The following is a 224,105-nucleotide window of genomic DNA, read 5'->3' on the forward strand; positions in this document are numbered from 1 at the left end:
TCGGGACACTCCCCCGTATCGACGGCAGTTGACGGCCGGCCGCGAGAAACAGCGGTTGAACGACCATCAGCGCCATGGAGACGGTAAGGCCGCGGGGGTCCCGGATGAGGGGCGCGCGCGGCCGGGGCCCTTATGATCGAACCGGGCCCTCAAAGTCAACCAAGGGACGACGAATTTTCCCAAGCCGGCGGTGCCAAATTGCCAGAATCCGCTGACCGTGACAGAAGCTCGTGCCATGAGCGAACGCGACCGAAAGCCCCCTTTTCGCCGCCAAGGCGGCAAATCTCCCGGCAAATTCTCCGGCAAGCCGCGCGGATTCGAGCGACAGCCATGGCGCGAGCGCGAGTCAGGCTCGGACGGCCCGGTCATCCTCTATGGCTGGCATACGGTGACCCTGGCGCTGGCCAACCCGACTCGGACCATTCGCAAGCTCTATCTGACCGAGAACGCCGCGCGCCGGCTGGCTGACGAACGGATCGAAACCCGGGTCACCCCCGAAATCGTGCGTCCGGGCCAGATCGACCAGCGACTCGGTCCCGATGCCGTGCATCAGGGCCTGCTCGCCGAAGCGGATCCCCTGCCCTCGCCCGACATCGACACGCTGGCTACTGCGGGCATGATCCTGGTGCTCGACCAGATCACCGACCCGCATAATGTCGGCGCCATCCTGCGCTCGGCCGCGGCCTTCGACGTCAAGGCCATCGTGACCACGGCGCGCCACAGCCCGGAGGCGACCGGCGTGCTCGCCAAGGCCGCCTCCGGCGCGCTGGAGCTGGTGCCAGTGATCACGGTGCAGAACCTCGCGCGCGCGCTGACCCGGCTCGACGAGCGCGGCTTCCAGACCGTGGGGCTCGACAGCGCCGGTGCGACGGACATCGCCGCGGTCACCTTGCGCGAGCCGCTGGCGCTGGTGCTGGGGGCCGAGGGCAAGGGCCTGCGGCAGTTGACGCGGGAGACCTGCAGCGTGGTGGCGCGGCTCGACATGCCCGGCGCCATCAAGAGCCTCAACGTCTCCAACGCCGCGGTGCTCGCACTCTATATCGGCGCCAGCCGGCTCGGGCTGATGGCCAAATGACGAAACGCCCGCGCGCAGCACGCGCACGAGCGTTCGCTTCGGACTCGATCCTGCCGATCAGTAATAGCGGCGCAGCACGCGCCGGCCATGATAATAGGGCGAGGCGCCCCAGCGATAGGCTTGGGCATGGCCGTAGGCCATCGGAGGCGCAACCCGCGTCACCTCATAGGCGTGGCGGCGGTGGTGATAGCGATAGACCGGAATCGCGCGCTCCTCATAGACCGGATACGGCGCGAACGCGCCCGGACCGGTATAGGTCGGGCCCTGGTTGACATAGTAGTACTGCCGCGTCGGCTCGGGCAGCCGCTCGTATTGGGCGCCGCAGCTGCCGCAGCCGGCGTGACCATAGGTGTAGCCGGGCTGATAGGTATAGGCCGGCTGATAGGTCACGGTCGGCGCACACGGGCTCGCATAGCCGCACGGCGCACAAGGGGACGCGCCGCAGGCCATGGCGGGTGCGCTGCCCGCAATGGCGAGACCGGCGATGGCGACGAGCCCTGAAATCACTCCACGCATTACTCTCTCCTGATCATTCGTTCTTGTTTGATCTCTTCGTCGATCGATGACTGCTAGCGACGATAGGCTGGCGATGAATTGTCATAGCCTGCCGCGCCGCCGTCCCGCGGCGCGAGGATGACGGCAGGCGGCTCCATCGGAACCGCCGGCTCGGCCGGCTGCATCTGGGACTGGGCGCCCCACGAGCGGGAAAAGCTCTCGGCCGGCTTCGGCAGCTTGCGATTGGCCGGCGGCTCGATCTCCATCCGGCCGTAGCCGGGCCTCGCCCCGAGCGTCGGATAGTAATGGCCGACATTCGGCTCGGGATCGACCGGCCGGCCGCCATAGATCGTCGGCTGCATGTAATTGCCCCTGCCGAGACCGGACTGGCCTTCGACGACGGCGTAGGATGCATCGATGCCGTTGATGACCACGGGAACGCCGGGCCGCTGCGGGATGACGATCTCGAAGCCTTCACTGGCGGCCGCGGCAGATGCCGCGCCGATCAGAATCAAAAGAGCCGTTGCAAAACGCATGAAACTCACGCCCCGGTTGCCAACCTACCAATACCGCAACGCGCGCGACGATGGGTTAAACGCGCGCACCAATTTGCCGGTAAGACTAACGCAGGAGGCATTCTTCCGGGTTAAAGCGCCGGACGGGTTCATGCGTGAGGGTTAATGGCTGATCTGCCGGGGCGCGGCCCTCCCAAAACACGAGCGCCTCGTGTCGTTCCAAAACATTCTCGGCGCGTCGGGAACGACGCGGCCGGCTTGCGCTTAGCAGGAGGGGCGCAACGACGGAGTATTCCATGACACGATTCGCAATTCTCGGGGCTGCCGTACTCGCCACCGCGCTCGCCGGCCCGGCCATGGCGCGCGACATGCACCACCGGCACATGACCGATCGACACGACGGCACGATGCAGCACCGGTCCATGGCCCGCCAGGACGGCGCCATGATGCAGCAGCAGCGCACCGACGCCGGATGGAATACCGGCTGGAACAATGCCGGTTGGAACAACAACGGCTGGGATCGCCGCAACAGCGGCTTCTGGCCGGCCGACGTGGCCGCCGGAGCGGTTGGCACGGCTGCCGGCATCGCCGGTGCCGCGATTGGCACCGCTGGCGCCATCGCGACCGCGCCGTTCCGCACCGCCGACGCCTATGCCTACGATCCCGGCCCGTATCGCTACGGCCAGCCGAGCTATGACCGCGGTCAGAACGGCTATTATGGCGACTGGAACAGCTACGCCACGCGCAACGGCCTGGTTTGTCGCCCCGGCACCATGTTCAAGGGCAGCGACGGCCTGATGCACATCTGCCAGTAAGGCCGGCATCAATAACGTCGACAGGGGCGGCCTCACGGCCGCCCTTTTTGCGATTCGAAGTCGAGGCGAGCAGCGACGGCTGTAGCCTCGATCGGTCAACTCTGATAGGAACACCGCGCTTCGGAGCCACTCGCCGCAACCTCGAGGACGAGATCTCCACCGCACCCGGGAATGCGTTTCCGGGGTGCATTCGCCGGCTTAGCTCAGCGGTAGAGCAGCGGTTTTGTAAACCGAAGGTCGGGGGTTCAATCCCCTCAGCCGGCACCAGCGACTGGCGTTGCGATCCGGCCGCGCATCACCTCCGCTCAATTGGCTCCCTCCATTTGCCCTCGTCCGATGGCAGCCGCCGCCGCCTTCAGCGTTCCCGGGCGCTGGACGCGGGGCCATTCTGGATCGCTTGGGCCATTGACGAGCGTGTCCGCGTCTTGCGGCCAGCACAGGAACCAACTCGGCGGACCTACATTGACGGTATCGACTTCCGCGGGAGCGGACGAAACGGGTTCAGACTGTGGCAACAATGTTGCCACATCTCAACCAGGACTCTCACTTATCCCCAGAAGTCACTGGTCTTTCTACTTGATTTCGTAGCTTGCATTTGTTGCAATTGCGGCCCTTGGGGGACGACCGTCATGACGTGGAAGGAAGAGCGTGATGCGCTGATTGCGCAGACCATGGCCTTCGTACAGTCGGTCACCGGCAAGCCGGCCGACTTCTCCCAGTTTGAGCTTCCCGCCATTCCGGCTGGAACCGCCGCCGTGACAGCCCAGCAGGCGGCAACCACGCGCGGCGCACCGGCCGCGGCTGAGCCCGCTGCCCTGGACACGGCCGAAGTCGACAGCGTCGAACCGGTCGTGGAACGCGCTCGAGCCTCCTCGTCTCAATCAACCGCAGTGAGGACGCAAGAATCATCCGCTCCGGAGACGCCCGCTGGCCGCCCGGATTCGGTGCTGCCCGAGCGCTTCACCAGCATTGCCTCGCAGCTCGACCTGCAGCGCGACATGCAGGCGGAAATCCGCGCCCGCGTGGCCCGCTTCCGTGCCCATCAGGAGCGCTTCAGCCGAGAGCGCCAGGAATATTTCAGTGCGACATTGGCCCGCCTGAAAGCCTCTGCCGAGGGATCGGCCCTGCCTGAGGACTGAACGGTCCTGAGCTCCCTGATGGCAGACCGCAACCGCCATGCCGGCTCACAGCCAGGCACACAGCGTCGCCACATTGGCGACCAAAGCCAGCAACAATCCAAAGGCGAGCGTCAGCTGGATCCGCCCGCAGAAAATGTGGAGATCCGTTCCCATGGCTTAACCATCCGGCGATTCTGGCACCGGAGTCCCACGGATTCTTTTTCCAAAAATTTAGGACTCGTTTACGACTCGCGCGAACCGAAAAGGCCGCTTTCCGGCCGTGAACACGCCCGTGTCTTGCTGCAACCCCTGTTCATCGTCGGTTCATCCGTCGCTTGTCTGGAGCCGCTTGGAATGCCCTACGCCCTGTTTTGCAACGAAGCCAAGTTGAGCAAGGCCTATCCGACCGAAGCGGACGTCTGGCGGCTGGCGCGGCAGAGCGGGCTGGTCGTGGACGTGCTCATCGACGCACCGCGCGCGGCAGGTCATCCGCAACTCGACAACGACTACGAGATCAGGCCGTGCGCGGCCGAGCCGGAGGAAGATCCCTGGCAGAATCGTGTGGAAGCCGAGCAGGAGTTCAACATCCCGTTCGCGTCCTGACCCGACCGGGCCAATCCTCGCTCGGCCGCATCACGCCGTCAGTCCGAATTCAATCGACGCCGCGGGGCGAGCACGGCGACGCCGGCTGACGGCCCCGCGCATGCTGGCCATCTGGTTGCCAAAGACCTGGGAGAGACGGGACCGCGATCAGCAGGCAGCCGAAGCTGCCGGCTGGGAGCGTCGTCGTGAAATCCGACGTTACGGCGTTGCCGTCGCCAGCGAGGCGGTTTCGGACGGAAGCGCGACACAGGCACGCTTGCGGCTGACGCCGCGGATCGCACCGGTCACCTTCAGCACCTTCCCCGATGGGCAGGACGCAGTTTGCACCAGCGCCACCTCGTAGGGAGCGAGCATTAACGGTTCGGATTTCAGGACGGTTTGGGCGGAGCACGGCAAAACAGCCGCCGACAACAACAGCACGGATAACAAGATACGCATGTGGGATGATCCATCAAACCGGCGAACTCATAATAGCAACTGGCGACGAAAGTTTCACGAAGGTTTGAGAATTTTTTTTGCGCTGCGTGAGCGGTCCTGAAACCGCCGCCGGCCACATCCAGAACGCAGCAAAACGCCCGCACCAAGGCGCGGGCGTGTGACAAGCTTGTCGTAAGGGTGGCGACCACCGGCGGGCCGGCCAGCCCCTTCGGTGGCGATCAGTACTTGCCGGCGACCGGGCCGCCCCAGCCGAAGCGATAGTTCACGCCGACCTTGACGGTGTGGTCGTCATTGTTGAAGCGGCTGCCCACGACCGGAGCCGGTCCGCCCGTGAAAGTCGTATTGCCGAAATTATAGTATTGGTACTCGGCCTTGGCCGACCAGTTCGGCGCGAACATGTATTCCAGACCGGCGCCGACAGTGTAGCCGTCCTTGCTGTTGCCCGACGTGGTGAAGCCGGCCGGCACGCCGCCGACGCTCACCCCGAGTCCGTTGCCGTCACGCCAGGCATAGCCGCCCTTGGCATAGAGCAGAGCCGGTCCCCAGGTGTAGCCCAGCCGGCCGGTGACCGAGCCGAGCTGGTTGGCACCGGTCGACGCCAGGACGGTGGTGCCCGGGAAGCCGAAATTGGTCGTGTTGCGGTCCATCCAGCTGTACTGGGCCTCGATGCCCAGCACCCAGCTCGGCGCGAACTGGTAGTCGAAGCCGCCCTGCACACCGCCGAGGAAACGACCATTGTTGCCGTCGAGGCTGTTGTCGCCGGCGAAAGCGCCGCCGAGGTGGCCACCGATGTAGAAGCCGGTCCAGTCGTAGATCGCCTGCGGCGGCGTCATGGGCGGCGCCTTCGTATAGGTGCGCGCGGGCATGTCTGCGGCGAACGCCGGAGCGGCCGACGCCAAGGTCGCCAAAGCCAGTGCACTGAAGAAAACGCGTTTCATGGGACGTCCCCGTTATTCGTTTGCGACATCTATTGAACATCGTGGCCGCAATTGGGTTGCCCGATGGCGGTGACGCAGCTGTGATTGCCCGGCCCGTGTCACCAAGGAGCAACAAAGGCCTTTTGTTCCATAGACTTCCCGAACATTTCGTGAAGCCAGATGCCGCGCCCGACATTTGGTCGCGCCGAGGCGGCAAAGCGTTTTGACCCATCGTTAATTTGTGATCACCGTCGCGCTCCGCAACCCCGCTGCGACGCCGTGACAGCTCTGCATTGGCGGCGGGATGGCATCGCCCTTGAACCATCGCTGGCGAGACCGGAGAAGCTCCTCGACAGGCTGCCCGTCGGTGGCGTCAAGCGCTACCGCTGCAACTTGGCCAGTTCGGGAAACGCCGCGTAGCTTGCCCCCGCGCAGAGTTCGGCGGCGTCCTCGATCAGGCGATCGAAGCGGCCGTCGACGAAGACTGCGGCCCGCTCCTTGGGCGGCGGGTAGCTGCCGTCGGAGTCCCGCGCTGCATAGCGCAGGCAGCTGACATAGCGCAGGCGGCCGCCGACCGTCCGCTGCACCGGCTCGGCCATGACACCGTCATGTACATCCACCGGATTGTTCAGGTAGGTCCGCAGATAAGCCAGCAACTCGGCGCGATAATTCGACGGGAAAGGCTGATTGGCGACGCCTCGGTCTCCCGTGTAGGAGATGCCGCGATTGTCCTCGCTGACGAACGCCGAAGAACCTCCGCTCGCGCAGCCTGCCAGCAACAGCGCCAGCGCTGCCGCCGGCCACCAAGTCGTTCTCCCCATCCCCACCGCGCCCAACGTTGAAAGACCTTTCCGTCATCAGCTTCTAACCCAAAGCCGACATCCAGGAAATCCGTCCTGACTGGCGCTGCTGTCAAGAAGGAGCCGCCGGCCACGCGCGAGGCGTGCCGGCGGTGACACGAATCGTTGATCGGTTCGGGCCTGCTCGGCGATCAGCCGCGGCGCGTCGCCGGCGTGATCCGCTTGAAGCTCACCTTCTTGTGGCTGGTCACGGACGCATGTCGGACCTTCACCTTGTCGTGATGGCGAAGATGCGCGGTATGGCGACGCTTGTGGCGCAGGAGCGACGCATGCGGCTTGGTCTTCGACTTGCCGACCACGGGCTTCATCTCGTTGGTCTTCTCGCCGGCCTGCGTCCCGCCGGGCTTTGCAGCGTCGGTCTTGGTCGCGTCCGGCTTGGTCGCACTCGTCTTGGCCGTGCCCGTGGTCTGGGTCGACGTCGCGGAAGCATCGGTTTTTGCAGGACCAGCGGCGAACGCGGGCGCAGCCAGGATCGACGCGGCGAGCAGCGCAACGGACATTGTCTTCAGCATGGTCGTCTCCGTGATGTAAAGATCTGGAGGCACCATCCCTTCCGGATGGGCTCGAGATCATGCGGAGGACCATAGGGAACCGGCACTGAACCGCCCCTGAAGTAAAACGCGGTTTTCAGTTCATGGACATGAAGGGATAGTCATCGAAGTGACTGGCCTGTCACCATGTCGTCCGTATAATGCACCGATCGCGGCGCAAAATCCGCGCAAATGGCCGGGAATATTTCGCAGCTGCGGAAGTTCTTCTCCGCAGTCACCTGTTGGATCGACAACTCGGGAGATACGAATGAAAAAGTCTGCGATCAGGATCGCCACGCTGGCGCTGTTCTCGATGGCCGTGGCCTCCGGGCCGCTGCTTCTGTCGAAGGCCTATGCCGCGGGCAGCGATACCCCCTCGTCGCCGCCAGCGTCGGATTCAGGCAAGAAGAAGAAGGACAAGAGCTCGAGCATCGAAGATCCGAAGTTCCTCGCGGCCTATCGCACGGCCTACACCTCGATCTACGATCGTGGCGACTATGCCACGGCGATCCAGCAGTTGAAGGCGCTGAACCGTGAGGACGTCGCCGACGTCGCCAACCTGATCGGCTACTCCTACCGCAAGCTCGGCAACTACCAGGCCTCGAAGCAGTACTACGAGCAGGCCCTGGCAGACGATCCGAACCACGTGCGCACCTGGCAGTATTACGGCCTGTGGCAGCTCGAACAGGGCAACCGCGAGCAGGCTAAGTACCACCTCGACAAGGTCGCGCAGCTCGCCGGCACCAACAGCGCCGAATATCGCTCGCTGGCCGACGCGCTCGAAAAGCAGCCGGGCACCGGCCTCGTCTACTGAGACGCGATCGGACCTGATCCGATCTCGACAGTGGCGCAACCCGAGAGGGTTGCGCCATTTTCGTTTGTCGGCTGCGGTTTGTCGGCTAAGGATGAGCGTCGGCAGCGGTTCGTTTTTATCGTGCGATTTGAGGGGAGATTGCCTCGTGGAGCCCTGGCTTGGCGCTGCGCTCGGTTACATCAAGGATTGGCTGGCGTTTCAGGTCGAGGTTTCCGGACAGCCCGGCTGCATTCTGGCGATCGCCCATCGCGGCCAGATCGTGCTGGAGGCGGCCTATGGCCTCGCCAACCTCGACAGCGGCGAGAAGCTGACGCCGCGGCATCGCTTCCGCATCGCCTCGCATACCAAGGCGTTCACCGCCGCCGGCATCATGCGCCTGCGCGAGCAGAAGCGATTGAAGCTCGACGATCCCGTCGGTGACTACGTCGAGGGTCTGCATCCGGACGTCGCCACGGCCACCCTCGGCCAACTGCTGTCCCACACCGCCGGCCTGATCCGCGACGGCAAAGATTCCGGCCAGTTCACCGACAGCCGCACCTATCTCGGCAAGGACGAACTGCTCGCCGAACTCAAGCTCGCGCCTGTGATCGAGCCGAACAGCCGCTTCAAATATTCCAACCATGGCTACGGCCTGCTCGGCCTCGTCATCGAGGCGATCACCGGCGAGCCCTACGCGGTCTGGCTGCAACGCGAGATCATGACGCCGCTGGACTTGCGGGAGAGCGCACCGGACATGACGCTGCTCGGCAAAGCAGTCCCGTTCGCACGTGGCCATTCGCGCATTGTGCCGGTCGGCCGCCGCGTCGTGATTCCCGGCGACAATCCGACCCACGCCATCATGGCCGCCGCCGGAATCGTCGCGACCGCCGCGGACACCGCCCGCTTCTTCGCCCAGCTCGCGCCGAACGCGAAGAAGAGCCTGCTATCGGTCGCGAGCCGCCGCGAGATGATCCGGAGACAATGGCGGGTGCCACAGGACATCGAGGAGGCCTATTACGGGCTCGCGCTGATGAGCGGCACCACCGCGGGTTTCGACTGGTTCGGCCATGGCGGCGGCTTCCAGGGCTACATCTCGCGCACCTCGGTGATCCCTGCGCGCGAGCTCACGATCACCGTGCTCACCAACGCCGTCGACGGCTGGGCGCCCGGCTGGGCCAACGGTGTCAAATTCATCCTGCAGGCCTTCGCTCAGAACGGCGCACCGTCGCGCAAGACGCGCGACTGGACCGGCCGCTGGTGGACGCTGTGGGGTGCCGTCGACCTCGTCCCCTTCGGCGAACAGGTCATGGTCGCCAATCCGACCTTCATCAACCCGTTCATCGATGCCGCACGCATCGAGCCGACCGGCCGCGACAGCGGCCGTATCGTGCAGGCCGCGGGCTATGCGAGCCATGGCGAGGCCGTCAGGCGCGTGCGCACCAAAACCGGCGTCAGCGAGATCTGGCTCGGCGGCGCCCGCATTCGGCCCGAGCGCGTCCTCAGGGCGGAGATGGAGCGGAAATATCCGAAGGGCCGCCGCAAGAAGGAGGCGTAGCCGGCAACGGCTTCGCCCTCCTATTTCATCAGCGCCTCGACCTCGCCGCGGAACGCGTTCCGCGCGTCGTCGCGGGAATAGAACATGTGCCCGCCGGGATAGACCACGAGCTTGACCCGCGGGGCCCGCGCGAAGGCCGGCAACTGGTCGAGCAGGATCTTCGAGCCGTAGTAAGGTGTGGCGAGATCGAACAGGCCGTGCCCGACCAGGAGCTTGAGCTTGGGGTCGAGCGCGAGGATCTGCCTGAGGTCACTGGCCGACTCCGGCGGGCTGACGCCGCGACCAAAATCCCACGACCGGTTGACGCCGCCGCTCAGGAGCTCATAGGAGCCCTCGGGGCGCCAGTTCAGCTTGCGGGTCGTCAGTTCGACCGCCGCACTGGTCAGCGGCGCGGTGAGCACATCGCCCGAGGGATCGGAACTGCGCGAATAGCTCGAATCCGGATACGGATCGATGCCCAGCACCGAGCCGTCGTAGCGGCCGGTGATGCGGCCGTTCCTGCGGTCGAACTCGCGGCGAAACTCCGAGACGTCGAAGCGGCCGGCCAGCCGGCGGCTGACCGCCTGATCGATGCCCGTGAGGCTCGCGACCTTGTCGGCCAGCCGGTTCGTCGCTTCGGTATCGGCCACGCCTCTCACCAGGTCGAGGAGGAAATCGCCGCTGGCATAGCGCTCCACCTCGGCAAGATCAGCGCGTGTCACCGGCCCCTTCATCTGCTTCGCCACGGCGGCGAAGCTCGGCAGGCTGGCGACATATTGCATCAGGCTGGATCCCGAATACTCGCGGAAATCCATCAGCGGCGACACCAGGATCAGGCCGCTGACGCCGATGCCCTGGTCCTGCTGGAGGTTGTTGACGATCTTCGGACCGCGAATGCCACCGTAGCTTTCGGCCGCGACGAATTTGGGCGAAGCGAGCCGGTCGTGCTTCTCCAGCCAGCGCCGCACCACCAGCGACAGCGAGCGCACGTCGCCATCGACCGAGAAGAACCGCTTGCGGACCTCGTCGCCGGTCGCGACGAAGCGGCTGTAGCCGGTGCCCACGGGGTCGATGAAGACGAGATCGGTGAAGTCGAGCCAGGTGTCGGCATTGGGCAGCAGGTCCGGCTTCGACGACGGCGTCACGCTCCCCGCATCGATCGAGATGCGCCACGGACCGGCATTGCCGAGTTGCAGATAGGCCGAGGACGCGCCCGGCCCGCCGTTGAAGAAGAAGGTGACCGGACGGCTGCCGCGGTCCTTGCCGTCAAGTTGATAGGAAGTATAGGCGATGTCGGCCTGCGGCTCGCTCTTGTCGTCGAACAGCCGGATCGCCCCTGCGGTCGCCGTGAACGACAGCGTCCGGCCGGGCAGTTCGAGCGTCTGCGTGGTGGTGGAATCAGCCGGCAGCTTGTGCTGCTCGGCCGCCGCCGGCGAGCCGGGCGGAGTGGCCGACCGATTGCCGGCCGAACCGGTGCGGGCTCCGCTGGATGCCGCATGCTCCTGGCCGGCCGGAGGGGCATCCTGCGCGCGTGTGGCTTGACCGGCGACCAGGATCACCAGAGCCAGGGCCGTGAGACCCGGTCGCAACACGGACGACTTCCAACCTGCCATCAATTCCACTCCCTGGGTCTACGCCAGCATAGATCATCGCGGTCTGCAGCGCATGAACGGCGGCTGCGGGCCAACCTCAACCAACTCTTCCGTGATCCATGTCACATCAGGGCAAGTGCCTGTTCCCCGCAGTTGTGGTATGGGCTCGAACCTCTCGATCCCGTCCGACGTCCCAACCAAGGGACAAAAGGCGCACCGCCGGTTGCGATCACGGAGTTCATCATGAAATACCCGACGTTCATCGTCGCAGCCCTGACCGGGCTTGCCGCAGCTGCTCTTTTTGAGCCGCCGGCAGCTTGGGCGGGACCTCCCGCCGCGCTGGTCGAGGACGTCCAGGGCGAGGTGTCGGGCGCCGAACTGATGGACTATGTCGCGCCTGGGCAGGTGCTCAAGCTGGGGCCCGATGGCGCCGTGGTGATGAGCTATCTCAAATCGTGCCGGCGCGAGACGGTCAGCGGCTCGGGCAGCGTCACGGTGGGGCCCGGCGAGAGCACAGTCGAGGGCGCCACGCTCAAGAGCGACATCGTCAATTGCGACGCCAGCCACGCGCAGGCGACGACGCGCGAGACCAGCGAAGTGGCGGCAACGATCGTGCGCAGCGTCGGACCCGACACGACGCCCATCGCGCAGGCGGTCATCTATGGCGCCTCGCCGATCTTCGAGGCCAAGGGCCGCGGCACGCTGATCGTCGAGCGGCTCGACCAGCCCGGCGAACGACAGCAGGTCGAGCTCTCCGGCCGGCAGTACAAAGGCCGGTTCTACGATTTCGCCGGCACCAGCCACCCGCTGACGCCCGGCGGCATCTATGCCGCGAGCTTCAGCAACGCGCGGATCGTCTTCAAGGTCGACGCACAGGCCAAGGCGGGCCCCGGCCCTGCGGTCGGGCGATTGATCCGGCTCAACTGACACTGAAAGCGGATCTCGGTGGCGATCGGACGCTGGACGCGCGATGCGCTTGCCATCATCGCCATTGCGCTCTCGTGCGCCGGCCTGTTCGTGTCTCCGGCCTTCGAGCGCGGCCGCGGGCTGTCGCTGGACGCACTGACATGGCTGCGGTTCGAAATGTTCGGCAATCGCCACGATGCCGCGACCAGTCCGGCCGTGGTGATCGCGATCGACGAGGAGAGCTACCAGGCGCCGCCCTTCAAGGGCGCGCCGCTGCTCACCTGGACCGGCGAGATCGGGCGCGTGCTGACATCCGTGCTCGACGGCGGCGCCAAGGCCGTCGGCTTCGACATGGTGTTCCAGACCTCGATCGAGCAGTCCGAGATTCCGCTGGGTGACTCGACGCTCGGCGAGAAGACGCGCGGCTTCGATCGCGATTTCCTGCGCGCGCTCGCCGCGGCCGCGGCCGGCGGCAAGGTGGTGCTGGGTGAGATCTTCGGCGAACCGCCGATCCTGCCCGCCCCCGGACAGCGCATCGCCGTGCGCCAGCAGCAGAACCTGAGGCCGCTCAACACCTATACCGACAGCGACGACGTCGTGCGCCGCCACCCGCTGACCTTGAGCGCGGAAGGCAAGACAATCCCGAGCATGGCGCTCGAATTGGCGGCGCGGGCGATGGACAAATCTCCCGTCATCGCAGCCGATGGCGTGACGCTCGGCGACTACCGCGTCCCCGGCAGCGTACCCGGCACCATGACCCTGAACTTCGCCGGCGGCGCCCAGGACATCCCGACCTACTCCTTCGCCGATTTGCGCGCCTGCGCGCTGAAGGGCGACAGGGATTATTTCCGCCGCGAGTTCGCCGGCAAGGTCGTGCTGATCGGCACCGTCGGCATCGAGGATCGCCGGCTGACGTCGAAGCGCTTCGCGACCCGCGCCGAGGGCGCGCGGCGCCCGCGCTGCGCACTGGAGCAGCGCAGGGTGACCGAGTCCTTCGCACGCAGCACCATCGCCGGCGTCTACATCCATGCAACGGCGGTGAACAATCTGGTGAGGCAGGACGCCGCGACCGAAATGAGCCGGCCCGCGATCTTTGCCATTGCCGCCGGCATTGCGCTCGCTGCCGCCCTGCTCGCGCGGCTGCTGCGGCCGACCTTCGCCGCCGCGATCCTCGCGGCGCTGGCCGTTCTCTACACTGCGGTCGCGACCGCCCTCTTCGACCATGCCCACGCGCTGCCATTGGCGGAGCCTCTGGCGGCCGGCGTGCTCGCGCTCGCGGCCACCACCGGTTATCGCTTCATGGTGACCGACAAGGACCGCAGGCTGCTGCAGAAGAGTTTTGCCTACTATCTCGCACCACGCGAGATCGACCGCATGCTGGCGTCGCGCCGGCTGCCGCAGCTCGGCGGCGAGACCCGCGACGTCACCGTGTTCTTCTCGGACATCGAGGGCTTCTCGCGCATCGCCGAGCAGATGTCGCCGGAGCAACTGATGGCGCTGACCAACGAATATCTGTCGGCGATGACGGATGTGATCGAGAGCCATGACGGCTATGTCGACAAATATATCGGCGACTCCGTGGTTGCCGTGTTCGGCGCCCCGCTCGATGATCCCGACCATGCCAAGAGCGCCGCGCACGCGGCGCTCGACTGCAAGGCCAGGCTCGCCGAGCTCAACCTGTCCTCGACGGCGTTCCAGGGCATCAAGGTGGCGCAGCGCATCGGCATCAACAGCGGCGCCGCGCTGGTCGGCAATTTCGGCTCGCAGCGCCGCTTCAACTACTCGGTCATGAGCGATGCGGTGAACGTAGCCTCGCGGCTCGAAGGCGCCAACAAGTTCTACGGTACCACCATCATCGCCTCCGCCAGCACGGTCGCGCTCGCCGGCAGCGCGTTCGCCTGGCGCGAGCTCGACACCATCCGGGTCAAGGGCCGTGAGCAGTCGCTCGCGATCTTCGAACTGCACGGCCGCGCCGCCGAGCTGACGGCTGAGGAACAGGCCCTGCTCACGGATTATGCCTCGGGCCTCGCGCATTGGCGCGCCGGCGCGTTGCAGGCCGCAGCAGATCGGTTTGCGCAAGGCGCCCACGACGCCCCGAGCGCAATGTTCGCCGCGCGCGCCACCGCGGCGATGCACGACCCCGCCGCCTGGGACCCGGTCCGCAGCCTGCAGGAAAAATGACACGGCCATGACGCCACGGGAGACCCCGGATGTCGACGCGCTCATCCGGGCACGACTGCCCGCCCCTTTCCGGGCGACATCGGCCCTCATCCCGGCCCCATTGCACCGCCATACCGGCCGTGATGGACAAGCACGGCCAAGGTCGGCTAGACGACACGGCGCCTTCAATCCGGTCGATCGACCCAGCGAGCCCTGCGACGCATGACCACGCCCAAGCGATATGAGCGGATCGCCTTCGTCGCGAGTCCAAGTGCCGAGGCGCAAGCCGCGCTGACGCAGCTGAGCTCGCTCTATGGCAATTCCGATCCGGATCTGGCCGATGTCGTCGTGGCGCTCGGCGGCGATGGCCTGATGCTGCAGACGCTGCACGACCACATGCGCTCGGGCAAGCCGATCTACGGCATGCATCGCGGCACGGTCGGCTTCCTCATGAACGAGTTCAGCGCGATCGATCTGCACGGGCGGCTCGAAGCGGCGCAGGAATCGGTGATCCATCCGCTGCTGATGCGGGCGACCGACGCTGGCGGCGTCGTCCACATCCATCACGCCATCAACGAGGTCTACCTGTTCCGTCAGACGGCGCAGACCGCGCGGCTGCGCATTCTCATCGATGAGCGCGAGCGCATGCCCGAGCTGATCGCCGACGGCGTGCTGGTGGCAACGCCGGCCGGCTCCACCGCCTACAATCTGTCGGTGCAGGGTCCGATCCTGCCGATCAACGCTGCGCTGCTGGCGCTGACGCCGATCAGCGCGTTCCGGCCGCGGCGCTGGCGCGGCGCCCTGCTCCCGAACACCGCCTATGTCATCATCGAGGTGCTCGAAGGCGACAAGCGGCCGGTCGCAGCGGTCGCAGACCATGACGAAGTCCGCAACGTCCAGCGCGTCGAGGTACTCTCGGACAAGACGATCTCGATGCGCATGCTGTTCGACGCCGGCCACAGCCTGGAAGAGCGCATTCTGTCCGAGCAGTTCGGCTACTGAGAGCGGCCGGATTTCGCTGCCCTCGGCCCGGCCGCAACGCTTTGTTAACCCGGCGCTCCGTATGGTTAATGCGCGTTGACCACCGTCACCGATGATGCCCCCAGGCCGGCCCAATGTATCGGATAGACTTCAACAAGCTGCGTTTTCTCGTCTGCGACGACAACCCGCACATGCGCCGCATCCTGCGCACGCTGTTGCATTCGTTCGGCGCGCGCGAGGTCAACGAGGCCGAGGATGGCGCGACCGCGCTTGAGATGTACACCCATTTCTCGCCCGACATCGTCATCACCGATTGGGCGATGCCGATCTTCGACGGGCTCGAACTCGCACAGATGATCCGCCAGCCGGAGGCAAAGGGTAACCCCTACGCGCCGATCATCATGCTCACCGGACATTCGGAGAAGCGCCGCGTCACCGTGGCGCGCGACGCCGGCGTCACGGAGTTCCTGGCCAAGCCGATCTCGGCCAAGGCGCTCTATCAGCGCATCCTCAACGTGGTCGCCAATCCCAGGCCCTTCATCAAGACCAAGACCTATTTCGGGCCGGACCGGCGCCGCAACACCAGCACCGCCTATATCGGCCCAGAGCGCCGGGTCGGCGGCGAAGCGGAAATCTTCCAGCAGCCGTCACTTCTGGATAAAGCGCGCTCCGCAGTTTAGCTGCGCGGCAGTGAGCCCGCGTTAACGCCGTCGAACAATCTGCGCCCCGTTCGATCTGCTCCTCGGCTATGAATCGGGTCACCAGTAACCGTGCGTTGGTCGGCAGCAATCAGGACATCGAGATGGCGAAAGACAAAGCCCCGGCGATCCAGGTCAAGACCTACGCCTCGCACCACGTGATCACCCCGCCCAATCCGCTGAAGAAGGTGCTGCGCCGGGCCGAGGAAAAGGATCTCGACGATCCGATCGCGCGCGCGGAAGCCGCGCTCGCGGGGCTGTCCGGGGAGTTCAAGTCGTGGATGGACACCGAGGCCGAGCGGCTGGCGAAGGCCTATACGGCCGTGCTGAAGGACGGCTTCGACGACGAAGCCTGCGAGGAGTTGTTTCGCGCCTCCCACGACATCAAGGGCGATGCCGCGACGTTCGGCTATCCCGCCGCCGCGGAGGTTGCCGACAGCCTGTGCCGGATCATCGAACATGCGCCGGACCTCGAAAAGGTCCCAGCCGAACTGATCGAACATCACGTCAACGCCATCCAGGCGATCGTGCACGATCACACGAAGTACCACAGCCCCACCGTTGCTGCCGAATTGAGCCGTCGGCTGCGCCGGGTCGCCGACGACTACCTGATCCAGGTCAACCGCAACCGGCCGGAGCATCTGGAGGCGATCCTGGCGCCGAGCCTGGTGCCGAGCGACCAGCCTTGAGCTGACGCAGCCGCGGCCTGCCGGGCAAGCGCGCGCGGTTCGGCTGAAACGCGTCGTAGCCCGTCACGCCGCGATCAGCCCGAACTCCAGCCCGGCCACGAAGTCTTCCGCCATCACCTCGTCGCAGAACTCGCGGGCCTCGTCGCGCGCGGATTCGGTGGCAAAGCGGCGCAGCAGGATCAGGAGCGGCTCGGCCGCGTCGCGATCGGTCGCGCAATGGGTGAGCACGCGCTCCACCATCTTGCGGCGCAGGATCGCCGCACCACTGAGCGTATCGGCAAAGCCGTTCTCGCGGCAGACCTCGAGCGCGATCGCGAACGCATCGAAGGTGGTGTCGGGAATGCCCGCCTTGCGCAAAAGCCCCTGCAGACTGGCGCGGCCGCGGTCGTTGAGCAGCGCGGACACGCGCGCGCGCGGCATGTCGGCGAGTTCCGACAGCGCGATCTCGAACAGTTCGAGATTGCCTGAGAGCAGCGCGCGCAGGATCAGTCCGGCGGTGAGCTGCGACGTCACCCGCAGATGCTGGACGAGGCCACGCAGTTCCTGTCCGCGCGAACGCGCCGCGATGGTGATGGTCGAGCGGTCGCGCGCCTCGACGGTGATGCGCCCGGCCCGGTCGGCGCTGAGCCAGTTCCTGGCGACCACGAACTGCGCCAGAGTCTCGGAGAGCTTGTCGACCAGCGCAGCGCGCGTCGCCGCCGGCAGATCGTCGAGCACCAGCATGGCTTCGCGGATGGCCGCCAGATGGCCGTGCCGCTCGACGATGCGATCCCAGGAGAACGACGCAAGCTCCGCATAGGCGTTCTCGATCAGTTCGAGCGCGGCCGCCGCGCTGCCGACTTCCGCAATCGCAGCGCAGACCGGCGCCGGCAGACCATTCCGCCGGGCGATGGCGCATTGCGTGTCCGAATTGCCGGTCGCGACGATATCGACGAGGTCCGCATCGATCAGCAGCGGCGAATGTTCGAGGATGATGGTGGCGACCGACGGCTGGTCGGTGGCGAGCGCCTGGACGATGGCGGCGGGCGCCTCCTCCGAGCGGGCGAAGACTTCAGCCATGGCCTGCCGCACCAGCGGCGACGGATCGTCCAGGAGCATGAGGAGCGCGCCTTCGGCCGCGCTACGGTCCTCGTCACCGAGATCCGACAGCAACCACGCTCGCGCCAAGGCCCTGGTGGCCTCTGCCCGCTCACCGGCGGGTGCGGTTCTGACCCAACTGAGAAACTGCCGAACGATCATGGTCTTTCCGGCTTACGCAACTTGCAAACGAGACCACGAGGGTCTCAACAGCACCGAAAATAAACCATGACACTTAACAAAGCGTTCACCATAAGTAGCTGGTTTTGTTGATGTTTTATTAAGTCACCACGTCGGCTCATACCATCATACCAGGAAATGCCATATTTCGCCGTAATCCCACGGGCAAAACACGACGACCGCCCCGCCGCGCGAGCCGCGGCAGGGCGTGTCAAAAATAATCTTCGATCAATGGTTCCGGTGACGAAGCGGGCGGACGGAGCCGCGATCTCAGCCTGAGAAGGTCCCGTTGGGGTCGCTGAACAGGTCGAGCCGCCGCTGACCGCTGCCGCTGCCGTTATTATTGCCACCCGCGTCGGCAGACCCGGCACTGGCGACCGACGAGCGGCCCCATAGTTCTCGGACATCAGACGACACCGGCTGGTTCGACTGGCCATCGACCTGGAATAGCGAGCGGAACGTCGGATCGGCCGGCCGGATCGAGGCCGAGGCATCCGCCGTCGTTGCAGCGGCCTGAGTCGAGCGGCGCGCATCCGGGAACATCGACAGGAAGGTCGCGGTGTCGGTGGTCGGCAGCGCGCCGCCACCGGCCGCATTGGCCATATTGGTCGTTGCCCCGCCATAGAGGGCGAGCGCGCCGCGCGTGGCCGAGGAGTTGGCGGCGCCGGCGTAGCGCGTGTTCAGGACCGAATAGACCTGCGAGACGCTGCGGGCCTGGCCGTCGCGATCATAGAAGATCGAGCGATTGGCCGCCGCAGCGCTGGGAAACATGCTGGCGGCCGAGGCGTTCGGCGTCTCCTGGGTGCTGGAGATCAGCTTCGCCGCGCCGCCGACGCCCATGAAATGCGCCATGTAGAGCTCTGCATCGGTCGGCCGCCGGCCGATCGCGCCGGTGAGCTGAAAACTGTTGGTCTGGGTCAGCGCCGCTGCCATGGCCGACGACGCCTTGGGATCGTCGCGCAGCTTCATGATCGCCTGGCGCATGCCGGGATCGCTGACCGTGTAGTCGCCCGACGATGTCCGGGTGATCGCGTCGGCATACTGGCCGTAGCCGAGATCGGCACCGGCCTGCTTCACAGTGCCGAGCCAGGTCTGATCGATGAACTGGTAGAGCCCGCGTGCCGAGGACGTCGACGCGCCGGCGGTCGGATTGAAGTCCGACTCCATCTTGGCCGTCGACAACAGATATTCGAAGCTGGTGCCGACCGTATCGGCAGCCTGCTTGATCGCACCGGCGACTTTCGCCCGGACGCCCTCGAGGATCCCGGTGGGCGAGGAGTTGGATGCGTCGACCGACATGAAAAGACCCGCTGTTTGCAGATTCGCTGGCAGACAAACGCGCCGGAAACATCAGGCAAAATGCGGTCGGCATGGTTAATGGCCGGTTAATTCGCCGGTCGGACAAGGCCAATGGACGACCCGGACATTTCCGGATGCAGTCTTTGACCTACCAGCCTCTGACCTACTTGCGGTAGACCGCGTCGGGGTCGAACAGGCGCTCCGCATTGACGAAGACAAGCCGGGCGGCCCCGCCCTGATCAGCCTGCTCGACCTTGCGATAGAAGCAGGAATGACGGCCGGTGTGACAGGCCGCCCCCGTCTGCTCGACGCGGAGCCACACCGCGTCCTGGTCGCAATCGGTGCGCATCTCGATCACACGCTGGGTCTGACCCGAACTCTCCCCCTTGCGCCACAAGGCGTTGCGCGAGCGGCTGAAATACCAAGCCTCGCCGGTCGCGACGGTCTTGCGCAGCGCCTCGTCGTTCATGTGCGCGACCATCAGCACCTCGCCGCTCACGGCGTCAGTGGTCACGCAGGTCACGAGACCGGCGGAGTCGAATTTGGGCAGGAAGGCAGCGCCCTCCTCGCGTTCAACTGAGGATGAAGACACGAAACGCTCGGCTCGGAATCGGGGGCTCACCGCAGCGGCGAGCGCACCATGGACAGGAAGCGCGACTGCTCCGCCGGATTGTCCCGGAACATGCCGGTGAAGCGGCTGGTGAAGGTCATGGCGCCATGCTTGGCGACGCCACGCACGGACATGCAGGTGTGCTCGGCCTCGATCATCACGGCGACGCCGCGCGGCTTCAGCACCTCGTCGATCGCAGCCGCGATCTGGGCGGTGAGATGCTCCTGAGTCTGCAGCCGGCGGGCGAAGATGTCAGTGAGCCGCGCCAGCTTGGACAGGCCCACGACCCGCTCGACCGGCGTATAGGCGATGTGCGCCTTGCCGTAGAACGGCATCATGTGATGCTCGCATTGTGACGTGAACTCGATGTCGCGAATCAGCACGAAATCGTCATAGCCGGCGGTCTCGCCGAAGGTGCGGTCGAGCACCTCGGCCGGACACTGGTGATAGCCCTGATAGAGTTCGTCATAGGCCTCGACCACCCGCCGCGGCGTATCGATGAGCCCCTCGCGGGTCGGATCCTCGCCGATGTAATTCAACAGGGTGTAGATTGCGGCCTCGGCCTCGGCTCGCGACGGGCGCGGCCGGTCGGCCCGGACGGCGGCGGCGAGGAACTCGGCTGGATCGAGCTCCGCAGGGCGGTCGCCGGCCAGCTTGGTCTCGGACGGCTTGTTATCGGACGGCTTGCCGTCCGGCTTGTTCGCGCGCAGCGTCTTGATCAAAGCGTCCATCTCGTCTCCGTTCGACCGGTCGGCGATCCGACCGGAGTGTCACCGGCAGAGTGTGTCCCCGGCAGAGTGTCACCTGCAGAACTCTCACCTGCAGACTTGGCGATTGTGGCGCCGGACGCCTGTGGATGTGGCTGGAATTCCTGCCAATCGTTTCCATATAGTCGCAATATAGGGCGATGAAACCCGGCCGCCAAGGCCGACCCGCCGGTAATCCCGGGACGTCAGGCACATGCTGAACGACATCTACAATAAGCGAATCATCGAGCTCGCCGGCAACATTCCCCGCCTCGGACGACTTGACCACCCGGACGCGACCGCGACCGCCCATTCCAAGCTGTGCGGTTCGACGGTGAAGGTCGACCTCAAGATGGACGGCCCCAGGGTGACCGATTTCGCCCATGACGTGAAGGCCTGCGCCCTCGGCCAGGCCTCCTCCTCGATCATGGCCCGCCACGTCGTCGGCTCGACCGCCGCCGAACTGCGCGACCTGCGCGACACCGTCCGCCGGATGCTCAAGGAAAATGGCGCGCCGCCGGAGGGCAAATGGGCCGATATCGCCCTGCTCGAGCCGGTCCGGGACTACAAGGCCCGCCATGCCTCGACGATGCTGACCTTCGACGCGGTGGTCGATGCCATCGGCCAGATCGAGGCGAAGTCGGAGAAGGAGGCTGCCGCGGTGGCCCAGGGCTGAGATGGCCGGCCGGACCGACGCCGATCGACGTGGGCAGGTGCCATATCGCCCACGGCGGCCGCGCCCACAGTCCAACATCAGCCTCAGCCGAAGCCCGAGGGGCTTCGGCGAAAGATAGCTGCCCGAATTACGCTATTGCGGCGGAGTCGCAGCAACCGTGGCCGGCGGCGGCAGGGCTTCAGCCGTGCGCGAGAGCGGCTTTTCGAACGACACCGAGAAGCGGTCCTGCTGCTTGGGCTGGACCGGCTTCGGCGCGAGTTCGGCGACCGGTGCCGTCCCCTTCGGCGGCAGCACGTCGGCGAGCAGCTCGGTGGTGACGACGTTGGTGAGCCGCAACTCCGTGCGTGACAGCTCGTGCAGATCTTCCCACGGCGGCACGTTGAGGGCGAGCGAGAGCAGATCGCCGGCGCCGCCCATGTCGAAAGTGTATTTGGCCAGACGCCCGATGTCGCGCTCGACGATCATCAGGTCCTGCGCCGAATAGCTCGCGGCCTTAGCGTCGTCGGCGCGGTCGCCCATCCAGATCTGGTGGACACGGACATGCGCGGTGTCCGGCACGTAGCGCGTGGTGCCGGCCAGCAGCAGGAACACGCACATCGACTCGCAATAGGCCTCCGGCACGATCTTCGGCCGCTCGTTGGCCCGGCTCGGGCGCTGAGTCTGGCCAACCGTGGTGCGCATCTTCAAGGCGCGGAACCGGCGGCCCAGGCTGATGGCATCGTTGACCGAGCCGCCGCTGGAGTCGAGCACGAGGGTGGTAGCGGTGAGGTCGCGATCCCGGGCGAACTCCTCGAAATCCTTCGGGCTGTCGCCGGTGACGATGCCGACTGCGCTCACCCAGCCACAGTTCGGTTCGCACGCCACCCAACTGAACCGCATCGGGAGCTTGCGCTCTTCGAGCGCGGCGCCGGCGCGCGCCGAGTTTGACGTGATGGTGACCGTGCATCCGAGCACCGCACCCAGCGCTGCAACACCGAGAAGCATCCAGCGCAACCTACGCGACCGCAGCAATCTCACCCGCAATCCTTCCCCCTCGTAAGGCTCGGTTCGCAGTTCCTCGTCTTCCCCACCGGCTAGACCTGACAAGCTGGCCTCAAATCCGTTATTAGTCTGTCACATCCTTGCCTGGAAACGTATCCGGGCAATTCCTGAGCGTCCAGGTGCGGCGCACTGCGGCGCCGCTGAAAACCTGTCATTGTTGCATCACATCACCACACGAGCGCGAGAGCACGGGTTCCTTGCCGAGGAACCGGTCAAAGCTCGCACATCGGTTCGGCACGGCGCCCATGAAGCACTCATGTCCTGACCCAACCTGCCGTTCTGCGCACAGCCGGTCGGGGCTGCTGTCGCGAATCCCCCGCCGCGCGGCCCGGGCGCTGATCTGGCTGTATCGCCACACATTATCGCCACTGGTCGGCTACAATTGCCGGCACCTGCCGACCTGCTCGGTCTATGCCGATGAAGCGATCGCGCGCCACGGACTCTGGGCCGGCGGCTGGATGACGTTGGCGCGGCTGTTGCGCTGCCAACCGTGGGGCACCTCGGGCATCGACAATGTCCCGACTCAAATCCCACCGATAGCCCGCTGGTACCTGCCATGGCGCTATGCACGCTGGCGCGGCGTCAATGGTCCGGGCTGACGGCAGGCGGCATCTCGGACGACAACACCAAACCCGCATGTCGCGTGCGCCGAGGCTCAGCGACGCAGATCAAAGCGCCCGCGGGGACAGCGTCGATCGACGAACTCATGCACTGCAACATTTGATTTGAAGCAAATCGGACTAGCAAAGTCCCGCGCTAGGATTAGTCTCATCCATCGCGGCGGCGATGGGTCTGCAAGGAACATCTCCGCGCGGTCTTGCATTGATGTTGAAACATCCTTTCGGGAGGTCCAACAGATGCGCTGGACGATCCACCCGAGGTCGCGCCGATCGCGGACCGGCATAGATCATGATCGAGAGCGCGGCCATGATCATCATGATGTACGGCAGGTGGACCTGCTCTGCATCATCGCTCTGCTGATCATCATCGTCGGCGCGTGGCGCTACCTCGCCGACAGCACCACCCTGCCCCCGACGACGACGTCCTACATCGTTCCGAGCCAGTCCGTGCACTGGTGACGACCGACCATCTGTTACCAGCGCGGCCAGAAGAAAAAGTCATCCCGCCGGGGCGGCTCAGGATAGCCAGGAATCGAATCCGGTGGACGCGGCGCACGGCGCACACGCGGAGGCTGATAGTTCGTTTCTGCCGGTGCCGTTGCTTCGGCTGAAATCGTCGCATCGGCGGAGGGCGACCTCACCGAGAGCAGGACGTTCGATTCCCGCGTTCGCCAGCGGTAGCCAATGCCAAAATCGAGCGGCTGGGCGCGCTCGAACAGTCTGGCGTAGCTGTTCTGATACATGCCCGGAAACTTGTCGATCGGCCCGGCGTAGCGGCCGAACGGGAAGAACTGCCAGGCTCTGGAGTCGTAGCTGGCCAGTGGAATGCCCGAATCGTCCTGGATGATGGACGTACTGTTCTTCAACAGCCAGCTGCGAACCTGGGAGAAGCCGCTGAGATGCAGCAGATATGATGCGCTCTTCAGCAGGCTGTTGCCCGGTGCGAGAGGCTCGCAGAATTTGAGGAAGCCGCTGGCCTTCACGCCGGAATCGGACAGATCCGTGGAAAAGTAGTAGAGCGTCTTCTCGACGCCGTCGGAGCCGGCAAAAACGATGCGGGCGCCCTTGGTCGCGTTGCGGGTCGGCACCTCGTTCGCGGCACGCAGCGCACCACTCTCATCCAGCCAGACCAGGCTCGCGCTGCGGATGGTCTTGCCGGTGCGCGCCAGGAACACGTACAGGATCGGAAGCGTGCCTTCGATCTCGCCATCGCGCAGGTCGACCTTCATGTTCTTGGTGATGAAGAACGAGAAGCTCAAGACCGACTGCAGCGAACGTTCGACATAGGACAGCGCGGGACCGACGCTGCCCCGCGGCAAGCTGGTAAGGTCGGGAATGGGCCCGACAGGCTCCAGCGCGGCCAGCACGTAGGTCGTGGCTTTCGGAGCGAAGGCGTCCGCGTAGAGGAAGTCCGGCCCTGAAAAGAAATAGAACATCGCAGGCCGCGGCGCCGCGAGATTGGCATCCGTCCAAATCCGGATCTTCGACAATTGCCGCTGATCGAGCTGACTGAAGGCGTTGTCGAAGAAGGCCGCGTGCCGCCGCCAGGCCGGATCCTGCGTCAGCGCCGCGAGCGGCGAGCCGGCAGACGGCGCCATTCCCGCGAGCACGCGGGCCGTGTCATCGGGCGTGACGGTTTGAGCCCGAACGTCACAGCCGGTCGCCATCAACAGGACGGCAACGGCAAACCACAGTCTCGACACCAACAGCATTTCAATCCGGACCCGACAAGGCTGTTGCGGCGGTCCGGCGCGACCGCGCGTGAGCGAACCAATAGATCAGCAACCCCGACATCATCGCCACGGCGCCGAGCCCGGCCTGCCAGGGCCGCGCCGTGACCAGGTAGTACATCATGAACCCGGTCACGCTGAGGAAGATCAATGGCGTGACCGGATAGCCCCACGCCCGATACGGCCGCTCGAGCTCGGGGCGGGTGATGCGCAGTCTGACGAGGCCGAGCACGGCGAGGAACGAGCAGCACAACAGCGAGAACTGTACGACGTCGAGCACCGCCTCGAAACTCTCAGTGAACAGCATCAAGGTTGCCACCGTGAGCTGGAACAGGATCGCGTAGGCGGGCGCCCCGTTGCGCGCGCGACGTGCGAACACCGCCAGCGCCGGAATGTCCTCCCCCATCGTCATCAGCACGCGCGGACCGATCCACATCATCGCCGCGATCGACGGGATCAGTCCGATGCAGATCATGGCAGCGACGAAGCGTCCGCCGGTCTCGCCGAAGATGTGCGCGCCGGCGATGCTGGCGACCTGCAGCTGGCCGGCGAGTTCGCTCACCGGTGCCGACAGCAGGAACACCGCGTTCAGCGCCACATAGAGAACGAGCACGATCAGCGTGCCCGCGAGCAGCGCCCGCGGCAGGGTGCGCTCCGGCGCATGCAGTTCGCCGATGATGTAGGTCGCGGCATTCCAGCCTGAAAAGGCGTACATCACGAACACCAGACTGGTTGCGAACGCGGCGCTGGTGACGTAGCCGATGTCGGACGCGGCCGGCAGGAACCTCACGGGTTGCGGCGCCGAGATCGTCGCGCCGGCAATCAGGAAGGCTGCGATCAAGCCGAGCTTGAGCACGGTCGACAACAGCTGGAAACGGCTCGATTGCCGGATGCCGCCGAGCTGGATCAGCGAGACCAGCCAGACCGCACCCAACGCCAGCATGAGCGGCGGGACGCCCGGCAGGACGGCGCGGCCGTATTCGCCGAACGCCATTGCCGCCAGCGCCACCGGCGCCGCGAAGCCGACCGTGGCGGAGACCCAGCCGGCCATGAAGCCGATCGCCGGGTGGAACGCGCGGTTGAGGAAATTGTACTCGCCGCTCGAGCGTGGAAACATCGCGCCGAGCTCGGCATAGGACAGCGCACCGCACACCGAGACGAGACCGCCAACGACCCATAGTGCCAGAATGGCGAATCCGGACTGCAGATCCTTGACCTGAAAACCGAGGCTCGTGAACACGCCGACCCCGATCATGTCGGCGATCACGATCGCGGTCGCGACCGGCCATGACACGGACGCGATCGCGGCGCGGCCGGACCTTCCCGACCAGCTGTTAGCGTCCGCCTCGGATGCGGCCATGTCGTTGCGGGACGCGTGACGCCCCTTCCCTTCGCTTCAGGCTCATGTTCCAGCCGAACCATTCAATCATAGTTAACGCGCGCTAAATATGGCCATGGCAAGAGGTAACATGAAACCTATTTCGGACGATTTGCCGCCTGCGCCGTTGCGTGGGAGCGCCGCGGGTCTCACAATCACGACACGATCGCGTGGTGTGTCCCCTTCTGCGCCTGAACTGGCGGGGCACGATCCTTAACGCGACCTCAACGCCAGTGGCGCAGATTGAATGAAACCGAATGCTGGGGGTGGGCCTCTCGTTGCGGCCCTGGCTCGTCTTGGGACGCATGATCGGGACCGGTCCGAGATCGTCGAGATGTCACCGCCCGCGCCGTTTGGGGCGGCTGCGCGTGTGCGCGCGTCGGCCCGCCCTTAGCCTTCGCGCGGTTTATGGCGTGGCTGCAGCCGTGCTCTCGCTGTCGCTTGGACAATGCGGCCAGGCGCCCAATCCGGCCGCGCTGGCCGCCAATTCGGCACCCGCGCAAGATCTCACCTTCGACGAACGTTTTCCGGCGCCGGAGTTCGGCGACCGCTTCCCTTCGGCCCGCGAGAGCTTCCAGCTTCACACCCCCGCCGACTTCGCACCGAAGCCGCCCGCCTCTCGGGTCGCATCGCTCGCGCCGCAAGGACCGACGGCACGCGAGGACGTCACGACGCTCGTCAGCATGAATTCGTCGGCGTTTCCCTATTTCGGCAACAATCCGGCGTCCGATGCGCCGTTCCTCAATGTCAGCAGCGGCGAGCGCCGAGGCCATCGCAGCTTCTCGGGCCGGGTCTACTGGCAGGACCAGACCTACAACGACAGCCGCGTGCTGGTGCACGTTCCCGAACATTTCGACGCGCGCAAGCCGGGCGTGATCGTGGTGTTCTTCCACGGCAACGGCGCCACGCTCGAGCGCGACGTGCGCGACCGGCAGATGGTGCCGCAGCAGATCACCGCTTCCGGCGTCAACGCCGTGCTGCTCGCACCGCAGATGGCGGTCGATGCCGCCGATTCCTCCGCAGGGAAATTCTGGCAGCCGGGCGGCTTCAAGCGCTTCATGGACGAGGCCGCGACCAGTCTCGCCCGCCTGGCCGGCGATCCCGCCAGCGCCAACAGCTTTGCGACCATGCCGATCGTGATCGTCGGCTACAGCGGCGGTTTCCTCCCCACCGCATGGAGCCTCGAGGTCGGCGGCATCAGCGAGCGCGTGCGCGGCGTCGTGCTGCTCGATGCGGTCTACGGCCAGCTCGACAAGTTCGCCAATTGGATCGAGCGCAACCGCTCGGGCTTTTTCATCAGCTCCTACACCCGCAACACGGCGCGCCACGATCAGGAGCTGATGTCGATGCTGCGCAACCGCGGCATCGAGATGTCCCAGGATATCGACCGGCCGCTGCGTCCCGGCAGCGTCGTCTTCGTGGAAACCGACGAGGGCATCACCCATCGAGATTACGTGACGCAGGCCTGGACCCACCACCCGATCAGGGACGTGCTGACGAAGATGGCGGCGGCCCAGCCGCCGGTCCGGATCGCGGCCGGCGCCCAGGAACTCTCAGGCAGCACATCTAGCCGCTGACCAGCCGGTGCAGCGGCTGACGAGACGTCTCAGCTCTTCGGCAGTTTCGGCATGTTTTCGACGAAGCCGTTGAAGCAGGCCAGCCGCTCGTCCTGTTCCTTGGTGAACTTGCAGTCGGCCACCGCCTTGGCCTTCACCGCCTTCGGCTTGGCCGCGGGGGGAATCACGGCGTCGTAGCAGTCCAGCCGCTCCTTGGTTCCATCCTCGATCTCCAGGCAGGCCTGGAGCTTCACCGCCATCGATTGCGGCTTGGCCGGCGTCGCGGCTGCGGTCTTCATCCCCTTCGGCTTGACCTGCACCAGCGGGCGGTCTCCGACCATCGGCGCGCTGCTCTGGGCCAGCGCAGAGGTGCAATACAGCGCCGCGGCAAGGCTCAACATCGTCTTTTTCATGCCATGTCTCTTTCATCCAACCGTGGGCGCGGGAGATCGACCCCGTCCGAGACCGCGCGCCCGACATGGCGCCATCTCCGCCCTACAGCTCCCACCACAGCGGCTTTAATCCGGTCCGGCGGGTTTTGCCAAGCGCCTGTTCGCGGTGGACCTCAGGCCAGAACCGCGGCCGGCACCCGGGGACGGCTCGCCAGGATCGCGAGCAGCGCCAGCAGGACGAACCCCAGTGCGACGGGTCCGGTGGCGCCGAGGACATCGCGCGCGAACAGGCTGCCGCCGACTGCGGACCCGATGGCCTGGCCGATATAGAGCACGGAAGTGTTGAGCGACACCGAGGCCGAGGCCAGCGGCGGCGCTGCCGCGACCAGCCGAACCTGCTGCATCGAGTTGGTGGACGCAAATCCCAGCCCCCAGATCGCCGCCGCGACTGCCATCAGCGCGTAGACCCCTGCGCCGATTGTCCACACCGCGATTCCTGCGAACATCAGGCAGGTGAACAGCAGCGACGTCCGATACGGTCCCCAGCCGTCGACGATGCGGGTGGCAATGACGACGCCGAGGAAGCCGCAGGCGCCGCAGATCGCAAACACCAGTCCGACCTGGGTCGGATCGGCGCCGGTCAGCTTGGTCAGCAGCGGCCCCATGAAGGTGAAGATCACGAACTGCCCCGACATCTGCAGCGTCGTGATCAACAGCAGCAGCATGACCATGCGGTTGCGGCCGAGCGCAATCCAGGTCGAGAGCTCGACCGGCGCGCCCTTCAGACCCGACGGCAGGCGCCATGTCAGCAACGCGAAGCTGAGAGCTCCCGCCGCGCCGACGGCGACATAGGCCGTGCGCCAGCCCGAATGACTGCCGATGAAGGTGATCAGCGGCAGGCCGACGGCGGCGGCCAGCGACCAGCCGAGGAACACGTAGGCAATGGTGCTGCCGCGCTTCTCCGCGGGGCTGATCAGGGCGGCCGTTCCCGCCGCCTGCGGCGTGTACAGCGCGCCGACGGCGAGCATCAGCAGCCGGATCGCCAGCAGGCTCGCATAGTCCGGCGCGAAGGCGGAGGCGAGATTGCCGAGCGTGAGCACCAGCAGCGTCGCGCCCAGCAGGTGGCGGCGGTCGAAGCGGCTGGTGAGCCAGGCGGTCAGCGGCGAGCAGATGCAGAGCACCACCGCGCCGAAGGTGATCAGGAGCCCCGCGGTGTGAACGCCGGTGCCGAGGCCCGACGCGAGCTCGGGCAACATTCCGGCGGGCGCGAGCACCGAGCAGCCGGTGACGAGGTTGCCGAGCATCAGCGCGGTCGGTGCGAAGCGAGGTGGGGCGAGACTGGATGTCATGCCGCCTCATTAGCAGACATTTTCATGCATCTGCATGAAAATGTCTCATGCCGCGCATGACATTTCCGTTCCGGTCAGCATCAGCGCGCCGGCTGCGCCGACGCCTGTGGCGAAGGAAACCGAGCCCACGGAATCGGCGCGCCGGACGGATGGACCCCGGCTCTCGGCGGCGGACAGCTGTCCGTCAGCTTCTTCAGCGCGTTCTGCAGGCCCTCGCTACCGACCGAAAACGTCGACACGCCGGGGCGTACGGCATTCAGCGGCGCTTCGCTCAGATCGGCGCCCGGCGCCGACGCCAGCGCCCGCATCTGGCTTGCATTCAAGAACACGCCCCACGTTTCGCGATCGCTCGTCCGACGCGGCGGCGAGAGGAAGTTGAGCTTGATGTCCCCGCTCGCGATCGACAGCGCACCGGCGCCCGCTGCAGCGTTGCGCTCGACGTCCAGCTCGAACCGGTCCTGATCGAAGCAGACGAGTTGAAGGCGTGTGGTGCGGAACGAGGCTTCGCCGTCCTTGCGCGTCAGGATGGTCTTGTAGGCGATGCCGCGACTGGCGGCCTCGAACATCCAGGGACTCTCGACGCGTTCGCGGCGGTCGAGCCCGAAGCGCGCGATCTCCTCCCGCGTCAGCACGCGCATGCCCTCGAACGGGACCGACCGCGCCACCGTCAGCAGACCCGGATCGGCGCCCAGCCTGGTGATGTAGTCCAGCACCATCTTGTCGGAGCGCGCCATGGCCTGCTGCAACGCCTTCGCGCGCACCTCGGGAGCCGGCACGCCTCCGGTGAAGTTCAGGATGACGCGCGGCGAATGCACCGCGAGCGTCGCATCGGGCGCGATGTCGCGCGTGGCTGCACCGAGAATGACGTAAGGACAAGCGGAGTTGCACATCGCCCCACGGGTCCAGACCTCGCCATGCAGCTCGCGGCCGGATTGCTTCAGCCTGGTGCAGACCTCGCCTTCCTGAGGCTCGAAGCCGCACTCCTGGATGGTCGTGCGTCCGACCCGGGCCGAGGCCTTCTTCTCGCGCAGCCAATTGCCGATCGCGAGCCCCTGTTCGAGATTGCCGCCCGGCGAATTGAAGTAGATCGGCAGCTTGCGGTCGCCGATCTGCTTCATGAATTTGCGCAGCCGCGCCGCGGCCCCGCCATCGATCTTGCCTTCGGCCGCAATCCAGCTGTCGCAGCCCGGCCCGCAGGCGTCGGCCGGTCCCTTGACGAGGGCGAACGAAATCGGCGCGAAATTGTCCGCAAGCCGCGGTGATTTGGCGGGACGTTTCGACGGCTTGAGATCGGCCTCGGGCTTGACCGGAGCCGCTGGCGTGGCCCGTGCCGCAGGCTGTTGCAGGGCTGGCTTCTGCTGCACGGACGCTTTGGCCGACGCCGCCGGCTTGCCCGTCGGAGGCACCGCCGAACGCGAGGGCGCGCTCGTCAGCATGAGCAAGAGCAGCGCGGCCGCAATCTGGATGCCGCCACGCTGAAGAGAAAGAGAAAGCGGCGTCTTCGCAAAAGACACCATCGCCACACGTCCCCACGCCCCGAATACTTGAAGTTGTATCATACCGGCCTTCTGCAGCAATGTCCGCAGCGCAACAGGCTCGCCCAATCGGCTGGTTTTCCCTTCCCTCTCCCAGTTGCAGCCTGCAAATCCCCTGCTATACCCCTTGCTCCCGCTTACCTGCGCTCGTTCGCAGGAGTGAGCTCAAGGAGAGACACATGCCAGATTCCAAATCGCCTGATCCCAAATCCGAACATGCCAAGCCCGGCTTCCAGTACAGCCTCAGCAATTTGAAGCCCGCCGCCCCGGTCGAGAAGGTCACGGTCAGCTTCCCTGACGGCGCGAAGCGCGAATATCCGAGGGGAACCACCGGCCTCGACATCGCCAGGGGCATTTCGCCCTCGCTCGCCAAGCGCACGGTCGCGATGGCGCTGAACGGCGATCTCACCGACCTCAACGACCCGATCAACGAGGACGCCAGGCTCGAGCTCGTCGACCGCGACGATCCGCGCGCGCTTGAGCTGATCCGGCACGATTGCGCGCATGTGCTGGCCGAGGCCGTGCAGGCGCTGTGGCCGGGCACCCAGGTCACGATCGGCCCGGTGATCGAGAACGGCTTCTATTACGACTTCTTCCGCAACGAGCCGTTCACCCCCGAAGACTTCGCCGCGATCGAGAAAAAGATGCGCGAGATCATCGGCCGCGACAAGCCCTTCACCAAGGAGGTGTGGGACCGCGAGAAGACCAAGCAGGTGTTCCGCGACAAGGGCGAGGCGTTCAAGGTCGAGCTGGTCGACGCCATTCCGGGCGAGGAGCCGATCAAGATCTACTACCAGGGCGACTGGTTCGACCTCTGCCGTGGTCCGCACATGACCTCGACGGGCAAGATCGGGAACGCCTTCAAGCTGATGAAGGTGGCGGGCGCCTATTGGCGCGGCGATTCCAACAATCCGATGCTGACCCGCATCTACGGCACCGCCTTCGCCAGGCAGGAGCAGCTCGACGCCTATCTGAAGCAGATCGAGGAGGCCGAGAAGCGCGACCACCGCAAGCTCGGCCGCGAGCTCGACCTGTTTCATTTCCAGGAGGAAGGCCCTGGTGTCGTGTTCTGGCACGCCAAGGGCTGGAGCATCTTCCAGGCGCTGATCGCCTACATGCGCCGGCGTCTTGCGGGTGACTATGACGAGGTCAACGCGCCGCAGATCCTCGACAAGTCGCTGTGGGAGACCTCCGGCCATTGGGGCTGGTACCGCGAGAACATGTTCGCGGCGCAGTCGGCCGGCGAGGAGGCCGAAGACAAGCGCTGGTTTGCATTGAAGCCGATGAACTGCCCGGGTCACGTGCAGATCTTCAAGCATGGCCTGAAGAGCTACCGCGACCTGCCGCTGCGGCTCGCCGAATTCGGCGTCGTGCACCGCTACGAGGCCTCCGGCGCCATGCACGGATTGATGCGCGTGCGCGGCTTCACCCAGGACGACGCGCATGTGTTCTGCACCGAGGACCAGCTCGCCGACGAGTGCCTGAAGATCAACGACCTGATCCTGTCGACCTACTCGGATTTCGGCTTCGAGGGCGAGTTGACGGTGAAGCTCTCGACCCGGCCGGACAAGCGCGTCGGCACCGACGAGATGTGGGATCACGCCGAGCGCGTGATGGCCACCGTGCTGAACGAGATCAAGGCGCAGAGCAACCACATCCGCACCGAGATCAATCCGGGCGAAGGTGCGTTCTACGGGCCGAAGTTCGAATATGTGCTGCGCGACGCCATCGGCCGCGACTGGCAGTGCGGCACCACGCAGGTCGACTTCAACCTGCCGGAGCGGTTCGGCGCGTTCTACATCGACGCCGACGGCGCCAAGAAGGCGCCGGTCATGGTCCATCGCGCCATCTGCGGCTCGATGGAGCGCTTCATCGGCATCCTGATCGAGCACTATGCCGGCAGCTTCCCGCTGTGGCTGGCGCCGACGCAGGTCGTCGTCACCACCATCACCTCCGAAGGCGACGAATACGCCAAGCAGGTGCTTGCGGCGGTGCGGCGGGCGGGCTTGCGGGCCGAGATCGATCTGCGCAACGAGAAGATCAACTACAAGGTCCGCGAGCACTCGCTGCAGAAGATCCCGGCGCTGCTCGTCGTCGGCAAGAAGGAGGCCGAGACGCATTCGGTCTCCGTCCGAAGGCTTGGCCGCGACGGCCAGACGGTGATGCCGACCGCGGAGGCGATTGCCGCCCTCGTCGACGAGGCGACGCCGCCGGACGTACGGCGCCGTCAGCGCCAGGCGGCCTGAGCTGCCCCGATTCGGGAGTTGCATGAGCGCAGCGACATGCGGGAAAAGTTTCCCCGTGGGTCGCTTGCGCTCACCCGGCTACACGCGCTGCCAGGCTGATAGGCTGACCGCTGCATCCGTCGCACGCCTTTCCGCGTCCGCCGCCTGCAGCGCGACCTCGGCGCATTCGGCCATGTACAAGAACATCGTCGCGAGCATGCGCTCGACGGCCTCGCGTCCTCTCGGCTGGATGGTGATGGCGTCGTTGCCGCGGGCGAGCAGCCCCTGCTCCTGAGCGTCGCGCAGCAAGGTCAGCACGTGCTTGCGCGACACCGAGAAGCGCGTCGCCAGCCCGTTGATGGAGAGCGGCACGGGGCCATCGGGCGGGAACGGCCGGTCCGGCTCGCCGCCCTGGGCCAAACTGAACAGGATCACCATGCCGGCGGTGCGCTCGGCAAACGGCCCGAGCTCCGGCGCGCCGTCGAGCACACGCACGCCCGCAATGAAGCGGCGGCCGAGCTCGAGCACGAAGCTCTTGACGAAAGCGGGGTCGTTCAGCGCGGCCCGATAGGCCACGGCTGCGGGGATCACGGAGGTCATGGCGTCGAACTGCACGCCCCAGCGCTCGCGATGCAGGGCGATCAGTCGGTCGGTCGGCACCAGCGGCCGCCGCCTCCGGTCCAGGTTGGAGGCGGACGCCACCATGCCGGCCGCACGCATCAAGGCCAGCATGGCCTCGCATCGCCCGCCGCTGCACAGGTCGAGCCGCGCGCACATCTCCTTCATCGCGCCGACGGTGAGCCCAAGCTCGCCGTCGCGCTCCCCGACAAAATGCAGGTACAGCGCGACGTGCGGAAACAGCGCTCGCGCCCGGTCGCTCAGCAGCGCATTCAGGATGCGGTCGCCGCGATAGAGCCTGACCGCGGCGGCGGTCGAGGCCCGCATCGCCTGGGCGAAGCCTACGTGGCCGCGCAGGCGGATGACGGCGTCGGGTGAAGGTGTCAGCGCTGTCATCGGCACGTCGGTCCCTGCACGTCGAGCACCCCCGGTGGATCTCTCAGCACTATGTTTTTACCGATCTGCCAAAGGTTCGACAGTTTGCAGCGATTATCGCCGTTCGGACAGATGGCCGCAGCCGTCGCGCCATCCGCCCGTCGCAATGCGGGAAGCGAGGGGCTGGGACCCGCAACGGCTGCAGCATCAGGGCGGTAGAACCGATCAAAACGCCGTGCCATGGCCTCGTTGCAGGCGGGCCCGCATGCTATCTGTCGCGAGAACAATGAACGAGATCCAACGACGTGCCCGACGCGATTGAACTGCTGAAGACCCGCCGCTCCGTGAAGCCGCGTGAGATGAGCGGCCCTGGTCCCTCGCCAGCCGAGCTCGACACCATCCTGACCATCGGCGCCCGCGTGCCCGATCACGGCAAGCTCGCACCCTGGCGCTTCATCGTCTTCGAGGACGACGGCCGGCGCCGCGCCGGCGAGGTCATCGCCGCTGTGTTCGCCAGGAAGAACCCGCAGGCCACGGCCGCCGAGCTGGAGATCGAGAAGAACCGCCTCATGGAGGCGCCGCTGGTGATCGGGCTGGTCAGCTTCACCAGGCCGCATCCCAAGGTCCCGGCCTACGAGCAGGAGCTGTCCGCCGGTGCCAGCGCGATGAACATCCTGACCGCAGCGACGGCGCTCGGCTATGGCGGCTGCTGGCTGTCGGGCTGGTTCATGTTCGACCGCGACGTGCTCGACGGCCTCGGGCTGAAGCCGGAGGAGAAGCTCGCCGGGCTCATTCATATCGGCAGGCCGACAAGGCCGAACGAGGACCGCCCGCGCCCGGCGCTCGCGGACATCGTGACGAGGTTCTGAGGGCGATAATCTCCGCCGTCGTCCCTGCGAAAGCAGGGACCCATAACCACCGGCGGCAGTGGCGGCAGACGCTCGGGCGACACCACGCTTCACCACATCTGCCTGGGGTTATGGGTCCCGGATCGGCGCGCGCGTGCCGCGCGCTTGTCCGGGACGACAGTGGTGGGTATTGCGGACATCACGAAAATCACTGCCCCATCGTCACGCCGCCTTCGACGATCGCACGCCGAACCGCGCCAACAGACCCGCGATCTCCGACGCCGGCTGGGCGGCGCTGAACAGGAAGCCCTGGACCTGGTTGCAGCCTTCGGCGCGCAGCCATTCGAGCTGGTCTGACGTCTCGACGCCCTCCGCTGTGGTGATGATGTTGAGGCTGCGGCCGAGGCCGGAAATGGCGCGGACGATGGCGAGACAGTCGGCACGGTGCGCCAGGTCCTTGACGAAGGAGCGGTCGATCTTGATCTTGTCGAACGGGAAGCTTCTGAGATAGCTCAGGCTGGAATAGCCGGTGCCGAAATCATCCATCGAGATGCGGATGCCGAGCGCGCGCAGCTGATGCAGCGTCGCCAGATTGGCCTCGGTCTCGGCGAGCAGGATCGACTCGGTGATCTCCAATTCGAGCCGCTCCGGCGCCAGTCCGGACTGCGCCAGCGCATGCATCACCACCTGCACCAGGTTGCGGCTGCGAAACTGCACCGCAGACAGGTTCACAGCGACCTTGATCCCCTCGGGCCATCGCGCCGCCTCGTGGCAGGCCTCGCGCAGCACCCATTCGCCGAGCGGCACGATCAGGCCGATGTCCTCGGCGACGGGGATGAAGTCGGCCGGCGAGATCATGCCCTTGTCGGGATGGCGCCAGCGCAGCAGGCATTCGAAACCGGCGATGGTGTTGGTGGCGACGTCGACCAACGGCTGGTAGTGCAGCTCGAACTCCCCTTGCGCGAAGGCGCGGCGCAGATCATGCTCCATGTCACGGCGCTTCTGCGCCTTGAGGTCCATCTCCTTCTCGAAGAAGCGGTGCACGCGGCCGCCGTCCTGCTTGGCGCGGTACAGCGCCATGTCGGCATTCTTCATCAGCTCCTCACAGCTCGCGCCGTCGCGCGGCGACAGTGCGATGCCGATCGAGGCGCCGATGACGAGTTCGTTGCCGTCGATGTCATAGGGGGCACCGAGCGCCGCGATCAGGCGGCCCGCGCACTCGCTCGCATCTTCGGCTGTGGTCTGACAGATGATCACCGCGAACTCGTCGCCACCGAGCCGCGCGGCGAGATGGCCCCCTCGCATCTGCTGCTCGAGGCGGTCCGCTACCGCCTGCAGCAGCCGGTCGCCGATCGGATGTCCGAAGGAGTCGTTGACGTTCTTGAACAGATCGAGGTCGATGCACATCACCGCGATGCGCTTCGCTGCCGAAACCGCGACATCGAGCTCCTGCGTCAGCCGCTGCTGGAAGAACACGCGGTTCGGTAGGCCGGTCAGGCCGTCATGATGCGCCATATAGGCGATGCGCGCCTCGGCGCGGCGGCGCTCGGTGATGTCGACGATCGCCACCAGCACGCCGTCGCGGCCGTCGAAGGCGATCTCGCGTCCATAGGTCAGCACCTCGATCTCGCTGCCGTCAGCCTTGCGATGGCGCCAGTCGCGGTGGAACAGATCGCCGTCGGAAAGCTTGAGCAGCGCGTCGTCGAGCGTCTCCCATTCGCCCGGCGGCCAGAGATTCCACGCGCTCATGCGCAGCAGGTCGGCGCGGCCGTAGCCATAGTGCCGGACCATGGCATCGTTGACGTTGAGGATCTGCGCCGTCCTGCGGTCGAGGATGCACATCGGCATCGGATTGGCATCGAACAACAGCCGGAACGACGCCTCGCGGCGCTTGAGCGCGGTGACGTCGGCAATGGTCAGCGAGACGATGTCGCCGAAGGCATGGGCGCCGAGCCGGAGGTTGCGATCATGGCTGTCGAGCTCGAACTGATCGCTCGCGCCCGAGGTCACGACGCCGATCAGCCGCGCCATCACCTCCGGCGCGCCCAGCATGTCGCCGCCCTGCATCAGCCGAAGCCATTGCAGCGTCAGAGGCGGCAGCCTGAGCAGCTCGGCCGCCGCCCGGTTGTGGTGGACCACCTGGAAATCGCAAGGCTGGCCCGCGCCGTCGCGGATGGTCGCGAGCGAGACGACGCCGTCATCCGTCGTCGAGAAGATCGCATCGAGCAGATTGTATTGCGCGGCACGCTCGTTGACGTAGGTGCCGACCAGCGTACTGCCCCAGCGCGAGCTGGTCGGCAGAGCCAGCACGTCGTAGGTGCGGACCATGCCGTCGCGCACGCAATGAGCCGTCGCCAAATGCGGCTGCCTGCCCGACAGGGCCGCGTTGGCGGCCTCGGTGAGCACGGTCGCGCAATCCGGCGAGACGGACTCGACCGCGATGTCCCAGCGTTCGTCCTGCAGCCATTGCTGGACGTAGCGTCCGCTGCGCGAAATCTCCAGCACGCCATGCTCGTTCCTGAGCACCGCGACGTGATCCGCCAACCGGCCGAGACTGCCGAGCATCACGTCTTCGTAGCGCGGCAGGCTTTGGCCCGGCTTGAGCGCCGCCTGCCATTTGCGCCTGAGCACCGGGATGTCGTCGAAGAGATCGTTGCTGACCTTTTCGGACGTCGTCTTGGCGGCACTCATCGCATTCCTCACGCATTCACGGCGACCCGCCCGCGGGCGGTTCTCGCTTACCAATGCGTTGCTTGCGTCTAATGAGTTGTAAAGGGCCGGAATGATCGGAGGGCCTTGATGGAATATGACAGTTTAAAGTCGTCTCATGGTTAGTGCGCGTTAGCGACTATGACGGCACGTCACCTCGTTCGACGATGCCGCTCGCCGGATCGTGATGGGCGGCGTCGTTCCGCGGCCACGAGCATGATGTCGCGCTCCCGCGGCGGAGATCCGCCCGGGTGATGCCTGATACGAACCCTCGACAAACGTGAGGGCGCAGGGAAGGCCGGACCTCGACTGAGGCCCGTGGCCCGCCTGCTCAAAAAAATGCAGGCGGCAGGTACCACAGGTCAGCCGGAAACCCGGCCCTCCCTGCGCAATGGTTGAACGGCTGCTTCGCGTTCTCCCTGGTGCACCGGGCTTTCTGGCCACCATATCGCGACAATGCGCTTGCGCGCATTGCGCGGGACATCAGCGTCGGGATGTCAGGACCGCGCGACTTGACCGTGCGCAGCGAATTGTTCGTCGGCACGAGAGACCCCGCGCTGCAATCCACCACGCCCACCGCTCCCCGCCCCGCGTGCCGTGACGACCGCGATACGCCCCTCATCTCGGGACGGGATGCGCGGAAAGATCGGCCCGATTTGCCCGACGAGGCTGGGCAAGAATTCCGGGCTTTTCCGTTGAGCTGCGTGTACGATTTGTCACATCATGAATCGAACTTTCAAGAGCGGCGAGAGCCGCGAGCAGGCCAGCCTTCTTCCGCCACGGATCGAGGACTATGTCGGGGACGACAACCCGGTCCGGGCGATCGAGAGCTTCGTCAAGGCGCTTGATCTGGCGAGTTTGGGCTTCAGGCACGCCAAGCGCGGTGTTGGTGCCGGGCAGCCGCCCTATGATCCGTCGGATTTGTTGAAGCTCTACCTCTACGGCTACATCAACGGGATCAGGTCGTCGCGCCGGCTGGAGCAGGAGGCTGGCCGCAATCTCGAGCTGATCTGGCTGTTGAAGAGCCTCAAGCCCGGCTACCGAACGATTGCCAAATTCCGCAAGGAGAACTGGCAAGCGCTGAAGGCGACCAACCGTAGCTTCGTGCTGCTGCTGCGCGAACTCGGCCTGGTGGGCGGGACCCTGGTTGCGGTCGATGGCGCCCTGTTCCACGGCAACGCCGCCAAGGACAGCATCTTCACGCGCGGCAAGCTCGCCAAACAGATCGCCAAGCTGGATCAGGAGATCGAGGCCTACGGGAAGGCTTGCGAGGAGAACGATGCCGCGGAAGCCAAGCAGCGCCCCGAGGGATCGGGGGGCGGCCCCAAGGGCGGCGGCGATGTCGGCGACAAGATGAAGGAGCTGATGGCCCGGCGGGCGCGCGCGCAGGCCGATCTTGAGGCGATCGAGAGCGGTGACAAGGGGCAGGTGTCGACGACTGATTCCGATGCGCGGCTATTGAGCAAGGGCGACCAGACCATCGCCGGCTACAACGTCCAGAGCGTCGTCGACGACAAGCACAAGCTGATCGTCGCCAGCGAAGTCGTCAACCGCAGCGATGCTGGGCATCTCCACATGATGGCACAGGCGGCCAAGGAGATCCTCGAAGTCGACACCCTGCAGATCCTGGCCGATACCGGCTATTACAGCAGCGCAGACATCAAAGCCTGCGAGGATGACGGCATCACGGCCTATGTGCCGCTGAACGACACCAACGGCAAGGTCGAGAAGGAGGGTCGCTTCCCCCGCAAGGATTTCCGCTATGATGCCGCGACCGATACCTACCGGTGTCCGGCCGGCCAATCGCTGCATCCGACGAAGAAGCCATGGACTAACGTCAGTGGCCGGATCGAATACCGCTATTTCGGCTCAACCAAGATCTGCGGCAGTTGTCCATTGAAGGCATCCTGCCTCTCCCCAAAGGCAACGTCCCGCAGCGTCAGCCGCTGGGAGCACGAGGATGTTCTCGACCGTCATCGCGAGAGAATGGCAGGCGAAGCCGCCGCTGACCTGATGCGTCGTCGCTCCGCCATTGTCGAGCACCCCTTCGGGACACTGAAGTCTCGCGCCGGCTATCAGCACTTCCTGGTTCGCGGCTTCGACAAGGTCCGCGGGGAATGGAGCCTGATGGCGCTCTGCTACAACTTCACGCGCCTGCTCAACATTCTAGGCCTCGACCGGTTCTTGGTCTGCCTCGCAGACAAGCTGCGCATGACTCACGACCGATGCTTCGTCGCCCTTGCGGCCGCTCTGCACGCGATTCAGCTCGTCTCCCCGCGATTTCAGGCTAGATTCTCGCTATCGCTCGTGATCACGCCGGTGCGGGCGGTCCCAGACCCATAATCAGGATTCTTGCCCAGCCTCGACGGCGCAAGGACTAATAACTGCGACACAGTAACCCGACGGGCAAACATGACACGAGTCATGTCGCGTGCACCGCCACCTCGACAATTACCGCTGTCGTCCCGGCCTTGAGCCGGGACCCATAACCACCGGCCTCGATGATGCGGGCAGCTGGCAGCGACGTCCCACGAGAGCATCCGCGGTATGGGTCCCCGCGTTCGCGGGGACGACACTGTTGATCAGGTACGTTCCCGCCGAAAACTTCGCTCTTGCATCACTCCTCCTCCAGACGGATGTCGGCGTCGCTGAGTGCCTGAATGATCCGCTCGATGTCCTCGGGTTCGATTGTGTTGCCCGGGCAAAGCGCGTTCAGTTCGTCGAACGTGATCCGGCCCTTGCGCTCGCCGACCTCGACGGCTTGGCGGATGATGTCGGATATCTGCATGCGGCTCCCCCGGAGATTGGCTCTCATAGATAGCGGGGAGAGTCGGTGTCGCGTGCGCGCGGCTCAGCGCGCCAGCACCTCGACTTCGCCGTCGACGCCGTTGACGACGTTGAAGGAGCGCTCGAACACCTTGCCTTCATACTTGGCGATGGCGCGGTAGTCGCCTTCGGACAGCACGACCTTCGGGAACGCGCCGACCGATTCCTTGATGACGTCGCCGCCGGGGTTGATGACCGACCAGGCGGTGTTGGCGAGCGCCTCGCCGCCCTTGTCGGAGACGAGCTTCAAGGTGATGACCGCGGCACGGTGGGTGACGGTGACGTCGGTGAGCTTGCTGGCCTGGACGCGGATGTCCGAGCGAACGACGGCGTTGGCGTCGCCATAGTTCGAGACGATGTAGTAGGTCCCTTCGGGCAACATCAGCACGTCGCCGGCGGCGACGTTGGGAACGATCGGCGCGCGCTCGCGGCCATCGAACTGGCTGCCCTTGTAGATCGCGAACGAGATCTGGTTCTGCGGGATCTTGCTGGCGCCGACCCGGCCCTCGAGGCGCAAGCCCCCGGCCGGCAGCACGAAGGCCTCGCGATCGGTTTCCGACTTGAGGTTCACCGACTTCACCGCACTGACGAGACCGAGCGCGACGTGGACGACGTAATTGCCGGGCGGCAGCACGATGTTCGGCGTGGCACCGCGATCCTCGCGGAGCATCTTGAAGGTGCCGGTCTCGTCCGGCCGGTCGGCGAAGACGCGCCAGACCAGGCCGCCATTGATGTTCGGCAGATCCTTGCCGTAGCGCGCCGAGAGCGACAGCACGCCCTGATTGGGCGCTGCCGCCGGCGGCGCCGCGATCGGCGGGATTGCGGCGGGAGCGCCCGGCGGTATCGCGGCGACCGGCGGTCCCGGCACGGCCTGCGGGGCCGGCGGCGGAACCGGGGCGGCGCCGGGGCCGGACGGTGGAGCCAGGCTGACGGCGGCGCCGGGATCGGGCACCGAAGCCGGCGGAACCGGAGGCGGCCGGTCGCCGAACAGCTGCGCCGCGGCGGGCGCAACGGTCAGCCCGGCGAGCAGGCACGACAAGGCGGGCACAAGCCAAAGCCGCCCGCTGCGCCGGAACCTGGTGAACCCGCGACCTGTCGTCATGGTCCTGCTTTTGACCGAAAACGCGGCAAATTCAAGCCTCTACTGACCCCTCCGGGAAACCCCTCCCCAACCGGCGCAACCGGGCCACGGGCGCGCGCCCACGGCTGCCGCCGTGGCCGCTCCCATCCTGCCGCCACTTCAATTCGGCGACATCGGAGACACCGGTCAATCGGCATAAAGGATGCTTCTGATAGGCTCACGGCCGGGCCGGCTGCGAGCGTCATGTGCCATTGACCTGCTCGTTGCATAGTTGAGTGAGCTTGGAGACGACAGTGCTGGATATGTTGAAAGGACGCCGCCAAAATGGGGCCGAAAGCGCAGATATCGGCCTCGGCACGATCCGCAAGCCGGTCATCGGCCTTGCTCTCGGAGGCGGCGCGGCGCGCGGCTTCGCCCATATCGGCGTGATCCGGACCCTGATGGCGCACGGCATCGTGCCCGACGTGGTCGTCGGCACCTCGATCGGCGCCGTGGTCGGCGGCGCCTATGCAGCCGGCCAGCTCGATACCCTGGAGGAATGGGCGCGCAGCCTGCAGATGCGCAACATCCTCGGCTATCTCGATATCCGCCTCAACGGTTCCGGGCTGATCGGCGGCGAAAAGCTCGCAGCCCAACTCGAAGCCTCGCTCGGCCGCACCGCCATCGAGGACCTGCCGATGAAGGTCGCCACCGTGGCGACCGAAATCCGCACCGGCCACGAGATCTGGCTGACCCATGGCAGCCTGGTCGACGCGATGCGCGCCTCCTACGCCCTGCCCGGCATCTTTGCGCCGGTCCTGATCGGCGATCGCTGGCTGGTCGACGGCGCCATGGTCAACCCGGTGCCGGTGTCGGCGGCGCGCGCGCTCGGCGCCGAAATCGTGATCGCCGCCAACCTGTCGAGCGACGTGTTCACCCATTCGACCACGATCTATTCCCATGGCCAGCCCGTCGAGGTGCCGGAGACGGTGATGGAAAGCACACCGCCGAAACGCCGCTTCGGCCGGCTGTTCTCGGCCGAGCGCGCCGTGAAACGGCAGTTCTTCGGCGGCGGCGGCCGACCGGGCATCTCCTCGGTGATGGTCGACGCCTTCAACATCATGCAGGACCGCATCACGCGCGCACGCCTCGCCGGCGATCCGCCGGATCTTCTAATTTCACCCCGGGTCGGACAGATCGGCTGGTTCGATTTTCACCGCGCGGCCGATCTCATCGCGTTCGGCACGAGAGCGGCCGAGCGCGCGCTGGATTCCATCCAGGAGGCGATCGGCGCTGCGGCACCGACCGGCGGCGGAGCTACGCCGTCTTGATGTACTGACGCAGCGCTTCCTGCTCGGTCTCGTATTCCTGGACGCGCCACTTCACGACGTCGCCGATCGAGATCAGGCCGACGACGAGGCCGCCGTCGATCACGGGCAGATGACGGAACTTGCCGTTGGTCATCATCTCCATGATCGACGCCACCGTGTCCGCCGGCTTGCAGCTGACGACGCGGCGCGTCATCACCCCCGACACCGGCTCGGTGAGAACAGTGGCGCCGCGCTCGCCGAGCGAGCGCACGATGTCGCGCTCGGAGAGAATGCCCTCCATCCGCGTGCCCGACATCACCAGCACCGCGCCGATCTTGCGATCGGCGAGCAGCTTGGCGGCTTCGGCAAGTGTGGTCTGGGGCTCGACGCTCTCGACCTTGTGGCCCTTGGTGTCGAGGATCGCACGTACTGTCATTGCTCGTCTCCTTGAGAGGCCGGTGCGCCTTCTTGAGCGAGGCGTCGTTGCGGCCGATGCCTGCAGCAGTTTTCAGTCAAGCGAGTATTCGATCAACAGTCTGGCAATGCAAACGATCCAACTTTGTCGATCGCGCTCAGGTTGCAGTGCCGTCGGCAGGCCGGCCTTGGTCTACGAAGACCGGCCTCAGATTCGAAGAAAATCGGCCTGCCTTATTTGCCCGGAATCGTGCCCCGGTTGCATCAGGCGCAAATGATGAATGAAATCACGCGCGCTCGCAAGCGCAGGATCGCGGCAACTAACCGTCGATCGGATCGGATGGCAACGCAGGTGCAGCATCATCACGCACATGCGGGATCGGATCGAACAGCGCAAACAGGATGAGACCGGCGACGAAGCCGCCGATATGGGCCTGCCAGGCGACATCGGCGCCGTCGGCGCCCGGCGTCAGATCGAAGGCGCCGAACACGATGTTGACGCCGAACCACACCGCGAGAAAGACGAGCACCCGCGGGTTGCGCAGCGCACGCCACAGCGACAGCGCCGGCACCCTGGCCGCCGCCTCGGCGTCGCCACGGCCGAACGACAGGAAGCCGCCCCTGACGAAGGCAAAGCGCATCGCCGCGGCCATTGCGCCGGACACTGAGGCCGAGGCGCCGATCATCGGCGCCAGCGCGTGCTCGTGGGTGACGAGATGCGCCAGCGCGCCCGCGGCCGCCGTAACGGTCAGGAACAGATAGAACCGCACGGCGCCGAAGCGGCGCGCCAGCGCACTGCCGAACGGCAGCAGCCACAGCACGTTGAAACCGATATGGGTCAGATTGGCATGCAGCAGCGAGTAGCTGACGAAGGTCCAGATCTTGGCCGCGGTGCCGCCCGGGAATGCGCCGTCCAGCAGGGTCTGGTCGTACCGTTTCGGGACAAAGGCGAACAGGTCGATGATCCAGCCGTCCCACTCTTCCGGCAGCAGCACGCGCAGATGGATGAAAGCGATCAGGACGATGTAGGCCGTGAGCGCCCCCGGCAGATTCAGCACCGGCTCCCGCGCGGCCTGAAGCGGCGGATCATGGGGGTCTGACGGTGAATCCAAGGGGCCGCACGCCTTCGAACGAGAGGAACAGACCCGTCAGATAGGCGGCTTTGGCCAAGATGTGCAAGCGCACACATGCAGAGTTTGTGGACGGGCTGGAGGCCCGGCTTGACGCAGATCTCGAAAGCAAAGAGGGAGAGCTCTGAGAAAGCCCTCCCTCGCGAGATCCGCCGGTCTTGTCCGCGTCGGGAGAGCCTTGGATCAATGTCCCGCTCTTCCGGCGCGGCGACCGGACTCGTTTGACGCCGCCCCGTGTCCTTCACCGTGTCGCGGCGGACCTTCCACCTTCCGGCCGCGACCTGATCAATGCATCATTAACGATGCCGGGGCCGCCGCCAAGTTCATCGTTAATTTAACCTTAACGCGCGGAAGGCCGGGGGAAAGCCGGGGAAGATCGCACCATCGGCATGGACGCTGCACAACCCCTCCTGCACAACGAACCAGGGAAGCCCCTGGACGAAAGCGGGACAGCGATGTCCTGCCGGCGTCGAGGGCGCGAGGGGTTATTCAGATGAAACATCCGTCCAATCGCGAGTTCTTCGCCTATTGGAACGCAAGGCGTGGCCGCGCCAAGGCACCGGAGCGCAGCGATTTCGAGCCGGCGGCGGTGCGCGAGCTGCTCGGCGACATCTTCGTGCTGTCCTGCGATGCGGCAAGCGGCTTTCCGTTCCGCATGGCCGGCACGCGCCTGTGCGCCCTGCTCGGCGGCGACGTCAAGGACCAGAGCTTCCCGGCGCATTTCGTCCCCGGCAGCCGCGGCGAGATCGAGGAGATCACGACCGTGGTCTGCGAGGAGACGCTGCCCGCGATCGCCGGCGTCAGGGCCGAGGCGCCGGATCGCAGCACGGCGCATTTCGAGCTCCTGCTGCTGCCATTCGCCATCCGCGCGCATGAGCCGATCAGCCTGACCGGCCTGCTCGCCCCGTTCGAGACGCCACAAGGCGCGCTCGGCCCGCTGGAAATGGTCTCCTGGCGCTACATCCATCCGCCGGCCGAGCCGATCGTGCCACGCGCGCTGCGCAAGCTCGCACTCGCCCGCGGGCTCATGGTGTATGAGGGTTTGCGCTAGGCAAACAGGCCGCGCTCGCCTCAGGGCGAGCCCGTTAGCGGCGTCAGCCCACTGCCGTCGGGCGCGAATGCCGCGACGTGATCGGAGACGACGAAGGACATGAGATCGCGTCCGACCACCAGCGGCCCTCGATAGGTGCTGCGGGTGCGCGCGCTCAGGGCATCCTCCGGGACGTCGGGCACAGGCTTCACCGTCGCGAACACGATGTGCGAGTAGACCGCGAGCTTTGGCTTGGCCTGCGCGAAAATCTTGCCGGCCTCCTCGGGCGAGGTGTGATGATCCTCGATGGCGCGGTAGTTCGGGTAGGATGTCAGCAGTTCCGGATCGATGACGGCGACCTCATGGATGAGGAGATCGGCGCCTTCGGCCGCCTTCGCCACCCGCGGATCGGGCTTGGTGTCTCCGGACAGCACGACCTTCTTGCCATCGAATTCGACGACATAGCCGAACGCTGGCTTGATCTTCTCGCCGTGATTGACCTCGATCGCGGTCACCCTGACGCCGTTGCTGTCGTAGACGACTCCCGGCGCGACATCGGTCGCGGCAAAGGCAGCGCCTTCGGGCGGGTAGTTCTCATCAGCGATACGGATGCGGATGTCCTCGGCGAACGCCTTCGTGAGGTTCTCGGTCATGGCCACCGTCCCCTGCGGTCCGAACACCACCATCGGCTTCTTGCGCGAGGCCCAGGGCGTGCCGATCCATCCGCTCAGCCACATGTCGGGCAGACCCACGACATGGTCCGAATGCAGATGCGTGATGAAATGCGCGGTGATGGAGCCGAGCGGAATGCCCTTCTGGAAGAGGCGGATGGTGGAGCCGCGCCCGAGGTCGAACAGGAGCCGCTCGGGCCCAGCCTCGATCAGGGTCGCGGCGCTGAAGCTCGACAGACGCGGCGTCGGCGTGCCGGTCCCGAGCAGTGTCACCTTGATCTCGGCCGCGCCGGCCGGCATCGATGCCACGACGGCGCACGCCAGCGCCACAGTCGCGCATATCAGGCTTCGCATCGGACGTCCCTCCCGTTTCATCTTGGCGCGATGACGCGCGGGCGCTGTCTAGCAGGGTCTCCGGCTCTCCTCCATGGGAGTTTGCAGCCGGCTCCATGTCGTTCCGATAACGCTGAATTAACCGTGCAGCATTTAGTTTCGTTGCTGGAGCGTCCGGCGCTGCTAAGAGCCCGGCTTTGAGTGGCGAAACATGGCGTTGCCGAATAAAAAACAATCACTTCCGGCCGCCGAGGAGCGCCGCCGTTTCCAGCGGGTCAAGGTCCACCTGCTCGGCCGCTACATGCTGCCCGACCGCCGTGAGTTTCCCTGCCAGGTCATCAACATGTCGCCCGGCGGGCTCGCGCTGCTCGCTCCCGGCATCGGCAATGTCGGCGACCGCGTGATCGCCTATCTCGACCATATCGGCCGCGTCGAGGGCAAGATCACCCGCATCATCGACAACGGCTTCGCGATGACGATCGGCGCGACCGCGCGCAAGCGCGACAAGCTCGCGGCCCAGCTGACCTGGCTCGCCAACCGCGACATCCTCAACCTTCCGGAGGATCGCCGCCACGACCGTATCATTCCGCGCAACCCGATCGCGGTGCTGACGCTCGAGGACGGCACCAAGATGACCTGCCGCATCATCGACATGTCGCTGTCGGGCGCGGCCATTGCGGCCGAGACCCGGCCGCCGCTGAAATCGCAGGTCATGCTCGGCCGCGTGCAGGCGCGCGTGGTGCGCAATCTCGAAGGCGGCTTCGCCATCGAGTTCGTCCATGCGCAGCTCGCCGAAACGCTCGAAGAGAGCGTTACCGCGCGGTAAAGCCGAAAACCCCACGAATCCCGCAACTTCACGGAGAGCAGGCGTCCGCCACCGCGGGCGCCGTTCGGCGTTCGGCCATCGCATGCCGCATCCGGTGGAGTTAATGCAGGGCCTGAAAAGCGCCGCCGACGCTGCAACGGCAGCGGTTCGCGTCTTAATGCGGAGCATTTGAATCAATCCCGATCGATTCAAATTTTAAGCGAATTCGATTCAACAAAGATTTGATTTATCGCCTTGTTTGAATTGGGTTTTCGTCAAATCCATCGTGGCGATTTAGCGGCAGCGAAAAATCTTTGTGAGACACATGGTCCCAACGAAAACGGGGGCCAAAATGGTTAGGCGGACGGGACAGGCGAAGGGTTTGGCGGTGGTCGCCTTCCTGATGGCGATGGGCGCAGTGGCGCATGCCGGTGATGACCGGGTGCTCTACGCGAGCCTTGGCGACACGACGCGGGCCCCGATCGGCTGGATCGAGTTCTGCACCGAGACTCCCGAGGAATGCCGCGGCGGCGCTTCGCAGCCTCGCGACATCGTGCTGTCCCAAACCGCCTGGCGCGATCTGCTGAAGGTCAATCGCTGGGTCAACGAGAACGTCAAGCCGATCACCGACATGGACCATTGGGGCGTGGTCGAGAAATGGTCGTTGCCGACGGACGGCTATGGCGACTGCGAGGACTACGTGCTGTTGAAGCGCAAGCTGCTGATCGATGCCGGCTGGCCGCGCGAGGCGCTGCTGATCACGGTGGTGCGCGACAAGAAGGGTGAGGGACACGCCGTCCTCACCGTGAAGACCGACAAGGGCGAATACGTGCTCGACAATCAGAACGAGAGCGTCGTCGCCTGGACCGAGACCGGCTACCGCTTCGTCAAGCGGCAGTCGCAGAGCGACCCGAACGTGTGGGTCTCGCTCGGCGACGGTCGCCCGGCAGTGGCCACCGCCAGCGCAAGAGAGCGCTGATTACAGAGGCGAGACACGAATTCGAGTTACGCGACCCGGTCACATCCCCACCCCTCCCCGTCCCAGACCGGTTCGCGCGCGGCCAGCTCTCCCCCAAGGGCTGGCCGCAACTTTTTTTGGCCTTGCTTCGACGATATGTCGCAGACGGGGCGCGGCGCGTGCCGGGCAACCTTGTTTTCCCTCGACCGTCGGGTTTAGGTTGTTGGCATGATGATGATCCTGCGAAGCGCGACCTTGCTGGCCGCAGCCCTCACCCTGGCGAACTGCTGCATGTCGGGGACCGGCTGTTCGGGACCGGTGGCCTCGGCCAACGCGCCCGCAGCCTCGCCGGCGATGGCCGCCACGCCGACCGCGATCGGAGCGCAGCAGACGACCGCAGCCGCCGACTGGGACGGCCGGGTCACCTCCTCGGAGCCCGACACCGACATGGCGATGGAGCCGGAGATCGGCGCTGCGCCGCGCAAGGGCGGCAAGCGCAAGGGCGACGCCCGGGTCGACGTGATGTCCTCACAGTCGAGCTCCAGCTATCGCGGCCGGATGAGCTGGGAGGACGAACAGGCCGCCGACCTCGCCGACGAGGCCCGCCTCAAGCAGAAGCTCACGATCTGCCGGAACTGTAGCGTAACCCAGTAAGCGACTGCTTCCGCTGCGCTTTGACCGATGCCGGCGGGGCCCGGCCGGCAGCCGCAACTGCGACAACCGCATGGCTGGCCCGGGCCATTTCGGGCTTGCAGGCCTCTCTTTTGTCGGATTTCCTAATCAGACCTTGACGACGAGGTCCGTCCGCTGAGCGCACGCGTTGTGCCTCGAGCTGACGGCGTCCATCGCTCGAATTTTCGGCCTCTCCCATTTTCGGGAGACGCACCCGACGTTTTTTTCGATTTTGGATGGTTTCGTGATGAATCCCGTGATGCGCGACATCAGACGCTACCCCGAGAAAAGCGCTGCCAGTCCGGCGCGGGGATCTCAGCCGATCGCGCTCGCCGCCGCCACTCTCCTGGTCCTGGTCGCCGGCATCGGCGGGATCATGCTCTGGCGCGCCTATGGGGGCTCATCGGTCGAAGCCGAACGCGGCGCGGCAACGCGACAGTTGCAGGCCAGGACGGTGCAGGCCTCCGAGCAATTGGTGGAGAAGACCAAGGGCCTGGAGGCCACCCAGCAGGAATCGATCGACCAGTTGCAGATGATGCAGGAGCAGTTGCAGAGCATGCGCCGCCTGCTCGCCGCTCAGCAGGCCGACACCAAGCGCCTGTCCGACCAGGTCTCGACTCTGAAGGACTCCGTCGACGGCCTGCGCCAGTCCTTCGCCAGCGCGCAATCCTCGGAACAGGCCGCGACGCCGTCGCGCAATCGTAACATCCGGGCGCGCGCCCATGCGAGCCGCAGCGGACACCGGCATCGCCGCAGCCGATCCTGAGCCGGACGAACCGCGTCTTCCCTGTACAAATCCCGCCGAATTTTCCCGGTGTCTTGTGAAATGCTTCACAGAGCAACGCGCGGATTCGGGCCATCCTGAGGTCACCGGATGGCGAGCCAATTTCAGGATGGCGCAGGGCCAATTTCAATATCCGGGGCTGGCAAGGTCGTTGGCGCTATACTGCGCCGACGGCCTTGTTTTTTGGTGGTTCCCCTGATCGCAGGATGCCGACGGAAACTGCGCGGCGAGGCCTCCTCTCCTGCTGGTGACTTGCTTTTGACCGGGAGTTCTCGGCTCAATGCGCGCCTCACCTCTCCAGAGGAGCCGCCATGTCAGCCGAACTGTCCGCCGAACCTGCAACGACGTCTGATGTCATCGGACTGACCAAAGTCGCTCCCTTCTCGCGCCGCGGCTTCATGACCGCGTCCGCGGCGGTGACGGCCGGCTACACCCTGGCGGCGGGCCCCGTTCGGGCCGAGGTCATCACCACCGACACCAGCGGCCTCAATGCCGGCGATGCGAAGGTCAAGGTCGCCGATGGCGAAATGCCCGCCTATTTCGCGAGGCCCGCCAGCGCCAGCAATCCGCCGGTCGTCCTGGTCGCGATGGAGATCTTTGGCCTGCACCAGTACATCAAGGACGTGACGCGGCGCCTCGCCAAGCTCGGGGTGCTCGCAGTGGCGCCGGACTACTATTTCCGCGGTGGCACCGACCTCACCAAGATCAGCGAGATCAAGGAGCTGCTGCCGATCGTGAACGCGAAGCCCGATGTGGAGTTGCTGTCGGATCTCGACGCGACGGTGGCCTGGGCCAAGTCACAGGGCGGCGACACCTCGCGCCTCGGCATCATCGGTTTCTGTCGCGGCGGCCGCACCGTGTGGGAATATGCGGCCCACAATGCCGGACTGAAAGCCGGCGTCGCTTTCTATGGCCCGCTGATCGATCCGCCCAATCCAGCCTGGCCGAAGAGCCCGACCCAGCTCGCATCCGAGATCAAGGCGCCCGTGCTCGGCCTCTATGGCGAGGCTGACACCGGGATTCCCGTGGCCAGTGTCGAGGCGATGAAAGCCGCGCTCGCGGAGAACAAGAAGACGGCGGAGTTCAAGATCTATCCCGGCGCGCCGCACGGCTTCCACGCCGACTACCGCCCGAGCTATCGCAAGGACGCCGCCGACGATGCCTGGGCGCAGATGCAGGCGTGGTACAAAAAGTACGGCGTGCTGAGCTGAGAACCGTAGCCCGGGCGAGTGCTGGCGAGCCCGAAGGGCGAAGGCGGAAGCGACCCCGGGATCTCGATAGTGGTCGTGGCTTGCCGGGACACGTCGAACGCGTCCGGCGTCTCACGGGCGGCAACGCTGAACCGGCATATCGCTGGCGCCGAAGCCCGCCGGGCTTCGGCTGTCACTCACGCCGGCTACGAAGCCATGCCGGCTACGTGCCGCGGATCAGCGCCGCCGGCGAATCTTAGCTGGTTGGCGATCGCCCTGCTCGAGCTCCCAGGCCATCCAGACCAGTGCGGCGCCGAGGCTGACGACGACGCCCATGAAAACGAACGTGAGTTCAGGGGATGTGAGTGAGTTCATCATGCCTGGATCCCGTGCAAGCGTTGCGCCAGCTCTTTCTCCGATGCCGCTGCGATCGTCGCAGCGACAACAAATCGTGACGAGATATGGTTAAGCCGACGTGAGCGGTCCTCCGGTCACGCGCTTGGATCATTCACAGACTTCGACGTTGCGGTAGCGCCAGCCGTGCGCTGTCCGCACGCGCTTCTTCACGACGTAGCAACCGCCGAGGTCTTCGTAGGTGTAAGGGTAGTACTCCTGATAGCCGCCGTAATAATAGGGATAGCCGAAGCCGAAACCGATGCCGAAGCCCGGGCCGAAGCCGCGGCCGAAACCATGATGAAATCCGCCGCCGTGGAAGCCGCCGCCATGAAAGCCCCCGCCACCATGAAAGCCGCCCGGCCCGTGCGCTGAAGCCGTCATCGGGGCCATCATCACGGCGATCACGCCAGCCGCCAGCAATCCCATCATTGTCTTACGCATCGATCCGTCTCCAAATCCAAACCATGGCAATGACCAGCGTCATTGCAACACCCATCCTTTAAAGCCTGATTTGGAACAGCTCGCGAGCAACAGCACTCACATCTGCGCGATTTGGTATCTCCACGTCACATCTACGGTCGCGGCAACAATCAGCAACTGCGGCAGATGCTCTTCACCTTCTGATCGACCTTCCGGTTCTCGCGCTGGATTTCGGCATCATCAGACGAATCGCCAGTTCGGTTCGGACCCGTCACGGTGCTTCCAGCCGCGCCGCGACCAGTGCCGGTCGTGACGCCCGAATTGCCGGTCCCTGCCCCACTCGCGCCCGAGCCGGACGACTGCGCCGTGCCGAGGCTGTTGGTGCCGGGCGGTCCCGGCTGCGACGGATTGCTGGATGCATTGCCGAGACCCGCGGCATTTCCGGAGGCAGCTCCGCTCCCCGCGCTCGTCCCCGTCGTCCCGCTGCTCGCTGCACCACCAGCCGCTGCGCCGCCCCCTGCCGCGCCCGGGCCTGCAGCTCCGCCAGCACTCCCTCCGCCGCCGGCACCACCGCCTCCGCCGCCACCTTGCGCGAACACGGCGGTCGCCGCAGTGAGACCTGCAATCAAGATCAATGCGCCCAATGACGATCTGGCCATAGGATGTTCTCCCTTTACGCTTCAACCCGACGGAGCGGACCGCGTTCCGGAACGAATGTGACCGGGAGAGGATTGATGGGACGAGGAGAGCACGGCCTGGTGCGCAAGCTGATCGCCTTCGACGAGGACACGTTCGACAAGCTCAAGCAGCTGAGCCGCGATCACATGATCGGCCTGCAGGATCTTGCGGACGAAGCCTTCATGGACCTGCTCGAAAAGCACGGCGTGCCGGCCGATCTCAAGGACGCGCTCCGCAAGAGCGCCGCCGAGGATGGCGGCGACGCCGGCAAGCCGGCGCGCAGGCGTAGTGATGAGCCCAAGAGCCTCAAGACCACCAAGACCAAGACCACCAAGACCAAGCCGAAGCAGAGGAGCAGACGATCAGCATGACCACCGACCCCGATCCGTTCGAACGAGGTGAGCGCGCCGCGCGCGAAAACATTCCGGCCGAGGCCAATCCCTATCAGGACGGCAGCGAGCAGCACGCGCTGTGGGCCAGCGGCCATGAGCGGATCGCCGGTGCCCGCGAAGCCGGCGAGTCCGAGGGCACGTGAAAATGGCGCGCGAAGATGTCGCGAGCGCCTGATCGCGACCGACAGCCTCAGCCGATCTTCTTCAGGCCCTTGGTGTAGCGTGGTCCCTTGGCGACATAGGCCTTGGCTGCGATCCCCATGCGCTCGACCTGCGCCGGCTCGAGCGTACGCACCACACGGGCGGGCGCGCCGACGATCAGCGAATATTCCGGAAAGTCCTTGCCCTCGGTGATGATGGCGCCGGCGCCGACGACGCTGCCGCGGCGGATATGCGCGCCATTCATGACGATCGAGCCCATGCCTATCAGCGCGTCATCCTCGACCGTGCAGCCATGCAGGATCACATTGTGGCCGACGGTGACGTTCCGGCCAACGCGCAGCGGAAATCCGGGGTCGACGTGACAGGTGGCGTTGTCCTGGATGTTGGACCCTTCGCCGATCTCGATCGCGTCATTGTCGCCGCGAATGACCGCGCCGAACCAGACGGTGACCTCGCGGGCGAGCTTCACGCGGCCGATCACGGTGGCATTCTCGGCGATGTAATAGTTGCCGTCCGCCGGCAGCTCGGGCGCCTGCCCGTCGAGTTCGTAGATGGCCATCGAGGTCTCCCGTTCGCGAGAGACCTTGGCACAGCCCTTGGCGCGAATTCAAGCAAGCGCGCCGCGGCCCGCAGCTGGAACTAGGTCAGCACGCCCGCGGCACGCAGCGTCATCACGAAGAAGGTGCCGGACATCATGCTCCAGAAGCCGGCGATCACGGTCGCCAGCATCACGAATTCGAAGCGGCGGCGCTCGATACGCGCGCCGCGCAGCGTGTTGCGCATGATGATGAAGGGCGCGGCGAACACCAGGAACGGCACCGCGGCAAAACGGCGGGGCGTGACGCCCTCCTGCAGCAGCTCGAACCCCGGCGGACGCTCGGCATAGGCCTGATAGCCGCTCGCCAAGGCACCGGCCAAGGCAAACCCGATGAGGAGCGAGAACACGGAATTGAAAGCCTCTGCCGACATCGAACGCACTCACACAAATTGCCGAACTGCCCGATGCTGGTTTGGCAAAATCCGGCGGGCGCCGCCACATTATCCTTAAGGAAGGGTTAATCCGGGCCGCATCGGGCGCGCCGGCCCACCGGCAAGATCCTGCAGAAAAATCGCGAGGGCGTGGCATAGTCGGCAGTGATTCGCCCCCGAGATCCCCTGCCCGCCATGACGATGTTTTCGGTCCGCAGCGCCCGCCCTTCGAACCGACATGGCCATGCCATGCCGATCGTGGCCGGCTGTGTGCTGGCCGCTGCCGCCATGGCCCTGGTCGCCTATCTGCTGTGGCCGACATGGCGCGCCGGCGCCTTCAAGGGACCCGAGCGGCTGCCGGTCAGCATCGGCGGCACCATCTTCAACGTGCAGGCCGCCGCCATCCGCGTGAAGATCCAGCGTCACACCGGCCCGCAGGAGCGGGTCGATCTCGGCTTCGACTATCCCTCGCTCGCTCCGCCCGAGGCGCCGCATCACGTCAGCGCCGACCAGATCGACGAGGCGCCGCATCCGATCGACCGCATCTTCGTGTCGATCTCGGCGCATCACGACGCGCTGTCGCCGGAGGCTCGGCTGAAGACGATCTATCCGCGCTATCTGAGCCCGGCCGCCGTGCCGGTGCAGGACGGCCTGACCATGCGCAGTTTCCGCGCCGGCACGCCCTATGATGTCGAGGATCTGTTTGTCGCGGAGCAGCCGGCGCTGGCGGCCCGCTGCACCCGCGACGCAGCGACCCCCGGCATGTGCCTCAGCGAACGCCGTGTCGACGGTGCCGACCTCGTGTTCCGCTTTCCGCGCAGCTGGCTGTCGCAATGGCAGGATGTCGCCGCGGCGATGGAGCGGCTGACGGCGCAGATGCACGTTGTGAAGTAGTTCGTTACAGAAGTCGTAGCCCGGCAGCGATATCCGGGTTCTCCGATACAGCGCATGTGAACCCGCATGTCGCTGACGCTCATGCGGGCTCCGCTAACCGCGCTTTCCATGCGTAGGGTGGGGCACAGCGGTCGCCCGCAGGGCGATTGCGTGCCCACCGTCGATCCGCACGTTCGGTTGAGAGACGGTGGGCACGGCGCCACTGCGATCTCATAGGTGGAGAAAGCACGGCCGCGCCTTTGCCCACCCTGCTTCCTACTCGACCAGATCGTCTTCCAGGATCGCCATCTGGAACTGGAACGAGCGATCGTCGTCCTCGTCGTCGACGAACAGCACACCGATGAACTCCTCACCGATATAGACCTCGGCGGAGTCTTCCTTCTTCGGCCGCGGCACCACGCGAATCTTGGGATTGCCGAACACGCGCTTCAGATACGCGTCGAGCTTCCTGACTTCCTGAACATCCACGGGTGATCTCCAATCGCAGCGGGGGTTTGCTCGTTGTTCAAGGACATGACACAGCGGCACGTCCTTGTCCTCGAAGCTTGGTAGTTCAGCCCGTTGATCCCGGCACTGCACCGGCGTCACCGAACGGACCTGAAAAGGGACGACGTGGATCTCACATTCATTCCGCCGCGGCAATGGCGGATCGTCAGATCCACAGACCATCGATGTGTTCGCACGAAATCCCGCGGTTGAAAAGCTCTTGACTTCGAGATTGAAAGCGCGCGCGTCGCGTTCAGATCCCGATCGCGTTGATCATCTGGTCCATCGTGCGCGACGGCTCGGCACAACCGGCCTCGCCGACGATCTTCGCCGGTACGCCCGCGACGGTGACGTTGTTCGGCACCGGCTTCACGACGACCGATCCCGCGGCAATGCGCGCGCAATGGCCGACCTCGATGTTGCCGAGGACCTTGGCGCCGGCGCCGATCAGCACGCCGTGACGAATCTTCGGATGACGATCCTCGTTCTCCTTGCCGGTGCCGCCGAGCGTTACGCCGTGCAGGATCGAGACATTGTCCTCGATGATCGCGGTCTCGCCGCAGACGAAGCCGGTGGCATGGTCGAGGAAGATGCCGCGCCCGATCCGGGCTGCCGGATTGATGTCGGTCTGGAACACGGCCGACGAGCGGCTCTGCAGATAGAACGCGAAATCCTTGCGGCTGTTGCGATGGAGCCAATGTGCCAGCCGATGCGTCTGCAGCGCATGGAAGCCTTTGAAGTAGAGCAAGGGATCGATGAAGCGCGAGGTCGCCGGATCGCGGTCGTAGACCGCGACGAGATCGGCGCGAAACGCATGCCCGAGATCGGGCTCGTCGCGCAGCGCGTCGTCGAAGGTCTGGCGGATCAGGTCGCCGGACAGGGCGGAATGATCGAGGCGGTCGGCAACGCGATGCACGACCGAATCTTCCAGCCGGGCGTGATGCAGCACGGTCGAGTAGATGAACGTCGCCAGCTCGGGCTCGCGCCGGACGATCTCTTCGGCTTCGTGGCGGATCCGATCCCAGATCGGATCGAGCGTCGCCAGCTTTCCGCTCTGAGGATGGGTCTGATGCATAGCCATGGCTACTTCTCGCAACGTTCGGTGGGCAGGCATTATAGCACGGCGGATGGAATGGTGTCCTATGCGAGCCACGCGAAGCCGTCAGTCCATTCCCGCCAGCAGCTTCCCAGAGAACACGGGATTGAGACATTTCCGTTACGCCGATCCGTGACGCCGAGGTCGTGCCGGCGTTCCCGCAAGGCCCGGCAGTCGGCTCAAGGTGGTCAGCCGGAACCGGAAATCAAGCCGCCAGTCCCACGTACCGTTCCGACCGGCCCGGCTTGAGGTCGGTCAAGCGCCGAAGCCCGCCCTGAGGCAAAAAGGAACCACCCGCGACCAGAAGCGGCGCTGCCCCCCGCTGGATCACGGGGTCAGCTTTACCATCCATCACGCTGCGTCTATTGGTAAATATGCCCTGACCACGTTTTGGCCATGGTGCTCCGAACCGGGGGACACAGGAATCAGTAACACTCAGATCCTGGACGAACGCGCATCCGAGGCCGGATCGGCCTGGCTTCCCGTCATCGTCATCCCGTTGTTCCTGGTCGCGCCGGCGCTGTGGAACGGCTACCCGCTGCTGCAATGGGACACCGGCGGCTACCTCGCGCGCTGGTACGAAGGCTATCTGGTCCCGAGCCGCTCGACCGTGTTCGGGCTCTATCTGCACTACGGCGAAGGCTCCGGCTTCTGGCTCAATCTCGGCCTGCAGGCGCTGGCAACGCTCTGGATCCTGCAGCTCACCGTGCGCGTGCTCGGGCTCGCCCAGCCGCTGCGGCTGCTGTGGATCGGCCTGCTGCTGATGCTGACCACGGCCCTGCCCTGGCTCGCCAGCATGCTGCTGACCGACATCTTCGCCGGCCTGTCGGTGCTGGCGCTGTTCATCCTGGTGACGCAGGCGCCGCGGACGTCCGTCCTGGAGAAATGCGCGCTGTTCGGCTTCGTGACCTTCGCCTCCGCCACCCACAGCGCCACGCTCGGGGTGCTGTTCGGCCTGTGCTGCGGCGGCTGGATTGCCGCACCGTTCCTGCGCCGCCAGATCGCGCTGTCCGGCCTGGTGCAGGCTAGCCTGACCATCGTCGCCGGCGCGGCCATGCTGCTGGCGGCAAACTTCGCCCTGTCGGGCCAGCTGGCGTGGACGCCCGGCGGCACCGGCGTCGCCTTCGGCCGCATGCTCCAGGACGGCATCGTCGCGCAATACCTCAGGGACCATTGCGGACGCGAAAAGCTCAAGCTCTGCCCCTATCGCAACGAGCTGCCGCCCACGGCCGACGACTTCCTGTGGGGCAACAGCATGTTCAACACGCTCGGCCGCTTCGAGGGCATGAACGAGGAGATGGGCACCATCGTCAAGCGGTCGCTCGCCGCCTATCCGCTGTGGCAGGCCAAGGCGGCGGCGGTCGCCACCGCAGAACAGCTGATGCATGTGGCGACCGGCGAAGGCACAAGCGGCTGGGTGCCGCACACCTACGGCATCATCGAGCGCTACATCCCGGCGCAGGTCCGGCAGATGCGCGCCGCGCACCAGCAGCATTGGGAGATCAATTTCGCCGTCGTCAACTGGCTGCACGTGCCCGTTGCGCTCGGCTCGATGCTGGCGGCGGCGGCCATCGCCGCTCACGCGGTCTGGCGCCGGCGCCGCGACGACATCGCGCTGCTCGCCAGCACCGTGACGCTCGCTCTGCTCGGCAACGCCGTGATCTGCGGCGTCATCTCCGGCCCGCACGACCGCTACGGCGCGCGCCTGGTGTGGATCGCGACGTTCACGGTGCTGATTGCCGCGGCCCGCTGGTTCAACGGCGAGCGCCCGGTGACGTAGCGGTAGGGTCGGCAAAGGCGCCGCCGTGGTGCTTCTCCACGCGAGATCGCAGTGGCGCCGTGCCCACCGTCTGGCCCCTGCACGTGCGGATCGACGGTGGGCACGCTGCCGCCTTCGGCGGCTGCTTTGCCCACCCGTCGCTTCAACGCCGCGCCAGGAAATCGATCGCGCCGGCCTTGTAGACCTTGTCGCCGACGGCGCGCATGTGATCGCGATTGGGGATGTCGAGCACCTCGGCGCCGGGGATGAGCGCGCCGAGCGCCGGCCCCGAACCCGACACCTCATCCGTCGTGCCGACCGCCACCAGCACCGGCACCGCGATACGGCCCGCCTCCTCGCGCGAGATCAAGCCGCGCGAGCCGCGCATGCAGGCGGCGAGCGCCAGCCGGTCCGAACGGGTCTGGTCGGCAAAGGCGCGGAAGGTGCGCCCCACGGGATCGGTGACGTCGTCGAGCGACGGCGCCTCGAGCGCTGCGGCGACATTCTCGCCGGGGCCGCCGCCCTCGATCATCGCCATGCCGATGCCGCCGAAGATCGCGGAGCGCAGCCGCTGCGGCGTGCTCAAGGCGATATGCGCGGCGATGCGGCCGCCGAGTGAATAGCCCATGACGTCGGCGGATGCGATGCCGAGATGATCCATCAGCGCGGTGACGTCGCCCGCCATCTCCGCGATCGCATACGCCGCGGGATCGTACAGCTTGCCCGACTCGCCGTGACCGCGATTGTCGAGCGCTATGACGCGGCGGCCGGCCTTGCGCAGCTCGGAGACCCAGGCCGGATAGACCCAGTTCACGTTCTTGGTCGAGGCGAAGCCGTGCACGAGCACGATCGGATCGCCCTCTCCCTCATCGATGAAGGCGATTTCGACGGCGCCGTTGTGGAAGCTCGGCATCGGTGCAGGTCCCGAGAAGCTGGAGTGGCAATGACGGGACGAAGTCTAGCCGCAGGGCGCGGCGGCGGCCAGTTCGGCACGGGCAGCGGCGGCCTGCATGCGACGCAGCCGGCGCCGCTTGCCGCGGTCGATCCAGCCTTGCGCCGCGCGCTCGGTCATCGACTTCAGCGAGGCGACCACGCCGAGCAGCGTCATCAGGGCGCTGAACAGCCACAGCGCAAGATTGAAGGCGCCGGCGGTGAGCAGCAGCGCACCGCGGCCGAGCAGCTTGAGGATGGCGCGGGTCTGGCCGCCCTTGGCTTCGGCAAGCCGGGCGGCGCGGGCAATGTCCTTCGGCCCTTCGGCGAGCTTGAGCGAGTCCAGCGCGCCGCGCGTTCCCGCCTTCTCGGTGATGCGGCCGACATCCTTGGCCAGCCGTACCAGCGCGCCGGCCTTCTCGGCCCGGAAGGCCGCCCGGATCGCGGTCGCGGTCGCGCCCGGACGCAGCACCGAGCCCGAGGCGACCGCCTGCTGCAGCACCGGTGCATCGACCACCTCGCGCGCGGACCGACCGGCCCAGGCCGCCAGACCCTCGCCGAGCCGGCCGACCTTGCGCGCATCCTTGACCAGGGTCAGCCCGGCCCGCACCGGGGCGGCACCGCCGGCCGAGACATAGGTCGCGGCGGTCACGGCGAGGCCGGCGGTGGCCAGCCCCAGCACCAGGCGGTCGGTCTCCTCGCCCATCACCAGATGCTTGCCTTCGCGCACGGCGTCGCGGATGTCGCCGAATACGAACAGATCGCCTGCGACGGTGCCGGACAGGCTCGCGACATCGTCGGCCTGACCGGTGACGAGCCCGGTCGCAAAGCGCCTGGCAACGCTCGACGGCGCCTTCTCCGCGGCGACGGCCTCGTTGACGCGCTGGACCTGGGCCTCATCGAGCGCGACGTGATGATCGCTCGCCAGCGCCACAAAGCTCTCGGCGAGATCGGGATCGCCGGCGGCGAGCGCGTCCTCGATGTTGCGGGCAATGCGTGCCGGGTCGCTCTGCAACAGCGACGCGACCTGAAGCTCGGACAGCCGCGCCGGATCGTCCTGCGCCGCAACGACGGCGAGCGACGCCTGCGCATGCGGCCACAGCGCAGCGCCGAACGCGGCACTGGCGGCAAGGCCGGTCACGGCCAGGCTGAGCTTCCACTTGATTCGCATCACTTGAACAGCATCCGGATCACGCCGCCTTCACGTTTTCGCGCAGAGCACTGCGCGTAGAGAGATAAGATGTCCGGCCCGGGACACAACGGCCCCGACGAAAGAAGGGCTTCTCTGCGGCGGCGGGTTTGTGTCGAATCCACAGGCGCGAAAATAACAGCATGCGTCACACCCAACGCAGGTTCCCAACCCGAGGAATTGGCCTTATGGCTCAGCGTGCTGCGCCGCCGTCGCGTGACGGCATGGCGCGTCCGTTCTGTCCTGTCGGCCGATTCCCCCGCGCTGATTCGATCTGCTCTTCTTGCCACTCGAGGTGAAACCGATGGCCGATAACATCGTCCCGCATTTCCACAATGATGCCGGAGTTCCGGTCATCGAAATCGGCTCGCATGAGTTCATGTGCGTGGGCGCCAATCCGCCGTTCGACCATCCGCACGTGTTCCTCGATCTCGGCAACGACAAAGAGATCATCTGCCCGTACTGCTCGACGCTGTACCGCTACGCGCCGGACTTGGCTGCCGGCGACGCCCGGCCGCCGGAATGCGTGCTGAAGGACGTCGCCTGATCGGCGCGTCGTGGCATTGCGGACCGTTGCGGTCGCGGGGGCCGGGATCGGAGGCCTGACGGCAGCGCTGGCGCTCGCCACCAAGGGCTTTCGCGTCGTCGTGCTGGAGAAGGCCGAACGCCTCGAGGAAGTCGGCGCCGGCTTGCAGCTCTCCCCCAATGCGAGCCGCATCCTGATCGATCTCGGCTTAGGGCCGAGGCTCACGGCGCGCGCCGTCGTGCCCGAGGCCGTCAGCATCATGAGCGCACGGGCCGGCGGCGAGATCGCGCGGCTGCCGCTCGGCGATGCCGCGAGCGTGGCGGCCGGCGCCCCCTATTGGGTCATCCACCGCGCCGATCTCCAGGCCGCGCTGGCGGCCGAGGCGATGGCGCATCCGGACGTCGAGCTCAGGCTCGGCTGCCAGTTCGAGGACGCTGCGGCCCATGCCAAGGGCCTCACCGTGGTACATCGCCGCGGCAATGAGCGCGGCCAGGACGTCGCGCTGGCGCTGATCGGGGCCGACGGGGTGTGGTCGGCGGTGCGGCACCATCTGTTTCCGCAGGTCCGCGCCGAATTCTCCGGGCTGATCGCCTGGCGCGGCACCCTCGATGCGCGGCAATTGCCGCGCGAATATACGGCAGCGCGGGTGCAGCTCTGGATGGGGCCGGACGCCCATCTCGTCGCCTACCCGATCTCCGCCGGCCGCCAGGTCAACGTCGTGGCCGTGGTGCCGGGGACCTGGAACCGGCCGGGCTGGAGCACCGAGGGCGACCCGAACGAACTGAAGGCCGCGTTCGGCCCGCCGCGCTGGCCGGCGGCGGCGCGGCTGCTGCTCAATGCGGTCGACGGCTGGCGCAAATGGGCCTTGTTCGGGGTGCCCGAAGGCATCGAATGGAGCAAGGGCAATGTCGCGCTGCTCGGCGACGCCGCACACGCCATGCTGCCGTTTGCGGCGCAGGGCGCCGGCATGGCGATCGAGGACGCCGCGGTGCTCGCCAAGACCCTGAGCGAGGCACGTTCCGACGGGCCGGCCGCGGTCGAGAGCGCGCTGAAGCTGTACACCAAGTTGCGCCGTCCCCGCGTGGGCCGGGTCCAGCGCACCGCCCGGAGCCAGGGGCGGATCTATCACATGGCAGGTCCCCTCGCGCTCGCCCGCGACCTCAGCATCAAGGCGCTCGGGCCGCAGCGGCTTTCGGCGCGGCAAAGCTGGATCTACGATTGGCGGCTCTAGGGTAGTTGGCTCAGTAGACAGAGACGTCGCGCGGCGAGGTCGCCGCCGCGCCGGAACGGGTCGAGGCCATCGGCCGCGCGTTGCGCGCCGGCTTGGCGGGCTTGCCGCCCTTCGCGGCCACCGGCGCCGGCGGCGTCTCCACGCATTTGTTGCGGCGCCAGGCCTCCTCAGCGAGTTGAGACTGGCCGCGGACGGCCACGTAATCATTGCGATACGCGACCTCGGCCACCACGACCCCACCGGCCCCGGTCTCCGCCTTGGCCATCAGGCCCTGCACCTCGGCGGTCCGGGCCGCGAGGGCCTTGCGTTCCGCTTCGAGCTGCTTGCAGTCGTAGAGTTCGTATTTGGCCGGATCGGCGAAGGCCGTCGACACGCTGTCGCTCATGCCGGCGCAGCCCGACAGCAGCGCTGCAAGAGCGAACAATCCCGCGGCGAGCGCGATGCGGTGGGAGCCCGGGCAATGGCAGTCGGTGGTCATGAAGCCTCGATCTTGGACGTTTTAACGCTTTGTGCCATCGCTGGCCGAACCGGCCCGGTCAGCGATGCCCCCTCCCAGCGGCGGCCCCGCCGGAGCACGCCGTCGGCCCCTCAGCCCGCTGCAACCCCGGCGCCGGCGTCCGCCAGAATCGTTTTTGCCTGATCCCGTCGTGCCTTACAACGACCGCCTCGTCCATGTCTCGTCGATGTCTTGCACCATGCCGTGGCCGACCATGTGACCGCAAACGTATCGTCAATGGAGCGCGGCTCACGTCGCTCGGTCCGGACGCCAATTCAAGCAGGTGGTGACGGCCGGATTGAGGCTTTACCAGGGCGGGCGCCTTGGCTTAAGCAGAGCTTGGCTTAAGCAGAGGATGAGCCAAGGAGCCGCACGCAACCTCATTCCGGATCGAGGGATGATGCGCTAGGTCTCTGATCCCAAAGGCGGACGTGGCGGAACGGGTAGACGCAAGGGACTTAAAATCCCTCGATGGCAACGTCGTGTGGGTTCGAGTCCCACCGTCCGCACCAGGCTCGCGGCGCAAGGCCGGCTCCATCAGAACGGTCACGGTCGCCTCAGCGAGTTCGCCCCTGGCCGCCACTGCCGGTTGCAGCGGGAAACCTGCCGTTAACCAAACCACGATCAAGTTGATCGCGATCGCCGCCTCACCGGCGCGGTGACGTGAGGCGGCGATGGCGCGCGCGGCGCGCGCCGCGACCGAGCGCGAGCCGTGATTGAGAGACACGATGCTGGGATTCCGCAACCGCAAGACCGATCATCAGGATGCCTCACCCGCGTTCGATCCGGCCGAATACGAGGCGTTCCAGGACGCGCTGGCGCAGTGCCTCGACGACTGGGCGGCAGGCCGGCTCAACCGCGACGTCGCCGATGTCGACGCCGCCGCCCTGCGCGCCCGGCTCAAGCCGCAGCTGATCGAGGCCATCCATCGGCTCGGCACCGCGCTCACGGCCCGCGCGTCTCAGGACCTCGATGCCATCGTCGACATCTGCATCAACAGCAACGAGGCCTCGATCAGCGCGGCACGCCTGATCGGCGCCTCGAACAATCAATCGGAGCGCTGCCAGGGCCTCGCCTCGGCGTCCGTCGAAATGCAGGCGTCGGTGCAGACCATCAGCTCGACCTCGACGGCCGCCGCTCACGAAGCCGCTGCGACCCGCCGCGCCGTCGAAGACAGCGTGGCCGCGGTGCGCGGCACGCTGCAGACCATGAACGGCATCGCAAGCTCGGTGCGCGACACCTCAGCCAAGATCGCCGATCTCAGCGCGGCCTCGGCGGAGATCGGATCGATCGTCGGCACCATCGACGCGATCGCCAACCAGACCAATCTGCTGGCGCTGAACGCCACCATCGAGGCGGCGCGGGCCGGCGAGTTCGGCCGGGGTTTTGCCGTGGTCGCGGCCGAGGTGAAGAACCTGTCGCAGCAGACCACCAAGGCGACGGAGGACATCAAGGGCCGCATCGAGCGGCTGCAGGCCGAAATGAGCGGCATCGTCGAGGCGATGGCCGGCGGCGCCAAGGCGGTCGAGGTCGGCATGACCGAAATGACCAACCTGGCCCAGACGATCGATCAAGCCGGCGCGCGAACCGCAACGGTGAGCGCCAAGATGGACGAGATTTCCGGCATCCTCGCCGAGCAGGCGGCGGCGACCGACGAGGTGGCGCAGGGCATCACCATCATCGCCGACCTCGCGACCGCCAACGCCAACGAGGTGATGTCGCTCGCCGACACCATGGGCCGGACCGACGCCAAGGTCGGCAAGATGCTCGGCGAAATCTCCAAGCTCTCGCTCGACGGCCAGATCGTGAAACTCGCCAAGGCCGACCACGTGATCTGGAAGAAGCGGCTGGTCGACATGTCGGTCGGACGGCTGCAGCTGCGGGCCGACGAGCTCTCCGATCATCACACTTGCCGGCTCGGCAAATGGTACTACGGCGAAGGCGGCCAGCGCTTTGCCGGCGACCCGGCGTTCCGCAGCCTCGAACGCCCGCACGAGGCGGTGCATCGCCACGGCAAGGAGGCCGCCCGCCTGTTCAGTTCGGGGCGTATCGAGGACGCGCTCAACGAGATCGGCAGGGTCGAGGTCGCGTCCACCGAGGTGCTGGCCGCGCTGGACCAGATCAAAGCGTAGGCGGCACGACGGACGCGTCCACCCTACTCGGTCTTGTCGACGTTCCAGAACACCGGCACCGCCTGCCCTTCGAGCACGCCGGTCACCGACTTGCGCCAGGCGCTCGGCATGAACCATTGCCCGAGCGGCACGTAGATCACCTGCTCGTAGATCTCCTGCTGAATCTCGGCGGCGATCCGCTTCTGGTCCTCGGGCTTGCTGGCCTTGGCGAAGGCGTCGCGCAACTCCTCCATCTTGGGATCGTCGGGCCAGCCGAACGGGCTCTTTTGTCCGCGCGCGCTGACGAAGGTGCTGCCGATCGGATTGCCGGAATCGGCGATCACCGAATTGGTGAAGAACATGTTCCAGCCGCCCTCCTTGGGCGACTTCTGGCTGGCGCGCCGCGTCACCACGGTCTGCCAGTCCGTCGTCTGCAGATCGACCTTGAAGCCCGCATCGCGCAGCAGTTGCGCCGCGATGATCGGCTGCGCCTTCAGGGTGATCGCGTCTCCCGGCGCGAGGATCACGACGGGTGTCCCGTCGTAGCCGGACTCGCCGAGCAGCTTCCTGGCCTGGGCCATGCCGTTACCCTTGACGAGGGTCTCCGAGCCGACGTCAGCCTCGAGCGGCGTGCCGCAACCGAACACCGCGCCGCAGATCTTGTAGTATTTGGGGTTGCCGACCAGCGCATCGAGCACGTCCTTCTGGTTCAGCGCCAGGAAGGCTGCGCGGCGGACCTTCACATTGTCGAACGGCGGAAACAGGAAGTTCATCCGCCCCAGCGTCTGGTAGCCGAACTTGTTCAGGACGTTCATCGTAAGATCGGGATTGGCCGACAGCACCGGCTCGAGATCGAGCGGCGGAAACTCCATGAAGTCGATGTCGCCGGATTGCAGCGCATTCACTGCGGTCTGCGCATCGGGCATCGCGATCCATTCGACGCGATCGACCTTGACGACCTTGCCGCCGGCGGTCCAGCTCGGCGGCTCCTTGCGCGGCACGTAGTCGGTGTTCTTCTCGTAGACGGCCTTCACGCCGGGCTGAAATTCGGCTTTGACGAACTTGAAGGGACCGGAGCCGACCTGCTCGGCGATCTGCTGGTTCGGCGGCGTGTCCGCCAGGCGCTTCGGCATCATGAAAGGCACATAGGACGACGGCTTGCCGATCGACTCAAGCACGAGCCCATAGGGCTCTTTCAGCTTCAGCGTGATGGTCTTGGCGTCCGTCGCCTCCAGCGAGGCCGTCGCCTCCATCAGCTTCTGCCCCATGCTGTCGTTGCGGCTCCAGCGCTTCAACGAGGCGACGCAATCCTCGGCCGTCACCGGCGTGCCATCGTGCCACTTCAGGCCGTCGCGCAGAATGAAGGTGTAGGTGAGCTTGTCGTCCGAGACCTTCCACTCCGCCATCTGCGGCTGGACCTGAAACTTGGCGTCGGTCCCGAGCAAGGTATCATAGACCATGTAGCCATGGTCGCGGGTGATGTAGGCCGGCGTGAACACGGGATCGATCACGCGCAGATCCGAATGCATGACGGCCGTGATCGTCTTCTTGCCGGCCGCCAGCGCCTGGGTCGCCATGCCCGCCGACACGGCGATGACCGAAGCAACAAGACATGAAACGAGCGCGGATGATGTCCGGCGCGAAATGTGTGACATGCGATCTCTCTTGACGTGAGCTTCCATCGGATGGCCCTGACATCGATCAGGGCGTTGCGAGCCGTCCTGCGTCACGTGCGCAAACGCCGGGCAAACAGTTCGCCACAACGAGAGTTGCAGCAGTTCCATCGCCGGTCAATCGCCATGCGTGCATGGGCAACGTCGCAGATCAGCGCACGCGCGACGATGCGTCCCGCCATTTGGAACTCGGGCGTCACTGATCCGTTGTTGGCGCAAGCAAGGAGCATGACGATGCCGCATCAAGCCGCCGAATCGCAGGACTGTCGACGCCCCCCTGCACCGATCCGCAGCAGCACGACGCCACCCCTGGATCAGATCAAGCCGCCCCTGAACGTCGACGGCCTCGAGGCCGTGCGCGATCCAAACTGCTGAAGGATGATGTCGTAGACCGTCTGTCCCCAAAGTCGCTTTCGCGCCGGCCGCGGCCGCAGACGGCGGACACCGCCAACGACAATGCGGCGGAGTCGCCTCCGCCGCATTGGGTTTCCGCTTCGAACGCGCCCTACTCGCTCTTATCGACGTTCCAGAACACTGGCGTGGCCGGGCCATCGAGGATGCCGGTCAGCGACTTGCGCCAACCGGCTGGGACCAGGTACTGGCCGAGCGGGATGTAGATCACCTTCTCGTAGTTCTGCTTCTGGATCTCGGTCGCGATCTTCTTCTGCTCGTCCGGCGAGGTTGCGCGCGCATAGGCGTCCCGCAGCTTCTCGATCTCGGCGTCCTCGGCCCAGCCGAACCAGCCGCCCTTGGTGCCGCGGCCACCGACCGACACGTTCGCCACGGGATTGGCGACGTCGGCGCCGACCCAGTTGGTGAAGAACATGTTCCAGCCGCCTTCCTTGACCGGCTTCTGGCTGGCGCGCCGCGTCACCACGGTCTGCCAGTCGGTCGCCTGCAGGTCGACCTTGAAGCCGGCTTCACGGAGCAGCTGCGCCGAGACAATCGGTTGCGCCTTCAACGTGGTCACGTCCCCTGGCGCCATGATCGCGATCGGCGTGCCGTCATAGCCGGATTCGGCGAGCGCCTTCTTGGCCTCGGCCATGCCGTTGCCCTTGATCAGCGTCTCGGCGCCGATGTCGGTCTCGAGCGGCGTGCCGCACACGAACACCGCACCGCAGACCTTCTGGTACTTCGGATTGCCGACCAGCGCGTCGAGCACGTCCTTCTGGTTCAGCGCCAGGAAGGCGGCGCGGCGGACCTTCACGTTATCGAACGGCGGGTTCAGGAAGTTCATGCGGCCGAGCGTCTGGTAGCCGAACTTGTTCAAGACATCGATCTTCAGATCGGAGTTCGCCTCGAGCACCGGCAGCATGTCGTAGGGAAGGTTCTCCATGAAATCGATGTCGCCGGACTGCAGCGCGTTCACCGCGGTCTGTGCATCCGCCATCGTGATCCACTCGACGCGGTCGACCTTCACGACCTTGCCGCCCGCCGTCCAGCTCGCCGGCTCCTTGCGCGGCACGTAGTCGGTGTTCTTCTCGTAGACCGCCTTCACGCCCGGCTGGAATTCCGCCTTGACGAATTTGAATGGACCCGATCCGATCTGCTCGGGGATCTGCTGGCCCTGCGGCGTCTCGGCGAGACGCTTCGGCATCATGAAGGGCACCAGCGAGGACGGCTTGGCGATCGACTCCAGGACGAGACCGTAGGGCTCCTTCAACTTGAGCACGATGGTCTTGGCATCCGGCGCCTCGAGGCTGGCCGTGAAGTCCATCAGCTTCTGGCCCATGCCGTCATTGCGGCCCCAGCGCTTCAGCGAGGCGACGCAGTCCTCCGCCGTGACGTCAGTGCCGTCATGCCATTTCAGGCCGTCGCGCAAGGTGAAGGTGTAGGTCAGCTTGTCGTCGGAGACCTTCCAGTCCGCCATCTGCGGCTGGATCTTGAAGTTCGAATCGGTCGCCAGCAGCGTGTCGTAAACCATGTAGCCATGGTCGCGGGTGATGTAGGCCGTGGTGAAGCCGGGATCGATGACGCGGAGATCGGAATGCATCACCGCCGTGATCGTCTTCTTGCCGGCAGCGAAGGCCTGCGTGCTCAGCGCCGTGGAGAGCGAAAGCATGGAAACGGCGAGGCTCGTGGCGAGCATCAGACGTTTCCAGCGCGGGATGTGCAACATTACGGAGTCTCCTAAAGGCGTGGTTGACCTGAAACTGATCAGATTCGGATCATTCGTTGGGCGTGCAGATCAATCCTTGGGCGAACTAACACGCTGTAAGTCGTGAGCTTTCGACACTTGCAGAGGTCGTCTTGCGCGTCAATCCGCATTCAGTGCATGCCGCTCTCGGCGCAGAATGCCGTTAACGGCTGCATAGCCTGCCTTTACAAAGCGCGCGCGACCATCGTCTTGTGGCGCGAGATTCACGACAAGGCCTCGAGAGAGCACACATGAACCCAGCCGCCCTTCCCTTTGATACCGAAGCCATGCTGCAGGGCCTGCGCGGCTGGGTCGAATGCGAGAGTCCGACCTGGGACGCCGTCGCCGTGGAACGGATGCTGGACCTCGCCGCGCGCGACATGGCGATCTCGGGTGCGACGATCGAACGCATCGCGGGACGCCAGGGCTTCGCCGGCTGCGTCCGCGCCCGCTTCCCGCACCCGAAGCAGGGCGAGCCGGGCATCCTGATCGCCGGCCACATGGATACCGTTCACCCCATAGGCACCCTGGCCAAGCTGCCTTGGCGCCGTGACGGCAACAAATGTCATGGGCCCGGAATCTGCGACATGAAGGGCGGCAACTACCTCTCGCTGGAGGCGATCCGCCAGTTGATCAAGGCAGGCGTTACGACGCCGCTGCCGATTACCGTGCTGTTCACGCCGGACGAGGAAGTCGGCACGCCTTCGACCCGCGACATCATCGAAGCCGAGGCCCGGCGCAACAGATACGTGCTGGTGCCCGAGCCGGGCCGTCCCGACAACGGCGTGGTGACCGGCCGCTATGCGATCGCCCGCTTCGATCTCGAAGCCACCGGACGGCCGAGCCATGCCGGCGCGCGGCTCGCTGCGGGGCGTTCCGCCATCCGGGAAATGGCGCGGCAGATCCTCGCCATCGACGCCATGACGACGGAGGACTGCACCTTCTCGGTCGGCATCGTGCATGGCGGTCAATGGGTCAATTGCGTGGCCACGACCTGCACCGGCGAAGCGCTGAGCATGGCCAAGCGGCAGGCCGACCTCGATCGCGGCGTCGAGCGCATGCTGGCACTGTCCGGCACCACCGACGACGTGACGTTCAAAGTGACGCGCGGCGTCACCCGGCCGGTCTGGGAGCCGGATTCCGGAACCATGGCGCTGTACGAGAAGGCGCGGGACATCGCCGAGCAGCTCGGGCTGTCGCTGCCGCATGGTTCGGCAGGTGGCGGTTCCGACGGCAACTTTACCGGCGCGCTCGGTATTCCCACGCTCGACGGCCTCGGCGTCCGCGGCGCCGACATGCATACGCTCAACGAGTACATCGAGATCGACAGCCTCGCCGAGCGCGGCCGCCTGATGGCCGGCCTGCTCGCAAGCCTATCATAGGGCTTCGAAGCCGTTTCGCCCGCGCAGCATGGGCAAAGCAGCCGCCGCAAGGCGGCACCGTGTCCACCGTCGGTCAGCACGTTGAGGCCAGACGGCGGGCACGGCGTCACTGCAATCCCATGTGTAGAGACAGCACAGCAGCGCCTTCGCCCACCCTACCGTTCCAACAATACCTGCTGCGGAGCAGCGCGGTTTCATTTTCCGGCACCAATAGCGGGCCGGCGTACAATCATGTTGCGACGCACTCAAGATGGCATGCGGTTTGCAAAGTTTCGTAAAATGCGCCGGAAAGTTGCCGCGACATTGTTCGCAGGTGCGATGCATCCGAGCGATCGGGACGCATGTCTCATCAGCGTGCATGCGCATGCAGGCCAGCAGCAGAGATCTTGAAAGCGATGAACAACGGTGACATGCAGACTTAACTCACGCCATCCCGTCAACTCACGACATTCCGCGCACCGTCCCCGCACCATGACAACGGTTCTCTCAAGATGATCGGTTATCTGCTCCGCCGTATCCTCGCATCCATCCCGGTGATGGGCGTGGTGGCGCTGTTCGTGTTTCTCCTGCTGCGGCTGACGCCCGGCGATCCCGCGGCGATTCTCGCCGGCGACAACGCCACGCCCGAGCAGCTCGAGCGCATTCGCACCACGCTCGGACTGAACGAGCCGCTCTACATCCAGTTCTTCAGCTGGATCAATCAGCTCCTGCACGGCGACCTCGGCGTGTCGCTGATCTCCAAGGTGCCGGTGCTGCAGATGATCGGCCAGCGCATCGAGCCCTCGATTTCGGTTGCGATCTCGACCATCATCCTGTCGATCCTCGTTGCCGTCCCGCTCGGCGTCATCGCCGCCTGGAAGCACGGCACCTGGATCGACCGTTTCGTGATGGGCCTGTCGGTGCTCGGCTTCTCGGTGCCGGTCTTCGTGATCGGCTACATCCTGATCCAGCTGTTCGCGATCAATTTGCGCTGGGTCCCGGTCCAGGGATTCAAGAGCCTGAGCGTCGGCTTCGGACCGTTCTTCGAACGCATCATCTTGCCGACATGCGCGCTGTCCTTCATCTACGTCGCGCTGATCGCACGCATGACGCGGGCCGCCATGCTCGACGTGCTCGGCGAGGATTTCGTGCGCACCGCCCGCGCCAAGGGCGTCAGCGAGGTCGCGGTGCTGCTGCGCCATGCGCTGCGCAACGCCGCCGTCCCGGTCATCACCGTGATCGGCTCGGGCTTCGCGCTGCTGATCTCCGGCGTCGTCGTCACCGAGAGCGTGTTCAACCTGCCGGGCATCGGCCGCCTGACGGTCGACGCGGTGCTGGCGCGCGACTATCCGGTCATCCAGGGCATGATCCTCCTGACCTCGTTCATCTATCTCGCGGTCAATCTGCTGATCGACCTCGCCTACACGCTTCTCGATCCCCGTATCCGCTACTGAGGCCCTATTCCGATGGCAATCGTCACCACTCCTGAGCCGTCGATCCCGGTCACCACGCGGCTCGGCCCCCGGTTCGGCTTTCTGACCTCGACCCCGATCATCGCCGTGGCCACGGTGTGCCTCGCGCTGATCGTGATCGTCTCGGTGCTGGCGCCGCTGCTCGCGCCCCATGATCCGGTGCTGCTCGCGCCGTCGCAGCGGCTGAAACCGTCGAGCGCGCAATTCCTGCTCGGCACCGACGCCTATGGCCGCGACCTGCTGTCGCGCACGATCTATGGCGGCCGCATTTCGCTGCTGGTCGGTGTCGGCGCGGCCGTCATCTCGATCGCGATCGGCCTCGTGATCGGTCTCGTCTCCGGCTTCTTCCGCTGGGTCGACGCCATCATGATGCGCGTGATGGACGGCCTGATGGCGATCCCGAGCATCCTGCTCGCCATCGCCGTGGTCTCGCTGTCGGGCGCCAGCGTCGGCACGGTCATGATGGCGATCACGATCGTCGAGATCCCGCGCGTCGCCCGCCTCGTCCGCTCGGTCGTGCTGACGGCGCGCGAGGAGCCCTATGTCGAGGCTGCCATCTCCTTGGGCACCTCGATGCCCAAGATCATGTGGCGGCATCTGATGCCGAACACGGTCGCGCCGCTGATCGTCCAGGGCACCTACATCTGCGCCGCCGCCATTCTCACCGAGGCGATCCTGTCGTTCCTCGGCGCCGGCATCAGCCCGGAGACGCCGACCTGGGGCAACATCATGGCCGAGGGCCGCTCCTACTTCCAGATCAAGCCGTCGCTGATCTTCTGGCCGGGCCTGTTGCTGTCGATCGCGATTCTCTCGATCAATTTGATCGGCGACGCCGCGCGCGACGCGCTCGACCCGCGCATGAAACAGCGCGAGGGCGTGAAGTGACAAACATTGTTGCCGTCATTGCGAGCGCAGCGAAGCAATCCAGGGCTGCACCCAGGACTCTGGATTGCTTCGTCGCTTCGCTCCTCGCAATGACGGAGGAGATAGAAAGCCCCGGATGTCGATGCGCTCATCCGGGCCACGCATTCCTCGCCACGGCGACCGAGACCTGAACACATGACCGACACCATCCTCGACATCGACAACCTCGTCGTCGCCCTCGGCAAGACGAAGAATCCGAACGGCCCGCGCATCATCGACGGCGTCTCGATCAAGGTCGAAAAAGGCGAGACGCTCTGCGTCGTCGGCGAGAGCGGCTCCGGCAAATCGGTGACCTCGCTGACCACCATGGGCCTGCTGCCGAAGAATGCGCTGCATGCCGTCGGCGGCAGCGTCAAGCTGGTCGGAGAGGAGCTGCTCACCGCCAGCGATCGGCGTCTGCGCGAACTGCGCGCCACGCGGATGGCGATGATCTTCCAGGAGCCGATGACCGCGCTCAATCCGGTCGTCCATGTCGGCCGCCAGATCGACGAAGTCTTACGCGCACATACGTCCCTCGACGCGCGGACACGGCGCAAGCGGATCCTCGACATGATGGAGCAGGTCCGCCTGCCCGACGTCGAGCGCATCTTCGCCTCCTACCCGCACCGCCTCTCCGGCGGCCAGCGCCAGCGCATCATGATCGCGATGGCGCTCGTGCTGGAGCCAAAGCTCCTGATCGCCGACGAACCGACCACCGCGCTCGACGTCACCACCCAGAAGCAGATCCTGACCCTGATCCGCGACCTGCAGCGCGATCACGGCACCGCGGTGCTGTTCATCACCCACGACATGGGCGTCGTCGCCGAGATCGCCGACCGCGTCGCCGTCATGCGCCAGGGCCGCCTGGTCGAGACCGGCCCGCTCGACAAGATCCTGCGCAGCCCCGAGATGGACTACACGCGCAATCTGCTCGCCGCGGTTCCGAGCCTCATCCCCCGCCCGCCGCGGCCCACGACCAAGGAACCGGTGGTGCTGGAGACCACCGAGCTCGGCAAGACCTATCGCGAGCGCTCGTTCCTCGGCAAGGCACGCGAGGTCGTCGCCGCGCAGGACGTGACGCTCACTTTGCGCAAGGGCCGCACGCTCGGAATCGTCGGCGAAAGCGGCTCCGGCAAATCGACGGTCGCGCGCTGCATCGTCCGCCTGATCGATCCGACCGCGGGCGGCGTCCGCCTCGCCGGGCACGAAATCTCGATCCTGACCCGCCGTCTGCTGCAACCGCACCGCAAGCGCATCCAGATCGTGTTCCAGGATCCGTACCGTTCGCTCAATCCGCGCATCACCGTCGGCGAGAGCATCGCCGAGGGACCGATCAACTACGGCACGCCGCACAACAAGGCGATCGCGCGAGCCCGCGAGCTGCTCGAGCTGGTCGGCCTGCCGGCGGACGCGATCTCGCGCTATCCGCATCAGTTCTCCGGCGGCCAGCGCCAGCGCATCGCGATTGCGCGTGCGCTCGCGCTCGATCCGGACGTGCTGGTGGCGGACGAAGCCGTCTCCGCGCTCGACGTCTCCGTGCAGGCGCAGGTGCTGGAGCTGCTCGACGAGATCCAGCGCCGGCTCGGCATCGCGATCCTGTTCATCACGCATGATTTGCGTGTCGCCGCGCAGATCTGCGACGAGGTCGTCGTGATGCAGAAGGGCCGCATCGTCGAGCAAGGGCCCGCCGGCGAGATCCTGACCCATCCGAAGGAAGCCTACACGCGGTCGCTGCTCGAAGCCGCGCCCGGCCGCAATTGGGATTTCGCGAACTTCCGGCCGGTATCCGAGGCGGTGGCGTAAGGCTGTAGCTGTAGGGTGGGCAAAGCGGCCGCCAAAGGCGGCAGCGTGCCCACCGTCGATCAGCAACCTCGGGGTTGAGACGGTGGGCACGGCGCCACAACGATCTCGCGTGGCGAGACAGCACGGCATCGCCTTTGCCCACCCTACGCGCTCCGTCATCTTGACCCGCTGCGCGCTCTGTCATCTTGGCCCGCATGCAAAACGGCATCGCTCGTTTGCTTGCACCTTGCGCGAGGCCCGGTCTAACGTCGCCCTTCACGTCAACGACCTGAGGCGGACTGATGACGCGCGTCGCGATCGGCGGCTTTCTGCACGAGACCAATACCTTTGCACCGACCAAGGCGGACTACGACGCCTTCATGCATGGCGGCGGCCGTGGCTCGATCGCTGATGCCGCGAGCGTGCTGACCACGATGCGTGACATCAATGCGGGCCAGGCCGGCTTCATCGCGGTCGCCGAAGCTCGCGGCTGGGACATCGTTCCCACCATCGCTTGCGCGGCGAGCCCGTCCGCCCACGTTACCAAGGACGCGTTCGAACGAATCACCGGCGCGATAGTGGAGCGCATCGTCGCCGCCGGCCCGCTCGACGGCGTCTATCTCGACCTGCACGGCGCGATGGTGGCCGAGCATCTCGACGACGGCGAGGGCGAGATCCTCGCGCGCGTGCGCAAGGTGATCGGGCCCGGCGTGCCGCTGGTCGCGAGCCTCGACCTGCATGCCAACGTCACGCCCGAGATGATCGCGCACGCCGATGCGCTGATCGCCTACCGCAAATATCCGCACACCGACATGGCCGACACCGGCCGCGCCAGCGCCGAACATCTCGCGCTGCTGTTGAACGCGAAGCAACCGCTGGCCAAGGCGTTCCGGCAGCTGCCGTTCCTGATCCCGATCAGCTGGCAATGCACCAACGACCAGCCGACCAAAGGCATCTACGAGAAGCTGGCTGCGCTGCAGAGCGAGGCCGTGCCGACGCTGTCGTTCGCGCCGGGCTTTCCGGCCGCTGATTTCGCCCATTGCGGGCCCAGCGTCTTCGCCTATGGCCGCACGCAGGCCGACGCCGATGCCGCCGCGGATGCGATCGCCGCCATCGTCATGGGCCATGAGGACGATTTCGACGGCCGCATCTACACGCCCGACGATGGCGTGCGCCATGCGATGACGCTGGCGAAGACGGCGACGCGGCCGATCGTCATCGCCGACACCCAGGACAATCCCGGCGCCGGCGGCGATTCCGACACCACGGGCATGCTGCGCGCACTGGTGCGCAACCGTGCCAGCCGCGCCGCGATCGGCATGATCTACGATCCGCAAGCGGCGCTGGCGGCCCATGCGGCCGGCGAAGGCGCGACCGTGACCTTGGCGCTCGGCGGCAAGAGCGGCATTCCCGGCGATGCACCGTTCGAGGAGAGCTTCATCGTCGAGAAGCTGTCGGACGGCCGCTTCATCGCGCCCGGCCCGTTCTATGGCGGTCGCAAGATGGAGATGGGCCCGTCGGCGGCGTTGCGCATCGGCGGCGTCCGTGTCGTCGTCTGCTCGCACAAGGCCCAGCTCGCCGATCAGGAAATGTACCGCTACGTCGGCATCGAGCCGACCGAGCAGGCCATTCTCGTCAACAAGAGTTCGGTGCATTTCCGCGCCGATTTCGAGCCGATCGCGGAAACACTGCTGATCTGCGCCGCGCCCGGCGCGATGCCCGCCGATCCCTCCACCCTGCCCTGGAAGAACTTGCGCCCGGGCATTCGGCTGAAGCCGAACGGACCTGGGTTTGGAGGTGCGGGATGAGTCGTCGTCGGATCCAGTTGGGGCCTCATGGTTCTCACCACACGCATATCGAACCGACGTCCCTCACCTCGTGCACTGCTTTCTACCCTCATCCTGAGGAGCCCGCCCCATGGGCGGGCGTCTCGAAGGACGAGGCCCGCGACCAGCTCGGCCTCATGGTTCGAGACGCCCGCCAAGGGGCGGGCTCCTCACCATGAGGGGCAAAAGCCGAGGCACTGCACACCGGACCATGGACACGCCAAGAGGCGTGTTCATGGAGAGGGTTGAGATTCGACACCGTCGCTGCACACCACCGCTCGCCTAACAACTTCTCTCCCGCTTAACTGGACAACATCCATGCCGACCATCGATCGCATCCAAGGCTACGCCGACGAGCTCACCGCCATCCGCCGCGACCTGCACGCCCATCCCGAGATCGGTTTCGAGGAGACGCGCACCTCCGGCATCGTGGCCGAGAAGCTCGCGCAATGGGGCATCGAGGTGCATCGCGGCCTCGGCGGCACCGGCGTGATCGGCGTGCTCAAGGGCAAGGGCGACGGCGGCAAGCGGATCGGCCTGCGCGCCGACATGGACGCGCTGCCGATGGAGGAGAACACCAACCTGCCGTGGCGCTCGACCATCCCCGGCCGCTTCCACGGCTGCGGCCATGACGGCCACACCACGATGCTGCTCGGCACCGCGCGCTATCTCGCCGAGACCCGCAATTTCGACGGCACCGTGCACTTCATCTTCCAGCCGGCCGAGGAAGGTCTCGGCGGCGCGCGGGCGATGATCAAGGACGGCTTGTTCCAGAAGTTTCCGTGCGACGAGCTGTACGGCCTGCACAACGCGCCCGACCTCGCCCATGGCGAGATCGCGATCCTGCCGGGACCGGCGATGGCCGGCGCCGACTTCTTCGACATCCGCATCTCCGGCTATGGCGCCCATGGCGCGATGCCCGAGCGCTCCAAGGACGCGGTCGTGATCGCGACCAGCGTGGCGCAGGCGATCCAGACCATCGTCAGCCGCAACGTCGAGCCGCTGCAGGCGGCGGTCGTCTCGATCACCCAGATCCATGCCGGCTCCGCCTACAACGTCATTCCCGGCGACGCCTGGCTGTGCGGCACCGTGCGTGCGTTCTCGGATTCCGTGCGCACTTTGATCCGTGAGCGGATGCGGACGATCTGCGCCGGCATGGCGGCCGCGTTCAACTGCGAGATCAACGTCGACATTCGCGACGTGTTCAGCGTGCTGGTGAACCAGGAGGAGCACTCCAAGGTGGTCGAGGAGGTCGCGCGCACCGTGGTCGAACCGTCCAAGGTGGTGACGCGCACGACGCCGAAGATGGGCAGCGAGGATTTCGCCGACATGCTGCAGGCGGTCCCGGGCGCCTATTTCTGGGTCGGCCATGACGGCTCGGTCCCGGTGCACAATCCCGGCTATGTGCTCGACGACAAGATCCTGCCGATCGGCGCCAGCATGTTCGCCCGCATCATCGAGACACGCCTGCCCGCGGCCTAGCCGCGGCGGACCCGACGGTCCGATCAACTCCGTCGCGCACTCGTCATCGGAGCACCCGCATGCACAAGCCCTCGGACGACGTCGCCTCGCTGCACGATCTCTCTGCGGTCGATCTGATCGCAGGCTACCGCGCACGACAGTTCTCGCCGTCCGAGGTCATGGACGACGTGCTGGCACATGTCGCGCTGTGGGAGCCACATATCAAGGCGCTGTATCTGCTCGACGTCGACGCCGCGCGGGCCGCGGCGAAGGCATCGACCGAGCGCTGGGCCAAGGACGAGCCGGCCGGCATCCTCGACGGCGTGCCGGCGACGGTGAAGGACAACCTCGCCACCAAGGGCCAGCCGATGCCGCTCGGCGCGGCCAGTGTCACGCGCGCACCGCTGGCGGCGGATGCCCCGCCGGTCGCGCGCCTGCGCGAGGCCGGCGCGATCATCTTCGCCAAGACCACGATGCCCGATTACGGCATGCTGTCGTCGGGCTTGTCGAGCTTCCATCCGCTGACGCGCAATCCGTGGGATCTGCGGATGAATCCCGGCGGCTCCAGCGCGGGTGCGGGCGCCGCAGCCGCCGCCGGCTACGGCCCGCTGCATGTCGGCACCGATATCGGCGGCTCGATCCGGCTGCCGGCGTCGTGGTGCGGCCTCGTCGGCCTCAAGCCGAGCTTCGGCCGGGTGCCGATCGATCCGCCCTATGTCGGCCGCGTCGCCGGTCCGATGACGCGCATCGTCGACGATGCCGCGCTGATGATGAGCGTGCTCTCCAAGCCCGACCGGCGCGACGGCACCAGCCTGCCACCCTCGGACCTGCATTGGAAGGTCGCGGAGAAGCCGGTCCGCAAGCTGCGCATCGGCCTGATGCTCGATCTCGGCGGCGTCGGCCAGGCGCTGGAGGAGTCGGTGCGGGCGACGACGCTCGCCGCGGCGAAAGCATTCGCGGACGCCGGCGCCGTGGTCAGCGAGGTCAAGGGCATTCTCACCCGCGAGATGCTCGACGGCCTCGACAATTTCTGGCGCGCGCGGCTGTGGGACGATCTGGCGCGGCTCGCGCCCGAAGTGCGCGCGAAAACCCTGCCCTACATCCTGCAATGGGCCGAGCGTGGTGCTGCGCTGTCCGGGGTCGAGGTCGTCAGGGGGTTCAACGTCACGATGGCGTTGCGCGCCGCCGCCGCAAAGCTGTTCTGCGACTACGACTACATCATCTCGCCGGTCTCACCGGGCGTGAAGTTTCCGGCCGAATTCGCCTCGCCCAACAATGATCCGCAGGCGCCGTTCGAGCACATCACCTATACCGTGCCTTGGAACATGTCGGAGAACCCGGCCATCTCGGTCAATGCGGGCTATGATGCCGAGGGCTTCCCGATCGGCCTGCAGATCATCGGCCGCCGCTTCGACGATGTGGGTGTGCTGGGGCTGGCGAAGACGTTCGAGAGCCTGCGTGGCGAGCAGCGGCCGTGGCCGGTCGCGCCTTCGAATTCGTAGGGTGGGCCAAGGCGCGCCCCCCGAGCCATCGACGCGCACCGCGGCTGATCGCGCCGTGCCCACCACCGTGTCATCGGTGACAACGGTGGGCGCGCTGCGCCTTTGCCTACCCTACGGAATGCCAGACGCGCCTTGCCGCGTGACATCGATCGATGCTTGCGCATCGCCGCGGAATGCCGTTTCTAACAACGAGAACAACAACACATCGGGAAACGCTCATGACCTATCAGACGATTCTGTACGACGTCACTGACAAGATCCTCACCATCACGCTGAACCGCCCCGAGAAGCTCAACGCCTTCACCGGCACGATGATGGAGGAACTGATCGACGCCTTCGATCGCGCCGACAAGGACGACGGCGTCCGGGCGATCATCGTCACCGGCGCGGGCCGCGCGTTCTGCGCCGGCGCCGATCTCTCCTCGGGTGCCGACACCTTCGACCGCGACGCCAAGCGCGGGCCGGTCAAGCGCCATGCCGACGGCCGCGTCGACTATTCCGATCCGCAGGTGCGCGACGGCGGCGGCCAGGTGACGCTGCGCATCTTCAAGTCGCTGAAGCCGGTGATCGCCGCGGTGAACGGGCCGGCCGTCGGCATCGGCGTCACCATGCAGCTCGCAATGGACATCCGCATCGCCTCGGAAGCGGCCCGGTTCGGCTTCGTGTTCTCCCAGCGCGGCATCGTGCCCGAGGCTGCGTCGAGCTGGTTCCTGCCGCGCCTCGTCGGCATCTCGCAGGCGCTGGAATGGTGCTACACCGGCCGCGTGTTTCCGGCGCAGGAGGCGCTTGAAGGCCGCCTCGTCAGCAAGGTGGTGCCGCCGGACGACCTGCTGCCGACCGCACGCGCGCTGGCGCGCGAGATCGCCGAGAAGACCGCGCCGGTGTCGATCGCGCTGATCCGCCAGATGATGTGGCGCATGATGGGCGCCGACGATCCGATGGAGGCGCACAAGGTCGACAGCCGCGGCATCTACGCACGCGGACGCTCCGACGACGTCAAGGAAGGCGTGGTGTCGTTCCTGGAGAAGCGCCCGGCGCAGTTCCAGAATACGGTCACCGCCGACATGCCGGACTATTTCCCATGGTGGGACGAGCGGGACTATCGGTAACCCCCGCGCATCATTACGGGCGGTGCGTCCCGACAAATAGCGAAGGTATTTGCGCGCAACGCATCGCTCCCCCTGCAATGACAGGCTCTCTCCGAGAACCGGTCGCCCTTCACAGCAGACGTAACTGACGCGCATTCAGAAGCTGCAATTTCGTCGTCGCAGTGGACGCAACGGACCTAATCCGGCCTTGCTGACTAATTGTCGCAAATCTGTCATGTGCCGCCTTTAGGGAAACTCCGAGACTGGCTGGAATGCCAGCGATACGGAGTCTGTTCTATGAAGGTCACTCGCCTCGCGCTCGCCCTGCTTGCGCTGTGTTTTCTGGCGCCATCGCAGCCGGCCAAGGCCGCTGACGTCATCTGCTACAATTGTCCGCCGGAATGGGCCGACTGGGCCTCGATGCTCAAGGCGATCAAGAGCGATCTCGGCTACGACATTCCTCACGACAACAAGAACTCCGGCCAGGCGCTGGCCCAGATTCTCGCCGAGAAGAGCAACCCCGTCGGCGACATCGGCTATTTCGGCGTGACCTTCGGCATGAAGGCGAAGGCCCAGGGCGCCCTCGATCCCTACAAGCCGGCGCATTGGAACGACGTCCCCGCGGGTCTGAAAGACGCGGACGGCTACTGGACCACGATCCACTCGGGAACGCTGGGCCTCTTCGTCAACAAGGACGCGCTCGGCGGAAAGCCCGTGCCCGCCTGCTGGAAGGACCTCCTGAAGCCGGACTACAAGGGCATGGTCGGCTATCTCGATCCGAGCTCCGCGGCGGTCGGCTATGTCGGCGCCGTCGCAGTGAACATCGCGCTCGGCGGTTCGTCCGCCAACTTCGAGCCGGCCATCAGCTTCTTCAAGGAGCTGCGCAAGAACGATCCGATGGTGCCGAAGCAGACCTCCTATGCCCGCGTCGTATCGGGAGAGATGCCGATCCTGTTCGACTACGACTTCAACGCCTATCGCGCAAAATACTCGGAAAAGGGCAACTTCGAGTTCGTCATTCCCTGCGAAGGCTCGGTCGTGTTTCCCTATGTCGTCGGCCTGGTGAAGAACGCCCCCGACCAGGAAAAGGCGAAGAAGGTGATGGACTATCTGCTGTCCGACAAGGGGCAGGCGATCTGGACCAACGCCTATCTGCGTCCGGCGCGCCCGATCGAATTGCCCGAGGCCGTCAAGAGCAGGTTCCTGCCCGACAGCGACTACGCCCGCGCCAAGAGCGTCGACTGGGGCGACATGGAAAACGCCCAAAAGGGCTTCGTCGACCGCTATCTGGCCGAGATTCGCTGAAGGAGTTTGCGCCCCGCCCGCCGCAGGCGCGCGGGGCGCGCCTGATCTGATGTCACATCGATTCTTTCTCTGGCTCTGCCTGCTGCCCCTGGCGGCGCTCACGGCGGCATTCTTTCTGCTGCCGATGGCGCGCCTTCTCGTCACCGGTGCGGACGGCCCTCACGGGCTCGCGGAATATCTCGCGATCCTCGTCGAGCCGCGTTATCGGACCACGCTGATCAATACGGTTCTGCTGGCTGGGACGGCCACGATCGTCACCCTGGTCGTGGCAACGATTGCCGGCCTGTTCCTTCAGCGCCACCGCTTTCCCGGCCGCGCGATTCTGGTTGCGATGCTGACCTTCCCGCTCGCCTTCCCCGGCGTCGTGGTCGGCTTCATGATCATTCTGCTGGCCGGGCGCCAGGGTCTCATCGGCGACCTCTCGGCCCGCCTGACCGGCGATAAGCTCGTCTTCGCCTATTCGGTTTACGGGCTCTTCCTGGGCTACATCTACTTCTCGATACCACGGGTCATCCTCACCATCATGGCAGCGGCGCAAAAACTCGATCCCGGCCTCGAGGAGGCCGCCAGATCGCTCGGCGCGGGTCCCTGGGCGGTGCTCCGCGACGTGATCCTGCCGGCGCTGGCGCCGGCTCTCGTCGCCTCCGGCGCCATTGCGTTTGCCACGGCCATGGGCGCCTTCGGGACGGCCTTCACGCTTGCGACCAACCTCGATGTCCTGCCGATGCTGATCTATACCGAGTTCACGCTCGCGGGAAATCTCGCGACATCGGCCGCGCTCTCGGTCGGACTGGGACTGCTGACCTGGCTGATGCTCGCGCTGGCACGCTCCCTGAGCGGCAATTCCGTTGCAGCGGCGGGCTAGACGCGTGCGCAATCGAATAATCTTTGCCGGCCAGTTTCTGTTCACGGTGCTCGTTGCCGCCTTTCTCGTCGTGCCGGCCTGCCTGTCGATCACCGCAGGCGTCACGGTCAACTACTTCCGCGGCATTCAGTCCGGCATGACGCTGCAATGGGTCGTGCAGGTGTGGGAGCTCTACGCCGGCACGATCCTGTCCTCGCTGCTGATCGCCTTCGGAACGCTGGCCGTGACGCTCGTGGCCGGCGTTCCCGCCGCCTATGCGCTCTATGTCCGCGGCGGCCGCACGGCGCGTCTGGTCGAAGAGATCATCACGCTGCCGCTGGCCATTCCCGGGCTTGCCATCGCCTTGGCGCTGCTGCTCACCTATGGCGGCTTCGGCAGTTTCCGCAGGTCATGGATGTTCATTCTCGTCGGGCATGTGATTTTCACGATGCCCTTCATGGTCCGCTCGGTCATGGCCGTGTTCGCCACCATCGACGTCAAGTCGCTCGACGAAGGCGCCGCATCGCTCGGGGCCTCGCCATGGCGCCGCTTCGTCGACGTCATCGTCCCCAATGCCGCGTCGGGAATTCTCGCCGGCAGCCTGATGGTCGTCACGCTCTCGCTCGGCGAATTCAACCTGACCTGGATGTTGCACACGCCCTTGACCAAGACACTGCCGATCGGCCTCGCCGACAGCTATGCATCGATGCGGCTCGAAGTCGCCTCGGCCTACACGCTGATCTTCTTCGTGATGATCATCCCCCTGCTGGTCGCCATGCAATGGTACGGCGAAAGGGGCAATCCGAGATGAGCACGATGATCGAACAAGGCGCCTCGCTGCGGATCGACAATTGCGGCAAGACATACGCCGACGGGACACGCGCGCTCGCGCCCGCGACCCTCGACATCGCGCGGAGCGAAACGATGGTGCTGCTCGGGCCGTCCGGCTGCGGCAAGACCACCTTGCTTCGCATCATTGCGGGGCTCGAAGTGCCGGACCAGGGTGGGCGCATCCTGTTCGACGGCAAGGATTTGACGAAGCTCCCGATCGAGCGGCGCAATGTCGGCATGGTGTTTCAGTCCTATGCGCTGTTTCCGAACATGAGCGTCGCCGACAATATCGGCTATGGGCTGAAGATCCGCGGCACGCCCAGGGCCGAGCGGGCGGCGCGCGTGGCGGAGCTGGTCGAGCTGACCAACCTGTCCGGGCTCGAGCATCGCCGCATCGATCAGCTCTCCGGCGGCCAGCGCCAGCGCGTCGCCCTGGCGCGTGCCGTCGCGATCAGGCCGAACGTGCTTCTGCTCGACGAGCCGCTCACGGCGCTGGATGCAGCCTTGCGCGAGCGCCTACGCGGCGAGCTCAACCGGCTGCTGCGGACGCTCGGAATCACGACCATCTATGTGACGCACGATCAGGCCGAAGCCATGGAGCTCGGCGACCGCATCGTCGTCATGAGCAAGGGCGCCATCGCCCAGGCCGGCACGCCGCGCGAGATCTATTTCGCTCCAGCCAATCGCTTCGTCGCCGAATTCGTCGGCGCTGCGAACATCATCGAGGCCGCGATGGACAGCGGCCATCTCGTGCTTCCAGGCGGACGGCAACCGGTCAACGACACCGGCAGTCGCGCCCGGGTCGTGGCGATGGTCCGTCCTGAAACCATAGGGATCGTCGCTGCGCACGCGTCGGGCCTGACCGGCATCGTCGACAGCGTCCGCTTCGCCGGCGATCGGCAGCGCGTCGTCGTTCGCGACGCGGCCGACCGGCTTCTGGCCGTCGACACGCCGAACAAGACCCGGATCAGCGTGGGAGAACGGATCGGCCTGTCGATCGCCCCGGACTCGATCCGCCTGCTGCCGGAAGAAGGCCAGTGACGCCATGACCGCAAGACCTTTGCACATTGCCCAGATCTCCGATCTGCACATCAAGTCGCCCGGCCGCCTTGCCTATCGCCGGGTCGACACCGCGCGGGCGCTGGCGCGCTGCATCGCCGAGCTGAACCGGTTCGAGCCGGCCCCCGATCTGGTGGTGATCTCCGGCGATCTGGCCGACACGCCCGCCGCTGCGGAATATGAGCACCTGCTGAGCCTGCTGGCCGAACTGAAGATTCCCGTTGCGGCCATTCCGGGAAATCACGATTCACGCGACCTGATGCGCGCTGCATTTCCCGATCAGCTCTATGCCGCGGCGTCCGGTGCACTGAACCAGCGGCTGACCTTGGAGGGTCTCGAACTGATCCTGCTGGATTCCAGCGTGCCGGGCCAGCCGTATGGCGAACTCGACGAACCAAGTCTCGCGTGGCTCGACGCAACGCTGTCCGCCTCGCGGCAACGGCCGGCGCTGTTGTTCCTGCATCATCCGCCATTCGCGACTGGCATCTGGCACATGGACGCGCAACATCTGAGAAATGCCGACGATTTGGCGGCGATCGTCGGGCGTCACCCGCGCGTGCAACTGATCGGCTGCGGGCATGTTCACCGGGCCGCGCTGACCAGGTTCGCCGGTGCCGCCTGCACCATCTGTCCCGCGCCGAACCATGCGGTCGATCTGGATCTGTCCGCGTCGCGGCCGCCTGGCTTCAAGGTCGAGCCGCCGGCCTTCCATCTCCACAGCTGGCACCCAGGATCCGGCTTCGGCACGGTCGTCACGCATCAGATTCCGATCGGAGACTTCGACGGGCCGCACCCGTTCTTCGACGCCGCAGGCCGACTGATCGACTAGACGCGCACCTCGCCTGTCTTCAGATCGGCGTGCCGGGTCTAGTTCATCACCAGCGCGACGCGGCCGATCGCCTTGCGATCGATCAGGAGCCGCATCGCCCGCGCGTAGTCCTCGAACCGAATGCGGTGCGAGACGTTGGGCCGCAACTTGCCCTGCTCCGCCCAGGCGAGCAGCGCGGCCATGCGCGCCTCGCCAAGCCTCGGATCCCTGCGCACCGCCTCGCCGGCGCGCACACCGAGCACGCTGGCGCCCTTCATCAGGATCAAATTGGTGCGCGCGAGACCAATGCCACCGGTGAAGCCGATCACCAGGAGCCGCGCCCCCCAGGCGATGCAGCGGACGCTGTTCTCGAACACCTCGCCGCCGACGGGATCGAACACGACGTCGACGCCGCGACCGTCGGTGATGCGCTTCACCGCCTCACGGAACGGCTCGCGGGCATAGAGCACGAGATGATCGGCGCCGCGCGCCCTCGCGACCGCGAGCTTCTCCTCGGTCGAGGCCGCCGCGATCACGGTCGCGCCCAGCAGCTTGCCGATCTCGACGGCGGCGAGGCCGACGCCGCCGCCTGCGCCGTGTACCAGCAGCGTCTCGCCCGGCTCGAGCTTGCCGCGATCGACCAGCGCGTGATGCGCGGTGCCGTGGCCGGCCAGATAGGTCGCGCCCTCCGCGTAGTCGAAAGTCGACGGCAGCGGCGTGAGCTGGCTCGGCGCGACCACCGCCTCTTCCGCATAGGCGCCGAAGCGCATGCGCACGATCACCCTGTCGCCGACGGCATGATCGGTCACCCCGGCACCAGCCTCGATCACATCGCCAGCCGCCTCCACGCCCGGCGTGAACGGCAGCTCCGGTTTGAGCTGATACTCGCCCGCCGCCATCAGTATGTCCGGAAAGTTGATGCCGGCGGCGCGGATCGTCACGCGCACCTCGCCGTCGGCGAGCGGGCGTGGTGGAAGGTCTTCGAGACTCAGCTTCTCCGGCGGACCGAGCTCGCGGCAGACGATGGCGCGCGGCATCAGGCTGTCGGTCCCTTCGCGCGCACCAGTGCTTCGCGGATCAGCGGCAGGCGGTCGTTGCCGAAATACATGTCGTTGACGTCCACGAAGATGGTCGGCGAACCGAAGCCGCCGCGCTTGACGACCTCCTCGGTATTGATGCGCAGCTGATCCTTGATACCCTGCTGCGCGATCCCGTCGAACAACGCCTTCGCATCGATGCCGGCGCGCCGGCACACCTCGGTGAGAACCGCATCCTGCGAGATGTCCTGGTCCTCGCCCCAATAGATCTCGAACACGGACCGCGCGAACGGCACCATGTCCTGCCCCAGCCAGATGCAGCCGCGCATCGCTTTCACGCTGTTCACCGGAAACACCGATGGCGGCATCTTGATCTTCAGGCTCGCCGAGCGCGCCCAGTCGCCGAGGTCCTTCAGCATGTAGGCTGCCTTGGCCGGCACCGGCGCCTCGCGTTGCGCATAGACGCTCGGATTGACGGTGTTGAAGATGCCGCCGACGAGAATGGGCCGCCAGACGATGTCGACGCCGAACTCGCGCGCCAGCGGCTGGATGTTGTGAAAGGCGAGATAAGTCCAGGGGCTGGAGCAGTCGAAGAAGAATTCGATCATGTGTGGGTCCTGTTGGTATCGCCCCTCATCCTGAGGAGCGCGCCTTGCGCGCGTCTCGAAGGATGAGGCCTGTGCGGTGGCCTCATGGCTCGAGACGCGCCTGCGGCGCTCCTCACCATGAGGGCTTCTTATGAGCCTCGTCCGATCATCTCCTTCACCTGTCCGCCGAACATCACGTGGCGCGTGTGCTCGTTGAACGGCTCCTTGACGAACGTGCCGATCGCGAGCCCCGCCTGCAGCTTCGGCCGCGCGCGCAACGTCGCGTACCAGCGCTTGATATTGGGATAGTCGCCGAGCGTAAAACCCTGCGCCTTGTGCGTCATCACCCACGGAAAGCAGGCAATGTCGGCGATCGTGTAGTCGTCGCCGGCCACATAGGCGCCGGTCTTGCCGAGCTGCACGTCGAGCACATGGAACAGCCGTGCGACCTCGTCGCGGTAGCGCTGGATCGCATACGGGATTTTTGCCGCGGCATAGAGCGCGAAATGGCCGTGCTGGCCCATCATCGGCCCGAGCCCCGCCATCTGCCACATCACCCATTGGATCACGCACGAGCGCGAACGGCTCTCCGAGGGGAGAAAGCGGCCGGTCTTGTCGGCGAGATAGATCAGGATGGCGCCGGTCTCGAACACCGGAAACGGCGCGCCACCATCGGCCGGCGCATGATCGACGATCGCCGGAATCCGGTTGTTGGGGCTGATCGCGAGAAACTCGGGCTTGAACTGGTCGCCGGCGCGGATGTCGACGGGAATGACGGTATAGGGCAGTCCGAGTTCCTCGAGCATGATCGAGATCTTCCAACCATTCGGCGTCGGAGCGTAATGGAGATCGATCATTCCCTTCCCCGGACCATTTTGCCGCGTTGCGGAACGCAATGCGGGCTTCGTTCTTCTGTACCTGAAGGGTAAGCCATGGCAGACAGGCGCTCAAGCCTGACCGCTTCACATGCCCGACGGAGAGTTCGACCATGCTGTTTCCATCGACCATCGCAGGCTCGCTGCCGAAGCCGGAATGGCTGGCCGAGCCGAACGTGCTGTGGGCGCCGTGGAAGTCGAAGGGCGAGGAACTGGCGCGGGCCAAGCGCGACGCGACCATCCTGGCGCTGAAGCTGCAAGAGGATTGCGGCATCGACATCCTCACCGAGGGCGAGCAGTCGCGGCAGCATTTCGTGCACGGCTTCCTCGAGCGCGTGGAAGGCATCGACTTCGCCCACAAGGTCGAGATGGGCATCCGCAAGGACCGCTACAAGGCGATGGTGCCGCAGGTGGTGGCCCCCTTGTCGCTGAAGGGCCGCGTCCATGGCGACGAGGCGCGCATCGCGCGCACGCACACCACGCGCGCCGTGAAGTTCACCCTGCCCGGCCCGATGACGATTATCGACACCATCGCCGACAACTACTACGGCGACCGCGTCAAGATGGCATTCGCCTTTGCAGAACTTTTGAACCAGGAAGCCAAGGCGCTGCACGACGACGGCATCGACATGATCCAGTTCGACGAGCCCGCCTTCAACGTCTACATGGACGAAGTGCGTGACTGGGGCATCAAGGCGCTGGAGCGCGCCGCCGAGGGGCTGACCTGCCCGACGGCGGTCCACATCTGCTACGGCTACGGCATCAAGGCCAACACCGACTGGAAGGAGACGCTGGGCGGCGAGTGGCGCCAGTATGAGGAGACCTTCCCGGTCATCGATGCCAGCTCCATTCAGCAGGTCGCGGTCGAATGCCGCAATTCGAAGGTGCCGATCGAACTGCTCGGCCTGTTGAAGAACAAGATCGTGCAGGCCGGCGTCATCGACGTCGCCAGCGACGAGATCGAGACCGCCGAAGACGTCTGCAAGACCCTCGAGGACGTCATGAAGGTGGTGCCGAAGGAGAACATCATCGCCACGACCAATTGCGGCATGGCGCCGATGCGGCGCGAGGTCGCCGAGGCCAAGCTGATGGCGCTCGGCACCGGCGCGAAGCTGGCGCGGCAAAGGTTCGCATGAGCGGCCGCGACTGACGGCCGATGCCGACGGACGCCTGTGACCATCGTCACGCTCGCGTTGCCGGTGATGCAAGCAATTCCCGGCCGGTCTCGGCGACATCGGCCGGCCTCTCTCAGGCTGACAGCGCGCGCGCGAGAACCGGTAAAACTACGGATGAATCAGCAGCGGCGTTGCAATGCGAGAGCGCTCTCTTCATATGCACGTTATTGTTAGTTTGGAGCTGGTCGCGACTAACAGGTCGGCATCGGGCCGCGATTAAATTCTGCCATATTGGTAGCTAATTACCCGACGGTCGCGTTGAGCGGAGCGCTGTATCTTTCGTGTTCTTGACAAGATGTGTCCGAGCATTTCATCTCGTTACAACTTGTTAACGCGGTGAGATTCCGCCGCCTGTATCAGTTTCAATTCTGACGTTTGCCTTCATTGCCGGGGATTTCGATGGCTTGCTTTGCGAGAACGATCGTTGCTGCGCCGAAGAAACCGAAATCGCGACGCTGGCTTGCTCTATCGATCCTCTGCGCGAGCACTTTCCTCAGCACCCAGGCCATGGCGATCGACGTCGCCAACCAGGCGGATTGGAATACTGCAGTGGCGGCGGTGGCGGCGGCAGGCGCCGGTTCCACCGTCACCATCAACATCACCAGCGGCTTCACGCTGTCGAGCTCGCTCGCGCAGCTCCAGGCCGCCAACAGCAACGTCACGGTCAACATCACCGGCAACGGTCAGACCATCGATGGCGGCTCGTCGTTCCAGGGCATCCAGGTCAGCGGCGCCAATGCGCCGACCGTCAACATCTCCAGCCTGTCGATCGCCAACACGGCGGCGATCGGCGGCAATGGCACGAACGGTCAAAACGGCTATTATAGTGGCGGCTTGGCGTATGGCTCGGGCGGCGGCGGTGGCGGCGGTCTCGGCGCCGGCGGCGGCCTGTTTGTCGGCAGCGGCGCCAATGTCACGCTCGCATTGGTGACCTTCACCACCAACAGTGCCACCGGCGGCACTGGCGGCAATGGCGGCAGTGCGCAGAACGCGGCGGCTGACCCCGTGAACGGCGGCAATGGCGGCACCGGCGGTGCGGCGAACAATGGCGGCGCCAGCGGCGGCGGCGGCGCGGGCGGCACCGGCGGACATACCGGCACGCAAGGCACGGCCGGCACCGCGGGCGCCGCGCTCGGTGACGGCGGCGGTGGCGGCGGCGGCTCCGGCACCACCAACAGCACCACCTACACCAACAACAATCCCGGCGGCAGCGGCAACGCCAATGGTGGCAACGGCGGCACCGGCGGCGACGGCGCCACCAACGCCAGCGGCTCGGGCGGTCCCGGACCCGGCTCCGACGGCGGCGCCGGCGGCAATGGCGGCGCCGGCAATGGCGGCGCCATCTACGTCGCCACCGGCGGCACGCTCACGATTCTCGACTCGCCGATCTCGGGCAATACCGTTACCGGTGGTGCTGCCGGCACCCCGGGCATCGGCATCGGACCGAGCGCCATCAATGGGTTTTCAGCAGCGGCCGGCGCCGCGCAGGGAGCCGGCATCTTCCTGAGCGGCGTGACGGCCAATATCGGCGTGTCCGGCGGCACCGTGACCTATGGCGACACCATCGGCGGCACCGGGCTGACGACGGGCGGCGTCAACACGGCGATCAACAAGACCGGCACCGGCACGCTGGTGCTGTCGGCGACCAATACGTTCACCGGCAACGTCAACATCACCTCGGGCACGGTCTCGGTCGGCGCCACCGCCAATCTCGGCAACCTCGCCAACGACGTGATCATTTCCAACGGCGGCACATTGGCGGTCACCGGCACGACGACGTTCGCCAACGGCCGCGACTTCAAGATTGCCGGGTTGTCGACCCTCAACATTGCCAGCACGACCACGACCACATTGCAAGGCATTGTCGGCAACGGCGCCTCCGCCGGCACCCTGGTGAAGGCGGGCGGCGGCATCCTGCTGCTCTCGGGCACCAACACCTACACCGGCGCGACCAACGTCGAAGGCGGCACGCTGCGCGCGGGCACGGCGAACGCATTCGGTGCCAGCACGGTGTTCAGCGTTCTCTCCGGCGCCACGCTGGATCTCAACGGCTTCAACAAGACGTTCGGCACGCTGAGCGGCGACGGCACTGTCAGCGGCGCCAACGCGACGATCTCGGGCACGTTCACGCCCGGCAACGGCACACCCGCATCGTCCATGGCCATCAACGGCAATCTCGCGTTCCAGTCGGGCGCGCAATATCTGGTGCAGGTGAATCCGACCACAGCCTCCTTCGCAGCGGTCACGGGCACAGCGACGCTCGGTGGCGCGGCCGTCACCGCGACCTACGCAAACGGCAGCTACATCGCGAAGAAATACACCATTCTGACCGCCACCGGCGGCGTCAGCGGCACGTTCGGCGGCCTGACCAACACCAATCTTCCCACCGGCTTCAGCTCAACGTTGAGCTATGGCGCCAACGACGTCTTCATCGATCTCGTGATGAACACGTCGCCGTCCGCGAACGTCAACCAGCGTAACGTCAGCAACGCGCTCAGCAACTACTTCAACACGAACGGCAGCATTCCGGTCGTCTTCACCGGTTTGACACCCACGGGACTGACGCAGATTTCGGGCGAGACCGCGACCGGCTCCCAGCAGACGACGTTCAATGCGATGACGCAGTTCATGGGCGTGATGACCGACCCGTTCATCACCGGCCGCGGCGAACAGGGACCGGCGCCCGGCGGCGCGATCGGCTACGCGGAGGAGACGCTCGCTTATGCGGCCAAGCGCAATCCGAACGACGCGCTGGCTGCGATCTACAACAAGGCGCCGGCCATGCCCGTGGCCCGGCCGAGCTGGAGCGTGTGGGCGGCCGGCTTCGGCGGCTCGCAGAGCACCGACGGCAACAATGCGCTCGGATCGAACAACACGACCAGCAACGTCTACGGCACGGCCGTCGGCGCGGATTATCGCTTCTCGCCGTTCACGATCGCCGGCTTCTCGCTGGCCGGCGGCGGCACCACGTTCAGCGTCGCCAATGGCGGCAGCGGCCGGTCCGACCTGTTCCAGGCCGGCGGCTTCGTGCGGCACAATGTCGGCGCGGCCTATATCACGGCTGCGCTGGCATATGGCTGGCAGCACGTCACCACCAACCGCACGGTGACGGTGGCCGGCGTCGACCAGCTCCGCGCCAGTTTCGATGCCAACACCTTCTCCGGCCGGCTCGAAGGCGGCTATCGCTTCGTCTCGCCGTGGATGGGTTTTGGGATCACGCCCTACGCGGCGGCGCAATTCACCACCTTCAGCCTGCCGGGCTATGCCGAAAGCGCGGTCGCCGGCGCCAATACCTTCGCACTGCGGTACGGATCGCAGAGCGTGACCGATACGCGGTCGGAGCTCGGCGTTCGCACCGACAAGGCCTATGCAGTGTCCGACGGCATTTTCACGCTGCGCAGCCGCTTCGCCTGGGCCTATGACTTCAGTCCCAGCCGGTCGGTCGGGGCCACGTTCCAGACGCTGCCCGGTGCATCCTTCGTCGTCAACGGCGCGCGGCAGGCACACAATTCGGCGCTGACCACGGTCTCCGCCGAAATGAAGTGGAAGAACGGCTGGTCGGCCGCCGCGAGCTTCGAGGGCGAGTTCTCGGACGTGACCCGCAGTTACGCCGGCAAGGGCATCGTGCGCTACGCGTGGTGATGCGCGGGTTCCCTTGAAGCCTCCTAGCCCGCACGAGCAAGGGCCGGCGCGTGGGACGCGCGGCGGCGCTGGCGACATGCGGGTCTCACGTGCTCTGTCGGAGACCGCGGATGTTGCTTTCGCTCATCTGGACGCGACGTGGGCGCTGGGATGGAGCGCGGGACGAAAGCCGGCTTGCAGGGCGCGCAGAGTGGAGGGCGGCGTCAGCAGCAACACCTGGCTGATGGCCTCGCGCGGCTCGCCGTAGCCGGCGAATGACCATGGCAGTGCCCTGCCCTGCACGACCAACAGGCTCTCCTCGCCGGACTGCAGCATCACGCCGTCGGGCAGCGCGGTCATCGGCAGCGGCAGCGGATGCAGCCGCTTCTTGCCGCGTTCGAGCCGCTCGCCGTGCAGCGTCCGGTCGATGTCGGCGGCACGCAGGCCGCTGAGGCCGTTGCCGCGTTCCCACGCCGCCCGAAACTTCTCGGCATCATCACGGCGGCAATAGAAGCAGGGCCGATGGCCGGCGGCGAGCGCCGTGGCCTCGTCGAGGAAGAACAGCTCGGTCCAGCTCCGCGTCGCCATCACCTCGCGGCGGCGGCCGCGTAACTCGCACACACATACGAGCCAGGCGGGACTCGACCAGCGCTTCCTCAGCAGCGTCTTCGTCTCGGGATCATGGATGATGCCGCGATTGCCGGTGAACAGCCCGCGATGCGGCGTGGCGACGATGTCGCCGGTCGGCATGACGCGGTTCTGCAGGGGCATGGGCTCCTCCGCCTGCGGCTGGGGAGCAGGCGAATAGTGAATGGCGAATAGCGAATGGTGCGGCCACCCGAATTCCCTATTCCCTACTTCCTATTCGCCCCCTCATCACGCCGCGCCGTCGCGCAGCGGCGGGGCGAACGACAGCGCGGTGTCCCAGGGGAAGAAGATCCAGGTGTCCTGCGACACCTCGGTGATGAAGGTGTCGACCAGCGGCCGGCCCTTCGGCTTGGCGTAGACGGTGGCGAAATGGGCATCGGGGAGCAGCTCGCGCACCATGCGTCCGGTCTTGCCGGTGTCGACGAGGTCGTCGACGATCAAGAGCCCCTTGCCGGTGCCGCCGCCGAGCTGGGCGGTGTCGTTCGAGATCCCCTTGAGGACCTGGAGCTCGCCCTGCTTGGTATGGTCGTAGCTCGCGATGCAGATGGTATCGATGACGCGCACGCCGAGTTCGCGCGCCACGATCGCCGCCGGCACCAGCCCGCCACGGGTGATGGCCACCACCGCATGAAACGGACCGATCTCGTTCAGCCGCCAGGTCAGCGCCCGGCAATCCCTGTGAAACTGGTCCCAGGACACCGGGAAGGCCCGGCCCGCGCGCTCCTCGGCACTCAAAGTCTTGTCTGGCATCTCATCTCGTCCGTGAGTTCTCGAAAGCCAACCAGCTTTAGCGCGTCAGCTGCAGCCCGGCGAGCATCTCCTTCACCGCAGCCATCGCCGCCGACAGCTTGTCCTGGTCGCGCGAGCGCACCACGAGGTGCGTATTCGGCTTCTGATCCTCGTCGGTGAACGGATAGCTGCCGATGATGGTGTCGGGATGCACTTTGGCGATCTCGCGCAGGGGGCCGCCGATATCACCCTCGCGGGCGTTGGCGCGCACAGTCTCCGACAGCATGCGAACGCCGGATTTCAGTTTCGGCGCGACGATGTCCATCATCGCCTGCATGATCGAGGGCACGCCGGCCATGACGATGACGTTGCCGAGCTTGAAGCCGGGCGCCAGGATGGTGGCGCTCTGGATCAGCTCCGCGCCATCGGGGATACGCGCCATGCGCAGCCGCGCCTCGTTGAGCTCCTGCTCGCTCCAGCGCTCCCGGAAGCGCGCCACCACCTCGGGATGGTGATCGATGCCGACGCCGAACGCCTTGGCGATGGCGTCTGCCGTGATGTCGTCATGGGTCGGGCCGATGCCGCCGGTCGTGAACACATAGGTGTAGCGGTGCCGCAGCGCGTCCAGCGCCGCGATGATGTCGGGCTCGTCGTCCGAGACCACCCGCACCTCCTTGAGGTCGATGCCGAGATTGGTCAGATATTCGGCGATGAAGCCGATGTTCTTGTCCTTGGTCCGGCCGGACAGGATCTCGTCGCCGATGACCAGCAACCCCGCGGTGACGATGTCGCTCATGGTTTCTCCTCGCATCTCCCGTCTGTTTTGGCCCGGACCGGCGCCAATGTCATCCGGAACGTCACAGCTTATGCCGCGGATTTGAGCATGGTGCAGCCGGTTTTTCAGGCAGCGCTTCCGCAGCCCCCACGAAATGCCAACGAGGAATGCATATCGCGCTGGCCCGGGCCTTGCTACCATCATGCAGAGTCATACAGTGTAATGACGAGGGTGGGGACACGCGGGCATCTATGGCAGTTGCGTTCGACGAGATGAACGAGCCGGGCGGCGACGTCCGTCAGGCTTATCAGGAGCTGTCGCGGTGGCTGAAGGAAACGCCGCCGGAAGCGCTGGAATATCGCCGCCACGAGGCGGAGCTGCTGTTCCGGCGAATCGGCATCACCTTCGCCGTCTATGGCGAGGCGGAGGCGCAGGAGCGGCTGATCCCGTTCGACGTCATCCCGCGCATCCTGTCGGGCAAGGAATGGACCTTGCTGGAAAAGGGCCTGAAGCAGCGCGTCAAGGCGCTGAACATGTTCCTCCGCGATATCTATCACGGCCGCGATATCCTGCGCGCCAACGTCGTCCCGGATGACCTGATCTTTCAGAACCCGGTGTTCCGCCCGGAGATGAATGGCCAGGACGTGCCGCACGACGTCTATGTGCACATCGCCGGCATCGACGTCGTCCGCGTCGACGCCAACGACTTCATCGTGCTGGAAGACAACGCGCGCACGCCCTCGGGCGTGTCCTACATGCTGGAAAACCGCGAGATCATGATGCGGCTGTTTCCGGACCTGTTCGCGCGCCACCGCGTCGCTCCGGTCGAGCGCTATCCGGACGAGTTGCTGTCGTGCTTGCGCTCGGTGGCGCCGCTCGGCGCCTCGGCCGAGCCGACGGTGGCGCTGATGACGCCCGGCATCTACAATTCCGCCTATTACGAGCATTCCTTCCTGGCCGACAAGCTCGGCATCGAGCTGGTCGAGGGCCGCGACCTCATCGTCAAGAACGACGAGGTGTTCATGCGCACCACTGAGGGGCTGAAGCGGGTCGACGTGATCTACCGCCGCGTCGACGACGACTTCCTCGACCCCCTCACCTTCCGGCCCGATTCGGCGCTCGGCGTCCCCGGCCTGATGTCGGCCTATATGGCCGGCAACGTCACGCTCGCCAACGCGGTCGGCACCGGCATCGCCGACGACAAGGCGATCTATTCCTACATGCCCGACGTCGTGAAGTTCTATCTGGACGAAGAGCCGATCCTGAAGAACGTGCAGACCTGGCGCTGCCGCGAGCCGCAGGACCTGTCCTACGTGCTCGACCATCTCGGCGATCTCGTCGTCAAGGAGGTGCACGGCTCCGGCGGCTACGGCATGCTGATCGGCCCGGCCGCAACCAAGGCCACCATCGAGGCGTTCCGCGACAAGCTGAAGCGCGAGCCCGAGGGTTTCATCGCGCAGCCGACCTTGGCGCTGTCGACCTGCCCGACCTGCGTCACCTCGGGCCTGGCGCCGCGCCACGTCGATCTCAGACCGTTCGTGCTCACCGGGCGCGACCGCACCACCATCGTGCCCGGCGGCCTCACCCGCGTCGCGCTCAAGGAAGGCTCGCTGGTGGTGAATTCCAGCCAGGGCGGCGGCACCAAGGACACATGGGTGCTGGATGAATAGGGTTCGTTCCAGCGAGAGTGCACATCTTTCCACAGCGGCGGTGCACCCTCTCCCCTTGTGGGAGAGGGTGGCGACGAGCGCCAGCTCGGCGCCGGGTGAGGGGTTCTCTCGGCATACGCAAGCGCGGAGAGAGACCCCTCACCCGGCTTCGCTTCGCGAAGCCACCCTCTCCCACAAGGGGAGAGGGTACACCGCTCGCGCAGCGAGGACGCTGGCTCGAATGAGCAGGACCAAAGAGCGGATCTATTCTCTCAGTGGTTACACACCTGCCTCGGCGCGCAGACAACTTCCGCTCCGTCCCACCACGCATCACATGCCAAGCAGCCGATCGTAACCGCCCATGCTGTCGCGCACCGCCGAAAACCTGTACTGGCTGGCCCGCTACGTCGAGCGCGCCGAGTATCTCGCCCGCACCATCGACGCGACCTTGCGCGTCACCGCCCTTCCCGCGGCCTATATCGGCAAGACCAACGAGTGGGAATCGGCGCTGATGACCGCCGGCGTCAGCGCCAGCTTCTACGAGGCCTATTCCGAGGCCAACGAACAGAGCGTCGTCGAATATCTCTCGTTCAACCCGTCCAATCCGTCCTCGATCAGAAACTGCATCGAGGCCGCCCGCCTCAACGCCCGCTCGGTGCGCACCGCACTGACGTCGGAGATGTGGGACACCATCAACGGCTCCTGGATCGAGGTGCAGGAGGTGTGGAGCAAGGGCACCAAGAGCCGCGAGGAGCTGGCGCGCTTCCTGCGCTTCGTGCAGGAGACCTCGCTGCGCTTCGACGGCTCGGCCTACCGCACCATGCTGCGCAACGACGCCTATTGGTTCTCGCGGCTCGGCCTGCATCTGGAGCGCGCCGACAACACCGCGCGGATTCTCGACGTGAAGTATCACGTGCTGCTGCCCGAGGAGGAGCATGTCGGCGGCCCGCTCGACTACTATCAATGGACCTCGATCCTGCGCTCGGTGTCGGCGCTGACGGCCTATCACTGGGTCTATCGCGAGACGCTCAAGCCGTGGTTGATCGCCGACCTCCTGATCCTCAACGACACGCTGCCGCGCTCATTGGCGAGCTGCTACGGCAATCTCGTCCGCAATCTCGACCAGATCGGCGTGGCCTACGGCCGCCAGGGGCCGTCGCAGCGTCATGCCCGCGGCGTGCGCAACCGGCTGGAGCACTCCAACATGGACGACATCTTCCAGCGCGGCGTGCACGAGTTCATCCAGGAGTTCATTTCCGACAATTCGCGGCTGGGAGAGATCATCACCAAGCAATATCTGATCTGACGGTCCGCGCGGCCGGAACTGTGGCCGCAAGACCACTCCCGGCGCCCCGAGTCGGCCGTCGATCCAGCCGAAGGCCGGCCTGCCCTTTCGGGGGGCGGTGAAACGAGCTACCGCGGTAAGCAACCCCACAACACCGATCGACCACCATGCGCCTGCGTATCTCTCATTCCACCACCTACCGCTACGAACCGGCGGCGACCGGCGTCATCCAGATCATCCGCATGACGCCCGGCAGCCATGACGGCCAGTATGTCGCGGGATGGCAGATCGACGTGTCGACCGATTCACGGCTCGACATGCATGAGGACGCCTTCGGCAACGTCACCCACGTCATCACCCATGGCGCGCTCGAGGATCTCACGATCACGGCCGAAGGGCTGGTCGAGACCCACGACACCGGCGGCGTGCTGAAGGGATCCGACGAGCGGTTTCCGCCCGGCTTCTTCCTGCGGCAGACCCCGCTCACGGCCGCCAACCCGGCCATGGCCGCGATCGTACGCGATCTGCGCACGGAGTCGGAAAGCGACGTGCTCGGCTACCTGCACACGCTGATGACGCAGATCTACGAGCACATGACTTTCGACGAGACTCCGACCCACAGCGGCACCCCGGCCGCCGAGGCCTTCGGTCTACGGCGCGGCGTCTGCCAGGATTACGCGCACATCTTCATCGCCTGCGCGCGCGCCGGCGGCATCCCGGCCCGCTTCGTGTCCGGCCATTTCTTGCGCTCCGATGGTGCGGTGCATCAGGAGGCCGGTCACGCCTGGGCCGAGGCCCATATTCCCGATCTCGGCTGGGTCGGCTTCGACGCCGCCAATTGCATCTGCACCACCGATGCGCATGTGCGCGTGGCGCTCGGGCTCGACTATCTCGGCGCGGCGCCGGTGCGCGGCACGCGCTATGGCGGCGGTCAGGAGACGCTGACCGTGAACGTCAAGGTCGAGCAGGTCGGCCGCGGCGGCCAGTCGCAATCGCAGTCGCAGCGCCAGTCCTGAATTCCGGAACGAGTGCCGTGGCCCGGATGCAGGGTTGGACGAGCGGCCGAATTTCGCTACTAATTCGCGCTCTGGCCCGAGGGAACGACGATGACCTATTGCTGCGGAATTCTGGTGCGTGACGGCCTCGTCATGATCGCGGACACCCGAACCAACGCTGGTCTCGACAACGTCTCGACCTTCCGCAAGCTGCACATCTTCTCCAACCCGGGCGAACGCATCCTGGCGATCGCGAGCGCCGGCAATCTCGCCGTCAGCCAGTCCGTGCTGTCGACCCTGACCGAAGGCATGGAAGACCCCGAGACCGGCGATGTCGAAACGCTGATGAATGCGCCGACCATGTTCCAGGCGGCGCAGCGCATCGGCAGGGCGATCCGCATGGTGCACGCCACCGAAGGTCCGGCGCTGAAGGCGGAGGACATCTCGTTCGACGTCTCGTTCCTGTTCGGGGGCCAGATCAAGGGCTCGCGGATGCGGTTGTTCATGGTCTACACCGCCGGCAATTTCATCGAATGCACCACCGACACGCCCTATTTGCAGATCGGCGAGCACAAATACGGCAAGCCGGTGCTCGATCGCGCCATGCATTACGACGTCGAGCTCTATGATGCTCTGAAAACGGGTCTGATCTCGATGGATTCGACCATGCGCTCGAACCTCGGCGTCGGCATGCCGATCGACGTGCTGGTGGTGCGCGCGGAGGCCTGCGAGGCCGATCTCAACCACCGCATTGAGGCCGGTGAGCCCTATTTCCACGATCTCCGCTCGCGCTGGTCGGCGGCCCTGCGCGCGGCTCATAACAACATTCCGCGGCCGCCCTATAAGACTCAAAGCGAATCAAAACACTGAAACTGCGGAACGCGCAAAACTGAAGGTGAGGAAACATGGCTGAAGCGGCAAAGAAGATCGCGCTGGTGACGGGCGCAGGCACGGGTGTCGGACGCGCCGCATCGTTGGCGCTGATGAACGCGGGCTTCACCGTGGTGCTGGCCGGACGCCGCAAGGAGATGCTGGAAGAGACGGCGAAACTCGGCCCGTCCGGCATGAGCCTGCCGGTCTCGGCCGATATGACCGACCCTGCCTCGATCGCTGCGCTGTTCGACACCGTCAAGTCGACCTATGGCCGCCTCGACGTGCTGTTCAACAATGCCGGCATGGGCGCGCCGCCCCTGCCGCTCGAGGAGCTGACGCTGCAGCAATGGCAGCAGGTGGTCGCAACCAATCTCACCGCGCCGTTCCTGTGCACGCAGCACGCCTTCCGCATCATGAAGGACCAGTCGCCGCGCGGCGGCCGCATCATCAACAACGGCTCGATCTCCGCGCATGCGCCTCGCCCATTCTCCTCGCCCTACACCTCGACCAAGCACGCGATCACCGGTCTCACCAAGGCGTCGAACCTCGACGGCCGCGCCTATGACATCGCGGTCGGCCAGGTCGACATCGGCAATGCCGAAACGCCGATGACCGAGCGCATGGTCGGCGGCGTCTTGCAGCCGGACGGCCGCATGATGCCGGAGCCGCGCATGGACGTGAAGGCGGTCGGCGACGCCGTCGCCTACATGGCCTCGCTGCCGCTCGACGCCAACGTCCTGTTCATCACGGTCATGGCGACGAAGATGCCGTTCGTGGGACGCGGATAGTCGATCCCGTGGTGTCGCCCGGATGAGCGCAAGCGATACTCCCGGGACATACGCGCTCCGTGGGGGAGCCCGGCCGCTCGCGCGCGTCCGGACTCTGCGCCTCCCGTAAAATCACGGCCTGCGGCGCAATTTTACCGCCCGCATCAATGGTATCTTAATACGATTTTTCTACCTCTCCGAGCAAAGGTCGGCTGCAGCCGCAGCGGCACGAACCGGAGACGCCATGCCCCGCTCGCCGTCGCTCCGCTGCCCTCGTTCCCTCGAACACATCAGGCAATGGCTCGCGCGGCGTATCCCCACGGTGACCAACGACGCCGATCGCGAGATGCTGCAGGGCCTTCTGCTGATGGGCGCGCTGCTGTTCATCCTGACCCTGCTGACCTACGTCTGGACCACGCAATGGTCGGGGCCGTTCCCGCGTGACGCCACGACGCTCGTCGTCGGTCGCGATTTCCTCAACTTCTGGATGTACGGACGCGCAGCGTTCACGCCCGATCCCTCCCGCTTCTACGACATTGCCGTCTACAACGACGCACTTTCGGCGCTGCTCGGCTCGGATTACCCAGGCCAGAACGTGCCCAACCCGCCCAACGCGCTGGCCGTGATGGCGCCGTTCGGACTGCTGCCCTACCTGCCGGCGCTCGCCTGCTGGTTCGCGATCGGCCTGCTCGCCTTCCATCTCGGCTGCCGCCGGGCGTTTGCCGATTCCCGCGTGCTGCTGATCGTCGCGATCTCACCGGCTGGGCTGATGTGCCTGCTCTCGGGCCAGAGCTCGTTTTTGACCACGGCGGCGCTGTTCGGGGCCCTCGCTTGGCCGAGCCGGCGGCCTGCGCTCGCCGGCATCCTGATCGGCCTGCTCACGATCAAGCCGCAGCTCGGCGTGCTGTTGCCGGTCATGCTGGTCGCCGCCAGCCAGTGGCGCGTGATCGCCTGGGCGACCCTGACCACCCTCGTCCTGATTGCGGTCAGCGTGGCCATCGGCGGGCTGCAGAGCTGGCACGACTATGTCGCCAAAGGCCTCCCGACCATGAACGAGGTGCTGCGCGATCCAAGCGGCATCGCCGTGCCCTTCCACGCTTCGATCTTCATGAACCTGCGCGGCCTGCTCGGTGACGCCATCGCCGAAGCGCTTCAGACCATCGCAGCGCTCTTGGCTGCGGCGGGCGTTTTCGCGGTGTTTCGCTATCGCCGCGATGCCGATCCGGCCGTGCTCAGGGTCTTCTTCCTGGCCTGCACCGTCTCGGCCTCGCCCTATTTCGGGATCTACGACGTTCTGCCGCTGACCTGTGCGGCCGTGGCGCTGGTCGCATCGGGCGCGCTCGACGGCACCGGCCGCAGGCTTGCGCAGCTCACGTTCTGGCTGCCGGCGCTGCAGCTGCTGTTCGGCTATGTCCAGATGCCCGGCCCCGGCCTGATCGCCCCCGCCTTCGCCATCTTCATCGGCTGGCGGCTGTTCGCACCGACACGGCAGACCGCCGTGGCCAGAATGAGCGAAACGACCAGCGGGCACTCACGAGCCGTACGAGTGCCCGCGGAGGGCGCCGTGCTCGTCGGCGCTGCTGATGGTCCCTCGTAGCCCAACAGACGGGCTCCAAAATGCCTACTCCAGCCGCTCCACCTTGCGCAGACTCGGAAACAGCTTCATCCACGCCAGAGCGATCGCGATCGTGCCGAGGCCGCCGAGCACCGCAGCCGGCATCGCGCCGAACAAGGCGGCTGTGACGCCGCTCTCGAACTGACCGAGCTGGTTGGAGGCGTTGATGAACAGGAAATTCACCGCGCCGACACGGCCGCGCATCTCGTTGGGCGTCGCGAGCTGTACCAGCGAGAAGCGGATGACGACGCTGACGGTGTCGGCGGCGCCGAGAATGGCGAGCGCCAGGACCGAGATCCACATCACGTGCGAGACGGCAAACACGACGGTCGCCGCGCCGAACACGATCACCGCCTGGAACATGCGCAAGCCCACGCGGCGGGTGATCGTGTAGCGCGCCAGCACCGCGGTCATCGCCAGCGCGCCGACCGCGGGCGCGGCGCGGAGCACGCCGAGCCCGAACGGTCCGGTGTCGAGAATGTCGCGCGCATAGATCGGCAGCAGCGCGGTGACGCCGCCGAACAGCACCGCGAACAGGTCGAGCGAGATGGTGCCGAGGATCGCGGGATTGGCGCGGATGAAGCGGACCCCGGCGAACAGATCGGCATTGCTGCCGTCGAGCCGCTCGGCCGCCACGTCGTCCGGCACCTGCATCAGGCCGGTCAGCACCATTCCGGCGATCCAGAACAGCATCATGATGCCATAGGGCAGACCCGGCGCGACGGCATAGGCAAAGCCGCCGATGGCGGGACCGGCGATGGTCGCGAGCTGCGCCGAGCCGCTCGACAATGCGCTCGCCCGCTGCAAGGTGCCGGATGGCGCGATCAGCGGCAGCAGCGCGGCTGTGGCCGGGCTCTCGAACGCACCGGCAATGCCGAGCACGAAGACCGCCGCGAACAGCTGCCATTCGCCGAGCTGCCCGGCATAGGCGCCCCAGCACAGATAGAGCGCGGTCATCGCCTCGGCGAACTGGCAGAGCTGCACGACACGCTTGCGCTGAAAGCGGTCGGCGGCGCTGCCGGCTGCGAATACGAGCAAGGCCGTCGGCAGGAACTGGATCAGCCCGACCATGCCGAGATCGAAGGCGCGCCCGGTGAGATCGTAGATCTGCCAGCCGATCGCGACCGCTGCGATCTGGCTCGCGAAGCGTGACAGGCTGCGGGACGACAGGAAGAACAGGAACGCGCTTTGCTTCAAGAGATCGCGCGCGCCGATCGGGACGGTGGAGGACATGATGGCGCCTGCGTGACGCAGGCTCACCCGCTTGTCAATTGCAGCCCCTCGCATGGCCGCACGGCATTGCGTGCGGCTGCGGCCTGCGCTCATAATGAAACGGGGTTCGGGGGGTCTGATGCTGCAGCTGCAATCGGCGTTCGGGATCGTGGCGCTGCTCGCGCTGGCCTGGGCGCTCGGCGAGAACCGGCGGGCCGTGTCGTTGAAACAGGCCGGGCTGGGGCTGGTGGTGACGATCCTCACGGCAGCCGTCCTGCTCAAGGTGCCCACCGTGGCCCGCGCCTTCGGCGCCATCAACGACGCGGTGGGCGCGATCTCGGCAGCCTCGCGCGCCGGCACCGCGTTCGTGTTCGGCTATGTCGGCGGCGGCGCCCTGCCCTTCGACCTCAAGGCGCCCGGCGCCGATTTCGTGCTCGCCTTCCAGGCGCTGCCGATCGTGCTTGTGATGAGCGTGCTGACGACCTTGCTGTTCTACTGGCGGGTGCTGCCGCCGCTGGTGCGCGGGCTCGCCTGGCTGCTGGAGCGCACGCTCGGCGTCGGCGGCGCCGTCGGCCTGTCCACCGCCGCCAACGTCTTCCTCGGCATGGTCGAGGCGCCGCTGTTCATCCGCCCCTATCTGGCGCAGATGACGCGCAGCGAGTTGTTTCTGGTGATGACCGGCGGCATGGCCGGCATCGCCGGCACCGTGCTGGTGCTGTACGCGACGCTTCTTGCTCCGCTGATTCCCGATGCCGCGGCGCATTTCGTCATCGCCTCGGTGCTCGGCGCGCCGGCGGCGATCCTGATCAGCCTGATCATGGTGCCGGAGACCTCGAAGCAGCTCACCGGCGGCGCGCTCGGCGATCCCGACACGCAGGCCTCATCGACGATGGACGCCATCGTCAAAGGCACCAGCGCCGGGCTCGAACTCCTGATGAACATCGTCGCCCTGCTGCTGGTGCTGGTCGCGCTGGTGCATCTCGCCAATGCGATCCTGTCGCTGCTGCCGGCGATCGGCGGCGCCGCCATCTCGCTGCAGCGGCTGCTCGGCCTCGTCATGGCGCCGGTGTGCTGGCTGATGGGCCTGCCGTGGTCGGAGGCGGTCACGGCAGGGAGCCTGATGGGCACCAAGACGGTGCTGAACGAGCTGATCGCCTATGTCGAGCTGGCGAAGCTCGATGCCACGGCGCTCGACCCGCGCGCACGGCTGATCATGCTCTACGCGATGTGCGGCTTCGCCAACTTCGCCAGCCTCGGCATCATGATCGGCGGCCTCGGCACGATGGCGCCGACGCGCCGCGACGAGATCAACGCGCTCGGCCTCAAATCAATCGTCTCGGGCACCCTCACCACCTGCCTGATGGGCGCGATCGTCGGCGTCCTGACGTGAGCTCAACGGCGTAACGCGCGGCAGGATGAGCGGCGCGACCTTCGCCATCACATGCACCGAGCCCTCGGCCGTTAGATGAGCGTGATCGAACGACAGCGGCACCTCGCCGGCGGTCAAGGGACACGCGCCGTCCTGACAGACCGCGGACAGGATCGAGACGTAGGAAAACCCCTTGGTCGTCGGCAGCGCCGCCTGCATCGCGGCGTCGAGCGCAAATATGTCCGAGCGAACGAACGCAGCCGGGTCCGGCGTCACGCCGCGCAGCCTGGCGCGCGCCAGCATCGACGGCAGCCTCGCCCTGAACTGCAGGGACGGACCGAGCAGCACCACGGCGATGCCGGCCTCATTCAGGCGCTGCAGCGTCTGCTCGAGGTCGCGCACCATGCCTGCGAAACGCGGCGGTCGCGCATCCTCGAGCCAGTCCGCCGACATCACCACGAGATCCGGCCGCATCTGCGCAAGCGTGTCGCGCATCTGGCCTGCGAAGGCACGGCAGGCTGCAACGCCCTGCGTCTCCGCGCTGAACGTCGGCATGCAGGTGGGCTGGCTCGCCTGCATGATGTTGACCATGTCCGGATCGAGCTGGGCCTCGAGGCCATGATAGTAGTGCGCGGCAAAACTGTCGCCCCACAGCAGGACGTTGGTTTTGCCCGCCACCGGACGCAGGCAGTCCTCAGGGACGCGTCCGTCCGGCGTCGTGAAGCAGGTGCCGTAGCGATAGACCGGCTTCATGTCGTAGTCGTTGTAGGCATCCAATTGCTGCGCCGCGCGATCGGCGTCCGACACTGCGCTGGCGCGCAGCACGCCGACCGCGCTGCCGGCGAGCAGCAGCAGGCTTGCCGCGGCTGCGAGACCGAAGGCGGCGCATGGGGTGGCCACGAGCTGACGGTTGCGGAACGGCTGCTCGACCAGGCGCCAGGATAGCGCGGCGACCGCGACCGTCACCACGAACAGCGCCGCTCGCTCCCAGCCGTCGAGCACAAGGCCAGGCTTGGCGAAGCGCGCAAAGGCAAACAGCGGCCAGTGCCAGAGATAGAGCGAATAGGAGATGCGGCCGAAGAACGCCGCGACATTGAGCGGCGACAGCCGGCTGCGCGGGACATTGGCAACGCCGGTCCCGCTCCACAGGAACAGCGCCGCGCCGAGGCACGGCGCGAGCGCATTGACGCCGGGAAAGCCTGGTCCAGGACGCAACGACAGGATCGGGACCGCCATCAGCACCAGCCCCAGCGCGCGCGCCGATCGCTGCGCCACGCCGGGCCGCGGCTGCGGGAGGCTTGACGCGGCCACGAGGCTGCCGAGCAGGAATTCCCAGGCGCGCGGCGGACTGAGGAAGAACGCAGCCGCGGACGCGCCATTGCGCATCAGCACCAGACCGAGGACGAACGAGCCCGCAGCGAGCAGCGCCAACGTGAGCGGCAGCGCCAACCTGCCGTGCGCGATCCGCAGCGCCGCCCAGACCACGACCGGCAGCACGAGATAGAACTGCTCCTCGACGGCGAGCGACCAGGTGTGCAGCAGCGGCTTCTCCACCGCGGCGTGGTCGAAATAGCCGGACTGCTGCCAGAAGAAGACGTTCGAGGTGAAGGTGACGACCGCGGCTACGGCGCGGAAAAACGCGGCGCGCTCCGAGCTCAGCATGTCCCACGACGCCGGAACTGCCGTCAGCGCCACCATCCCATAAAGCGCCGGCAGCAGCCGCCGCACCCGGCGCTCGTAGAAGCGCGCGAACGAGAAACGCCCTGTCGCGATCTCGGCCGTGATGATGCCGGTGATCAGATAGCCGGAGATGACGAAGAAGATGTCGACGCCGACGAAGCCGCCGAAGATCCCCGGCGCCTCGAAATGAAACCCTGTGACGGCCAGCACCGCGATGGCGCGCAGCCAATCGATGTCCTCGCGATGCGTGGGTATCACCCGGCATTCCTCCCAAACGGGGAGGATTCATGCTCGCCTGCAGCGAACGGGCAGCAGCACCTGCTCTGCCGCCCGTTTCAAGCAACCGGCCTTGCGGTGCCCGAGCACCGGGCCCGAACGATTCCCCCAACTGGTTCGAGGGCTAAGTGAACCGCCCATTGATGTCTAATTATTGTCGGCCAGGATTTCGACCGTTTTGAAGTCGGCCGGTGATGTGCCCCCCGGTTCCGACCCGTAATTTTCCGTCCTTCCGGACGGCATGGCCATCGGCCAGATGTTGCGGACCATCATATCTCCGACCCATCGCGGGACAGTGACACACTTGCTGCCGGTCGTACCGGCCGCGATGTCATCAAGTGATTTACCGCTTCCGATCCGGTTCGATGCACTGTCGTCTTCGCTGCGGCAACTACGTAGACGGCCTCCTCCGCAATCTCGCGATTTGGCTCGTCGCGCCGCATTGAGACGTACGTTATCCGCTGCCACATCAGACCGATAAACCTGGCATCAAGTACTCATCTGCAACGGTAACCCCGGATGCCTGTCGTGCGATGCCAAAAAGCGATTTGGCACGTCGCAGCCCACCATTGTCTTAACTCCACATTTGCGACGTTTGTGACGCAATTCTCACCGGGCGTTTGTAATTCGCGCGGTCTTGTCGATCGCTACTACGAGGCGGTAACCCGATGCATGTCGCAAAAATATCCTTCGCGCCGCAGCACGGACTTCAGCTTGACGAGCCTCTCGATGGTCAGCCTGATATCGTGCTGTACTTTGGCGCCCGGAAAGCACTCGCTTCGTGCAACGTGTTTTCTCGATTGGCCACCGCTTTTCCCCGATCCATCATCGTGGGCTGCTCAACCGCCAGTCAAATCCAGGACTACGAGCTGATCGACGACGATCAAATCGCCTGCGTCGGTCTGAAGTTTGCCAAGACGACCGTCCGGCTCAGTCATGCCGAGGTTCCGTCCATGACGCACTCGAGATCATGCGGTCGTAACGTTGGCGCAGCACTTCGGGCTGCTGACCTGGCCGGCGTGTTCGTCTTGTCCGACGGGCTCAACGTGAATGGCAGCGAGTTGATCCGTGGCATCAGCGAGGAAGTCGAGCCTCATGTGGTCTTGACGGGTGGGCTCGCCGGAGATGGTGCCTCCTTTCAGGAAACGCTGGTCGGCGCAAACGGGCCTCCGCAAGCCCATCAAGTTGCTGCGATCGGCTTTTACGGCGACGCGGTCCGCATCGGCCATGGCAGCGCTGGCGGCTGGGACGTGTTCGGCCCCTGGCGGCGGATTACGCGGGCAACCAGCAACGTGTTGCTCGAGCTCGATACGGAGCCGGCTCTCGACCTTTACGAGCGATATCTGGCCGAGGAAGCCGCAGGTCTGCCGGGCACAGGCCTGCTATTTCCGCTTCAGATTCAGAACCCGACAAATGCCGCGCATTGCATCGTCCGGACGATATTGGCGGTCGACCGCAAGACGCGATCCGTCACCTTCGCCGGCAATGTTCCCGAAGGCTGGCTTGCCCGTTTGATGCGGGGAAACATGGATCGCCTTGCTGCAGGTGCGGCCGAAGCGGCCCGCCAAGCCCGCCGAGGTATCGACTGCGGAGGCCTCGCGCTCCTCGTGAGCTGCGTTGGCCGTCATCTTCTGATGGGACAACATACCTCGGACGAGCTCGAAGCCGTCGCCTCGGAACTCGGCCATGATTTTCGAAGTGTCGGCTTCTACTCCTATGGTGAGATTTCGCCTCACGCCTTGTCTGGCGTCCGCGAGCTTCACAATCAGACCATGACAATCACGACGATTGGCGAAGTCGCGGTATAGGGACCGGAAGATGCACAAACTGTTCAAGCGACAACTGGTCAAGGCGACAACCGCGTCCGGTGACGTCGATCTCGACCTGCTTGCCGCGCTCGTCAGTACGGCCTACGAGGAGGCGGAAAAAGATCGCCGTCGCACCGACCGATCGATCACACTCATGGTCGGTGAATTGCAGCAGGCCAACGCGCTATTGATCGAGGCGTTCAATGTGGTGCCGGCAGGCCTCATGCTCGTCAATGCGCGAGGCCAGTATGTCCTGTTCAACGACCGGTATCTCGATTTGCATGACACGGTCCGTGACAAGATCGTCATTGGTGCGAGCTTTGTCGACGCGATACGCGCAAGCGTCGCGCGCGGGCACTTCAACGACGCAACCGGGCGCGAAGAGGCCTGGCTCGCAGAGCGCCTCTCGAGCATCGCGAGCGACTCGTACAGTGCAGTGCACGAACTCCGCGACGGACGCTGGATGAGAATGCAGGAACGCAGGACTGCGGACGGCGGCAGGATTGGCGTGAGCATCGACATTACCGACCTTAAAAAACGAGAGCAGGTGCTGCGGCTACGCTCGGAGCAGCTCCTGGAGTCGCAACGACTAGGCAAAATCGGCGATTGGAGTCACGACCTCTGCGACAAATACCCAAGGGTTTCCGCGCAACTCTATGAGCTTCTTGGATATGACGCCGGGACGAGCGACCTGCCGCTCGCACAACTGCTTTCCGGCAGCGGTCCGGCCCGATTGGCGGCAGCCCAAGCCGAGGTCATCCGGACCCGCCAGGTCGTGAGTTGCGACATCGAGGCCGTTCGCGCCGATGGCCTGCTCGTGGATGTGATCATGACATGCAAGCCGGTCGTGAACAATCGCGACGAAATCGTGGGCTTTTCCGGCACATTTCAGGACATTTCGGAACGAAAGCGAGCCGAGCGGGCTCTGGAGAGGCTCGCTTTTCACGACCCTCTGACCGGGTTGGCAAACCGGGCGCTTTTCCATCGTGAAATCCACGATACGATTGGACGCGTCCTCGCAGGCGGCTCCCAGGCTGCCTTGTTGCTGATGGACCTTGATCACTTCAAGGATGTCAATGATACGCTCGGTCACGCATCCGGCGACGAGCTTCTCTGCAAGGTGACGGCTCTCATATCGCGCCTGCTTGGCCGAGACTGCTTCTTTGCGCGCATCGGCGGCGACGAATTTGCAATCATCGTAAGCCACATCGACGATGTAGCGGAGGTCGAACGGCTCGCAAGCCGTCTTGTCGCTACCCTTTGCGGGTCCATCACCCTCGAGGGCGGCGAAGCCAATATTGGAGGCAGCGTTGGCGTCGCGATCATTCCCCGCGACGGAAGCACACTGACCGACTTGCAACGCAACGCCGACCTTGCGCTGTATCGCGCCAAGGCAGAAGGCCGGAATCAGTTCAAGACTTTCGAGCCCGGCATGAGCCAGGAGGTTCAGCAGAAGATAGTTATTGATCGCGAGCTGAGGAAGGCGGTCTCCAACGATATGGGCCTGTCCGTGCACTATCAGCCGCTGATCGGAATGAGGACCGGGCAGGTAGTCGGATTTGAAGCGCTCATGCGTTGGGAGCATCGGGAGCTTGGCAGTATCCCGCCAAATGTGTTCATCCCGATCGCCGAACGCTCACAATTGATCTGCGATCTTGGACTTTGGATTTTGAAGCACGCCGCGTTGCAGGGGCGGCAATGGCTCGATGCAGGACAGGCTCCCCGGGGAATATCGGTCAATGTATCCGCGGCGCAGGTCTGCCACACCGACTTCGCCCGAGATGTGACACAGATCCTCGCGGAGACGCGCCTGCCTCCGGGCTTGCTCTGCCTGGAACTGACAGAAACGCTTCTGGCGGACAATTCGGGCGGTCAAGTGCGGGCCGTGCTCGAGGCGTTGAAGCGGCTCGGCGTCATTCTCGCTCTCGACGATTTCGGCGCAGGCTATTCGTCGTTGGAATATTTGCGCCAATTGCCATTCGACAGACTCAAGATCGACCGGCGTTTCGTCGCCGGGATCTCGCGCAGCGCGCGCGCTCGAAAGCTCTTCGCTGGCATGGTCGCACTCGGCCAGGGGCTTGGCCTGGAGACGGTCGCTGAAGGCGTTGAAGACGTCGAAGACATCTCGGTCATCCGCGATTGCAACTGCGATATTGGCCAAGGCTTCATTTTTGGTCGTCCTGCACCTGCCAGCCGGATCCTCATCCAGACTGCTCTGGCCTCCTGAGGCCGGGAAGCTCAATGGCTGTCCTTCGGCAGATCGCGCCAGACACCGTGGCGCCAACGCTTCCCCCAACTCCGGTTCGAGGGTTGAGTGAATCGCGGATCGATGTCTAGTTGTTGTCGGCCACGATTTCGACCGTCTTGAAATCCGCCGGCAGGATCACCTCCAGCAGCTCGACATCGTCGGAATAGTCGAGGATCATGTGCCGGATCTTCGGCGGCTGGGTCCAGCAGCTGCCCTCGGTCATCAACGTCTCGCCGACGCCTTCGAGATAGCTCTTCACCCAGCCTTTCAGCACATAGACCATCTGGAAATCGACGGCGTGGGTGTGCAGCTTGGAGACCTCCTGCGGATTGCACGGCGGCAGCATGCGGATGACGTGCGCGCGGGCCAGCCCATGGGTGGCCTCGGCAATGCCGAGGTCTCGGTACTGCGCATAGGTGCGCAGGCCGTCGGCCTTGAAGTCCTCCTCGCTGAAATGGCTGATCGCGATTTTCTGCTTCGGCCGTCGCGGCGCCGGCATTGGGCGCGCCGCACTGGCGAGCGCCTTGCGCGCCGACGGTGCAGCCGCCCGGCCCGGCTTCGCGGCCCTTTTCCCTGCGGCCTTGTCGATCGGCTTGGCGCTGACCGTAGCAAGCGTCTTGCTGCTCCTGCGCGGCGCTGCCTTGGCGGCGGCACGCAATGCGGATTTCGATTTGCGGCTCTTGGTGGCCATCGTGCTCTCCCTACGTTTTTCCCGACGCAGAGAGTAGCACAGACCAGATCGTTGCTCACGTCGTCGGCCGGATGTCGCAGTCGTTCATCCGGACTACGGACGCTTCAGCTCAATGCAGCTGGAACACGCCGTCGACGGCGCGCAGCTCGGCCGGCTTGATCAGCTTGGAATGCGCCACCGTGACGGCGAAGAGCGGTCCCTCCAGCTGCTGCTGCCAGAAGGCGAGAAAGTCCTGCAGCTTGGGGAATTTCGGAAACAGGTCGTAGTTCTGCCAGACATAGGTCTGCAGCAGCGAGGGATGATCCGGCATCCGGTACAGGATCCGTGCCGTCGTCAGGCCATAACCCAACACCTGTTTCCGAAAGTCCTCGGAAACCTCAACCTTCGAACCCATGCCAACCTCCGTTTCTGGAGCGCATGTCCGCGTGGCCAACCGGGATGGAGCCACCCGGCAACGATGCGCTCACCCCTCGAAATGTGACGCATGTCCTCAACTCATCTCAAGCTTAAATGTTTAACGGCTTGTTGAAATATGCTGCATTAGCAGCGACTTAGCCCGGGTGCTACTACGGGGTTTCGCGGTTCGTTCCGACGCCGTTAACGCTGTCGCAACGGTTTGGCAGAGCCCGCGGGTGACTGCTAATTTTTCTGCTATAAGGCCTTGCCCGCCCCCCAACTCTCCCCTAAATCCAGCGCGCGTGCTGGCACTCGCCGGCACCGACTGCCAAATCTCCAGAAACTGACAATCGCTTCAATAGCTTAGGAGGACTGTATGGCTTTCCGTCCGCTTCACGACCGCGTCGTGGTCAAGCGCATCGACGCCGAAGAGAAGACCGCTGGCGGCATCATCATCCCCGACTCGGCCAAGGAAAAGCCCTCGCAGGGCGAAGTGATCGCGGTGGGCCCCGGCGCCCGCGACGAGAGCGGCAAGCTGGTCCCGCTCGACGTCCAGGTCGGCGATCGCGTGCTGTTCGGCAAGTGGTCGGGCACCGAAGTCAAGATCGACGGCCAGGAGCTGCTGATCATGAAGGAGAGCGACATCATGGGTGTGCTCACCGACATCGCGACGAAGAAGAAGGCTGCCGCCTAAGCCGCAACCCGCTCGACGCTCACCCCTCGAGGAGCGCCTGCGGGCGCCCTGCCGAGAGGGAGACGAATAGTTCAACTCAGGGAAACCCAACATGTCAGCAAAAGACGTAAAGTTCGGCGTCGAAGCCCGCGACCGCATGCTGCGCGGCGTGGACATTCTCGCCAATGCCGTGAAGGTCACGCTCGGTCCGAAGGGCCGCAACGTCGTCCTCGACAAGTCGTTCGGCGCGCCGCGCATCACCAAGGACGGCGTCACCGTCGCCAAGGAGATCGAGCTCGACGACAAGTTCGAGAACATGGGCGCGCAGATGGTGCGCGAAGTCGCCTCGAAGTCCGCTGACGCGGCCGGCGACGGCACCACCACCGCGACCGTGCTGGCCCAGGCCATCGTGCGCGAGGGCGCCAAGGCGGTTGCCGCCGGCATGAACCCGATGGATCTGAAGCGCGGCATCGACCTCGCGGTCGAGGCGGTCGTCGCCGATCTCGTCAAGAACTCCAAGAAGGTCACGTCGAACGACGAGATCGCCCAGGTCGGCACCATCTCCGCCAACGGCGACTCCGAGATCGGCAAGTTCCTCGCCGACGCCATGAAGAAGGTCGGCAACGAGGGCGTCATCACCGTCGAGGAAGCCAAGTCGCTCGAGACCGAGCTCGACGTCGTCGAGGGCATGCAGTTCGATCGCGGCTACATCTCGCCGTACTTCGTCACCAACGCCGACAAGATGCGCGTTGAGATGGACGACGCCTACATCCTCATCAACGAGAAGAAGCTGTCGTCGCTGAACGAGCTGCTGCCGCTGCTCGAGGCCGTGGTGCAGACCGGCAAGCCGCTGGTGATCGTCGCCGAGGACGTCGAGGGCGAGGCCCTGGCCACGCTCGTCGTGAACCGTCTGCGTGGCGGCCTGAAGGTCGCTGCCGTCAAGGCGCCGGGCTTCGGCGACCGCCGCAAGGCCATGCTGCAGGACATCGCGATCCTGACCGGCGGCCAGGCGATCTCGGAAGACCTCGGCATCAAGCTTGAGAACGTCAACCTCTCCATGCTCGGCCGCGCCAAGAAGGTGATGATCGACAAGGAGAACACCACGATCGTCAACGGCGCCGGCAAGAAGGCCGACATCGAGGCGCGCGTTCAGCAGATCAAGGCGCAGATCGAGGAGACCACCTCGGACTACGACCGTGAGAAGCTGCAGGAGCGTCTGGCCAAGCTCGCCGGCGGCGTCGCGGTGATCCGCGTCGGCGGCGCGACCGAGGTCGAGGTCAAGGAGCGCAAGGATCGCGTGGATGACGCGATGCATGCGACCCGTGCGGCCGTCGAGGAAGGCATCCTGCCGGGCGGCGGCGTCGCCCTGCTCCGGGCTTCCGAGCAGCTCAAGGGCCTGCGCACCAAGAACGACGACCAGAAGACCGGCATCGAGATCGTCCGCAAGGCGCTCTCCGCCCCGGCCCGCCAGATTGCGATCAACGCAGGCGAGGACGGCTCGGTCATCGTCGGCAAGATCCTGGAGAAGGACCAGTACGCCTATGGCTTCGACAGCCAGACCGGCGAGTACGTGAACCTGGTCTCCAAGGGCATCATCGACCCGACCAAGGTGGTTCGCGCCGCGATCCAGAACGCCGCCTCCGTGGCCGCGCTGCTGATCACGACCGAAGCCATGGTCGCCGAGCTGCCGAAGAAGAACGCCGGCGGCCCCGCAATGCCTCCGGGCGGCGGCATGGGCGGCATGGACTTCTAAGTCCCAGCCTACTTGCGAAGACACCAGGGCGCAGCGCAGGCTGCGCCCTTTTTCTATGGACGCCAGCTTGACTGTTACGCGTAACGTATCACATGATGACGCATGATCCGCAGCTTCGCCGACAGGGCCACCGAGCGGCTGTTCCGCGACCATGTCTGTCCAGCACGGTGGCGGAGCTTCGAGACCATCGCTTTGCGGAAACTCGACATGGTGGACGCTGCCGTCCGTCTGGACGATTTGCGGTCCCCGCCGGGCAATCGACTGGAGGCGCTGAAAGGCGATCGCCAGGGTCAGCATTCCATCAGGATCAACCAGCAATGGCGGATCTGCTTTGAATGGACACCAGAGGGGCCGGCGCTGGTGGAAATCATAGACTATCACTGACGGAGACGATGATGCCCCGCCTGCGCACCCATCCCGGCGAAGTGCTCCGCGAGGAATTCCTCCTTCCTCTCGGCCTGTCCGCGCGTGCTCTCGCGAAGATACTGGATGTTCCGCCCAACCGCCTCACCGAGATCATGCGCGGCACCCGCGATGTCACGGCCGATACCGCGCTCCGGCTCGGCCGCTACTTCGGCACCGACCCGCGCTTCTGGATGAACCTGCAAACCGCCCACGATCTTTCCAAGGCGGAGCAGACACAGAACTACAAGAAGATCGTGCCGCGCGACGCGGCTTGAACCATTGCCGCTTAGGCGGCGTAGCCCTGATGAGCTATGCCGAAGGCACAGGCGGGAGCGAGATCCGGAATCTCACGAACTGCTGCGATGATCCCCACATGGCGCTTTGCTCATGCGAGCGACAGCGTCTACCCTACTTCACCCTCATCCCGATCCGCTCGAACCGGACTCGCCCCGGCCTGCTGGTGTCGGTGCCTGCGAGCGAGAAGAAGATCATCGCGACACGCCCGATGACGTTCTCGATCGGCACATAGCCAACCTGTGACAACATCCGGCTGTCGGTCGAGTTGTCGCGGTTGTCGCCGAGCATGAACAGGCGGCCGGGCGGCACCACGAAGACATTGGTATTGTCGAGGAAGCCGTGGTCGACGCAGTCCAATGTCTCGTAGCTGCCCCCGTTCGGCAAGCTCTCGCGCCAGCGCTTCACGCGCTCGCGCGCATCGCCGCCACAGGCAGATTCCCCCGTCAGATCTTCCATCCGCTCGCGCGCGACGGCGATGTCGTTGATGGAGAGCATGCCGTCCTTCATCTGCACGCGATCGCCGGGGAGTCCGACCACGCGCTTGACGTAGACGGTGGCATTGTCCTTCGGCACGACGAACGCGACGACGTCGCCGCGCGCAGGCGTCGCGCCCCAGATGCGCGCCGACGGCGGCAATGTGGCCGGCCACGACAACGGCCAGCTGAAGCGGCTATAGCCGTAGGCATATTTCGACACATAGAAGTAGTCACCCACCAGCAAAGTCGGCTTCATCGAGCCGGACGGACTATTGAACGGCTGGTACAGAAAGGCACGGATCAGCAGCGGCGAAGCCAGAAGCAGGCACAGAGCCACGAAGCCGGCAACGAAGATGCTTGCAATCGCCCACCACGGCTCGCGCCTTGGCCTGAACTCTCCGGCGTCCACACTCGTCACGACATCCCCCATGTCCGTCAGAGCCAGAGAATGGCCGAGCGACGTCTCCCACGCAATCCCGCGCGACGCGCCGACACGCTTACCGCCTCTTCCGCCACGGCGCGTCGGCTTCCCAGTCACCGGCCATGATCGAGCCGTAAGGGATCACCTCGTCGATGACCTCTCCGAGCCGGTAGCGCGCGATCTGCGACCGCACGGACGCCGCGTTCTTGTAGGCCTGCGGCAGCTCCGATAGATCGGGCTTGCCGCAATAGAAGCGCGCGTCAATGCCGTCAGGCAGCTCAGGACGATTCTCGCGCAGAAAGGCTTTCCGCCCGAGATTGCGACCGGCGCCGTGCGGTGCGAAGCCGAGCGCATCTTTGTTGTCGCGGTGCTTCAGGATCAGCACCGGCTCGGCCATGTTGAGCGGCACGATGGTGCGTCCGTCATCATCGGCCGAGAAGCCGGACCAGTTCGGCGTCGCGCCCTTGCCGTGGTAGAACAGGCCATCGCTCTTCTGGAAGACGAAATTGTGCTCGTTCCAGAACCGGTCCGCGATGGCGTTGCCGAGCTTCGCCGCGGCGAGATCGTGGATCGCATGATGGTTGGCCCTGGTCCACAACCTAGCCACCTGCAACGCCTCCCAATAGGCGCGACCGTCGTCGCTCGACGCCTTGATCCAGGCGCTGTGCTCCGGGACCTTCGGCGCATGGATCGCGGTGTGCCTCTTCGCCACGGCCATGCCGCGCTTGTAAAGCTGGGCACCGAAGCCGCGCGAGCCGTGATGCGTCACCAGCGCCACCTGCCCGGTCGATCTAAGGTGGCCGACATAGGCGAAGTGATTGCCGTCTCCCTGCGTGGCGAAGTGGCCGATCGCGAAGCGCTCGAGCCCCTTCAAGAAAGGATTGGCCTCGAAGCCCGCCATCACCTCGTCGGGCGGCTGATGCAGCCGGTCGCGGCCGCCGGGACCGAAATGGGTCACGGCGTGAACCGCATCAAGAATGCGCTTGGGATCGTCTTTGCGCGCGAACACCGTCACCGACACCGAGCAGCAGATGTCGGAGGAATGAAAGCCCGGATGGATCGCGTCCTCGCAAGCAACCACGCCACCGACCGGGATGGTGCCAAGCGCCGTCCCCGACGGGCAGGCGTCCGGCATCACGGCGCCGGCCACGATGGTCGGCACCCGCATCAGGGCATCCATGTGCTGCGCGACCGCCGCGACATTGGCGCGCTCCAGCTCGTTGTCCACATCGATCAGCATCGCGAACGGCACGCCATTGGTGCGCATCAGGGTCTCCGCCGGCTGCAGGGCCTGCAGCGCCGCGAAGATCGCGTCGTCATCCGCGCCCGCGGCACGCATCTCGTTTGCGGTTGCCAATCCCTGTTTGAACCAGCGGCCCGGCTTGAAGCCCCAGGCGATGAGGGTGTTTCCGTCGATCATGGTCCGTCTCACATTCGGTCAGAACAGTTGGTTGCGTCCGGCGGCATCCGCGTTCATTCGCGGAGCTACCCGTGCTGGTGCGCTCGACCCACGCTTTGGTAACCCGGATGAACGGACGCCAGGGCCCGTCAGGGCGCAGGCGGAGGCGACATCCGGGTCTCACGAACCGTCTCGGTAAAGCCGCATATCGCTTCGCTCATGCGGGCTACGTGGTTCGCCGATACATCACGTCGGTCCGCAGCACGTATTTGCGCCCCTTCGTCACGGGATCACCCCGATGCATGATGGGATGGTGGAATAACAGTGCCATTCCCTTCTCCGGTATGATGCGCAACGGACCATCCGGCATCAGTCCGGTGTCGTCGCAGAACGAGGTCGCGCCACCTTCGAAGTCGTCGTTCAGATAGACCATGAAGGTGAACTGGCTACGCTCGCCGTTGTCGCGTTCGAAATGGCCGTCGCGATGCCATTCGAACTTTTGTCCGATGTCATAGCGATAAAGCCGCAGCCGCTCGTTGAGCCCGACCGGCTGCCAGCGATGCTGAAACGATGGCGCGAGGTGGACCGCGAGCCGCTCATAGAGCGTCTGCGCACGCTGGGTATCGTCGACGATGACGCGGTCGTTGTTGCGGGCATCCCTCACGCCGCGCGGCGCAAACAGGGTCGCTTCCTCGAACCCGATCATTTCGCCCAAGCGGATGTACTCCTCGCACTCCGCAGCAGAGAAGAAGTTCGCGATCGTCTCGATGTTGTCGGCACGCCAGGTGATCTCGGTCATCTCTCGTACTCCATGAGAATGGGAGCCGCCCGTGGGCGGCCTCCCCTGTCCGTTACGCCGCATCCGGCGCCTTCAGCCGCACCAGCCGTGTCAGCAGCGCATCGAGGCCGGCGCCGTCGCCGGCGTGCAGGTCGATGCGGCCGACCTTTTCGACCAGGCGCTCCAGCGACTCCAGCTCCTTGAGCCGCAGCAGCAGCGGGTTGTCCTCCATCAGCTTGGCGGTGTTGAGGAGCGAGCGCGTCGCCGCAGTCTCCTCCTGGCGGCGGATCAGGTTGGCCTTGGCCAGCCGCTCCGCCTCCACCACCTTGTTGACGAGGTCGCGGATCTCGCCGGGCAGGATCACGTCCTTCACGCCGAGCTCCGTCACTTCGACACCAGAGCCATCGAGCCGCGCGCGCACATAGTCGCGCAGCTCGGCGTCGAGCGACGCCTTCGCCGCCAACACCTCGTCGAGCGTGCGCGACGCCACCGCCTCCCGGATCGCGAACTGCACCAGCCGGTAAAGCCACGCGTCCACGTCCGGCGTGGTCGCGACTGCCGCCTCCGCATCGACGATCCGCCGGAACGCCGTCAAGGTGACGCGCAGCGCGATGCGATCCTTGGTCAGCATCTCCTGCGCCGTGATCTCGAGCGCGGTGGGCCGTAGGTCCAGCCGCTTGACCTCGATCTTGCGGCCGACCACCCAGAACGCATGCCGGCCCGGCGCGAGCCGCTCCGTGAGCCGGCCGTCGACATGGAGCAGACCAGCCTCGTGGTTCTCGACCACGACTTCGGTCGCAATGCTCGGCCGGTTGCGCTCGATCATCGCCAGGTGCCGCGCGCTCACGCGCACGTCATCGGCGATGTCGATGCGCTCGACCTCGATCCTCGTCGCCACCTTCCAGTAGATTCGGGTCTGCCACGGCGTGAGCAGATGCACAGGCCGGCCATCGAGGCTGACGATCGCGATCTCATCCGCGCCGGTCTCGACCGCCTCGAACAGTTCGGCGGCGAGATCGGGCCGCGCAGCCTTCAGCACCGCGTAGCGCTCCCCCGGGTATTCAGCCTTGACCACGTCGAACACCTGCACCGTCAGCCGGTGCAACGGATCGAGCAGCGCATGACGGCCGGAACCGAGCACGCGCACGAGCTGGCCGTCACGCCACACCAGCGCCCGCTCGCCATCCGCCACCGTCTGCGTCTTCATCATCACGTGCCAGCTCATGACACTCTCCTGTCGCGCACGGTCCGGCCATTAGCCGGGCCCTGCCTTGTTGGCTGCCGGCCCATGCCCGCAGCAGTTTGAAATTCAAAGGACGTGAGGACCGGACGGCGCTTCCTGCATGAACCGAGCGGACCGCGGCTTGAGCGTCGCACGCCACCGGGCGCATGCGCCCCTCACGCCCGCCCAGGCGAACGTGATGATGCGCAAGCCGTCCCGACTGCACGCGACGCGGTATCCACCGCGGCACAGAGCCGGTTCTGCAGTGTCTTGATCAGGTCGAGATGCCCTTGAAGTTATCTCAGGCAAAACGGCCGGACCGCGACTGAAGCGCGCGTCCGGTCCTCTTCAGAGGTGATTAGCTTTCGAGGCTAAACCGAAGCGCTGGAGCGGGAGTCGAACCCGCGACACGATGATTTCTGGTCATCTGCTCTACCCACTGAGCTATCCTTTGTTCGCCGATCGGATTCGAACCGATGCACTCGGGCCCTTACCCGATGCTCACCATGAGCTTCGACGCGCATCTTCACTTCAGCGGAATACGCCACCGGAAACCGGCGCGCACCAGTCGGGATCTCAGCGAGCCCGAGCTCATGTCCGAAGCGAAGGATGCTGCACATAGAGCAGTCTGCAGAGATGCGCAAGTGTTAGTTTGTAGTTCGCTTCATCTCGTTCAATCAGTCCCGCACGTGAGAATGAAGATGGCGCGCCCGGATGAGCGCAGCGACATCCGGGTTCACGCGCGCAGCTCGTGAGGCCCCGGATGTCGCCCACGCCGCCGCCTGTCGGCGACGGCGCGGGCTCATCCGGGCGACGAGCCACTCGTCAGCGCTCCAGCTCCACGTCCCAGTACAGATAGTCCTGCCAGGTCTCGTGCAGAAACCTTGGCGGAAACAGGCGCTGCGCGGCCATCAGTTCATGCCGCGTCGGCTCGAACGGCGGCCGCCGCGGCTTGAGGTAACGCCGGTCCTTGCGCGCGTTGCAGGGGCTGCAGGCCGCGACGATGTTGGTCCACGACGTCTCGCCGCCATCGGCGCGCGGCACGACGTGATCGAAGGTCAGCTCGCCGTGCAGATATTGGCTACCGCAGTACTGACAGCGAAAGCGATCGCGCAGGAAGACGTTGAACCGCGTGAACGCGACCCGCGTCGCCGGCCTGACATCGGCGCGCAGCGCGATGACGGAAGGCAGCCGCATCGTGACACTCGGGCTGCGCACGATCTGATCGTACTCCGCAACGACGACGTGAGACCCGCCGACCACGGCCCTGATCGCGTCCTGCCAATCGAAGACCGACAGCGGGAAGTAGCTCAACGGCTGGAAATCGGCGTTGAGAACGAGCGCCGGACTTGTTGCTGACATCGTCGACCTCCTCTTCTCAATTGATGATCCAATCAACGATCTTGGCGCCCATGACGAGAATCGAACTCGCCTTGCCGGATCGACAATCCGGTCCCTTCACCAGATGGGGGCATGGGCCGCGTGATCAGTCGCAAGCAGCCGGAGCATGCTCCGGCCGAACGCCATTGATGTAGTCGAGATAGATCTGCCGCGCCGCAGCCTCGCTGACGCCGCGGCACGCCATCGCGATACGCACGAAGGCAAGCGCCACCGGCGAGGACAGTGCCCGCGCGTGATCACATATCTGGGAGTCTGGATTGATGGTGCGGGTCATCAGACCCTCCGCTATCAGTTGCGGAGGGTGGGTTCCCGCCGCCGGCTATGCTCGTGCTGGAATGTCGCGGACTGGTTTCGCCAGGGACAGAACGAGATCATCAGGACCCTGACAGGCGTCGCCCATGCCTGCCCAATCGCGCGACCAGGTAAACGGTCGTTCGTTGGCGGCGGCGTTCGCGAGATGTGAGCGTTGGCTCAACACGGTCGTAGTCCTCAAGAAAAGCGCCGAACATCGGCGGTCCGCTTCGATGGGGCAGAGCTATGCGCAGAATTTTCCGAAGCCGTCAAGGCCGCATCACGAGGTGAGCACGGCGCAGCCGCTTGCAGCGCGGTAAATTTGCAACGACGAGGCCGCCCGGCGGGCAAATCAGTTGCGCCATTTCGCGCGCTGCGATCCCGCCACTGCACGGTTGCGCGATGAAAACGGGTGCGCGGAAAAACTCATTTCTCGAACACGGTCAATGAGATCGCGCTTCTCACCCTGCGCCCCGCAAACTTTCTTGTTTCCAAAAATCAGAAATCGTGCCATTTATGCCCCGTCCCGTCCTGATGAGAGGGGCGCTTCGCGATCGTCACGAACGTGGAGGGCGGGATGCGGTGGGCGTGTCGCCTGGCAGCGTGGCCTCAAGGCCATGCCGACGAACGAGGTGATGCGCACGGTGAAGTCGTGATGTCCTGATACCCCGATGCTGGTATCAAGGTCGAGAGAGACGAGTGCTCCGACCGATGGTGGCCAACAAGCCCGGCGCGCCAGGGAGACCACGTATAAGCCGTAAATCCATCGCGCGGGGAATGCCGGATGATGCGGCTGAACCTGTGGTGACTGCCGCCTGCTTTCTTGTTGCAGGCGGGCCATGGGTGAGGCCCTCACCCGGCATTCCCCGCGCCCTCTCACGATTTTCGAGGGCGATGTCGTCAGCAAGACTCGGGCGTCATCCGCCGCGGGACTGCGATGTCGCGTCTGCAGGGTAAAGAACTCGTAGGGTCGGCAAAGCGGCCGCCGAAGGCGCCAGCGTGCCCACCGTCAAGCAGCAAGCTCGATCGAAAGATGGTGGGCACGGCGTCAACTAAGAGGGGTTGTGAGGCGCGAGCTGTGCCGCGCCTTTGCCCACCCTGCGGCACCTCAGCGAGAACGTGCCCCCTACCCGCGTCAGTCGATGCGCGAGAGCACGGCGAGCTTGCGGATGCCCTTGTTCTTGTAGGCATCGAGGAAGGCGTAGTAGTCGCGGAACGAAACGCAGCCGTTGGAGTCGCCGTTCGGCCCGAGCATGAAGGTGTGCGCCAACAGGCCGTTGCGGCCGTGGATGGCGTCCTCGCCGCCGATCGGATTGAGCCGCAGCGCCGGCACGCCATGGAACAGCGCCTCGCGCGGCTTCAGTTCGTAGATGTGCGGCGGGGTGACGCCGCGCATCTTGATCTTCTCCGAGCTCGGCTTGTCGAGATTGTCGCCGAGGCCGGAATGCGCCTCGAGCTTGGTGCCGTCCGGCAGGTACACGGCCTTGGCCGAGATGTCGTAGACCGCCGTGCTGGTATCGTAAGGCGGCCGGCCGCCGCCGGTCGGATCCTTGGCGATCGTCGCGGTGATGTTGGCGTCAGCCGAAGCATAGGCGAGAAGCCCGCCGTTCTGGTTCTCCGGTTTGCCCCACAGCTTTTCCTGGATCGAATGGCGGTCGCCGGCGATCGACAGCACCGCGGCCTTGGCACGCTCGGTCATCGCGCGCAGCGAGAAACCGCCCTTCGGCGCATTGGCCTCGGCGGCCTGCGCCGGCGTGGGGGTCTGCGGCTGTGCCGCCGACCGGGAATTTGTGTTGGCCAGCGCCAGCTGCATCGGCGGCCGGGCATCCTTCTTCGGCGCCTCGGCGAGCTTGGCGGTCTCGACCGGCCTGGTCTCGGGACCCTTGGCGTCGAAAGGCTTGGTGTCGAAAGGCTTGGCGTCGAAGGGTTTGGGAGCAGCCTCGGCGAATCGGGGCAGCGGCGGCGCACCGGCGGCGGCGTTGGACGCGACGCCCTGCGGCACGGCCGCGCTGAAGCGGTCGTTGAACATCTGCGGCGTGATGGCCGCCACCGTCGTCACGGGCGCGGCTTCCGGGAACGCGGAAAAGGCATCGCCCACGGCGTCGGCGGCAGTGCGCGTCGCAAGCCGCGGCGCCGGGCGCACGACGGGCTCGTCCTGGTCGATGCTGCCCAGGGTCGGATAGGCATCGGCCGCGATGATCTTGGTATAGACCGTCACGGCGCAGCCCCCGATCAGGCATGCGATGGCCGCGCCACCAATCAATTTGTGAGAGAACGCGGTCAGGGAAGACTTCCTGCGGTTTCGTGCGGCCAACGCAGTTCGACTGTTACTCATTCACTCACGCCCGAACGAATACTCGAAAACTCTCGCGCAACGCGCCACGGACACCCGCTTTGCATCTCGCAGAAGCACAGAGCTTCATTAAGGCGACTTTTAGTTAAATGCTGATTAAGCTTTGGCAGATTAGGGGCAAGTCAACCATGAAGGACTGTTTTGCCGCCAAAGAGGGCAGAAACAGGGCAAAACCGGCGTCCCGGCCAATAAAGCCGCACCGCAAAAATCCGGAGAGCCGGCCTCGGACCCCCGCCCAGATCCGTAAAACAGCGCAGGCCGCGTTAACGATTGAGCTCCGGCGGCGGGCTGCGATCGATGACCTCGGTCTTCGGTTGGCCGACCGCATAGAACGCGTAGTTTTCGATGGTCAAAGGCCCGCGCCGGCGCGGCGCCTCGCCGATCTTCTCGACACGACCGAAAGTATTGCTGACGTAAAAACGCAATCCGATCTGTGCCTCGTCCACGAACAGTTGCGTGCCCGCGAGTTGCGCAGCATCCGGCTCGGGGAAGTTCACCCAGCGGATGCGCTGGATCGGCTGCAGCACACAGGTCCCCCGCGGCAGGTAGAACGACAGCCAGGCGGTGGTCCCATAGTCCATCGCGAGCACGCAGGAGGCGCCGGCGCGAATCCGCGCTGTCTCCACCTCGGCAGCGAGCGGCCGCCAGCCGACGCCGACGCTGCGCACGGTGGCATCGCGCTTGTAGCCCGACAGCCAGCCGGTGTTGGCCTGCACGATCAGCGCGATGAACATCACGACGCCGGCAGGCAGCGCCCAGCGCAGGCAGAACGCTGCCGTGCGCTGCTCGCGTGGAGGCCAGACCACGAGGTGGGCGGCCGCCGCGGCTGCCACGACGAAGGCCGGATAGATCGGGGCAAACCAGTTGGCCTCGACGCGGGCGTGCAGCGAATGCCAGACGAAATAGGCCACGATGACCCAGACCATGACCTCGACCAGCACGCGCGACGCCGCATCCCCTGCCCTGCGCCGCGCCAGCCCATACAGGCCCATCACGCCGAGGATGAAGACCAGGGGCGTCGCAAAGGCGAACTGCGTCGGGACGATCTCGGCGATGTAGACCGGACGAACCTCCTCGACCCGGGCGCGGCCGAGCTGCTTGATGAACGACACCCATTGGTGCTCGGCGTTCCACAGGATCACCGGCGAGAAGATCCCGAACGCCACGAGGCCGCCGAGATACGGCCAGGGCGAGGCCAGCCAATGCCGCAGCTTCGGCACGGCGACGAGCCAGATCAGGATCGCCGCGCCGAAGAACAGCGCAGTGTATTTCGACAGCAATGCCGCACCAACCGCGGCGCCGACGGCGAGCCACCAGGCGCCCCTGCCCGTTTCCAGGACCTTGGCGCAGAACAACAGCACGAAGCTGGAGGCCACCAGCAGCGGCGCGTCGGGCGTCACGATCAGCGTGCCGACGGCAGCCATCAGGGTGACGTTCAGCAGCAGCGCTGCCATCGCCGCCACGCGGACGCTGCCGAACAGGATCTCGGCCGTGCGATACACCGCATAGCTCATGGGAAGGCCGAGCAGGATCGAGACCAGCCGCACGCCGAGCTCGCTGTCGCCCGCGATCAGCGTGCCCAGCCGGATCACGACCGCGACCATCGGCGGGTGGTCGTAATAGCCACCGGCCAGATGCTTCGACCACATCCAGTAATAGGCTTCGTCGAAGGTGATCGGCGTGACCGCAGCCGCGATCAGCCGGAGCACGACCAGGCCTGCGATGGTCAGCCAGACGTTGCGGACCAGCCGGGCGTCGTTGGCCGCAGCCGCAGAGGTCATCGCTTGCGCCAGACGAACAATCCGGAGATCGCGTAATTCCAGACCACGCCCATCAGCGCGCCGGCCGCGCCGGCCAACCACCAGATCGGCTCCTGGTCGTAGACCGAGAAGGCGACACCGACATTGGCGAGCAGACCGACCGAGCAGACCAGATAGAACGCGAGCAGGCCGCGCAGGATCGCAAAGCCCTTCAGCCGCTGGTCGCGATAGGTGAGGAAGTTGTTGAGAATGAAATTCGAGGTCATCGCGATGAAGGCGCCGAGCGCCTGCGCTTCCGCGAACGGCAGGTCGAACAGATTGAGACCGAGAAAGAGCGTGGCCAGATGCACGAACAGGCCGAGGCCGCCGACCATGGCGAACATCAGGAAGCGCAGCGACACCACGTCGTTGGTCATCTTGGCCAGCACGAGGCCGAGGAAATCGAGCGCGACCATCGAATCGAGCTTGCTCTCGCCATGCAGACGCGAACCGAACGTATAGGGCACCTCGACCGTCTTCAGGCCGCCTTCGGCGCTGGCGATGATGTCGAGCAGGATCTTGAAGCCCTGGGTCGACAGCTTCGGCGCGATCTGCTCGAAGCGGTCGCGGCGGATCATGAAGAAGCCGCTCATGGGGTCGTTGACCTCGACCTTGAGCGCGCGGCGCGCGATCTCGGTGGCGAAGGCGCTGGCCCCGGCGCGCTTGCTGTCGAAGCTCGCGGCGCTGCCGCCCGCGATGTACCGGCTGCCGACGACGAGCTCGGCCGCACCGCTCTGCAGCAGCGACAGCATCTTCGGCAGCTGGGTCTCGTCATGCTGCAAATCCGCGTCGATCACGGCGGCAAAAGGCGCGCTGGCGGCGAGGATGCCCTCGATGCAGGCGCCGGAGAGGCCGCGGCGGCCGATGCGGCGGATGCCACGGACGCGGTTGTCGTTGCGCGACAATTCGCGCACCACCTGCCAGGTGCCATCGGGGGAATTGTCGTCGACGAACACGACCTCCCACGGCACGTCCTTGAACGCCGCCTCCAGCCGCTGGTACAGCGTGGTCACATTGTCGCGCTCGTTGAAGGTCGGGACGACCACCGAAACGATCGGAATATCAGCGGTTTGCATCGGCACGGGAGGGGCCGTTCGGATGGCGTCGGTCATGGTGCGGATGCGTATATCCGCCGCGTCCCACACTGCCAAGCGCAACGGCAGCGTGCGGGTGCAAAAAGGCCGGGCTGTGGTGCCGGCGCGCACCGCTCGAAACGAGCAGGGCCCAAAATGCCAACGACCACAAACAAAGGGCGCGCGTACATCCGGCGCAACCGCTCTGCCGTGGTCGTCTCGGTGCCGGAGCCCTTAAGCTCGACGTCACCGTCCTCACCTAGATGGGGTGCCCTCACCGGAATGCAAGGACGTCCCGGATTCCACCTAGTTCGGCACCTCGCGCACGACGGGTCCGCGCACGGCGGGGGCCACCGGAACCGTCTGCACCTGCGTCGGCGGCACCTCGACCTTGGCCGGCTGCATTGGCCGGGCCATCGGCCCGACGGGAACGTAGTAGAAGGCCGCCGCCAGCACGGCGGCAGCGACGATCGCGCCCAGCACGCCGCCGACCGATTCCGCTCTCATTGCCACATCTCCCCTTCCCGGCCCGTTCCCTGGATACACCAGCCGCCGGATCGCTGGAAGAGCGGCCGCACCACAGCGCCGAACTGGCCAGAGGCTGCAGGGTTGACTATCGTCCGTATCTCGACACCCCCTGACCATCAGCATCGGAACCGATCCGTGAGCAAAGCCCCTGCACGCGCCGCGCAATCCCTGGGCCACATCTACATCGGCATCGGCGGCTGGACCTTCGCGCCGTGGCGCGGCGTGTTCTATCCGGACAAGCTGCCGCAGGCGAAGGAGCTCGCCTACGCCGCCTCGAAGCTGACCTCGATCGAGATCAACGGCACCTATTACGGCTCGCAGAAGCCGGAGAGCTTTCGCAAATGGGCGCGCGAGGTGCCCGACGGCTTCATCTTCTCGCTGAAGGGCCCGCGCTTCGCGACCAACCGCCGCGTGCTCGCCGAGGCCGGCGACTCCGTGAAGCGCTTCTACGACACCGGCGTGCTCGAGCTCGGCGACCGGCTCGGGCCCGTGCTGTGGCAGTTCGCGCCGACCAAGAAGTTCGACGAGGCCGATTTCGGCAAGTTCCTGGAGCTGCTGCCGCGCGAGCTCGACGGCCGCAAGCTGCGCCACGTCGTCGAGGTTCGCCACGACAGTTTTTGCGTCCCCGGCTTTGTCGCACTGCTGCGCGAATTCGCAACGCCAGTCGTGTTCGCCGAGCACGGCAAATATCCGGCGATCGCCGATGTGGTGGGCGACTTTGTCTATGCCCGGCTGCAGAAGGGCAATGACGAGCTCGCGACCTGCTATCCGCCGAAGCAGCTCGACGCCTGGGCCAAGCGCCTGCAACTGTGGGCCGGCGGTGGCGCGCCGGACGACCTGCCACGGGTCGACGACAAGGCGCCGAAGAAGACGCCGCGCGACGTGTTCGCCTATGTCATCCACGAGGGCAAGGTGCGGGCGCCGGCCGGCGCGATGGAATTGATCGAGCGGGTGAGCTGAGGAGCGTGACGATGGCCAAAGCCAGGACGCTGTTCACGATCGGCTACGAGCAGACGCCGGCCAAGGCGGTGCTGGACGAGTTGCAGTCGGCGGGCGTCAAGCTGCTGGTCGACGTGCGCGCGGTGGCGGCGTCGCGACGGCCGGGCTTCTCCAAGAGCCAGCTCGCCGCAGGGCTCGACGAGCGGGGCATCGGCTATGTCCATCTGCGCGGGCTCGGCACGCCGAAGGAAGGCCGCGAAGCCGCGCGCAGCGGCCATTACGACACGCTGCACAAGATCTACGACGCGCACCTCAAGACACCACAGGCGAAGGAGCAGATGGACGAACTGGCGTCGCTGGTGAAGAGTGCGGGCCCCGTCTGCCTGCTCTGCTACGAGCGCGACCACGCCCATTGCCACCGGCAGTGGATCGCGGAGATCATCGAGACACGCGACCAGGTCAAGGTGCAGAACCTGGTCGCGCCACAGACTTGAAGCGTCACTCCGCGGCGCAGGCAAAGGATGACGCCTGCTCGATGTCGCCGCTGACATATTTGGCGAATTTCGGCCACGGGCACAGCGGCCGCGTCCGCTGCGCGCTCCAGGTCGACGGCAGCTCCTTGTTGGCGGCATTCACCGATGCCGTGATCGTCTCCGGCGCTTTGCCCTTCTCGACCCAGTCCATCAGCGCGTCCAGCGCATCGAACTTCTCCAAGGTGACGCCGCCGCCGCAATGGGTCTCACCCGGCAGCGCGAACAGGCGCACGAAGCTGTCGGCCTTGCCCTGCACGTTGGCATTCAGCTTCTCGTACCAGCGGATGGTGTCGTTGATCGAGAACACCGGATCGGCCTGGCCGTGATAGATCAGCATCTTGCGGGCGCCGCTCTGAAACGCCGGCAGAGTCGGATCGTCGACCGCGGGCGGCGTCATGAAGTCCATCGCGGACTCCGTGAATGGGCCGTCCTTGGCGTAGATCTTCGGCGCGTCCTTGTCGAAGTCGTAGGCCTGCAGCTTCTCGACCAGCTTGTCGGGAGCGCCTTCGACTTCCACCGGCGGCGTGGAGAAGATGTAGTTCAGCGAGGCGCCCCCCATGGTCGCGATGATGGGAAGATTGTTCCAGGGCGCGACCGGGCTCTCGACCTTCCAGGCGCGCCAGTTGCCGGTGCCGACGCCGGCATCGACCGGCCAATCCGAGTAGAGCGGCTCGCCCTTGGAATTGTGCGGGCCCGCGAAGATCGCCTTCAGCGCGTCGACCTTGGCCGCCGGCAGGCAGGCCTTGCTCTCGCCCGATGCACAGCGCAGGTCGTCGAAGCTGAACGTCTTCTGGCAGACCTTCAGGTTCGCCGTCAGCCCGTCCCTGGCACCGTCGAGCCCGTCGCAGATTTCGGTGACCTTGGACGAGATCAGCTTGGCATCCTCGCGCGTGATCGACTTGCGGATGTCGGCGTCGGCCCTGGTCAGCGCCTGCACGTCCCAGGCGTGCTGCACGGCGGCGCGCGGCAGGTTGAAGCCGGGATTGCCGACCAGGAAGCCGTCATACCGATCGGGCATCCGCTCGGCCGCGACCATGGTGTGACGTCCGCCGTTGGAGCAGCCGGCGATGTAGGAGTAGTCGGGCGCCTTGCCGTAATGCGCCGAAATGATCGCTTTGGCGATCGGCGCCAGGGTGATGTCGGCAGCATAGCCGTAGTCGCGCCGCGCCTGAGGATCCAGCCCGAAGGCCGATCCGGCCGCAAGGCCGCGGGGCTTGTTGGCGGGATCGTTGCCGGAATGGCCGCTGTCGGACGAAAGCACCGCGAAGCCGCGCGCGAGCGGCGTGATGCCGCCGCTGACGAGACCATCGGCCTTGTCGCCGAGCGCCGGAACCACGACGCCATCATTGCCGCCGTTCACCTGGTGCAGGAAGCGGCCATTCCAGGTCTCCGGCAGGCGGATCTCGAACTGGATCGCATAGGCCCGGCCGTCGACGCCGGTGCGCTCATTGACCTTGCCGGAGAGGATGCAATGTCGGGGCAGCCCGTCGGCGGCGTCCTGCAGCTTCGAGCCCGTCAGCGCCAGTCCCGGAACCTTCAGCACCTCGGCGGTGACCTTGCTGCAGGCTGCATCTTCGGCCCGCGCTGGCCCTGCGGCGGCCGCGCAGACGAAGCCAACTGCGGCCACAAACGACGCTCTGGCTCGGATCATGTGTTCCCCCTGATGTTGCTGTTCGTTGGCCCGCAGTTAAACGCCGGCTCCGTGCATTGTAAATCGCCGACCGCGAGCCATGCGCGCCAGCATGAACGAACGGCGCTACCGCAAACGATTCTACCGCCAACGGCTCTAATGCAATTGCCACACCTCGAACCGCCGCTCGTAGCCGCGCACCGACACCTCGCCATGAAAGACGGCGTCGCGCGCCCCGTCGCCGACCGCCTGTCGCACCTCGCTCGAGATCAACAGGTGCGAATTGAACTCCTTGTTCAGCGCCTCGAGCCGGGAGGCGAAGTTCACGGTGTCGCCGATGACGGTGTATTCCTTGCGGCGCGGCGAGCCGATGCTACCCGCCACGACCTCGCCGACATGAAGACCGATCCCGATCCGCAACGGCCAGGACGACGCAGCATTCACCTGCTCCATGGCGGCCACCATCTCGCGCGCCGCGGCGACCGCGTGCAGGGCCGCATCGCGCGATTCGAACGGCGCGCCGAACAGCGCCAGGAAGCCGTCGCCGAGGAACTTGTTGACGATCCCGCCATGGCGCTCGAGGATTTCGACCAGCACGGCAAATGCACCATCGAGACGATCCACGACCTCCTGCGGCGCCTTCGACCGTGCCGCCGCGGTGAAGCCGCGGAAATCGACGAACATCACGGCGACCTCCCGGATGTCCCGCGGCTCCGCCGTGCCCTCCTTCATCAACCGCTCGACGACCTGTGGCGAAACATGCTGGCCGAACAGGTCCGTGACGCGGTCGCGGGCCGATGCGGCCTCGATGCTCGCGGCGAATTGGCGGCGGAGCTGCACGCTCACCGCTCCGGCGAGCAGGCCGCACAGCAGGACGATGAAGCTGCGCTCGCCGTGATAGTAGATCTCCGGATTCTGGCTGACGTCGATCGATGGGCGGTGGATCAGAGCCACGGTGAGCAATTCGGCCGCGGCCACGAGGCCGGTGAAGCTCGACAGCCAGAAATCGAGCCGCAGTGTCGAGAGAATGATGAAGATGAAATAGGCCAGCGGCGCACCGAAGCCGAGCGCCCTTTCGGATCCGATACCCTCGATCTGCAGCACCAGCACGAAGGTCGGAAGCGAGGTCTCGACCAGCGCGCTCACATACCGCCAGAGAACCGGCACGTCTCGCCCATGGCGCATGTTCCCCTTGATCCTGAACATCACCAGGACTTCGAAGCCGATGAACGCCGCGATGGCTGCGTAGACGTAGAAAATCTGGCTGCGGCTCGGCCAGATCCACTGCGAGATTTGCGGCGCGACAATCTCGACCACGAGCGAGATAGCCAAGAACAGCGCCGACGTGGCGAGCAATGCCTTCACACGCAAGAGCTCGGTGCTCAGCGTCTGACGCATCAGCGCCCGCTGGAATTCGACCGACGCGCCCGCCGGCTCGCTCGCTTGTGCCTCAGCGATCTGCGTCATTCCTCAGCCGCATCCTTGCCCCACCGCCATTGTGCCTCAATCAAGGGTGCGGCGGAAGCGAAACACGGCGACCGTCATCGCGAACATCATGAGGCCGAACAGGACGATGGTGTCGTGCTGCAGATTCGGCAGCGTCGAACCCTTGAGCATGATGGCACGGACGATTCGCAGGTAGTGCGTCAGCGGCAGGCATTCGCCGAGGATCTGCGCCCATTGCGGCATGCCGAGAAACGGGAACATGAATCCGGACAGCAGGATGCTCGGCAGGAAGAACATCATCGACAGCTGCATCGCCTGCAGCTGGTTCTGCGCCAAGGTCGAGAACGTGTAGCCGATCGACAGGTTGGTCGCGATGAACAGCGTCGACAGCAGCGCCAAAAGCGTGAGGCTGCCCATGATCGGCACGCCGAACAACAGCACGCCGATGCCGATGATGATCGCGGCCTGCAGGAAGCCGACCAGCACGTAGGGAATGATCTTGCCGAGCATGACCTCGACCGGCTTGATCGGCATCGACAGCAGGCTCTCCATGGTGCCTCGCTCGATCTCGCGCGTGACGGAGAGCGCGGTGAAGATCAGCATCGTCATGGTCAGGATCGTGCCGACCAGGCCCGGCACGATGTTGAGCCGCGACGACGCGGCCGGATTGTAGCGGGCGTGAGCCCGGATCTCGAACGGCGTCGTGACGGGATTGCCGGTGTAGAGATCATGCGCGAGCGCGGTCTGCACGATCATGCCGAGCGACGACAGCGCCGAGGATGCCGCCACCGGATCGGTGGCGTCGGCGGCCACCAGCAGCGCCGGGCGATCGCCGCGGCGGACGGCACGCTCGAAGCCGCGCGGGATCTCGACGCCGAACAGGACTCTGCCCGACAGCAGGAGGTCGTCGAATTCGGCGACGCTATTGACCTCGCGGGTGAAGCGGAAATAGGCGGTGTTCTCCATCGCCTTCAGGATCGAGCGGCCGAGATCGCTGTCCTCCTGCAGCAGCACCGCCGCCGGCAGATGATGCGGCGTAGTGTTGATGGCGTAGCCGAACAGCATCAGCTGCATCACCGGGATCATCACGATCATCGCGAACGACACCCGGTCGCGCTTGAGCTGGATGAACTCCTTGATCAGCATGGCGTAGGTGCGGCGCCAGAAGCCGAAGCGCGGCTCGGAGGAGCTGTGAGGAAGGACCGCGTCGCTCATGGGAAATGGTCCTTATTGAAAATTATCCTTGGAGCGGTTCATCAGGTCGATGAAGACGTCCTCGAGCGATGGCGCGGCGGGCCGCCAATGCAGCCCGGCCTCGTCGCGCCAGGGCGCGATCGCGGCGTCCAGCGCGGCGCGGTCGCGGCCGGAGACGTGCAGGCTGGTGCCAAACGGCGCCACCATGTCGACCCCGGGTCTGCCGACAAGCGAGGCCGTGAGTTCGCGCAGATCATCGCCGCTGACCGTGTATGTGGTGAGTGCGGACTGCGCGATCACCTCGGAGACCGTGCCGTGCGCCAGCAGATGGCCATAGGCGATGTAGGCGATCTCGTGACAGCGCTCGGCCTCATCCATGTAGTGGGTCGAGACCAGCACGGTCAGCCCCTCGCCGGCGAGCGCATGGATCTCGTTCCAGAAATCGCGCCGCGCCTTCGGGTCGACGCCCGCGGTCGGCTCGTCGAGCAGCAGCAATTGCGGGTTGGGCAAGGTGCAGGCGCCGAGCGCCAGCCGCTGCTTCCAGCCGCCCGACAATTCGCCGGCGAGCTGGCGCTCGCGGCCGGAGAGACCAAGGCGCCGCACCATGTCGCGCGCGGCCCGGCGCGGATCGGGCATGCCGTAGAGCCGCGCGACGAATTCGAGATTCTCGCGCACCGAAAGATCCTGATACAGGCTGAATCGCTGCGTCATGTAGCCCACACGGCGCTTGATCTTGTCGGCATCGCGGCGGATGTCGAAGCCGAGGCAGGTGCCCTCCCCGCTGTCGGGCGTCAGCAACCCGCACAGCATGCGGATCGTGGTGGTCTTGCCGGAGCCGTTCGGGCCGAGAAAACCGTAGATCGACCCGCGTTTCACCTGCATCGACAGATCATGCACGACCTCACGGCCGGCGAAGGACTTGCTCAGCCCCTTGACGGCGATCGCGATCTCGGCCGGTCCCGCCGCGGTCATTGCTTGTCTGCCACCGGAGTTTTCGGATTCGGATAGATGCTGACGGGCTGGCCGACGCGCAATGCGTCGGGACGCGAGGGCCGCGCCTGGATCAGGTAGACGAGCTTGTTGCGCTCATCGAGGCTGTAGATGACCGGCGGGGTGTATTCGGCCGAGGTCGCCAGGAAATACACCCGAGCGGTGAGGTCGGCGGCGCAATTGTCGCAGGTGACGCGCACCTCGTCGCCGACCGTGAATTTCGGCAGATCCGCCTCCGGCACATAGAAGCGCAGCTTCATGTTGCCGGGCGGCATGATCGACAGCACCGGCCGCTGTGCCGCCACCATCTCGCCTTCGCGGAAGTAGATCTGCTGGATGGTGCCGGCGACCGGCGCCACGCCCTTGCGCCGGGCGAGCCTCGTCTGCGAGGTCACGACATGCGCCTCCGCGATGCGGAGGGCGGACACTGCAGAATCCAGCGTCGCCTGCGTCCCCGCTCCCGTCTTGCTCAGCGCCGCGGCACGATCGTAGGTCTGCTGCGCATTGGCAAGCGTGGCCTTGGTCTGGTTGAGGTCGGCCTGCTGCAGATCGTCGTCGACCGAGTAGAGAGAATCGCCGACCTTGACCTCGTCGCCTTCGCGGATGTTGAGCCTGGTGATGCGTCCGGCCTCGTCCGGGCTGACGAAGATCATGTCGGCCTCGACCCACCCCTGATAGCCGGGATCGCGCGTGTCCCTGCAGCCGTCGAAGGTGAAGGCCGTGACCAGCACGGCGAGGCAGTGCAGCAGGCTCATGTCGGCCTCCTTGCGCCAAAGATCAGATCGAGATGGGTTTGCAGCATCGCTTCCGCGTCGAGCGGCGCATGGCGCTCGAACAGGCTCTTCCAGATCACCGCCACCATCATCGGCGCGATCAGCAATTGCGGAAACTGCGCGAGTGCGGGCTCGCGGATCTCGCCTCTGGCAATCGCGAGCTGGATCAGACCGCGCATGGCGGCAAGACCGCGGGAGACGACCTCGCGGTAGTAGAAATCGGCAATCGCCGGAAAGCGTGGACCCTCGGCAATGATGAGACGCACGAGATCGCCGCGCCGCGTGCCGGCGACCTCCTGCAGGAACATCCGCGCCAGCGCCTCGGCCATGTCCCGCACGGAGCCATTCATCGGCGGCGGCGTCGCAAGGCGGCTGACGAAGGGCACGATCGCGGTCCGGATCAATTCCTCGAACATCGATTCCTTGTCCTTGAAGTGCAGATAGATCGTGCCCTTGGCGACGCCCGCGCGCTTGGCGATGTCGTCGAGGCGGGTTGCGGCAAAGCCGCGGGCGATGAACTCGTCCATCGCCGCCTGCACGATCGCCGCGCGGCGCTCGGCCGCGCGATCGGCCCGGCGCGAAACAGCCGCGGGGCCCGCCGTCCGCGGCTTAGGCTTGTTCGATGGTGAGGTCTGGGACATGAAAACATCAATGACTGACTGGTCAGTCATTGTCAAGCTACTCCAGGCGCTTGCTTGGACGCGCACCGCCAGCGGGCGGCCGCCTTGTCCGCAGACCTCGCCGCCGTCATTCCGGGGCGGCGCGAAGCGACGAGCCCGGAATCCATAACCACGACATGTCGTGTGGCGAAGACAAGCGCCACAGCCATCCGGCGCCACACTCCGGTTCGTGGCTATGGATTCCGGGCTCGCGCTTACGCGCGCCCCGGAATGACGCGCGGAAAGAGCGGGGTCTCCAATCGCAGCCCGCGCGCCGTCGCGTTCTCTGCTCAGGTGAAGTCGAGCACCATTCGGCCGTCGATCTTGCCGGCCTTCATGCGGTCGAAGATGGTGTTGATCTCCGACAGCGGCGCCGTGGTGATCTCGGCGCCGACCTTGCCTTCGGCGGCAAAGGCGATGGCCTCGTCGAGGTCGCGCCTGGTGCCGACGATCGAGCCGCGCACGGTGATGCGCTTCAGCACGACGTCGAAAATCGGCGTCGGGAATTCGCCGGGCGGCAGGCCGACCAGACTAACCGTCCCCTTGCGGCGGACCATCTTGAGCGCCTGCGCAAAGGCCGGCGTCGACACCGCCGTGACCAGCACGCCATGGGCCCCGCCCCCGGTGATCTCCATGACGCGCTCGACCGCATCCTTGTCGAGCGCGTTGACGGCATGCACGGCGCCTGCCTCCAGCGCGAGCTTCAGCTTGTCGTCGGCGATGTCGACACCGATCGCCTTCAGACCCATCGCCTTCGCATACTGGATCGCGACATGACCGAGGCCGCCGACCCCGAAGATCACGACCCATTGGCCGGGCCGCGCATCGGTCTCCTTCAGTCCCTTGTAGGTCGTGACGCCGGCGCACAGGATCGGCGCGATCTTGGCGAAGTTCACGTTGGCCGGCAGCCGCGCAGCGAAGGCTGCAGACGCAATCACATATTCGGCGAAGCCGCCGTTCACGCTGTAGCCCGTGTTGTGCTGGTGCTCGCACAGGGTCTCCCAGCCGGTCTCGCAATATTCGCAGCGCAGACAGGCGTCGTGCAGCCACGCCACGCCGACGGCATCGCCGACCTTGAAGTCGGTGACGCCGGATCCGAGCGCCGCAACGATGCCAGCCGCCTCATGGCCGGGAATGAACGGCGGCACTGGCTTCACCGGCCAGTCCCCGGAGGCAGCGTGAAGATCGGTGTGGCACACGCCGCAGGCCTTCAGCTTCACCAGCAGCTCGCCCGGACCGGGCGTTGGAACGGGCACGTCTTCGATGACGAGCGGCTTGCCGAAGGCTTTGACGATGGCGGCTTTCATGGTCTGCATCTGTCTGCTCCTCATGTCGGGCGCAAACTAACGAAGGCCGGATATCTCGATCTTGATCGGTGTCAAACATCGCTGCCGCAGGTTTGAGCAGCATGTAACAGTTTCATGACAGTGCCGATGTCTTGTTTCGACAATCACGCGTGAAACTTCAGGCCATCGACGATCTTGTCGATCACCTTGCGCTCGGCACGACACGCCAGGCCCACCAGATTGAGATCGGCGCGCACGACAGCCTTCACCGCCGCGCGATTGGCTTCGTCATGCGTCGTCTTGAACATGTCCTCGGTGTAGAGCGCCGGCTTCACGCCGCGCGCCAGCGCACGATCGAGGGCGCGGGCCATCGCCGCGCGATCCGGCGCGCCGTAGATCAGGATCGGCTGACCGATCAGCGCGTGATAGATCGTCGCTGAGCCGTCCTCGTAGGGCACACCGATACACTCGGGAAACGCAGCGGCAATGCCGCTGGCGAGGAAGGCGGATACGTTCAGCTTCTGCCAGGCTTCGAGATCGTTGCGGATGATCAGCGCGATCTTGGTGTCGAATTGCATGTCACGTCCATGTTCCAAACAAGCGAACGCCCAGAATAGCTGAGCCATCCCGGGCGTGAAGCATCGGAATTGAAAGAGCGCACATGGACCACGGCAGGGAGCCGCTCAAATCGTCAGGCTCTTATCAGCCCTTGGCGTCGCACACCCAGGCACGGATCACGCATTCCTTGCCACCGAATTTGTAGCATTCCTTGGTCGCGTCGTTGAGCGAGGCGGATATCTTCGGCCGCACTGCATAGCCATGAGCACCACAGGGATTGGTGAGGTCGACGGCGAACGCCGCGCAGGCCTTCTTCATCGTTACCGCGGTGCATTCGCCCTTGCACTGCTTGAGCGCTGCGGCCTTGGCGAGGTGCTCGGCCGGATAATCGAAGGCCTGGCCATAGGCGGCGCACTGGCCGATCGCGAACGCGCCCGCGGCATGCGCCGGGCTGATGGCGCCGTCGCTCGCGACGCGTGCGGCGGCGACGAGCACGGTCAATCCAAATGCAACAAGCGCGAGACGTCGCGCGGCGCTCGAAACGATCACTTCTTCCTCCCCCGAGGCCCAATACGGCCAATTTAGCCGGGGGTCGTTGAAACTTGGTGAACGAGAGATTGAGAGCGGGACTGCTATATCCTCCGCGTCCTACAGGAGCAGTCCGCGGACTCAGCCGCGTCGCGCGGCCTCCAGCGCCTGCGGCGTGTCGATATCGAGGAAGGCGCTGTCGCCGTCGACCGGAACCTCGGCGACGGCCTCACTGTGCTTGGCAATCAGGTGCCTCGCACCGACGTCGCCGTCGAGCGTCATCAGCTCGGCGAAGAAGCGTCGCGACCACAGCACGGGGTTGCCGCGGCGACCGTCGGACACGGGCACGACGATCAAATTGCCGCGATCGGGCGCAAAGGCTTGGATCAGGCGATCGAGCAGATCCGCGGACACCATCGGCATGTCGCCGAGGCAGACCACGGCGCCGTCGATGCCGTCGGGCACCGCCGCGATGCCGGCCTTCACCGAGCTGGCAAGGCCACCGGCGAAATCGGGATTGCGGGCGAAGCGAACGTCGAGACCTTCGAGCGCCTGCTCGACCAGCTCGGCCTGGTGGCCGGTCACGACGATCACCTCGCGGGCGCCGGAAGCCAGCGCCTGCTCGGTGACGATGCGTACCAATTTCTTGCCGCCAAGTTCGGCGAGCAGCTTGTTCGGCCCGCCCATCCGGGTCGAGCGGCCCGCTGCGAGCACGACCGCGGCGACATGGCGCTCGCCGTCGGCCTCGGGCTGGGCGCGCGGCTGCGGCCGTGTCACGATCTCCATCAGCAGGCCTCCAACGCCCATCGCGGTCAGCTCGGCGCGCGTCACCTTGATGCCGGCGAGCAGTCGCATCAGCACCCAGTCAAAACCGTTCTCGGCCGGCGAACGCGCACAGCCCGGCGCGCCGAGCACCGGCACGTTGCCGGCGCGGCCGATCAGCAAGAGATTGCCGGGATCGACCGGCATACCGAAATGGTCAATGGCGCCGCCGATGCCGGTGATGGCGGCAGGGATCACATCGCGGCGGTCGGCGATCGCCGAGGCGCCGAACACGATGACGAGCTCGGCGCCGAGCCCGAGCAGCTCCTTGATCGCAGCGGCCAGCGCGGCCTGCTCATGCGGCACCCGGCGCTCGGCAATGATGGCGGCGCCAGCCGGCGCCAGCCGCTCGGCGGTGACCCGCAACGTCTTGTCGATGACCTTCGGCGCCAGTCCAGGAAGCAGCGTCGAGACCACGCCGACGCGCTTGACGACATAGGGCGCAATACTGAGCGCGCCTTTGCCGGCCGCCTTCACCGCCGCATCGCGCAGGCGGCCTTCGACGCCGAATGGGATCAGCTTGACGGTGCCGACCATCTCGCCTTCGACCACCGCCTTGTAGGCCGGCAAGGTCGCGAAGGTGATGGCCTCGTCGATTTCGTTGATGCGATCGACGGCGGCGCGGTCGACGACCAGCACGCCGGCGTGCGCTGCAAACAGATTGGCGCGGCCGGTGAAGGCGCGGTCGACGTGAATGCCCTCGCCGGCCACGACCTTGGCGACGTCAGCCGCCGCCTCGTCCTCCGAGACGTCGCCCGGCTCGAGCCGGACGACGACGATCTCCTTGACGCCTTCCCTCACCAGCGCTTCGACCTCGGCGGGACCGATCAAGGTGCCCTTCTTGAGCACCAATGATCCCTTGCGCAGGGTGTGAACCGTCACCCCGCCGATCGCCTCAGACGGACTGGCAGGACCGAACTTCATGCCGCCTGCTCTTTTTCCTTGGCCGGCAAACGCAAGGTGGCGGTGATCTGGGCCATGATCGAGACCGCGATCTCCGACGGCGAGACCGCACCGATGGCCAGGCCGATCGGCGCATGGATGCGGGCGATGTCGGCATCGCTGGCGCCTTGCGCGCGCAGCCGGTCGCCACGCTTGGCATGCGTCTTCCGCGAGCCGAGCGCACCGATGTAGAAGCAGTCGCGCGAGAAGGCGTGCAGCAGCGCCGGATCGTCGATCTTTGGATCATGAGTCAGCGCGACGAACGCCGTGTAGTGATCGACATTGAGCGGGGGCAGCGCCACGTCCGGCCATTCGGCGATCAGCGGCACGTCGGGAAAACGCTCGGGGCTGGCAAAGGCCGTGCGCGGGTCGACGACGGTGACGTCATAGCCGAGCGACTTGGCGATCGGCGCCAAGGCCTGGCTGATATGGACGGCACCGACGATGACGAGCCGCGCCGTCGGCGCGTAGACGTTGAGGAACAGCCGCTTGCCGCCCACCTCGACCATGCCGCTCTTGCCCATGCGCAGATGGGTCGAGAGCTCGTTGCGCAGGGGATCAGTGGCGATGGCGGCGGCCTTGACCAGGCGCTGCTCGCCGGAGGCGACGTCGGTGACGAGAATGGCCGGGCGGCGCGCGGCGCGCTCGGCATTGAGCTGGGCGAGCGTTGCAAGCTGCATCTGTCAGCCCACCTTCTCGACGAACACGCGGATGGTGCCGCCGCAGGACAGCCCGACGTTCCAGGCGGTCTCGTCGGCCACGCCGAATTCGAGCATCTTGGGCTGGCCGCTGCAGATCACGTCGAGCGCCTCGGTCACCACGGCGCCCTCGACGCAACCGCCGGACACCGAGCCGAGAAACGTACCCTCGTCATTGATGACGAGGTTGGAGCCGACCGGGCGCGGCGCCGAGCCCCAGGTTTCGACCACGGTCGCGAGCGCGACGCCATGGCCGGATTTGTGCCAGCCCTCGGCGGCTTTCAGGATGTCTTCGTCGCGGTTGAGCATGGAAATCTCCTTCTCAGGCAGCGGGCCGGATCACGCTGCGGCTGTGCGGCGGCAGCGGCGACGACAGCGCCGAGATCAGCGTCTCGATCGAGGTCAAGTTATGTACGGGGCGGAATTCGTCAACGTGGGGCAGCATGGTTTTGATGCCCTGCGCCTTGGCCTCGAACCCGGAATAGCGCAACAGCGGGTTCAACCAGATCAGCCGGCGGCAGGAGCGGTGCAACCGGTCCATCTCGAAGGCGAGCTTGCTGTCGGCCTCGCGCTCCAGCCCGTCGGAGATCAGGAGCACGATCGCGCCCTGCCCGAGCACGCGGCGCGCCCATTGCTTGTTGAAGGTCTGCAACGAGGTCGCGATCCGGGTGCCGCCGGCCCAGTCCTCGACATTGGCCGAGCAGCTCGCCAGCGCCTCGTCGGGGTCGCGCTGCCGCAGCGCCCGCGTCACGTTGGTCAGCCGGGTGCCGAACAGGAACACCGAGACGCGCTTGCGCGCATCGGTGATGGCGTGGAGAAAATGCAGGAACAGGCGGGTGTACTCGCTCATCGAGCCGGAGATGTCGAGCAGCGCCACGATCGGCGCGGGCTTCTCGATTCTCCCCAGGCGATGGAAGTTGACGATCTCGCCCTCGGTGCGCAGCGCCTGGCGCAAGGTCTTGCGCATGTCGATGCGATGACCGCGCGGATCGGCGGTGTGGCGGCGGGTCTTCAGCTCGGCCTGCGGCAGCCGCATCTTGGCGATGGCGCGCGCGACCTCGGCGATCTCGGCCGCGCTCATCTGCGCAAAATCCTTCTTCTGCAGCACCTCGCGGTCGGACACCGCCAGCCGCAGGTCCTGCTCCTGCGCCTTCGGCTCCTCATGCATCTGCGGCTGCGACATCGCCTCCTGGACCCGGCGCGAGGCCGGCGGCGGCTTCTTCTTGGCGTGGTCCGGGAGCGGCACCGAATCCAGCATCGACTTCCACTCCTCGGCGGGACGGAAGAACAGGTCGAAGGCCTGGGCGAAGATCAGCGCATGTTCGTGGCGCTTGACGAAGATCGATTCGAGCGTGGTGAAGACGTCCGCGCGCTTGCCGATGTCGATCACTTCCAGGGCCGTCATGGCGTCGATGACGGCGCCCGGCCCGACGGGAAGGCCGGCGGCGCGCAAGGCACGCGCGAAGCCCGCGATGTTATCGGCGATGCCGCCAGTCGGCGGCGCGAGGTGATTGATGCTGGTGGGCAAGGCTCTATCCCCTCGTCATTCCGGGACATGCGAAGCATGGGCCCGGAATCCATAACCACGATCGTGAGTATGGATTCCGGGCTCGCCCTCCGGGCGCCCCGGAATGACGACCTTTGTTGTGGCGCGACCGAGGCTCAAGTCTCGCTGGTCGCGTCCTTGATCACCTTCTGCAGCGCATCGCCCTGCATGCGGGCGATGTCGTCCTGATACTTCAGCAGCGCGCCCAGCGTGTCGCCGACGACCTCCGCATTCAGCGAGCGCGCGTCGAGCTCGGTCAGCGCCGTGGCCCAGTCGAGGGTCTCGGCGACGCCGGGCGACTTGTAGAAGTCCTGGTCGCGCAGCGCCTGCACGAAGCGCACGACCTGCTGCGACAGCCGCTGCGAAATGCCGGGCAGCCGCGTCCTGACGATGGCGAGCTCGCGCTCGGCGGAGGGATAGTCGACCCAGTGATACAGGCAGCGCCGCTTCAGCGCGTCGTGGATCTCGCGGGTGCGGTTCGAGGTGATGATGACGATCGGCGGATGCGGCGCCTTGACGGTGCCGAACTCGGGGATCGTGACCTGGAAGTCGGAGAGGATCTCGAGCAGATAGGCCTCGAACGCCTCGTCGGCGCGGTCGAGCTCGTCGATCAGCAGCACGGGGCTGCCGTTGACATCGGGCTCCAGCGCCTGCAGCAGCGGGCGCTTGATCAGGTAACGGTCGGCGAAAATGTCCGACGTGAGCTGATCGCGGTCGACATCGCCGCCGGCCTCCGCCAGCCGGATCGCGATCATCTGCGCCGCCGAATTCCACTCGTAGACGGCAGATGAAACGTCGAGGCCCTCGTAGCATTGCAGCCGGATCAGCTTCCGCCCGAGCGCCGCCGACAGCACCTTGGCGATCTCGGTCTTGCCGACGCCGGCCTCGCCTTCGAGGAACAGCGGCCGGCCCATGCGCAGCGACAGATAGGTCACAGTCGCCAGCGCCCGCTCGGCCAGATAGCCGCGCGAGGACAACAATTCGAGCATCGCATCAACTGATGCTGGCAGGGCCGGAGCACTCATGGGCGGGACCGCTTCCTTCGACGTCACGCTGATGTCACGAAGCCGGAGCCTCCGGTTCGGCGGCTCCTTCCGATCCGGACGAGGCCTTGGCCCCCGCATTGGCGGCATCGACCGCGCGGCGCGCGAGCACGCCGATCAGGTGAGCGCGATACTCGGCACTGCCGTGGATGTCGCTGTTGAGGCCTTCGGCCGAGACCGCAATGCCCTCCAGCACCTTCGGCGAGAAGCGCTTCTGCAAGGCCTCCTCGAAGGCGGTCACGCGAAACACGCCATTGCCGCCAGCGCCGGTCACCGCAACGCGCACATCCGACGGACGCCTCGCGACGAACACGCCAACCAGCGCGTAGCGCGAGGCCTGGTTGCGAAACTTCACATAGGCCGCCTTCTTCGCCAGCGGGAAGCTCACCTTGGTGATGATCTCGTCCGGCTCCAGCGCGGTCGTGAACAGCCCAAGGAAGAACTCCTCGGCCTTCAGCTTGCGCTTGTTGGTGACGATGGTTGCGCCGAGCGCGAGGCAGGCCGCCGGATAGTCCGCGGTCGGATCGTTGTTGGCGATCGAGCCGCCGATGGTGCCGCGATGGCGCACCGCGGGATCGCCGATCAAGCTCGCCAAATGTGCCAGCGCAGGAATCGCCTCGCCCACCGTGGCGGAATTGGCCACCTCGGCGTGACGCGCCATGGCGCCAATCACGAGGTTGCGGCCCTTGACCTCGATCGTGTCCAGCCCCTCGACGTGAGAGAGATCGACCAGATGCGGCGGGCTCGCGAGCCGCTGTTTCATGACCGGCACCAGCGTGTGGCCGCCCGCGACCAGCTTGGCGTCCTCGTTCTTGGTGAGGAGATTGGCGGCCTGGCGCACGGTGGCCGGCCGGTGATATTTGAATTCGTACATGGGGGAGATGTCCTGTCCGCGGCGGGCCGACTTAAGCGAGGTCCGACTTCGCCATCGCCTTGGCGCCGGCGGCGATCGACTGCACGATGTTCTGATAGCCGGTACAGCGGCAGAGATTGCCTTCCAGCTCCTCGCGGATGGTCTCGTCGCTGAGTTCGTGGCCCTTGCGGTGGACGAGATCGACCGCGGTCATGATCATGCCGGGCGTGCAGAAGCCGCACTGCAGGCCGTGATGCTCGCGAAACGCCTCCTGCATCGGATGCAGCGGCGCGCCGTCGGCCGCCAGGCCCTCGATCGTCCGGACCTCGTGGCCGTCGGCCATCACGGCCAGGGTCGTGCAGGACTTGACCGCCTTGCCGTCGAGATGGACGACGCAGGCGCCGCATTGCGAGGTGTCGCAGCCGACATGCGTGCCGGTGAGGCGCAGGTTCTCGCGCAGGAACTGCACGAGCAGCGTCCGCGGGTCGACGTTCGCCGTGACGGGACTACCGTTCACAATCATGGAAATCTTGGCCATTCAGAGCTCTCTATTATCCGCGCACAGCGTTGCACTGCAGCGCAGCCCAGCAAAATCGGTCGAAAACCATCATATGGGCGCTCCCGGTGGCGGGCAACCTCATCACCGGCAGCGCATGGGTCCGTTGCGGTCAGCCCCGCTCCATCGGACTTGCCTGATCAGCCCTGCACGGCCTTGGCGAAGTTCGCGAAGAATTCGTCGGCGAGCTTCTTGGCGGTGCCGTTGATCAGCCGCTGACCGAGCTGCGCCAGCTTGCCGCCGATCTGCGCCTCGACATTGTAAGTCAGCAGCGTACCGCCGTCCTTCTCCGCCAGCGCGACGACCGCGCCACCCTTGGCGAATCCGGCCACGCCGCCCTCGCCTTCGCCGGAGATCTTGTAGCCGTTCGGCGGATCGAGATCGCTCAAGGTGACCTTGCCCTTGAAGCGCGCCGAGACCGGTCCGACCTTCATCTTGGCGACGGCACGCAGGCCGCCATCCTCGGTCCTCTCCAGTTCCTCGCAGCCGGGAATGCACGCCTTGAGCACCTCCGGATCATTCAGCTTGGCCCAGACCGACTCTCGCGGAGCCGCCAGCTGGACCTCGCCCGTCATCGTCATTGCCATGTGCATCTCCCCCGGATTTGGCGCGGTTAGAGGCCTTCAAGTAAAGCACCGAACGCCCAAAAGAAAGGGCGAGCAATGCCAGGAAGCGTTGCAGAAAAGCGGGAGCACCGCAGCATTGCGGGTCCCGCCGCCGTCGGGTTTTGATTGGCAGACGGCGGCGGCAGTGGTTAGTTCGCCATCAAATCTGCACGATTCCTCCGGCGGGTACTGCCGCCTGCGACAAGGATTCCGCCCATGCCGATGATCGATGCCGACGGCTGCCTGTTGAACGTCACCGTCGAGGGCCGCGACGGCGGGCCGACCCTGATGCTGTCGAACTCGCTCGGCTCCACCCTGCAGATGTGGGAGCCGCAGATGCGCGCCTTCACGCAGGTATTTCGCGTCATCCGCTACGATCGCCGCGGCCATGGCAAGTCGCAGGTCCCCCCCGGCCCCTACTCCATCGAGCGATTCGGCCGCGATGCCCTGGCCATCCTGGACGATCTGAACATCGAGAAGGTGCACTGGTGCGGGGTCTCGATGGGCGGCATGGTCGGCCAGTGGCTCGCCGCTCACGCGCCCGCGCGGGTCGGCAAGATCGTGCTCGCCAATACCACCTGCCACTATCCCGATCCGGCGATCTGGGAGGCGCGGATCAAGGCGGTCAAGGACGGCGGCCTCGCTGCCGTCGCCGACACGGTCATCGCCGGCTGGCTGACGCAGGAGTTCCGCGACCGCAATCCTGATATCGCCGACCGCATGAAGGCGATGCTGCTGGCGACCCCGGTCGAAGGCTATCTCGCCTGCTGCGAGGCCTTGAGCAGGCTCGATCTGCGCGACGATCTCCAGACCATCACGAGCCCGACGCTGGTCGTCGCCGGCCGCTACGACAAGTCGACACCGATCTCGATGGCGGAAGCGATTCGCAGCCGCATCCCCGGGGCCAGCATGACGATCGTCGACGCCGCGCACATCTCGAACGTCGAAGCGGCAGGCCCATTCAATGATGCCGTGCTCGGCTTTCTGACCCAGCGCTGATCACGTGCTGAGCTGCGCCGACCGCTCCACATTCAAGGTCGGCACGGTGGACTGAGCCGGAGAGCCGACCGGCGTCGCCGGCTTCTCCACCAGCATGACGATGGCCGTCCCCAGCAGCATCAGCAGCTCGGTCGCGTGCAGACGCAGCGCCTGCGTCTCCCCGACCTTCGCGGCCATGATCATGCTGACGAAGGTGAGCATGCTGCCGAGGCCGAGTCCGATCGACAGCGCCTCGACATAGCCCGCCACCCTTCGCACCCGCGGCACCAGGATCAGCACCAGAAACATGGCGAAGAAGCCTGCGACCGTCAGCCGCGCCAGCGCCAGCAGCCAGGCGGCACGGACCGTCTCGATCCCCGACAGCTGCAGGTGATCGCTGATGAACAGCGCCAGGGCGACGTTGGGCCGCGCGAACAGCCCCTGGATCGGCGACACCATGATCTGGAAGGCGACGGCCGTCCAGGCGGGCACGAAATAGAGCGCCAGCAGCACACCGTTGAAGCAGCTCAGCCGCCAGTTCCTGATCACGCATTTCTTGATCATGTCACGCCCGCCTCTGCATCCCGCGCTCGTCCGGCGGGTTCCAGACGTGCTAACGCGCGGCAAATACACCGGGCAATTTAAACCCTTTGTTTACCTTAACGGCCGTGGCCGCGACCGGCTATGGCGCTTCCTGTAGCCCGCATGAGCGCCAGCCGAGGCGAAGGCGAGATGCGGGGTCTAACGCGTTGCAGGCCGAACCGTGGTCCTGACAGAACGTCACCACAACCGATGCGGGAACGTTTGTCCGAGCGCAGTTGCGAGCCGTGTTCCCCGGTGGCATTTCGATGTCTGCGATCCGGCGCCAGCGCGGCGAGGGAACCGCGCCATGAAAGCAGGCGGGATAAGCCCGCAATTGTGGCACTGCACTCTGTTGCGGCACCCGGTTCCTAGCTGTTAGTACTTGAGCACGCGTCGCCTCGGGCGCGGGTCTGAGGTCCAGGCATACCAGCACCCGCTCCGCAGGCCCCCGCCGCGTTGCGAACGAGTTTCGCAGTCAACCGGTTTCGAAGTCCCAGTTCGGCAGTCCCCAATCACGGCAGTCCATGGATTATTTTGCGCAGCAGCTCATCAACGGCCTCGTTCTGGGCTCGATCTACGGCCTGATCGCCATCGGTTACACCATGGTCTACGGCATCGTCGGCATGATCAACTTCGCTCATGGCGACGTCTTCATGATCGGCGGCTTCATCGCGCTGATCTCGTTCCTGATCCTGGTGTCGATCGGGCTGACCGCAGTTCCGGTCATCCTGCTGATCGTGCTGCTGGTGGCGATGGCCATCACTGCGCTCTATGGCTGGACCATCGAGCGCATCGCCTATCGTCCGCTGCGCCATTCCTTCCGGCTGGCCCCGATGCTGTCGGCGATCGGCATGTCGTTCGTGCTGACGAACTTTTCGCAGGTGTCGCAGGGCGCGCGCGTCAAGCCGGTGCCGCCGATCATCACCGGCGGCTATACCCTGCACGAGGGCGCGAGCGGCTTCGTAGTCCAGCTCTCCAACGTCCAGATCGTGGTGGTGATCACCACCATCGTGCTGCTCGCGCTATTCACGTGGCTGGTGTCGCGCACGCGGCTCGGCCGTGACATGCGGGCCTGCGAGCAGGACCAGACCATGGCAGCGCTGCTCGGCGTCGACGTCGACCGCACCATCTCGATGACCTTCGTGATCGGCGCCGCGCTCGCGGCCGTCGCCGGCATGATGTACCTGCTGTACTACGGCCTGGTCGATTTCTTCATGGGCTTCGTCGCTGGCATCAAGGCGTTCACGGCCGCAGTCCTCGGCGGCATCGGCTCGCTGCCGGGCGCCATGCTCGGCGGCCTTGCGATCGGCCTGATCGAGACGTTCTGGTCGGCCTATTTCTCCGTCGAGTACAAGGATGTCGCGGCGTTCTCGATCCTCATCGTGGTGTTGATCTTCCTGCCCACCGGCCTGCTCGGCCGGCCGGAAGTCGAAAAAGTCTGACGATGGAGCCCGTGTGAGCGCGTCCCTTCCAGCCTCTTCGCCCGCCCCTTCGCATGGCTCCGAACCGGTCGGAGCCGTCTTCATCCTCAAGAAGGCCTTCCTCAGCGCGCTGGTCGCGCTCGGCCTGTTCTCGCTGATGGTCGGCGTCCGCACCGAAGCCGGCCAGAGCGGCCAGCTCGAATACTGGACCCGCTTCGGCGAGCTCGCCAGCCTGGTCGGCGCGGTGTTCGTCGGCTCGATCGTGGTCGAGCTGCTGCGACTGTGGCTGGGTCCGCGCGGCGGCCTCGGCAGTTTCGTTCCGCAATCGGTCAATAGCGGACTATCGGTGGCCGGCCGCTACGTCGCGCCGGCGCTGCTGATCTTCACCTTCCTCGTGCCGGTGATCTTCTACAATCAGCGCTACATTCTCGACCTCGGCATCCTCGTCCTCACCTATGTGATGCTGGGCTGGGGCCTCAACGTCGTGGTCGGTCTGGCCGGCCTGCTCGACCTCGGCTACGTCGCCTTCTACGCGGTCGGGGCCTATTCCTACGGATTGCTCTCGACCACCTTCGGCCTGTCGTTCTGGGTCTGCCTGCCGCTCGCCGGCATTCTCGCCGCATTCTGGGGCGTGCTGCTCGGCTTTCCCGTGCTGCGGCTGCGCGGCGACTATCTCGCCATCGTGACGCTCGCCTTCGGCGAGATCATCCGTCTCGTGCTGATCAACTGGCAGGAGGTGACCGGCGGTCCCAACGGCGTTTCCGGCATTCCGCGCCCGAGCCTGTTCGGCATTCCGTTGACCCCCGGCCCCGACGGCCTCGCGGCTCTGCTCGGCATTCCGTTCTCGCCGACGCACCGCATCGTGTTCCTGTTCTATTTGATCCTGGCGCTGGCGCTGCTCACCAACTGGGTCACCATCCGGCTGCGCCGGCTGCCGATCGGCCGCGCCTGGGAAGCACTGCGCGAGGACGAAGTCGCCTGCCGCGCACTCGGCATCAACACCACGACCACCAAGCTGACGGCGTTCGCGACCGGCGCGATGTTCGGCGGCTTCGCCGGCGCCTTCTTCGCCACGCGCCAGGGCTTCATCAGCCCGGAATCCTTCACCTTCCAGGAGTCGGCGCTCGTACTTGCGATCGTCGTGCTCGGCGGCATGGGATCGCAGCTCGGCGTGGCGCTGGCGGCACTCGCGATGATCGGCGGCTTCGAGCTGTTCAGGAGCCTCGAGGTCTACCGCATGCTGGTGTTCGGTCTCGCCATGGTGCTGGTGATGATCTGGCGGCCGCGCGGCATCGTCGGCCATCGCGCGCCCACCGTGTTTCTCGAAAAGTCCAAGGCCATCTCCTCGGATCTCGTCAAGGAAGGCCACGGATGAACCCGGCTCCGATCCTCTCGGTCGAAAATCTGACCATGCGCTTCGGCGGCATCGTCGCCGTCAACGCGCTGTCGTTCACCGCGGGCCGAAAGCAGATCACGGCGCTGATCGGCCCCAACGGCGCCGGCAAGACCACCGTGTTCAACTGCATCACCGGCTTCTACAAGCCGACCTCGGGCGTCATCCGGCTGACGCATGACGACGGCACGCAGTTCGAGATGCAGAAGCTGAAGGACTTCAACATCTCCAAGCAGGCCAAGGTCGCGCGCACGTTCCAGAACATCCGGCTGTTTCCGGGCATGACGGCGCTGGAGAACCTGATGGTTGCGCAGCACAACGCGCTGATGCGGGCCTCGGGCTTCACCCTGCTCGGCCTGCTCGGCGTGCCCTCCTGGCGCGCCGCCGAGCAGGGTTCGATCGACAACGCGATCTTCTGGCTGAAGCGCGTCGGGCTGCTCGACCGCGCCGACGATGCGGCCGGCAATCTCGCTTATGGCGATCAGCGGCGGCTCGAGATCGCGCGCGCGATGTGCACACAGCCTGCCCTGCTCTGCCTCGACGAGCCGGCTGCGGGTCTCAACGCACGCGAGAGCGGCGCGCTCAGCGAGCTCTTGCTGTCGATCCGTTCCGACCACGGCACGTCGATTCTCCTGATCGAGCACGACATGAGCGTGGTGATGGAAATCTCCGACCGGATTGCGGTGATGGACTACGGGGTCAAGATCGCAGAGGGTACGCCGCGCGAAATCCGCGACGATCCCAAGGTCATCGCCGCCTATCTCGGCACGGATGAAGAAGAAGCCGCCGCCGTGATGGAGGCCGAGGCGTGAGCGCGTCCCTCCTCGAGATCCAAAATCTGCGCGCCTCCTACGGCAAGATCGAGGCGCTGAAGGGCGTCGACCTGGACATCAAGGCCGGCGAGATCGTCGCGCTGATCGGCGCCAACGGCGCCGGCAAGTCGACCCTGATGATGTCGATCTTCGGCCGTCCGCGCCCAAGTTCCGGCCGCATCGTCTATGACGGTCACGACATCACCCAGGTGCCGACGCATCAGATCGCCCGGCTGCGCATCGCCCAGTCGCCGGAGGGACGCCGGATCTTTCCGCGCATGAGCGTGGCCGAAAACCTGCAGATGGGCGCCGATGCCGGCGAGACCACCGACGCCGATCGCGCCGAGACCCTGGCGCGCGTATTTGCGCTGTTCCCGCGGCTGAAGGAGCGCATCGACCAGCGCGGCGGCACCCTGTCCGGCGGCGAGCAGCAGATGCTGGCGATCGGGCGCGCGCTGATGAGCCGGCCCCGGCTGCTGCTGCTCGATGAGCCGTCGCTCGGCCTCGCGCCGCTGATCGCCCGCCAGATCTTCGATGCCATTCGCACGCTCAACCGGCAGGATGGGCTGACCGTCCTGATCGTGGAGCAGAACGCCAATCATGCGCTGAAGCTCGCTCATCGCGGCTACGTGCTGGTCAACGGCCTGATCACGCTGTCCGGCAGCGGCACCGAACTGCTGCAGCGGCCTGAGATCCGCGCCGCCTATCTGGAGGGCGGGCGGCACTGAGGCCGCCGCCGATCCCGGCCGGATTGGTCTTAGTCCTTCGTCGGCGGGACAAAAAAGGCCGGTGACTTCGGCGGAAAATCAGCCACAATGCCGACGGTCTGCGGCCCGCCGTCCGGGCCGTTCCGTGTCGACCTACCCCGCGAGGATTTCTCATGAAACCACTCAAATTCATCGGTCTGGCTCTGGGCGCCACGCTTGCGCTCTCGACCGCCGCTTACGCCGAAGACATCACCATCGCCGTGGCCGGCCCGATGACCGGCGGCGAGTCGGCCTTCGGCCGCCAGATGCAGAACGGCGCCGAGATGGCGGTCGCCGATCTCAATGCTGCAGGCGGCGTGCTCGGCAAGAAGCTCGCCCTGCAGGTGGGCGACGACGCCTGCGATCCCAAGCAGGCGCGCTCGGTCGCCGAGAAGCTCGCCGGCTCCGGCATTCCGTTCGTCGCCGGCCATTTCTGCTCGTCGTCGTCGATCCCGGCCTCCGAGGCCTATGCCGACAGCAACGTGCTTCAGATCACCCCGGCCTCGACCAACCCGCTGTTCACCGAGCGCAAGCTCTGGAACGTCGCCCGCGTCTGCGGCCGTGACGATCAGCAGGGCCTCGTCGCCGCCAACTACATCGCGAAGAACTTCAAGGGCAAGAACATCGCGATCCTCAACGACAAGACCACCTACGGCAAGGGTCTCGCCGACGAGACCAAGAAGGCGCTCAACAAGGCCGGCGTCACCGAGAAGATGTTCGAGTCGTACAACAAGGGCGACAAGGACTTCAACGCGATCGTGTCGCGCCTGAAGCGTGAGAACATCGACCTCGTCTATGTCGGCGGCTATCATCAGGAAGCCGGCCTGATCCTGCGCCAGATGCGCGACCAGGGCCTCAAGACCATCCTGATGGCGGGCGACGCCATGAACGACAAGGAATTCGCCTCGATCACCGGTCCGGCCGCGGAAGGCACGCTGTTCACCTTCGGCCCCGAGCCGCGCAACAAGCCGACGGCGAAGGCGATCGTCGACAAGTTCAAGGCCAAGAACATCGATCCCGAAGGCTACACGCTCTACACCTACGCTGCGATCCAGGTCTGGTCGCAGGCCGTCAAGAAGGCCAACACCACCGACGCCAAGAAGGTGATGGACGTCATCAAGGCCGGCGAGTGGGACACCGTTCTCGGCAAGCTCGGCTTCGACGCCAAGGGCGACATCAAGCAGATCGACTACGTCGTCTACAAGTGGGACGCCAAGGGCGCCTACGCCGAGCTCGGCGGCAAGGGGTCCTGATCAGCACCGCTGATTGATCACCAACGAATGCAAACGCCCCGGTCCAGGACCGGGGCGTTCTGCTGAAGACCTTCGACTGCCGCGTTCCTCGGGATCCTCTCGTCAAATCCTGTCGCAGCACCGCCTCGTCCTCGCCCCACACGCCATCCGACCGAGGCGAGGCAAGCCGGCGAAACCACTTAGCTCGCGCAGACCGAGAGCTGCGCAGCGCTCTTGTCCTTGACAGCCGCGCGCGCGGACTCGACCGCCTGCATCAATTCCGCCGGTCGGAACGGCTTCTGAAGGTAAACGACGCGGGTCAGTTCGTCCGACATCGCGGCGCCGTCGAACGCGCTCATACCGGAGACGGCCACGACCGGAATATTGGGAACCAGCGCACGCATGCCGGCGACCAGATCGAGACCGTTGGAATCGTCCAGATAGATGTCGACGATCACGGCGTCGAACGTCTGGTCGCGGAACAACTGCAGTCCGGCCGCAGCGGTTCCCGCCTCGACCACATCGAACTGATTGACACGCAGCACCATGCTGATCATGGCACGGACGTCCTTCTGATCGTCGACAACGAGAATCCGTGGCATCGATTTCTCCAGAAATTTGTCGTTGGACAGCCTACAACATAAAAAGAAATCAGACACAACTACGGGTATATTTATCCCGGTTGCGGTAAAGGTGCCGTTACTCCAAACTACGACTCATCCGACAGGACGATTCAGACTGGTAATATACAACCAAGATTAGAGTACTATAGTTTTTCTCGCAATGGTTGCATAAGTGCCGGCTTCAGCACGTCGATCCCGGTGCGCAGGACCTTGGAGATGCAAATCATCGAGGACACGAGCGAAGTTCTTCTGTCGACGTCCGTCGCAACCCGTCGGGACCAATTCGTAGCACTGATCGCGGTTGGCGTCTCAGCCCTGCTCTTTGCCGCCGTGGCGCCCTTCGCGAAGGTCCAGCTGCCGGCGACGCCGGCGTTCATCGCGAGCTACCAGTCTGCGCTGGCGCTGAATGATTTGATCACCGCCTTTCTGCTGTTTTCTCAGTTCGTATTGCTGCGCTCGCGGGCGCTGCTGTGGCTTGCCTCCGGCTACCTGTTCACCGCGCCGGCCGCCTTGCTGCATACGCTGGTGTTTCCCGGGCTCTATTCACCGACCGGACTGATCGGCGCCGGACCGCAGAGCGCGGTCTGGATCTACATGATCTGGCATAGTGTGTTCCCGCTGGCGGCCATGGCCTATGCGCTGGACCGAGGCGGCCGGCCCACCCCTGCCGACTCGGTCACGGCGTCGCTGTCGCTCGCCATTCTCGGCGTCGTGATCGTGCTGGCGGCATTGGTCTGGGCCGTGATCGCGCATGACGCGACGCTGCCCGCGCTCGTCCGCAACGGCGCGGCGACGACGGCATTGAAGATCGTGGTGGGCGGAATCTGGTGCCTGACCGCGGCCGCCCTCCTCCTCCTGGTGTGGCGGCGACCGCACAGCGTCCTCGACCTCTGGGTCATGGTGGTGCTATGCGCCTGGCTGTTCGATCTCTCGCTGTCCTCGCTGCTCAATGCCACGAGGTTCGATTTCGGCTACTACGCCGGCCGGATCTACGGCCTGCTGGCGGCGAGCTTCGTGCTCGGCGTCCTCCTGGCCGACAATGTCGGCCTGCAGAGACGCCTGTCGCGCCTGCTGCAACAGCAGCGCCGGCAGAACGAAAGCGAGCGGGCGCGCGTCATCGCGCGCGAACGTCTGTTCAGCGCGGTCGTGGAATCCTCCAACGACGCGATCATCACGTTGACCCTGCACGGCAAGATCACGTCCTGGAACCGGGCCGCCGAGCAGCTGTTCGGATATCGCGCCGACGAAGCGTTGGGCAACGACATCGGCCTGATCGTTCCCGCCGAGCGGCGCAGCGAGGTCGATCGCATCCTCGGCCGGATCGGCGAGGGCGAGAAGATCGAGCATCACGAGACGGTCGGGCGGCACAAGGACGGTCACCCCATCGAAGTGTCGGTCGGCGTGTCACCGATCCTCGACGCACGCGGCGCCGTCATCGGCGCCTCGAAAGTCGCACGCGACATTACCGAGAGCAAGCGCACCAGCAATGCCCTGACCCGGGAGACCGAGGAGCGGCGGCGTATCTTCGAGACCTCCCAGGACCTGATCCTGGTCGCCGATTCCCGCGGTAATTTGATGCAGGTGAGCCCGAGCGCGCGGGTCATCCTCGGCTATGAACCCGAGGAAATGATCGGCCGCAACGCCGCCGATTTCGTCTATCCGCCGGAGCTCGAGTCCGTCCGTATCCAGATGCGCGATTGCCGCCGCGGCCGTGATATCCACAATTTCGAGGCGCAGCTGCTGCACAAGGCGGGCCGCGGCGTCGTGCTGAACTGGATGGCGAGCTGGTCGGAGCCGGTGCAGCGCCATTTCTTCGTCGGCCGCGACCTTACGGAGAAGCTCGCTGCCGAGGCGCAGTTCCGCCAGGCGCAGAAGATGGAGGCGGTCGGACAGCTCACCGGCGGCGTCGCCCACGACTTCAACAACATCCTCACCGTCATCACCGGCAGCATCGGCATTCTCGCCGACGCGGTCTCCGAACAGCCGGAGCTCGCCTCGATCGCCAAGCTCATCGACGATTCCGCCGACCGCGGCGCCGAGCTCACGCGGCAATTGCTGGCTTTCGCCCGCAAGCAGCCGCTGCAGCCCACAGATATCGACGTCAACGCGCTGATCAACGAGACCGCCGCGCTGTTGCGCCCGACGCTCGGCGAGCACATCGAGATCGAGCGCGTTCTCAGCACGGATCCCTGCACCGCGCTGGCGGATCCGAACCAGCTCGCCACCGCGATCGTCAATCTCGGGCTCAATGCGCGCGATGCGATGCCGCAAGGCGGCAAGCTGACGCTGGAGACCGCGAATGTCGCGCTCGACCAGGACTATGCCAACGCCAACAGCGAGGTCGCGGTCGGCGACTACGTGATGATTGCCGTGAGCGATACCGGCTGCGGCATCCCGCCCGCCTATCTCGACAAGGTGTTCGATCCGTTCTTTTCGACCAAGGGCGTCGGCAAGGGCACGGGGCTCGGCCTCAGCATGGTGTTCGGCTTCGTCAAGCAGTCTGGCGGCCACATCAAGATCTACAGCGAAGTCGGCCATGGCACCTCGCTCAAGCTGTATCTGCCGCGCTCGACCTCGGCGCCCGCCGCAGCCGCCGATCAGCACATCCCGGACGTGAGCGGCGGTGACGAGACGATCCTGATCGTCGAGGACGATCCGCTGGTGCGCCAGCACGCCGTCACCCAGGTTGCGAGCCTCGGCTACACCACCCTGGCCGCGGCCAACGCCGCCGAGGCGCTCGAGATGCTGGACCGCCGTCCGGAGATCGATCTGCTGTTCACCGACGTGATCATGCCCGGCGGCATGAACGGCCGGCAGCTCGCCGACGCCGCCCGCGCCCGGCGGCCGTCGCTGAAGATGCTGTTCACGTCAGGCTACACCGAGAACGCCATCGTGCATCACGGCCGCCTCGACGCCGGTGTGCTGCTGCTGGCCAAGCCCTACCGCAAGCCCGACCTCGCCCGCATGATCCGTATCGCGCTGGAAGCGTGAGGCAGGCTGCTGCATTGAGCCGGCGCCCCGGCTGGGCTATCCGTCGGCCAACGTCACCATCACGCGAGCATGATCTTGCAAAACCTCCTCACCGATATCGCGGGCGTGCGCGTCGGCCACGCCGATGACGCGGCGCTCGCCTCCGGCGTCACCGCGATCCTGTTCGATCAGCCGGCGGTGGCGGCGATCGACATCCGCGGCGGTGGCCCCGGTGTGCGCGAGGATGCGCTGCTCGATCCCGTCAACACGGTGGAACGGATCGACGCCATCGCCCTGTCAGGCGGCTCGGCGTTCGGCCTGGAGGCCGCCACCGGTATCCAGGCGTGGCTGGCGGAGCAAGGCCGCGGCTTCGCCGTCCGCGACGCCCTGATCCCGATCGTGCCCGGTGCGATCGTGTTCGACCTCCTGAACGGCGGCAACAAGGCCTGGGGCCGCTATGCGCCCTATCGCGAGCTCGGCTATGCGGCGGCCGCCGCGGCCGGGACCACGTTCGCGCTCGGCAGCGTCGGCGCCGGGCTCGGCGCCACCACGGCCAACCTGCAGGGCGGGCTGGGCTCGGCCGCGGCGACGACACCGGGCGGCATCAAGGTCGCGGCGATCGCGGTGGTGAATGCGGTCGGCAGCGTCACCGTCGGCGAAGGACCCTGGTTCTGGGCCGCACCCTACGAGTTGGACGGGGAGTTCGGCGGCCGCGGCCTGCCGCCCGCGTTCACGCCGGACATGCTGGCGATGCGCATCAAGGGCGGGCCGGCCGCGTCGAGCTCGGAGAACACGACGATCACCCTGGTCGTGACCGATGCCATCCTCACCAAGGCGCAGGCCAAGCGGCTCGCCATGATGGCGCAGACCGGCATGGCGCGCGCGATCTACCCGGTACATCTGCCGCTCGACGGCGACATCGTGTTCGCGGCCGCGACCTGCGCCAAGCCGATCGAGCCGCTGGTCGAACTCAGCGAACTCGGGATGGTTGCTGCCAACGTGCTGGCCCGCGCGATCGCCCGCGGCGTCTATCATGCGCGACGGCTGCCGTTCGAAGGCGCCCTGCCGTCCTGGCAGGACCGTTTCGGCGGTTGAGCTTACGCGCTCACGGCGGTCGTGGGCGAGTTCGATTGCGGCAACTTCGGCTGATGCTGCATCAGCTTCTCGATCAGATTGTAGGACGAGGCCGCCGCGTTCGACGCCGTGGTGGCCGCCGGCGTGAACAGGGTCATCTTGGAGCCGTCGGCATAGGTGATCGTGGTCGTCGTCGAGCCGTCGCTGTTGGTCGACGAAGAGCTCGACGCGCCCGACAGCGCCTGCATCAGCGCGTCTGCCCCTGCGCCTGATGAGTTGCCCGAGCCGTTGCTTCCGCCTGCTTCCTGATGATGGTGATGGCCGCGACGGCCGCGCGCCCCCTGCAATGCCGATGACAGTTCGTCCAGGCTGACATTGCCGTCACTGTTGCCGTCGAGCTTGCCGAACACCTTGTCGGCATTGGCGAGGTTGGTGCCGCCGGCGCCGAGCGCCGTCTCGAATTCGGACTTGGTGATCTTGCCGTTGCCATCGCCGTCGATCTGCGAGAACAGGTCCTGCAGCGGATTGGTCGAGGCGTTCGCGCTGGTCGACGTGCCCGACTGGCTCTGCGCCGCGAGCAGCGCGCTCATCGTCTCCGGCGCGATCTGCCCCGATCCGCTGGTGCCGGAGCTCGACCAGGGGCTGAAATTGCCCGAGCTGCTCGAACCGCTGCTGCCCAGGCTGAACAAGCCGCCGCCGGAATTGCCGGCCTTGCCGGAACCGGACTTCGTGGATCCAAGCGACTGCAGGGCTTCCAGGGCCGACGAGGCGGCCCCCAATGCAAACCACATGGCGAAACTCCGAGGTGGTGGCCGCAACGCGCGGCGAAACAATGTCGAAGCTTTCCATCGCAATCCCCGTGCCAGGGCCAAATCGCTGATATGTCCCAATATTTCGCGATGTTGCCGGCGCGGGAACCCGGCACTTCATGCCGCGCCCGGCAGATTTTTCCCGCTCGCGTTGCCGCAACCGCGCCTGCATGATACGGCGACATCCCCGCTCGCACTGGAACAGCCGCCCATGACCCAGTCCTTCACGCCGCGTCCGCTCGTCATTGCGCCATCGATCCTGGCGTCGGATTTCTCCAAGCTCGGCGAAGAGGTCCGTGCCGTCGACGCCGCCGGCGCCGACTGGATCCATCTCGACGTGATGGACGGCCATTTCGTGCCGAACATTTCCTACGGGCCGGATGTCATCAAGGCGCTCCGCCCGCACACGACCAAGATCTTCGACGCGCATCTGATGATCACGCCGTGCGATCCCTATCTCGAAGCGTTCGCCAAGGCCGGCTGCGACCATATTACCGTTCACGCCGAGGCCGGCCCGCATCTGCATCGGTCGCTGCAGGCGATCCGCGCACTCGGCAAGAAGGCCGGGGTCTCGCTCAATCCGTCGACGCCCCTCAACGTCATCGAATACGTGCTCGACCTGGTCGACCTCGTGCTGATCATGTCGGTCAATCCCGGCTTCGGCGGCCAGGCCTTCATCCCCTCGGCGATCGGCAAGATCCAGGATCTGCGCGCGATGACCGCGGGCCGCCCGATCGACATCGAGGTCGACGGCGGCGTCGGACCCGATGTCGCCGGCCCTCTGGCTGCGGCCGGAGTCAATGCCTTCGTTGCAGGCTCGGCCGTGTTCAAGGGCGGTACGCTGGAGGCCTATCGCACCAACATATCGGCGATCCGCAGCAAGGCGGCGTCGGCGCGCGGCGAAGCGATCTGAGGCGCGCGAATGCGCACGCTCACGCCGCAGCCGCTGACGAAAGCGGCCTTCGCTGCTTTCGGCGACGTCGTCGAGACCGACGGCGCGCTGCCGGTCGAGATCAACCAGGGCTTCGCCCGCCGCTGCAACGGCCTCGCTGCCATCGACGTGACCTCGGGCGGCGTCGATGTCAATGTCAGCCTGTTCGACGCGAAACCGCGGCCGATGCCGATCGAGATCAGGCTGATGGAGCGGCATCCGCTCGGCAGCCAGCTGTTCATGCCGCTGCAGGACCGGCCCTGGCTGGTCGTGGTGTGCGACGACCCGCGCGAACCGGCCAGCTATCACGCCTTCCATGCGAGCGGACGCCAGGGCGTGAACTACGCCCGCAACGTCTGGCACCATCCGCTGCTGGTGTTCGACGAGGCCTCGCGCTTCATGGTCGTCGACCGCATGAGCCCCGACAATCTCGAGGAGCTGTGGCTGGACGAGCCGCTGTATCTGAGCATCCCCTGAATGGTGGCGCGCGGCGATGACGATTGCGCGCAGGAGAGACGATGATGGACAAGCCGAACTACTTCGTGCCGCAGGGCGGCCACCCGCCGCAGACCGATCTTCTCACTGGGCGCGCCGTGTTCACCGAGGCCTATGCCGTCATCCCCAAGGGCGTGATGCGCGACATCGTGACCTCGGCGCTGCCGTTCTGGGACAAGACGCGGACCTGGGTGATCGCGCGTCCCCTGTCGGGCTTTGCCGAGACGTTCTCGCAATACATCGTCGAGGTCTCGCCGGGCGGCGGCAGCACCCAGCCCGAGCCCGACCCGGACGCCGAGGGCGTGCTGTTCGTCGTCGGCGGCGAGATCGCGCTGACCCTTGCCGGCACCTCGCATCGCCTGGGCAACGGCGGCTACGCCTTCCTCCCGCCGGGCTGCAAATGGACGCTGACGAACGACGGTGCGGCGCCCGCCACCTTCCACTGGATTCGCAAGGCTTACGAAGCCGTTCCCGGCATCCCGATCCCAGAGGCCTTCGTCACCAACGAGGCGACGATCGCGCCCGTCGGGATGCCCGGCACCGAGAGCCGCTGGGCGACCACGCGCTTCGTCGATCCGCTCGACGTCCGCTACGACATGCACGTCAACGTCGTGACCTTCGAGCCCGGCGCGGTGATCCCGTTCCTGGAGACGCATGTGATGGAGCACGGGCTCTACGTGCTCGAAGGCAAGGCGGTCTACAAGCTCAACCGCGACTGGGTCGAGGTCGAGGCCGGCGACTTCATGTGGCTGCGTTCGTTCTGCCCGCAGGCCTGCTACGCCGGCGGCCCCGGCCGCTTCCGCTATCTGCTCTACAAGGACGCCAACCGTCACATGAAGCTGCGGCCGTTCCGGTGAGGTGAGCGAAACTCTTCCTACCATCGCGGACGAACCTCCGGTGGGAAGAGATTTCGTTGGCGTTTGGGCCCTGCCGATTCTCGCAGGCCCCCGCATGCCTTGACGCGCTGCTCGACCGCGTCGCGATGGCGCTGCGCGATGTCGGCCAGCAACGTCGTTGAAACGCCGCACGACTCGCGGTGCTTGCGCGCGTAGCGCTCGATGTCCGCCCACGCGGCCGAGAACCGAACGTATGCATGGCAACGGTCCGGCCCTGACAGCTCCGTGATCCTGGTCCAAGCCGCGCCGGCTTCCGCTTGAAGCTGCGTCAGTTCCGGGCACTGCTCCTGCGACCTCGCAGGCGCACTCGCACACAGCGCGACCAACATGAGTATCCGGCCTTGGTCGAACAACAAGGTTCCCCTCCCTCACCTTAAGGCCGGATGCCAGCGCAGGCGGAAACGGTCCGGGCCAGGGTCTTCGCTGTGCGCCCAGCTTTGTCATGCGTTCTCCAATGGATCCTATCACGCCCCCTGATACTCCACCTCCTCGGCCGTACCGCGGTCGAGCACGGCCTTTGCTTTGGCGTGGTCGAGGTCGTTCTCCCACGCGGCAACCACGACGGTGGCGACGCAGTTGCCGATCAGATTGCCGACGGCGCGCGCGATGCCGACGAACCAGTCCACCGACAACACGAGAACGAGGCCGATCGCAGGAATTGCCGGCACCGCGCCGAGCGTGGCCGCCAGGATGACGATCGCCGAGCCCGGCACACCATGCGCGCCCTTCGACGTGATCAGTGACACGCCGAGCACCAGCAGCAGGTCGCTCACCGACAGCGGCGTGTTGGTGGCCTGGGCGATGAACACCACGGCGAGCGTCAGATAGATCGAGAACGCATCGAGGTTGAACGAGTAGCCGGTCGGGATGACGAGGCCGACGACCTCCTGCTTGACACCCATCGCCTCGAGCTTGCGCATGATCTGCGGCAGCACGGAGTCGGACGACGCCGTCGCCAGCACGATCAGCAGCTCCTCCTTCAGGTAGCGCAGGAACTTGAACAGGCTGAGGCCGGCGATACGCATGACCAGACCGAGCGCGATGACCACGAACAGCGCGACCGAGACGTAGAACAGCACGACCAGCGCCAGCAATTGCTTGAGCGAGCCGACGCCGTATTTGCCGACGGTGAAGCCGATGGCACCGAGCACGCCGAGCGGCGCCACCCGCACGATCAGGCCCATCGCCTTGAACAGCACCTTGGCGACGGCATCGATCAGGTTGACCACGGGCTTGCCGGGCTCGCCGACCAGCGCCAGGCTCACGCCGAAGATCACCGCGAAGAACAGCACCTGCAGCACGTCGTTGCGGGCGAAAGCATCGAACGCGGTCGGCGGAATGATGTTGAGGATGAAGCCGCCGAAGCCGCCGCCCTGCAGCTTGTGGGCGTTGTCGGCGAAGCTCGCGAGCTGCTTGGCGTCCAGCTTGGACACGTCGATGTTCATGCCGTGGCCGGGGCCGAATAGCAGCGCCAGCACAAGGCCAAAGGCCAGCGCGATCGTGGTCATGCCCTCGAAATAGACCAGCGACTTGACGCCGACGCGGCCGACCTTCCTGAGGTCGCCGGCGCTGGCGATGCCATGCACGACGACGCAGAACACGATCGGCGCCACCACCATGGCGATCAGGCGCAGGAAAGCGTCGCTGAAGAATTTCAGGCCCTGCGCGGTCTCCGGCGCCAGCACGCCGATCAGGATGCCTATCACCAGCGCGGCCACGACCTGAAAGAACAGCGAGCCGAACAGGCGGCCCTTCGGCGCGGCCGTTCCCGCCATGCTCACATCCGTTGCCGCCATCGCACGTTCCCCTCGTCAAACGAAACTGACGCGCCCGCGCGCGTCATAATGTCACTGTGGCGGCGGAATGCTTGAAAGGCAACCGCAGTCGCGCCTCAAAATGAGGCCTGTGCTGCTGTTTCGATCGTCATGCTTGAAAGGTGAAGCAATGAGGTGTGTTGCTCCTCACATTGCGCCTCGGGAGCGCTGAGAGTTGCCACGGCTTGCGCGGGCGGCCACGCATGACACCGGCGTAGGGTGGGCAAAGGCGCATGGCGAGATATCGGTTTGTACCGCAATCGTGCGCGCCGTGCCCACCATCCTGCTGATGAGTTCGCCGTGCGACGGTGGGCACGCTGCCGCCTGCGGCGGCGCTTTGCCCACCCTACGAGACCAAGGGCAACGCGGCAGCTTCATCCTCCTGACACCGCCTTGGTTGGCACACCGTCGTCTTCGTCGCTCGCCTGCCGCGCGGCCGCGCGGGTCCGGACTACGGTGACCGTGCAACTGGCCTCCGCTGCGACTTTGGCCGAGACGCTGCCGAGCAGCGAGCGCAGCACCGAGTCGCGGCGGGCGCCGATGATGATGTGGTCGACCTGGTTGACCTCGGCGAATTCGACGAGAGCCGCAGCCGGATCGACCGCTTCGAGCACATGCACCGTCAGCCGGCTGGCATCGAGCTTGAGCGGTGTCGCCCAGTGCTTCAACGCGACCATGCGGTCGATGTGCTTGTTGTTGCCCTCCTCATCCAGCGTGCGGTCGATGGTGAGACGGCCGAGCTTCAGGACATTGACGCAGGCGAGGCGCGCCGACGGCAGCGTGGCGAGGATGCGCTGCGCGGTGACGCGCAGCGCGCCGTTGAGCTCCTCGCCGCCCTCGGACGTATCAATCGCGACCGCCACGATCGGGCTGGAGGCAATCTGCACCGCGACGTCGGATGATTTCTGTTCCGGCTGTACCAGGCCGCGGTTGAAGCGGCGGCGCCACACCGTCGTGATCGGATCGCGCTTGACCTTCTCCGCGCGCGCCGTGAGCTTGACCTGGTCGGGATGGCCGAGATCGAAGGCGAGCTGCGACGCGGTCGGATAGCGCCACACCGGTTCGATCTCCAGGCAGCGCAGCACGATCTCCTGCAGCCACGGCGGATAGTCCGGCTTCAATTGCCGCGGCGGATAGGAATCGCGCCACAGCCGCCGGCGCATGCCGCGCAGGGTTTCGGTCTCGCCGAACGGCCGCACGCCGGTGGTGAAAAAATACAGCAGCACGCCGAGCGAAAAGATGTCGCTGCGCGGGTCGCTGCGCGTGCCCATCATGCGCTCGGGCGCCATATAGGGCGCGGTGCCGTAAGGCAGGCGAAATTCCTCCTGCAGCAGATCCGGCAGATGCTTGTGGCAGGACAGGCCGTAGTCGATCAGCACCGCCTCCCCCGAGGGACGGAACATGATGCTCGACGGCTTGATGTCGTGGTGGATGACGTGCTGCCGATGAATGTCGGCCAGCGCGGTCGCGATCTTCGCGACCAGCACGCGCGCCTCCTCATACTCCAGCGGCAGCTCCGGCAGCCGCTTGTACAGCGTCTCGCCCGGAATCTGCTCGATCACCACATAGGCCTGGGTGGCGAAATCGCCGGTGCCGAAACAGGCCGGCGCGTGCGGCCCCGACAGCTTCGGCAGGATCATCTGCTCCATCTCGAAACTGACGATCGCCGCGGGGTCCTCGCCCTCCGAGACGCGCGGCACTTTCATCAGGACGGGCCGGTCGATGTCGGGACGCGTGACGCTCCACAACGTCGCCATGCCGCCGGAATGCACGCATTCGCCGACCGTGAAACCGTCGATGACCACGCCCGGCCGAAGCTTCGATCTCGCCATGCTCTAGCGCCCCATCGAGAGCCGCTGCGCCAGCCAGGGCGGCAGGCCGTTGTCACGGATGCGCTGCGCCGCGGTGTCGACGTCATAGGGCACACGACAATACGTGATCTCGCGCGTGCGCGTGTCGAAGGTCACGAAGCAGGCGGCCGGATCGCCGTCGCGCGGCTGGCCGACCGAGCCGACCACGGCGAGCCACTGCCGGCCGCGCAACAGCTGAACGGGCATGTTGGCGGTGGGCGTGAAGCTCGTCATCTTGGCGGTCGCCGACATCGAATACAGCGCCGGCCGGTGGATGTGACCGCAGAACGTCACCTGCGCTTCCGTCGCGATCATGCTGCGCGCGGCGTCGGCGGAGCTCTGCACATAGCGCCAGCGCGGCGGGCTCGATGCCTCCGAATGCACGAACAGCCGGTCCTCATCGCCGACGCTCATCGGCAGCTCGTCGAGAAAGCGGCGCTGCTTGGCGCTGAGCCGCCCCCGCGTCCACTCCATCGCCGCCTGCGCCTCGGCATTCATGCTCTCGCTCAGGGTCGAGACGGCATTGTCGTGGTTGCCGCGCACGGCGAGGCCGCCATTGGCAACGATCTCCATGACGGTGTCGACCGACCATTCCGGATCGGCGCCATAACCAACGATGTCTCCGAGGCAGATCAGGCGCTCGGCCCCCCGGGCGCGCGCCGCCTCCAGGCAGGCCGCAAAGGCCTGCCGATTGGCATGGATATCGGTGAAAATCGCCAGCAGCACGCGTACCCTCCCGGTTCCACCGTACAAGTGGGCGTCGCACGGAAGTTGAGCAACATCAAACTGGACGGGGCGTAGCAAGGGGTTTTTGCCGCGAGCCTCCGCGCGAGCGGCACGACATCGCGTTCTCGCGGCGGATCACGCCCGAGCTTTGCCATCGCTGTGCCCTCGAAAAGCGAGGGGGCGCGGGGAATGCCGGGCGCTGGCCTCGCCCATGGCCCGCCTGCAGAAAAAAAGCAGGCGGCAGTCACCACAGGTTCAGCCGAACATCCGGCATTCCCCGCGCGACGGTTTTAACATTTATATCGTGCTCTCCCCGGTGCACCGGCTTTCTGGCCACCGTCGCCGCCCGGATCATCACCCGAGCAGCTTGACACCAGCATCGGGGTGTCAGGACCACACGACTTCATGTCCGCAGGCCGAGCGCTCGTCTAGCGCCAGCCAGCGTCCATCGCCTCCCCGCCCCACGTGTCGTGACGATCGCGCGCTACGCCCCTCTGCTCGGGACGGGATGACGGCATTGAAGCATGATTTCTGAAAAAAGGAAATAGAAAAATGCAGGTCGAGGGCTGGAGGGAGCCGATCGCGTCGAGATGGCGCAGAAACCAGTCTGAGCTGGAAGGCAGCCGCAGCCTCATCGCCGCCGGTTCACGAGCCACAGCGCCCCCACTGAGCCCGCGATCGCGACGACCATCATGAGGGCGAGCGCGACCAACATTACGCCGCCTCCGGCGGCCGCCAGCGAGTTGCCGTCCCCGCCCGCGACTGTCAGGAGCGGGATGGCCACGAGCGGACCGCCGAGCTGGGCGGCAAAGAAGGCACCGAGAAACGAGACGACGATGTTCACGATCCAGCCGAGCACGCCCCGCTTGTTCGTCCATGCCTCGTAGACGGCGATGGCCAAAACGGCGACGAATGTCGCGGACGCGATCACCAGCCCCCCACCGACGGCGTCCATCGGAATCGCGCCGGCCATTTGCAGAACCACGATGCCGACCACGGCAATCAGCACGATGATGTACACGAGATTGCCCCCTGCTGCTCTGTCGGAGGCCACCTCTACCCCTGACATGCTCGCAAGCTACGCAGGCTCGCCCCCTCTGGCTATGAGTTGCTTGGGCTCCTCGTCTGGTTCATCCATTGCAGCCCGAATGGCCGTACCAGGCGGCGGCTCGTCAAACAGCGATGGGCTGAAGAGGCACAGCATGTCGGCGCTCGCACCGTCGCTCGGCTATCACCCGCGCAGGTGGCATGCAGGCGCGATGCAATATCGTGGGACCGTTCGATTGCGGCATCCCGTCCTATGTGCTGTAATCGGTAGTAGAAAAATTTCATTCGCCATCGGTCTCGAACAGCAATCAACTCGGATTGATCAAGGCCATTTGATCACCCCTGTAACGCAACGCGAGCATCGTGCCGCAGGCTCCTCCCGAAACACCGATGAACAGCCCCGCCGCCGCATCGAATCTGGCCGCCATCACTCCCGAACTCGACGCCCTCGCGGCAGAGGCGATGGACGAGTGGAAGGTCCCGGCCGTCACCATCGCCATGGTGCAGAATGGCGAGACCGCTGTTCTCAGGGCCTATGGTCAGCGCGACGCCGAAGCGGGCCTGCCGGCGACACCGCAGACCCAGTTCACGATCTGCTCGATCACCAAGACATTCACGGCCACGGGCCTTGCGATGCTGGTCGGCGACGGCCGGCTCGACTGGGCGAAGCCGGTTCGCGACTACGTTCCGGAATTCCGCCTGCATGATCCGGTCGCAACCGAGCGCGTCACGGTCCGTGACCTGCTGTCCCATCACAGCGGCCTGCCCCGGCATGACTGGATCTGGATGCCGGGCGGGTTGTCGCGCACGGAGATGCTGGCCGCCATGCGCCACATCGAGCCGAGCCGCGACATCCGTACCAGCTGGCAATACAGCAATCTCGGCTACAACGTCGCCGGCCTCGTCACCGAGCGGATCAGCGGCCAGAGCTGGGAGGATTTCATCCGCAGCCGTATCACCGATCCGCTGCAGATGACGGTGTCGATGACCGTCGACGATCTGGCGAAGGCTGACGATGCCGCCACGCCCTATATCGTCCATCGCGACGAGCGGAGGCCGACGAAGCTCTGGCCGCTTCACGCGGCCGCCGCCGGCGGCATCAACACATCAGCCGCGGCAATCGCCAACTGGATGACATTCCTGCTCGCCGAAGGCGAATTCGCGGGCCGCCGGCTGCTCGACGCAGCGCTGATCCACGAGATGCAGGCCCCACGCGTGCTGTCGTCCGGGCCCGATCGCGAGTTCGGGCATATCCATTACGGGCTCGGCTTCGGCACGACCATCTATCGCGGCGAGCGGATGGTCGGACATTCCGGCGGCTGGCTCGGCTGGAGCACGCTGATGCGGCTAATCCCCGAGAGGAAGCTTGGCGTTGCGGTGTTCTGCAACGTCTCCGGCGCTCCCGTTCCCGCCATCCTGATCAACCGCGTGGTGGACCGCGTCTGCGGCAAGGAGCCCGTGCCGTGGCTCGAGCGACTGCGCGATCTCCGGCGCAAGGCGCTGGCGCAGGCCGAAACCGACGAGCAGACCCGTACGGCCGCGCGCAAGTCCAACGCCCCGCCGGCCCATCCGCTGCCGGACTATGCCGGCAGCTATCAGCACCCCGGGCTACGGCCCGATCACCATCACGGCGGCGAACGACGCGCTGCACTGGGCCTACCGGAGTTTCCAAGGCCCGCTCGAACATCGCCACTTCGAGACCTTCGAGACCCCGCAACTGCCCTATGATTTGAACCCCGACCGTCTGGCGCTCTCGTTCCACACCGACCGCGACGGCAACGTCGCCAGCCTCTCGGCGCAGTTCGAGCCTTTGGTCGCCGACATCGTGTTTCAGCGCGCGCCGGGCGGCGACTGCACGGACCCGGCCTTTCGCGCCGCCTGCGCCGGCCGCTGGCAGCACGGCGCAACGACACATGTCATCACGCTGCAGGATGACGGCGAGCTGACGCTGAAGTCCGACCTTCAGCCGCTGTATCACCTTCGGCCCTACCAGGGCAGCATCTTCAGCATCGTCGAGCTCGAAGGATTCCGCCTGGAGTTTCGCCGCGGCGCGACCGGCGCGGTCGACGAACTGGTGTTTCATCAGCCCAACGGCACGTTCGTTGCCGAGCGCATCGAAGCCGAGCCCGCCATGGCCTGAATCGTGGCGATCAAACCGGCCACAAACTCCTGAGTCGGTTGTCTTCGGCCATCCCCTTTCCAGCCCTAGCGCAACACCACCTCGAGCAAATTCGCCAGCCGCGCCGCCGCGAGTGCGGCCTGCTTGCGGGCGAGATCGCGGGCGTTGGTCTCGTACTCGCGCGTCAGCTCCGCCGGCTGCTTGTCGGTACGCACCGGCGCGGCGTAGGCGACGGACTTGGCGAGATCGAAGCTCTCCTGTGCCCACGTCGCGGGATCGATGATCTGCGCCTTGCCGGCGTCGGCAATGACAGACGACAGGCCGCCGCGCTGGTCGGCATCAAAGATGGCGCCGAACACGGTCGAATAGCCGCCGAAGAGTCCGTCCCAATAGGCGTGGAGCGCCAGCGTCTCGCCATTCGCTGCCACGACCTGCAGTTCGTTGCCACCGCGGTCGCCGCCTTTGTCCGGCAAGGCGGCCGAATAGCGGGCGATGGCGTGCAGCGGCTGGTGCAGATCGCCGACCAGATGGATCATCCAGCTGAGGCTGTACGAGCGCAGATTGTCCGAGGCGTCGGTGCCGGCCGGCAGCTTGGCGATCATCAGCTTTAGCTGGGACACAGCATCGACCGCGTCAGGGCGCGGCAGCGGCGTGTCGTCGGCCGAGAACAGCGCGTCCTTGTAGTGCCAATAGGTGTGCTTCAGGTGGCCGTAAGGCACGAGCTGCTTCGCCGTCGAGTCGGTCACCTGATCGTCGTAATAGTCTGGCTTCATCTTGATGTCGTCGGGCCACGTCGCCGCGTGAACGAAGGCGTAGAGCTTCTCCTGACCCTCGGGCGCTCCGGCGATCCAGCGGGCATAGTCGGGGTTGAGCTTCAGCAGGGCATCCGCCCGATCTCGCACCGCGGGGGTCAGCTTCTTGTAGGCCACATAGGCAATCTGCATGTGGCCTTCGTCCCACCACGCCAGCGCCTGCCCCGCCGGCCACAGCACCGCAACGACGAATGCAATCATCAGCTTCCGCACGGCAATGCTCCCTCGCGATCGAGCAAGTACGACAAATTCTGCAATGCACTTGAACGTCGTATGAGCCGACAGCCTATCGCGACGCGGCGGAATTGGCAATTTCATCGTCGTGGACGCTCACGACGAACGCCTGGCACAGGACAGCTCACCCCGGCACGGCTGGATCGCTTCGCCGCGCGCGGCAGCGAGATCGAACTCAGATGCCGTGGGATCGGACCACGGCCGTCGGCAGCTCATTTGCCGTCGATGAAGCTGCGGACCTTGTCCACGGTCTGCGCCGGCTGTTCTTCCATGATCCAGTGTCCCGAGCCGGTGATGATGCCGCCCTGGACGTTGCTGCCGACGTTGCGGATGACCGCGGCCTGCTGATCACCGAACGATTTCTCGGCGCCGAGGGCGAGGATCGGCATCGGCAGCTTCTTCTCGGCGAAAACCTTGTTGTCCTTGGCATCCTGGCCGAACGCAGCGAACTGCTCGAAGGCATAATGCATGTTGCCCGGCCGCGCATAGAGTTTGGCATAGTGGTTGCGCGTGGCCTCGTCGATCTTCTTCGGGTCGGCCGACAGCTCGTTGTAGAAGCGGTCGAGATAAATGCGCTCGCGGCCCTTGACGAGACGGTCGACGTCGGGTCCGCGGAAATTGAAATGCCACAGCAACGGGCTCTTCAGGATCTCGTCCCACGGACCGATGCCGGGCAGCGGCGCGTCGATGACGACCCATTTGGTGATGCGGTCGGGATATTGCGCGGCGAGCGCGTAGCCGACCATGTTGCCGATGTCGTGGGTCACCAGATCGGCCTTCTGGACGTTGAGCTTGTCCATCACCATGGCGATGTCGACGCCTTGAGTCTTCTTGTCGTAGCCGCCGCTCGGCTGCGACGAGAGCCCCATCCCGCGCAGGTCGGGAACGATGACGGTGTGGTCCTTGTAGAGCGCCTTGCCGAGCGGCGCCCACATGTCGCCGGTGTCGGCGAAGCCATGCAGCAGCACGACCGCCGGCCCCTTGCCGCCGACGCGGACATGCAGCGTGGCGCCGTTCACCGTGATACTCTGGGTCTTGAATTGCACCGGAAACGGCTCGATGGCGAAAGCCGGCGCCGCGCCGAGCAGCGCTGCAACGCAACCCACCAGGACGCTGGCCAATCTGGATGCCCACCTGCGGGCCACGGATATGCTAACAGCGCTCATGCTCGGCCCTCGTGCAATTATATATCGATAGGTATATTAGTCGCCGGAATGGCGGGACCGAGTCAAGCTGAATATCGATGAGGAGCTTCTCCATGCCGATCGGACGGCCGCGCGAATTCGACACTGAAACGGCCCTCGAACTGGCGACCTCGCTGTTCTGGCGAAAGGGGTACGAAGGCACGTCGCTCTCCGACCTGACCGAGACGCTGGGCATCACGCGGCCGAGCCTCTATGCCGCCTTCGGCAACAAGGAGGCCTTGTTCAGGCTGGTGCTGGAGCGCTACGAGGCCAAGGCAGGCGCCTATCGGACCAGGGCGCTCGCGGCCCCGACGGCCTTTGAGGTCGCGCGACTGCTCCTGGAGGGCGCGGCGGAGCTGCACGGCAACAAGGCAAATCCGGTCGGTTGCCTCGGCGTGCACGGCGCGCTGGCATGCAGCGACGACGCCGCCATGATCCGCCGCGACATGAGTTCGCATCGCATCGCAGGTGAGGCGGCGATCCGCCGGCGCCTGAAACGGGCAAAGGCAGAGGGCGACCTGCCGCCCGATGCGAGTCCGTCGGATCTCGCGCGCTATCTCTCGGTGGTGCTCTACGGAATGGCAGTCCAGTCCGTCGGCGGCGCGAGCCGCGCGGAACTCCTCCGTGTCGCTGAGATCGCGCTCAGGCAATGGCCCGGAAACACCCGTTGACATCGCGTGCGGCCACACACGATATGCGCCGGCGTAGCCCGTGCCCGCGCCGGCCTCGTCACTGCTCGTCTCTCACTGCTCGTCCTTCGGCGGCATGCGCGGCGGCAGCAGTGGGGTGAACGAGACACCGTCGCCGGCCTTCTGCGCAGCCTTGAACTCGCCGGTGGAGGGATCACCGCCCGCCGTCTCGATGATGGTCTTTGGCAGGATGTATTCGCGCGCGGCGTCGATGACACCGCCGTCGCCGGTGCCGAAATCGGCGGCGCGGCCGCCCTGCGGATGGCCGGCCGCGATCTGGTCGGCCGCGTGCTGCGCCTTCTCGGCCAGCTTGTCGCTGTAGGGAATGCGGTAGGCGCGCGGCACGCCGCTGGGACGATTGTCGTCGTCGAGCGTCTCGACCCACAGATAGACCGCGCCGGGATCGCCATCCACCGTATGCGGATCGACGATCCGCGTCTGCAGCAGCTTGAAGCTCTTCGGCAGCCGGTCGACGCTGGCCCAGCCGAGCAGCGAGCGGGCGCCGACGAAGCTGCCGACATAGAACGCGCTGGTGATGACCACCGCGGCCGCCTTGGCCTGCCAGGGTAGCCTGGCATAGACCAGCACCAGCAGCAGCAGCGCGCCGATCAGCGCATAGCACACGGACAGCGTGACGATCACGGTCTGCAGATGGCTCGTCATGGCCTGAGCATCCTGACGCCGGTCTTGGGATCGAGATCGGCGCCGTTGGCGCGGACGTTGCGGAAGGTCTCCAGCAGCGATTTCGGCCGCCGCTGCACGTCGACCACCTTGCCCTCGGCATCGAGCTTGAAGCGCAGCGCCGTCTTCTCGTCGCCGGAATGATCGAGCACGACCTTGTCGTCGAAAATCACTTGCGCATTCGGGTTGAGTTTCTGCACCTTCACCTTGGCCTCGACCGGCTGGCCGCTGACGTTCTGGAAATGCGAGATGTTCACGGTGTATTCGCCGGCGACGATGCCGCGGATGGTGACGATCTCCTCGCGGATCGGCGACGGGATCTTCAGCCCGTTGACCAGGATGAAGTCGTTGGCGCCGCCGCGGTCGTCGCGATCGAGCGTGAGGAAGCCCGCTTCGCGATGCCGGTACCAGGCGATGTTGCCGACGGGGTCCTGCACGAACAGGTCGAGATCGTCGGGATGGTTGTCCGGCCAGTCCATCGTGATCAGGAATTCGGCCTTGCTGTCGACCTTGCCGTCCTTGGCATCCGGCGAGATCGCGAGCACCGCGATGAAGAAGAAGAACGCGACGATCTGCAGCGCCTTGAACAGCATGACGCTGAACGGATCGAACTGCTCCTCGCGCGGATAGAGCCCGAAATCGTCCATCATGCGCCCTGCTCCGGCGCACGGTCCATCGCGCGCTCGAGCCGCGGCGTCACCCGCGTTTCCGTCAGCATGACCGCATCCGAGAACACCCGGCCCGTCGCGGCATCCAGCATGTAGTATTGGATGCGCACCAGGATCGATCCGACGAGGCCGGCGAGCGTCGTGTACATCGCGACCGCCATGCCGTCGCTCATCAGCCCCATCGACGATTTCATCGCCAGCTTGTCGTTGACGTCGAGGCCCGCGATCGGCGCCAGCATGATGATGAAGCCGATGATGGTGCCGAGCAGGCCGAGCTTCATCAGCGTGTCCGACGCAAAGCTGCCGAAGCCGTTGGAGCCGCGCAGCCGGTCGGCCAGGGTGCGCAGCAGCAGCGTCTGGTCGAGGCGCCCCTGCCCTTGAGTCGCGGCCTTGGTGACGAGGCTGCGGATGTGATTGGTGACCAGCCCCGCGGGCAAGAGCTGCGCGTCGGCATCGAGCGCGCGCGCCGCGTCCGGCCCGATCAGAACGGCGCGGCAGCGCCTGGCGGCATCGGCCTCGCGCGCGATCGCCCGCGTCCGCCAGAAGCAGTGGCAGCAGGTCAGGACGTAGAGCACGGCGACGACGCTCGAAATGTAGGTGCGGTCGGACGTCACCATCAGATGGAAGTAGCCGTAGCGCGCCAGCACCACGGCGGCGAACACGGTCAGGCCGGTGAAGATCATCCAGAGCAGGAGCGGCCCGCGCTCGGCGCGCTCGGGCGCGGGTTCCATCAGGTCCACACTGCCGACGACGCTCATGCACGAACTCCCCGATGGCTGCGCCCCGTGGCGTTCAGCGCTGTGACATCGGAGTTAAGCAGAGCGGCGAAACCGCGTCCAAAGACATCTGCATCGAAACCCTTGGGAAGGTTTCCCGATATGGTCTTGTTGCAGTGCATTTGCCCGGCAGCGCACCGGATGGAGCGCCGCCGAGAATACCACAGCCGGACAGCAGGCCGTCGACGTGTCGTATGTCCTCAGCCCGCCATGCGCTGGTCGAGGCCCTGGTAAAAGGCCGTCTCGAGATTCATGTAGCCGACGAACGACGTCGGATCGCCGAAGGGAAGGATCTGGGTGGCCCAGAAGCCGCCGAAGCCGTTCTGCCGGTCGATCCAGTAGAACAAATTCGCGAGGCCCGCCCAGCCCAATGCACCGGCCGGACGTCCCGTCGGGGCCTGCTCCTCGTTGATCATGAAGCTCAACGCCCACGATTTGGGTTGGCCCGGGAAAAACTCCGCGTCGTTGCACAGCGCGGGAATGACGCCGGTCAACGGCGTCACCTTGTTGTCGCCGAGATGGTTCTTCTCCGCCATGCGCACCGTCTCGGCCTTCAGCACGCGGCCAAACTCGCCCACGCCATCGTTCAACCACATTCGAATGAAGCGCATGTAGTCGCCGACCGTGCCATAGAGGCCGTGGCCGCCCATGTGCACCTCCGGCTCGGCAGGGAGTTCGAAATCCATCGGTGTCAGCGAACCGTCGGCGTTGCGCGCGTGGATGCCGGCCAGCCGTGCGCGCATCGCGTCGGTCAGCTCGAAGGACATGTCCTTGATGCCCAGCGGTTCGAAGAGGCGTGTTTTCAACACCTCCCCGAGCCGCCGGCCGGTGATCGCTTCGACCACCTGACCGGCCCAATCCATGTTGGTCCCGTAGTCCCACCGCTCGCCGGGATCGAACAGCAGCGGCGTCATCAGGCAGGCCTTGGTCGCTGTGATCACGCTCGGCTGGCCCTTCTCCTGCGCCAAACGATTGTAGGTGTGATTGATGAAGTCGTAGCTCAGCCCCGCCGTATGCGTCATCAGCATGCGGGTGGTGATGTCGCGCTTCGGCGCGCGCAGGATCGGCTCGCCCCCGCCGTCGAAGCCCTCGATCACCTGGAGGCTTCCGATCTCCGGCGCATAGCGCCTGGCCGGCGCATCCAGATCCAGTTTGCCGTCCTCGACGAGCTGCAGCACCGCCGTGCCGGTCATCGCCTTCGTCGTGGAGAAGATGGCGAAGATGCTGTCGGTCGTCATCGGCTCCGGCCGATCGAGGCGGCGTTGTCCCGCCGCCCCCTCGTAGATGTTGCGATGGCGGTCGGTCACCATCGCGACCACGCCCGGCACGCGCGGCGTGGATGTGACGACCCCGTCGAGAACGGCCCGCGCCACCGCAGCAAAATTCATGCTCATGATCTTCCTCCCGTCCATGTTCTTGATTGACGTCTCTGCGTTGCGCCCGGTCGGGCGCTCAGTGCATCGCAAAACCCTGGTAGCCGCTGGCCGCGACCTCGTCGCATTTCTGGCGATAGACGCCGACGCCGCCGCAATAAGACAGCACGCGTCGCGGCTTGCCTTCGATGTTCGAACCCAGATACCAGGAGTTCGTTTTCGCGATCAGGGTCGCATTCGCGACCTCGTCATGATGCGCGACCCAGCCGTCCTCCGTTTCCTTGGTCGGCTCGATCACCTTCAGATTCTTCGACCGCATGTATTTGATGCAGTCGTCGATCCATTCGACCTGCTGCTGCAGGCAGGTGGTCATGTTGCACAAAGCGGCCGAGGGCGCGAGCGGCACCGCGGTCGTGAACAGGTTGGGATAGCCGTGCACCTGCAGGCCCATCGTGGTGCGAATGTCCCGGCTCCAATCCTCCTTGAGCGATCGCCCGCCGCGGCCTCTGATGTCGATGCGCGTCAGCGCGCCCGTGCCGGCGTCGAAGCCGGTCGCGAGGATGATCATGTCGAATTCGTGCACGGTCCCGTCGGCGGTCCGAATGCCCGTCGCGGTGAGGCACTCGATCGGGTTCGCCTTGACGCTGACGATCTCGACATTGGGACGAAGGAAGGCTTCGAGAAAATTCCGCTCGAGCGGGACGCGGTGGGTCCCGAAGCCGTAGTTTTCGGGAATCAGAAGATCACACAGCTTCGGATCCTTGAGACGTTTGCGCATCTTTTCGCGGACGAAGTCGGAGATCTCCGCGTTGACCGCCTCGTCGAAGAACAGCTCGGCGAACGAAGAGATCCAGAGCTTCAGGGAGCCGTCCTCCCAGCATTCCTCGATCACCTGCCGCCGCCGCTCCGGCGACAGGTCGGCCCAGGCATGTTCGAAATCATATTCGAACCCGGTGAAGGTGTGCGGCAGGCGCTCCGTGAGGTGCTTGAACTTGGACTTGTAGGCCTCCGCATCGGCGGCCTCGTATCTTGGGTTCTTCATGGGAATGATGTATTGCGGCGTGCGCACGAAGACCTTGAGATGACCGACCTCGCCGGCGATGGTCTGGATGACCTGGATGCCGGTCGCGCCATTGCCGATGACGCCGACGCGCTTCCCGGCAAAGTCGACCGGCTGCTTCGGCCATCGCGCGGTATGGAACACCTCTCCCTTGAACGCCTCCTGGCCAGGAAACGACACGTAAGGGGCCGACAGCATGCCGCAGCAGGTGACCAGGAATTGGGTGTCGATCACTTCGCCCTTGTCGGTCGTGATCAGCCAGCGCTGCGTCGCGTCGTTGAACTGCGCGCGGGTGACGATCGTGCCGAACTGGATGTCCTTGCGCAGATCGAGCCGGTCGGCGACGTAGTTGAGCCAGCGTTCGATCTCCGGCTGGCCGGGAAATTTCTCGCTCCAGCTCCAGCCTTTGTAGAGCTCCTCGGAGAACAAATACTGATAGATGTAGGCTTCGGAATCGAACCGGGCGCCGGGGTAGCGATTCCAATACCAGGTGCCGCCGACGCTCGACGCCGCGTCGATCGCCCGGACGTTCAGTCCCTGCCCGCGCAGACGATAGAGCTGATAGAGCCCGGCAACGCCGGCCCCCACCACGACTGCGTCCAGCTTCGTCACGACATGCGCACCGTCATGTCCGTTGGACCTGAGCGCGGCTTCCGTCATTCGTTCCTCCTCATGCTCTTTTTTCAGGGCGCACGCAGCATTCCCCGCCCGTGTGTCATCGGACGCTGGCGCGTGACGTCGTTATCGTCGCTACAGCGCAATCGAACGGGACGCGGCGATAGACCGGTCATCCCATGCGCACGCTTCGGACGCAGCGCGAGGCTATGGACCCGGCCGTGTCCGGGGCTTGAACGAAACGGACGATTCCTTGAACGAGACTGCGCCGGCCCCTGGGCAGTTGCAGGTCGAAGACAGCTCGCTTGGCAAACAGCAAAACCGGCCTATGCTGGCCGTCGTCGTTCGGCCAATGAGAAGCAGCAGCGGATCAACCGCGCCAGGCAATCCAGGGAGGGAGGCACGTGCGATGAGCCATCTGATCACCGTCGAGGAACTGCCGCGCTACGCTCCCGGCGATCTGATGCTGGACAGTGCGACGGTCGGAAAGGCTGACTTTCGACTCCGTGTCTTCCGCTATGCGCCGTCCGACATCTGGGTGCCGCCCTCCGACAACTTCCTGGTCGTCGTCTATCGCGAGGGCACTACATCGATGAACCGCCGCGTCACCGGGGGCTGGAAGCAAAATCATGTCGGCCGCGGCGTCACGACGCTGCTGACGCGCGCGGAAGCCTCGGACTGGCGCTGGAATGGCAACCTCGAGGTCTGCCATTTCTACATCTCGCCGAGCCTCATGGCGAAGACTGCGAGCGATGCGTTCGATCGCGACGCCGACGGCGTCGAGCTCCACGACCTGCTCAAGGTCGAAGATCCGGTGCTGACCTGGATCGGTGACCGAATGGTGCAGGAGGTTTCCGAAGGAGGTCCGGGCGGCCGGCTTTGCTACGACGCGCTGGCGCTTCAGGCGAGCGTCCACATCCTGCGAAGATATGCCTCGGTGCATTTCAAGATGCCCTGTTCGCAGGGACGCTTCAGGCCGGCACACGCCCGGATGATCGAAGACTACGTCGAGCAGAACATCTGCAGAAACATCACGCTCGAAGAGCTGGCCAACATCTGCAACTGCACTCCGGTGCAGTTCGCGCGCAAGTTCCATGCGCACTACGGCATGCGGCCACACGCCTACGTTCTGCACCGCAAGGTGGAGCGTGCCTGCCAGCACCTGCGCCAGGACCGGCTGGCGCTGAAGGAGATCGCATTGCTCAGCGGGTTCTCCGACCAGAGCCATCTCAACCGGATCTTCCGCCGGCAGCTCAACATCACCCCGGCCGAATTCCGCAAGACGTGCACGAGCTAGACCCTGGACTGTAGACATCGCCTCGCGGCGATTGGGAACTTTTCCCGATCTTTCGCTTGCTGCAGCGCATTCGCTTGGCGGCGCACCGGCCCGTCGCTACGCTGCGGCAAACCCTTCGGGAGGATCGCATGCGTCTCGTGCTCCAGCTGATCGCGCGCCTCGCGCTGATCGTGCTGCTGTGTCTGGCAGCCGCAGCCGTCTGGGTCACCGTTGATGCCTATCGCAGCGTCGACCGCGCCACCGCGGCCTCCGCCGACCGGGTCGCGCAGGCCCTGGAGGCGCTGTACTGGCGCGAGTTGCTGATGCGCAGCAACCGAACGCGCGACCATCTGCTGCCGGTGCCGGACTGGCGCACGACCGAAACGATGAAGCTGATCGCGCCCGGCATCTGCGTGCAGTTCAAGCCCGAGGCGGCGTTCGAAAGGCCGCTGTGCGGCCAGAGCAAGGGCCTCGGCGCCGCGCCGCCGCGCTGGTTCTCGAGCCTGGTGGAAACGATCCTCGGCGATCACGCCGCGGTGGCGCAGGCGATCAGCGCCCGCGCCACGACCGCAGGAACCGTGTCCGCGATCGCCGATCCCGATGCCGCGATCCAGCTCGCCTGGCAGCGCATCCAGGACAGTTTTGGCGTGGCGCTGGCGATGGCGGCCGCGATCGGCGTGCTGGCGTCGCTGGCGATCGCGCATGCGCTGGCGCCGGCGCGCAGCATCGTCCGGGCGCTGCAGCGGATGGCCGAGGGCGACCACCGACCGGCGCTGCCGCGTTTCCGTTCGATGGAGCTGGCGATGATCGGCCGTGCCGTGTCCGAGCTCGGCGACCGGCTGACGCAGGCCAACGAGCAGCGCACGGCGCTGACCGAACGCCTGCTCGACATTCGCGACGAGGAGCGGCGCGCGCTGGCGCGTGAGCTGCACGACGAGTTCGGGCAGAACCTGACGGCGATCCTCGCCTTCGCCTCGACGATCGAGAGCGCCGGCGCGGGCCGCAACGATCAGGTCGCGCAGGATGCGCGCATGATCACGCAGTCGGTTTCCCATTTGATGGCGTGCCTGCGCGGCACGCTCAGCCGCTTGCGCCGTCCGCTCACCGAGGAGCTCGGCCTCGCCGCCGGCCTGGTGGCGCTGACGGAGAACTATCAACACGCGGCGCGGCCCGCGATCCGGCTCGACCTGCACGGCGATCTCGCTGACATCCAGGGGCCCGTCGCGGTGACGGCCTATCGCATGGCACAGGAATGCCTGACCAACGCCTTGCGCCACACCGACGCGAGCGAGGTGTCGCTGCGCGTCGAGCGCCGCTCGGGACCCGACGGCGCGCTGCTGATCTCGATCGAGGATGATGGCGGCGGCGACGCGGCCGGGCTCGCGCAGTCCACCGGCTTCGGCCTAACCGGCATCCGCGAGCGCATCGCCGCGGTCGGCGGCTCGCTGTCGATCGCTCCGGCCGCACGCGGCCTCAGCGTCTCCGCGACGATTCCTCTGGCGGCCTGAGGCTCCAATGCCCGAACCGACAGGAGTTTCGATTCTGCTGGTCGACGATCATCCCGTGGTGCGCCAGGGCTATCGGCGGGTGCTGGAGAGCCAGGACGGGTTTCGCGTCATCGCCGAAGCCGACAGCGCCGCGGCGGCCTATGCGGCCTTCAAGGCGCATGCGCCGGATGTCGTCGTGCTCGACATCTCGATGAAGGGCGCGAGCGGGCTGGAGGCGATCCGCAACATCCGCGCCCGCGACAACCGCGCCTGCATCCTCGTGTTCTCGATGCATGGCGAGGCGGCGCTGGTGAAGGCCGCGTTTGCGGCCGGCGCGAGCGGCTTCGTCACCAAGAGCAGCGAGCCGGCGGCGCTGGTGCGCGCCATCCGCATGGTCATCGGCGGCGAGCGCGCGCTCAGCGACGACGTTGCGCATGCGCTGGCGGCGGACAGCCTGGACCCGATGCAGTCCGTGCTGGACCGGCTCGGCGAGCGCGAGATCGAGATCCTGCGCCAGTTCGCCTCGGGCCTGACCACCGAGCAGATCGCCGCGAACCTGCATCTCAGCATCAAGACGGTCCAGAACTATCATTATCTGGTCAAGGCGAAGACGGGATTGCAGACCGACGCCCAGCTGGTGCGCCTCGCCGTCAACAGCGGTCTGACGGATCTGTAGATCTGCCGGATCTGTGGGGTGGGCAAAGGCGCAGGCACGATGTCTGTTTGTACCGAGATCGTGCGCGCCGTGCCCACCATCGATCAGCACATTCCACGGCGAGACGGTGGGCACGGCGCCACTGCGATCTCGCATGAAGAAAGGGCAAGGCAGCGCCTTTGCCCACTTCTACGACACATTCCGGCTTGCCGAGCGCCGCGCCTTCAGCGCCGCCCCGGCGCCGCGAGGCCGCGCAGCAGCAGAGTCAGCACGGCGTCGGCCCGGGCCGAGCAGGTGCATTCGCCCCACTCGTCGGCGTGGGCGGGATGATGGAAGCTGCGGGTGGCGTCGAAGATCGCGGCGGCCGCCGTCTTCGGATCGGCGACGTCGAACGCCCCCTGCGCGACGCCCTCGGCGATGATGCCTTCGACCTGGGCGATCAGGTCCTGCTTGTGCGCCTTGACGACCGAGCACGCCTCGCGCGCCAGGGTCAGATAGGTCGCGAACATCTCCGGATCGTCGCAGACGCGCTTCTGCTTGGCGCCGAACAGCTCGCGCAGCCAGCGCTCCAGCTTCGCCGGGGCCGGCGTCGGCTCGGCGGCGATCTGCTTCAAGGGCGCGCTGACCCGCTCGAGCCAGCGGTTCGCGACGGCTTCGCGCAGCGACGCCTTGCTCGGAAAGTGACGATAGACGGAGCCGTGGCTGACATCGAGCGCTCTCGCGACGTCGACGACCGTCGCTTTGGCGAGCCCATAACGGCGCAACACGTCCTCGGTGACTTCGAGGATGCGCTCGGATGTCAGAACCACGGCCTCATTCATGCGTGCACCATATCGGCATCACTCGGATGCGCTTTGATCTGGATCGGCTCGGCCCTCTCGGCGGACGAAACCGCGGCGAACTTTGCGGCCTGGGTCTCCAGGTGGCGGGCAACCCGGACATTCAGCCAGTCCTGAAATTGTGAGTGCAACAATCGCTTTTCAATCTTCATCGAAGCGGTCCTTCGCTTTTGAAACCGCTGAACCCAAGGTCAGGGAAGTGAGGTTTGTCATAATCACGGTGGCACATTCCATATACATCATCACGATGACAGATTTCAATATCTGTCAGCACAATTTCTAGAAATAGTATTATAATACCTAAGACGACGTGTCGGCATCCCAGTGCCGTGCCGTTTGTATCGCCCCGGCCGCTCTGCTAAAGCGCGGCGTAAACGCTGCAATCGGCGGCTCGAACGCCGATTCCGCCCCCTTCCCGCCCCGGAGAGCCTGTCGATGATCCCACGCTATACCCGTCCCGAAATGGCCTCGATCTGGGAACCGCAGACCCGGTTCAAGATCTGGTTCGAGATCGAGGCGCATGCGGCGGACGCACTGGCCGAGCTCGGCGTCATCCCCAAGGACGCCGCCAAGACGATCTGGGCCAAGGCGAAGGACGCCACCTTCAATGTGGCCCGCATCGACGAGATCGAGCGCGAGACCAAGCACGACGTCATCGCCTTCCTCACCCACCTCGCCGAGATCGTCGGCCCGGAGGCGCGGTTCGTGCACCAGGGCATGACGTCGTCGGACGTGCTCGACACCTGCCTCAACGTCCAGCTGACCCGCGCCGCCGACCTGCTGCTGGCCGATCTCGACAAGGTTCTCGCCGCCCTCAAGAAGCGCGCCTTCGAGCACAAGATGACGCCGACCATCGGCCGCTCGCACGGCATCCATGCCGAGCCGGTGACCTTCGGCCTGAAGCTCGCCTACGCCTATGCCGAGTTCTCCCGCGCCCGCGACCGGCTGGTCGCCGCGCGCAAGGAGGTCGCGACCTGCGCCATTTCGGGCGCGGTCGGCACCTTCGCGCAGATCGATCCGCGCGTGGAGGAGTACGTCGCCAAGGCGATGGGCCTGTCGCCCGAGCCGATCTCCACCCAGGTCATTCCGCGCGACCGCCACGCGATGTTTTTTGCCACGCTCGGCGTCATCGCCTCCTCGGTCGAGCGCCTCGCCACCGAGGTGCGCCATCTGCAGCGCACGGAAGTGCTGGAAGCCGAGGAGTTCTTCTCGGAGGGCCAGAAGGGCTCCTCCGCGATGCCGCACAAGCGCAACCCGGTGCTGTCGGAAAACCTCACCGGCCTCGCCCGCATGGTGCGCGCCTATGTAACGCCGGCGATGGAGAACGTCGTGCTCTGGCACGAGCGCGACATCTCGCACTCCTCGGTCGAGCGCATGATCGGCCCGGACGCGACCGTGACGCTCGACTTCGCACTGGTCCGCCTCGCCGGCCTGGTCGAGAAGCTGCTGGTCTATCCCGCCAACATGCAGAAGAACCTCGACAAGCTCGGCGGCCTCGTCCATTCGCAGCGCCTCTTGATCGCGCTGACCCAGAAGGGCGCGAGCCGCGAGGATTCCTACAAGCTGGTCCAGCGCAACGCGATGCCGGTCTGGCGCGGCGAAGGCGACTTCAAGACGCTGCTCAAGGCCGACGCCGAGGTGAAGAAGTATCTGACTGACGCCGAAATCGACGAGCAGTTCGACCTCGGCTACCACCTCAAGCACGTCGACACGATCTTCCGGCGGGTATTCGGGGAGAGCTGATCGCGCGCCGAGCGGGCGGACGTCGCTTCAGTCCGCCTCCTCGCACTTGTCCTGCTTGACCTTGAACATCTTACGGAACTGGGCCTCGAGCGCGCTGCGCATCTGTTCCATTTTGTTGGCGCCGGTGTTGCGGAGGTTGTAGTTCACCGCGCAATTGGTCCAGCCGAAATTGACCAGGTAGATCCGCATGCGCTCCGGCCCGTCCGCCTTCTGCGCTTCGGCAAGGTAGCGGGCGATGCAGGCCTTCGGACTGGCGTTGTTGGCGCAGCCCTGCGCGACGGTCTGGCGAAACATCTGCTGCAGGTCGGTCTTGCCCTCGATCGCGTCGACGAAGCGCGCGCAGGCAGCGGCGGGCTGATAGTCGCGCAGCGCCGCGGGCGTCTTGAAGCCTCGGGTCTGCGCCAGGTCGAAATCGCAGCTGTCCTTCAACTCCGCCACCCTGGCGCGGCGGTAGTCATCGACGCCGGGCAGCGCGATGAACTCCAGCCGCGCGGCGGCGTCGAGCGTGGCCTTGCAGGTGCGGTCGATCCTGTCGGGATCGAGTGCCGCGACCGCCTTCGGCTCGAACGCCGGCAGCGTGCCCGGCGAGTCGAAATCGGACGGGCCGAACAGCAGACGCACGGTGTTGCGCAGCCGGGTCTCGTCGTGCTTGGCCGGATCGTACCGGAGCGTGAAACGGCAGCCGCTCTCCCAGGACATCGTCCGCTCGGCGGCACTGGCGCTGGCGCCAGCGAGCGTGACGGCGGCAAGCGCCAGGCGTGCGATCCATCCGGTCCGGCGTCGTCGGGTCATGGCACTCCTCGCAGGCAACCTCAGCCTGCATCCTACCCTGTCCCTGCGCCAACGCTAGCCCGTGCCCCGTACCATCCGCAGCGCGACGTCGTCGCGCTTGACGCGGTGATGCCGGACGGCGGCGATGTGCGGCACGCTGATCGGGCGCGAAGCCGGAATGGAATCATTCGAAACTGATGAGGACGACACGGTGCCCTGCCCGTCGCACGATGTCATCGACTTGTGAACCGACAGCGGCGACGGCGTGCATTATGCAGCTCCCACCGTACCCAACCGTGGAGACCTGCAGGTGCTGCCGAACGAGACCGCCTATGATCCCCTTCTGCGAAGGATTCATTGGCTCACCGCTGTGCTGTTCATTGCGGCGATGCTGATCGGCCTCTATTGCGGCCTGCAGCCGGCCGGAACGTCGCCGCGGCGCGAACTGCTGGAGATTCACAAATCGCTCGGCATCACGCTGTTCATGCTGGCGATCGTCCGGCTGATCGTGCGCGCGCGAACCACGGCGCCGGCAGCGCCCGCGGCGTTCGGCCGGCTCGTCCGGGCGCTGTCGCAGCTCAATCATTGGGCGCTCTACGCCCTGCTGCTGATCATGCCCGTCACGGGCTACATGTTCTCATCGGCCGGCGGCTACTCGCTGCGCTACTTCTGGACATTCAGCTGGCCGCGCCTGTTCGCCGGCGACAAGGCGATCGCCCATGCCGGCGAGATCGCGCACGACACGCTGGCCTACGCGGTCTATCTCGTGGTCGGCCTGCACATCGTTGCCACGCTCTGGCATGAGTTCGTCAAGAAGGACGACACGCTGGCCCGGATGTGGCCGCGGCGGGTGGGCAGCCGCTGACGTCCGTCGCCAAACGAGCTCGCGCGAATGGACAACGACGAGAGCGCCGAACCGTAGGGTGGGCAAAGCGGCCGCCGTCAGGCGGCAGCGTGCCCACCGCGCATCCGCGTCGGTGGTGGCAATGGTGGGCACGGCGCGCGATGGATCGGCGCAAAGAGCGCGCAGATGGGCGCGCCTTTGCCCACCCTACGAGGCAACCAACTACACCGGCTGGGCCGCCGCCACCAGATCGCTGGCACGCTGGTCCTGCTTCAGCAGCGCGGCCAGTTCGCTCTCGTCGAGCGTCTCCTTGACCAGCAGGCGGCGCGCGGCGCGCTCCAGCACGTCGCGCTTGTCCTGCAAGAGCTTGCGGGTGCGCTCCAGCGCGGCCGTGACGATGGTGCGCACCTCGGCGTCGATCGCGTCGCCCGCCGCCTCGCTATACTCGGCACCGCGCGGGGCGCCCGGCGCCAGGAACGACGGATTGTCGCGCTCATAGGCGACCGAGCCGAGCGTCTCCGACATGCCGTAGCGCGTCACCATCGAGCGCGCGATGTCGGTGACGCGGCGCAGATCGTCCGCCGCACCGGTCGACAGATGGCCGTAGACCACGAGTTCGGCGGCGCGGCCGCCGAGCAGCACCGCCATCTTGTTCTCCAGCTCCTCGCGCGTCATCAGGAAGCGGTCCTCGGTCGGACGCTGGATCGTGTAGCCGAGCGCGCCGACGCCGCGCGGAATGATCGACACCTTGTGCACGGGATCGGTGCCCGGCAGGCTCATCGCGACGATGGCATGGCCCATCTCGTGATAGGCGACGATCTCGCGCTCCCTGGAATTGAGCAGCCGGTTGCGCTTCTCCAGGCCGGCGACGATGCGCTCGATCGCATTGTTGAAGTCGTCGAGCGAGACCTCGTCGGCGTTGCGGCGGGTCGCGAGCAGGGTCGCCTCGTTGACGAGGTTGGCGAGATCGGCGCCGGTGAAGCCGGGCGTCAGCGCGGCGACCTTCTCGGGATCGACGTCGGCGGCGAGCTTGGCCTTTTTCAGATGCACCTGCAGGATCTGGATGCGGCCCGGCTTGTCCGGACGGTCGACCAGCACCTGGCGGTCGAAGCGGCCGGCGCGCAGCAGCGCCGGATCGAGAATCTCTGGCCGGTTGGTCGCCGCCAGCAGCACGAGGCCGGTCGAGGAGTCGAAGCCGTCGAGCTCGACCAGCAGCTGGTTCAGCGTCTGCTCCTTCTCGTCATGGCCGCCGGCGAACGGGCCCATGCCGCGGGCGCGTCCCAGCGCATCCAGTTCGTCGATGAAGATGATCGCGGGCGCCTTGCCGCGCGCCTGCTCGAACAGGTCGCGCACGCGCGCCGCACCGACGCCGACGAACATCTCGACGAATTCGGAGCCCGAGATCGAGAAGAACGGCACGCCGGCCTCGCCCGCGACCGCCTTGGCGAGCAAGGTCTTGCCGGTGCCGGGAGGTCCGACCAGCAGCACGCCCTTGGGCATGCGGCCGCCCAGCCGGCCATAGGATTTCGGATCCTTCAGGAACGAGACGATCTCGCGCAGTTCATCCTTGGCCTCGTCGACGCCGGCCACGTCCTCGAAGCGGACGCCGGTGTTGGATTCGACGTAGACCTTGGCCTTGCTCTTGCCGATCTGCATCAGGCCGCCGCCGAGCCCGCCGCCGCCCATCATCCGGCGCGACAGCCAGTACCAGGCGCCGAAGAACAGCGCGATCGGCAACACCAGCGAGAGGATGTCGCCGAGGATATTGCTCTCGACGCGGCCCGTGAACGTGACGTTGGCCTTGCCCAGCTCCTTGGCGAACTCCTGATCGACGCGGGTCGTGGCAAAGCGCGTCTGCCCGCTCGGCAAAGCCTCCTTCAGCGTCCCTTCCAGATAGTTTTCGGAGACGCCGACCTCCTTCACCTTCCCGGCCGCGAGCAGGTCCTGGAACTGGCTGTAGGGAATGACGGCGACCTGGCGGTAGCTGGTCCAGGCGTTGTGGACCATCATCGCGACGAAGATCGCGACGATCGCATACCAGAGATTGAAGCGGGTCTGTTTGGTCATGGTTCTCTCGACGTAGTGATGAGGCGAAACGAGCGGCCGCAAACTGCGGACCGGAGGCCATCGCGTTAGGTGCGGTCCTGCCCTTCGGTCCTGGGAACGAAGACGGACACGGCGCGCGGCAATACGCCGAAGCGCGCCGGGGTGAAGGTGACCAGTTCGCCATCCGCATTGATGGGCCGCGGACGGCGCGTGCGGATCTCGAAGGAGGTGTCGCGCGTGGCCCGCACCTCCTGCCACAGGCCGTGGCGGCCCTGGCGGAAGGCGTGAGCCATCGCCAGCAGCTTCCAGACCCGGCCGAGCTCCAGCGAATACAGGTCGAGATGCGAATCGTCGATCTCGGCGCTGTGCTGGACCGCCATGCCGCCGCCATAGTAGCGGCCATTGCCGACCGCGATCTGCAAGGTCTTCACCCGCACCGCGCCGTCCGACGACACGATCACTGCCCGGAACGGCCGCGCATTGATCAGCACCTTGAGCGCCGTGATGGCGTAGCCGAGCCGGCCGAACCGCCGCTTGGTCTCCTTCGTCAGTTGGCGGGCGAGATCGGCGCTGAGACCGAGGCTGGCGACGTTGAAGAACGGATGTCCGTTGACGTCGCCGAGATCGATCTGGCGGCGATGGCCGGCGACGATCACGTCCACGGCCGCCTCCATGTCTTCAGGCAGGCCGAGCGTGCGCGCGAGGTCGTTGGCGGTGCCGGCCGGAATGATGCCGAGCGGCAGGCCGGTCTTCACCAGCGCCGGCGCGGCGGCATTGAGACTTCCGTCGCCACCGGCGACGATGACCGCCTCCGCATCGTCGGCATGCGCTTCGATCCAGGGCGACACTTCGCGTGGACTGTGCGGCGCCGAGATCACGAGATCATAGCCGGCCGCGCTCAGCCGCGACACCGCAAGGCCAGCCGCTGTGCCGCCCGAGCGGCTGCCGCGGTTGATGATCATCAGGAGCCGGCGTGTCGCGACATCCGGTCGCGATGGGCGTTCCTTCGCGATCGATACCTGATCGTCCCCCACGGTCACGCTATGCTCCCATCCGCCGTATGCCAGCGCGCACGCAGGCGCGAGTTCCATACAAAGTTCCGATGCGGCCTCCGGGTTCCATCACGATCGTCGTCGGCGGCCCGGCGAACGACATCGGGACAGGCGATGGAACGGAAGGACCTGAAGCCGAAATCGCAGAACTCGATGATCACGAGCGACGCGTGTGGCCGCATCTCGTCAAACTCCCAGCAGCGCTCCAAAGAGCGAAATACCGTCGCCGGTATCTGTCACAAAAGAGAGTCCGACATCATAGCCGTGCCGACTATCAGAGGGGCCCGGATCTCCGGTCCCCTGGAATTAGTTCGCGGCCGCGTGACCGCAAGACAGCAGACACTCTGTCGCACCTCGTCGTTCATCTTGCTGAACGTCGGTCGACGACGACCGGCTCTTGAAACCGGATCGGCCCGCGCATATGTCCGCAACGTACCCTTGGTCCGGGCCCCTCTGGTGAAGCTGCCGGTGCTTTCACGATGTCGGACCTGACGACATCGATCTCACCGGCTTCGAGAGGACCCCTCGTGGAATTCCTGTTCATCGCGTTTGCCGGCAAGCCTGTCTGGATGTGGCTCGCATTCATCGCCATCGTACTCGCCCTCCTCGTCTTCGACCTCGGTGTCGTCCACCGCAAGACGCGCGAGATCTCGGTGCGCGAGAGCCTCGTCATGAGCGGCATCTACATCCTGCTCGCCCTCGCCTTCGGCGGCTGGGTGTGGTGGCAGTTGGGCAATGAAGCCGGGACGGCCTATCTCACCGCGTTCACGATCGAAAAGGCACTGGCGATGGACAACGTCTTCGTCATCGCCATGATCTTCAGCTACTTTGCGATCCCGCGCGCCTATCAGCACCGCGTGCTGTTCTGGGGCATCATCGGCGTGATCGTACTGCGCGCCATCATGATCGGCCTCGGTGCGGCCATCGTCGCGCAGGCGAGCTGGGTGTTGTATGTGTTCGCGCTATTCCTGGTCGCGACCGGCATCAAGATGCTGGTGTTCAAGGACAAGCCGCACGACGTCGGCGCCAACCCGGCACTGGCGTGGGTGCGCCGCCGCTTCGACGTCACCGATCGCCTGCATGAGGAGCGCTTCTTCGTGCGCCAGCCCGATGCGAATGGCAAACCGACCTGGTTCATGACGCCGCTGTTCCTGGCCCTGATCCTGATCGAGTTTGCCGACATCATCTTCGCCGTCGACTCGGTGCCGGCGATCTTTGCGATCTCCACCGATCCGTTCGTGGTCTACACCTCGAACATCTTCGCGATCCTGGGTCTGCGCGCGCTCTACTTCGCGCTGGCCGCGATGGTCGATCGCTTCCAGTATCTCAAACCGGCTTTGGCGGCCGTGCTGATCTTCATCGGCTCGAAGATCTTCCTGGCCGACCTGCTCGGGCTGGAGAAGTTTCCGCCGGCGCTGTCGCTCGGCATCACCTTCGGCCTGCTCGGCGCGGGCATCGGCTATTCGCTATGGAAGACCCGGCCTGCGGTCGAGCAGGCGACGTGAAGCAACCGACGCAAGCGAGGTCGAGCGTGGCCATGAACGATGTCGCATCCAACGACGACGCATCGTCGGCGCCACGCCGCCACAGCGGGCCGATCAGCCGCCGGCTGCTCGCCATCGCGCGAACCGTCCGTTCGGACGAGCCGTCGGTCGGCGAGCTGTTCGACCGTCTGGAGGCGGAAGGTCTCGGCCTCACTTTGCTGCTGCTGACGATCCCGGCGCTGATCCCGCTGCCGGGACCGTTCGGCATGGTGTTCGGCACCTTCGTGGCGCTGGTCGCGCTGCAGATCCTGTTCGGCGCCGAGCGGCTGTGGTTGCCCGAGACACTGCGCCGCCGGCCGGTGCCGCAGCGGCTGCTGCGCAAGATCATTCGCGCCGGGCTCGACTGGGCGGGCTATGCCGAGCGCGGCCTGCGCGAGGACCGGCTGGTCTGGCTGACCGGCCGGACCGCGCGAATGCTGCTGGCGCTGCCGCTGCTGCTGATGGCCGTCACCATCATTCTTCCCATTCCGATGGGCAACGTGATGCCGGCGTTGGCGCTGATCGCAGCCTCGATCGGCTTCATGGCGGGCGATGGGCTTGCCGTGCTGGTCTCGCTGCTGATCGCGATGGCCGCCGTGGTGTGGACCGCGGTGCTGCTCTACACCGGCGCGGCCGCATTCGACTACGCCGCCACGCTGCTGGCGCGTCTCGCCGTGCATCTTCGCGCGACGCTGGAGAGCGCCGGCGCCGATCTCGGCTTCGCCGCCGGTGTTGCGACGACATTGGCAATCGCAGCCGGCATCGTAGCCCTCGTCCTCTGGGTCCAGGCGGTCCGCCATCGGCGCAGCCGGCGCATGCCGTTCGATCCGGCGCAGGATCCGCGCGAACGCTCGCGCGCCATCGCACGCCGAAGTCGCAGCCTGGTGGTCGCCGCTGGTATGGCGACCGCCGCCGCCGCGATCCTCGTGACGACGCGTCTGATGCTGAGCGGCTCGATTTGAGAGCCGTTCGCAAGGGCATGGACCACAGACGCCGCAAAGCGGCCGCACACGACTTTTTGATCCGAAATTGGTATGCTTCTACGCGCTTGCGTCACGGCCCCTTACTGCTTTGAAGCACCTTGCCTAAACCGAACCGCTTCCGGCCGGTGGCGATCAACTCTTTCAGGTGCAATGATCGGGTTTCATGCTGTCACCGGCGGCGACATCGGCTAAACTGACTGCATTGTCATCGAACTGTCACAGAACAAACCCATGCCGGATTCAGGCGCGAACGCGTCGGTCAGCGAGCGCGCTGTCGAAGAGGTGGACCCGCTCGACGCCAAGCGCGGCGGCGATGCGGCAGTGGAGACCGTGACTCCGGAGCCTGCGTCCCTGCCCGATCCGGCGGCCGGCGCCGGTCATGAAATCGAACTGAAGCTGCTCGTTGCCGCCGATCGACTGGCCGATTTCCACGACGCGGCGATCATCACCGCGCATGCGCGCAACAGGGGCACGCGCAAGCACCTGAAGTCGATCTACTACGACACGCCGAAGCGCACGCTGTGGAAGCACGGGCTGACCCTGCGCGTGCGCCAGAGCGGCAGCCGCTTCATCCAGACCGTGAAGACGCAAACGAGCGACGATCCGCTCAAGCGCGGCGAATGGGAGGCGAGCGTGCCGTCGCTGGCGCCCGATCCCACCCTGGCCATGACGCTGATCCCCGAGGACCTGCGCGCTGAACTCGACACGCACCGGCTGGAGGCGGTGTTTTCAGCCGACGTGCATCGTCACGCCCGCCTGCTCGACCTGCCGCAAGGCACCGTCGAGATCGCGTTCGACAGCGGCGTCATCAAGGCCGGCGAGCAGACCGAAATCGTGAGCGAGATCGAGCTCGAGCTCAAGAGCGGCCATCCTGCGGCCGTCTACGACATCGCGCTGCGGCTCGCCGAGCATGGTGCCGTCAGGCCTTCCATCCGCACCAAGTCGGCGCGCGGCTTCGATCTCGCCGCAGGCGCAGCCCCCGGCGCGGAGAAGCCGCGCAGGCCGCAACTCGATCCCGCAGTGTCGCTCGACGAGGCCTTCGCCGTCATCCTGCAGAGCAGCCTGCATCATCTGTTGCAGGCGATACCGGCAGCCGAGGACGGCCGCAATCCGGAAGGGGTGCATCAGTTGCGGGTGGCGCTGCGCCGCCTGCGCGCCGCGCTGCATCTGATGCAGCCGGTCGAGACCTCGGCCGCACTCGACGGTCTGGTGGCGGAGGCCCGCTGGCTTGCCCAGAACCTCTCGGCCGCGCGCGACCTCGATGTGTTCCTGACCGGGACGCTGCCGGAGATCGCCGAGGCGTGCCCCACGGTTGCCGGCTTCGATACGCTGCGCGCGCTCGCCGAACGGCAGCGCGAGCTGGCCTATCGCAAGCTGCGCCTCGCGCTCGCCGAGCGGCGCTGCGCCACCTTCGTGCTCGGCCTCGGCGCCTGGATCGAGACCCGCGGCTGGCGCAACGACGTCTCGCCCGAGACGCTGGGAAAACTGGCCGCGCCCGCGCGCGACTTCGCCGGACACATCCTCGCGGAGCGGCACCAGAAGGTGCTCAAACGCGGTCGCCATTTCAAGAAGCAGCCGCCCGAGCGCCGCCACCGGCTCCGTCTGGCCCTGAAGAAGCTCCGCTACAGCACGGACTTCCTGCTGCCGCTCTATGGCGCGAGCAAGCCGGCCAAAAAATACGCCAGGACGCTGGCCGGTCTGCAGGAGCAGCTCGGCTACTACAACGACATGGCCGTGACCGCCGAAGTGCTCGATGCCCTCGGCACCACCTCGACCGATGCGGCGACGGCCGCCGCCGCGATCACCGGCTGGCAGGCGCATGCGATGGTAGGCGTGGAGCAGCCGTTGCGCCAAGCGTGGCGCGCGTTCGCGAAAGTGCCGACACCTTGGCTGCCCGAGAAGGCATGACGACCAACCGCCGATCAGGGGCGGTTTCCGCGTTGCATTGATCTGGTTCAAGACATTTCGTCACGAAATGCGTGAGAGTGGATTCATGAAAATATCCAGCGTGACCTGTCCACATTGTCGCGCCGCTTACGAGATCGCGGAATCGACCTCGGTCGCGGGTGCTCCTGGCCGGATCGATTGCGGGGTGTGCGGCACACCGTTGGCGACGTGGGACGAGCCCAAGCTGCGGGCGTTTCGTCTGGTGGTGCCGCCTGAACACAAATACCCACGCGTGCCGGCCCCCGCTCCTCTCGCCTGACCGCGCGTTCCGGGATCCGGAACGCTTCGGCGCAACTGCAGTCTCGGCCGCGCATCGCTGCATGGCGCCATGGCCTGCCACAACTTGCCTCGCGTTTTGGCCCGGGTCATAGTTGGGCCCTCGCGCAGGCTGAACGCGCGGCCGGTCCGGCCGCACCACCGGCGCTCCCTCATCCGCTCAGCGAGCAATCCACTCTCAGCGAGTCCGCCCTCCTCATGCCCATTCTCAACAGCATCGCCGCACTGTCAGACGAAATGGCCGCCTGGCGCCACGACTTCCACGAACATCCCGAACTGCTCTACGAAGTCCATCGCACCGCCGGCATCGTCGCCGACAAGTTGCGCGAATTCGGCTGCGACGAGGTCGTGACCGGCATCGGCCGCACCGGTGTGGTGGGCGTGATCCGCGGCCGCAAATCGGCCTCCGGCAAGACCATCGGGCTGCGCGCCGACATGGACGCGCTGCCGATCGAAGAGACCTCGGGCGTGCCCTACGCCTCCAAGACGCCCGGCCTGATGCACGCCTGCGGCCATGACGGCCACACCGCGATGCTGCTGGGCGCAGCGAAATATCTCGCCGAGACCCGCAATTTCGACGGCACCGCGATCGTGATCTTCCAGCCCGCCGAGGAAGGCGGCGCCGGCGGCAAGGCGATGGTCGACGACGGCCTGATGACGCGCTGGGGCATCGAGGAAGTCTATGGCATGCACAACATGCCGGGCATTCCCGAAGGCCATTTCTCGATTTCGCCGGGTGCGATGCTGGCGTCGGCCGACGCGATCCACATCAAGGTCACCGGCAAGGGCGGCCATGGCGGCGCCGGTCCGCACAAGGCGGTCGACAGCATCCTGATCGCCGCCCAGATCGTCAACGCGCTGCAGTCGATCGTCGCCCGCAACGTCGATCCGCTGAAGTCGGCGGTGATCTCGGTCTGCGCGATCCATGGCGGCACCACCTTCAACGTGATCCCCGAGACGGTGGAGATGCTCGGCACCGTGCGCACGCTCGATCCGGAGATCCGCGATCTCGTCGAGAAGCGCATCGTCGAGGTCTGCGAAGCCACCGCGCGCGCCTATGGCGGCTCGGCGGAAGCGATCTACGAGCGCAAATATCCGGTCACGATGAACCATGCGGCGCAGGCCGCCTTCGCCGCCGACGTCGCCCGCGACGTCGCAGGCTCCGAGCGCGTCAACGACCGCGCCATTCCGCTGATGGGCGGCGAGGATTTCGCCTTCATGCTCGAGGCGCGCCCCGGCGCGTTCGTCTTCCTCGGCATGGGCCCAGGCAACGAGTGCCACCACCCCAGCTACCGCTTCAACGACAACATCCTCAGCGCCGGCGCATCCTACTGGGTGAAGCTGGTCGAAAAGAGCATGCCGGCGAACTGATAGCACGTAGCAACGTAGGGTGGGCAAAGCGGCCGCCGAAGGCGACCGCGTGCCCACCGTCGGCGGCCTATTCCGCCGCAAGACGGTGGGCACGGCGCCATCGCGATCTCACACGGCGAGACAGCACGGCCGCGCCTTTGCCCAAAAACTTATGAAGATGAGCGCGGTGCCTGTGAATGCGCCCTCTCCCCCTGTGGGAGAGGGCATGTAGGAAAGGGCTTCAAGCTCGGTCGGGTGAGGGGTATGCCTCTACGCACGCTGCTTGCGGAGACACACCCCTCACCCAACCGCGTGCGCGGATAGGCCGGTGCTGCCCTCTCCCACAAGGGGAGAGGGCGCTGAATCTGCCGATACGCCATGCAGAAGATGGTGCCACGCGCCGCCTTCGACGCTTTGCCCACCACACGTTGGTTGCAGTCTGTTGGGCACAATGAACCAACGTGGACGACCTCGCTTCCTTCGCTGCGACACTTCGTCGGAGATCGAAACGTCATGCGCCGCCGTGCGGATAGGAGAAGCGATCCTTCTCCTTTCCGCGAGACAACATGCCGACCCGCCGCGATCGTACCTGGGACCTCGTCCTCCTCCTCGTACTCTCCACCTTGTGGGGCGCCTCCTACACCTTCATCAAGATCGGCGTCGAAACCATCCCGCCGCTGACCCTGATCGCCGCGCGCACGCTGATCGCCGGCCTGTTGCTTGCAGCCATCATCCGCGGCCGCGGTCTGGCCTGGCCACGCGAGCCCGCGATCTGGCGGCGTTTCGTGCTCCAGGCCGGGCTCAACAGCGTCGTCCCGTTCACGCTGATCGCCTGGGCCGAGCGCACCGTCGAGGCGGGCCTCGCCACGATCCTGAACGCAACCTCGCCGATCTTCACCTTTCTGCTGACTGCGCTGGTGACGCGCCACGAGCCCGTCACCCGGCGCAAGCTGGCCGGCGTTGCCGCCGGCCTCGCCGGCACCTGCCTCATCGTCGGCGTCGAGGCGCTGCATGGGCTCGGGCGTGAACTGTGGGCGCAGATTGCGATCGTCGCCGCCACCATCTGCTATGCCGGTGCTGCGATCCTGGGAAAGTGCTTCAAGGGGCTCGATCCGATGCTGCCGGCGGCAGGATCGCTGCTGTCCGGCGCCGTGGTCCTGATCCCGCTCGCACTCGTCGTCGATCATCCCTGGACGCTTCAGCCGACGCTGCGCTCGGTGCTGGCGCTCATCGCGCTCGCAACCGTCTCGACGGCCGCCGCGATGGTGATCTATTTCCGCCTGGTGCAGACCCTCGGCTCGGTCGGCGCGACCGCCCAATCCTATCTGCGGGTGCCGATCGGCGTTGCTATCGCCGTTATCGGCCTCGGCGAGCACCTCGCGCCGACGGCATGGATCGGCCTCGGCTGCATCGTCCTTGGCGTCATCGCAATGACGTTGCCGGCGCGCGAGGCCGGCTAGTCTATCGCGATCACGACCTTGCCGACATGCGCGCCGCTCGCCATGGTGTGAAACGCCTCGCGCGCCTCGCTGAACGGAAACACCCGATCGACCACCGGCTTCACCTGATGCAGCGCCAGCGCGTTGGCCAGCCCCTGCAGATCCTCGACGGAGCCGACGGTGACGCCCTGCAGCCGCTGCTGCTGCATCACCATCAGGGGCAGCCGCAGCTCCGCGGCCGGCGCGCCGGCGAGCACGCCGATGAAGGCGATGGTGCCGCCGATCCGGGTGGCGCGGATCGACTCGTTGAGCGTGCCGACGCCGCCGACCTCGACGACGAGATCGACGCCCTGCCCGGTGATCCCGCGCGCCGTCTTGCCCCAGTCCGGCGTCGTCTTGTAGTTCAGGGTCACATCGGCCCCCAGCGCCTTCAGCCGCGCGATCTTCGCGTCACTCGACGACGTCGCGATCACGCGCGCGCCGGCCATCTTGGCGATCTGCAGCGCAAAGATGGAAACCCCGCCGGTGCCCTGCGTCAGCACGGTCTGGCCGGGACTGATGCCACAGAGCTTGATCACCGCGCTCCACGCGGTAACGCCGGCGCATGGCAGGGTCGCCGCTTCGATATCGCTGAGATGCGCCGGCGTCCTCACCAGCGCCTGCGCCGGAAAGATCCGATACTGCGTCAGCGTGCCGTCGACGGCGCCGCCCAGTGCCGTGCGCATCTTCACCTCGCTCGGCTCGCCGCCGGTCCAGCTCTCGAAGAAGCTGCTTATGACCCGATCGCCGGCTGCGAACGGCACCACGCCGACACCGACCGCCTCGACCACGCCGGCGCCATCCGACAGCGGCACCAGCGGAAATTTCTGCTTCGAGCCGTAGCCGCCCTTTACGGTCAGGAGGTCGCGATAATTGATGCTCGCTGCGGTAAGCCGCACCAGCACCTCGCCCTTGCCCGGCACGGGCACAGGCTTGTCCACCAGCGCAAGCGCATCGATCCCGCCCGGCCCCTGCAACTCGTAGCATTGCATCGGATGTCTCCTGCCCTCGCCAAGCCTTCTCTCACCAAGCCTTGCCGTCTCGCGCCGCGCTCACCGATGGTGGAGCGTTTCGTAGCGGTGATCAAGCCGAGCCCTCGTTCCGCGCGGCGGACAAAGCCGGCAGACGCGCCGGCCGCGCGCGATCTCGCAGCACGGGCGCTACGGGGCTGGCAAGCCGGTGCTTTGCACTCTCTCATCGTCGATCAAGGGCATCACGACATGATCGAGCACGTACTCCGTGCCCACCAGGGTCACGACGATCGAGATCAGCAGCAGTCCGGTCAGCATCAGCATGTCGCGTCGGTCCATTGAAAGCATACGTCGCAGCGATGCGCACGTTTCACGCTGTCCACGATGCCGTGCCTCACCGGCCATGGAACCTGCGCGGCCGCCAGAGAGGAACTGCGCCGATCGATGTCCGTTCATGCAGTTCACTCGGACGAAGGCGAACGCGGCGCGGATGGAACATATTGGCTATGGGATCGGTCTGATGGCCGCGGCGCTGACCTCGCTGTCCTACATTCCGCAGGTTCGAAAGGCCTATCCGAAGGGCGCGACCAGCGATCTCTCGGTCAAGACGTTGGCCGCCCTGGGCGCGGGTCTCGCGCTGTGGATCGTCTGCGGAATGATCCGAAGCGACACGGTCGTGATCGTCGCCAACATGCTCGGGCTCGGCCTCGTCGCTGTGCTGCTCGTGTTCAAGATCCGCGACATCAGGCGAGCCTGATCGCCGCGGCGGCAAGCGCGCCGCGTGGGGATGCCGTCACGCCTCCGCTTCGAATCGGATCCGGCAAGACAAGCCGCTGTCGTGGTACTCCTGCTCGATGCTGCCACCGATTGCCGCAAGGCTCGCCCGGATCATGCGGGTGCCGAACCCCTCGCGCTGCGGCGGCGCGACCGCATGACGGGTGAGTTCCCGCCAGGTCACGGCGCTGTAGCCGGCATCCTGCGTAAGATGCACGTCGAGCCGCCCGCCATCGCTTAGCGCGCCATATTTGACGGCATTGGTCGCCAGTTCGTGAAACACCAGCGCGAGATTGCGCACCGTCTCCGGGCTCAAGGGGACGTCGGTCCCTTCCACCGTCACCGCGCCGGACGCCCGATAGGGCTGCAGCTCGGCTTCGAGCAGCAGGCGCAGGGTCGTGATCCGCTGGTCCGACCATGCGAGCGTATTGGCGCGCGCGACCGCATCGAGCCTGAGCGCGATCGCTTCCCCCTTGTCGCTATCCTCGCCGGCCAGGCTCGACCGGACGATCGACTTGAACAAGGCGAGCTGGTTGTTCACGCGATGCCTGAGTTCGCCGAGCAGCAACTCGCGCGCATGCTCGTTGCGTTTGAGCTCCAGCAGCGCCTCGCGGCACAGATTGGCAAGCCAGATGATCAGCGCAGCGGCGCCGAGGAACGCGACGAGATTGACCGCCTCCGCGTTTCCCGGCCGGTCGGTGAAGCCGATGAGCACCACCGCCGCCGACAGCCAGGCGGCAAAGACGGCCGCCGGCACGCCACCGAGCAGGGTTGCGAACAGGACGGATGGAAAGAACGGCGTATAGGACAGGGTCGCACCGGCGACGTCGAGGCCGACGCGACTGGCCGCACCCACGGCGACGGCAAGAATCGTGAGCAGAAACGTGCTCGGCGACCACGTCCTGCGTCGAACGATCCAGCTTGAGAAACGTCGACTTGTGCTCACGATTGACCCCGGGAACAAGGTCTATCGCCGGGGGCGCGATGGAACAAGCGGAAGGACCCGCTTACCGGCGTCAATATTTTTGGAACTTTTCTCGATGAACTGCGTTCTGCTGCGCCGAGGGCTCGTGTGCCGCCCATGAAAGACCCGCATCTTTGGGAGCGATCGCTGCAGACGCGGCGCGATCGTCGTCACCATCCCCACGGCGCAGGGGTTGCGCGCCGTCGTCATCGCACACTCAGACTGCAGATCCAACGCCCGGCTCGTACCTCGGCAATGGACGCGCCGAACATCGCAGGCACCATGCGCCTCGGCACCAACATGCATGCGGACGCAGGTATCCAAGCGCTCTCGATGAGAGAGTTTGTGTCGGGACCTGCCGCGCGCGCTAATCCTAGCGGCTTGTCGGGCGCCGCCGCAGCGTTGATCATGATGACCATGACGACGACATCGCGCGAGAGACTCTACGGCGCCGGCATCCGCATCGCACAGGAGCAGGCCGTCCGCGCGCGCAAGGAGGCGGACCGTCTCGCCTGTGACGCCTGGAACAAGCGCATGCTCGGCTATCAGGGCCCCGCGCAGCCGTCGCCGTTGCTCGGTGATGCGCTCAACGCCGGCTACGTTTATCTCGAAGTGCGCTGCCTCGGCTGCGACACCAACCAGACGGTGGCGCTCGACATCATCCGGCGGCCGAAGACGACGCCGATCCACGAACTCGAACGCGCGATGCGCTGTCGGGATTGTTCGCGGCTTCGCGGCCATCCTTACAAGCGCAGCGCGCTGGTCGCCTTGCGCGAGACCAGGATCTCGGCCGTGCATCCGGCGTCGACATGGTGGCCTGGTGAGCGCTAGCCGCGTGATGTGAAGCCACTAGTCGATCCGCGTCGAAAACGCGCATGGCGGTACTCCGATCGGGTGATATGCAGGCGAGCGATTTTTTCGAAAGCGGCGCGGAACGAAATCGCGCCGTCGTCGTTTCGAAATTCGCCGGCGCGGCAGGGAATTGAAACATGTCAGAGTTGATGAACCAGCCGGACAAGCTGCGGGCTGACGCGGCGGAATGCGCCCTCATCCGGGATCTCGCCACCGACCGCGACAAGCGCGAGCTGTTCGCGCGCCTCGCCGAACATCTCAGCTCGCTCGCCGCCGAGGTCGAACGTGCCGCGCGCGCGTCAGACACGGCCCACCGCTGAGCCGCCTCTCGCTCACGCACCAAGCCGCATCGACGCACGGCCCACGGACATCGCGGTGCTCGCCACACAATCGCGCGACTCGGCTTCGCTATAAGGCACGATGATCCGCGACCGATTCGTTTTGCGAACGCTCGCGCCCCTTCACGCCTCAGGTGCCGATGTTGCGACACGTCCTTCCTCACGTCTTCTGCGCCGTTCTCTGCATCCTTGCCGCTCCGCCTGCCACCGCGGCCGATCTGATCGGTCGCGCCAGCGTCGTCGACGGTGACACGCTGGACATTCACGGCGCGCGCATCCGTCTCTGGGGCATCGACGCGCCGGAGAGCGCGCAGGCGTGCCGCGGCCGCGACCGCAAGCTCTATCGGTGCGGCGCGCTGGCGGCCAACACGCTCGACGCCTTTGCCCGCGGCAAGGTGCTCCGCTGCAGGCCGGTCGACGGCGATCGCTACGGCCGCATCGTCGCGCGTTGCACAGCCGGCGGCGCCGATCTCGGCCGGTTCATGGTGTCGCGCGGGCTCGCGCTCGAGGAGACGCAATATTCGGGCGGCGCCTATGCCGCGGACCAGCTCGCCGCCCGCCGCGCCGGCCGTGGCCTGTGGTCCGGCCGCTTCGTCGCGCCGCCGCTCTATCGCAGCTGCATGCACGCGCACGGGACGACGGCGGTGTGCTCGGACGGCGGCTGATACATCGCGGGGCGGAGACGCACGACGCGCCGCAACACCTCGATTGCGGCATGCCGACGTCCCGCTGTACGGTGCGCGCGGCAAAAGCATCAGCCTGGTGACGAACGATGATTCGAGAAAAGATCCGCGTGGCGATCCTGTTCGGCGGCCGCTCTGCGGAGCATGACGTCTCGCGCGCCTCGGCCGCCAACGTCGTCCGCTCGCTCGACGCCGGCCGCTACGCCGTCACGCTGATCGGCATCACGCACGAGGGCCGCTGGGTGCTCGCGGACGCGGCCCATGATGCGATCGGCTCAGCGTTGACCGTGCCGGCGGACGGCCCGGAGATCGTACTGCTGCCGGCCGGCCGGGGCCGCGCGCTGATTATCGGCGATGCCGCGGCGAGCCCGCGCGAGCTCGCGTTCGACGTCGTCTTTCCGGTGCTGCACGGCCCGAACGGCGAGGACGGCACCATGCAGGGCGCGCTCGAACTGGCCGACGTCGCCTATGTCGGCGCGCGCGTGATGGGATCGGCGGCGGCGATGGACAAGGACGTCGCCAAGCGTCTGCTGCGCGATGCCGGCCTGCCGATCGTGCCCTTCGTCACCATGACGGACGCCGCGCCGATCAGCTACGCGGATGCGGCTGCCGCCGTGGGGTCATCCGAGCTGTTCGTCAAGCCGGCCAATCTCGGCTCGTCGGTCGGCATCTCCAAGGCCGGCAACGCCGCGGCGTTCGAGGCCGCCTGCCGCCTCGCGCTGCGCTTCGACCGGAAGATCCTGATCGAGCGCTGCATCGCGCCGGTGCGCGAGATCGAATGCGCGGTGCTGGAGCATGCCGACGGCACGGTCGCCGCCTCCGAGCTCGGCGAGATCGTCCCCGCCGACAGCCACGGCTTCTATTCCTACGAGGCGAAGTACACCGACGCCAAGGGCGCCTCGCTGCACGTCCCGGCGCAGATCGAACCCGCCCTGGCCGAGCGCATCCGCAAGCTCGCGGTCCAGGTGTTCGGCGTGCTGTGCTGCGAGAGCCTGGCGCGCGTCGACGTCTTCGTCAGCGGCGGCGAGGTCTACGTCAACGAGGTCAACACGCTGCCGGGCTTCACCAACATCAGCATGTATCCGAAGATGTGGGAAGCCACCGGCCTGCCCCAGCCCGCGCTGATGGACCGCCTGATCGCCCACGCCCTGGCGCGCCACGCGAAGATCAGGCAATTGGCGTCGCAGCGCTGAGTCCGGCGACGGGGCGACTAATTACGGTGACAGTGCACAAAACTAATTCCCGCTAATTTCGGTGACAGTGCACAAAACTCAGGAATCCGCCCCCTACTCCTCCTCCGCCGGCTTCGGCCCGCGCTTGGCCGGCTTCAGCACGCGGCCGGTCAGCTTCTCGATGCGGGCGAGGAAGCGGTCGCTGCCGATCGGCCGGCCGATGCTCTCGGCGGCGCGCAGGCGGGCGAGCTGATCCTGCTCGTCCTCAAGCGCGCGGCTCAGGAGCCCGGCGATGTCCGGAAACAGCTTCTTCACCGGCTCGCGCGCAGTCAGGCCGTCGTCGCGCCCGCGCAGATGCGCGCGCGTGCTCGACCACGCCCAGTCCTGCGGGCGCGCCACCAGCCGCGCCCGCACCGGGTTGAGGCTGACATAGCGCAGCGCGGCGGCGAGATGCGCCTCGTCCATCGCCACCGCGCCGAACCGCCCCTGCCAGAAATGCCCGCTGCGTTTGCGGCGCGCCTGGACGATGCCGGCATAGATCCGATGGACCCGCGACAGCGCCCGGCGCAGGCCGTCGGCGTCCGACGGCACCAGGATCAGATGCACGTGGTTCGGCATCAGGCACCACGCCCACACCGCGACATCGGCCGCCGCGCAATGCGTCGCGAGCAGGTCGCGATAGAGCGCGTAGTCGCCGTCGCCGAAGAACGTCCGCGCACCCCCGTTGCCGCGCTGGGTGACGTGGTGCGGCAGACCGGGAATGACGACACGGGCAAGACGGGCCATGCGCCATCCTGCGCGCGCCGGCGGCGGATGTCAATTAAGTGCACTGTCACCGTAATGAGGCGATTGCGAATCAGCGAAAATGGGACAACCATCGCGGGCATTGGAGCGCTTCCGGAGGATTGCACTTGCAAAGCAGCATCGGCTCGCGGGCCTTTCGGAATGCGAGGCTGCTGAAGCAGGCCAGGAAACGCGCGGAAGCCGCGTTGCCGGCGGCGGTGAAGGCCTACCGCGAGGGCCGGCATCCGGAGGCCCAGGCGCTGTGCCGGCAGATCCTGCAGGACCTGCCCGATCATTTCGGCGCCCTGCATCTGCTCGGCGTCATCGAAAAGGACTGCGGCCGTTTCGACCAGGCTGTGCCGATCCTGGCGCGCGCGGTCGAGAGCGATCCGCGTTCGGCCGAAGCCCAGTCGGATCTCGGCTTTGCGCTGGCCCGGCTCGGCCGCCATGAGGAGGCCCGCGCCCGTTACGAACGCGCCATCGCCCTGCGGCCGAACTTCCCGACCACCCTCACCCAGCTCGGCAATGCGCTGACCAGCCTGTTCCGTTTCGAGGAGGCGATCGCGGCGCATGACCGCGCCATCGCGCTGAAGCCCGACCATGCCGAGGCCCACGCCAATCGCGGCATGGCGCTGCTGCTGACGGGCAAGCACGAGGCGGCCGGCCAGAGCTTCGATCGCGCGCTGTCGCTGCAGCCGCGGCTGCTGACGGCGCTGTTCGGCAAGGGCCTCGCCTGCATGAACCTGCGCGACTTCGATGCCGCGCTGGCGGCGCTGGATGCGGCGCTGGCGATCAATCCGCAGGCCGCCGCCATCATCGCCCAGCGCGGGCGGGTCTATCAGGAACAGGGCCGGTTCGACGACGCGGACGCCGCGTTCGACGCGGCGCTCGCCCTCGACCCGCTGCTGGACGACGCCCTGCGCGGCAAGGCCACGGTCAGTCTGGTCCGCGGTCATGTCGCCCAGGCGATCGCGGTCATCGAGACAATGCTGGCGCAGAACCCGAACCAGGAGAGCGCCTGGACCCTGCTCGGCGTCTGCGCCGCGATGCAGGGCGACATCGCCACCGCGATCGCGCATTACGACCGCGCGCTTGCGATCAACCCGAACCATGAGGACGCGATCACCAAGAAGATCTTCGCGCTCGACTTCCTGCCCGACGTCAAGCTGAAGCGTCTCCAGGCCGAGCGGAAATATTGGTGGGACGCGATCGGCGCGCGGCTGCCGCGCGTCGTGCTCGGCGCGCGCGATCTCGATCCCGACCGGCGGCTCGTCGTGGGCTACGTCTCGTCGGATTTCCGCGAGCATTCGGCGGCGCTCGGCTTCCTGCCGATCCTGCGCCATCACGACCACACGAAGTTTCAAATCATCGCCTATTCCTGTTCGCCGGTCCGGGACGCCAAGACCGATCTGTGCCGCCAGCTGGTCGATCGCTGGGTCGAGGCCTGGCAGTTGACCGACGACAGGCTGGCCGAGCAGATCCAGGCCGATGAGGTCGACATCCTCGTCGACCTCTCGGGACATTCCGCCGGCCACCGGCTCACTCTGTTTGCGCGCAAGCCCGCCCCGATCCAGGTCTCGGCCATCGGCAGCGTCACCGGCACGGGGCTGCCGGTGATGGACTATCTGCTGGCCGATCCGGTGGTGATCCCGGCCGAGGTCCGGCCTTTGTTCGCCGAAAAGATCTACGACCTGCCGGCGCTGATCACGATCGAGCCGCCGCCGGCCATTCCGCCGTCGCCGCTGCCGATGCTGCGCAACGGCCACGTCACCTTCGGCTCGTTCAATCGCGTCGACAAGTTTTCCGAGCCGACGATCAGCCTGTGGGCGAAGCTGATGGCGGCCACGCCGGGCTCGGTCATCGTCCTCAAGAACCATTCGATGGACGATCCCCTGCTGCGCGATCGCCTGATCGCGCACTTCGTCGCCCACGGCATCGAAGCGGACCGCGTCCGGTGCGTGGGAAAGACCGGGCGCGAGGAGCATCTCGCGATGTTCGCCGACATCGACATCGCGCTCGATCCGTTCCCGCAGAATGGCGGCATCTCGACCTGGGAGGCGCTGCAGATGGGCGTGCCCGTCGTCACCAAGCTCGGCGGCACGCCCGCAGCCCGCGCCGGCGGCGCCATCGTCAAGGCGGTCGGCCTCGACGACTGGGTCGCCGATGACGACGACGGCTATCTCGCCATCGCGCTGAAATTCTGCGCCCAGCCCGCCGAGCTCGCCGCACTCCGCGCCCAGCTGCCGGCCATGGTGTCGAATTCTGCCGCCGGCAATTGCGCGCTCTACACCCGGCATGTCGAACAAGCCTACCGGACGTTCTGGCGCGACCACTGCGCTCGCCCGACAACCAGGACAGGTTACGGTGACAGTGCACAAAACTGACCGATGTCGATCGGCTCATGCCCATGACCCGTCACACCATCGTCACGACTACATAGATCAGCACGGCTGCGCCGAGGCAGCGCCGCCACGGGTTGACGCCGCGCAGGATTTCGTCGACCGCAAAGACGAACAGGCTGGCCTTGACCAGACAATCCAGCTGGACGCCATCCTGCCCCTGTGGATGCCAGACCCAGCCCACGAGGCAGCCCACCAGCACGATCCACAGCGCCGGGTTCGGCATCTGCGCGATCGTGATCTCGCCGGTCTGGCGATTGCGGAAGAACCAGTTCAGCACGCGCGACATCGCACCACCCGTGTTCGTGAGGCCGGGCCTCGCCCTTCGAGACGCCCGCCCGCGGCGGGCTCCTCAGGGCGAGGAGCGAACGTCACGCCCACCATGAACCGGCAACAGCGGCGCGTCCATGGTCCCCGCCCGATGGAGTGCAGCGGCGCCGGCATCTTCACCGGCGCCGTCGCGTGCTAATCCCCGCGCGCATGCGCGAGGAAGAACCGCAGCATCTCGCGTGCCGCATCCGGCCCTTTCGGATCGGTGTAGGACCCGGCCGGACTGCCGCCCGACCAGGCGTGAGCGGCGCCGTGAACGGTCCAGTGCTCCGCCGTCACCTGCCCGCCCGGCGCCGTCAGGATCGTCCGCGTGTAGGCATGGCCACCCGGCACCTGTCCGCGCACGACCAACGATGTCCCGCCCCTGGCGCCCGGCGACTGCGCGACGACCCCGTCGCCATTGGCGGGATGCACGGTCGCGTCGCGATCGCCATGGAAGACGATCGTCGGCACCACCGATCTCCGATCCGCCGTCTCGCCCGCGCCCTGGCGCATCGCCATCAACGCCGAGGGCAGATCGCGCGCGGCGCCGCAGGGGAGGCCAGAATGGACGCCGGCTGCGGCGTAGAGATCGGGATAGGTCGCGGCCATGATCGCGGCCGTGGCGCCTCCGGCCGACAGGCCGGCGACATAGACGCGGCTTGGATCGATCGCATGCTCCCGCATCACCTGGCGGGTGATGCCCGCGATCAGCGACGGCTCGCCGCCGTCGCGCTGCTGGTCGCCGTCACGAAACCAGTTCCAGCATTTCGACTGATTGGCGCCGCTCGGCTGCTCCGGATAGACGACGAAGACGTTCTGCTCCTCGCCCAAAAAGTTCATCCGTGTACCGGCCGCAAAGTCGTCCGCCGACTGAGTGCAGCCATGCAGCATGACGACGAGCGGACGCGGATGGTCCCCGCCCCGGCTCGGGATCAACAGCTTGTAGCTCCGGCGTCCCGCGGCATTGCCGAAGCTGGCCTGGACGAACCGGGCCCCCTCGGGCGTGGTGTCGCGGGTCGAGGGCGCGCGCAGATGCGGACCGCGCAGGCTGAACCCCGGCAGCTCACCGAGATCGTCGCGCCGGACGGATCGCTGGCGCGGCGCAGCGGGCTTGGCTCGCCAATTGGCCCGCGACGGCTTGGCTTGCGACGGCTTGGCCTGCGTGGTGCGCGCTGGCGTCGGGGCAGCCTGCGCGGACGGACGGTCGCGCTCACCGACGCGCGTCGCCTCGCCCTCGATGGTCGGCGGCGCGAGCCGCGCCGGCACCGGGCGCGCGGGACCGGCCGGCGCGGCGGCGCGCGAACCGTCGCCGCGCAGCAGACGCTGCAGCAGCGCCGTCGCCTCGACCAGTTGGCCGGCCCGCGTCAGCCGCGTCGCCTCGCGCATGATGTCCTGATTCAGCATCGCACTACCTCATTCTGTCGGCGAGAGCGGCCTTGACCGCAGGGGTGGCATGCAGCGCGCCCAGCACCGAGACCTGGGCGATGGTGGCGCGGGCGAGTTCCGGCGTGACGTCGGCGGCGATGGTCGCAAGCCCCAGCACGTTGATCTGGAGCATCTGCCCGGCGCGCTGCGCCGCTTCGAGATCGGCACGGCTATAGGTCCGCAAGCCAAGGTCGAGGCTGTTGCGCACCGTCGACTGCCTGACCACGTCGGCGTGCCGGTCGAGCTGGTTGCGGATCGCGGTGCGGATGAAATCGGCGCGGTTGGAATAAAACCCCTCCCGCACCATCAGGTCGACCTGGCCGAGATCGACATAGCCGAGATTGACCGTGATCTTCTCGGTGTCGGGGCCTTTTCCGCGGATCGGGTGGACGTTGTCGGCCATGGGCGGCATCCGTATGACCATCCAATCGGATGGCTTATGGATGGTATATGGAGGTCCTTCGTCGCCGTTCAAGGCGCCGGCGCCGCGCCAGCCCCCCAAGCGTTACCCGCGATCAGCGCCGTCGGCAGCCGCCCTGCGCTGCTGGAGACGCGCGACGCTGCGGGAGAGGAACGGTCGCACCGGGAGAAACAGCCGGTAGCCCAGCTCCAGCAGCGCCAGCGCACCCGGCAGTGACGCCACGCGCGCCGCCCAGCGCCACCTCGGCAACCGCCGCCAGACCTCGACGAACGCCGCAGCACCCGACAGCAGACGCCCATCGCTGGCGCGCACATGGAACCGCGCCATCGCCTGCCGTGGACTCAGTCCTTCCGGCGCTTCAGCGCCCGCTTTGGAGACGTCGACGAAACACAACGCGCCGGACTGGTCGGTGCGGCCGTAGTAGCCGATCTCCGCCCGGCACAGCGGGCAGGAGCCGTCATAATACACGGTCGACTTTGCTGGCTGCTCTGTGTCCACGTGGACCTCCTCAGGAACAGCCGAACGCGGTCCCTAAGTCATCAACGTTCCCGCGAGCGTTCCGGGTCTGCGTTGTTTCAAATTATCATGGACCCCGCCGCCCGGCGTGCCACATTACGGTGACAGTGCACTTAACTTCCGTCCCGCGTCGGAGCTTCGATGCACCCTGCCCCCGCATCCCGACATCACCGCGGCGGCATCCTCTCGAACCTCGGCAGCGCCGGATCGAGATGATCCCAGGCCTGTCCGGCCGCGGTCCAGGACACCAGTTGCGGCTTGTAGCGGCTGGGGTCGTCGAGGCTCGCCGGCGGGACGATGAACACATCGGGCATCGCGGGAAATGTCAGGTGGAGATGCGAGCCGCAGATCGGGCAGAACGCGCGCTGCTTGACGGTGCCGCCGTCGCCTGTGCTCTGCCAATGCGACACGTTGCCTTCGACCTTGACCTCCGCCGCGACGAAGGTGAGGTGCGATTGATGCCCGGTGCCGCTGTCGCGCTGGCATTGCCGGCACTGGCAGTCGAGCATCACGGCGGGCTCGCCCGAAATTTCGTAGCGCACCGCGCCGCAGGCGCAGCCGCCGGCGTAGGACTGGGTCATGTCGTTCTCCCGTTGCATCAGTGCCGATGTTTCGACGACGCCTCTTCGCCGGCGATCCGGTCGAGATTGGCGACGACCTTCTTCCAGCCTTCGCTCATCTTGCGATAGGCGGTGTCGTTGGCCGGCAGCACGAAGCCGGAATGGACCAGGCGCAGGCGCGTGCCGGTCTCGGCCCTCGACAGACTGAACGTGACCACCGTCTCCAGCGGCGCGCCGTAGCCAACATTGCCCTGATGGCCGCCCTTCCATGCATAGGACAGCCGCTCGTTCGGCACGACCTCCAGCACCTCGCAATGAATGGTGCCGTCCCACGCGCCGGCAGGCGTGGTCTGAAACGTAAACTGCGTCCCGACAACGGGCGCGAACCCCGTCGGCGCCATCAGCCAGCGGCCGATCAGTTCGCCGCTGGTCAAGGCTTTCCAGATGATCTCGGGCGCATGCGGGAAGATGTCGTCGACCACGATGGCCTGCATGTCCGGCTTGACGGCGTGGTTCATGGATCGATGTCCTTCAGCAGTTTCCTCAGATCGGCGAAGCGGTCGCGCCAGAAGGCGCCGTAATGGCTCATCCAGTCGGCCAGCGGCTCCAGGCCGCGCGGCTCGGCGCGGTAGTAGACCTTGCGCCCTTCGGGGCGCTCGCAGACCAGGCCGGCCTGCTTCAGGGCTTTCAGATGCTGCGAGATGGCGCCCTGCGTGACGTTGCTGCCGCGGGTCAGTTCGACGACGGTGATCTCGTCGGAATTGGCGATGCGCTCGAACACCGCCCGCCGGGTCGGGTCGGCCAGTGCGCGCATGATGGTCGTGACGGTCTCAGCCGGGATCATGCAGAATGAATAGCCTCCACTAATTAATTAGTCAATGCTAATGTTATTACGTTTGCTTCCCCCCGAGCGGCCTCCGCTCCACTTCCCCTCCAAGGCAGGGCATTCATCTTCGGACCCAAGCTTGTGGTCAGCGCCCCCATCGTCATGGCCGGGCTCCGTCCCGGCCATCCACGTCGTTCGAATGCCTGGAACGACGTGGAGGCCCGGGCCTCCACCGCGCCGAAGCGGCTTCGGCCGCGCAGGCGGGACGGAGCCCAGCATGACGAGTAACTAATTGACGGCTGTCTCGCTGCGGGAGGCTACTATTCTACAAAGCACCGATCGGCCCTCTGGGCCTCATCACTCGTCGCGCCGAGGTCTGCGATCAAAGACCGCCCGGACGACTAGCTCCGGATCGATCTCGACGATCTTCAAGAGCACGCGCGCCGGTGCGTCGGGCTCGTTGCGGTGCTGCTCCCAATTCTGGAGGGTGCGTTCGTCGAACCCGTACAGCAGGGCGAACTCGGTCTGTGAGAGCTTCTGTCGCTCCCGTATCTGCTTCACGTCGATCTTGCCGATGTCGGCGATGGAGGTGTCCAGCCCGAATGATCCGAGCGTGCCGATCGTCTGGTCGATATCGTCGCCCGCAATCTCGATGGCGACGAGTTGCCCGGACGCGAGGCGATCGACGACACTGTGGGCACGCTTGAGACTGAGCCCAAAACCAACCAGCGCCTTGGCGAGTTCGACGGGGCGGGTCATAGCGCGGGCTTCGACCAGCAGCTTATGGGTGGGGGAAGCGGATGGTCCGCGGGGCGCGGCCTTTGCAGCGGCCTGTCGTGCGAGTGCCTCCTTCAACGAGTATTTCGTCGGCATCGGCTTCTTCCAGCAGCTTGCGGCCGATCGCATTCAACCCGCGACGACCAAGTGATCCCGGCATCAATCCGTCGACATGAGCCCGACGGACATAGAGAACTCGCGCGATCAGCGTAACGTTTCCCAGGATCGACATGGTTCCGACCGGCGTATGAATTTCGACCAGCATCACGTCCTGATCGACGCTCGTGATCTCAATGGAGACGTCGTCTGGATCAAACATACGCGCCTCGCGTAGGAACCGCAAGTTGAAGCTTGGAGCCAAGATGCTATCCACGGAGCGGGCGAGAATCCTTAAAATTCTTATCTTCCGAATTTTCTCTTTCGTCTTATCAGAACTCATGCTATGGTGTCGCATCCCGTCTCACTTGAGGGGCGCATCGCGATCGTCACGAGCGTGGAGTGCGGGATGCGGTGGGCGTATCGGGTTGCAGCGTGAGCGATCATGCCGACGAACGATCCGATGCGCACGGCGAAATCGTGTGGTCCTGGTCTCCCGGTGCCGAGACCAAGTCTGCGTCGCAAAGTCTGGACGAGCGCGCAAGGCGACGGGGTCAAAAGCCGGTCCCCGGGGAGATCACGTATAAGTCGTAACGCCATCGCGCGGGGAAGGCCGGATGATCCGGCCCGTACCTGTGGTGACTGCCGCCTGCTTTTTTTGCTGCAGGCGGGCCATGGGTGCGACCGGCACCCGGCCTTCCCCGCGCCCTCATTTTGGAGGGGGCGACGAGACGAGCAACACTCGGACGCGACAGCGGGTGCGAGGATGAGATGCCATGTCGGCAAACACCATTGTCGTCCCGGGCAAGCTGGGGCGACGCGACAGCGTCGGCGCAGCGCCGACCCGGGGACCCAGACTCCGCGGCGGTCGTGTGAGGCAGGCTGGAACATCCAGCTCGCGCGCCAATGTCCGCCGATGGTTATGGATCCCGGCGTTCGCCGGGATGACACCTGTTTTGGAGAAGCGCTGATGGCACCACGACGCAGAGAAGCGCTTTGAACCTTCCCTCCCGCCACGGGAACACACCCAGACGCCTCACTCCCGCCCAATCCCGCAGAAAAACCGACTGAACCGCCCTCCCCGATCCGGTACACTCGCAACGTGACAAGCCACCCCACGATTCTCGTCTTCGACTCCGGCCTCGGCGGCCTCAGCGTGTTGCGCGAGGTGGTGCGGGCGCGGCCCGATGCGCATTACGTCTATGTGGCCGACGACGCGTTTTTCCCCTACGGCCATCACAGCCAGGAGGCGCTGATCGCCCGCGTGGTGCCGCTGATGGGCGAGTTGATCGCCGCGCACAGGCCGGACCTGGTCGTGATCGCCTGCAACACCGCCTCGGTGCAGGTGCTGGCGCCGCTGCGCGCCGCTTACACCGTGCCGTTCGTCGGCACCGTGCCGGCGATCAAGCCGGCCTGCGCGCAATCCCGCACGAAGCGAGTCTCGGTGCTCGGCACCAAGGCCACCGTGGCGCGCGAATACACCCACGCGCTGATCCGCGACTTCGCGGGGGGATGCGCGGTGACGCTGGTCGGCTCGCCGGAGCTGGCGTCGCTGGCCGAGGCCGCGCTCAGCGGCGGCACCGTGACCGACGACGCCATCTCAAGGGAGATCGCCCCCTGCTTCACCGGCGACGCCGCCAATCCCACAGGCCGTACCGACACGATCGTGCTGGCCTGCACGCATTATCCGCTTTTGCTCGACCGCCTGGAGCGGCTGGCGCCATGGAAGGTCGCCTGGATCGATCCGGCGCCGGCGATCGCGCGCCGCGTCCTCGATCTGCTCGGCCCGGCGGCAGGGAATGCCGACGACGGCGACGCCACCATGATCTTCACATCAAACAAGCCGCATCAGCTCAGCCGGGCGCTGACGCCCTATTTCGGCGGCCGCGTGCCGGCCTGACGGAGAACCGATGTCCGCGACGCGACCTCCGCTCAACCGCCTCAAACAGGCCTGGCGCGACAAGCAGCCGACCTTCGGCGCCATCGCCACCATTCCGAGCATCCAGACCGTGCGCATCATGGCGCAGCAGCTCGACTGGATCATCGTCGACCTGGAACATGGGCCGATCGACCTCTCGACCGCGCATGCGATGATCACCGCCACCGCCGGCACGCCCTGCGTGCCCCTGGTGCGCATCGCCGCCAACGAACCGCATCTGGCCAAGGCGCCGATGGACCTCGGCGCGCTCGGCATCAACTTCCCGATGATCTCCAGCCGCACCGATGCCGAGAAGGCCGTGCGCAGCGTGCGCTACCCGCCGCGCGGCGACCGGCTCTGGGGCCCGTTCCACGCGCCGTTCCACTGGAACGTGTCGATGGCCGACTACATGGCCACCGCCGACGACGACATGGTCTGCATGGTCACGATCGAGCATGTCGAAGCGGTCGAGCGCATCGACGAGATCATGGCCACGCCCGGCATCGACATCGCCGTGATCGGCCCCGGCGACCTCGCGACCTCAATCAACAAGCGCGGCCAGCTCGATGATCCCACGGTGAAATCCCTGATCGCCCACGCCGAAGAGGGCATTCTCAAATCGGGCGTGCCGATCGGCGGCGCGGCGCGCTCGGCCGAGCAGGCCAATGCGATGATCGAACGCGGCTACGTCGCGCTCGCGCTCGGCTTCGACTGGTCCTTGTTCCAGCGCGGCATTGCCGCAAGTTTCGAGAGGATCAAGCGCTGATTCGGCGGCTGACCGCCTGCGCCTCAAGTTTCGAACGAAAAACAACATTGGGGGAGAAGACCATGATGAAGAAGACGATTTTCGGCCTGTCGCTGGCCGTGCTCGGGCTCGGCGCCGCGCTGGCGCAGCAGCCGGCGATCAAGCGGACGATGCTGCAGAAGACGGATTTTCCGGACGGCTATACCATCGTCCAGGCGATCGCGGAGGTCGCAGCCGGCGGTGCGGCGGGCCGCCACACCCATCCGGGCGTGGAAACGGCCTATATCCTCGAAGGCGAGGCCGAGCTGATCGTCGAGGGCCAGCCCGACCGGCGCCTCAAGGCCGGTGATTCGTTCCAGATTCCGGCCGGTGTCGTCCACGACGCCAAGGTCCATGGCGACAAGGGCCTCAAAGTGCTCGGTGTCTACGTGGTCGACAAGACCAAGCCGCTGGCCTCGCCCGCGCCCTAGAGCCGGGCTTTCGTCGGACGGGCGGTCGGTGCTAACAGCGGCTGCCGCCGGGGCTCGGACAGGCCACCAAGACAGATCGGGAGGGACGGGTTTCAGGATGCGCGGAACGACCAGGACCATCTCGCTGCCGCGCCGCCTGATCATCGATCTGATGCGCGCCTCCCGCGACGTTCCATTCGTGTCGCTGGCGCGGACCCTGAACGTCCGGCCGCTGCTCGAGGCACGCAGCCTCGCGGCCCGCCCGCCGGGCTTTGCCGCGATCTTCGTCAAGGCCTTCGCGCTGGTCGCGCGCGACGAGCCCACCCTGCGCACGCTCTACGCCAAATGGCCGCGGCCCTGCTTCTACGAGATGCCGCGCAACGTCGCGATGGTCGCCATCTCCCGGGTCGAGGACGGCGAGCCTTGCGTGCTGACGCAGCGGGTCGGCGATCCCGACCGGCTGACATTGGCTGAGGTCGATGCGATCATCCGGCAGGGCAAGGACGCGCCGGCCGACCAGGTGCCGGCGTTCCGGAAGATGCTGCGGACCACCCGCCTGCCCTGGCCGTTGCGCCGGCTGGCCTGGATGGTCGGGCTCAATTTCGGCCGCCAGCGCGCCAACTGGTTCGGCAATTTCGCCGTGACCGGGGTCTCGGCCTATGGCGGCGGCGAATTGCATGCGCTCAGCCCCGGGCCCTACATCCTGACCTTCGACGTGGCCAAGCCCGACGGCACGATCGGTGCCATGATCCGCTGGGATCACCGGGTGACCGACGCCGCCCTGATCGCCCGGATCTTCGCCCGGCTGGAACAGGTGCTGAACGGCGAGATCGCGACCGAGCTGCGGACCGCCGGGCCCAAGCCGGTGCGGGCGGTCGGCGGCTGAGGGAGGCGAAATCGGGGTCGTTTGTGACGGGAGACGATCCTGGACGATGAAATCGAGCCGGCGGAGGCGATTTGACCGCCAAAAGCGGCTCCAGCGGTTTGACAGGACGGCGGTTTCTCCCTTAGAACCCGCCTTGCTCGCGGGCCGCTTTCGGCCCGCGTTGCGTTTCGCGACCCGTGGCCTTCTCCCTTCATGCTTTGGGGATGGGCCTGTCGGTGGACCGGGCTTCCCGGACACACAGGAGGGCGCGTTTCCTCAAACCCGAACTGACTAGAAGAGGACGCGATGACTAAGCGCAGTGAGGCGAAGTACAAGATCGATCGCCGCATGGGCCAGAACATCTGGGGCCGCCCGAAGAGCCCCGTGAACCGCCGCGAATACGGCCCCGGCCAGCACGGCCAGCGCCGCAAGGGCAAGCTCTCCGACTTCGGCGTGCAGCTGCGCGCCAAGCAGAAGCTGAAGGGCTATTACGCCAACATCTCCGAGCGCCAGTTCCACGGCATCTATGTCGAGGCCGGCCGCTTGAAGGGGGACACCGGCGAGAACCTGATCGGCATTCTGGAGCGCCGTCTCGACACGGTCGTGTTCCGTGCCAAGTTCGTCGCCACCATGTTCGCCGCGCGCCAGTTCATCAACCACGGCCACATCAAGGTGAACGGCCGCAAGGTCAACATCGCGAGCTACCAGGTCAAGCCGGGCGACGTGATCGAGGTCAAGGAAGCCTCGAAGCAGCTCGCCATCGTGCTGGAAGCTTCCCAGCTCGCCGAGCGCGACGTGCCCGACTATATCGAGGCCGATCACGGCAAGATGACCGCGAAGTTCATCCGCATCCCCGCGCTGTCGGACGTCCCCTTCGCGGTGCAGATGGAGCCGCATCTGATCGTCGAGTTCTACTCGCGCTGATCTTGACCGGGCGAAGGCCCGCTCCCATCTGACAATCCGAAAGGCCCCGCTTCGCCGGGGCCTTTCTTTTTGCTGTTTTCGGATCGGACGAACCGATTCCCGAATGCAACAGGTGCCACGAAATCGCCTCAAGCCCGCTGACAGCGGAACCGTCCCGTGATTCACTGTCTGCAGTTGGTAAGTAGCGGGGCGTTCGCCATGGAGTTCAACCGGCGCAATATCATCTTTGGCGCGTTGCCGGCCGATGCGGTCGGCGCACCGCCTCTGCCGCCGTTGCAGGCACCGCCCCTCAGCGCTTCACCCTTACGCGCACGGCCCTCGGGGATCCGCTACCGGTTCAACGACGGCCTCTATCCTTCGACCGTCTTCGACACTCTCGAACGCTCCTGCTGGCACGTCCAGTCTGATGCGACAGCCCATGTGATCCGCCATGTCGGAACCGGGCTCACCTTTGCCGACGCGCAGCTTCCCTACGATCCGTTCGCGCTCGAGCTTCTGCATTGCTTCGACGCTTCCCGCGAACTCGCCGACGAATGGCACACCATGCTGGTCGGCTGGGCGGCGGTGAACATGGGCTGGAACGTCAAGCGGCAACGGCCCGGCAGCACGCTTGTTCTTTCACCATCACGGCAAAGCCCGCTGGAATCGTGGGTGTTCGACTGCACCGCGGCGCCGCCGCTGGTGGCCGAGCCGATCGAGACCCGGCCGTTGCGACGGCCGGACATCTGGCTCAACCCGCCGCGCGCGGCATAGTCGCGGAGGCGCGTTTTGCGGGAGCGTTGCGAGTTCGGTAAGGTCCGGTCGTGAAAGCCGAACGAGGACTGCCGATGTACACTCCGCCCCCACGCGATCCCAAGGCGCCGCCCGTGCGCGTCAATCTGTTGTCCGACACGCAGACCCGCCCGACAGCTGCGATGCGCGAGGCCATCGCGCGGGCCGAGGTCGGCGACGAGCAGATCGGCGACGATCCGACCGTCCACGAGCTCACCGCCCGCGTCGCCGCGCTGCTCGGCAAGGAAGCGGCGGTGCTGATGCCGTCGGGCACGATGTGCAACGTCGCCGCGACCCTGGTGCATTGCCGGCCGGGTGACGAGATCCTGGCGCACGAGACCGCGCACATCATCTCGCGCGAGGGCGGCGCGCATGCCGCGCTCGGCGGTTTCCAGGTGATGCAGCTGAAGGGGCCGGACGGGCAGTTCACGCCGGAGACGTTCCGCGCCGCGCTGCATCCGCGCTCTCGCTACCAGCCGCCGCAGACCGTCGTCAGCGTCGAGCAGACTGCCAATATCGGCGGCGGCACGATCTGGAAGAAGGCGGATCTCGACGCGATCGTCGCGATCGCCAAGGCGAACGGCATGGCCACGCACATGGACGGCGCGCGGCTGCTGAATGCGACGGTCGCGACCGGCATTCCGGCGGCGCAGATGACCGCGGGCTGGGATTCGGCCTGGATCGATTTCTCCAAGGGGCTGGGCGCGCCGATCGGCGGCGTGCTCGCCGGCAGCGCCGCCTTCATCGATGAGGTGTGGCGCTGGAAGCAGCGGCTCGGCGGATCGATGCGGCAGGCCGGAATCGTCGCGGCCGCCTGCATCTACGCGCTCGATCATCATGTCGAGCGGCTCGCTGAGGATCACGCCAATGCACGGGCGCTGGCGCGCGGGCTGTCGCAGATCCAGGGCGTCGAGGTGCAGGAGCCCGAGACCAATCTCGTGTTCTTCAGACCCGACGGCGCCGGCGTGCCCGGCGACAAGATGGTGGGTGAGCTGCGCAAGCGCGGCGTGCTGCTGGCGATGATGGACGGCCGCATCCGCGCCTGCACCCATCTCGACGTGAGCGCAGCCATGATCGAAGAGACCATCGGCCACGTCAGGGAGATCGTGCGCGGCGCATGAGGATCATGGCGCGAGCGCCGCATAGACCAGCTGCCGCACGTTGCTCGCGATGCGGCCGCGCTGCGAGGGCGCCTGCATCATGACGATGACGAACAGATCGTCGGCGGGATCGATGAAGAACAGCGTCCCGCCGACGCCGTCCCAGCCATATTCACCTGATGGCAGCGGAGGCTTCTCGGTCAGGCGCACGGAGAAGCCCAGGCCGAAGCCGTGGTCTGCGCCTGGAAAATAGAGGTCGTCGCGCGCAATCCCCGCCCCCACGACATGGTCCCGCGTCGTCAGCGCGACGGTCTCGGGTTTGAGATAGCGCCGGCCGTCGAGCGTGCCGCCATTCAGCAGCATCTGCGCAAACCGCGCGTAGTCGGAGATGGTGCTGATCATCCCTGCCCCGCCCGACTCCCAGCGCCGGGGCCGGATGGGATCGTCGAGGCCGGCAATCGGCCGGTCGAACCAGTCGCGGGGCGACGGCTCGGCAACGCGGTTGCGCCGGCTCGGGTCAGCCAGGAAGAACGCCGTCTCGTGCATGCCGAGCGGACCGAGCAGCCGGTCCCGCTCGAACTGATACAGGGTGCTGTCGGAAACGGTCTCGATCACCCGCCCGAGCACGTCGGTCGAGTGGCCATAGTCCCACAACGTGCCGGGCTGCTCGGCGAGCGGCAGCTTGGCGAGACGCGCGGCGAACGTCGCGTTGTCGACGTCACGGTCGAACAGCTGCGCATGCGCGTAGAGCCGCCGCACCGCCGTCTCGCCGTAGAAGCCGTAGGTGAGACCCGAAGTATGGCGCAGCAGGTCGAGAATGGTGATTGGACGGGCCAGCGGCCGACCGTCGACCTTCACGTCGGAAAAGGCTGGAATGTAGGTCGCGAGCGCATCATCCAGCCTCAGCCCGCCGTCGTCCACCAGCATCATCGCGGCGACCGAGGTGATCGGCTTCGTCATCGAGTAGATGCGGAAGATCGCATCCTCCGTCATCGGCGCGCGCGTCGCAGGATCGCGGTCACCGAAGCTCTGCAGCAGGACCGGGCTGCCGTACTGCTGCACCAGAACGACCGCGCCGGGAATGGTACCGGCGGAGACCTCGTTGCGGAAATAATCGGAGACCGCCTGGAGCCGCGACCGGTCGAGATTGCGCGGCGACGCGCCGCCTGCGCGGGCCAGAGCCGGCAGCATGGGCGCGGCGAGCAGTCCGCCGAGCATGGACCGCCGAGACATCAATTGCGCCATGCTCACTGCCCCGCCGCAGGCCGTTCGCCGTTACCGCACCGAACCGGCGCGAGCACGACTGGCGATTGCCTCGCTCAGCGCCCGGTCATGCAGCTCGGCGCTGTCATCGGAGAAGCAGCAGAACAAGATCTGGGACAGCGATGTCTCCTCGCTGATGGCAGCGATCGATGCCGTGACGGCGATCGACGCCGCGCGGTCGGCGGGAAAGCGGAAGATGCCGGTCGAGATCGCGGGAAACGCGACGGAGTCCAGACGATGCTTGTGGCACAGCTCGATCGAGCGGCGATAGCACGAGGCGAGCAGCTCCGGCTCGCCGCGGTCGCCGCCCTGCCAGACCGGGCCGACGGTGTGGATCACGTGCCGGGCCGGCAGCCGATAGCCCTTGGTGATCTTGGCCTCGCCGGTCTTGCAGCCATGGAGCATGCGGCATTCCATGACGAGGTCCGGCCCCGCGGCGCGGTGGATCGCGCCATCGACGCCGCCTCCGCCGAGCAACGACGAGTTAGCGGCGTTGACGATGGCGTCAACGCCGAGCTTGGTGATGTCGGCCGTGATGACCTCGAACCGGGTCGCGCCGATTTTTCGGAGTGGAGCGCTCAGGCCGAGGCTGCCGTGCCGACCGGGACGCCCTTCTCGGTGAACAGCTGCTGCAGCTCGCCGCTCTGGAACATCTCGCGGACGATGTCGCAGCCGCCGACGAACTCGCCCTTCACATAGAGCTGCGGAATCGTCGGCCAGTTCGAGAACGTCTTGATGCCGTTGCGCAGCTCGGCGGATTCCAGGACGTTGAGGCCCTTGTAGCCCACGCCGACGTGGTCGAGGATCTGCACGACCTGTCCCGAAAATCCGCACTGCGGAAACTGCGGCGTCCCCTTCATGAACAGGACGACGTCGTTCGACTTCACTTCGTTGTCAATGAATTGCTCGATGCTCATCTTCGCTTCCTCTAGGGCGCCTCAAGGAACGCCTGGGGCTCGGTGCCGCCCGATGGTCGCGGCCCATTCTCATATATGTAGCGCAAACCGTTGTTCAGCCAAAGTAAAATGCCGAGGAGCCGGCCCCGGCGGTGCGCGCCCCTCCCGCGGTCATGGGCTGACGGCAGCAATATAATCCCGTTGGGAGGGTTTTATCCCGTAACCAAGCCCCCATCTAGGACGAACCGTTCAAGGAACCTGTTCCGCCGAACGTCGTTTTCTCCCCTCAAACGGAGACCCTCGTGACCAGTTCAGCCTTCGCCCCGGCTCCGCTCCCCGTAACGTATCAGCCACAGACCTCCCGGGCTGAGCACCTGTCCGGGAGCTTGATCGATGCGTATCTTTCGGTCCGGGGCGAGACCGAGCGTCGCGCTGCGCCGCTGAGCCCTGAGGATCAGGTCATTCAATCGATGCCGGACGCCAGTCCGGCCAAGTGGCACCGGGCCCATACGACCTGGTTTTTCGAGCAGTTCGTGCTGGGCGCTCACTGCCGGGGCTACACCCCCTTCCATCCGGATTACGCCTTCCTGTTCAACTCCTATTACGTCAGTGCCGGCCCGCGTCACACGCGGGGCGAGCGCGGCCTGATCACCCGCCCGGGTGCGGCCGAGATCACGGCCTATCGCCGCCATGTCGACGCGGCCCTGACCGACTTCCTCGGCAGCGCCGATGCTGTCACCTTGGCTGCCGTGGCGCCGCTGCTGGAGATCGGTCTCAACCACGAGCAGCAGCATCAGGAGCTGATGCTGACCGATATCCTGCATGCCTTCGCGCAGAATCCGACGGCTCCGGCATATGATCCGTCATGGCGCTTCCCGGCCCCGGCTGACCCGGGCGAGGATTGGATCGATCTGTCCGAAGGCATCCACACCGTAGGCTACAATGGAGACGGCTACCATTTCGACAATGAGGGGCCGGCGCACCGGGCGCTGGTGGGGCCAGTCAGGATCGCCCGCAATCTCGTCACCAATGCCGAGTGGCTCGCCTTCATGGCGGACGGCGGCTACGAAACCGCCACGCTCTGGCTGATGGACGGCTTCGCCGCGGCCGGCCGCGAAGGCTGGAAGGCGCCCGGGCACTGGTACCTAGTCGAGGACGAGTGGCGCATCATGACGCTTGGCGGATTGCGCGCGGTCGATCCGAATGCGCCGGTCTGCCATGTCAGCTACTACGAGGCCGACGCCTTTGCCCGCTGGCGCGGCAAACACCTGCCGACCGAGATGGAATGGGAGGTCGCAGCCCGCGGCCACCAGCTCAACGACGCCTTCGGCATCGTCTGGCAGTGGACCCGGAGCGCCTACAGCCCCTATCCCGGATATCGCGCGATCGAGGGCGCGCTCGGCGAATACAACGGCAAGTTCATGGTCAATCAGCTGGTGCTGCGCGGCTCCTCGCTCGCGACGCCCGAAGGACATAGCCGCGTCACCTACCGCAATTTCTTCTATCCCCATCATCGCTGGCAGTTCACGGGGCTCAGGCTCGCCGATTACGACTGAGCAGCCCACATCCAACGGCCCGACACGTCGCGCGTGTGCGCGTCCAGGAGAGTATCATGAACGTGCACGTCAATGCTCTGGTCAACGCCCATCTTCCTGACGAGAAGACGTCGGCCTTCGCGTCGGATGTCGTGGCAGGTCTGACGCGGCAGCCCAAGACACTGTCGCCGAAGTATTTCTACGACGCCGCCGGATCCGACCTGTTCGAACAGATCACGCGATTGCCGGAGTACTATCCGACCCGCACCGAACTCGGCATTCTCCGGGATCGCGGCGCCGAGATCGCAGCAATCATTGGCGACAACGCCGCCCTGGTCGAGTTCGGCGCCGGCGCGACCACCAAGGTGCGCCTGCTGCTGGAAAGCTGCCGCTTCGCGGCCTACGTCCCGGTCGACATTTCCGGCGACTTCCTGACCGCACAGGCCGACGATCTGCGGCGTGACTTCCCGGAGCTTGCCGTCCACCCGGTCGTCGCCGACTTCACCACGGCGTTCGCTTTGCCGGCGGCCATCGAAGGTCAGCCGAAGGTCGGCTTCTTCCCGGGATCGACGATCGGCAATTTCGAACCGCATGAGGCGTGCCGTTTTCTGCGCTCGGCGCGCGAAATTTTGGGCGTCGGGGCCCGCATGATCGTCGGTGTCGACCTCGAGAAGGACGAGCGCGTTCTGCACGCCGCCTATAATGATGCGGCCGGTGTGACCGCGCGCTTCAATCTCAATCTGCTGCTGCGGATCAACCGGGAGCTTGGCGGCAATTTCGACCTGTCCTGCTTCATCCACCGCGCGATCTACAATCGCGAGCAGCACCGCATCGAGATGCATCTGGTCGCGCGCAAGCCGCAGACCGTCCGCCTGCTCGGCACCACGATCACGTTCCGCGCCGGGGAGAGCATCCACACCGAGAACAGCTACAAGTACAGCATCGGCCGCTTCGGGGCGCTGGCGCGCGGGTCGGGATGGAAGGTCCAGACCGTCTGGACGGATGCCGACGAGATGTTCTCGGTTCAGGCGCTCGTCGCAGAGGCGTGAGGCTCCGGCTTGACGCGAAGCGACAGTGTCTCCCAGAGCGCGACGATCACCAGCAGCGCGCTCGTCAGCGCTGAGAAAATCAGCGGCGACAGCTCTGTCGCGAACCAGCCGAGACCTGCCAGCGCCAGCAGGCCGGCACCGTGGGACAGCTGAAGAAATCCCCGCACTTCGCGCTTGAAGAGGATGGTCCCGACGAGGAAGATGAAGGGCCCACCGATCGTCACCGCGGCCGTCTTGACATCGGTATGGCCGAGGGGGTGCTTGAGCACAATTTCATCGGCCACTGCAGACACGATGATGCCGGCCACGATCGGCATGTGCAGATAGGTATAGGCGGAGCGCGCGATGAGGCCGGACTGGGTCGACTGGGAGATCATCTCCGAGCCCGCCTCAGCTCCGCGGTTGAAATATACGGCCCACATCGCGACTGTGCCGATAAAGGCGCAAGCAAAGGCGGCGATGCTGGCGCCCGTCCAGTCGAGCTCCGCAAAGGTCGCCCCGGTGACCACGATCGATTCGCCGAGTGCGATGATGATGAAGAGCGCACAACGCTCCGCCATGTGGCCACCCTCGACCATCCAGTCTTCCACGGTCGACGGTCCCAGACCGGGAACCCAGAAGCGAACGGCGGGCGAGATATATTCGAGCGTGAGCGCGGCGCTCCAGAGAGCCATGCGAGACGGCCCCTCGGCAAGACCACCGACCAGCCAGAGCAGCCCGGACGCGCTGAGCCAGGACAGAATGCGGGCAGCGTTGCGGCGGACCGCGGATCGCTGCGGCGGGGTGGCCACCAGCCAGAAAGCGGTCCTTCCAACCTGCATCACGGCATAGGCGATCGCAAACCACAGGCCACGGTCCTCGAACGCCCGCGGGATCGTCATCGAGAGCACGAGGCCTGCGAGCATCAACGCGAACAGCAGGCCGCGGACGAGCGCCTTCTCCGGATCGAGCCAGTTGGTGACCCAGGCGGTGTAGACCCACACCCACCAGACAGCGAGAAACAACACCCCGGTCTGCGCGGCTCCCGATGGCGTGAAATGACCGATCAGGTGGTGCGAAATCTGCGTTACCGCATAGACGAAGACGAGATCGAAAAACAGTTCGACGAATGTGACACGGCTGTGCTGGTTTGGCTCCAGCACCCGGAACAGCGCACCGCGCGAATTCTCCACCACCACCTCCCCCGGGGTGCGTGCCAAATCGTCAGCGCTGGTCGGGCACCCCGGTCTGCAGGGCAAGGGCATGCAGGACGTCGCCCATCTGGCCACGGAGCGACTGATAGACGAGCTGATGCTGCTGGACGCGGGACTTGCCGCGGAAGGCCTCGGAAATGACCGTCGCCGCGTAATGGTCGCCGTCGCCGGCGAGGTCACGTATCGTCACCTGGGCATCAGGGATGGCGGCCTTGATCATCTGCTCGATATCGTGGGCATCCATGGGCATCCCAATGCATCTCCTTCTGTCCGGCGGTGGGCCTTTCCGGCGACGAGCGGCCACCGGCCGTGCTGCCGCAGCTCCCCTTAGTGAGCCCTCGAACGGTGCGAATCAAGGCGTTCTCGCGCGACCGTGATGGCGGAATCTAGCGCGAACCGGTTTCGAGGTCACGCCCGGCACCACTATATGTGAACCCCGAACCATATGCGCCGGGCCGGGTGACGCACCCGCACCGAAAGCGAGGGAGATGACATGAAACTTCCAGGGCCGGATCACCCGATCACCATCACCCCCAACCCGAAGCGCGTGCGGGTCATTGCCGACGGCGTCGTGATCGCCGAGACCACCCGCGCACTGACGCTGAAAGAAGCGAGCTACCCGGCGGTCCAATACGTGCCGCGCACCGATGCCAACATGGAGGCGCTGCGCAAGACCGATCGCGTCACCCACTGTCCGTACAAGGGCGACGCCAGCTATTTCAGCATCGTCACCGGCGGCAAGACGCTGGACAATGCGATCTGGAGCTACGAGACGCCCTTTCCGGCCATGGCCGAGATTTCAGGCCATCTGGCGTTCTATCCGGACAAGGTGCGGATCGAGGAAGCGGCGGATTGATCTTCGGTTGATCGAGCACCGCGCGGCCGGCGCGAGGCAGACCCTGGCGGTGCTCTTTTCCGTCGTCGACCTCGGCTACACCCTGAAGACCGTGAGCCCGAGGATGAGGAGCACGAGGAAGATCACCAGGAAGATGTAGAACAGGATCCGCGCGATGTCCGCGGAGGCTGCCGAGATTCCCGTGAAGCCGAGCACACCGGCGACAACGGAGATCAAGAAGAACAGCAGCGCCCATTTGAGAAGAGTCACGGTATGGTCCTCCGTTCCAGCGCCGCCCCGGCGCGGTCGCCTCACTAACGACGCCGCCGGGAGCCGGTTCCGCCGGGGCTCGGGGCCTCTCGGAGATTTCGCAACTGGCCCGTAACTTCGTAGCTGGCCTGTTCGTAACCGCATCAGGTGCGAAAAAATTGGCGCGGCGTGTGAGAAAGCGGCTTGCGGACGGCCACGCTTGCTGATTTGCAGCACCGACGACATCATCTGGTATTCGGGCGCCGTCATCCGCCTGGTCGGGGCAAGGCTCCGGCGACGGCGGTGCCAAAGTCACACGAGTTCATCTAGTCTGGTCGCGCAGCCTGAGTTGACGTTCGCATGCCCCTCCAGGCGAGGAGGAATCGGACGCTCCATCATCTGCACGGGCAGGGCAGCAGTGGCAGTGGGGGTCACATGGTCACATCGGTTACGCAATCGGCGGCGGCTGCGAAGGTCGAGCTTCAGGCCCGACCGCGCGCCAGGGCGCGCAATGCCGCACTGGATCACGCCCGCACGTTCCTGACGCTGGTGGTGCTGCTCCACCATGCCGTCATCCCCTACACCTATTTCGGGCATACCGATCCGACGTCCTTCCTCGGCTTCGACTGCATCGTGCTGGCCACCGACAGTTTCTTCATGGCGATGTTCTTCTTCCTGTCGGGCCTGTTCGTGTGGTCGGGCCTTGCGCACAAGTCGACGCTGCAATTCCTGCGCGACCGCCTGCTGCGCCTCGGCCTGCCGTTCGCGATCGCGGCGCTGACCGTCATACCGATCGCCTATTATGCGATAGAGCTGCGCGCCAACCCGGACGCGACGTTCTCCGCCTTCTGGTGGAAGACCGTCACCGTGGGTCCCTGGCCGAGCGGACCGATCTGGTTCATCTGGGTGCTGCTGACGTTCGACACCTCGGCGGCGCTGCTGTACCGCGTCTCGCCGCGCCTGCTCGAGCCGATCAATCGGATGTCGCAGCGCGCCTTTGACAATCCGCGCGACTTCTTCTTTGTCTTCCTGCTGATTACGGGCGTGCTGTACATCCCGTCCCGGCTCTATTTCGGGCCGACCTACTGGTTCGAACTCGGCCCGTTCTCGGTCCAGGCCAGCCGCGTCCTGCTCTATGCCGCGTATTTCTACGTCGGCGCAGGAATAGGTTCGGCCAATTTCGAGCGTGGTTTGCTGGCCGCCGAAGGGCAGATGTCACAGCGCGGGCTCGGTGCCTGGATCGTGGTGACGATCGTGCCCTACGCGCTGCTGTGGGTGCTGATCACGATCAAGCGCCAGGTGCTGGGCAATCCCCCAGTGTTGCCGCATTGGTACGAGGGGGCCTATGGCTTCTTCTTCGTGATCTTCAGCGCCGCGATCCTGTTCGCGATCCTGTCCTACTTCCTGAACAACCGCCGCTCGGAATTCTCCGTGCTCGACCGCATGCAGGCCGATGCCTATGGCATGTTCCTGGTGCACTATCCGATCGTGCTGTGGCTTCAGTATTGGCTGTTCGACCTGAGCCTGCCCGCGGTCGTGAAGGCGACGATCGCCTTTGTCGGCAGCGTGCTCTTGAGCTGGGGCGCGACCTGGGTGCTCCGGCAGATTCCAGGCGCGAAGAGCGTGTTGTAAGACGATCCTGTCTCCTCCGTCATTGCGAGGAGAGAAGCGACGACGAGCGTAAGCGTAGGGCGGGCAAAGGCGCGCTCCACTGCCGTCTCGGATGGCACAGCGGTATCGCGCGCCGTGCCCACCGCTCTCACCCACCGACGCCGATGGTGGGCACGCGCCGCCTGACGGCGTCGCTTTGCCCACCCGAATTCTTCGGCAGTGCGTAGCCCGACGGCTACGACAGCAGGGACAACCAGCGTGCCTAACAACTGCGGCCGCGGAGTATCGGTCCCGGATCGGCGTCCCGTCGGCGCGGGGCGCCGCCGTGGCTTGTCCCGGACGACAGCGATGGACTAGGCGGCCGTCCCGCCCATGTAGCTCGGCAGCCAGCTTTCGAAGCGCGTCTTAAGGGTGGCGATTTCCACTGAGGCCTCGCCGGCAATCGCGAGCGCCGTGCCGCCCGTCGTGCCGATCCGCGTGCACGGCACGTTGGCGCCGCGCATCTTGGCGAGCACGCGGCCGGCTTCGGTCTCCGGCACCGTCACCAGATAGCGCGCCTGGTCCTCGCCGAACCAATAGGCATGGGGCACGATCGACGCCGGCGCCGCAAGCAGTCGCGCGCCGATGCCGGAGGCGATCGCCATCTCGGCGAGCGCCACCAGCAGGCCGCCATCGGACAGGTCGTGCGCCGCCGTCGCCGTGCCCGCGTGGATCATGCCGCGCACGACATTGCCGTTCCGCTTCTCGGTTTCGAGATCGACCGGTGGCGGGGCGCCCTCCTCGCGGCCGCAGATGTCGCGCAGATAGACCGACTGGCCGAGCCAGCCGTGGGTCTCGCCGACGAGCAGGATCGCCTCGCCCTCGGCCTTGAAGGCGATGCTGGCCGATTTGGTGAAATCGTCGAGCAGGCCGACGCCGCCAATCGAGGGCGTCGGCAGGATGCCGCGGCCGCTGGTTTCGTTGTAGAGCGACACGTTGCCGGACACGACCGGGAAGTCGAGCGCGCGGCAGGCCTCCGAGATTCCCTTCAGGCAGCCGACGAACTGGCCCATGATCTCGGGCCGCTCCGGATTGCCGAAATTGAGATTGTCGGTGATGGCGAGCGGCCGGCCACCGACCGCGGTGATGTTGCGCCAGGCCTCCGCCACCGCCTGCTTGCCGCCCTCGAACGGGTCGGCCTCGCAATAGCGCGGCGTCACGTCGACGGTGAGCGCGAGCCCCTTCGGGCCATCCTGCACGCGCACGACAGCAGCATCGCCGCCGGGCCGCTGCACGGTATTGCCGAGAATGACGTGGTCATACTGCTCCCAGATCCAGCGCTTGGAGCACAGATCCGGCGTGGCGAGCAGCTTCTCCAGCGCCGGGATGAGGTCCATCGGCGGATTGACCTCGCGGGCATGGATCACCGGCAGCGCTGATGATGCCACATGCGGACGGTCATAGAGCGGCGCCTCGTCGCCGAGCTCCTTGATCGGCAGGTCGGCCATGACGTCGCCGCCGTGCTTGACGACGAAGCGCTTGCTCGGCGTGGTGTAGCCGACCACGGCGAAATCGAGGCCCCATTTGCGGAAGATCGCCTCGGCTTCCTTTTCCTTCTCCGGCTTCAGCACCATGAGCATGCGCTCCTGGCTTTCGGAGAGCATCATCTCGTAGGCGCTCATGCCGGTCTCGCGGGTCGGCACCGCGTCGAGATCGAGGTCGACGCCGAGATCGCCCTTGGCGCCCATCTCGACCGCCGAGCAGGTCAGCCCCGCGGCGCCCATGTCCTGGATCGCGATCACGCAATCGGCCGCCATGATCTCCAAGCACGCCTCGAGCAGCAGCTTCTCGGCGAAGGGATCTCCGACCTGCACCGTCGGGCGTTTCTCCTCGGACGAGTCGTCGAACTCGGCCGAAGCCATCGAGGCGCCGTGGATGCCGTCGCGCCCCGTTTTGGAGCCGAGATAGACGATCGGCATGTTCACGCCCGACGCTGCCGCATAGAAGATCTTGTCGGCGTCGGCGAGGCCGACCGCCATCGCGTTCACCAGGATGTTGCCGTCGTAACGGGTGTGGAAGCGGGTCTGGCCGCCCACCGTCGGCACGCCGAACGAATTGCCATAGCCGCCGATGCCGGCGACGACGCCGGACACCAGATGCCGGGTCTTGGGATGCTCCGGCGCGCCGAACGACAGCGCATTCAGGCAGGCGATCGGGCGCGCGCCCATCGTGAACACGTCGCGCAGGATTCCGCCGACGCCCGTCGTGGCACCCTGATACGGCTCGATATAGCTCGGGTGGTTGTGGCTCTCCATCTTGAATACGACCGCCTGGCCGTCGCCGATGTCGATCACGCCGGCGTTCTCGCCCGGGCCCTGGATCACCCAGGGCGCCTTGGTCGGCAGGCCCTTGAGATGGATGCGCGACGACTTGTACGAGCAATGCTCATTCCACATCGCCGAGAAGATGCCGAGCTCGGTGAAGGTCGGCACCCGGCCGATCAGCTTCAGGATGCGCTCATATTCATCCGGCTTCAGGCC

Annotated in this window: 219 protein-coding genes and 5 tRNA genes (2 of these 224 only partly in view); 107 read left to right on the top strand and 117 right to left on the bottom strand. The window is 65.9% G+C overall.

The window, feature by feature from the left end; all coding sequences use genetic code 11:
* A tRNA-Tyr gene (locus ACQR1B_RS09825) sits at positions 1–15 on the bottom strand (it extends 71 nt beyond the left edge of the window).
* A 220-nt stretch (positions 16–235) separates the two neighbouring features.
* Between ACQR1B_RS09825 and rlmB the strand changes: the two genes are divergently transcribed.
* Positions 236–1,075 (top strand): 23S rRNA (guanosine(2251)-2'-O)-methyltransferase RlmB, encoded by an 840-nt coding sequence (rlmB, locus tag ACQR1B_RS09830; RefSeq protein WP_434831126.1) that lies wholly within the window; start codon positions 236–238, stop codon positions 1,073–1,075.
* Positions 1,076–1,132: 57 nt separating this feature from the next.
* Here the strand turns inward: rlmB and ACQR1B_RS09835 are convergent, their stop codons facing one another.
* On the bottom strand, positions 1,133–1,591 hold the full coding sequence (locus tag ACQR1B_RS09835; RefSeq protein ID WP_434831125.1) for a hypothetical protein: 459 nt from the start codon (positions 1,589–1,591) through the stop codon (positions 1,133–1,135).
* Positions 1,592–1,644: 53 nt separating this feature from the next.
* Complete coding sequence (locus ACQR1B_RS09840; RefSeq protein ID WP_434831124.1) at positions 1,645–2,106, bottom strand: hypothetical protein; 462 nt, start codon at positions 2,104–2,106, stop codon at positions 1,645–1,647.
* A 275-nt stretch (positions 2,107–2,381) separates the two neighbouring features.
* Between ACQR1B_RS09840 and ACQR1B_RS09845 the strand changes: the two genes are divergently transcribed.
* From ACQR1B_RS09845 to ACQR1B_RS09860, 4 genes are all read left to right on the top strand, one after another.
* On the top strand, positions 2,382–2,900 hold the full coding sequence (locus tag ACQR1B_RS09845) for a hypothetical protein (RefSeq protein ID WP_434831123.1): 519 nt from the start codon (positions 2,382–2,384) through the stop codon (positions 2,898–2,900).
* Between the two features lie 192 nt (positions 2,901–3,092).
* A tRNA-Thr gene (locus ACQR1B_RS09850) sits at positions 3,093–3,167 on the top strand.
* Positions 3,168–3,529: 362 nt separating this feature from the next.
* A complete protein-coding gene (locus ACQR1B_RS09855; protein WP_434831122.1) occupies positions 3,530–4,039 on the top strand; it encodes a hypothetical protein in 510 nt (169 codons plus the stop codon).
* Positions 4,040–4,372: 333 nt separating this feature from the next.
* A complete protein-coding gene (locus ACQR1B_RS09860) occupies positions 4,373–4,621 on the top strand; it encodes a hypothetical protein (protein ID WP_434831213.1) in 249 nt (82 codons plus the stop codon).
* A 198-nt stretch (positions 4,622–4,819) separates the two neighbouring features.
* Here the strand turns inward: ACQR1B_RS09860 and ACQR1B_RS09865 are convergent, their stop codons facing one another.
* From ACQR1B_RS09865 to ACQR1B_RS09880, 4 genes are all read right to left on the bottom strand, one after another.
* Entirely contained in the window at positions 4,820–5,059 is a 240-nt protein-coding gene (locus ACQR1B_RS09865) for a DUF6719 family protein (protein WP_172107952.1), read from the bottom strand.
* 218 nt (positions 5,060–5,277) lie between these two features.
* On the bottom strand, positions 5,278–5,997 hold the full coding sequence (locus ACQR1B_RS09870) for an outer membrane protein (protein WP_434831121.1): 720 nt from the start codon (positions 5,995–5,997) through the stop codon (positions 5,278–5,280).
* A 359-nt stretch (positions 5,998–6,356) separates the two neighbouring features.
* Positions 6,357–6,803, bottom strand: a complete 447-nt coding sequence (locus ACQR1B_RS09875; RefSeq protein ID WP_434831120.1) for a hypothetical protein — start codon at positions 6,801–6,803, stop codon at positions 6,357–6,359.
* A 164-nt stretch (positions 6,804–6,967) separates the two neighbouring features.
* Complete coding sequence (locus tag ACQR1B_RS09880; protein WP_434831119.1) at positions 6,968–7,348, bottom strand: hypothetical protein; 381 nt, start codon at positions 7,346–7,348, stop codon at positions 6,968–6,970.
* A 286-nt stretch (positions 7,349–7,634) separates the two neighbouring features.
* Here ACQR1B_RS09880 and ACQR1B_RS09885 point away from each other — a divergent pair, with 286 nt between their 5' ends.
* Entirely contained in the window at positions 7,635–8,180 is a 546-nt protein-coding gene (locus tag ACQR1B_RS09885) for a tetratricopeptide repeat protein (protein ID WP_315737528.1), read from the top strand.
* A gap of 145 nt (positions 8,181–8,325) precedes the next feature.
* Positions 8,326–9,714, top strand: coding sequence for a serine hydrolase domain-containing protein (locus ACQR1B_RS09890; protein WP_434831118.1), 1,389 nt, complete (start codon positions 8,326–8,328; stop codon positions 9,712–9,714).
* Between the two features lie 20 nt (positions 9,715–9,734).
* Here ACQR1B_RS09890 and ACQR1B_RS09895 read toward each other — a convergent pair whose 3' ends face one another.
* Positions 9,735–11,306 carry a S10 family peptidase gene (locus tag ACQR1B_RS09895; protein WP_434831117.1) on the bottom strand — a complete coding sequence of 524 codons (1,572 nt, stop codon included), beginning with the start codon at positions 11,304–11,306 and terminating at the stop codon, positions 9,735–9,737.
* 222 nt (positions 11,307–11,528) lie between these two features.
* Between ACQR1B_RS09895 and ACQR1B_RS09900 the strand changes: the two genes are divergently transcribed.
* The 5 genes from ACQR1B_RS09900 to ACQR1B_RS09920 all read left to right on the top strand — a co-directional run bounded on the left by ACQR1B_RS09900 (position 11,529) and on the right by ACQR1B_RS09920 (position 16,719).
* A complete protein-coding gene (locus tag ACQR1B_RS09900; RefSeq protein ID WP_434831116.1) occupies positions 11,529–12,212 on the top strand; it encodes a hypothetical protein in 684 nt (227 codons plus the stop codon).
* 18 nt (positions 12,213–12,230) lie between these two features.
* A complete protein-coding gene (locus ACQR1B_RS09905; RefSeq protein WP_434831115.1) occupies positions 12,231–14,372 on the top strand; it encodes a CHASE2 domain-containing protein in 2,142 nt (713 codons plus the stop codon).
* 201 nt (positions 14,373–14,573) lie between these two features.
* Positions 14,574–15,353: an NAD kinase gene (locus tag ACQR1B_RS09910; protein ID WP_434831114.1), complete on the top strand. Its 780-nt coding sequence runs from the start codon at positions 14,574–14,576 to the stop codon at positions 15,351–15,353.
* Positions 15,354–15,466: 113 nt separating this feature from the next.
* Positions 15,467–16,012, top strand: coding sequence for a response regulator (locus ACQR1B_RS09915; protein WP_434831113.1), 546 nt, complete (start codon positions 15,467–15,469; stop codon positions 16,010–16,012).
* Between the two features lie 122 nt (positions 16,013–16,134).
* Positions 16,135–16,719 carry an Hpt domain-containing protein gene (locus tag ACQR1B_RS09920; RefSeq protein ID WP_434831112.1) on the top strand — a complete coding sequence of 195 codons (585 nt, stop codon included), beginning with the start codon at positions 16,135–16,137 and terminating at the stop codon, positions 16,717–16,719.
* A gap of 63 nt (positions 16,720–16,782) precedes the next feature.
* Here the strand turns inward: ACQR1B_RS09920 and ACQR1B_RS09925 are convergent, their stop codons facing one another.
* The 4 genes from ACQR1B_RS09925 to folE all read right to left on the bottom strand — a co-directional run bounded on the left by ACQR1B_RS09925 (position 16,783) and on the right by folE (position 20,616).
* The gene (locus ACQR1B_RS09925; protein WP_434831111.1) at positions 16,783–17,958 is read right to left on the bottom strand and encodes a DUF2336 domain-containing protein; all 1,176 of its coding nucleotides are present in this window, start codon (positions 17,956–17,958) and stop codon (positions 16,783–16,785) included.
* 288 nt (positions 17,959–18,246) lie between these two features.
* The gene (locus tag ACQR1B_RS09930; protein ID WP_434831110.1) at positions 18,247–19,275 is read right to left on the bottom strand and encodes a transglycosylase SLT domain-containing protein; all 1,029 of its coding nucleotides are present in this window, start codon (positions 19,273–19,275) and stop codon (positions 18,247–18,249) included.
* Between the two features lie 163 nt (positions 19,276–19,438).
* Positions 19,439–19,867 (bottom strand): phosphoribosyl-AMP cyclohydrolase, encoded by a 429-nt coding sequence (gene hisI / locus ACQR1B_RS09935; RefSeq protein WP_434831109.1) that lies wholly within the window; start codon positions 19,865–19,867, stop codon positions 19,439–19,441.
* Between the two features lie 26 nt (positions 19,868–19,893).
* Complete coding sequence (folE, locus tag ACQR1B_RS09940) at positions 19,894–20,616, bottom strand: GTP cyclohydrolase I FolE (protein ID WP_434831108.1); 723 nt, start codon at positions 20,614–20,616, stop codon at positions 19,894–19,896.
* Between the two features lie 229 nt (positions 20,617–20,845).
* On the opposite strand from folE, the gene ACQR1B_RS09945 reads away from it, so the two are divergent.
* A complete protein-coding gene (locus ACQR1B_RS09945; RefSeq protein WP_434831107.1) occupies positions 20,846–21,307 on the top strand; it encodes an iron-sulfur cluster assembly scaffold protein in 462 nt (153 codons plus the stop codon).
* 132 nt (positions 21,308–21,439) lie between these two features.
* Here the strand turns inward: ACQR1B_RS09945 and ACQR1B_RS09950 are convergent, their stop codons facing one another.
* Positions 21,440–22,330, bottom strand: a complete 891-nt coding sequence (locus ACQR1B_RS09950) for a hypothetical protein (RefSeq protein ID WP_434831106.1) — start codon at positions 22,328–22,330, stop codon at positions 21,440–21,442.
* Between the two features lie 263 nt (positions 22,331–22,593).
* Between ACQR1B_RS09950 and yidD the strand changes: the two genes are divergently transcribed.
* Both yidD and ACQR1B_RS09960 read left to right on the top strand, forming a co-directional pair.
* A complete protein-coding gene (yidD, locus tag ACQR1B_RS09955; RefSeq protein ID WP_434831105.1) occupies positions 22,594–22,947 on the top strand; it encodes a membrane protein insertion efficiency factor YidD in 354 nt (117 codons plus the stop codon).
* 258 nt (positions 22,948–23,205) lie between these two features.
* Positions 23,206–23,427 carry a hypothetical protein gene (locus ACQR1B_RS09960; RefSeq protein ID WP_434831104.1) on the top strand — a complete coding sequence of 74 codons (222 nt, stop codon included), beginning with the start codon at positions 23,206–23,208 and terminating at the stop codon, positions 23,425–23,427.
* A 14-nt stretch (positions 23,428–23,441) separates the two neighbouring features.
* Here ACQR1B_RS09960 and ACQR1B_RS09965 read toward each other — a convergent pair whose 3' ends face one another.
* The gene (locus tag ACQR1B_RS09965) at positions 23,442–24,680 is read right to left on the bottom strand and encodes a hypothetical protein (protein ID WP_434831103.1); all 1,239 of its coding nucleotides are present in this window, start codon (positions 24,678–24,680) and stop codon (positions 23,442–23,444) included.
* 1 nt (position 24,681) lies between these two features.
* On the bottom strand, positions 24,682–26,058 hold the full coding sequence (locus tag ACQR1B_RS09970) for an APC family permease (RefSeq protein ID WP_434831102.1): 1,377 nt from the start codon (positions 26,056–26,058) through the stop codon (positions 24,682–24,684).
* 431 nt (positions 26,059–26,489) lie between these two features.
* Here ACQR1B_RS09970 and ACQR1B_RS09975 point away from each other — a divergent pair, with 431 nt between their 5' ends.
* Positions 26,490–27,653 carry an alpha/beta hydrolase gene (locus ACQR1B_RS09975; RefSeq protein ID WP_434831101.1) on the top strand — a complete coding sequence of 388 codons (1,164 nt, stop codon included), beginning with the start codon at positions 26,490–26,492 and terminating at the stop codon, positions 27,651–27,653.
* A 29-nt stretch (positions 27,654–27,682) separates the two neighbouring features.
* Here the strand turns inward: ACQR1B_RS09975 and ACQR1B_RS09980 are convergent, their stop codons facing one another.
* The 3 genes from ACQR1B_RS09980 to ACQR1B_RS09990 form a co-directional block, all read right to left on the bottom strand.
* On the bottom strand, positions 27,683–28,045 hold the full coding sequence (locus ACQR1B_RS09980) for a hypothetical protein (RefSeq protein WP_434831100.1): 363 nt from the start codon (positions 28,043–28,045) through the stop codon (positions 27,683–27,685).
* A 152-nt stretch (positions 28,046–28,197) separates the two neighbouring features.
* The gene (locus ACQR1B_RS09985) at positions 28,198–29,373 is read right to left on the bottom strand and encodes an MFS transporter (protein ID WP_434831099.1); all 1,176 of its coding nucleotides are present in this window, start codon (positions 29,371–29,373) and stop codon (positions 28,198–28,200) included.
* Between the two features lie 80 nt (positions 29,374–29,453).
* Positions 29,454–30,809 carry a hypothetical protein gene (locus ACQR1B_RS09990; RefSeq protein ID WP_434831212.1) on the bottom strand — a complete coding sequence of 452 codons (1,356 nt, stop codon included), beginning with the start codon at positions 30,807–30,809 and terminating at the stop codon, positions 29,454–29,456.
* A 278-nt stretch (positions 30,810–31,087) separates the two neighbouring features.
* On the opposite strand from ACQR1B_RS09990, the gene thrS reads away from it, so the two are divergent.
* Positions 31,088–33,154 carry a threonine--tRNA ligase gene (gene thrS / locus ACQR1B_RS09995; RefSeq protein ID WP_434831098.1) on the top strand — a complete coding sequence of 689 codons (2,067 nt, stop codon included), beginning with the start codon at positions 31,088–31,090 and terminating at the stop codon, positions 33,152–33,154.
* 78 nt (positions 33,155–33,232) lie between these two features.
* Here thrS and ACQR1B_RS10000 read toward each other — a convergent pair whose 3' ends face one another.
* On the bottom strand, positions 33,233–34,147 hold the full coding sequence (locus ACQR1B_RS10000; RefSeq protein WP_434831097.1) for a hypothetical protein: 915 nt from the start codon (positions 34,145–34,147) through the stop codon (positions 33,233–33,235).
* A 284-nt stretch (positions 34,148–34,431) separates the two neighbouring features.
* Here ACQR1B_RS10000 and ACQR1B_RS10005 point away from each other — a divergent pair, with 284 nt between their 5' ends.
* Entirely contained in the window at positions 34,432–34,995 is a 564-nt protein-coding gene (locus ACQR1B_RS10005; protein WP_434831096.1) for a nitroreductase family protein, read from the top strand.
* A 201-nt stretch (positions 34,996–35,196) separates the two neighbouring features.
* Here ACQR1B_RS10005 and ACQR1B_RS10010 read toward each other — a convergent pair whose 3' ends face one another.
* Complete coding sequence (locus tag ACQR1B_RS10010) at positions 35,197–37,665, bottom strand: putative bifunctional diguanylate cyclase/phosphodiesterase (protein WP_434831095.1); 2,469 nt, start codon at positions 37,663–37,665, stop codon at positions 35,197–35,199.
* A gap of 741 nt (positions 37,666–38,406) precedes the next feature.
* On the opposite strand from ACQR1B_RS10010, the gene ACQR1B_RS10015 reads away from it, so the two are divergent.
* Positions 38,407–40,026, top strand: coding sequence for an IS1182 family transposase (locus tag ACQR1B_RS10015; protein WP_434831094.1), 1,620 nt, complete (start codon positions 38,407–38,409; stop codon positions 40,024–40,026).
* A gap of 274 nt (positions 40,027–40,300) precedes the next feature.
* Here the strand turns inward: ACQR1B_RS10015 and ACQR1B_RS10020 are convergent, their stop codons facing one another.
* Both ACQR1B_RS10020 and ACQR1B_RS10025 read right to left on the bottom strand, forming a co-directional pair.
* Positions 40,301–40,471, bottom strand: coding sequence for an RNA polymerase sigma factor region1.1 domain-containing protein (locus ACQR1B_RS10020; protein ID WP_434831093.1), 171 nt, complete (start codon positions 40,469–40,471; stop codon positions 40,301–40,303).
* Between the two features lie 63 nt (positions 40,472–40,534).
* Positions 40,535–41,611, bottom strand: a complete 1,077-nt coding sequence (locus ACQR1B_RS10025) for a hypothetical protein (RefSeq protein ID WP_434831092.1) — start codon at positions 41,609–41,611, stop codon at positions 40,535–40,537.
* A gap of 272 nt (positions 41,612–41,883) precedes the next feature.
* Between ACQR1B_RS10025 and ACQR1B_RS10030 the strand changes: the two genes are divergently transcribed.
* Positions 41,884–42,900, top strand: coding sequence for a patatin-like phospholipase family protein (locus ACQR1B_RS10030; protein WP_434831091.1), 1,017 nt, complete (start codon positions 41,884–41,886; stop codon positions 42,898–42,900).
* On the opposite strand, the gene ACQR1B_RS10035 is transcribed toward ACQR1B_RS10030, so the two are convergent.
* Positions 42,887–43,315 (bottom strand): CBS domain-containing protein, encoded by a 429-nt coding sequence (locus ACQR1B_RS10035; RefSeq protein ID WP_434831090.1) that lies wholly within the window; start codon positions 43,313–43,315, stop codon positions 42,887–42,889. The two genes, ACQR1B_RS10030 and ACQR1B_RS10035, sit on opposite strands and share 14 nt — an antisense overlap.
* A 298-nt stretch (positions 43,316–43,613) precedes the next feature.
* Positions 43,614–44,405 carry a rhomboid family intramembrane serine protease gene (locus ACQR1B_RS10040; protein WP_434831089.1) on the bottom strand — a complete coding sequence of 264 codons (792 nt, stop codon included), beginning with the start codon at positions 44,403–44,405 and terminating at the stop codon, positions 43,614–43,616.
* A gap of 511 nt (positions 44,406–44,916) precedes the next feature.
* On the opposite strand from ACQR1B_RS10040, the gene ACQR1B_RS10045 reads away from it, so the two are divergent.
* The gene (locus tag ACQR1B_RS10045) at positions 44,917–45,474 is read left to right on the top strand and encodes a PAS domain-containing protein (protein WP_434831088.1); all 558 of its coding nucleotides are present in this window, start codon (positions 44,917–44,919) and stop codon (positions 45,472–45,474) included.
* A gap of 20 nt (positions 45,475–45,494) precedes the next feature.
* On the opposite strand, the gene ACQR1B_RS10050 is transcribed toward ACQR1B_RS10045, so the two are convergent.
* Positions 45,495–46,478, bottom strand: coding sequence for an MBL fold metallo-hydrolase (locus ACQR1B_RS10050; RefSeq protein WP_434831087.1), 984 nt, complete (start codon positions 46,476–46,478; stop codon positions 45,495–45,497).
* A 190-nt stretch (positions 46,479–46,668) separates the two neighbouring features.
* Between ACQR1B_RS10050 and ACQR1B_RS10055 the strand changes: the two genes are divergently transcribed.
* From ACQR1B_RS10055 to ACQR1B_RS10075, 5 genes are all read left to right on the top strand, one after another.
* The gene (locus ACQR1B_RS10055) at positions 46,669–47,283 is read left to right on the top strand and encodes a PilZ domain-containing protein (RefSeq protein ID WP_434831086.1); all 615 of its coding nucleotides are present in this window, start codon (positions 46,669–46,671) and stop codon (positions 47,281–47,283) included.
* Positions 47,284–47,614: 331 nt separating this feature from the next.
* Positions 47,615–48,241 (top strand): transglutaminase-like cysteine peptidase, encoded by a 627-nt coding sequence (locus ACQR1B_RS10060; RefSeq protein WP_434831085.1) that lies wholly within the window; start codon positions 47,615–47,617, stop codon positions 48,239–48,241.
* Positions 48,242–48,448: 207 nt separating this feature from the next.
* Positions 48,449–48,874, top strand: a complete 426-nt coding sequence (locus ACQR1B_RS10065) for a hypothetical protein (protein WP_434831084.1) — start codon at positions 48,449–48,451, stop codon at positions 48,872–48,874.
* A 277-nt stretch (positions 48,875–49,151) separates the two neighbouring features.
* Positions 49,152–49,658: a hypothetical protein gene (locus ACQR1B_RS10070; RefSeq protein WP_434831083.1), complete on the top strand. Its 507-nt coding sequence runs from the start codon at positions 49,152–49,154 to the stop codon at positions 49,656–49,658.
* Positions 49,659–50,074: 416 nt separating this feature from the next.
* Positions 50,075–50,887 (top strand): dienelactone hydrolase family protein, encoded by an 813-nt coding sequence (locus tag ACQR1B_RS10075; RefSeq protein ID WP_434831211.1) that lies wholly within the window; start codon positions 50,075–50,077, stop codon positions 50,885–50,887.
* A gap of 216 nt (positions 50,888–51,103) precedes the next feature.
* Here ACQR1B_RS10075 and ACQR1B_RS10080 read toward each other — a convergent pair whose 3' ends face one another.
* From ACQR1B_RS10080 to ACQR1B_RS10090, 3 genes are all read right to left on the bottom strand, one after another.
* Positions 51,104–51,244, bottom strand: a complete 141-nt coding sequence (locus ACQR1B_RS10080; RefSeq protein ID WP_434831219.1) for a hypothetical protein — start codon at positions 51,242–51,244, stop codon at positions 51,104–51,106.
* 126 nt (positions 51,245–51,370) lie between these two features.
* Positions 51,371–51,703 (bottom strand): hypothetical protein, encoded by a 333-nt coding sequence (locus tag ACQR1B_RS10085; RefSeq protein WP_434831082.1) that lies wholly within the window; start codon positions 51,701–51,703, stop codon positions 51,371–51,373.
* 149 nt (positions 51,704–51,852) lie between these two features.
* A complete protein-coding gene (locus ACQR1B_RS10090) occupies positions 51,853–52,341 on the bottom strand; it encodes a hypothetical protein (RefSeq protein WP_434831081.1) in 489 nt (162 codons plus the stop codon).
* 75 nt (positions 52,342–52,416) lie between these two features.
* On the opposite strand from ACQR1B_RS10090, the gene ACQR1B_RS10095 reads away from it, so the two are divergent.
* Entirely contained in the window at positions 52,417–52,731 is a 315-nt protein-coding gene (locus tag ACQR1B_RS10095) for a hypothetical protein (RefSeq protein WP_434831080.1), read from the top strand.
* Positions 52,728–52,895 (top strand): hypothetical protein, encoded by a 168-nt coding sequence (locus tag ACQR1B_RS10100; RefSeq protein WP_434831079.1) that lies wholly within the window; start codon positions 52,728–52,730, stop codon positions 52,893–52,895. Before ACQR1B_RS10095 ends, ACQR1B_RS10100 begins: the two co-directional genes overlap by 4 nt.
* A 47-nt stretch (positions 52,896–52,942) precedes the next feature.
* Here ACQR1B_RS10100 and ACQR1B_RS10105 read toward each other — a convergent pair whose 3' ends face one another.
* Both ACQR1B_RS10105 and ACQR1B_RS10110 read right to left on the bottom strand, forming a co-directional pair.
* Positions 52,943–53,473 carry a gamma carbonic anhydrase family protein gene (locus tag ACQR1B_RS10105; RefSeq protein WP_434831078.1) on the bottom strand — a complete coding sequence of 177 codons (531 nt, stop codon included), beginning with the start codon at positions 53,471–53,473 and terminating at the stop codon, positions 52,943–52,945.
* A gap of 80 nt (positions 53,474–53,553) precedes the next feature.
* Positions 53,554–53,883, bottom strand: coding sequence for a DUF6949 family protein (locus ACQR1B_RS10110; protein WP_434831077.1), 330 nt, complete (start codon positions 53,881–53,883; stop codon positions 53,554–53,556).
* A 195-nt stretch (positions 53,884–54,078) separates the two neighbouring features.
* On the opposite strand from ACQR1B_RS10110, the gene ACQR1B_RS10115 reads away from it, so the two are divergent.
* Complete coding sequence (locus tag ACQR1B_RS10115) at positions 54,079–54,777, top strand: hypothetical protein (RefSeq protein ID WP_434831076.1); 699 nt, start codon at positions 54,079–54,081, stop codon at positions 54,775–54,777.
* Between the two features lie 255 nt (positions 54,778–55,032).
* Here ACQR1B_RS10115 and ACQR1B_RS10120 read toward each other — a convergent pair whose 3' ends face one another.
* Both ACQR1B_RS10120 and cysE read right to left on the bottom strand, forming a co-directional pair.
* Positions 55,033–55,245: a DUF3126 family protein gene (locus tag ACQR1B_RS10120; RefSeq protein WP_006611186.1), complete on the bottom strand. Its 213-nt coding sequence runs from the start codon at positions 55,243–55,245 to the stop codon at positions 55,033–55,035.
* Between the two features lie 271 nt (positions 55,246–55,516).
* Positions 55,517–56,344 carry a serine O-acetyltransferase gene (gene cysE / locus ACQR1B_RS10125; protein WP_434831075.1) on the bottom strand — a complete coding sequence of 276 codons (828 nt, stop codon included), beginning with the start codon at positions 56,342–56,344 and terminating at the stop codon, positions 55,517–55,519.
* A 454-nt stretch (positions 56,345–56,798) separates the two neighbouring features.
* On the opposite strand from cysE, the gene ACQR1B_RS10130 reads away from it, so the two are divergent.
* Positions 56,799–58,139, top strand: coding sequence for a hypothetical protein (locus ACQR1B_RS10130; RefSeq protein ID WP_434831210.1), 1,341 nt, complete (start codon positions 56,799–56,801; stop codon positions 58,137–58,139).
* A 142-nt stretch (positions 58,140–58,281) separates the two neighbouring features.
* Here ACQR1B_RS10130 and ACQR1B_RS10135 read toward each other — a convergent pair whose 3' ends face one another.
* Positions 58,282–59,031 carry an alpha/beta fold hydrolase gene (locus ACQR1B_RS10135; protein WP_434831074.1) on the bottom strand — a complete coding sequence of 250 codons (750 nt, stop codon included), beginning with the start codon at positions 59,029–59,031 and terminating at the stop codon, positions 58,282–58,284.
* Positions 59,032–59,076: 45 nt separating this feature from the next.
* Positions 59,077–60,219: a hypothetical protein gene (locus ACQR1B_RS10140; RefSeq protein ID WP_434831209.1), complete on the bottom strand. Its 1,143-nt coding sequence runs from the start codon at positions 60,217–60,219 to the stop codon at positions 59,077–59,079.
* 322 nt (positions 60,220–60,541) lie between these two features.
* On the opposite strand from ACQR1B_RS10140, the gene ACQR1B_RS10145 reads away from it, so the two are divergent.
* Positions 60,542–60,784 carry a zinc-finger domain-containing protein gene (locus tag ACQR1B_RS10145; RefSeq protein ID WP_434831073.1) on the top strand — a complete coding sequence of 81 codons (243 nt, stop codon included), beginning with the start codon at positions 60,542–60,544 and terminating at the stop codon, positions 60,782–60,784.
* Positions 60,785–60,794: 10 nt separating this feature from the next.
* Positions 60,795–61,994: an FAD-dependent monooxygenase gene (locus ACQR1B_RS10150; RefSeq protein ID WP_434831072.1), complete on the top strand. Its 1,200-nt coding sequence runs from the start codon at positions 60,795–60,797 to the stop codon at positions 61,992–61,994.
* Positions 61,995–62,004: 10 nt separating this feature from the next.
* Here ACQR1B_RS10150 and ACQR1B_RS10155 read toward each other — a convergent pair whose 3' ends face one another.
* Positions 62,005–62,472, bottom strand: a complete 468-nt coding sequence (locus tag ACQR1B_RS10155; protein WP_434831071.1) for a hypothetical protein — start codon at positions 62,470–62,472, stop codon at positions 62,005–62,007.
* Between the two features lie 443 nt (positions 62,473–62,915).
* Here ACQR1B_RS10155 and ACQR1B_RS10160 point away from each other — a divergent pair.
* Positions 62,916–63,002: transfer RNA gene (locus tag ACQR1B_RS10160), tRNA-Leu, on the top strand.
* Positions 63,003–63,218: 216 nt separating this feature from the next.
* The gene (locus ACQR1B_RS10165; protein WP_434831070.1) at positions 63,219–64,622 is read left to right on the top strand and encodes a methyl-accepting chemotaxis protein; all 1,404 of its coding nucleotides are present in this window, start codon (positions 63,219–63,221) and stop codon (positions 64,620–64,622) included.
* A 23-nt stretch (positions 64,623–64,645) separates the two neighbouring features.
* Here the strand turns inward: ACQR1B_RS10165 and ACQR1B_RS10170 are convergent, their stop codons facing one another.
* The gene (locus tag ACQR1B_RS10170; protein ID WP_434831069.1) at positions 64,646–66,256 is read right to left on the bottom strand and encodes an ABC transporter substrate-binding protein; all 1,611 of its coding nucleotides are present in this window, start codon (positions 66,254–66,256) and stop codon (positions 64,646–64,648) included.
* Positions 66,257–66,286: 30 nt separating this feature from the next.
* On the opposite strand from ACQR1B_RS10170, the gene ACQR1B_RS10175 reads away from it, so the two are divergent.
* The gene (locus ACQR1B_RS10175) at positions 66,287–66,649 is read left to right on the top strand and encodes a hypothetical protein (RefSeq protein WP_434831068.1); all 363 of its coding nucleotides are present in this window, start codon (positions 66,287–66,289) and stop codon (positions 66,647–66,649) included.
* A 130-nt stretch (positions 66,650–66,779) separates the two neighbouring features.
* On the opposite strand, the gene ACQR1B_RS10180 is transcribed toward ACQR1B_RS10175, so the two are convergent.
* Positions 66,780–68,393 carry an ABC transporter substrate-binding protein gene (locus ACQR1B_RS10180; protein WP_434831067.1) on the bottom strand — a complete coding sequence of 538 codons (1,614 nt, stop codon included), beginning with the start codon at positions 68,391–68,393 and terminating at the stop codon, positions 66,780–66,782.
* A 269-nt stretch (positions 68,394–68,662) separates the two neighbouring features.
* On the opposite strand from ACQR1B_RS10180, the gene ACQR1B_RS10185 reads away from it, so the two are divergent.
* From ACQR1B_RS10185 to ACQR1B_RS10245, 13 genes are all read left to right on the top strand, one after another.
* A complete protein-coding gene (locus ACQR1B_RS10185) occupies positions 68,663–69,793 on the top strand; it encodes a M20/M25/M40 family metallo-hydrolase (RefSeq protein WP_434831066.1) in 1,131 nt (376 codons plus the stop codon).
* Between the two features lie 491 nt (positions 69,794–70,284).
* Positions 70,285–71,226: an ABC transporter permease gene (locus ACQR1B_RS10190; protein WP_434831065.1), complete on the top strand. Its 942-nt coding sequence runs from the start codon at positions 70,285–70,287 to the stop codon at positions 71,224–71,226.
* 12 nt (positions 71,227–71,238) lie between these two features.
* Positions 71,239–72,129, top strand: coding sequence for an ABC transporter permease (locus ACQR1B_RS10195; protein WP_434831064.1), 891 nt, complete (start codon positions 71,239–71,241; stop codon positions 72,127–72,129).
* Between the two features lie 174 nt (positions 72,130–72,303).
* Positions 72,304–73,950: an ABC transporter ATP-binding protein gene (locus tag ACQR1B_RS10200; protein WP_434831063.1), complete on the top strand. Its 1,647-nt coding sequence runs from the start codon at positions 72,304–72,306 to the stop codon at positions 73,948–73,950.
* Positions 73,951–74,231: 281 nt separating this feature from the next.
* Entirely contained in the window at positions 74,232–75,737 is a 1,506-nt protein-coding gene (locus ACQR1B_RS10205) for a M81 family metallopeptidase (protein WP_434831062.1), read from the top strand.
* A gap of 336 nt (positions 75,738–76,073) precedes the next feature.
* On the top strand, positions 76,074–77,237 hold the full coding sequence (locus ACQR1B_RS10210) for a M20 aminoacylase family protein (RefSeq protein ID WP_434831061.1): 1,164 nt from the start codon (positions 76,074–76,076) through the stop codon (positions 77,235–77,237).
* A 59-nt stretch (positions 77,238–77,296) separates the two neighbouring features.
* On the top strand, positions 77,297–78,718 hold the full coding sequence (locus ACQR1B_RS10215) for an amidase (protein ID WP_434831060.1): 1,422 nt from the start codon (positions 77,297–77,299) through the stop codon (positions 78,716–78,718).
* Between the two features lie 218 nt (positions 78,719–78,936).
* Positions 78,937–79,827, top strand: a complete 891-nt coding sequence (locus tag ACQR1B_RS10220; RefSeq protein WP_434831059.1) for a crotonase/enoyl-CoA hydratase family protein — start codon at positions 78,937–78,939, stop codon at positions 79,825–79,827.
* Between the two features lie 276 nt (positions 79,828–80,103).
* A complete protein-coding gene (locus tag ACQR1B_RS10225; RefSeq protein ID WP_434831058.1) occupies positions 80,104–81,111 on the top strand; it encodes an ABC transporter substrate-binding protein in 1,008 nt (335 codons plus the stop codon).
* A 49-nt stretch (positions 81,112–81,160) separates the two neighbouring features.
* A complete protein-coding gene (locus ACQR1B_RS10230; protein WP_434831057.1) occupies positions 81,161–81,976 on the top strand; it encodes an ABC transporter permease in 816 nt (271 codons plus the stop codon).
* Between the two features lie 4 nt (positions 81,977–81,980).
* A complete protein-coding gene (locus tag ACQR1B_RS10235) occupies positions 81,981–82,766 on the top strand; it encodes an ABC transporter permease (RefSeq protein ID WP_434831056.1) in 786 nt (261 codons plus the stop codon).
* Complete coding sequence (locus ACQR1B_RS10240) at positions 82,763–83,827, top strand: ABC transporter ATP-binding protein (protein ID WP_434831055.1); 1,065 nt, start codon at positions 82,763–82,765, stop codon at positions 83,825–83,827. The genes ACQR1B_RS10235 and ACQR1B_RS10240 overlap by 4 nt, the downstream gene beginning before the upstream one ends.
* Before the next feature lie 4 nt (positions 83,828–83,831).
* Positions 83,832–84,674 (top strand): phosphodiesterase, encoded by an 843-nt coding sequence (locus tag ACQR1B_RS10245; protein WP_434831054.1) that lies wholly within the window; start codon positions 83,832–83,834, stop codon positions 84,672–84,674.
* A 38-nt stretch (positions 84,675–84,712) separates the two neighbouring features.
* Here ACQR1B_RS10245 and ACQR1B_RS10250 read toward each other — a convergent pair whose 3' ends face one another.
* From ACQR1B_RS10250 to ACQR1B_RS10260, 3 genes are all read right to left on the bottom strand, one after another.
* Positions 84,713–85,690 carry an NADPH:quinone oxidoreductase family protein gene (locus tag ACQR1B_RS10250; RefSeq protein WP_434831053.1) on the bottom strand — a complete coding sequence of 326 codons (978 nt, stop codon included), beginning with the start codon at positions 85,688–85,690 and terminating at the stop codon, positions 84,713–84,715.
* The gene (locus ACQR1B_RS10255) at positions 85,690–86,298 is read right to left on the bottom strand and encodes a 2-hydroxychromene-2-carboxylate isomerase (RefSeq protein WP_434831052.1); all 609 of its coding nucleotides are present in this window, start codon (positions 86,296–86,298) and stop codon (positions 85,690–85,692) included. The genes ACQR1B_RS10250 and ACQR1B_RS10255 overlap by 1 nt, the downstream gene beginning before the upstream one ends.
* Before the next feature lie 128 nt (positions 86,299–86,426).
* Positions 86,427–87,134, bottom strand: a complete 708-nt coding sequence (locus tag ACQR1B_RS10260) for a glutathione binding-like protein (protein ID WP_434831051.1) — start codon at positions 87,132–87,134, stop codon at positions 86,427–86,429.
* Positions 87,135–87,265: 131 nt separating this feature from the next.
* On the opposite strand from ACQR1B_RS10260, the gene ACQR1B_RS10265 reads away from it, so the two are divergent.
* The gene (locus ACQR1B_RS10265; protein ID WP_434831050.1) at positions 87,266–88,288 is read left to right on the top strand and encodes a methionine synthase; all 1,023 of its coding nucleotides are present in this window, start codon (positions 87,266–87,268) and stop codon (positions 88,286–88,288) included.
* A 401-nt stretch (positions 88,289–88,689) separates the two neighbouring features.
* Here the strand turns inward: ACQR1B_RS10265 and ACQR1B_RS10270 are convergent, their stop codons facing one another.
* Positions 88,690–88,836, bottom strand: a complete 147-nt coding sequence (locus tag ACQR1B_RS10270) for a hypothetical protein (RefSeq protein WP_434831049.1) — start codon at positions 88,834–88,836, stop codon at positions 88,690–88,692.
* On the opposite strand from ACQR1B_RS10270, the gene ACQR1B_RS10275 reads away from it, so the two are divergent.
* Positions 88,835–91,969, top strand: coding sequence for an autotransporter outer membrane beta-barrel domain-containing protein (locus ACQR1B_RS10275; RefSeq protein ID WP_434831048.1), 3,135 nt, complete (start codon positions 88,835–88,837; stop codon positions 91,967–91,969). The genes ACQR1B_RS10270 and ACQR1B_RS10275 overlap by 2 nt on opposite strands.
* A gap of 123 nt (positions 91,970–92,092) precedes the next feature.
* Here the strand turns inward: ACQR1B_RS10275 and ACQR1B_RS10280 are convergent, their stop codons facing one another.
* The 3 genes from ACQR1B_RS10280 to ACQR1B_RS10290 form a co-directional block, all read right to left on the bottom strand.
* Complete coding sequence (locus ACQR1B_RS10280; protein ID WP_434831047.1) at positions 92,093–92,719, bottom strand: hypothetical protein; 627 nt, start codon at positions 92,717–92,719, stop codon at positions 92,093–92,095.
* Between the two features lie 105 nt (positions 92,720–92,824).
* Positions 92,825–93,346 (bottom strand): xanthine phosphoribosyltransferase, encoded by a 522-nt coding sequence (gene gpt / locus ACQR1B_RS10285; RefSeq protein WP_434831046.1) that lies wholly within the window; start codon positions 93,344–93,346, stop codon positions 92,825–92,827.
* 37 nt (positions 93,347–93,383) lie between these two features.
* Positions 93,384–94,121, bottom strand: a complete 738-nt coding sequence (locus ACQR1B_RS10290) for a competence/damage-inducible protein A (RefSeq protein WP_434831045.1) — start codon at positions 94,119–94,121, stop codon at positions 93,384–93,386.
* A 230-nt stretch (positions 94,122–94,351) separates the two neighbouring features.
* On the opposite strand from ACQR1B_RS10290, the gene ACQR1B_RS10295 reads away from it, so the two are divergent.
* From ACQR1B_RS10295 to ACQR1B_RS10320, 6 genes are all read left to right on the top strand, one after another.
* Entirely contained in the window at positions 94,352–95,770 is a 1,419-nt protein-coding gene (locus ACQR1B_RS10295; protein ID WP_434831044.1) for a circularly permuted type 2 ATP-grasp protein, read from the top strand.
* Positions 95,771–96,110: 340 nt separating this feature from the next.
* Positions 96,111–97,055, top strand: coding sequence for an alpha-E domain-containing protein (locus tag ACQR1B_RS10300; protein WP_434831043.1), 945 nt, complete (start codon positions 96,111–96,113; stop codon positions 97,053–97,055).
* A 146-nt stretch (positions 97,056–97,201) separates the two neighbouring features.
* The gene (locus ACQR1B_RS10305) at positions 97,202–98,050 is read left to right on the top strand and encodes a transglutaminase family protein (RefSeq protein WP_434831042.1); all 849 of its coding nucleotides are present in this window, start codon (positions 97,202–97,204) and stop codon (positions 98,048–98,050) included.
* A 90-nt stretch (positions 98,051–98,140) separates the two neighbouring features.
* Entirely contained in the window at positions 98,141–98,899 is a 759-nt protein-coding gene (locus ACQR1B_RS10310) for a peptidase (protein ID WP_434831041.1), read from the top strand.
* Positions 98,900–98,934: 35 nt separating this feature from the next.
* Positions 98,935–99,690 (top strand): SDR family oxidoreductase, encoded by a 756-nt coding sequence (locus tag ACQR1B_RS10315; protein ID WP_434831040.1) that lies wholly within the window; start codon positions 98,935–98,937, stop codon positions 99,688–99,690.
* A gap of 223 nt (positions 99,691–99,913) precedes the next feature.
* Positions 99,914–101,266: a glycosyltransferase family 87 protein gene (locus tag ACQR1B_RS10320; protein ID WP_434831039.1), complete on the top strand. Its 1,353-nt coding sequence runs from the start codon at positions 99,914–99,916 to the stop codon at positions 101,264–101,266.
* A 24-nt stretch (positions 101,267–101,290) separates the two neighbouring features.
* On the opposite strand, the gene ACQR1B_RS10325 is transcribed toward ACQR1B_RS10320, so the two are convergent.
* The gene (locus tag ACQR1B_RS10325; RefSeq protein ID WP_434831038.1) at positions 101,291–102,517 is read right to left on the bottom strand and encodes an MFS transporter; all 1,227 of its coding nucleotides are present in this window, start codon (positions 102,515–102,517) and stop codon (positions 101,291–101,293) included.
* Positions 102,518–102,635: 118 nt separating this feature from the next.
* Between ACQR1B_RS10325 and ACQR1B_RS10330 the strand changes: the two genes are divergently transcribed.
* Positions 102,636–103,886, top strand: coding sequence for a NupC/NupG family nucleoside CNT transporter (locus ACQR1B_RS10330; RefSeq protein ID WP_434831037.1), 1,251 nt, complete (start codon positions 102,636–102,638; stop codon positions 103,884–103,886).
* Here ACQR1B_RS10330 and ACQR1B_RS10335 read toward each other — a convergent pair.
* Positions 103,824–105,803: an acyltransferase family protein gene (locus ACQR1B_RS10335; protein WP_434831036.1), complete on the bottom strand. Its 1,980-nt coding sequence runs from the start codon at positions 105,801–105,803 to the stop codon at positions 103,824–103,826. The two genes, ACQR1B_RS10330 and ACQR1B_RS10335, sit on opposite strands and share 63 nt — an antisense overlap.
* 686 nt (positions 105,804–106,489) lie before the next feature.
* On the opposite strand from ACQR1B_RS10335, the gene ACQR1B_RS10340 reads away from it, so the two are divergent.
* Together ACQR1B_RS10340 and ACQR1B_RS10345 are read left to right on the top strand one after the other, a co-directional pair.
* The gene (locus ACQR1B_RS10340) at positions 106,490–107,629 is read left to right on the top strand and encodes an FIST signal transduction protein (RefSeq protein ID WP_434831035.1); all 1,140 of its coding nucleotides are present in this window, start codon (positions 106,490–106,492) and stop codon (positions 107,627–107,629) included.
* A gap of 10 nt (positions 107,630–107,639) precedes the next feature.
* The gene (locus ACQR1B_RS10345) at positions 107,640–109,856 is read left to right on the top strand and encodes a putative bifunctional diguanylate cyclase/phosphodiesterase (protein ID WP_434831034.1); all 2,217 of its coding nucleotides are present in this window, start codon (positions 107,640–107,642) and stop codon (positions 109,854–109,856) included.
* 106 nt (positions 109,857–109,962) lie between these two features.
* Here ACQR1B_RS10345 and ACQR1B_RS10350 read toward each other — a convergent pair whose 3' ends face one another.
* Both ACQR1B_RS10350 and ACQR1B_RS10355 read right to left on the bottom strand, forming a co-directional pair.
* Positions 109,963–110,568 carry a cupin domain-containing protein gene (locus ACQR1B_RS10350; protein ID WP_434831033.1) on the bottom strand — a complete coding sequence of 202 codons (606 nt, stop codon included), beginning with the start codon at positions 110,566–110,568 and terminating at the stop codon, positions 109,963–109,965.
* A 109-nt stretch (positions 110,569–110,677) separates the two neighbouring features.
* Entirely contained in the window at positions 110,678–110,962 is a 285-nt protein-coding gene (locus ACQR1B_RS10355) for an usg protein (protein ID WP_434831032.1), read from the bottom strand.
* A gap of 378 nt (positions 110,963–111,340) precedes the next feature.
* On the opposite strand from ACQR1B_RS10355, the gene groES reads away from it, so the two are divergent.
* The 4 genes from groES (at position 111,341) to ACQR1B_RS10375 (ending at position 114,070) form a co-directional block, all read left to right on the top strand.
* Positions 111,341–111,658, top strand: a complete 318-nt coding sequence (gene groES, locus ACQR1B_RS10360; RefSeq protein ID WP_434831031.1) for a co-chaperone GroES — start codon at positions 111,341–111,343, stop codon at positions 111,656–111,658.
* Between the two features lie 91 nt (positions 111,659–111,749).
* On the top strand, positions 111,750–113,390 hold the full coding sequence (gene groL / locus ACQR1B_RS10365) for a chaperonin GroEL (protein WP_434831030.1): 1,641 nt from the start codon (positions 111,750–111,752) through the stop codon (positions 113,388–113,390).
* A gap of 102 nt (positions 113,391–113,492) precedes the next feature.
* Positions 113,493–113,774, top strand: coding sequence for a type II toxin-antitoxin system RelE/ParE family toxin (locus ACQR1B_RS10370; RefSeq protein ID WP_434831029.1), 282 nt, complete (start codon positions 113,493–113,495; stop codon positions 113,772–113,774).
* An 11-nt stretch (positions 113,775–113,785) separates the two neighbouring features.
* Positions 113,786–114,070: a HigA family addiction module antitoxin gene (locus ACQR1B_RS10375; protein WP_434831028.1), complete on the top strand. Its 285-nt coding sequence runs from the start codon at positions 113,786–113,788 to the stop codon at positions 114,068–114,070.
* Between the two features lie 133 nt (positions 114,071–114,203).
* Here the strand turns inward: ACQR1B_RS10375 and lepB are convergent, their stop codons facing one another.
* The 13 genes from lepB to ACQR1B_RS10440 all read right to left on the bottom strand — a co-directional run bounded on the left by lepB (position 114,204) and on the right by ACQR1B_RS10440 (position 125,812).
* Complete coding sequence (lepB, locus tag ACQR1B_RS10380) at positions 114,204–114,986, bottom strand: signal peptidase I (protein ID WP_434831027.1); 783 nt, start codon at positions 114,984–114,986, stop codon at positions 114,204–114,206.
* A gap of 79 nt (positions 114,987–115,065) precedes the next feature.
* On the bottom strand, positions 115,066–116,409 hold the full coding sequence (locus ACQR1B_RS10385) for an RtcB family protein (RefSeq protein ID WP_434831026.1): 1,344 nt from the start codon (positions 116,407–116,409) through the stop codon (positions 115,066–115,068).
* A 205-nt stretch (positions 116,410–116,614) separates the two neighbouring features.
* Positions 116,615–117,187 carry a 2OG-Fe(II) oxygenase gene (locus ACQR1B_RS10390; RefSeq protein WP_434831025.1) on the bottom strand — a complete coding sequence of 191 codons (573 nt, stop codon included), beginning with the start codon at positions 117,185–117,187 and terminating at the stop codon, positions 116,615–116,617.
* Between the two features lie 52 nt (positions 117,188–117,239).
* Positions 117,240–118,391, bottom strand: a complete 1,152-nt coding sequence (locus ACQR1B_RS10395; RefSeq protein WP_434831024.1) for a slipin family protein — start codon at positions 118,389–118,391, stop codon at positions 117,240–117,242.
* Positions 118,392–118,773: 382 nt separating this feature from the next.
* A tRNA-Ser gene (locus ACQR1B_RS10400) sits at positions 118,774–118,838 on the bottom strand.
* Positions 118,839–119,213: 375 nt separating this feature from the next.
* On the bottom strand, positions 119,214–119,750 hold the full coding sequence (locus ACQR1B_RS10405; protein WP_434831023.1) for an HNH endonuclease: 537 nt from the start codon (positions 119,748–119,750) through the stop codon (positions 119,214–119,216).
* Between the two features lie 42 nt (positions 119,751–119,792).
* Positions 119,793–119,867, bottom strand: a tRNA-Asp gene (locus ACQR1B_RS10410).
* 7 nt (positions 119,868–119,874) lie between these two features.
* On the bottom strand, positions 119,875–120,063 hold the full coding sequence (locus ACQR1B_RS10415; RefSeq protein WP_434831022.1) for a hypothetical protein: 189 nt from the start codon (positions 120,061–120,063) through the stop codon (positions 119,875–119,877).
* A gap of 369 nt (positions 120,064–120,432) precedes the next feature.
* Positions 120,433–120,594: a hypothetical protein gene (locus ACQR1B_RS10420; protein ID WP_434831021.1), complete on the bottom strand. Its 162-nt coding sequence runs from the start codon at positions 120,592–120,594 to the stop codon at positions 120,433–120,435.
* A 621-nt stretch (positions 120,595–121,215) separates the two neighbouring features.
* On the bottom strand, positions 121,216–122,415 hold the full coding sequence (locus ACQR1B_RS10425) for a tlde1 domain-containing protein (RefSeq protein WP_434831020.1): 1,200 nt from the start codon (positions 122,413–122,415) through the stop codon (positions 121,216–121,218).
* 281 nt (positions 122,416–122,696) lie between these two features.
* Positions 122,697–124,214 carry a glycosyltransferase family 39 protein gene (locus ACQR1B_RS10430; RefSeq protein WP_434831019.1) on the bottom strand — a complete coding sequence of 506 codons (1,518 nt, stop codon included), beginning with the start codon at positions 124,212–124,214 and terminating at the stop codon, positions 122,697–122,699.
* Positions 124,211–125,344: a glycosyltransferase family 2 protein gene (locus ACQR1B_RS10435; protein ID WP_434831018.1), complete on the bottom strand. Its 1,134-nt coding sequence runs from the start codon at positions 125,342–125,344 to the stop codon at positions 124,211–124,213. The genes ACQR1B_RS10430 and ACQR1B_RS10435 overlap by 4 nt, the downstream gene beginning before the upstream one ends.
* A gap of 267 nt (positions 125,345–125,611) precedes the next feature.
* On the bottom strand, positions 125,612–125,812 hold the full coding sequence (locus ACQR1B_RS10440; RefSeq protein WP_434831017.1) for a hypothetical protein: 201 nt from the start codon (positions 125,810–125,812) through the stop codon (positions 125,612–125,614).
* Positions 125,813–125,968: 156 nt separating this feature from the next.
* Here ACQR1B_RS10440 and ACQR1B_RS10445 point away from each other — a divergent pair, with 156 nt between their 5' ends.
* The gene (locus ACQR1B_RS10445) at positions 125,969–126,793 is read left to right on the top strand and encodes a DUF72 domain-containing protein (RefSeq protein ID WP_434831016.1); all 825 of its coding nucleotides are present in this window, start codon (positions 125,969–125,971) and stop codon (positions 126,791–126,793) included.
* A gap of 11 nt (positions 126,794–126,804) precedes the next feature.
* Positions 126,805–127,266, top strand: a complete 462-nt coding sequence (locus ACQR1B_RS10450) for a DUF488 domain-containing protein (RefSeq protein ID WP_434831015.1) — start codon at positions 126,805–126,807, stop codon at positions 127,264–127,266.
* Positions 127,267–127,270: 4 nt separating this feature from the next.
* Here the strand turns inward: ACQR1B_RS10450 and ACQR1B_RS10455 are convergent, their stop codons facing one another.
* The 17 genes from ACQR1B_RS10455 to ACQR1B_RS10535 all read right to left on the bottom strand — a co-directional run bounded on the left by ACQR1B_RS10455 (position 127,271) and on the right by ACQR1B_RS10535 (position 143,416).
* Positions 127,271–128,956: a tannase/feruloyl esterase family alpha/beta hydrolase gene (locus tag ACQR1B_RS10455; protein ID WP_434831014.1), complete on the bottom strand. Its 1,686-nt coding sequence runs from the start codon at positions 128,954–128,956 to the stop codon at positions 127,271–127,273.
* Positions 128,957–129,091: 135 nt separating this feature from the next.
* Positions 129,092–130,402 carry an adenylate/guanylate cyclase domain-containing protein gene (locus tag ACQR1B_RS10460; protein ID WP_434831013.1) on the bottom strand — a complete coding sequence of 437 codons (1,311 nt, stop codon included), beginning with the start codon at positions 130,400–130,402 and terminating at the stop codon, positions 129,092–129,094.
* 36 nt (positions 130,403–130,438) lie between these two features.
* Positions 130,439–131,596: an ABC transporter permease gene (locus ACQR1B_RS10465; protein ID WP_434831012.1), complete on the bottom strand. Its 1,158-nt coding sequence runs from the start codon at positions 131,594–131,596 to the stop codon at positions 130,439–130,441.
* Positions 131,597–131,608: 12 nt separating this feature from the next.
* Entirely contained in the window at positions 131,609–132,547 is a 939-nt protein-coding gene (locus ACQR1B_RS10470; RefSeq protein ID WP_434831011.1) for an ABC transporter ATP-binding protein, read from the bottom strand.
* The gene (locus ACQR1B_RS10475; RefSeq protein WP_434831010.1) at positions 132,544–133,320 is read right to left on the bottom strand and encodes an HlyD family secretion protein; all 777 of its coding nucleotides are present in this window, start codon (positions 133,318–133,320) and stop codon (positions 132,544–132,546) included. Before ACQR1B_RS10475 ends, ACQR1B_RS10470 begins: the two co-directional genes overlap by 4 nt.
* Positions 133,317–133,979, bottom strand: coding sequence for a TetR/AcrR family transcriptional regulator (locus tag ACQR1B_RS10480; protein ID WP_434831208.1), 663 nt, complete (start codon positions 133,977–133,979; stop codon positions 133,317–133,319). Before ACQR1B_RS10480 ends, ACQR1B_RS10475 begins: the two co-directional genes overlap by 4 nt.
* A gap of 308 nt (positions 133,980–134,287) precedes the next feature.
* Positions 134,288–135,313 (bottom strand): alcohol dehydrogenase AdhP, encoded by a 1,026-nt coding sequence (adhP, locus tag ACQR1B_RS10485; protein WP_434831009.1) that lies wholly within the window; start codon positions 135,311–135,313, stop codon positions 134,288–134,290.
* Positions 135,314–135,447: 134 nt separating this feature from the next.
* The gene (locus tag ACQR1B_RS10490) at positions 135,448–135,861 is read right to left on the bottom strand and encodes a DUF2000 family protein (RefSeq protein WP_434831008.1); all 414 of its coding nucleotides are present in this window, start codon (positions 135,859–135,861) and stop codon (positions 135,448–135,450) included.
* A 124-nt stretch (positions 135,862–135,985) separates the two neighbouring features.
* Entirely contained in the window at positions 135,986–136,390 is a 405-nt protein-coding gene (locus tag ACQR1B_RS10495; protein ID WP_434831007.1) for a DUF4189 domain-containing protein, read from the bottom strand.
* Between the two features lie 120 nt (positions 136,391–136,510).
* Positions 136,511–138,115 carry an NTP transferase domain-containing protein gene (locus ACQR1B_RS10500; protein ID WP_434831006.1) on the bottom strand — a complete coding sequence of 535 codons (1,605 nt, stop codon included), beginning with the start codon at positions 138,113–138,115 and terminating at the stop codon, positions 136,511–136,513.
* A complete protein-coding gene (locus tag ACQR1B_RS10505; protein ID WP_434831005.1) occupies positions 138,112–138,813 on the bottom strand; it encodes an XdhC family protein in 702 nt (233 codons plus the stop codon). The genes ACQR1B_RS10500 and ACQR1B_RS10505 overlap by 4 nt, the downstream gene beginning before the upstream one ends.
* Positions 138,814–138,816: 3 nt before the next feature.
* Positions 138,817–139,140, bottom strand: a complete 324-nt coding sequence (locus ACQR1B_RS10510; protein WP_434831004.1) for an XdhC family protein — start codon at positions 139,138–139,140, stop codon at positions 138,817–138,819.
* Between the two features lie 13 nt (positions 139,141–139,153).
* Entirely contained in the window at positions 139,154–140,359 is a 1,206-nt protein-coding gene (locus ACQR1B_RS10515) for a vWA domain-containing protein (protein ID WP_434831003.1), read from the bottom strand.
* Positions 140,360–140,493: 134 nt separating this feature from the next.
* Complete coding sequence (locus tag ACQR1B_RS10520) at positions 140,494–141,402, bottom strand: AAA family ATPase (protein ID WP_434831002.1); 909 nt, start codon at positions 141,400–141,402, stop codon at positions 140,494–140,496.
* Between the two features lie 34 nt (positions 141,403–141,436).
* Positions 141,437–142,294, bottom strand: coding sequence for an FAD binding domain-containing protein (locus ACQR1B_RS10525; RefSeq protein WP_434831001.1), 858 nt, complete (start codon positions 142,292–142,294; stop codon positions 141,437–141,439).
* A 31-nt stretch (positions 142,295–142,325) separates the two neighbouring features.
* Entirely contained in the window at positions 142,326–142,811 is a 486-nt protein-coding gene (locus tag ACQR1B_RS10530; RefSeq protein WP_434831000.1) for a (2Fe-2S)-binding protein, read from the bottom strand.
* A 158-nt stretch (positions 142,812–142,969) separates the two neighbouring features.
* Positions 142,970–143,416, bottom strand: a complete 447-nt coding sequence (locus ACQR1B_RS10535) for an SRPBCC family protein (protein WP_434830999.1) — start codon at positions 143,414–143,416, stop codon at positions 142,970–142,972.
* 234 nt (positions 143,417–143,650) lie between these two features.
* On the opposite strand from ACQR1B_RS10535, the gene pcaD reads away from it, so the two are divergent.
* Positions 143,651–144,433 carry a 3-oxoadipate enol-lactonase gene (gene pcaD, locus ACQR1B_RS10540; protein ID WP_434830998.1) on the top strand — a complete coding sequence of 261 codons (783 nt, stop codon included), beginning with the start codon at positions 143,651–143,653 and terminating at the stop codon, positions 144,431–144,433.
* Here the strand turns inward: pcaD and ACQR1B_RS10545 are convergent, their stop codons facing one another.
* On the bottom strand, positions 144,434–144,976 hold the full coding sequence (locus ACQR1B_RS10545; protein WP_434830997.1) for a hypothetical protein: 543 nt from the start codon (positions 144,974–144,976) through the stop codon (positions 144,434–144,436).
* Between the two features lie 542 nt (positions 144,977–145,518).
* On the opposite strand from ACQR1B_RS10545, the gene ACQR1B_RS10550 reads away from it, so the two are divergent.
* The 5 genes from ACQR1B_RS10550 to ACQR1B_RS10570 all read left to right on the top strand — a co-directional run bounded on the left by ACQR1B_RS10550 (position 145,519) and on the right by ACQR1B_RS10570 (position 150,619).
* Positions 145,519–146,436 carry an ABC transporter permease subunit gene (locus tag ACQR1B_RS10550; RefSeq protein WP_434830996.1) on the top strand — a complete coding sequence of 306 codons (918 nt, stop codon included), beginning with the start codon at positions 145,519–145,521 and terminating at the stop codon, positions 146,434–146,436.
* A 13-nt stretch (positions 146,437–146,449) separates the two neighbouring features.
* Positions 146,450–147,790: a high-affinity branched-chain amino acid ABC transporter permease LivM gene (gene livM / locus ACQR1B_RS10555; RefSeq protein ID WP_434830995.1), complete on the top strand. Its 1,341-nt coding sequence runs from the start codon at positions 146,450–146,452 to the stop codon at positions 147,788–147,790.
* The gene (locus ACQR1B_RS10560; RefSeq protein ID WP_434830994.1) at positions 147,787–148,620 is read left to right on the top strand and encodes an ABC transporter ATP-binding protein; all 834 of its coding nucleotides are present in this window, start codon (positions 147,787–147,789) and stop codon (positions 148,618–148,620) included. Before livM ends, ACQR1B_RS10560 begins: the two co-directional genes overlap by 4 nt.
* Positions 148,617–149,348, top strand: coding sequence for an ABC transporter ATP-binding protein (locus tag ACQR1B_RS10565; RefSeq protein WP_434830993.1), 732 nt, complete (start codon positions 148,617–148,619; stop codon positions 149,346–149,348). The genes ACQR1B_RS10560 and ACQR1B_RS10565 overlap by 4 nt, the downstream gene beginning before the upstream one ends.
* 152 nt (positions 149,349–149,500) lie before the next feature.
* A complete protein-coding gene (locus ACQR1B_RS10570) occupies positions 149,501–150,619 on the top strand; it encodes a branched-chain amino acid ABC transporter substrate-binding protein (protein ID WP_434830992.1) in 1,119 nt (372 codons plus the stop codon).
* Positions 150,620–150,798: 179 nt separating this feature from the next.
* Here ACQR1B_RS10570 and ACQR1B_RS10575 read toward each other — a convergent pair whose 3' ends face one another.
* Complete coding sequence (locus ACQR1B_RS10575) at positions 150,799–151,200, bottom strand: response regulator (protein WP_434830991.1); 402 nt, start codon at positions 151,198–151,200, stop codon at positions 150,799–150,801.
* A gap of 237 nt (positions 151,201–151,437) precedes the next feature.
* Here ACQR1B_RS10575 and ACQR1B_RS10580 point away from each other — a divergent pair, with 237 nt between their 5' ends.
* Positions 151,438–154,212: a PAS domain S-box protein gene (locus tag ACQR1B_RS10580; protein WP_434830990.1), complete on the top strand. Its 2,775-nt coding sequence runs from the start codon at positions 151,438–151,440 to the stop codon at positions 154,210–154,212.
* A gap of 75 nt (positions 154,213–154,287) precedes the next feature.
* Positions 154,288–155,286 carry a P1 family peptidase gene (locus ACQR1B_RS10585; RefSeq protein WP_434830989.1) on the top strand — a complete coding sequence of 333 codons (999 nt, stop codon included), beginning with the start codon at positions 154,288–154,290 and terminating at the stop codon, positions 155,284–155,286.
* Positions 155,287–155,288: 2 nt separating this feature from the next.
* Here the strand turns inward: ACQR1B_RS10585 and ACQR1B_RS10590 are convergent, their stop codons facing one another.
* A complete protein-coding gene (locus tag ACQR1B_RS10590) occupies positions 155,289–156,056 on the bottom strand; it encodes an EF-hand domain-containing protein (RefSeq protein WP_434830988.1) in 768 nt (255 codons plus the stop codon).
* Positions 156,057–156,285: 229 nt separating this feature from the next.
* Between ACQR1B_RS10590 and rpe the strand changes: the two genes are divergently transcribed.
* Genes rpe through ACQR1B_RS10605 form a run of 3 tightly spaced genes read left to right on the top strand, consistent with a single transcriptional unit; the run spans position 156,286 to position 158,357 of the window.
* Positions 156,286–156,987, top strand: coding sequence for a ribulose-phosphate 3-epimerase (rpe, locus tag ACQR1B_RS10595; RefSeq protein ID WP_434830987.1), 702 nt, complete (start codon positions 156,286–156,288; stop codon positions 156,985–156,987).
* A gap of 9 nt (positions 156,988–156,996) precedes the next feature.
* Positions 156,997–157,482: an ureidoglycolate lyase gene (locus tag ACQR1B_RS10600; protein WP_434830986.1), complete on the top strand. Its 486-nt coding sequence runs from the start codon at positions 156,997–156,999 to the stop codon at positions 157,480–157,482.
* Between the two features lie 44 nt (positions 157,483–157,526).
* Entirely contained in the window at positions 157,527–158,357 is an 831-nt protein-coding gene (locus ACQR1B_RS10605) for a bifunctional allantoicase/(S)-ureidoglycine aminohydrolase (RefSeq protein WP_434831207.1), read from the top strand.
* A 503-nt stretch (positions 158,358–158,860) separates the two neighbouring features.
* On the opposite strand, the gene ACQR1B_RS10610 is transcribed toward ACQR1B_RS10605, so the two are convergent.
* The 4 genes from ACQR1B_RS10610 to ACQR1B_RS10625 form a co-directional block, all read right to left on the bottom strand.
* The gene (locus tag ACQR1B_RS10610) at positions 158,861–160,192 is read right to left on the bottom strand and encodes a dicarboxylate/amino acid:cation symporter (protein ID WP_434830985.1); all 1,332 of its coding nucleotides are present in this window, start codon (positions 160,190–160,192) and stop codon (positions 158,861–158,863) included.
* A 392-nt stretch (positions 160,193–160,584) separates the two neighbouring features.
* Positions 160,585–162,042 (bottom strand): serine/threonine protein kinase, encoded by a 1,458-nt coding sequence (locus ACQR1B_RS10615; RefSeq protein WP_434830984.1) that lies wholly within the window; start codon positions 162,040–162,042, stop codon positions 160,585–160,587.
* Positions 162,043–162,045: 3 nt separating this feature from the next.
* On the bottom strand, positions 162,046–162,786 hold the full coding sequence (locus tag ACQR1B_RS10620; protein WP_434830983.1) for a metallophosphoesterase family protein: 741 nt from the start codon (positions 162,784–162,786) through the stop codon (positions 162,046–162,048).
* A gap of 631 nt (positions 162,787–163,417) precedes the next feature.
* Positions 163,418–163,807: a hypothetical protein gene (locus tag ACQR1B_RS10625; RefSeq protein ID WP_434830982.1), complete on the bottom strand. Its 390-nt coding sequence runs from the start codon at positions 163,805–163,807 to the stop codon at positions 163,418–163,420.
* A gap of 416 nt (positions 163,808–164,223) precedes the next feature.
* Here ACQR1B_RS10625 and ACQR1B_RS10630 point away from each other — a divergent pair, with 416 nt between their 5' ends.
* Entirely contained in the window at positions 164,224–165,561 is a 1,338-nt protein-coding gene (locus ACQR1B_RS10630) for a serine hydrolase (RefSeq protein ID WP_434830981.1), read from the top strand.
* On the top strand, positions 165,479–165,973 hold the full coding sequence (locus tag ACQR1B_RS10635; protein WP_434871273.1) for a hypothetical protein: 495 nt from the start codon (positions 165,479–165,481) through the stop codon (positions 165,971–165,973). The genes ACQR1B_RS10630 and ACQR1B_RS10635 overlap by 83 nt, the downstream gene beginning before the upstream one ends.
* Positions 165,974–166,038: 65 nt before the next feature.
* Here ACQR1B_RS10635 and ACQR1B_RS10640 read toward each other — a convergent pair whose 3' ends face one another.
* Both ACQR1B_RS10640 and ACQR1B_RS10645 read right to left on the bottom strand, forming a co-directional pair.
* A complete protein-coding gene (locus tag ACQR1B_RS10640; protein ID WP_434830980.1) occupies positions 166,039–166,977 on the bottom strand; it encodes a S1/P1 nuclease in 939 nt (312 codons plus the stop codon).
* A gap of 233 nt (positions 166,978–167,210) precedes the next feature.
* Positions 167,211–168,164, bottom strand: coding sequence for an alpha/beta fold hydrolase (locus tag ACQR1B_RS10645; protein WP_434830979.1), 954 nt, complete (start codon positions 168,162–168,164; stop codon positions 167,211–167,213).
* 92 nt (positions 168,165–168,256) lie between these two features.
* Here ACQR1B_RS10645 and ACQR1B_RS10650 point away from each other — a divergent pair, with 92 nt between their 5' ends.
* Positions 168,257–168,853 (top strand): TetR/AcrR family transcriptional regulator, encoded by a 597-nt coding sequence (locus tag ACQR1B_RS10650; protein ID WP_434830978.1) that lies wholly within the window; start codon positions 168,257–168,259, stop codon positions 168,851–168,853.
* A gap of 72 nt (positions 168,854–168,925) precedes the next feature.
* Here the strand turns inward: ACQR1B_RS10650 and ACQR1B_RS10655 are convergent, their stop codons facing one another.
* The 5 genes from ACQR1B_RS10655 to ACQR1B_RS10675 all read right to left on the bottom strand — a co-directional run bounded on the left by ACQR1B_RS10655 (position 168,926) and on the right by ACQR1B_RS10675 (position 174,089).
* Positions 168,926–169,534, bottom strand: a complete 609-nt coding sequence (locus ACQR1B_RS10655; protein ID WP_434830977.1) for a hypothetical protein — start codon at positions 169,532–169,534, stop codon at positions 168,926–168,928.
* Complete coding sequence (locus tag ACQR1B_RS10660; RefSeq protein ID WP_434830976.1) at positions 169,531–170,202, bottom strand: hypothetical protein; 672 nt, start codon at positions 170,200–170,202, stop codon at positions 169,531–169,533. The genes ACQR1B_RS10655 and ACQR1B_RS10660 overlap by 4 nt, the downstream gene beginning before the upstream one ends.
* Positions 170,199–170,978 carry a MotA/TolQ/ExbB proton channel family protein gene (locus ACQR1B_RS10665; RefSeq protein WP_434830975.1) on the bottom strand — a complete coding sequence of 260 codons (780 nt, stop codon included), beginning with the start codon at positions 170,976–170,978 and terminating at the stop codon, positions 170,199–170,201. The genes ACQR1B_RS10660 and ACQR1B_RS10665 overlap by 4 nt, the downstream gene beginning before the upstream one ends.
* A 218-nt stretch (positions 170,979–171,196) precedes the next feature.
* Positions 171,197–172,390 carry a serine hydrolase domain-containing protein gene (locus ACQR1B_RS10670; RefSeq protein ID WP_434830974.1) on the bottom strand — a complete coding sequence of 398 codons (1,194 nt, stop codon included), beginning with the start codon at positions 172,388–172,390 and terminating at the stop codon, positions 171,197–171,199.
* A 58-nt stretch (positions 172,391–172,448) separates the two neighbouring features.
* The gene (locus ACQR1B_RS10675) at positions 172,449–174,089 is read right to left on the bottom strand and encodes a flavin-containing monooxygenase (RefSeq protein WP_434830973.1); all 1,641 of its coding nucleotides are present in this window, start codon (positions 174,087–174,089) and stop codon (positions 172,449–172,451) included.
* 364 nt (positions 174,090–174,453) lie between these two features.
* Here ACQR1B_RS10675 and ACQR1B_RS10680 point away from each other — a divergent pair, with 364 nt between their 5' ends.
* The 3 genes from ACQR1B_RS10680 (at position 174,454) to ACQR1B_RS10690 (ending at position 177,483) form a co-directional block, all read left to right on the top strand.
* Entirely contained in the window at positions 174,454–175,341 is an 888-nt protein-coding gene (locus ACQR1B_RS10680) for a helix-turn-helix domain-containing protein (protein WP_434830972.1), read from the top strand.
* A gap of 128 nt (positions 175,342–175,469) precedes the next feature.
* Positions 175,470–176,828: a histidine kinase gene (locus ACQR1B_RS10685; protein ID WP_434830971.1), complete on the top strand. Its 1,359-nt coding sequence runs from the start codon at positions 175,470–175,472 to the stop codon at positions 176,826–176,828.
* A 7-nt stretch (positions 176,829–176,835) separates the two neighbouring features.
* Positions 176,836–177,483, top strand: coding sequence for a response regulator (locus ACQR1B_RS10690; protein ID WP_434830970.1), 648 nt, complete (start codon positions 176,836–176,838; stop codon positions 177,481–177,483).
* Positions 177,484–177,686: 203 nt separating this feature from the next.
* Here the strand turns inward: ACQR1B_RS10690 and ACQR1B_RS10695 are convergent, their stop codons facing one another.
* Positions 177,687–178,283 (bottom strand): TetR family transcriptional regulator, encoded by a 597-nt coding sequence (locus ACQR1B_RS10695; RefSeq protein WP_434830969.1) that lies wholly within the window; start codon positions 178,281–178,283, stop codon positions 177,687–177,689.
* A complete protein-coding gene (locus tag ACQR1B_RS10700; protein WP_434830968.1) occupies positions 178,280–178,453 on the bottom strand; it encodes a hypothetical protein in 174 nt (57 codons plus the stop codon). The genes ACQR1B_RS10695 and ACQR1B_RS10700 overlap by 4 nt, the downstream gene beginning before the upstream one ends.
* Positions 178,454–178,736: 283 nt before the next feature.
* On the opposite strand from ACQR1B_RS10700, the gene purB reads away from it, so the two are divergent.
* Positions 178,737–180,044: an adenylosuccinate lyase gene (gene purB, locus ACQR1B_RS10705; RefSeq protein WP_434830967.1), complete on the top strand. Its 1,308-nt coding sequence runs from the start codon at positions 178,737–178,739 to the stop codon at positions 180,042–180,044.
* Positions 180,045–180,071: 27 nt separating this feature from the next.
* On the opposite strand, the gene ACQR1B_RS10710 is transcribed toward purB, so the two are convergent.
* Positions 180,072–180,836 carry a hypothetical protein gene (locus tag ACQR1B_RS10710; protein WP_434830966.1) on the bottom strand — a complete coding sequence of 255 codons (765 nt, stop codon included), beginning with the start codon at positions 180,834–180,836 and terminating at the stop codon, positions 180,072–180,074.
* Positions 180,837–181,125: 289 nt separating this feature from the next.
* Between ACQR1B_RS10710 and ACQR1B_RS10715 the strand changes: the two genes are divergently transcribed.
* Positions 181,126–181,680 (top strand): cytochrome b, encoded by a 555-nt coding sequence (locus ACQR1B_RS10715; RefSeq protein ID WP_434830965.1) that lies wholly within the window; start codon positions 181,126–181,128, stop codon positions 181,678–181,680.
* Between the two features lie 201 nt (positions 181,681–181,881).
* Here the strand turns inward: ACQR1B_RS10715 and ftsH are convergent, their stop codons facing one another.
* Both ftsH and ACQR1B_RS10725 read right to left on the bottom strand, forming a co-directional pair.
* Complete coding sequence (gene ftsH / locus ACQR1B_RS10720; RefSeq protein WP_434830964.1) at positions 181,882–183,726, bottom strand: ATP-dependent zinc metalloprotease FtsH; 1,845 nt, start codon at positions 183,724–183,726, stop codon at positions 181,882–181,884.
* A gap of 65 nt (positions 183,727–183,791) precedes the next feature.
* Positions 183,792–184,745 (bottom strand): lipid kinase, encoded by a 954-nt coding sequence (locus ACQR1B_RS10725; protein ID WP_434830963.1) that lies wholly within the window; start codon positions 184,743–184,745, stop codon positions 183,792–183,794.
* 539 nt (positions 184,746–185,284) lie between these two features.
* Between ACQR1B_RS10725 and ACQR1B_RS10730 the strand changes: the two genes are divergently transcribed.
* The 6 genes from ACQR1B_RS10730 to ACQR1B_RS10755 all read left to right on the top strand — a co-directional run bounded on the left by ACQR1B_RS10730 (position 185,285) and on the right by ACQR1B_RS10755 (position 192,296).
* Positions 185,285–186,262, top strand: a complete 978-nt coding sequence (locus ACQR1B_RS10730; RefSeq protein WP_434830962.1) for a TerC family protein — start codon at positions 185,285–185,287, stop codon at positions 186,260–186,262.
* Positions 186,263–186,288: 26 nt separating this feature from the next.
* Positions 186,289–187,242 (top strand): exopolysaccharide biosynthesis protein, encoded by a 954-nt coding sequence (locus ACQR1B_RS10735; protein WP_434830961.1) that lies wholly within the window; start codon positions 186,289–186,291, stop codon positions 187,240–187,242.
* 252 nt (positions 187,243–187,494) lie between these two features.
* Complete coding sequence (locus tag ACQR1B_RS10740; RefSeq protein WP_434830960.1) at positions 187,495–189,171, top strand: CHAD domain-containing protein; 1,677 nt, start codon at positions 187,495–187,497, stop codon at positions 189,169–189,171.
* Positions 189,172–189,256: 85 nt separating this feature from the next.
* Positions 189,257–189,469, top strand: coding sequence for a zinc-ribbon domain-containing protein (locus tag ACQR1B_RS10745; protein WP_434871271.1), 213 nt, complete (start codon positions 189,257–189,259; stop codon positions 189,467–189,469).
* 215 nt (positions 189,470–189,684) lie between these two features.
* A complete protein-coding gene (locus ACQR1B_RS10750) occupies positions 189,685–190,857 on the top strand; it encodes a M20 aminoacylase family protein (RefSeq protein WP_434830959.1) in 1,173 nt (390 codons plus the stop codon).
* Between the two features lie 545 nt (positions 190,858–191,402).
* Positions 191,403–192,296: a DMT family transporter gene (locus ACQR1B_RS10755; protein ID WP_434830958.1), complete on the top strand. Its 894-nt coding sequence runs from the start codon at positions 191,403–191,405 to the stop codon at positions 192,294–192,296.
* On the opposite strand, the gene ACQR1B_RS10760 is transcribed toward ACQR1B_RS10755, so the two are convergent.
* Positions 192,293–193,306: a zinc-dependent alcohol dehydrogenase family protein gene (locus tag ACQR1B_RS10760; protein ID WP_434830957.1), complete on the bottom strand. Its 1,014-nt coding sequence runs from the start codon at positions 193,304–193,306 to the stop codon at positions 192,293–192,295. The two genes, ACQR1B_RS10755 and ACQR1B_RS10760, sit on opposite strands and share 4 nt — an antisense overlap.
* Positions 193,307–193,474: 168 nt before the next feature.
* Complete coding sequence (locus ACQR1B_RS10765; protein ID WP_434830956.1) at positions 193,475–193,609, bottom strand: hypothetical protein; 135 nt, start codon at positions 193,607–193,609, stop codon at positions 193,475–193,477.
* Positions 193,610–193,739: 130 nt separating this feature from the next.
* On the opposite strand from ACQR1B_RS10765, the gene ACQR1B_RS10770 reads away from it, so the two are divergent.
* On the top strand, positions 193,740–194,042 hold the full coding sequence (locus ACQR1B_RS10770; protein WP_434830955.1) for a PQ-loop domain-containing transporter: 303 nt from the start codon (positions 193,740–193,742) through the stop codon (positions 194,040–194,042).
* 36 nt (positions 194,043–194,078) lie between these two features.
* Here the strand turns inward: ACQR1B_RS10770 and ACQR1B_RS10775 are convergent, their stop codons facing one another.
* Positions 194,079–195,023, bottom strand: coding sequence for a sensor histidine kinase (locus tag ACQR1B_RS10775; RefSeq protein WP_434830954.1), 945 nt, complete (start codon positions 195,021–195,023; stop codon positions 194,079–194,081).
* 417 nt (positions 195,024–195,440) lie between these two features.
* Between ACQR1B_RS10775 and ACQR1B_RS10780 the strand changes: the two genes are divergently transcribed.
* The 4 genes from ACQR1B_RS10780 (at position 195,441) to ACQR1B_RS10795 (ending at position 198,089) form a co-directional block, all read left to right on the top strand.
* Positions 195,441–195,854 carry a hypothetical protein gene (locus ACQR1B_RS10780; RefSeq protein WP_434831204.1) on the top strand — a complete coding sequence of 138 codons (414 nt, stop codon included), beginning with the start codon at positions 195,441–195,443 and terminating at the stop codon, positions 195,852–195,854.
* A 158-nt stretch (positions 195,855–196,012) separates the two neighbouring features.
* Positions 196,013–196,195: a hypothetical protein gene (locus ACQR1B_RS10785; protein WP_434831218.1), complete on the top strand. Its 183-nt coding sequence runs from the start codon at positions 196,013–196,015 to the stop codon at positions 196,193–196,195.
* Positions 196,196–196,353: 158 nt separating this feature from the next.
* On the top strand, positions 196,354–196,878 hold the full coding sequence (locus ACQR1B_RS10790) for a thermonuclease family protein (RefSeq protein ID WP_434830953.1): 525 nt from the start codon (positions 196,354–196,356) through the stop codon (positions 196,876–196,878).
* Positions 196,879–196,985: 107 nt separating this feature from the next.
* A complete protein-coding gene (locus tag ACQR1B_RS10795) occupies positions 196,986–198,089 on the top strand; it encodes a D-alanine--D-alanine ligase family protein (protein ID WP_434830952.1) in 1,104 nt (367 codons plus the stop codon).
* A gap of 93 nt (positions 198,090–198,182) precedes the next feature.
* On the opposite strand, the gene ACQR1B_RS10800 is transcribed toward ACQR1B_RS10795, so the two are convergent.
* Positions 198,183–198,854, bottom strand: coding sequence for a transposase (locus ACQR1B_RS10800; RefSeq protein WP_434830951.1), 672 nt, complete (start codon positions 198,852–198,854; stop codon positions 198,183–198,185).
* A gap of 125 nt (positions 198,855–198,979) precedes the next feature.
* On the opposite strand from ACQR1B_RS10800, the gene ACQR1B_RS10805 reads away from it, so the two are divergent.
* Entirely contained in the window at positions 198,980–201,235 is a 2,256-nt protein-coding gene (locus ACQR1B_RS10805) for a tetratricopeptide repeat protein (RefSeq protein ID WP_434830950.1), read from the top strand.
* A 31-nt stretch (positions 201,236–201,266) separates the two neighbouring features.
* Here ACQR1B_RS10805 and ACQR1B_RS10810 read toward each other — a convergent pair whose 3' ends face one another.
* The 9 genes from ACQR1B_RS10810 to ACQR1B_RS10850 form a co-directional block, all read right to left on the bottom strand.
* Positions 201,267–201,539, bottom strand: coding sequence for a hypothetical protein (locus tag ACQR1B_RS10810; protein WP_434830949.1), 273 nt, complete (start codon positions 201,537–201,539; stop codon positions 201,267–201,269).
* Between the two features lie 176 nt (positions 201,540–201,715).
* Positions 201,716–202,966: an extracellular catalytic domain type 1 short-chain-length polyhydroxyalkanoate depolymerase gene (locus ACQR1B_RS10815; protein ID WP_434830948.1), complete on the bottom strand. Its 1,251-nt coding sequence runs from the start codon at positions 202,964–202,966 to the stop codon at positions 201,716–201,718.
* A gap of 4 nt (positions 202,967–202,970) precedes the next feature.
* Positions 202,971–203,390, bottom strand: a complete 420-nt coding sequence (locus ACQR1B_RS10820; protein WP_434830947.1) for a CopG family transcriptional regulator — start codon at positions 203,388–203,390, stop codon at positions 202,971–202,973.
* 102 nt (positions 203,391–203,492) lie between these two features.
* Entirely contained in the window at positions 203,493–203,906 is a 414-nt protein-coding gene (locus ACQR1B_RS10825; RefSeq protein WP_434830946.1) for a thiol-disulfide oxidoreductase DCC family protein, read from the bottom strand.
* Between the two features lie 185 nt (positions 203,907–204,091).
* A complete protein-coding gene (locus ACQR1B_RS10830) occupies positions 204,092–204,505 on the bottom strand; it encodes a GFA family protein (RefSeq protein WP_434830945.1) in 414 nt (137 codons plus the stop codon).
* Between the two features lie 17 nt (positions 204,506–204,522).
* Complete coding sequence (locus ACQR1B_RS10835; protein ID WP_434830944.1) at positions 204,523–205,002, bottom strand: SRPBCC family protein; 480 nt, start codon at positions 205,000–205,002, stop codon at positions 204,523–204,525.
* Entirely contained in the window at positions 204,999–205,328 is a 330-nt protein-coding gene (locus ACQR1B_RS10840) for an ArsR/SmtB family transcription factor (RefSeq protein WP_434830943.1), read from the bottom strand. The genes ACQR1B_RS10835 and ACQR1B_RS10840 overlap by 4 nt, the downstream gene beginning before the upstream one ends.
* 339 nt (positions 205,329–205,667) lie before the next feature.
* The gene (locus ACQR1B_RS10845) at positions 205,668–206,069 is read right to left on the bottom strand and encodes a helix-turn-helix domain-containing protein (RefSeq protein ID WP_434830942.1); all 402 of its coding nucleotides are present in this window, start codon (positions 206,067–206,069) and stop codon (positions 205,668–205,670) included.
* A gap of 22 nt (positions 206,070–206,091) precedes the next feature.
* On the bottom strand, positions 206,092–206,526 hold the full coding sequence (locus ACQR1B_RS10850) for a hypothetical protein (RefSeq protein ID WP_434830941.1): 435 nt from the start codon (positions 206,524–206,526) through the stop codon (positions 206,092–206,094).
* A 759-nt stretch (positions 206,527–207,285) separates the two neighbouring features.
* Between ACQR1B_RS10850 and murI the strand changes: the two genes are divergently transcribed.
* The 7 genes from murI to ACQR1B_RS10885 all read left to right on the top strand — a co-directional run bounded on the left by murI (position 207,286) and on the right by ACQR1B_RS10885 (position 212,976).
* On the top strand, positions 207,286–208,083 hold the full coding sequence (gene murI, locus ACQR1B_RS10855; RefSeq protein ID WP_434830940.1) for a glutamate racemase: 798 nt from the start codon (positions 207,286–207,288) through the stop codon (positions 208,081–208,083).
* A 10-nt stretch (positions 208,084–208,093) separates the two neighbouring features.
* Positions 208,094–208,867: an HpcH/HpaI aldolase family protein gene (locus tag ACQR1B_RS10860; protein WP_434830939.1), complete on the top strand. Its 774-nt coding sequence runs from the start codon at positions 208,094–208,096 to the stop codon at positions 208,865–208,867.
* Positions 208,868–208,929: 62 nt separating this feature from the next.
* A complete protein-coding gene (locus tag ACQR1B_RS10865) occupies positions 208,930–209,316 on the top strand; it encodes a cupin domain-containing protein (protein ID WP_434830938.1) in 387 nt (128 codons plus the stop codon).
* Between the two features lie 97 nt (positions 209,317–209,413).
* On the top strand, positions 209,414–210,181 hold the full coding sequence (locus ACQR1B_RS10870) for an acyltransferase (protein ID WP_434830937.1): 768 nt from the start codon (positions 209,414–209,416) through the stop codon (positions 210,179–210,181).
* A gap of 285 nt (positions 210,182–210,466) precedes the next feature.
* A complete protein-coding gene (gene rpsD, locus ACQR1B_RS10875; RefSeq protein ID WP_434830936.1) occupies positions 210,467–211,084 on the top strand; it encodes a 30S ribosomal protein S4 in 618 nt (205 codons plus the stop codon).
* A 198-nt stretch (positions 211,085–211,282) separates the two neighbouring features.
* Positions 211,283–211,837, top strand: coding sequence for a hypothetical protein (locus ACQR1B_RS10880; RefSeq protein ID WP_434830935.1), 555 nt, complete (start codon positions 211,283–211,285; stop codon positions 211,835–211,837).
* 74 nt (positions 211,838–211,911) lie between these two features.
* Positions 211,912–212,976, top strand: coding sequence for a threonine aldolase family protein (locus tag ACQR1B_RS10885; protein ID WP_434830934.1), 1,065 nt, complete (start codon positions 211,912–211,914; stop codon positions 212,974–212,976).
* A 3-nt stretch (positions 212,977–212,979) separates the two neighbouring features.
* On the opposite strand, the gene ACQR1B_RS10890 is transcribed toward ACQR1B_RS10885, so the two are convergent.
* From ACQR1B_RS10890 to grxD, 3 genes are read right to left on the bottom strand one after another with little or no spacing between them, the layout of a single operon-like run.
* Positions 212,980–214,200 (bottom strand): serine hydrolase domain-containing protein, encoded by a 1,221-nt coding sequence (locus tag ACQR1B_RS10890; protein WP_434830933.1) that lies wholly within the window; start codon positions 214,198–214,200, stop codon positions 212,980–212,982.
* Between the two features lie 30 nt (positions 214,201–214,230).
* Positions 214,231–214,800, bottom strand: a complete 570-nt coding sequence (locus ACQR1B_RS10895) for an O-acetyl-ADP-ribose deacetylase (protein WP_434831203.1) — start codon at positions 214,798–214,800, stop codon at positions 214,231–214,233.
* The gene (gene grxD / locus ACQR1B_RS10900; RefSeq protein WP_434830932.1) at positions 214,797–215,135 is read right to left on the bottom strand and encodes a Grx4 family monothiol glutaredoxin; all 339 of its coding nucleotides are present in this window, start codon (positions 215,133–215,135) and stop codon (positions 214,797–214,799) included. The genes ACQR1B_RS10895 and grxD overlap by 4 nt, the downstream gene beginning before the upstream one ends.
* 281 nt (positions 215,136–215,416) lie before the next feature.
* Between grxD and egtB the strand changes: the two genes are divergently transcribed.
* Positions 215,417–216,670: an ergothioneine biosynthesis protein EgtB gene (gene egtB, locus ACQR1B_RS10905; RefSeq protein ID WP_434830931.1), complete on the top strand. Its 1,254-nt coding sequence runs from the start codon at positions 215,417–215,419 to the stop codon at positions 216,668–216,670.
* 56 nt (positions 216,671–216,726) lie between these two features.
* Positions 216,727–217,698 (top strand): L-histidine N(alpha)-methyltransferase, encoded by a 972-nt coding sequence (gene egtD / locus ACQR1B_RS10910; protein WP_434830930.1) that lies wholly within the window; start codon positions 216,727–216,729, stop codon positions 217,696–217,698.
* Here the strand turns inward: egtD and ACQR1B_RS10915 are convergent.
* Positions 217,674–218,876 (bottom strand): low temperature requirement protein A, encoded by a 1,203-nt coding sequence (locus ACQR1B_RS10915; RefSeq protein WP_434831202.1) that lies wholly within the window; start codon positions 218,874–218,876, stop codon positions 217,674–217,676. The two genes, egtD and ACQR1B_RS10915, sit on opposite strands and share 25 nt — an antisense overlap.
* A 25-nt stretch (positions 218,877–218,901) precedes the next feature.
* Positions 218,902–219,141: a BolA family protein gene (locus ACQR1B_RS10920; protein WP_315719345.1), complete on the bottom strand. Its 240-nt coding sequence runs from the start codon at positions 219,139–219,141 to the stop codon at positions 218,902–218,904.
* Positions 219,142–219,384: 243 nt separating this feature from the next.
* Between ACQR1B_RS10920 and ACQR1B_RS10925 the strand changes: the two genes are divergently transcribed.
* The gene (locus ACQR1B_RS10925; RefSeq protein WP_434830929.1) at positions 219,385–219,747 is read left to right on the top strand and encodes a DUF427 domain-containing protein; all 363 of its coding nucleotides are present in this window, start codon (positions 219,385–219,387) and stop codon (positions 219,745–219,747) included.
* 75 nt (positions 219,748–219,822) lie between these two features.
* On the opposite strand, the gene ACQR1B_RS10930 is transcribed toward ACQR1B_RS10925, so the two are convergent.
* Entirely contained in the window at positions 219,823–219,996 is a 174-nt protein-coding gene (locus tag ACQR1B_RS10930; protein WP_434830928.1) for a DUF1328 domain-containing protein, read from the bottom strand.
* A gap of 414 nt (positions 219,997–220,410) precedes the next feature.
* On the opposite strand from ACQR1B_RS10930, the gene ACQR1B_RS10935 reads away from it, so the two are divergent.
* On the top strand, positions 220,411–221,607 hold the full coding sequence (locus tag ACQR1B_RS10935; protein WP_434830927.1) for an acyltransferase family protein: 1,197 nt from the start codon (positions 220,411–220,413) through the stop codon (positions 221,605–221,607).
* Positions 221,608–221,939: 332 nt separating this feature from the next.
* Here ACQR1B_RS10935 and purL read toward each other — a convergent pair whose 3' ends face one another.
* Positions 221,940–224,105 carry the 3' portion of a phosphoribosylformylglycinamidine synthase subunit PurL gene (gene purL / locus ACQR1B_RS10940; protein WP_434830926.1) on the bottom strand. 45 nt of this gene lie beyond the right edge of the window, so 2,166 of the gene's 2,211 nt are visible here — the last part of the coding sequence; its start codon lies beyond the right edge, outside the window; it ends in the stop codon at positions 221,940–221,942.

The sequence above is a fragment of the Bradyrhizobium oligotrophicum genome (assembly GCF_051168495.1).
Taxonomy (GTDB): domain Bacteria; phylum Pseudomonadota; class Alphaproteobacteria; order Rhizobiales; family Xanthobacteraceae; genus Bradyrhizobium; species Bradyrhizobium oligotrophicum_A.

Coding starts and splice junctions, on each gene's coding strand:
- ACQR1B_RS10460 (WP_434831013.1), bottom strand. CDS start 130,402: ATGACGCAGATCGCTGAGGCACAAGCGAGCGAGCCGGCGGGCGCGTCG.
- ACQR1B_RS10105 (WP_434831078.1), bottom strand. CDS start 53,473: ATGGCCATCTACGAACTCGACGGGCAGGCGCCCGAGCTGCCGGCGGAC.
- ACQR1B_RS09845 (WP_434831123.1), top strand. CDS start 2,382: ATGACACGATTCGCAATTCTCGGGGCTGCCGTACTCGCCACCGCGCTC.
- ACQR1B_RS10920 (WP_315719345.1), bottom strand. CDS start 219,141: ATGCCCATGGATGCCCACGATATCGAGCAGATGATCAAGGCCGCCATC.
- ACQR1B_RS09895 (WP_434831117.1), bottom strand. CDS start 11,306: ATGGCAGGTTGGAAGTCGTCCGTGTTGCGACCGGGTCTCACGGCCCTG.
- pcaD (WP_434830998.1), top strand. CDS start 143,651: ATGCCGATGATCGATGCCGACGGCTGCCTGTTGAACGTCACCGTCGAG.
- ACQR1B_RS10245 (WP_434831054.1), top strand. CDS start 83,832: ATGACCGCAAGACCTTTGCACATTGCCCAGATCTCCGATCTGCACATC.
- ACQR1B_RS10425 (WP_434831020.1), bottom strand. CDS start 122,415: ATGAGTAACAGTCGAACTGCGTTGGCCGCACGAAACCGCAGGAAGTCT.
- ACQR1B_RS10430 (WP_434831019.1), bottom strand. CDS start 124,214: ATGACCTCTGCGGCTGCGGCCAACGACGCCCGGCTGGTCCGCAACGTC.
- ACQR1B_RS10280 (WP_434831047.1), bottom strand. CDS start 92,719: ATGCCCCTGCAGAACCGCGTCATGCCGACCGGCGACATCGTCGCCACG.
- ACQR1B_RS10765 (WP_434830956.1), bottom strand. CDS start 193,609: ATGCTGATGCTGACCGGACTGCTGCTGATCTCGATCGTCGTGACCCTG.
- folE (WP_434831108.1), bottom strand. CDS start 20,616: ATGGACGCTTTGATCAAGACGCTGCGCGCGAACAAGCCGGACGGCAAG.
- ACQR1B_RS10550 (WP_434830996.1), top strand. CDS start 145,519: ATGGATTATTTTGCGCAGCAGCTCATCAACGGCCTCGTTCTGGGCTCG.
- rlmB (WP_434831126.1), top strand. CDS start 236: ATGAGCGAACGCGACCGAAAGCCCCCTTTTCGCCGCCAAGGCGGCAAA.
- ACQR1B_RS10630 (WP_434830981.1), top strand. CDS start 164,224: ATGAACAGCCCCGCCGCCGCATCGAATCTGGCCGCCATCACTCCCGAA.
- ACQR1B_RS10350 (WP_434831033.1), bottom strand. CDS start 110,568: ATGGCCACCAAGAGCCGCAAATCGAAATCCGCATTGCGTGCCGCCGCC.
- ACQR1B_RS10240 (WP_434831055.1), top strand. CDS start 82,763: ATGAGCACGATGATCGAACAAGGCGCCTCGCTGCGGATCGACAATTGC.
- ACQR1B_RS09900 (WP_434831116.1), top strand. CDS start 11,529: ATGAAATACCCGACGTTCATCGTCGCAGCCCTGACCGGGCTTGCCGCA.
- ACQR1B_RS10860 (WP_434830939.1), top strand. CDS start 208,094: ATGTCCGCGACGCGACCTCCGCTCAACCGCCTCAAACAGGCCTGGCGC.
- ACQR1B_RS10750 (WP_434830959.1), top strand. CDS start 189,685: ATGCCCATTCTCAACAGCATCGCCGCACTGTCAGACGAAATGGCCGCC.
- ACQR1B_RS10475 (WP_434831010.1), bottom strand. CDS start 133,320: ATGAGCCTGCTGCACTGCCTCGCCGTGCTGGTCACGGCCTTCACCTTC.
- ACQR1B_RS10745 (WP_434871271.1), top strand. CDS start 189,257: ATGAAAATATCCAGCGTGACCTGTCCACATTGTCGCGCCGCTTACGAG.
- ACQR1B_RS10520 (WP_434831002.1), bottom strand. CDS start 141,402: ATGAGTGCTCCGGCCCTGCCAGCATCAGTTGATGCGATGCTCGAATTG.
- ACQR1B_RS10060 (WP_434831085.1), top strand. CDS start 47,615: ATGGTTAGGCGGACGGGACAGGCGAAGGGTTTGGCGGTGGTCGCCTTC.
- ACQR1B_RS10810 (WP_434830949.1), bottom strand. CDS start 201,539: ATGTCGCGCGTGCTGAACTGGTTCTTCCGCAATCGCCAGACCGGCGAG.
- ACQR1B_RS10175 (WP_434831068.1), top strand. CDS start 66,287: ATGGCCCTGACATCGATCAGGGCGTTGCGAGCCGTCCTGCGTCACGTG.
- ACQR1B_RS10370 (WP_434831029.1), top strand. CDS start 113,493: ATGATCCGCAGCTTCGCCGACAGGGCCACCGAGCGGCTGTTCCGCGAC.
- ACQR1B_RS10535 (WP_434830999.1), bottom strand. CDS start 143,416: ATGGCAATGACGATGACGGGCGAGGTCCAGCTGGCGGCTCCGCGAGAG.
- ACQR1B_RS10295 (WP_434831044.1), top strand. CDS start 94,352: ATGGCAGTTGCGTTCGACGAGATGAACGAGCCGGGCGGCGACGTCCGT.
- ACQR1B_RS09930 (WP_434831110.1), bottom strand. CDS start 19,275: ATGTCGGTCGACGCATCCAACTCCTCGCCCACCGGGATCCTCGAGGGC.
- purB (WP_434830967.1), top strand. CDS start 178,737: ATGATCCCACGCTATACCCGTCCCGAAATGGCCTCGATCTGGGAACCG.
- ACQR1B_RS10420 (WP_434831021.1), bottom strand. CDS start 120,594: ATGGCACGATTTCTGATTTTTGGAAACAAGAAAGTTTGCGGGGCGCAG.
- ACQR1B_RS10025 (WP_434831092.1), bottom strand. CDS start 41,611: ATGACGACAGGTCGCGGGTTCACCAGGTTCCGGCGCAGCGGGCGGCTT.
- ACQR1B_RS10880 (WP_434830935.1), top strand. CDS start 211,283: ATGGAGTTCAACCGGCGCAATATCATCTTTGGCGCGTTGCCGGCCGAT.
- ACQR1B_RS10670 (WP_434830974.1), bottom strand. CDS start 172,390: ATGAGCATGAATTTTGCTGCGGTGGCGCGGGCCGTTCTCGACGGGGTC.
- ACQR1B_RS10890 (WP_434830933.1), bottom strand. CDS start 214,200: ATGGCGCAATTGATGTCTCGGCGGTCCATGCTCGGCGGACTGCTCGCC.
- ACQR1B_RS09865 (WP_172107952.1), bottom strand. CDS start 5,059: ATGCGTATCTTGTTATCCGTGCTGTTGTTGTCGGCGGCTGTTTTGCCG.
- ACQR1B_RS10480 (WP_434831208.1), bottom strand. CDS start 133,979: ATGTCCCAGACCTCACCATCGAACAAGCCTAAGCCGCGGACGGCGGGC.
- groL (WP_434831030.1), top strand. CDS start 111,750: ATGTCAGCAAAAGACGTAAAGTTCGGCGTCGAAGCCCGCGACCGCATG.
- ACQR1B_RS10080 (WP_434831219.1), bottom strand. CDS start 51,244: ATGATGAACTCACTCACATCCCCTGAACTCACGTTCGTTTTCATGGGC.
- ACQR1B_RS10145 (WP_434831073.1), top strand. CDS start 60,542: ATGGCCGATAACATCGTCCCGCATTTCCACAATGATGCCGGAGTTCCG.
- ACQR1B_RS10580 (WP_434830990.1), top strand. CDS start 151,438: ATGCAAATCATCGAGGACACGAGCGAAGTTCTTCTGTCGACGTCCGTC.
- rpe (WP_434830987.1), top strand. CDS start 156,286: ATGACCCAGTCCTTCACGCCGCGTCCGCTCGTCATTGCGCCATCGATC.
- ACQR1B_RS10575 (WP_434830991.1), bottom strand. CDS start 151,200: ATGCCACGGATTCTCGTTGTCGACGATCAGAAGGACGTCCGTGCCATG.
- ACQR1B_RS09960 (WP_434831104.1), top strand. CDS start 23,206: ATGCGCTGGACGATCCACCCGAGGTCGCGCCGATCGCGGACCGGCATA.
- ACQR1B_RS10690 (WP_434830970.1), top strand. CDS start 176,836: ATGCCCGAACCGACAGGAGTTTCGATTCTGCTGGTCGACGATCATCCC.
- ACQR1B_RS10055 (WP_434831086.1), top strand. CDS start 46,669: ATGGCGTTGCCGAATAAAAAACAATCACTTCCGGCCGCCGAGGAGCGC.
- ACQR1B_RS09860 (WP_434831213.1), top strand. CDS start 4,373: ATGCCCTACGCCCTGTTTTGCAACGAAGCCAAGTTGAGCAAGGCCTAT.
- ACQR1B_RS10840 (WP_434830943.1), bottom strand. CDS start 205,328: ATGATCCCGGCTGAGACCGTCACGACCATCATGCGCGCACTGGCCGAC.
- ACQR1B_RS10135 (WP_434831074.1), bottom strand. CDS start 59,031: ATGCCGAGCTTCCACAACGGCGCCGTCGAAATCGCCTTCATCGATGAG.
- grxD (WP_434830932.1), bottom strand. CDS start 215,135: ATGAGCATCGAGCAATTCATTGACAACGAAGTGAAGTCGAACGACGTC.
- ACQR1B_RS10305 (WP_434831042.1), top strand. CDS start 97,202: ATGCGCCTGCGTATCTCTCATTCCACCACCTACCGCTACGAACCGGCG.
- ACQR1B_RS10645 (WP_434830979.1), bottom strand. CDS start 168,164: ATGAGCGCTGTTAGCATATCCGTGGCCCGCAGGTGGGCATCCAGATTG.
- ACQR1B_RS10270 (WP_434831049.1), bottom strand. CDS start 88,836: ATGGCCTGGGTGCTGAGGAAAGTGCTCGCGCAGAGGATCGATAGAGCA.
- ACQR1B_RS10395 (WP_434831024.1), bottom strand. CDS start 118,391: ATGAGCTGGCACGTGATGATGAAGACGCAGACGGTGGCGGATGGCGAG.
- ACQR1B_RS10315 (WP_434831040.1), top strand. CDS start 98,935: ATGGCTGAAGCGGCAAAGAAGATCGCGCTGGTGACGGGCGCAGGCACG.
- ACQR1B_RS09880 (WP_434831119.1), bottom strand. CDS start 7,348: ATGCTGAAGACAATGTCCGTTGCGCTGCTCGCCGCGTCGATCCTGGCT.
- ACQR1B_RS10015 (WP_434831094.1), top strand. CDS start 38,407: ATGAATCGAACTTTCAAGAGCGGCGAGAGCCGCGAGCAGGCCAGCCTT.
- ACQR1B_RS10490 (WP_434831008.1), bottom strand. CDS start 135,861: ATGCAATTCGACACCAAGATCGCGCTGATCATCCGCAACGATCTCGAA.
- ACQR1B_RS10525 (WP_434831001.1), bottom strand. CDS start 142,294: ATGTACGAATTCAAATATCACCGGCCGGCCACCGTGCGCCAGGCCGCC.
- ACQR1B_RS10740 (WP_434830960.1), top strand. CDS start 187,495: ATGCCGGATTCAGGCGCGAACGCGTCGGTCAGCGAGCGCGCTGTCGAA.
- ACQR1B_RS10435 (WP_434831018.1), bottom strand. CDS start 125,344: ATGACCGACGCCATCCGAACGGCCCCTCCCGTGCCGATGCAAACCGCT.
- ACQR1B_RS10800 (WP_434830951.1), bottom strand. CDS start 198,854: ATGGCCCGTCTTGCCCGTGTCGTCATTCCCGGTCTGCCGCACCACGTC.
- ACQR1B_RS10320 (WP_434831039.1), top strand. CDS start 99,914: ATGCCCCGCTCGCCGTCGCTCCGCTGCCCTCGTTCCCTCGAACACATC.
- ACQR1B_RS09885 (WP_315737528.1), top strand. CDS start 7,635: ATGAAAAAGTCTGCGATCAGGATCGCCACGCTGGCGCTGTTCTCGATG.
- ACQR1B_RS10205 (WP_434831062.1), top strand. CDS start 74,232: ATGACGCGCGTCGCGATCGGCGGCTTTCTGCACGAGACCAATACCTTT.
- ACQR1B_RS10680 (WP_434830972.1), top strand. CDS start 174,454: ATGAGCCATCTGATCACCGTCGAGGAACTGCCGCGCTACGCTCCCGGC.
- ACQR1B_RS10505 (WP_434831005.1), bottom strand. CDS start 138,813: ATGCAGCTTGCAACGCTCGCCCAGCTCAATGCCGAGCGCGCCGCGCGC.
- egtD (WP_434830930.1), top strand. CDS start 216,727: ATGAACGTGCACGTCAATGCTCTGGTCAACGCCCATCTTCCTGACGAG.
- ACQR1B_RS10650 (WP_434830978.1), top strand. CDS start 168,257: ATGCCGATCGGACGGCCGCGCGAATTCGACACTGAAACGGCCCTCGAA.
- ACQR1B_RS10405 (WP_434831023.1), bottom strand. CDS start 119,750: ATGTCAGCAACAAGTCCGGCGCTCGTTCTCAACGCCGATTTCCAGCCG.
- ACQR1B_RS10665 (WP_434830975.1), bottom strand. CDS start 170,978: ATGAGCGTCGTCGGCAGTGTGGACCTGATGGAACCCGCGCCCGAGCGC.
- ACQR1B_RS10020 (WP_434831093.1), bottom strand. CDS start 40,471: ATGCAGATATCCGACATCATCCGCCAAGCCGTCGAGGTCGGCGAGCGC.
- ACQR1B_RS10610 (WP_434830985.1), bottom strand. CDS start 160,192: ATGGCGGCAACGGATGTGAGCATGGCGGGAACGGCCGCGCCGAAGGGC.
- ACQR1B_RS10110 (WP_434831077.1), bottom strand. CDS start 53,883: ATGTCGGCAGAGGCTTTCAATTCCGTGTTCTCGCTCCTCATCGGGTTT.
- ACQR1B_RS10310 (WP_434831041.1), top strand. CDS start 98,141: ATGACCTATTGCTGCGGAATTCTGGTGCGTGACGGCCTCGTCATGATC.
- ACQR1B_RS09870 (WP_434831121.1), bottom strand. CDS start 5,997: ATGAAACGCGTTTTCTTCAGTGCACTGGCTTTGGCGACCTTGGCGTCG.
- ACQR1B_RS10470 (WP_434831011.1), bottom strand. CDS start 132,547: ATGACCGCGGCGGGACCGGCCGAGATCGCGATCGCCGTCAAGGGGCTG.
- ACQR1B_RS10165 (WP_434831070.1), top strand. CDS start 63,219: ATGCTGGGATTCCGCAACCGCAAGACCGATCATCAGGATGCCTCACCC.
- ACQR1B_RS09920 (WP_434831112.1), top strand. CDS start 16,135: ATGGCGAAAGACAAAGCCCCGGCGATCCAGGTCAAGACCTACGCCTCG.
- ACQR1B_RS10815 (WP_434830948.1), bottom strand. CDS start 202,966: ATGCTGAATCAGGACATCATGCGCGAGGCGACGCGGCTGACGCGGGCC.
- ACQR1B_RS10870 (WP_434830937.1), top strand. CDS start 209,414: ATGCGCGGAACGACCAGGACCATCTCGCTGCCGCGCCGCCTGATCATC.
- ACQR1B_RS09970 (WP_434831102.1), bottom strand. CDS start 26,058: ATGGCCGCATCCGAGGCGGACGCTAACAGCTGGTCGGGAAGGTCCGGC.
- groES (WP_434831031.1), top strand. CDS start 111,341: ATGGCTTTCCGTCCGCTTCACGACCGCGTCGTGGTCAAGCGCATCGAC.
- ACQR1B_RS09990 (WP_434831212.1), bottom strand. CDS start 30,809: ATGCTGACGAGCGCGCCCTCGCGTTCGGCGGTGCCTCCGACGGGCAAG.
- ACQR1B_RS10885 (WP_434830934.1), top strand. CDS start 211,912: ATGTACACTCCGCCCCCACGCGATCCCAAGGCGCCGCCCGTGCGCGTC.
- ACQR1B_RS10195 (WP_434831064.1), top strand. CDS start 71,239: ATGGCAATCGTCACCACTCCTGAGCCGTCGATCCCGGTCACCACGCGG.
- ACQR1B_RS09980 (WP_434831100.1), bottom strand. CDS start 28,045: ATGAAAAAGACGATGTTGAGCCTTGCCGCGGCGCTGTATTGCACCTCT.
- ACQR1B_RS10935 (WP_434830927.1), top strand. CDS start 220,411: ATGGTCACATCGGTTACGCAATCGGCGGCGGCTGCGAAGGTCGAGCTT.
- ACQR1B_RS10170 (WP_434831069.1), bottom strand. CDS start 66,256: ATGTCACACATTTCGCGCCGGACATCATCCGCGCTCGTTTCATGTCTT.
- ACQR1B_RS10455 (WP_434831014.1), bottom strand. CDS start 128,956: ATGATCCGAGCCAGAGCGTCGTTTGTGGCCGCAGTTGGCTTCGTCTGC.
- ACQR1B_RS10230 (WP_434831057.1), top strand. CDS start 81,161: ATGTCACATCGATTCTTTCTCTGGCTCTGCCTGCTGCCCCTGGCGGCG.
- ACQR1B_RS10545 (WP_434830997.1), bottom strand. CDS start 144,976: ATGATCAAGAAATGCGTGATCAGGAACTGGCGGCTGAGCTGCTTCAAC.
- ACQR1B_RS10925 (WP_434830929.1), top strand. CDS start 219,385: ATGAAACTTCCAGGGCCGGATCACCCGATCACCATCACCCCCAACCCG.
- ACQR1B_RS10345 (WP_434831034.1), top strand. CDS start 107,640: ATGCACAAACTGTTCAAGCGACAACTGGTCAAGGCGACAACCGCGTCC.
- ACQR1B_RS10340 (WP_434831035.1), top strand. CDS start 106,490: ATGCATGTCGCAAAAATATCCTTCGCGCCGCAGCACGGACTTCAGCTT.
- ACQR1B_RS09985 (WP_434831099.1), bottom strand. CDS start 29,373: ATGACATCCAGTCTCGCCCCACCTCGCTTCGCACCGACCGCGCTGATG.
- ACQR1B_RS10140 (WP_434831209.1), bottom strand. CDS start 60,219: ATGCGAATCAAGTGGAAGCTCAGCCTGGCCGTGACCGGCCTTGCCGCC.
- ACQR1B_RS10615 (WP_434830984.1), bottom strand. CDS start 162,042: ATGGCGAGATCGAAGCTTCGGCCGGGCGTGGTCATCGACGGTTTCACG.
- ftsH (WP_434830964.1), bottom strand. CDS start 183,726: ATGACCAAACAGACCCGCTTCAATCTCTGGTATGCGATCGTCGCGATC.
- ACQR1B_RS10065 (WP_434831084.1), top strand. CDS start 48,449: ATGATGATGATCCTGCGAAGCGCGACCTTGCTGGCCGCAGCCCTCACC.
- ACQR1B_RS10695 (WP_434830969.1), bottom strand. CDS start 178,283: ATGAATGAGGCCGTGGTTCTGACATCCGAGCGCATCCTCGAAGTCACC.
- ACQR1B_RS10510 (WP_434831004.1), bottom strand. CDS start 139,140: ATGCTCAACCGCGACGAAGACATCCTGAAAGCCGCCGAGGGCTGGCAC.
- ACQR1B_RS10290 (WP_434831045.1), bottom strand. CDS start 94,121: ATGAGCGACATCGTCACCGCGGGGTTGCTGGTCATCGGCGACGAGATC.
- ACQR1B_RS10700 (WP_434830968.1), bottom strand. CDS start 178,453: ATGAAGATTGAAAAGCGATTGTTGCACTCACAATTTCAGGACTGGCTG.
- ACQR1B_RS10250 (WP_434831053.1), bottom strand. CDS start 85,690: ATGCCGCGCGCCATCGTCTGCCGCGAGCTCGGTCCGCCGGAGAAGCTG.
- ACQR1B_RS10095 (WP_434831080.1), top strand. CDS start 52,417: ATGGGACGAGGAGAGCACGGCCTGGTGCGCAAGCTGATCGCCTTCGAC.
- ACQR1B_RS09840 (WP_434831124.1), bottom strand. CDS start 2,106: ATGCGTTTTGCAACGGCTCTTTTGATTCTGATCGGCGCGGCATCTGCC.
- ACQR1B_RS10210 (WP_434831061.1), top strand. CDS start 76,074: ATGCCGACCATCGATCGCATCCAAGGCTACGCCGACGAGCTCACCGCC.
- ACQR1B_RS10755 (WP_434830958.1), top strand. CDS start 191,403: ATGCCGACCCGCCGCGATCGTACCTGGGACCTCGTCCTCCTCCTCGTA.
- ACQR1B_RS10760 (WP_434830957.1), bottom strand. CDS start 193,306: ATGCAATGCTACGAGTTGCAGGGGCCGGGCGGGATCGATGCGCTTGCG.
- ACQR1B_RS10225 (WP_434831058.1), top strand. CDS start 80,104: ATGAAGGTCACTCGCCTCGCGCTCGCCCTGCTTGCGCTGTGTTTTCTG.
- ACQR1B_RS09910 (WP_434831114.1), top strand. CDS start 14,574: ATGACCACGCCCAAGCGATATGAGCGGATCGCCTTCGTCGCGAGTCCA.
- ACQR1B_RS10785 (WP_434831218.1), top strand. CDS start 196,013: ATGTCAGAGTTGATGAACCAGCCGGACAAGCTGCGGGCTGACGCGGCG.
- ACQR1B_RS10180 (WP_434831067.1), bottom strand. CDS start 68,393: ATGTTGCACATCCCGCGCTGGAAACGTCTGATGCTCGCCACGAGCCTC.
- ACQR1B_RS10330 (WP_434831037.1), top strand. CDS start 102,636: ATGCTGCAGCTGCAATCGGCGTTCGGGATCGTGGCGCTGCTCGCGCTG.
- rpsD (WP_434830936.1), top strand. CDS start 210,467: ATGACTAAGCGCAGTGAGGCGAAGTACAAGATCGATCGCCGCATGGGC.
- ACQR1B_RS10070 (WP_434831083.1), top strand. CDS start 49,152: ATGCGCGACATCAGACGCTACCCCGAGAAAAGCGCTGCCAGTCCGGCG.
- ACQR1B_RS10590 (WP_434830988.1), bottom strand. CDS start 156,056: ATGTGGTTTGCATTGGGGGCCGCCTCGTCGGCCCTGGAAGCCCTGCAG.
- ACQR1B_RS10500 (WP_434831006.1), bottom strand. CDS start 138,115: ATGAAGTTCGGTCCTGCCAGTCCGTCTGAGGCGATCGGCGGGGTGACG.
- gpt (WP_434831046.1), bottom strand. CDS start 93,346: ATGCCAGACAAGACTTTGAGTGCCGAGGAGCGCGCGGGCCGGGCCTTC.
- adhP (WP_434831009.1), bottom strand. CDS start 135,313: ATGCAGACCATGAAAGCCGCCATCGTCAAAGCCTTCGGCAAGCCGCTC.
- ACQR1B_RS10035 (WP_434831090.1), bottom strand. CDS start 43,315: ATGACAGTACGTGCGATCCTCGACACCAAGGGCCACAAGGTCGAGAGC.
- ACQR1B_RS10415 (WP_434831022.1), bottom strand. CDS start 120,063: ATGACCCGCACCATCAATCCAGACTCCCAGATATGTGATCACGCGCGG.
- ACQR1B_RS09945 (WP_434831107.1), top strand. CDS start 20,846: ATGCTGAACGACATCTACAATAAGCGAATCATCGAGCTCGCCGGCAAC.
- ACQR1B_RS10710 (WP_434830966.1), bottom strand. CDS start 180,836: ATGACCCGACGACGCCGGACCGGATGGATCGCACGCCTGGCGCTTGCC.
- ACQR1B_RS10820 (WP_434830947.1), bottom strand. CDS start 203,390: ATGGCCGACAACGTCCACCCGATCCGCGGAAAAGGCCCCGACACCGAG.
- ACQR1B_RS10850 (WP_434830941.1), bottom strand. CDS start 206,526: ATGAGTTCTGATAAGACGAAAGAGAAAATTCGGAAGATAAGAATTTTA.
- ACQR1B_RS10265 (WP_434831050.1), top strand. CDS start 87,266: ATGCTGTTTCCATCGACCATCGCAGGCTCGCTGCCGAAGCCGGAATGG.
- ACQR1B_RS10185 (WP_434831066.1), top strand. CDS start 68,663: ATGAACCCAGCCGCCCTTCCCTTTGATACCGAAGCCATGCTGCAGGGC.
- ACQR1B_RS10085 (WP_434831082.1), bottom strand. CDS start 51,703: ATGCGTAAGACAATGATGGGATTGCTGGCGGCTGGCGTGATCGCCGTG.
- ACQR1B_RS09835 (WP_434831125.1), bottom strand. CDS start 1,591: ATGCGTGGAGTGATTTCAGGGCTCGTCGCCATCGCCGGTCTCGCCATT.
- ACQR1B_RS10385 (WP_434831026.1), bottom strand. CDS start 116,409: ATGATCGACGGAAACACCCTCATCGCCTGGGGCTTCAAGCCGGGCCGC.
- ACQR1B_RS10560 (WP_434830994.1), top strand. CDS start 147,787: ATGAACCCGGCTCCGATCCTCTCGGTCGAAAATCTGACCATGCGCTTC.
- ACQR1B_RS10255 (WP_434831052.1), bottom strand. CDS start 86,298: ATGATCGAATTCTTCTTCGACTGCTCCAGCCCCTGGACTTATCTCGCC.
- ACQR1B_RS10570 (WP_434830992.1), top strand. CDS start 149,501: ATGAAACCACTCAAATTCATCGGTCTGGCTCTGGGCGCCACGCTTGCG.
- ACQR1B_RS10660 (WP_434830976.1), bottom strand. CDS start 170,202: ATGATGGACGATTTCGGGCTCTATCCGCGCGAGGAGCAGTTCGATCCG.
- ACQR1B_RS10190 (WP_434831065.1), top strand. CDS start 70,285: ATGATCGGTTATCTGCTCCGCCGTATCCTCGCATCCATCCCGGTGATG.
- ACQR1B_RS10795 (WP_434830952.1), top strand. CDS start 196,986: ATGATTCGAGAAAAGATCCGCGTGGCGATCCTGTTCGGCGGCCGCTCT.
- ACQR1B_RS10465 (WP_434831012.1), bottom strand. CDS start 131,596: ATGAGCGACGCGGTCCTTCCTCACAGCTCCTCCGAGCCGCGCTTCGGC.
- ACQR1B_RS09855 (WP_434831122.1), top strand. CDS start 3,530: ATGACGTGGAAGGAAGAGCGTGATGCGCTGATTGCGCAGACCATGGCC.
- ACQR1B_RS10300 (WP_434831043.1), top strand. CDS start 96,111: ATGCTGTCGCGCACCGCCGAAAACCTGTACTGGCTGGCCCGCTACGTC.
- ACQR1B_RS10790 (WP_434830953.1), top strand. CDS start 196,354: ATGTTGCGACACGTCCTTCCTCACGTCTTCTGCGCCGTTCTCTGCATC.
- ACQR1B_RS10220 (WP_434831059.1), top strand. CDS start 78,937: ATGACCTATCAGACGATTCTGTACGACGTCACTGACAAGATCCTCACC.
- ACQR1B_RS10355 (WP_434831032.1), bottom strand. CDS start 110,962: ATGGGTTCGAAGGTTGAGGTTTCCGAGGACTTTCGGAAACAGGTGTTG.
- ACQR1B_RS10100 (WP_434831079.1), top strand. CDS start 52,728: ATGACCACCGACCCCGATCCGTTCGAACGAGGTGAGCGCGCCGCGCGC.
- ACQR1B_RS10375 (WP_434831028.1), top strand. CDS start 113,786: ATGCCCCGCCTGCGCACCCATCCCGGCGAAGTGCTCCGCGAGGAATTC.
- ACQR1B_RS10830 (WP_434830945.1), bottom strand. CDS start 204,505: ATGACCCAGTCCTACGCCGGCGGCTGCGCCTGCGGCGCGGTGCGCTAC.
- ACQR1B_RS10770 (WP_434830955.1), top strand. CDS start 193,740: ATGCAGTTCACTCGGACGAAGGCGAACGCGGCGCGGATGGAACATATT.
- ACQR1B_RS10835 (WP_434830944.1), bottom strand. CDS start 205,002: ATGAACCACGCCGTCAAGCCGGACATGCAGGCCATCGTGGTCGACGAC.
- ACQR1B_RS10685 (WP_434830971.1), top strand. CDS start 175,470: ATGCGTCTCGTGCTCCAGCTGATCGCGCGCCTCGCGCTGATCGTGCTG.
- ACQR1B_RS10780 (WP_434831204.1), top strand. CDS start 195,441: ATGACGACGACATCGCGCGAGAGACTCTACGGCGCCGGCATCCGCATC.
- ACQR1B_RS10010 (WP_434831095.1), bottom strand. CDS start 37,665: ATGAGTGCCGCCAAGACGACGTCCGAAAAGGTCAGCAACGATCTCTTC.
- ACQR1B_RS10275 (WP_434831048.1), top strand. CDS start 88,835: ATGGCGATCGACGTCGCCAACCAGGCGGATTGGAATACTGCAGTGGCG.
- ACQR1B_RS10045 (WP_434831088.1), top strand. CDS start 44,917: ATGAAACATCCGTCCAATCGCGAGTTCTTCGCCTATTGGAACGCAAGG.
- ACQR1B_RS10325 (WP_434831038.1), bottom strand. CDS start 102,517: ATGTCCTCCACCGTCCCGATCGGCGCGCGCGATCTCTTGAAGCAAAGC.
- ACQR1B_RS10000 (WP_434831097.1), bottom strand. CDS start 34,147: ATGACAGCGCTGACACCTTCACCCGACGCCGTCATCCGCCTGCGCGGC.
- ACQR1B_RS10440 (WP_434831017.1), bottom strand. CDS start 125,812: ATGAGAGCGGAATCGGTCGGCGGCGTGCTGGGCGCGATCGTCGCTGCC.
- ACQR1B_RS10050 (WP_434831087.1), bottom strand. CDS start 46,478: ATGCGAAGCCTGATATGCGCGACTGTGGCGCTGGCGTGCGCCGTCGTG.
- ACQR1B_RS10200 (WP_434831063.1), top strand. CDS start 72,304: ATGACCGACACCATCCTCGACATCGACAACCTCGTCGTCGCCCTCGGC.
- ACQR1B_RS10155 (WP_434831071.1), bottom strand. CDS start 62,472: ATGACCACCGACTGCCATTGCCCGGGCTCCCACCGCATCGCGCTCGCC.
- ACQR1B_RS10655 (WP_434830977.1), bottom strand. CDS start 169,534: ATGACGAGCCATCTGCAGACCGTGATCGTCACGCTGTCCGTGTGCTAT.
- ACQR1B_RS10605 (WP_434831207.1), top strand. CDS start 157,527: ATGGACAAGCCGAACTACTTCGTGCCGCAGGGCGGCCACCCGCCGCAG.
- ACQR1B_RS10865 (WP_434830938.1), top strand. CDS start 208,930: ATGATGAAGAAGACGATTTTCGGCCTGTCGCTGGCCGTGCTCGGGCTC.
- yidD (WP_434831105.1), top strand. CDS start 22,594: ATGAAGCACTCATGTCCTGACCCAACCTGCCGTTCTGCGCACAGCCGG.
- ACQR1B_RS09915 (WP_434831113.1), top strand. CDS start 15,467: ATGTATCGGATAGACTTCAACAAGCTGCGTTTTCTCGTCTGCGACGAC.
- ACQR1B_RS10115 (WP_434831076.1), top strand. CDS start 54,079: ATGACGATGTTTTCGGTCCGCAGCGCCCGCCCTTCGAACCGACATGGC.
- ACQR1B_RS09965 (WP_434831103.1), bottom strand. CDS start 24,680: ATGCTGTTGGTGTCGAGACTGTGGTTTGCCGTTGCCGTCCTGTTGATG.
- ACQR1B_RS10450 (WP_434831015.1), top strand. CDS start 126,805: ATGGCCAAAGCCAGGACGCTGTTCACGATCGGCTACGAGCAGACGCCG.
- ACQR1B_RS10260 (WP_434831051.1), bottom strand. CDS start 87,134: ATGATCGATCTCCATTACGCTCCGACGCCGAATGGTTGGAAGATCTCG.
- ACQR1B_RS09925 (WP_434831111.1), bottom strand. CDS start 17,958: ATGATCGTTCGGCAGTTTCTCAGTTGGGTCAGAACCGCACCCGCCGGT.
- ACQR1B_RS10215 (WP_434831060.1), top strand. CDS start 77,297: ATGCACAAGCCCTCGGACGACGTCGCCTCGCTGCACGATCTCTCTGCG.
- ACQR1B_RS10845 (WP_434830942.1), bottom strand. CDS start 206,069: ATGACCCGCCCCGTCGAACTCGCCAAGGCGCTGGTTGGTTTTGGGCTC.
- ACQR1B_RS10090 (WP_434831081.1), bottom strand. CDS start 52,341: ATGGCCAGATCGTCATTGGGCGCATTGATCTTGATTGCAGGTCTCACT.
- ACQR1B_RS10075 (WP_434831211.1), top strand. CDS start 50,075: ATGACCGCGTCCGCGGCGGTGACGGCCGGCTACACCCTGGCGGCGGGC.
- thrS (WP_434831098.1), top strand. CDS start 31,088: ATGCCAGATTCCAAATCGCCTGATCCCAAATCCGAACATGCCAAGCCC.
- ACQR1B_RS10600 (WP_434830986.1), top strand. CDS start 156,997: ATGCGCACGCTCACGCCGCAGCCGCTGACGAAAGCGGCCTTCGCTGCT.
- ACQR1B_RS10675 (WP_434830973.1), bottom strand. CDS start 174,089: ATGACGGAAGCCGCGCTCAGGTCCAACGGACATGACGGTGCGCATGTC.
- cysE (WP_434831075.1), bottom strand. CDS start 56,344: ATGGCTATGCATCAGACCCATCCTCAGAGCGGAAAGCTGGCGACGCTC.
- ACQR1B_RS10530 (WP_434831000.1), bottom strand. CDS start 142,811: ATGGCCAAGATTTCCATGATTGTGAACGGTAGTCCCGTCACGGCGAAC.
- ACQR1B_RS10390 (WP_434831025.1), bottom strand. CDS start 117,187: ATGACCGAGATCACCTGGCGTGCCGACAACATCGAGACGATCGCGAAC.